The organism is Candidatus Chlorohelix allophototropha, from assembly GCF_030389965.1.
Classification (GTDB): Bacteria; Chloroflexota; Chloroflexia; order Chloroheliales; family Chloroheliaceae; genus Chlorohelix; species Chlorohelix allophototropha.
Genome location: NZ_CP128400.1, coordinates 57,672 through 288,357, shown reverse-complemented (window position 1 = coordinate 288,357; position 230,686 = coordinate 57,672). Strand labels below are relative to the sequence as shown.

Here is a 230,686-nt window from a genome sequence, read left to right as displayed (position 1 = left end):
GGCTTGGGCGTAGGTGTGGGAACCGACGCGGTAGCGGTAGCGGCTAGCTTATAAGCCTCGGCGGTGGCAGTTGCCGATACGTTCTGGTTATTAGAGCTTACAACCGCGAGTGCGCCAATAATTACCCCTGCAACCACCATCACAGCCACACCCATCATCAACCATGTCCAGACGGGTACGCCTTTTTTATGAACCACCGTTGCTGTTACAGTTGGAATAGCAGTTTGTATTTCAAGAGAAGCGGGATTAGCTACTGTCGGAGTATATTCCATTAGCGGAGCTAGTTGCCTGCTCGAAAGTTTCTCCAACTCATTAGCAGCAAGCTCATGCCAGGGGTCAAGCTCCAACGCTTTCTTGAGAAATGACTCTCGCTGCTGGTCATTCAAGGCTACGCGCGCGGCATAATAATAAGTGTCGGCGGTAGGGTTATTTTGCAATGCTTCTCTGATAAGGCGGCGCGCTTCTTCTATATTATCCGCCTCAATCGCTTGTTTAATCTGCTCGTCCATATTTATGCTCCACTTTTTAGAATATTTTAAAACTCGCTTGTTAAATCAAATCCTCTAAGCAGTCTTAACTTAAACCATCCTTAGGACAATCTACCCATTGACATTGCCTTCTATGAGTTTCGTCAGACCTTATAGCTTTTCCGCCTTTCCCGGATTGCCCTTTTTCTTAAACAGATTCTTTGATAAAGGGGACAACTTAACTGTTCCCTATTACTTCCAGAAAATTGTGCTTTTCGCTATTGACCATAAGCGGTGGCATAAGCAGTAGCGCCAACGTCCTTACCGCTATAGGTGGCTTTGGCAACGATTGTAAAAGCTTCTGTTTCGCCACTGGATAGGAACATCCCTTTGCCGCCTACAGGAATAGAGCAAGTAGCTATACCACTTGAATTTGTATAACTTGAACATGTCTCTGAGGTTAATTTGGAGTAAAATCTAAAATTTACAGATGTTCCAGAGACTGGCTTGGTATTAGAAATCAGTCTGTAATAGAGATTGATTTTGCCATTAACTGACGGGTAAAAATCTGATGGATCAGCACAGGCTTCAAAGTAAGTACCGATTTGCTCTGCATAACCGCTGGTTAGACATTTATATGAAGAAATGTAAACTCTGGGGTCGGGCGTAGCGGTTGGGCGGCTATAGCCGCTACTGCTACTTGAGCTGCCATAATTTTTAGAAGAAGAGTTAGAGGCGCTTATTACGGCAATAATTATACCTAGCACCCCGATTACTACTAAAACAAGTGCGCCAATAACTAGAATTTTAGGGAATTTCGGTTTTTTGATAGCATACCCCGGTTGTATAACGTTATATACCTGTTGGGGCGATGTAGATAGGTTATAGTTGATAGGGTACTCTGGAGTTACAGTTGCCTGGGCAACCGTCATAGCGTTTTCAGGTTGCATGCCGTATTGGTATTGAACAGGAGTTTCAGCAACAGCCACCGGATTTACTTGTTGCTCTAGTGTCTGATTCCCCTCTGCGTATTGAGGATCGAGTTCAATGGCTTTCTGTAGAAAACTTTGACGCTGATTTTCATTTAAAGCCACTTTCGAGGCGAGGTAATAGATTTTGGCATCGGGTTGTTTCAAGGCATCTCGCAATAAAAGACGCGCCCGTTCTATTTCGCCTGCTTCAATAGCTTGCTGAATTTCATCAATTGTATTTTCCATATTTCAATCGGCGCAATGCCTGCCTGTACAAGTAGCGCAGAGGATGCGCCGCTCCTTTCTTTCTTGTAATAGTACAATCGCTCCAATTTCCTACTAAATCCCTATCCCAAATAGGTTTTACATCAAATCTTCATAGCGACCTTCCGCCCAAACTACTGCGTAGATGGTCAATCCGTTGGTATTGCCTTCAATATATTTCATATTGTTCTGCCCTTCTACAAAACCAATGGAGACAATGTTAACCCCTGCCAAACTGATTTTAGTTGCGCCAAGCCCTTGAATATTGGTTGAAGTACCGGCAGCGGCGGTCTGATAGCCTTTACTGGCAAACTCGCGTTGATAAAAGGCAGCTACCTTATCTTTGGAGTCACTGCTTGCAAATACGTAATACTCGGTATTCCGCAAACCCATTAGCTTGCCGAAGCCCAGCGCAAGCGCAGTATCTCTTTGCTGTTCGGGTTTCAAGGTGATTAAGCGTGCGCCCGGATAAACCGCTACAGGCAGATTCACAGAAGAGGTATCGGCAGAACCTACTTGGTTTCCACCATCTGAACTAGACCCACCAAGGGAAGCAGTACTTGTTCCGGCGTAAGTAGAGGAATTAAAGCTGCCCGATTGGTTAAAAGAGGTGGCATAAAAACTGGTGGAATTGGCTACTGTGGCAACCACTCTGGACGAGGCTGAGTTTGTTCCACCGATTAAAGCAATAGCACCAAAGGCGATTCCGACTAATAGGGCGATTCCGGTTATACCTATTGATAACCATAAGAATTTCTTCTCAACCGGTTGTAAAAATGGCGGTAGTGCTACTACTTCCGCATTGCTCTGATTAATCATTTGTTGTCCATAGTTAGACATTTTAATTTCCTTTCAGTCCAGATTCAGGCATACCTTAATAAAATCCAGGCAATACAACTTGGCTAACAACTGGTCGGATTTAATATTTATTTTGGGATTTCTCTAACCTTTACCGCTTTAGTTATAAGCTATTTACTACGTTAAAGGTTTTCATAAATCTGGCAATAAGCTATCGGTTTTGCAACCTTGCTAACATTCCAGTTTATAACCCATACCCCTAATCGCTCGGATATAGGGTACGGTGTTATCGTTGTCCATTGCTAGAGCTTTACGCAAACGCGAAACATGCGTTTCAATGGGTCCGCCGTAAAAATCTGGGTTAGGGTTATCGACCGGATATATAGCTCTTGAAATTTCGTCTCTTGTCACAACTTGACTGGATTTTTGATAGAAAAGCCAGAAAAGTTTCCATTGATTAGCGTTCAGAGTATAAGTCTCGCGCCGACCCTCTCGCTCTATTGTTACTTGCAAGCGATTGGGATCGGGCAAGATGCGGCTACGAAGTGACACTGTTCGGTCTATTACTAGGCTATCGGTTCTGGTGATCATCAAATCTTCAAAATTAAAGACAAGCCCTCCGATAGTTATCCGGTCACCATCTGCGAGCATATGGCTGGTCTTTATCAATACCCCGTTCAAATAAGTGCCGTTCTTACTATCAAGGTCGCGCAGATAACAACGCCCATTGCTGAAAGAGATAACGGCGTGATGCCGCGAACAACGCTCACTTCTCAAAACAATATGATTATCGGGGGCGCGCCCCAAATTTATTGAAGGCGCACCCAGCACATGTACTTCACCGTCTTCTGCTACTAGACGGGGGTAATCAACTTCTGCCATATCTTTAGACCTGCTCTAAACCTTGCTTATCTTTACACTCTCAATTCGGGGTGGCTTATTATTATTTTTCATGTCAATTCTAATACCAGCATAACCCTTGAGAGGTATCAAATCTTTAGTATCAGTAGTAGCTTCAAACTTGGCTATTTCCGTTGTACCACTGTAGGCATAAATGTTTGTATCTTGCACTACTATATTTAATTCAAGGGGACTGAGATAGCCGCAATTACCGAAGGCATTGAATGCATAACATTTGGCATCCCGGTTTAAGAGGGTAGGGCGACCATTTTTGATTGATATCCATTGAGCAGAATTACCACTTAAGTTAAGATATAGGTAATTACTCTCATCCTGATAACGCACCAAAATAGATACTTGAGCAAGTTCCCCAGGTAACTCCCATATTTTTATTTTTAAGCTGTAATTTTCCCAACTTGTGTCACCGATAAATACTGCTCCTTTACCACCTGATAGGAGAGTATAACCTCCGTTATCTACTGCCCACTTACTGTTACCTTGCTCATTTACAGGTCTCCAGTCGGCTTTTGCGCCACCCTTAAAGTTATCCTCAAAAGGTAAACTTACAGGGTTAGTCGGGGTTCCCGCAGCAGTGGTTGCCGTTGTGGCTGCTACCGTAGCGGTTGGTAACGGGGTTACGGTTGGCGCTACTGTAGGCGTGGCAGTCGGCTGCGGAGTAGCAGTCGGGACAGGAGTCACGGTTGCAGTCGGCTGCGGAGTAGCAGTCGGGACGGGAGTCACGGTTGCAGTCGGCTCAGCGATAGTTGTGGTTGGAACCGAAGTAGCGGTCGCAGCTACTGCTGCCTGTGAAGTTCCTGAATTACTGGAAAGAGCAAAGAATGCTCCCACCCCTGCGACAATCAAAATCACCAACCCGACTAAAATCGCCACTACAGGCGCACCCTTTTTCTTTGTTGGTTTCGGGGAGGTTGACGGCACTGGAGGTATCACCACAGTTGGAGGTGCGGGGTTAGGTACGGTCATTTCTGGTGGCATCGCCCCACGCTTTGCCTTTTCCATATCGGCAAGAATATCATCGGCAGTGTTGTAGCGCTTATCTCGATCTTGCTCAATCATGTGCTGGATAATGTAATCTAGCATTGGGGTAACAGCGCTATTGAGCTTGCTAGGCGGCATTACGCGCTTCATCTTATAGCGCTCCCCGGTCAGCATCTCATAAAAAACCAGACCAATTGAATACAGGTCGCTGCGATTATCCAGATAACCAGTATCTTTTTCCTGTTCTGGAGACATATAGAGCGGCGTACCGGGATGGCTTTTTGATAGAATCCGGCTACGCGATGATTCTTCCGCCAGTTGGGCTACTCCGAAATCCGCCAACTTTGCGCCGTTGTCTGTCAGTAAAATGTTTGAAGGCTTTACATCCCGATGTACAATCCCGGATGGGTGAGCGTGAATCGCTTTGACCGCTTTTAGAATATCGTAAGCAAGTGGGTAAAATTCATCCAGAGACATTGGTTTACCCTGCCGATTTTGTAATAGGTCATAAAGGGAACCTCTGGGCGCTAACTCCATAACCAGAAAAATATTTCCATCCTTGTCAATTTCTTTACCATAAATTGTAATGACAGGATAACTGGTGAATTGTGCGTTCAGAATGGCTTCACGTTCGAAGCGGTTATTAAGTTCTTCGAATTGTCCACTTTGACGAAGATCAGAGGAATTAATCAGTTCTTTTATTGCTACATTTCGACGCAAAGATGCTTCATAGGCGAGATATACTACACCCCCACCCCCCTTACCCAAGCGCTGTTTGATCTCATATTTTCCAAGAATAATATCGCCTGGTTTACGCTCTGCCATACAAATATCCTCCAAGGCTGACTAAAATTATAAATTAATTTTAGCGGTTATGAAAAAAATTTTACTGTATATTAACAAGTGAAGATTTTCACCAATTATTTTCCTGCTGCAATGTTTATTTTCACTTTGGCAAAATTAACTTAACCCTAACATGGGTTGAAGATATTCAAATTAACTGGTATCGGCTACATTGCGCTGGATGCGAGGTTCTGATTTCCTTTATAGTATCTTTAGTATAATCTAAAGATCGCTTATTAGCAACTAAACTTTATTGGTTTATTCTTAATGATTATTAATCTTACTGATCTCTTGCACTAAGGTTGAACTTAGTGCAAGATGTGATTTATACTACCAACGATGTATATTAATATCTGTTCTGGTTACTGATTTAGTAGGGCGGGTTTTTAAGTACACATCTAGTGCTGTTTTACCGACTAATAAAGAACCTGCTAACGTCCCGGTTAGCAGCATAGCTTTTCTGGCATCTTCCTTGATATTGAGGATTGATCCCTGCCGCGCTCGCCGGATAAGCTCAAGCCGTTTTAACTCTGCCTTACCCGGATGCGATTTTTTAAGTGCTACAATCGTGGCAATCAGCACAACCAAGGCTACTGCTAAGCCTGCGCCTACACCGGAAGCGTGATTACCAAATGCAGCCATCGTACCTACTGCTCCAAACGGAATAAGAAATCCGCATAGATAGGTAAGGGACTGTTTCCAACCGGGAGCAATTGTGGCGCGATACTCGGCGATTTCATGAAGGGTATTATTTTCAAATTGCGAAATGCGTAGATCAAGCGGATTAACACTGCGCTGGTCTTTGTAAATATCCGTTATATACACGGCTTCGATCCAGCCATTGACCATGTCACCGGTTGAGGTGAGAAAAGCAACTTCCATCCAGGTGATACCGGGGTTACGTGCCAAAACAAAAACCGGAGAGAAACCTGGAATATATGCGCGAACAGTGCCGGATTTTATCGGTATAGCTAGCAAAGGCACACCACCGCTACAATTTACAGTACCAATAATCGGGACTAGTTGAGTCTCGGAAAGATTGTTCTGGTAAGCCGGAACAGGAAAATTACTTTCAGTCATTTCGTTATTATCCTTTCACTTAATTATTTGCTGCGAAGCACACCTGTATCATAATTTGTTAATCTGATCAGATATAAGAGGGTTATCTGAAAGATTTCTGAGAATTTTTTCAGAAATCTAATTTGATGCTTAACCTAACGCGCTTTCACGACCAAAGATAAAGGAGGGGAATTTTCTTGCATCGTTTACGATGGATACGATAAATTTAAGAGCTTCGGGGTGTGCTAGCCCAACGTTATGCTCAGTAAAATTGCCGTAGGAGCTGACATTAAGGTCGAGTATTCCGGCTGCGCCATCCAGATAAGCTTCTTCAGGCTTTACAATTGCATCCGCCATATTTCGAATATTATAGATTTTTGTGATAGACGGGGCTAACTGCTCTACCTGACGAATGGTGCTACTACCCAACTTGAGGTCATTACAAACTGGCGCGAGAAACGAAACCGCTAAATTGTCGCAGATTCCAGCTAAGCTAGCCCCACGAAGAGGGCTATCAATTGTAATCAAAGAATTTAAATGCTTAAGATAATCGGACTTTGTAGCTGTAAGCCAATTAGCCACTAATAAACCGCCCAACGAATGCGAAATAAAAGTAATGTCTGCATCAGGATAGTTTTTTAGAACGATGGTGGAAATAAAGCTGTTTAACTTTTCAGTATGGGTAGCAAGCGAAGCCCAAGTATCACGACAGTCTTCTAAAAAAAGATTTGAGGGAGTGAATGAATAGTTGTAATAGAAAAAACGGTTTTCTTCTATTCCGGTTTTTGTGATGAGTTCTTTCTTAATTTCTCCAAATGTTTCTGCACCAATATCGGCTTTTACATCTCGTGAAGCGCAATCGGTGGGAGGACGAATTCCATGTACAAAAACGATTACTTTATTATTTGGATTAATTTGTTTAGAAATATTATTGTTCAGAATAAATTGTGAAGAAATTAACCCAGATAAGCCCACCACAAATACTAACAAAAAGATAGCGCCATAAATATTTCTTTTCATTTTTTGCATCCGCTTTCATTCGAAACAGTTATTAAATCTTTTTACGATACTCCCATTTTAGTAATATCTTGGAAAGATACTTGACAAATAGATTGCACTTAACTGTCGCTTAAGTAAGCCTTAGCAAAGCTATAATTAGGGAAATCGACTTTTATGTTAAATTGGAGTTTCTAATCTTTTTGTGTAATAATTTTGTTGCTTAGTGACACTCTTAATAACAACAAATAAGAAAAAATATGACCAACAATACCAAAATAGTATTAAGCGCTTACGGTAGAATAATCGGTGAATATTTACCCGATACAGCCTCTTTCACAATAGGAAGCGATTTAACTAATAACCTTGTTCTAAATTATCCAGAGGTGGTTTCTCATCATTTAAAAGCGGTTATTGAAGCAGAAAATTTAACTATAGAAAAATTGCGGGCGGAAGCTCCCTTAACAATTAATGGAACAGTCCGAGAGGGGACGACTATAGTTAAACCCGGTGATAGAATACAATTAGGGGGAGTTGTATCATTTTTTGTAACTCAACGGAATTCGGAGAACATTAAGCCTCAAGAACCAGATAGCCCTATGCTTAAAACCCAATTTGCGCGGAAAGAAGCACCTCGCTTAAAAGTCACTTACTTTATTAATAACATTGAACATACCAAAGAATATATCCTAGATAAACCGAGATTCCGAATTGGACGCTCGGAAGACAATGATATTGTCATTCCTGTATCTGTAATTTCACGTTGGCATGCCGATTTATCCGCCAGTGGTGATACATTTTTTATCCGAGATCTTAAATCTACAAACGGCTTGATTTATAACGGTGAGCATTTAGACGAGCTACTTCTAAAAAATGAAGACATATTGAGAATCGGAGATGCACTGGGAAATATTGTAACTCTTAGCTACCTTGATTACGGTAAACCCATTCCAAGCTTGGAAACGGTCTTTGATATAAGCTCAGAACTTGAAGTAATTACTATTGGACGAACGCCAGATAATGTGGTGGTGTTGAACTTTCCGCAGGTTTCGGCACACCATGCGGTCATTACTAAGGGGCAAAATCTAGCTAAAATTCAGGACCTTGGCAGCACAAACGGTACATTTATTAATGATAAAAAGGTCACCAGAAAATCGGTTGAAATTTTCCCCGGAGATAAGTTACAGATTGCAGGCTATCGTTTAACTTATAATGGTAAGAATCTCACCCAGTTTGATTCCAGCCAGATATGGTTGGATGGCGTAGCGCTGAGCAAAAAAGCCGGAAGCACCCGAATATTACTCAACAACATTTCGGTTTCAATAAAACCACTTGAGTTGGTGGCGCTGGTAGGTGGTAGTGGTGCCGGTAAATCAACATTAATGGATGCCTTGAATGGCTTTCGCCCGGCAGATGAGGGGCAGGTAATAATAAATGGTGAGGACTATTATGTTAATTTCGCAACCTATCGCAATCAACTGGGCTATGTTCCACAAGATGATATTATCCATCGGGAATTAACGGTTGAAAGAGCTTTGTATTATCTTGCAAAATTACGACTGCCCCCCGATACAAAAAAAGCAGAAATTAAAGTCAGGATAGAAGAGGTTCTAAAAGACGTGGAGTTAACTTCCAGCCGAAACGTTGAGATTACTCGACTCTCCGGTGGGCAGCGAAAAAGAGCCTCTATTGCAGCAGAACTGATTGCGCGTCCGGTGTTGTTTTTTCTGGATGAACCTACCTCTGGGCTAGACCCCGGTCTTGACAAGAAATTAATGTTTTTGTTACGCAGACTGGCAGATGCAGGACGCACTGTGGTGCTGGTTACGCATGCCACTGCAAATATCAATGTATGTGATAAAGTTGCCTTTCTGGGTAAAGGCGGTAGACTTTGCTATTTTGGACCGCCGGCAGAAGCCTTGAAGTTTTTCGAGGTGAACGAATTTGCCGACATTTACAGTAAACTAGAGGCTACAGAAAATAACCCGGCAGAGTGGGAAGATAAATTCAGACGCTCTGCAGATTACCAAACATATATAGCCAAACCTCAGTCCCGGCTCAATTTAAAGCCAAATACCACGGCAATTCCGACTATAGCGAAACAAAAACCTTTTCGTCAGTTCAGTCTGCTTGCGTTGCGTTATATCGAATTGTTGTTCAGAGATAGAGTAAATCTGCTGGTATTATTATTACAGGCTCCGATAATTGGCTTAATTCTGGCGATGGTGGGTGGGCAAAATATCTGGAATATAGGTAGTTCTCCGGCAGATGGGCAACGAATTTTATTTATGCTCTCAATCGCCGGGGTGTGGCTTGGCACAAATAATTCGGCTCGCGAAATCACTAAAGAAAACGCTATATATTTGCGGGAACGGATGGTTAATCTGGGAGTTGTTCCATATATTTTATCCAAAGTCATAGTATTAGCTATCCTATCTCTTGTACAGACCTTAATGCTGGTGGGAATAGTGCTGCTAATTGTCGGAGTCCCACCGCATGGGGTGTTCTTCTCTGCTTTTTTTGAGCTATGCCTAGGAGTATTTCTGACAACGCTTGGTGGTGTCGGGATGGGCTTGTTTATATCGACTATTGCTTCAAATACCGATAAGGCGATAAGCATTGTACCTGTGATTCTTATCCCCCAAATTATACTTGCGGGGGTTATCTTCGACTTAAACGGACCAAGCAAAGCTTTAAGCTATGCAACGGTTAGCCGCTGGTCATTAGAGGCATTAGGTACAAGTGCAGACCTGAACCAACTTTATTTTTCCCAGCCCACAATGGGTATTTCTGTACCTTGCGAGTCGGATAAAGGATATGATCCGCGAAATTATTCCACCAACCCTTGTGAAATAAACTCAAGAGGTGAACATGGTACAAGAGAAGGACAGTTATTACTGCGCTTGGTGATGTTGGGGACACTATTTGTGGTTTTTCTTGGACTGGCTATATTCTTTCAAAAACGCAAAGATAGACGCTGGCAACGTCGCTAAACGTCGCTATTATTGCAAGAAATGGAGGTTTATTCTTGACAGATGAGATATTGCCACGTTTGGTAGCAGAAAACCAGCAAGTCTATATCCTTAAAGGTACTGAAATAAGAATAGGTAGAGCGACTGACAATAATATTGTGCTAGACAGTGGGCGTTGTTCGCGCTATCACGCGCTTATTAAATTTTCTGGGGCAATGGTCAGTGTTCGTGATCTAGGTAGTACCCATGGCACCAAAGTTAATGGGAGGGATATAAAAAGTGATGTTTTTCTAAACCACGGTGACAGACTAGAATTTGCCAATATAATTTTCAGGTTTGAAGACCCCGCACCTACTGAACCTCGTGGTCCAAGTTCTCGTTCTACTGTGAAAATTGACTATCGAACGATGAAAGTAACCAGAGAGAAAAAGGGGAAAGCACAATCAATTCAATTAAATGGGAATGCTTGGAAACTATTTGAGTATCTTTACAATAAAGCCGGTAATATTTGCACTCGTCTTGAAATAGCTCAATTTCTCTATGAACCTGAGCTACAAGATAGTCAGGAATATAATAATAGTATAGAACAGTTGATTAAGTTTCTAAGAAACAAACTTGACTTAAAGTCTGATACTGCGCCTTGCATTGTCACGATAAGAGGAGTTGGTTATCGGCTTGATTTATATTAAGAACGAGTGGGCTACCAACCCTTTTTTAGTGTAAGTTTGAGCCTACATTTTACTACGTGAGTGGAATTTTACCATATTTCGATTGATTTTTTCTATCATTTTAAATATATTTAATACAATATCGAATTATTGTGAAATTGAATTACCTAGAACTACGCTCAAGGGAATACTAGGCTTTGGTCACAATCAACCCCTTTTAAAACAAGCTCACGAAGTTCTATTATGTTCAGGAATAATAAAAATGTCGAAAGATTCGATGCAGAATAACGAGACTCCCGCCACATTACTTGGAGGAAGGTATCGCTTAGTTCGTTCGCTGGGCAATGGAAGTTTTGGTGAGGTTTTTCAAGCGGATGATACAAAATTTAGCCCCCCTAGAGTGGTTGCAATTAAAATCCTCAAGCGGCAATTTGTGGCTGACCCTCAAATTCGCAATTCCATTAAAGTTGAAGCCGGCATTCTAGCGCAACTACATCACCCGAATATTCTGCGAGTGAGTGATTTCGAAGCTTCAGATAGTATTTGTTATATAGTTACCGATTTGGCGGAAGGAGGTACTCTCTCCGCAAAACTCCATCCTGCTCTTGGTGGCTCATCTTGCCCGCTTCCTTTGTCCGAGGTTGCCAATCTTCTAACCAAAATTGCGGCTGCTCTTGACAGCGCCCATCAAAAAGGGTTGATACACCGCGATCTTAAGCCCGCCAACATTCTTCTTGATATAGCAGGGCAACCGCTAATCGCAGATTTTGGTTTGGCTGCTTTCCTTTCCGGTTCAGCCTCGCAAGTACAATCAGCATCTAGTGGCACTCCCCTTTATATGGCTCCTGAACAGTGGAACGGAAAAGCTGGTAAATCTAGTGATATTTATGCACTTGGTATCATCACCTACCAACTTATAACCGGGCAACCCCCTTTTCAGGGAAATCAGGAAGCGCTGGCTCATCAGCATTTGAGCTCGCCGTTGCCTAAAATATCAGAACACGCTCCCGGTCTGGCTTATCCGCCTATGTTGGATGAGATACTGGCGAAGGCTACTGCCAAAGACCCACACACACGCCCTGAATCTGCCAGCGCCTTTGCTCTGCAATTTAGAGCTGCACTTGAAAATCGCAAGGTACAGCAACTTTCTCAGGAAAAGCCTACCACTCCTCTGGCTCAGTTAGCCGCTGAGGCAAAAACCCAAAGCCGGCAAACAGAGCAGGTTTCGTCTATTACGCCGGATAAATCTCCTAATGGTGGGAAGGATTCAAAGCGAAACGGTTCTCCTAGACTATCCGGTAACGCCGGGGGCAAACCATTATTTCGCCGCCCGATTACCTGGATAAGCGGGGTATCTTTTCTAGTAGTTTCAACAATTATCAGCCTTTTAGTGGTGAATTTATTCAGCCCAAAGGTAACGATAATAAACAATACGACTATTATTAACATTAATAGTCCGGTTCTGGCAATCAGTTACAGTCCAGACGGTAAAACTATCGCCACCGCTAGTCAGGACGGTGTAATCCGTTTAGTCAATGTGGCTAACGGGTCTGTTAGCCTTGCGCTACAAGGACAGCCCGGTAGCGCCAGCACTGTAGCTATTAGCCCAGACGGGCAAAAATTAGCCAGTGGTGGTGTGGATAGCATAGTGCGGATATGGCGTATAGCCGATGGTACGCTTTTAAATGAATTTAAGGGGCATTCCGCTGAAGTTACCTCGGTAGCTTTCAGCTTTGACAGCTTGCAGGTGTTAAGCGGTAGCTTAGATAATGCTGTTAATGTATGGGATCTTAAAAACAACAATAAAATAGCAACGCTCACCACTCATTCTGCGCCAATCAAATCTGTCGCATTCAGTCCTATCAGTAAAACATTTGCCAGCGCCAGTGCTGACAAGACTGTAAAAATCTGGAAACTTAACGCTGACAACAGCGGAGTGTTAGAACTGAATACTATCAAAGATTTCCAAGCTGAAATCAATGCGGTAGAGTTCAGCCCTGATGGGCTGGAACTGGCTACGGGTGGCAAAGATAACACCATCAAACTCTGGGATTACACTGTGCCGGGCGGTAAAAGCAAAATTGCGTTGGAAGGTCAGGAAGGTAGCGTAACTTCACTAGCATATCGCGGCGACGGCAAGACCATTGCTTCCGGTAGCAGCGATAAAAAGGTAAGGGTCTGGGATGCCGGAAGTGGTAAATTACTTTTGATGGTAGAAGGCAGTACCGATTCGGTTACTTCAGTAGCCTTCAGTCCTGATGGCAATACGGTTGCTTCCGGTAGTATGGATAAAACTATCAGGCTGGCGGAGATTGCCTCAGCCGTTAAGGCGATTACTGCGCCCCCCATACCCACTCCGGTTGCCTCTTGCATTTTGGATGGAGAGGTAAAAATTGGGGCATTGCTGCCATTTACCGGTAATCAAGGGATGTGGGGTAAGTTTGAACAGCAGGGTGCTGAAATGGCAATCGAAGATATCAATGCTTCCGGTTTGCTGGGTAGTAAGGTAAAACTAAAGCTAGTAGTTGAAGAAATCCCTTCACCTGATTCGGGGACGCAAGTCCAATTGCCCGCATACCAGAAATTGGTAAACACTGAGAAAGTAACTATGCTTATTGACCATGGGTTTATCAATCAAACAAATGCCAGTTCGTTTCAGGATGCGGTAATGGTTGTAGTGGCTGATAATAACCCTGGATTAGGTTACTACGATGGAAAACTTGGACAGAACATTTTTAACAATAAGATTTCCCAAACATATATTACCAATTATGTGGTTGAGCAAACCAAAAAACGGTTGGGTTATCAGAAAGTAGCATTTTTTTACAATGACGCCCCCAATTATAAAGCTTATGTTCAAGATTTTCAGGCTGCGTTTCAAAGCAAAGGGGTTAGTGTGGTTGAAAATGTGTCATTCAAGCAAGGGGAGACCGATTTCAACGCTGCACTCGCCCGAATAAAACCGCAAAACCCCGAGGAAATTTTCATTGTAGCTTCGGTTGATGAAACTGTTGCTATTATGAAGGAAGCGCGCCAACTAGGATTTCCTTGGTCGGTAAGATTTATAACCTCAGACTTGTGGGATAATCCCGATTATGGCAGGAAAGGAGGCGCTGTGGCAGATGGTTCAATTTTTGCCAACTCTTGGTTCTACATGAATGCACAGGTAACAAATCCTAGTTTTGTACAGCGTTACCAGAGCAAATTTGGTAATATACCACTTGACTGGGCAGCTAATTCTTACGCGGCTATACAATTACTGGCGAATGCAATGAAAACATCCGGTTCATGTGAAGTAGGCGCGGTTCGAGAAGCTTTGCTCAAAACCAAAAACCTTGATACTGTGCTTGGCACTTTCTCATTCGATGATAAACGCAACCCGATTTACACTCCCAGCTTGAAGGTGCTTACTTATAACCAATCTGGACCATCTGATATGGGGGCAATGACGGTTAATTGGGCTGAGAATATGCCTTAACATGCACAACGCAAGCTACATCTGTCACCTAATTTAGGTTTAATAGCCGCCTGCCAGTTTACGGCGTGCTTCGCTCAGCCACTCAATCACTGCTTCATTTTGGCGAATACGTAGATTAGTGACCAGTTCCACATATTCTTGTTCTTCGGGGGTGGGGTCACGGGCTAACTCGTGTTCACTCGGTTTGGGATGGCTACGTTTACCCTTCGGGCTGAAGTCCTCTTCTTCGCCTAGATTCAGACCGCTATAATTCCCGGCGCTGATGTCTAATAAATCCTCGACTTCTTCGTTCAGGGTATGCCCCTGCCGCAACCGTTCCAACGCCTGACGGCATAATTCGATTTGCCTACCGATGAGTGCTCCCACATCATCAGTACCAAGTTGGCGAGCAAAGTAGAGTTTGGTAAGAAAATCGGGTTGGATTTCTCGAAGCCGCGCTACAGGTGAACGTACCCACTCGATAAAAGCAGCCCGCCCGATGCCGGTCAGGTTGAAAACACGTTTGGGCGGACGGTTTCCTTGAAGCTCCATTTCAGCCTCTATATAGTCCATCTTTTGCAGCTTTTTTAGGTTGGCGTAAAGCATGCTCATTTCGAGGTGGCAAATTGTGCCTAATGCGGTTTCTGGGGCAAAGCGACGCGCCAATTCATAACCATGCTTTGAACCATCCATTAACAAGCCAAGTATGGCGTATTCGGTTGGCATCCAGATTTTTTCAGAAATAGCCATTGTTCAATCACTCCAATATTAATTTATTGAATATTAGCCTGAAAGAGTAAAACCGTCAAGCGGCTGATTTTCTTAAATCTTTCAAAACAAAACCCCCTTCTCAAACGAGAAGGGGGTTTGTTATTGGCTATTACGGTTTCTTGGTAGTGGGCGGTGGCGCGGGAGTCGTTGCTGGGTTTGCAGGCTGCGTACTCGCCGGAGGTGTAGTATCACCAGCCGCCGGAGTTGGGGTAGGTAATACTGGTTTGCCATCAGGACCTAGAACCAGTTTGCCATCGGGACCGGCATAGGCAGGACCTAGCTTATATATATTAGGCCATGGGCTGAAGATAGTAGGGAACTTGTCCTCTTTTACTACCGCCCCATTAACTTTGATTACACGGGTTATCTGGGTGGTGAGACCACGCCGCGCCGTATCCACTTGTTTCCTTTGCAAAGGACCAAGCGTTTTGTCAATTTCGTAGCGGTCAGGCGGCGGATTTGTTACTTTGGCTATACCGCTCGAAACCAAATCAACCGTTTGCCCCGAAACTTTAGTGCCGATAAGCCGCACATAAAGTTTGCCATCTTTTATCTGTGCATCGAGAAACATCCAGTTATCGGTGTTGTTCTCGAACTTCATGTCTACGCCCGGTTGATATACCGCGGCATCAAAACCAACCGGCTCTCCTAATTCTTCGTACCAACTAACTCGATATATATGGGCGTTGCGTTCAACAATCGGCAATCCGGCATAGAAAGCGGCGCGGAAGGTGGTAGTTGAAACTTGGCAAATGCCGCCACCCACATCAGGGGTAGTTTGATCGGCAATAATCGCATAGCCTTTTACATAGCCACGCGCCGAGCTAATTTCTCCTACTGCATCCAAAAAGCTGAAAATACTATGAGGTCGGATGAGTTTTCCGGTCAGGTAGCTTGCGCCCACCTTAATGTTGGTGGCGCGTTCAATCGCTGAACCTGCCCATTGGGAAACGCCTTCGCCTATTACTTCTTTTAGACCGAGCTTGTCGAGATTATTAGTATCAAGTTCAGGTTGTTTTACATCGACTGTTAATGTAACAGTTCTATTGTCCGGTGTTGGATCAGAAATTTGCTTGACAATATCATCGATAGAACGATCGATAATTAAAGTTTGACCGTCCATGCTAGGGGTTTTAATAGTTATTTTGCCACTGTCCCAAGTTATATCACCGTTCTTGGGTTGTTGAGTGATAGTCGGAACTAAGCCGGTGACAAATTTCTCAACAAAGGTGCGGTCAACAGTGTATCTAAAGTGCTTTGGATCAGCTGCGCTAACGGTGCGCTGCACTTTTATTATATTCATCAACTGCGTTTGGTCTATATTCCAGGATTTATCCTTGAAGGAAACTATTACAGGGGTGCTGACCATTGCAGTGAGCTTATCTTTGAAATCATTAAATTCCTGCTGGCTGATAACGGTAGGGATATCGCCAACCTGTAAAAGATTCTGGGAGGAAGGTTTTAATGATAACAGACTATCTTTGATAGAAGAAAAGGTTTTGTCATACAACACGTTAAAACCGACTTTACCTTCTGTTACTACCAACTTACCGTCTTTGATGTCTATAATCGGTTCTACCGGGTCTCGTCGGATACGATCACTGATGTCACTCAAAAAACCATTAAGCTTGGTTTCATTGACCATAACTTCAATCGGCACATTTTTGGTTTCAGGGTTTAGCGCTTTAGCTAGCCGCAAATCCTTAAAGAAATCGCCGCTTTTGGAGGCTTCGAAAGCCTTATCCAAACTGGCTTCATAATTTATTGTTACGCCCAATTGCTCAAGGGTGGGTTGCCATTTCTTATCCTGAAAATCTAGTATGACCGGGCGATCATTGAAGCCTTGCATTTGCTTCGTAATGGCGCTACGCGCTTCATCGCGAGTCATTTCGCCTACGTAAATTCCGCTTATGCTAACACCCTGATCAATTTTGTTCTGGTACTGCATGTCCATTACAGCGTTGGCAACACCCAAACTGGCTAGTGAGACAACTAGGAACACTGCCGCTAATACCCCAAAGAATTTGCCACCTAGACTTTTTTGTTTGGGTCGTGTAGGTGGTTGTTCTCTTTCTTCATTTAGACTAGAGAATTTATTAGTTTCCATTTATTAAACCAAACCTCTTTTTTATAAAAGACCGATAATTTGTGGTTTTATAATTAAAGTAATACTATATATAGCCTACGATACTGCTTTGTGACATTATAACTTAAAACTCCTTATGAAGCTAATTGATAATAAGCTACACTATTTAATAACGCTAAACGCTATAAAAAGTAACTATTCTAATCGGAATTTTACTCGTCCGATTCCCACTACATCTCCGGCACGTAAGGCACGCGGTTGTTCAAGACGCTCTCCATTGAGAAACGTTCCGTTAGTGCTGGCAATATCGCTAATCCACCATTGCCCATCCCGCATAGCTATCAGCGAGTGTTCGGTAGATACATAATCGTCATTGAGTATGATTACATTATCTTGTCTCCGTCCAATCGGCATTACCGGACGCAAATCGAATACCATACCGGATTTTACTGTGGTAGCATTACCGGTTTCGATAACAACCAATTTTCCTGAATTTGATGGGGCAGGCGACAAATACTGTTCGGGGATGGGGGCAGCGTCGAGTTCGCGGGCAACCAAACGGGCGCGTTTAGTGGAGGCGTTAAATTCGCGAATAATAACTCTTACAATCAGGAAGAGAAAGAAATACAATACAAATATCAGGAGAACCCTTAAAACTAGGATAAAAATGTCAAAGACGGATATATCCATCTATTCCTTACTCCACCCCAAAAATTAGCTCTAAGCCGCCTAGCGAAACTTTATCGCCGGGTGTTAGCACAATCTGGGTTACAGGAAGCCCATTGAGGCTTGTACCATTGGCGCTGTTCAAGTCGGTTAACAGAAATTGCCCGTATTTAAACTCTATTCGTGCATGGTGGCGTGAAATTCGCGGGTCATTTTCAAGGATTATATCGTTGTCCAGCCCTCTCCCGATGGTAACATCGCGCTTGAATACGAAATGACGATCGGGGTTATCGGTGCGGTATCCCATAACTGTCAAAGTTGCTTGAGGACGATCAAAAGCAATACTACCTGCCGCATTTCTTTGTTCGGCGTTCAATGCACCGATATTAAGTATGGCAGTGCCTTCCAATAATTGATTTTGATTAATTCCATTTGCAGTATTTGCAGCTTTTGGTTGAGGTTGGTTGGGATCTAACGTATAGGCTTTGATGAGGTATCGACTTTTTTTTACCTGTTCGCTACTGTTAAGCCACACACGGGGCGAACCGCCGCTAAAAATAAAGTGACGTTGTTGCCCGTAGCGTACTACATGCTCCGCCATATCCTTTTCAATTGAAGATTTATAGGGGGCAAACTGGTCAAAATCGTATTGGCTGATATATACTTCATAGCGATTGGGAACGTAGCTTTTGCCTAAAGCTACTTCTTTGGTATCTTCCATTACGCGCTCAAGGCGCTTTGAAATGTCGGCAGGATGCAGTTTGTTACGGAACAGGCGGCTGAAAGAGCCTTCGACCACCGTTTCCATCATTCCTTCAAGCTTTGAAATTACTCCCAACCGGGCAGCTCCATTATTTAAATCTTCTTGTACATTGCCTAACTTGTGGAATTATACCATTAAGCAGGGCGTATGCCAATTAATTTGAGGTTATTACTTTGTAAAAGTAAGTAGCATTTTCAATAGAATTATTTTATTTGGTATCATAGATTACGACAGTAGGTTTAGAAAGGAATAAAAGTGACTGAGATAAAACTTGATAGGCTAACTCAAATTGCTTTAAACGCGCTGGATATTGACGGTATGGTAGAGTGCTTGCGTAACCTTATAAGGATACCAAGCGTGACAGGTTCTCCTGCTGAGAGCGAGGCGCAAAAAGTCTATGACCGTATGCTCAGGGAGAGTGGCTTTGAAACCGACCTGTGGCAAATTGATTTACCCAAACTACTTGCCGACCCCGCTTTTCCGGGTATGGAAGTTGAACGTGAGGAAGCATGGGGGGTGGTAGGCACTTGGGGCGTTGAGGGTGGTTCTGTATTGATACTCAACGGTCATATGGATGTAGTGCCTCCCGGAGACCTGACACAATGGAAAATTAGCCAGCCTTTTGAAGCTCGTATAGCAAACAACCGGGTGTATGGACGCGGCGCTTGCGATATGAAAAGCGGTTTGGTCTGTAACCTTTTTGCAGTAAAGGCTATACAAGCTGCCGGAATAAACCTTAAGGGTAAAGTGCTGTTGCAAAGCGTGGTGGGCGAGGAAGATGGCGGTTTGGGTACATTTGCTACTTTGCGCCGTGGTTACCGTGCCGATGCCGCAGTAATTACCGAACCTACCGAGCTTGATATTATCCCTGCCTGTGCGGGGGCTTTGACCTTTCGCTTGTGCCTAACCGGACTTTCCGCTCATGCCAGTATGCGCAAAGAAGGGGTTAGCACAATCGAGAAGTTCTGGAAAATCTGGCAGGCGCTTGAAGCACTCGAAACTCGCCGCAACACTACCAATAACCCTTTGCTGCAAAAATATGAGCTACCATACCCGCTTAGCCTTGGAATCTTAAAAGCCGGAAATTGGTCTAGCAGCGTACCAGATGAATTGGTGGCGGAAGGGCGCTTGGGTGTTGCGCTTGGGGAATCGCCTGAATCTGCGCGGGCAGAATTGGAAGAAACTTTGGCAGAAGTGTGTCGCTCTGATGAATGGCTTAAGCAGCATCCGGTTCAAGTCGATTGGTTTGGTGGACAGTTTGCCAGCGGTCAAACCGCTCTTGAACATCCAATCGTTAAGTTGGTGAACGAAGCCCATAAGGCAATTACAGGTAATGATGTGGAAATATACGGTGCAACTTATGGCAGCGACCTGCGTTTGATGACCGGGTTGGGACAGATACCTACTATTCACTATGGGGCGGGTAGTGTCCATAACGCACATACGCCGGATGAATATGTTGATATCGCCGAGCTTGAAATTGCTGCCAAAACCTTGATATTGACCATTTTACAATTTTGCGGCTATGAGAAATAACTCGTTTCAATGTCACTTTGCCTAGCTAACTTTGTGAAATTAATCTGCAATTCTTAAGTAATAAAAAAGCCCTTCCCAATTGAGGAAGGGCTTTTTTATGATTATTTCTGAGGTTGTTCCACCGGAACGAGCTTTAGATGCAGGTCATCAAGCTGTTTCTGATCAACTTCACTCGGAGCGTCGGTCATTTCGTCGGTGGCGCTCTGAGTCTTGGGGAACGCCATTACATCACGAATATTATCCTCACTCGCCAGCAACATAACTAAGCGGTCTATGCCGGGAGCAATACCTCCATGCGGTGGTGCGCCGTACTCGAAAGCGTTGAGCAAGTGACCAAACCGTTCTTGCTGCTGTTCTTCGTTGTAATTGAGCAATTTAAAGAGTTTACTCTGCACATCGCGACGGTGTATTCTAATCGAACCTCCGCCGGTCTCGTAACCATTGCAAACTATATCGTAAGCATTGGCGCGGGCTTTGCCGGGGTCAGTATCCAGCAAATGTAGGTCTTCTGGAATTGGCGCTGTAAAGGGGTGATGCACAGCATCCCAGCGGTTTTCTTCCGGTCGCCATTCCAACAACGGGAATTCCAGCACCCATGCGAAAGCCAATTCTTCAGGGTCAGTCAGATTTAAGCGTTTACCCATTTCAGCGCGTAAGCGACCCAGCGCATTTGCTACCACCTCCGGTTGGTCGGCAACGAATACCAGTAGATCACCTGCTTTAGCTTGGAAGAGCGTGGTTATTGTATTCAATAATTCTGAGGAAAAGAACTTGGCGCTAGGCGATTTACTGGAAAGTATGTCGCCATTCTGCTCCAACTGCAAGTAAGCCAACCCCTTTGCCCCAAATTGCTTGACATAATCTACTAGTCCGTCCAATTCACGGCGAGAATAGTTGGCGCATCCAGGCAAGCAAATACCTTTAACTTGTCCACCTGCTGCTACAGCCCCACTAAAGACCTTGAATTCGCTATCCTTTATCAATTCGCTAATATTAACAAACTCAAGCCCGAAGCGTAGGTCAGGTTTGTCGCTGCCATATTTATCCATCGCTTCGTCGTAGCTCATACGCACGAATGGCTTGAATTTGAGTTTCTTTTCGGGTGTTACATTTTCTACGATTTCGATGAACAACTGCTCTATAAGTTGTAGAAGGTCTTCGCGCTCAATAAAGCTCATTTCAAGGTCAAGCTGGGTAAATTCCGGCTGACGGTCGGCGCGTAAATCTTCATCTCGGAAGCAACGGGCAATTTGGAAATATTTTTCCATACCGCTTACCATCAGCAATTGCTTTAGCTGTTGGGGAGATTGTGGTAGCGCATAGAACTTACCCGGATGTACCCGACTGGGTACTAAATAGTCGCGTGCCCCTTCCGGCGTACTTTTAATCAGAATCGGGGTTTCTATTTCAATAAAGCCACGGGCATCCAGAAAATCCCGCATATATTTGACTACTTTGTGGCGCAAAATCATATTGCGCTGCATGCGAGGGCGGCGCAAATCGAGATAGCGATATTTAAGACGCAATTGTTCTGAAACTTCAATACGGTCGTTGATTTCAAAGGGTAGCGGTTTAGCGGCATTTAATATTTCAAGGTGAGTTACTGATATTTCAATTTCTCCGGTAGGAATATTCGAATTTTCAGTACCAGAGGGGCGTAACACCACTGTTCCGGTTGCTGCCAGCACATATTCATTGCGAGTTTCTCCAGCTAAGGTATGCGCTTCACCTGAGAGCTGTGGGTCAAAATTAAGCTGTACCAAGCCGCTGCGATCTCTTAAATCAATAAAAATAAGTCCGCCATGATCGCGCCTGCGGTTTAACCAACCACGCACCGTTACTTGTTCTCCGGCGTTTTCGGCTCTCAGCGCCCCACAGCTGTAAATTTTAGCCACAGGATTTATTCTCCTCTTTTAGTATTGTTTGCTTCAAGTTCAAAATTATATCAGAAATATGGAAGCCTTGCAGGCATATTTTAATAAAAGTGCTATCTGTTGTTGTGTTGTGCTTTCCATAAGAAACATTTGCCACCGGAGAGCCAGGTGTTAGGGCTGGCTGTTCGAAAAATCTTATTTCCGACTACAAACAAAAATTGTCTCAAACTTCCCCACGAATCTTTACAAAAAATTAGAATCTGCAACGATTTTCCAATAATTTTCTAATCTTTCTCTTATATACTCATTACAGTAAGAAAAAAGTCACGTATTTAGATTATGGTCTGACTTAAAATTCAAAACTTTTTATTATAATTTCACAATTATTACTCTGGGAGATTGCACTAATGGCAGCTATCAATAAACCTATCACTCTCCAAGCTTCACGTCCTACCACCAATATGTATCTGGCAGGTACTACATTTATAGGTTGTATCGTTGCGAGCTTCCTTGCAGCACCAGGTCAATCAGTTATCGAAACTCTAACCCTGGGTACTGGATATGTTGGATTATTGCTAGTTATGGTTACACTGGTAATGGGTCCCCTCAATATGTTGAAGGTGCGCAAGAACCCTGTCAACATGATTTCTCGGCGCGATGTCGGTATCTGGGCTGCAATGAATATAATAGCTCACGTGATATTTACAGCGGCGCTTCAGATTAGTTGGGGTAGTACCTTATTTGGCTTATTCTTAAACGATGATGGTTCAATAAAAACGAATCTATTCGGTATCAGCGATATATTTGGTCTGCTGGGAGCTTTAACAATTCTTTTCCTGCTGGTTCTTTCCAATAATTTCTTCCTGAAGAAACTAAAAGGCAAGAACTGGAAAACGATGCAACGTTTCAATTACTTGCTCTTTGTAGTGGCTCTGGTACACGCACTAACCCAACAAATTAACGTTGGACGTGGGTTGCTTATGAGTTTCGTGGTAATTGCACTGGCTGCTACAGTGATTGTGGCTCAATTTATCGGCTTTGTGGTGTATCGGTCACGTTCACAACAACGCAAGAACGCTGCGGTACAAGTTCCCACTACGGCTAAGTCTAGCGTACAGGCTTCAAATTCATCAAGAGTTACAGCACAGTCGGCAAATTCAAGAAGAGTTAACGGCGCAACCGTTATGACCACCTCAAACCGCCGACCCAATTCAGCCAGTCGTCAAGCCTACAATTATCGTAACGTTCAAACCGCTGACAACGCTGCCGTTAAAATGGTGCTGTATAGCGTACTTGGGATAATCGCGGTGATTTTGGGAATAGGCGTAGCCAAGATGGGCTCCGATTTAATGAATAATTCAGACCCTTATTCAACAAGCAACAGCTATTATGGTTCCAGCAGTTCTAATAGTAGCGGTGCGAATGTAAGTAGACCTTCGTATTCTCAGCCGGTAGTTAGATCACGACATTCGTAAGCTACAAGACAGTAGTCTTGAAACTGGAGTAGCACCAAAATGCTTGGCATAAATGACAAAGCGGAAGAATTGTTTGAGGTGTCCCTGAATTTTAGGGCAATGAACACTTCGATTGAATTGATTATATATGCTGCGGAGACTGATACTGACAAGGCAGTAGCCGCAGCTAACAATATAGAGTTAATTTTCAACGAAACTGAGGCGCAACTGAGCCGGTTTCGCCCAGATAGTGAGCTTAGTACGTTGAATAACCGGGGGTTTCTTGAAAATCCCTCCCCGCTAATGTACGAAATGATTGTTGCCGCTTGTAAAATGCGTGATTTAACTGAAGGAATCTTCGACCCTACTATTCTGGAAGCGCTTGAATCTGCCGGTTATAATCGCAGCTTTGAAACGCTTCGCGCTGGCACTCCCCAATTGTTCGCTCCTCGTGCAACTCCGACTTTTAAGAACTACCCTAGTAAAACCCAAAACTCGATTGAATTTGACCCACAAGGGCGTTACATCCGGCTTGCTTCTGGTGTTAGAGTTGATTTGGGTGGTATTGCAAAAGGCTCAACCGTTGACCGCTGTGCTGATTTATTGCGCAAAAGCGGGTTTAAGAGTTTTATGATAAGCGCTGGCGGCGATATGTATCTGGAAGGCAGCCCCCCACAGGATAAAAATGGCTGGGTTGTTTCTGTTGAAAACGAAGCCCCCGGTTTTACGGGAGATATAACCACCCTTCAAGTTGCCAATAAAGCGGTTGCCACCTCTTCTACCACCGGACGAAGTTGGCTGCTCGATAACCAGATTCGCCATCACCTGATTGACCCACGCACCGGGCAACCCTCCGATAATGGTTTGGCAGCCGTAACAGTGGTTGCGGATACGGTACGGATGGCAGACGTTATGGCTAAAACTGCTTTGATAATGGGTCGGGAGCAATGTGAAAAAATAAATTTAAAACAAAGAGGGGCTTTAAACGCTATTCTTTTTGTAACTCTCGCAGGTGAGTTGATCCAATTATAACTGCTCCGAAAAAATAGATATTTGTAAAACGGCTCTGAGTTTTGTCTCGAGCCGTTTTAGTTTTTCTTAACCCCTTGAATCACCTTTCTTTCAGGAATATTTCTACACGTTAATAAGCACAAAAGCTAATTTTCTTAAGGCTAAAATGAGTAATACTGTACTTGTAGGATTGTTTTTTACCGAACCTTCTATTCAGGTGAGGATAGCATTATGGAATACATTGAAAACCGAACTTTTGATGAAATTGAGCTAGGCGATACTGCAAGCCTAATACGCACTTTGAGTCAGGAAGACATTGAACTTTTTGCGGTTATGTCGGGTGATGTTAATCCTGCCCATCTTGATTTGGAATACGCCCGTAGTGACATGTTTCATAAGATTATCGCTCATGGCATGTGGGGTGGTTCGTTAATATCTACTTTACTAGGTACGAAATTGCCCGGTCCGGGTACGATTTATTTGGGACAAACGCTAAAGTTTAAACGTCCTGTTGCTCTCGGCGATACCATTACCGTTACTATTACAGCAGTTGTTAAGGATGTTCAACGCAATGGCATTACTTTCGATTGCACTTGCGTGAATCAAAAAGGGGAAGTAGTAATTAGCGGAAGCGCCGATGTAATCGCACCTACCGAAAGAGTAAAGCGTCCCAGAGTCATACTTCCCGAAGTATTTTTATACGAACATGGTGCGCGCTATCGCAATTTGATTGAAGCTGCCGCTAAGCTTGACCCGGTGACAGTTGCGGTGGTAAATCCTCTTGAACCGGCTTTTCTGGCTAGTATTGTAGAGGCGACTCAGAAAAATATAATTAAACCGATAATTATAGGTCCGGTAACCAAAATAAGGGAAGCTGCCGAATTCGCGAGTATAGATATAACCCAATTCAACATTCGCGAAGCCGAGTATGGTTTGATGTCTGCTATAGAAGCTGTAAGGCTGGCACGTACCGGTGAAGTTGAAGCTTTGGTAAAAGGTAATCTACCCTATGAAGATATGATGAAGGCAGTTAATGCGCCTGATACCGGTTTGGCTACTTACTACCGAATGAGCCATGTATTTATAATGGATGTACCAACTTACCCCAGACCACTATTTCTGACAGATGCGGTGCTAAATATCTATCCTGATTTGGATACCAAGCGCGATATTGTGCAGAATGCGATTGATTTAGCACATGTAGTGGGTCTCGAAAATCCAAAGGTTGCCATCTTGTCTGCGGTAACTACTGTAAATGCTCAAATCAAATCTACGTTAGATGCCGCTGCTTTATGCAAAATGGTTGACCGTGGACAAATTACCGGAGGAATAGTGGATGGTCCGCTTTCTTTTGATACCGCAATTTCGCTACAGGCAGCACGGGAGCGTGGCATAGTATCGCCAGTTGCAGGTCTGGCTGATGTTTTAGTAGTACCAGATTTAGAGTCGGGCAATATTTTGGCACGCCAACTAGAGTATTTGGCTGAGGCTCAGGGTGTTGGTGTCGTCTTGGGGGCGAGAGTACCTATAATGCTGGCGATTCATGCCGATAGTTCTATAACTCATCTCGCTTCCTATGCCCTAGCTTCGCTACTGGCACATAAGCGCCGTACTACCACACCCTAACTTGAGGTTTAAATCAAGGACATTTCAAACAAATGGGCATTATGCAAAATGTTTGAAATGTCCTTTAATTAGCATGTGCTGCCTTAATAAGGCTGAATTATGACTACTGGCAACGGCTTACTAAAGCTTTTACAATATAATCCGGTATATTGTGATGACCTGCCAATACCAGCCGATCACGCGAATTGTGGCAAAATGAAAACTCCCAATTCTCTTCAATTGTGTCGTTTCCATGAACTTTCTCTGCTAGGATATGCTCAATCCACACTGTTTTTTCAGGGTTCAAGTTATGATTGGTTACAATATTAGTAACATCTAACTCGACGCTGTCTTTACTAGACACTACTACTACCGGATATTCTCCGGGATAAAACTGGTAATCCTTAACTACCTCTCGCATTTGTTCACTCCCTCACCTAAACGGTTGAAATAATTTATTAGAATCTTTGTACGACCCTGTACATTTATTATAGTATATCTAACATGGGGTTAGCTATCAAGGCAGAGAGTAAAGAAAACAATCTGTTATTGAGTAAAATTATCCAACCTGCTTGCAGATTATTTTTAGCATATATACCAGATAATATTCAAGATAAAGGAGAACTAGTAAAATAGTGCAAATCCTGAAATATTTAGCTTTATGGACTAAATTATGATAATGCGTTATACCTAGCTATCCCGCCATCCTAACCGCTTCTTAAAATGACGGGTCTTCGTCTTGGCGAGTTTCAAAGCTTGCTACTTGAAGTTCGCCCCTTAGTTTAAGCCCAACGCCTTGCGCACTTAAGCAAGCCTGACCGCCAGAATAAACCGTCGCTTGAAAACTATCCGGAAGTTCTTTGAGTTAGCTACCTATAGAAAGGATATTGCTTCAAATCCTTTAGTCTTATTAAGGAGCAGCAACAAACCGCCCCCAAATGGTTGGAGCGCACCCACCAACTTGCCTTGCTACGAGAAGTCCGAAAGGCAAATGATGTGCGAGACTATGCGATATTACAAACCTTCTTGGGCATGCTTCTCATCCCTATCTGTCCTACCTGAGTAATTACCCTTACTCCTTTGCAACCTTATTTTCTTATATCTACACCTACAAACCCCCCGATTTTCCCTCGGAATTAGCCTTTCTCAAAAGTACCAGACTACTCCTATTACTAACGTCCCAATCTTATCAGTACCAATGGCTTGCCCTTTCTTATAGCCTTATTTTCTTAATGCGACTATCATGGCTATATACGAAAGTCCCGTCTTAAATCGTCGGTTCTTCAAATCGTAGCTTGGTCATTACAGGGTATCGAGAAACTAGTGGGTCTGGTCTATACATATTGCTTTTTCTTCTTAACCTTTCCCCCATTAGCCTTCCAGATACTGCATTGCACAACAGAAAGGACTTTTCATTATTATGAGTAAGAAAAAAAGCGCCATTATTCTAGGGCTTATTGCGCTGTTAGCATTGATTGCTGTGCCCTTTAGTGCTATACCCGCCAGTGCCAGTACAGTGGCTTTCGGCAACTGCACTTATACCCAGGGTTACTGGAAAACCCATCCAGAAAGCTGGCCGGTTAATTCTCTTACAATTGGCGGGGTTAGCTACTCCAAAGACCAGTTGATTAAGATTTTCAATACCCCTCCAAAGGGAGATGCCAGTTATATTTTGATGGATCAACTGATTGCAGCTAAGTTGAATTTAGCCAGTGGTGCAAGTGATTCTGCTGTAGCAACAACGATTGCCAACTCGGATACTTGGTTGTCGGTTAATAAGCTGGGTAGTAAATCCAAGGATCAAGCTGCCATAAATATGGGCAGTATCTTAGATCAGTTCAATAATGGCTTAATCGGTCCAGGACATTGCGGTAGCACCCCACCACCACCGCCAGTACCAACACCAACTCCGTCACAGTGCTTTGACTATAACGGTTCTGTTGTTCCATGCCCTTAAATTAAACCGTAATATCGGTAAGTAGGGTTGTAAGACAAATGCTACCAGCGGTAATTACCGCTGGTAGCAAACCCTAAGCAGGGGGTTAAAAAGTTGGGTATCACTGCCACAAATAAAACTACACAAGCTCCACACCGTCTGGCATTAAATCCGCAGCAGACGCAAATTTCTCGCATTTTAGTTAAAACGCTTCCTTTAATATTACTGGGTTTGCTTGGACTGGTTTTCAGGCTATTGACCACTCCCGATTTTGTTGAGTCGCGAGATGGAATTTTCTTTACGCGCGGGCTGGTGCGCTATTCGGTGTACGAAATGCGCCCACACTGGCCCGGATACCCGGTTTATCTCTGGTTTGGAAGCCTTTTTCACTGGTTTATCTCCGACCCAACGGGCGCTTTGCACCTATTGTCGGTAGTTGCTTCGGTACTGACAAGCTTGCCTCTGGCTAAGGTAGCAATCGAGTGGAAAAGAGCTACCGGAGCCAATGAGAGAGACGTACAGTTAGCCGGAATAACCGCAGCGGTAGTATGGCTACTAGTTCCCCTCTCTTGGCTGGGTGGCAGCGAGATATTCAGTGACCCTCTGGCGCTTTTGCTTGGCGCGACAATGTTCTGGCTATCTTGGCGTGCGCTTGTTAGATCCGAAAAAGCTTGGCAATACCTGTTACCGGCGGCAGCGCTTGGCGGACTAATGCTGGGGGTGCGGCTTTCCTATGTAACGCTATTACTTCCCCTGTTTTATGCTACTTGGAAAAATCGTCATCAGAAAGTAGGGCGATGGAACTATCCGGCTTTAATGCTGGTGGTGGTGGGCGGACTGTTAATTTCAACCGGGTTATGGTTGAGTTGGCAAATCTGGCTGGAAGGCTCTCGCTTTTTTGAAGCTACTATTAACCACTTAAATGGACATTACAGTGAGTGGGGCGGTAGTATTACAACCGACCATAACTTACTGAATCGCCCGGTGCGCATGCTTGAAACAACTTTGGTTTATGGCTTCGGCGGTTGGTGGCCCGGCACACCTTGGCTGCGGATTTTGCCCACCTTGGCTTTGCTGTTCCTGTCTATAAACGGTATAAAACGCTTGTTACAGGCTTCAAACCGACATATGGTTATATTGGCAGGCTTGTGGGGAATTCCTTACCTTTTATGGATTTTGCTTGGAAATGATGTAGACCTAGCACGCTATGATTTACCGTTGGTAGCGCTTATTTGCATATTGGCAGCAATCGGGCTACCTTTCGGTCGATTAGCCGCTTATGGCGCGTTGGTAGCGCTGGCATTTGTTTTGGGAATGGTTACTGTGCCACTTGCGTGGGAACATCGAGAAAGCCCGCCGATTGGGCAACGGCTAGTACGCTACGTCAACCAGAATCTGAACAACACCGGAACTACCATAGCTATTAACGATCAGATTCCTTACCTGATATTTTATCTGCAAGAATATGCGCCAAGCTATAGCAGTATTCGCATCCAAAATGATTCGCTGGATGTGCAAGTAGAAAAATTAACTCTGGAAGGGCGCAAAATTTATATTACTGCTCTACCCGATTCTTTGGGAGAGGGATGGGTGCCTGTAGCCCGTTTCTGCCGAGGACAATACATGGAATCGCGTGGTCCTCTAGAAGTCTGGTTTTATCTTTACGACCCCTCAAACCAGCAGGAACCGAGCCTGCGCTGTTATTAAGTTAAGGAGTGCCAGCGGTGCTTTCCACTCGAACTGAACAATTAATAACCCCGGTACAGGCTTCTAAATCCGGTAAAATAAACCGGAAGCGGCTTTTCTTGCGATTGATCGGCACTGCCCTGCTGGTGTTTTTCCTGTGGCGACTGAATCTTAACTTGGGACAGGTCGCCGAGGGGTTACTGAAAGCCAATTTGTGGCTGGTAGCCATTTCAATCCTGCTAATTTTTCCGATAATATTGCTTAAAACTTGGCGGTGGTGTTTATTACTAAAAAACCTTAACATACCGCTGTCGTTCGGGCGCGCCTACCATCTTTATGCGCTAGGTCTTTCGGCTGGCAGCTTTACACCCGGGCAACTTGGCGATGCGATAAAAGCTTGGCACTTGCGAGATATGGGACATTCGTTGGGGCAATCACTACTATCGGTGGTGTTGGATCGTCTTTTTGATATTATTGTTTTGCTGGTACTAACGGGTGGTAGCATCTTAATTCTTGGTCCAGCTTTTATCGGAGAGTGGCCCACCCTGTTGCTTTTGCTGGTGGGCACAGGCATGGGTCTGGTTATACTCGGTTTTGCTTCATTACGACAGCGCCTTTTATCCCTGCTTAAACACATTCTTGGTAATAAGATCAAGGAAGGCTCGGAAAAACTGGTCTTCCCCTTGTCAAAAACCTCGGCTTCAGATCTACTGGCTTGTCTCTCAATCACCATCTTGACGATGTTCACGGCAATTATGAGAACTTGGTTGCTGGCTTTTGCGATAGGAATGAACCTAAGCCCACTAGAAGTTATAGCCGCCAGTAGCCTAGCCACTTTCGCCGGGTTGATACCAATTTCAGTCAGTGGGATTGGCGCGCGTGACCTGACTTTGATCGGTATTTTAGCTCAGATGGGGTTTGCCCGTGAGTCTGCGTTGGTGCTATCTACTTTGCTGCTGGTACTCAACCTTGTAAACTTACTGGTTGGAATGGCTATTTGGTTTTCGCGTCCTCGTCGTTTCAGATAATGCGATAGTGATTCAGGAAAGCTACAAAGTAAGCTTGTTCTGGTCTGGTTGTTTATCGGGAATAGCCCCAAAATCCTTTCCCGTGCTACTTTTCTTTTCGGTTATCCTACAATCAAGTTTCCACTAAATTATACCAACTAATTTACACCCGCTTTGATTACATCCAGTGCTGCTGAATTATTGGAATAGATACTACTATCCATTAATGGTATAATATTCATGTGTAAATAATCATTATTGACTATTCGTAATACAATGTATAATGTGTTGCACAATTAGTCAAGATTGACTATAATATGTATCAGAAACATTGAGCTACGTGGAGATACCGTCATTGCCCTCTTTCCGGCAAGTTGTGGAGTAATTATTAATGGATGATCAGTCGCTACTGCTGCTGGGAATCTTGAAGGCGCAAAGCCAGCATGGTTACCAGATTAATGAATTTATTGAGAAAAATCTTAGCCGCGTTACCAACATGAAAAAGGCAACCGCCTATGCCACCCTTGACCGTCTCTCCAAAGCTGGCTATGTTACCGTTACATTTGAGCAAGAAGGAAATCGCCCACAACGCAAAGTCTACTCAATTACCCCTGCCGGAGAAGACTACTTTCTCGAACAATTACGCGAAAATTTATCATCGGCTGAGCAAATGACTTTCACGGGTGATATTGGTCTGATGTTTCTTGATAATTTGCCGCGTCAGGAAGTTGCCGAACACCTTAAACGCCGGCTGGCTGAAGTAGAGAAGCAAATTGTCAGTTTTGAAAAAGCTCCTATTCACGCCAATGGGCATGGTGTTAACCTAGCAGTTGATCATGTACTTACTTTGTTTAAGTCTGAGCAAAAATGGTTGCTTTCTACCATTCCTGAACTTGAATCAGCGGAACAATAAATTGTGTATAAGGGCTTTTTAGCGTATAATTCTGCCAAATTATTTTTGGTATGGTGCAAATGCACTCTTAGAGTTTTTAAATCACGAGGAATAAATGTCGGTTGATTCCGGGGAAGCGATGGAATTATTGAAAAACATACAAACCCCGGCGGGCGCTGAAAAGCTACTAACGCTGCCCGCATTTTCTGATGAGAGACCAGAATTGAATAACCCCACAATATTGGCACTTGAAGACGGTCGAATATTCAGAGGTTGGGGCTTTGGCGCAGCTGAGGTTGCCGAAGGCGAAGTAGTCTTTAACACTAGTATGACAGGCTATCAGGAAATTTGCACCGACCCAAGCTATCGTGGCGAAATAGTCTGTCTCACCTATCCTATAATCGGCAACTACGGCATAATCGATGCTGATGATGAGTCTCGCGAAAGCTGGCTTAGCGGCTTGATTGTGCGCGACTACACCCCCGAATGGAGTAATTGGCGCGCGCAAACCAGCTTGCATAGGTATCTTCAAAAACGCGGCATTCCGGGCATTTACGGAATTGATACCCGTGCGCTTACCCGTCACCTACGTACTAATGGGTTGATGCGGGGGGTTATTGTTCGCCCCAAACCGGAAGAAAGTGATGCCGAAATAATATTGAGAGCGCAAAATGCGCTGATGCCTGCCCAGAAAAACGTGGTCGCTGACGTAACTACCCCGTCGATTTATCGCTACCCTGCCCGCTCAATTGAAGGTTCGAGCGGTGTAGAAACTATGCGAATGGCGGTATTAGATTGCGGTTTGAAAGAAAACATTCTCCGTTCTTTGGCTAGAAGGGGTGTTAGCGCCACCGTTTTACCCAACACTGCCAGCCTGAGTGATGTTATGGCGCTCCAGCCAGATGCAGTGTTCAGTTCACCCGGTCCCGGCGACCCCGAACGCAATACCACAACCATAGAGGCGCTACAAGGTGTGCTTGCGCAGCATATACCGTTTTTTGGTATTTGTCTTGGACACCAATTACTCGGTTTGGCGATTGGTTGTACCACCAGTCGTTTGAAGTTTGGTCATCGTGGGGGTAATCATCCTGTTAAAGACCTTGCCACTGGCAAAGTGCATATAACCAGCCAGAATCATGGGTTTCAGGTTGATGCCGATTCGGTGCCCGTTTCGCAAGGGTGGCGCGTCAGCCAGATTAATTTGCATGATGGTTCGGTAGAGGGATTGGCGCATGAAACCCTGCCCGTCTTCAGCGTCCAATACCACCCAGAAGGGGCGCCCGGTCCGCAGGATAACCAATACCTTTTCGATCGTTTTATTGCGATGGTACAGGATAGCAAGAATAATAAGTAGAAATTAATCTGGAATGGGACAAGGGGTTTTAAACCCCTTTTCTAAACAAAGCTTTTTTGACTTCAAGCGCTATACTTCGGAAGCGGCACAAATGGGTCGTCGTGACGATGATTACAAAATACCGCCCTTACCACCCGAACCGCCACCACCGTTAAATATCGGTGGTGATCCTGATCGGTTTCCTTCGACTGTTTCCGATACCTATTATGACGACGATTATAACTACGAGATACCGCAGGATCAATCGGATAGTGATGAACCGGAGCAGGGTTGGTGGTCGCAGCGTACAACTGCCGCCAAAGCTATTATTATTATGCTTCCGGCTCTAATTGTTGTATATATTATAGTGTTGAGCTTCATCTTTCTATACAGCACTTCTTCAGCCCTTAATACCCCTTCGCCCACTGCGCAGGGTGCGCCACCGCCTACCAATACACTCCCTGAGATTGTGGTTAAGCCTACCATACCCGGTTTATTACAAACTGTCACTACAGCCGGACCGATTCCTACTGCCACGCCACGCCCTACTGCCACACCTGCGCCTACACCCACTCTACTGCCGACTCCGGCTCCTTCGCCCATTGTTACTGCCACAGTAACCGCTACTTCTACTGCAATTATTTCAACTGCAAGTTCCGGTACACCCGGTATAACTATCACTGGCAATATAACTGTAACCCCTACCCTTGCACCTGCCAAAACTCCGACACTCGGAGTTACAAGCACTCCGGCAATTACCGGAACTGTTGCTACAGCTGCAACAACTCTTACCAGTTCAACGGTTACAGCCACTTCTAGTGCGTCCAGTACAATAAAAGCTACGACTACAATAAAAGCTACGATTAGTACAACTAGTGGGTCACTTCACGTCTTGCAAAGACTGTTCCCCAACCATTAGCGCAAACCCATACTGGTTACATTCTGAGAGTGGCTAGAAGCTATAGGCTATCGCGCCAATACCCTTTCTTTTTGATCCGGCGACTTCACCACGGTAGCTGGGAGACGAGAATAGGGGTCGAAAATGGAGGAAATTGCTATAAGTGGGGCGGGCAAATGCATCGAGTTTCTCCTGTGGTAATAGTGTTTTGGCGAACAAAATTTACAACAGGCTGCAATGTATTTGCCCTCTCGCGCTATTTTATTCTTTTTCCTCTCTAAATTTGTACAAAAACGAGCTACGAGGCGACTTTCACCTTATGTCGTACTGATTCCACCTCAAACATATGCTTGAGGTATTGCCCGGTGTAAGATTCAGCTATTCCCGCCACATGTTCAGGAGTGCCGGTTGCCACCACGTTACCCCCTCGATTACCGCCATCGGGTCCGATGTCGATAATCCAGTCCGCCACTTTGATAATATCAAGGTTGTGTTCAATCACCACCACCGAATTCCCGCCATCAACCAAGCGTTGCAGGATGGTGACTAAGCGAGAGACATCATCAATATGCAGTCCGGTGCTAGGCTCGTCCAGCACATACATTGTACGTCCGGTAGGGCGTTTGGAAAGCTCAGTGCCAAGTTTGACCCGTTGTGCCTCACCACCGGAGAGAGTAGTAGCCGGTTGCCCTAACCGGATATAGCCCAAGCCTACATCATGCAAAATTTGCAATTTACCGTTGATGGCGGGAATACTGGAGAAGAATTCCACTGCTTCATCCACCGTCATATCCAGTACATCGGCAATGGTTTTTCCTTTATAAAGAATCTCCAATGCCTCGCGATTGTAGCGTTTTCCCTGACAAACTTCGCATGGCACGTAAATATCGGGCAGGAATTGCATCTCGATTTTGATGATGCCATCGCCTTCGCACGCCTCGCAGCGTCCGCCCTTTACGTTGAAGCTGAAACGTCCCGGATTGTATCCGCGTGTACGCGCTTCGGGTACTTTCGAGAAAATTTCGCGAATCGGGGTAAACAATCCGGTATAGGTTGCCGGATTGGAACGTGGCGTGCGCCCTATCGGTGACTGATCAATGTCAATAACCTTATCTAAATGCTCGATGCCAACGATGCTATCATGCTCACCCGCGCGCTCTTTGGAACCGTACAAGACATGTGCCAGTTTGCGGTAGAGCGTGTCAGAAACAAGGGTACTCTTACCGCTGCCGCTCACTCCAGTGATGGCTATCAGCTTGCCAAGCGGAAATTCCACCTCAAGATTCTTCAGATTGTTCTCGCGTGCCCCTTTTACTACCAGCGTTTTGCCGTTGCCCTTGCGCCGTTTTTCCGGGGTTTTAATCTCCATCTCGCCCGATAGATATTTGCCGGTAATCGAACGCGGATTATTGATTATATCGTCAAGCGTACCGGCAGCTATCACCTGTCCGCCATGCTCGCCCGCGCCGGGTCCCATATCTATTACATAATCGGCGGTGCGAATCATCTCTTCATCGTGTTCCACCACGATTAAGGTATTGCCAAGATTACGCAAGCGCAGCAAGGTTTGAATCAGGCGATTGTTGTCACGCTGGTGCAGCCCGATACTTGGCTCGTCCAGAATATACAGCACTCCCATTAAGCCGCTACCGATTTGGGTGGCAAGGCGAATACGCTGCGCTTCCCCGCCTGCAAGCGTACCCGCCGCTCGGTTCAAGGTGAGGTAATCAAGCCCGACATCGTTAAGGAAGGTAAGTCGCGCTTTGATTTCTTTGATAATCTGGTAGCCAATCATGCGCTCACGTTCGCTGAGCAGGTCGTGTGCGCCACCATCCGGCAAGTCAATGGGCCATAGCTTGATGAAGAACTCCAGCGCATCTCGCACCGACATACTGGATATTTCCATAATGGATTTGCTCACCACCAGCACCCCCAAAGCTTCGGGCTTCAAGCGTGCGCCCTTACATTCGGGGCAAGTGCGTCCCACCATAAAACGCTCGATCTCGAATTTCATGTAGCTGCTACCGCTTTCAGAGTAGCGTTGCTTTAGGTCTGGGATTACGCCCGGAAAGGAAGCTTCGGTAACGCTGGTACGCATCTTGATTTTGAGCGGCTCACTATTATTGCCGTATAGCAATATGCCCATTTGCTCTGGGCTAAAATCCCGGAGAGGAGTTTTCAAGGTAAAACCATATTGTGCGCCAACAGCCGTTAACAGGGCGGTCATATAAGTGCTGTTCAGTTGCCCCAAACGATTCCAGGGCATTACCGCCCCTTCTCCAAGCGAAAGGCTGCGGTTGGGAATTACCAATTCCGGGTCAAAATCCATAACTTCGCCCAAACCGCTACAATTGGGACATGCGCCATGCGGTGTGTTGAAGGAGAAGGTGCGCGGCTCGATTTCACCGACACTGAGTCCGCAATACACGCAAGCGAAATTTTCAGAGAAATACAGTTCTTCGCCGTCAATTATAGCGATTTGCACGATGCCACCCCCTAGTTTGAGGGCAGTTTCGATGCTGTCGGAGAGACGGTTTCTATCTAGAACGGTACCTTGCTCATCGCGCCGGATGATGAGACGATCTATTACCGCTTCGATATTATGCTTTTTGTATTTTTCAAGCTCAATGGTTTCGTCCACATCCCTGATTTGCCCGTTTACACGGGCGCGCACGAAGCCCTTCTTACGAATATCTTCAAAAATATGCTTATGCTCACCCTTGCGATCTTTAATCAAGGGCGCGAGTACCATCAGGCGCGTACCTTCCGCTAGGTTTGCTACCGAATCTACGATTTGTTGCACCGTCTGTCGCGAAATTTCACGCCCACAACTGGGGCAATGGGGATGCCCTATTCTGGCAAATAACAGCCGCAGGTAATCATAAATTTCGGTGATAGTACCAACGGTTGAACGCGGGTTATGGTTTGTGCCCTTCTGGTCGATGGAGATAGCGGGGCTTAGCCCTTCGATATAATCTACATCGGGTTTTTCCATCTGTCCCAAAAACTGGCGGGCATAAGCTGAAAGCGATTCAACGTAGCGTCGCTGCCCTTCGGCATAAATGGTATCAAAAGCTAAACTGCTCTTGCCGCTACCGGAAAGCCCGGTAATTACTACTAATTTATCACGGGGTATATCAAGGTCAACATTTTTGAGATTATGCTCACGTGCACCGCGCACAAGTATTTTATCGTGCTGCATGAAGCCTCCTAATGCTGTTCGTTTCTAGCATGCATCCCGACATGCTACAAGATGAGTCAAATGAAATCAAGCCACAACACCCGAATATTTGTTCAGTTTATCTTATGTTAACGCTATCTATTTTTAAAGTGTACCTTATGATTTTACATTTAGCCTTAAATAGCTATAATTTGAGGTATGGTGAATGACTTATCAAAGAAGAATTCTGAAAATTTTGATGAACTGCCGGGAGGAAGCATCGGTAAACTAGTTCGCGCCGAATACCTTTCGCTTGGTAGGTATTTAAATCCAGATCAGATTGCTCGGCGCGTTTACGAAATTCTCTCCGAATTGCTCGGCTCTGACACAGCTTTTGTGCTGGTACGCTGGGATGGAAAGCGCGTCACCCCGCTGATGATTAAAAATGCGCTGCTGCCTGCCAGTGTTTCCTTGCTTAATCTTGTAAAGACTCTACAAAACCAGAAAACCCCCCTGCTACTTACTGACCCGCACGAAATTGAAGAGCTTTCGAGTTTGCCGCTAGGCTACCATCTTGCCTATTATCCGCTTACCGATGCCGTTGATTTGCGTTCCTCACTTTGCATTGTCAGCCCGCGTACTATGTTTTCCCCTGCTTTGCTGGATGATTTAGAAGCGTTGATAGTGGCGCTGAAAAATGCGCTCGAAAACGCTGCGGAACATGGCAAAGTGCTGCGGGAATATTCTCTTCTACAAATGGCGAAAAAAACGTGGGAGCAGGTGTGGGGCGAGATTGAGGAGCAGCAAAAGGCAATTGAGCGGTTGCTGGCGCGTAACCAAGCATTACTCGACATTGGGTTGGCAATCAATAGCTCGCTAGACTTGAAAGATGTGCTTACCACGATTGTCACCGAAGCGGTCAAACTGTTACAGGTCAGTCGGGGTGCAATTGCACTATGGGATGAGGGTAGGCACGATATCAAGGTGATGGCAGAGTATTTGCATGACGGTATATCCATGACTGCGCCCTCATTTCTTGAATTTAACCTTAATCAGTCTGAAACAAGGGTGCTTCCGGTCGAAGATCGTTTGCTAGAACTAAACTTCCCCAATAGCCTGACCGAGCAGGATACCGAGAAATTGCGCCGCTTTTTAGCAGAATCATGGGATTTGCGTACCGGAAAGGTGGGCAGCATTCTGATTAGCCCCTTACGCTGGCAATCGCAAACCATTGGGGCTATTATTCTAAACGACCAAACTTCCGGGCGCGCTTTTAATAAAGAGGATCAGGATGTACTGGCGCTGATTGCCAATCAAGCGGCGGTAGCTATCGAAAATGCTCGCTTATTCGATACAATTCGCGATGAGCGCAATCGCACCCAACTTATTTTGAACTCTATTGCCGATGCCGTATTTACAACCGATCTGAAACAGCGGATAGTCACAGTAAATCCCGGCGCAGAGCAAATCTCCGGGTTAACCGCAGAGGATTTGGTAGAGCGCTATTACTGGGAAGCGCTTGGTATGCAGGATAGCAAAGGACATACCTTACCGCTAGAAGCCTCACCCTGTCTACAAGCTATTCAAAACGCCACTTCCACCGATCCGCGTATTTTCTCAATCAACCATCCCGATGGGGAACGCCGCATGATTTCGCTGGTTGCCGCACCGATTATTGAAAGTGGCAGAGTCACTGGTGTAGTAGGCGTTTTCCGTGACGTTACCCGTGAGCAAGAGGTCAATCGTCTCAAGGATGAATTTGTGAGCCTTGTTTCGCACGAATTGCGTACCCCCATGGCAAGTGTGCTAGGCTTCTCAGAACTGATGCTAACTCGTCAAGTAAGCCCGGAAAAGTCACGTCTTTATGTAGAAACCATCCACAAGGAAGCCCAACGGCTCAGCAACTTAATCAGCGACTTCCTAGACATCCAACGTATGGAAGCAGGGCGGCAGGTTTATAATTTCACCGAGGTGAGTCTGAATTTCTTGGTGCGTCCTATTCTCGATTTGTTCTCCGTTGAACGTGAGCGCATCAAAGTCGAATTTCCGGTTGACTTGCCCTTTGTACGCGCCGACCCCGACCGCATTGTCCAAACCATGACGAATCTAATCGGTAACGCTATAAAATATTCTCCCAACGGTGGGGACATCATTTTGAGAGCGCACCTGAATGAAAATCAGATGGTGGAAACTTCGGTAGCAGATAATGGGCTTGGTATTCCCAAAGAAGCGCAAAGCCAGCTATTCAATAAATTCTTCCGAGTAGATAATAGTGACCGCCGAGAAATCGGTGGGACAGGGCTAGGGCTTGCCATCAGCCGCGAAATCGTAGAAGCACATGGCGGCAAAATCTGGGTGGATAGCGCACTTAGTAAAGGTAGCGTATTCCATTTTACCCTTCCTGCGGTATTGGATAGCCCGCCTGAATTGCTTGAAACAATTACTACTCCTTTGACAGTGGAGGTGGCTGAAAATACTATCCTAATAGTTGAAGATAACAATAGCCTAGCGCAGTTAATCGGTACTTATTTGGAAGAGGACGGTTATGCTTGCCAGATTGCCAGTAGCGCAGAGCAGGCTTTGCGTTTGGTAGAGCAAATTACGCCGATTGCAATGGTGCTGGATATTACGCTAGCAGGGCGTATGGATGGTTGGGATTTGCTCATCAAATTGAATGAGAATCCGCAATTAACTGATGTGCCAGTCATTATCTGTACGGTGCTAGATACCAAATTTATGGGCGCTAATATAGGGGCAGCCGAATTTTTACCAAAACCGATTGAACTGCGCAAACTGGAAGAAATGATTAATCGCCTTACTGCATTAGCTCCTCAACGCAATATTCTGGTAATAGATGATGATGCCAGTTTACGCCGTATGCTTAAGGAAAGCCTGAGTGAGTTGGATTTTGTTGTGGCAACTGCCGCAAGTGGCGATCAGGGTTTGAAACTGGCTATTCAAAACCCACCTGACCTGATTGTTCTGGACTTAATGATGCCAAAAATGGATGGCTTTCAGGTTTTATCGCGTCTGCGTGCCGATCGCCACACCATCAACATTCCGGTTATCGTGGTTAGCGCTAAAGAAGTGTCAAATGACGAACGCGCCTTTATTCATAAAGGGTTGGCGCGTTTCCTTACCAAAGGTGAGCAAACTCCGCAGCGTATTCGCGAAGCGGTGCGCGAGAGTCTCGAAGCCCAAAAATTGACAACTACCAGATAGGAGATTATATGAGCGAAGCAATAAACCCCGGTGGTACTAATAACAACGAAGTAACTACTTCCAGCGGTTTGAAGTATATTGATAATGTAATAGGAAGCGGAGCACAACCGCAGCCCGGTCAGACAGTGGTAGTACACTATACAGGCTATCTTACCAATGGTACTAAGTTTGATAGCTCGCTTGATCGCAATCGCCCTTTCGAGTTCAAATTAGGGGCAGGGCAAGTGATTAAGGGTTGGGACGAAGGCTTGGCTTCCATGAAGGTTGGCGGTAAACGCCGCCTAATTATCCCGCCGAACCTTGGCTATGGCGCACGCGGCGCAGGTGGGATTATTCCGCCGAACGCCGAATTGCTCTTTGATGTGGAACTGCTTGGAGTTAAATAAGCCCTAATCTTAGGGCTTTGGGGCAGGGAGGAAACACCCTGCCCGGTTTGCACATTGCGCTTCTGCTATTCAAAGTTGCCACTTGCTGTACTACGAAAAATTTACCAATAGCGCTATTTTCTTAGTTTTTCAAGGATTGATGATGAACAATAAACCGAGACTGATCTCCGTCTTTATTCTGGTATTACTGGTGTCTGCGCTTCTGGCGGCTTGCGGAGATAATACTGCCGTTCCATCTGCTGCTACTGCGCCTGCCGGTACGGCTACGCCGGAATTGACCAAAAGCGCCACCGGCTTGAAATATTATGATACAGTTGTAGGAAAGGGAACTCAGCCTAAAGTCGGTCAAACCGTTTCAGTACATTACTCCGGCTACCTTACCAACGGTACTAAGTTCGATAGCTCGGTGGATCGCGGTCAACCCTTCAAATTTGTGTTGGGGGTAGGTCAGGTTATCCAGGGTTGGGATGAAGGCGTTGCAACTATGAAGGTGGGCGGCAAACGCCGTTTGATAATACCGCCCCAGTTAGGCTACGGTCCCAGCGGCTCAGGACCGATTCCACCCAATGCCGAACTCATTTTTGATGTGGAACTTTTAGCGGTGCAATGACCTATGGCTTATTTTTTGGCTAAAACCGATCCTGAAACCTACTCGATTGATAGCCTTGAGCTTGAGAAGAAAACCGTGTGGGATGGGGTTCGCAACCCGCAAGCGCTTCAAGCTATTCGGCAAATGAAACCGGGCGATAATGTACTGATTTATCACAGTGGTGGTCAATCGGCAGTGGTGGGGCTAGCAAAGGTCATTTCCGAAGCACGCCCCGACCCAGACGATGCTCGAAGTTGGGTCATTGACCTCGAATTTGACCACAAATTTGAATCGCCGATAATGCTTAGCGAAATAAAAGCTAGCGGGTTATTCGCTGACTGGAGTTTGGTGCGGCACAGCCGCCTCTCGACTATGCGAGTGCCTGAAAACTTTATAGATTGGCTCAGCCAAAGAAGGGCTTTAAAGTAGTATGCCCGAACAACCACCGCTACCTCTGGATGGAGTAGTATCGAAAGAGGGAACCGCCTATAAGTTGCGTAGCGGTGGTTATCGTCCGAAACCGGAAGTGGAACTGGTGGTAATTCGATTGCTCTTTGGCGTGGCAGAAAACCAGTTAAAAACATTCTGGTGGTTGGCGCGTCACGAACATACTACCGAAGAGGTGGCGGGTGGCAGACTCATGGTAACTAACATGCGGGATGCAATAGCGGCAGCGCGTCACCTCATTCGTCAGAATTTCAGGATTGCTCGTACCAGAGAAGAAACCTATGCCGAGCCTGAAATCAGCCTCGAAGAATGGGGCTTGCGCTATATGGATTTGCTGGCGCGTTATGCTATTCCAACCGGAGAACCGCCCCAACCTGAAGAATATCGCCAGAGCACCCTGTTCTAAAGGCTGACTGCCGGGATAATGCAACCTTGCAAGCGTTCTTGTAATTGTTCGGTGGTAAGGTCTTCGGCGATTGCCATAAAACGCCCGCCGGGTAATTCATCCGGTAGTGGTGGCGTTAATATTCGCTCGGTGATATTACCGCTGGCTAAATCCCACGCCAATCGCCCACCCCGTGCATGAAAAATCCCTTTGGCGCGTATAACAGGTCCATAATGACCATCCCGCAGATCGACAAAAAGGTCGCGTAGGGCTTGAGGGTCAAATTCTCCGGTGTATTCTTCCCCGAAAGAGATTAAACCACCGTTCTCTTCGTCATGCTGATGGGCTTCGTGTTCTTCCTCTGCGGGAAGTTCTGGCGCTACTGCGAATAATTCAGTCAGCGCAACCTGTCCGTTTATAGCGGTGATAACTCGCGCTTTGTGGTTCAACGCGCTTACTACTTTTGCCACCCGCCCAACCTCGCCGGGTTGCACCAAATCGGTTTTGCTGATTACGATTGCCCCAGCTGCCTTTATCTGTGTCACCACAAACTCAGGTAAGCCGCCTGCTGCCAGCAAACGCGGCGCTTCGATAACCGCCACTACTTCCACATTTGCGACTCGTTTTACTAAACGTGGGCTGGCAAGCGCTTTGACGATTTCTTCGATTCCCGCTACCCCGCTCGGCTCTATAATTACCCTTTCAGGTTTGAAGGTTTCCAGCAAATTGATTATTTGTCCGCTCAGATTCTTTTGGAGTGTGCAACACACACATCCGCCCGGCAACTCAACCACCATTCCGGCGGCATTATCGCCCCTGATAAGCTCGGCATCTATCCCTACTGCGCCAAAGTCATTGACCAGTACCGCTACCCGCTCGTCAAATTGCGGTAGCAGGTGGCGAATAAGGGTGGTCTTACCGCTGCCCAAGTAGCCACAGACTACCTGAATAGTGGGCAACTGTTGCTGGTCGGCTTTGCGGCTTTTCAGCGCCCAATCCCAAGCTTTGGATGGCACAGGCGTAACCAACCACCAATGTTCAATGACGGCGGCAACCATCAACACAAACAGCAAAGCTTGTCCGGCTTGTTCCCCGGCGGTATTAGACTGTGCTGCCGATATAAATAGGGCGGTGGCGATGATGGTAGAGATTGTGGCAGAAAAAGGAAAGAAAGAGTTAAGCGGCTTCTGGCTAAAATACTGTGCCATATATTTCAGGTTATCGGGCAGATATTCGGTCGTGAGGTTGTTGATACCTAGAAAAATGTTGATTTTTGCCGATTGGTGAGTCCAGTGCAAAATCATGAAAGTCCACAAGCCGGTTTCGTTGCTGCCGCCCCAACCTACAATAACAACCGCGATACTCAAGCCGATTATCATCAGTTCGTGATATAGATTGGCGGCAATGGCACGGCGAAAACGCAAACCCGTGGAAGTGCCGGGTTCAATTTCCGGTATATTTTTGCGACCCACGATAAAACCGCTGTAGTAGCTGGTTTCTATCCAACTCCAAATGATAATTGCCCAAAAGAATTGAGCAAATACCCCGCCAACATCATGGCTGTCTCGCGTAGCCATCACTTGCCAGAATGCGAAGGGCTGTGCCAGCGTAACCACGCCGAATACCCATGGTCGCCAAGTTCGTCGCCCGCACAAATATATAATAATTCCGGTTGCACCCCACCAGATGAAGATAGCGGCAACTACCGAGGGTAAAACATCTATCCAGAAATTCACGACAGTTTAGCTCCTCCAGAAAGATAAATCTTTTATGTATGGGTAAATTATAGAGTTACCTTGCCCAAGGGTAAGTGGCTTGGACTACAGAAATCATACCATAGCATAGCCCTAATTTACTCTTTTTTAACCTAGTGTATCCTTGTTATCACTTGTTTTAAACTCTCTTAGGTAATACTCTATAGTAGACATATTTAATTTATAAAAGAATTGTCAATGATTTGTATAAATAATTAGCATGCAGATGCATAATACATAAAAGGAAGTTGCAATGGCAAACTATGATGGTCTAGTTCTGGTGGCAGGGGCAACCGGAGGAGTCGGCAGGCGGGTGGTAAGAGCGCTGGTCAATGAAGGTATCAAAACCCGCGTTTTGGTGCGTGATAACAAAAAGGGCGAAATTCTGGCAAAGCTAGGGGTTGAGGTTTTTATAATAGATGTAGCAAATCCCCAAACAACCGCTGAAACCTTTGCCAAAGCGGTTAAAGGCGTTACGGCGATTATTAGTGCGCTTGGTACGCGCCAGATGTTCAGCAATTCGAACGGGTTAAAGCAAGTAGATTATTTTGGCAACAAACGCCTGATTGATGCTGCCAGAGCCGAAGGGGTTAAGCACTATATACTCAATTCCACTATGGGAGTACATCAGGATCGCAGCCTCTTGCATCCTTTCAGTATCCCGTTCTACCCAAAATGGCAAGCTGAAGAGTATTTGGTTAAAAGTGGGTTACCATATACGATCATTCGCCCCGGTGGTCTGGTAGATTCAGATGAGGAGTTGAAATTGCCTTCGGGCGCAAAGCGTCGTCCGGTATTGGCGGAAAGCCGTTTAAGCGGCGATGATGGCTTTAATATTCTCGGTAGAGTACATCGTGAGGATGTGGCTCTAACGATGGTGCGCAGCCTTTGGACTTCTCAGATGCAAAGCCACATTTACGATTTGCTTGACTACTCTTCGGTAAAGCCGAATAAGCGCGAGAAGATTGTTAAGGAACTGTTGGCTTCCTGATTATTTTACCCGCTTCAAGAAAGATTGTAACTAGACAAGGGGCTTAATACCCCTTGTCTTTTACTTTACATAAAATAAAGGCGGTCATAAACCGCCCTTTGCGTTATCAACTTATGACAGCGCTATTGCCGGGTCTTTCATTGCTGACTTTCAGAGAGCCTCGCTCGTCCATCTCCAGCCAATTCTTGAAGATAGCAGTGTTAGGTCTGTGTCCAATCGCTACAAAAAGCCCATCCAGTCCCGCCCTTACCCACACCCCCTTGAGAAACGTTTTATAGGGGCAGTTCCTTTCTTGCAACCGCCTGTGTGCTTTGGTCTATGGCTTTTCTCGTATTGAAATACCAATTTTACTAAATATATGGTAAGCTTTTATTAATCGTATCTAATAATGCTCGTACTAGAAAAAAATAATGTCGCTCTCACCAACAAATGCGCCTGCTCGTAAAACTTCACCCTATAAAGTTCTGGCAAATCGTGATTATCGTTTGTTGTGGTTTGGTCAGCTTGTTTCTCAAATCGGCACTCAGATGCGTTTGGCGGCAATAGGCTGGCAAATCTACGTTCTGACCCATGACCCGTTACAACTAGGTCTGATCGGAATCTGCCGAATAGTGCCGTTGATATTCTTCTCTTTCATCGGTGGCCCCGCCGCCGATGCTAAGGATCGCCGCCGCTTATTGCTTGTAACCGAAACAATTCTGTTGTTTTTTTCGGCTGTATTGGCGTTGGTTACAGTAACCGGGGTGGTAACGGTATGGTGGATATACGGTATCACCATAATGACTTCGATAGCCAATGCTTTTGAACGCCCTGCCTATTCCGCGCTTATTCCTTCGCTGGTGCCACGTACGCAACTGGGTAACGCCATGAGCCTCAATACGGTCAATTTCCAGATTAGTATTATTTTGGGTTCTGGGCTTGGCGGAACAATAATCGCAATTTTTGGTTTGCAAGGGGCTTATATAATTGATGCGGTTTCTTATCTAGCAGTTACCCTCGCCCTGCTACTGATTAAGCATCGCCCGATAGTAAAAAGCGGAAACAGGGTGAGCGTGAAAGCAGCCTTCGAGGGCATTCACTTTGTCTGGAAACAAAAAATTCTGGTGTCTATCATGCTGCTGGATTTTTTTGCTACTTTCTTTGGCACTTCCCGGTTATTGCTTCCGGTCATAACCACTGAAGTGCTGCACAGCAATGAAGTCGGGTTTGGCTTGCTGTCGGCTTCCGAGTTTATTGGGGGGCTACTTTGTAGTTTGGTAATGGGCTGGGTGAATGTACAGAATTTGAAGAAACCGGGCATAGTGCTGCTGGTGGCGGTATTTATCTACAGCCTTTCTATTATCCTGTTTGGTTTCTCTAACTGGTTTCCGCTATCTATGCTTTTTTTGGCTCTTTCAGGCGCAGCGGACACCGTGAGCATGGTATTGCGCCAGACTATCGCCCAACTGGTCACGCCGGATGAGTTGCGCGGTCGGATGCAATCCATCAACATGATTTTCTTTATGGGCGGACCGCAACTGGGCGAAATGGAAGCGGGAATTGTGGCAAAGGCGGCGGGTGCGCCTTTCTCGGTGGTGAGCGGAGGCATAGCATGTATGCTGGTGGTGCTATCTATTTCGTACTATGCGCGTCAGTTACGCGATTATCGCTTTGAGAAAAATCATTGAAGCGGAAAAGTTTGTATTTCAAGTTGACAAAATAATTTGGTAAGCGTAAAATACAACCAAGTATATAAGCATAAAAGGCTGTGACGGAAAGAGTAAGTCGCTTGCGGAAGCTAACAGCGAGTCCCCAATGGTGAGAAGGGACGCGGAAGCCCGACTGAAAATCACTCCTGAGCCGTTTGCTGAATCCTAACGGGGGTTTAGGCTAAACCGGGTACGCCACCCGTTACCAGTGGCGCGGGTGTGAACACGCATCCGGCAGAGCGGGCTTGCCGTAACATGTACAGGCAAACCAAGCAGGGTGGTAACGCGGGGTTTATGCAGAATCTCGTCCCTAATATCAAGGGGCGGGCTTTTTTAGTTTAAATGATATTTTAACGCTACAGGATTAATCATTATGCCTGAATTTACAACTTTACTGGCTTTTTCTTTCGCCTCTTTTGTGCTGGCGATTACGCCCGGACCGGCTATGATTCTGATTATTTCCAGCACCGTCTCCCAGAATTTCAAAGCGGGGTTGGTAACTGCCATAAGTTCCGGTTTGGGCTTGTATTTACATGCGGTGGCGGTGGCGTTTGGTTTGTCGGCTTTGTTGCTGGCTGTGCCGGTTGCCTTTGATATTATCAAAATAGCAGGGGCGTTGTACCTGATTTATCTGGGCTTGCAAACTATTCTTAGCAAAGCCGCCTTGCTGGATGTAGAGGACGAGAACCGCGTTGATGCCAGTTCCAAATCACTCATCTATCAGGGGTTGACGGCGGCAGTGCTAAACCCCAAAGTGGCGCTTTTCTTTATGGCTTTTCTACCGCAGTTCGTCAGACCAGAGCGTGGCGAAGTCACCGGGCAGATATTGTTTCTGGGCATCATCTTTACGCTGGTGGTAACACTCGTTGGGTTGGGAATTGCGTTGGCTGCCAGTTATGCCGCCGCGCTATTAAAGAGAAACCGCAATGTGGTTAAGGTGCAAAACTGGGTATTTGGCAGCGTTTTTATCGCTTTTGGCGCACAATTGTTTTTTGCCGAACATAAATAAAAAATACTAAACTTGAATTGAGAAGGATACCAAATGGCAAAAATATTTAAAGAAGTGGATACAAAAGCCAGTTTTCCGGTACTGGAAGAAGAAGTATTAGATTTCTGGCAACAATCTGACATCTTCAAAAAATCACTGGAAGCTCGAAAAAATGGAACGCGCTACGTCTTTTATGAGGGACCGCCAACTGCAAACGGTCGCCCCGGTATTCATCATGTGCTGGCGCGTGTTTTCAAAGACCTTTTCCCGCGCTATAAAACCATGAAGGGTTATTATGTGCCTCGCCGGGGTGGTTGGGATACACACGGCTTACCCGTAGAACTGGAAGTGGAAAAGAAGCTCGGTTTTACCGGAAAACAAGACATCGAAAAATACGGCATCGCCGAATTTAACAAACTATGCAAACAATCTGTGTGGGAATATGTACAGGAATGGGCGCGACTGACCGAGCGCATCGGTTTTTGGGTGGATTTGGATAAAGCCTATGTCACCTACGAAAATAACTACATCGAGTCCTGCTGGTGGATAATGAAAACCCTGTGGGATAAAAATCTACTATTCCAAGACTATAAAGTGACGATGCACTGTCCGCGCTGCAATACCAGCCTCGCCGACCACGAAGTTTCGCAGGGTTTCAAGGACGATGTGGACGACCCTTCGGTGTATGTGCGCATGCGCCTGAGCGAAGAAGAAGCTAAACGGCTGCCTTTCGATGCGGGCGGCAAACCCGTTTCCTTCATGATATGGACTACTACCCCTTGGACGTTGCCTGCCAACGCTGCCGTTGCCCTAAAAGCGGACGGGAATTATGTGCTGGCTGATTTGGGCGAGGAATGCCTGATAGTGGCGGACGCGCTGGCAGGTAATCTCTTTGGGGCGCAGAAAGATGAAAATGGCGAGGCGCGTTGGACGGTGCGAGGTTCTGCCAAAGGCTCAGCGTTGGTAGGCTTCAAATACCAACCGCTCTATAGTGGCGTGGGTGATGGCGGCAAGGCAATCGACCTTAGCCATGCTTACTACACCCTCAACGATGAAATCGTAGAGATAAACCCCTCTGACCATGATGGTACTGGTCTGGTGCATATCGCGCCTGCCTATGGTGACTTGGATGTGGGACGCAAGGCAGGATTGCCCACCCTGTTCTCGGTTAATTTATCCGGCAATGTGATAAACGCTTTCCCGCAATTTGAGGGCAAATTCTACAAGAAAGCCGACCCCGACATCACCCGCGACCTGAAAGAACGCGACTTGCTGTGGAAAAGCGGACGGGTGAAACACAATTATCCTTTCTGCTGGCGTTGCGATACGCCCTTGCTTTACTACGCCAAGTCAAGCTGGTATATCCGCACGACTCAATTCAAGGAAACGCTGGTTGGTACCAACCGCCAGATAAACTGGTATCCCGACCACATAAGGGAAGGGCGTTTCGGGAATTGGCTTGAAAATAATGTGGATTGGGCGCTCAGCCGCGAACGCTATTGGGGTTGCCCGATGCCGATATGGCGTTGCGACAAAACCGGACAATACGAGTGTATCGGTGGCGTGGCGGAACTGAGCCAAAAAACTGGACGCGATTTGAGCCAACTTGACTTGCACCGTCCCTATGTGGATGAAGTAACATATCCCTCGCCTTTCGCGGAAGGTGGCACAATGCGCCGCCTTACTGAAGTGGTGGACGTGTGGTTCGAGTCGGGCGCGATGCCATATGCGCAACTACACTATCCTTTCGAGAATCAGGAAGAGTTTGCCAAAGATTTTCCGGCGGATTACATCTGTGAGGCAGTTGACCAAACCCGCGGCTGGTTCTACAGCTTGCACGCGCTAGGGGTGGTGCTATTCGAGCAGAACGTTTTTAAGAATGTCATCTGTTTGGGGCATATCCTTGATGGCGAAGGTCAGAAGATGAGCAAGAGCAAGGGAAATGTGGTCAGCCCTTGGGATGTGGTGAATACGCAGGGTGCCGATGCTTTGCGCTGGTATCTCTATACCGCCACTCCGCCGGGACAACCGCGCCGTTTTAGCCAAGATTTGGTGAGTGAAAGTATCCGGCGTTATTTCTTGACGTTGTGGAATACCTACAGCTTCTTTGTGACTTACTCGAATCTGGATCAGCCTGACCTGCAAGCGGAACAAATCCCGGTGAGCGAACTTCCATTAATAGACCGCTGGTGCTTGGCGCGTTTGAATGCGCTTATACGCGATGTAACGGCAATGATGGATGATTACGATGTTACGGGGGCTGCCCGCGCCATCGAAAACTTCGTGGACGACCTGAGCAACTGGTACGTGCGCCGCAACCGCCGCCGCTTCTGGAAAAGCGAGGGCGATGCCGATAAATTGGCAGCTTACCAAACGCTTTATACTGCGCTGGTGACGGTTGCGAAACTGAGCGCACCCTTCACGCCTTTTGTTAGCGAGGCGCTCTATCGCAATCTAGTGTTATCGCTTGACCCGAACGCGCCGGAAAGCGTACATCTTACCGATTATCCGGTGGCGGATGAGAACCTGATAGATGAGCAACTTTTGAAGGATACCGCTAGCGTCATAAAGGTGGTAAGTCTCGGTCGTGCTGCGCGCAGCGTCTCAAAGCTCAAAGTACGGCAGCCCTTGCTGGAAGTGCTGGTTAAACCGCGCAACCCCGGAGAGCAGGTTGGTCTGGAACGCTTCAAGCAGCAGGTGCTAGAAGAGTTAAACGTCAAGGAGATGAAGCTGGTAGAAGCGGGCAGCGAAATAATGAACTTCGTCATCAAAGCCAACTTCAAGCTGTTAGGTCCAAAGCTCGGCAAGAAATTGCCGGAGGTGCAAAAAGCGTTAGCAACGGTGGACGGTAGCGAGGTAGCGGCTAAGGTCAAAGCGGGGCAGAATATCAGCGTAGTGTTGGCGGATGGCGAAACGATTGAGTTAACACCGGACGAATTGTTGGTCGAAGCCAAACAAAAAGAGGGCTATGCGGTTATTGAGGATGGCGGCTATTTGGTTGCCCTCAACAAGACCATCAGCGCGGAACTGAAGCGTGAAGGTACTATGCGCGACATGGTGCGTTTCATTCAGCAGGCGCGCAAGGATGCCGGATTTAATATCAGCGATACCATCTCCACTTACTATGCGGTGGTAGAAGATAGTGATGGTACTCTGGCGGATTTGATCGAAACCCTTGCCGACCCTGAAAGCGCGCGCTATATAATGAGCGAAACTCTATCTAGCGCCCTACAGGTGGGTGATGCACCCGAAGGTGCGTTTACTCAGCTACTTGATATAGATGGGGCAAGTCTCAAGCTTGGTTTGGTCAAGAACTGATCAACTTGGAACAATAAGTGGGGGCGGTTCGTATCCCAATCCGAGTACAAACGAACCGTTCCTGCTTGACCCGGAAGCAATTATAAATTATCCTATATACAGCTAATCAACCAGCAAATCAAACTATAAAATGTAAAATTGGATTTAGAACTATGAGGGAAGCGTAAAAATGGCAAAAACCAATGAAAAAATCAAAAATATAAATGACCCAAATGATATTAATCCAGAAACAAGCCTAACCAATAATGATAATTATCATGTAAGAGCAGGGCGTAAAGGTGGGCAATCCACTAAACGTCGCTTTCAGGATAGCGAGTTTTATCGAGAAATCGGTTCAAAGGGCGGTTCTGTAACCATGTCTCGCCACTCCGAAGAATACCGGGAACGGCGCAAGAAAGGTGGCGAAACTACCCGCGAACGCTACGGCGATGAATATTATCATGAGATAGCCGCCAAAGCGGCACGTTCCAAGCAAGAAAACACCTTACTTCGCAATGAAGCTATTAAAGTTCTGCTAGCTGAAGGTTTCAAAATACCTACCATTATCAAACTTACTACCCGCGACCTTGAGAGCGATATTCGCTTGAAGAAGCACCTTGAAAGCGGCCCTCTAGCTGATTACCTCAAAGAGAAACCGGCTACCGATAACGATTATCTCTTTGTTTCACAATCGGGTAAACAACTTTCTCTTGCCAATACCTATACCGTGATGTCGCGCCATAAAGCCTGACAGACTTGTCGAGGGATTTTTGTGAATATTCCGCGCTTTCTTGACCATTTCCTGCCTGCCGCTCTACTGGCTTTGCTGCCGGTTGATATTCTCGTTGGTATTATCAAAGGGCTATACCCGACCCAAGCCTCGCTTTCTATTTGGCTTGGTAGCGCACTGGGTGTAATGCTGCTGCGTGGTCTAGCCAACCCGCGACATGCCAAAGTGATAGAATCGGGCGACCCGGAACTGGTGGCAGATGCGGTAGTAAACCGCCAGCTAAATTTTGGATTGGGGGCAACGTTACTGGGGTTGTCGCTGGTGATGGTTTTTTTCGGGCTGGTGATGGTTGCAATCTTGCCGGTGCGCCCGCTGCCATTTTCCAATCTAACTCTTGCTAAAGGAGTGGAACTTGGTTTTATACTGTTGTTTAACCTGATGATAGGCGGGTTAGAAGCCTTTGCGGTGCGTATTTACCTGATGGGACGCGCAAAATTGTAGTATAATGCGGTGATTTCCGAGGCTTTTTGACGGCAAAAACGTATTAAATCTAGCGGGATTTGGGTTGGACGAACAGCGTAGGGTAAGTGCAGGTTTAGGATGCGCCACACTCGTGGCGGTTTTTTTTCTGGCGATGATCGCTTACGGTCTTGCCTACCAGACCAAACCTGATTATTTTATTCAGGTAGGTTCTCGCCTCGATAGACCTTTTCTGGTAGAATCCTCTTTTTTTACCCGCGAACCCCCCGAAAGCGCCCGTAAACCCGGCGACCTTGATTACCGTTATACCAAATCTCGCAGCTTGATAGATTTGCCCGGTATCGGTTCGCAACCTCTCACCATCACCATGCGAATCTTCAGCTCGGAAAATCCCGACCCTCAATTTCAAATTTTCGTGGGCGATAAGCAAATATCTCCGGAATTAACCCAACCCCCGCCCCCCCGCGAGTGGAAAGAAATCGTTTTTCCTGTTCCGGCAGATTACTTCAAGGATGGCAATTTACACATCCGCCTTGAAAGTAGCACTTGGGATCCAAAGGGCGATCCTCGCAAATTGGGGTTGCTGCTGGATTGGGTTAAGATACAGCCAAGCCAACCCGCTTTTCTTAATCCCGGTGTGCGTCCGCCCGATGATACTTTTATTCCCTTGATTATCCTAACCGTGCTAGGTGTACTAACCTTGCTGGCTACGGGTTTGCCAACCCTATTTGCGTTGTTGGGAGGGGCAGGAATGGTCGGCGGTTTGGGATTTTGGATTATAACCGATCGCCTAAGCTTGACCACTTTCATACCGTTGGATGTTTTGCGGTTTGCTCTATTTGCTTTGGTAATGGTGTGGGTGCTGGCGCGTTTTGCCCCTTTGCTATATCGCGGGTTGGGAGTGGTAGTTTCTAGCCGAGAATCGGGCTGGCTTGCTTTATTTTTCTTGCTCTCATTTGTCTTGTTGTTTGGCGGACAACTTCATCCGCAGTTTACTTCTAGCGACATCGGCTTAAATGTCAACAACTTGCAAGCGCGTGTTATGCGTGGTTCGCTGATTTTCTCACCAGAGCTACCGAACGGGCAACCTGCACCCTACCCTCCCGCCTATTACATCGGATTACTGCCTTTCACCGCGCTGCTTGATTCGCGGCGCGAGTCTTTTGAGATGCTTTTCAAGTTTGCGGGAAGCCTTTTGCAAGCCAGCGGGGTGTATATGGTCTATTACCTAGCTAGCCTGATACGAAGCGTTCCTAACCAATTGGGCAATAAAGAAAACCCTATCAGTGAGAAATCCGAGCAAGAGTTTGAAGTAGGTACAAACTGGGTAGGGATAGTAGCGGCAGGATTTTACGCTATCAATAAATATCCGTATCTGATTTTTTCGCAAGGAAACCACACTAATCTTTTCGGAGAGTGGATGTTTTTAGTGCTGCTCTGTGTAATCTGTGGTGCGCTTTATTACTTCCGAATCCCCAATTTCCCTATAAGCCGCCGAAAGCCCCATAGCCTTGAAGATACTTCCGAATTACCAGCGTTAAACCGTGTATTGAAGCGTTGGGGGGATCGGTTGCGTTTGCGGCTGACGCGCTTTTCACCCTATTTGGTACGGGCAGGGGTTTATATTGTGCCGGTGCTGGCGCTTACCATCACCTATCTGAGCCACTATGGCACATTCCTGTTTACCAATGTCTTTATGGTATGTCTGATAGGGTTGCTGACGTTATTTGGAGGGCAACTTGGTAGGCGCAACGCGCTATACCTAGCAGGGGTCTTTGTGGTGAGCTTTCTGCTGGCGCTACTATTGTATTATTACAATTACTTTAACCTGATCGGCAATTTCTTTGGAGGGATGCTCGGCAGTACACCTGTGCCAACTGCCAAGCCGCGCCAACCCTTTGAAATTTTCTCTGCCTTGCAAAGAACTTATAGTGATATGCGGCTTTTCTTCGGGTTGCCTGTGCTGCTAGCAGCTTTTGGTGGAATGGCTCTTTGGACGATAAGTTACTTTGTACGGCGGGCGCAACAGGAAAAATGGGAGCGCGGACTCAACCCGGCAGAAGTGATATTGCTGGCGCTTGCTTTAACCTCTGTCGCGTTTGCCGCAATGGAACGGGTGCAAAATTTAGAAACTCGCTATCAGCTTTATCTTTTGCCGTTGGTGGCGCTGGCGGCGGGCGCTTTCCTCGGCAGAATTTGGCGCAGTGGCAAGGCAGGGGTAGTGCTGGTAGGGGCGTTGTTCCTCTTTCAACTGGTGGATACGCTGTCTTTCTGGTTGGAACGTATCACCTACTATTTCTATTAAGCGCAAAGGCAAGCTTTTAATCTTCGTGTAAATTTTGGAATTTAGTTCCACTGGAATGTGGGATGAATGCCCTACGCTTTAGCATCGCCTAATCTTAAGTTGTAAGACTTAACGGTTGCGATGTGGGAAAAGCTGTGGCTGTGGACGTGGACCAAAATCTGAGTTAGGTTCTGTCCAGAGTGAACGGATGATTGAAAGATTCAGTTCTCCTAGACTGGATAATACAAGGCTTGCGCCCATTGCCCGCCAGCGTGGGGTATGGTAGCCGGGAATGCAAATAGATTTCATTCCGGCGTTGGCTGCCGCTTCCACGCCATCTCTACGACAGGTTAACGATAGTACAGAAGAAGGGTGCAGCGCAAAAGTTTCACCACAAGCTATATGAAAAGTTGGATCAGGATAACCTTGTTGAACCATATCACCGGCTACAATCACATCGAACGCTTCATCAAGCCCCAAGTTTTCTAATACATAGTATAAATAGTCGCGTGGTCCGGTGCAGATTATCGCCAACTTAAACTCATAATCCTTGAACATTTGAAGGGATTCTATCAAGCCCGGTTTTGGTTCAAGCTTTTCTTCTACCAGTTGCATGAATATTTCACGCCAACTTTCATGAAGCTCGATGGGGCTTACCGGCAGATTATAACGATGGCGTATATAATCGGCAATATCAAAAGTACGTTTGCCCAATAAATCCAATAATAAATTTTCGCTTAGCTCAACATTGAATTTTTGCACACATTCGCTCCATGCACGAATGTGGGTCAATTCGGTATCAACCATCAAGCCATCAAGCTCATAAATAATACCTTCAAACATCCTTTACCTTCTGGCTCATCATTTGTACGGTAATTGATAAGACCTTCTAAATGATAAGGCTTAAACCCTATTCGTGCAACTTAGTTTATACACAAGATTCAAAAATTTCTGATCAATAATTAAAATAAGATGATAAAGGGGTTGACACTTTGCCGCAGCCTGATAAGATAAAGTGTATGCTAGACATATCGAGTGATAGCACACTATACCTCTTCAACAATTAGCTAAAGTTCAAAAATTAAAATCAAGCCGAGAGTTATTATATGTCTAATATTTTCCGTCAGAACGCGCTTAATAAGCTCTCTACACCTGAAGACCTAGATAAAACAATCAGGGTTACAGAAAGGCGCGGTTGGATAGCCCTTGCCGGGTTGGCATTAGTTTTGGTAATCGCACTTGTCTGGGCAATTTTTGGCAGTATTCCTACCGTATTGCGAGGTACTGGACTTCTTTACAGCCCAGATGCGATAAAAGAAGTCACCACACCCGATGCCGGATTTGTAACTGATATCAGCGTGCGTTCCGGGGATACGGTAAAAGATGGGCAGGTTATTGCCAAAATCAAGAACCAATCGGGCGCAGACGTTGAGCTACGCAGTCCGGGCGATGGAACTGTGCTGGATGTGCTGGTGGAAAAAGGCTCTCCCCTTCAGGCGTTAGCTTCGGTAGTGAATATTGAATTGAGCGGCAAACCTTTACAAGGGGTAGTTTTCGTATCGCTAGGCGATGGCAAACGGATAAAACCCGGCATGAAGGTGCAGCTTTCCCCTTCCTCGGTTCGCGCAGAAGAATCTGGTTTCCTTTTGGGTACAGTAAGCTTAGTCTCACAATTTCCGGTTTCGGCGCAAAGCCTATTGGTTCAGCTTAAAAGCCGCGAACTGGTTGAGGCGCTGGCTTCCGGCGCACCATTAATCAGGGTTGACGTAGCGCTCGAAAAAGATTCTACTTTTAGCGAATTTAAATGGACAACCGGAAGTGGTCCGCATCTTAAACTTACCGGCGGAACGCTTGCAAGCGCGAATCTGGTGCTTGGCGAGCAACGTCCGATTACCCTGATATTGCCTGTATTCCAGCAGGAGGGTAACTGATGCGGGTCAAAACCCCCACTGTGCTGCAAATGGAAGCCGTGGAATGCGGTGCAGCCGCGCTTGCCATTATCTTGGCATATTTAGGACGATGGGTTCCTCTGGAAGAATTAAGAGTTGCTTGTGGCGTTTCGCGCGATGGCAGCAAGGCAAGCAACGTGGTTAAAGCGGCACGTACCTATGGGCTAACCGCAAAGGGCTTTCGAAAAGAGCCACAAAGCCTGCCTGAAATGCAGATGCCAGTTATAGTCCACTGGAAATTTAACCATTTTCTAGTGGTGGAAGGTTTTAGCAACGGCAAAGTATTTCTGAATGACCCTGCCAGTGGTCCCTATGCGGTTACGTCAGAAGAGTTTGACGAGTCGTTTACCGGGGTAGTGCTGACATTTGAGCCAACCGCCGAATTTCACAAAGGTGGAAAGAAATTCGATGTAGTGGCAGCTTTGCGTAGTCGCCTTATTGGTTCTGGTTCTGCCTTGCTTTTTGTGATTTTGGCAGGGTTAAGCTTAGTTATTCCGGGTTTGATAGTACCATCTTTTACCCGCATCTTTGTGGATTACTACCTCGTTCGAGAATTAAATTCCTGGCTAGTACCTCTTTTGCTGGGAATGGTGGCTACATTATTGCTCACTGCCGCTTTAACATGGGTACGCGAGTATTATCTTTTGAGGCTGGAAACCAAACTTGCTGCCAGCATGTCGGGTAAATTTCTCTGGCATGTTTTACGTTTGCCGATGGAGTATTACTTGCAACGCTATGCCGGTGAAATCGGTGGGCGTGTTTCGATAAATGATCAGGTGGCATATCTGTTATCTGGCAGATTGGCATCCACCTTCCTTGATATTATCGCAATTTTTTTCTACGCTATTCTGATGTTTATCTACGATCCACTCCTGACTCTGGTGGGTATATTTTTCGCCTTTTTGAATATAGTAGCCTTGCGCTATGTAGCGCGAAAGAGAGTTGACCTTAACCAGAGAGTATTACAGGAATCCGGGAAAATGACCGGCGTAGCGATGTCGGGTTTGTACACTATCGAAACCCTTAAAGCGATCGGACGCGAGTCGGATTTCTTCTCCCGATGGGCAGGCTATCAGGCAAAACTGGCAAGAGCGCGTCAGGAAATGGCGGTTTACACCCAATATCTATCCATAGTGCCACCCTTGCTGACTGCCTTGAATACTACTGCCATTCTAACCTTGGGTAGTATGAAAGTAATAGAAGGTCAATTGAGTATCGGCATGCTGATAGCCTTCCAAAGCTTGATGTACGCTTTTCTTGCGCCGGTAAACAAATTAGTGGACTTGGGTAGCACTTTGCAAGATGTACAGGGCGGACTAAAGCGGTTGGATGACGTGCTTGGCAATAAAGCGGATACCGCATTGGATGCAAAGGAAGATTGGAGTGACCAATCCAAGCGACAACCTAGGCTGACCGGATATCTGGAATTAAAGAATTTGAAATTCGGTTACAGTCGTCTGGAGTCGCCTCTAATAGAAAACTTTAACCTGACGCTTCAACCCGGCAGCCGGGTAGCGTTGGTGGGGGGCAGTGGGAGCGGTAAATCTACCGTTGCAAAACTGGTTTCGGGTCTTTACCAATCGTGGGAAGGCGAGATATTGTTTGACGGCAAGCCCCGTACCGACATACCCCGCAGCGTAATTACAAACTCATTGGCAGTTGTAGATCAGGACATATTCCTGTTTGAAGGCTCGGTACGCGACAATCTAACAATGTGGGATCCTACTATACCTGATCAACAAGTGATTCAGGCTTCCAAAGATGCGGGAATACACAATGAAATTGCTGCTCGCCCCGGAGGGTATGCCTCAAATGTAGCCGAAGAAGGCGTAAATTTTAGCGGTGGTCAACGCCAACGCCTTGAAATAGCCCGCGCTTTAGCGGGAAATCCGGCAGTATTGATACTGGATGAAGCTACTAGCGCGCTAGACCCGGTAACAGAAAGCTTGATAGATCAAAACCTGCGTCGTCGCGGCTGTACCTGCCTGATTATCGCTCACCGACTCAGCACAATTCGAGATTGTGATGAGATTATCGTATTGGAGAGAGGTAAAATCGTACAACGTGGCACTCACGAACAGATGAAGAATGTTAAAGGTCCTTATTCACGCCTGATTGCGACGGAATAGAGTTATGTCAATACCTGCACAAGCACAACCTACCACCAATATGCCTCGCCTTTTAGTGCTGAACGGAAACCAGCGCGGAGTATTCATCCCACTTGACTTTGAAAGTTTAAAGCTCAAACCGTTGGTTTTGGGACGTTCCACCACAAATGCCGATGTAGTGCTGCAAAGCCCTCAAAATCTTGTTTCTTCGCGCCACGCTATAATTAGCTATAGGGCTGAGGATGGCTTGCTGATAATCTCAGACCCCGGCTCAACCAATGGCACTTTCGTAAACGGCGACAGGGTAGCGGGTAATATTCCGCTTTTCCCCGGAGATTGGATAAGTTGCGCCGATGTGGAACTGGTTTTCCTTTTACCCGGTCCGGTCGGTGCGCCACCCCCCAAACCTGCCCGTTATCAGGTTGAAGATAATAGCCCCGGTATGGCACGCTTGGAAGTGGTCGCCAGTAATATACCAAACCTACCACCCGGCTCTTTCTGCCGTCTTACGCCAACCCGCTCTTTCGTAATTGGGCGAAATCAAAGTAACGACATGCGATTAATCGAGCAGGGCGATGCACAGCGCATGGTCAGTCGCAAGCAAGCTGAAATACGCTGGTCAGAGCAAGGTTACTTAATCTATGACCCCGGCGCAACCAACCCTTCGCTGGTAAATGGCAATCCTTTAGTCGGCTCAATGCTGCTAAAAGAGGGCGATACTATTGTTATCGCTTCAACCACTTTGCGCTTTCGTGCCCCGCGCAAGCCTTTTGGCGGAAAAGAAAAGCCTTCAGCCGCTAAAACAGATAGTCGGATGGTGGTTTTAAGGCATGCTTCGCGCCTTCCGCTCTATCTGGGACCTGAACGATTAGGGTTGCCGCAACTTCAAGAGATTATCATCGGGCGTGACAAAGATGGTTTGTTGCGTTTGATGGATGTCTCGATCTCACGCCGTCACGCCCGACTTTTTTATCAGAACGGGCAATTAATGGTTGACGACTTGGGTTCTGCCAACGGTACATTTGTAAACCGAGAACTGGTGCTACAACCTACCCAGCTCAAGCTCGGCGACCATTTGCAAATCGGCGAATTTGAATTTGTAGTGGAAGACTCTTCCCAACCCGGTTCTCAACCTGTGCCGCTCGGCGCGCCGGTTACGATGCAATTGGCGTTGGAGCAAGGCGCAGTTCGGGTTGCTCCCGCTCCCAGAGTTACCGGATTTATTTCAGTTGTGCCTAAGCCGCTCCCCCCTCCGGCTGATTATAAGGGTACCTTTGAAGAAATTTGTGAAAAGCTCGGTACTATTGTTAATAAGGGCGGCAACGAGCCATTTCTATTAGATGACCCAGACAGCTTCTGGCTTGTCAAAAAGGGTAAAGTAGAAGTGTTTGCGGTGCAGTTAAGCGAAGGCAAGCCAGTAAATGCGCGCCACCATATTTGCTCTGTAGTTCCCGGTCAGGCTTTAATCGGGTTGGACTCTGCCAGATATGGTGGTGGGCTTGGGTTGTTGGGAGTAGCGGTACCAGACACCCATTTGCTTAAAGTACCTGCCTACCATTTGCGCTATATGGTTAAAGAGCCGCAACTGACCGGAAATTTGTCGCAAATGCTGGAGGACTGGATAGATCACCTTTCGCGCAGTATTAGCGGAGAAAGTAGCACCTCACCTATTGAAGCAGCCTTGGAAGTCGGCGCTGAATTGGAATTGATTGCCCAACAACGAGTTGGTTTGAAAAAGAGCGGATTATGGGTAAAGTTGCTGGAAGGAAGCGCGCTATATTTCGGGGAAGAAGAGCTTGGCTCTGATACAGGCGAAACGGTTTTCCCGGTTTTCGGCAATAGCTGGCTTTTAGTGCCCTCCAAATGTCGTTTGAAACCAATCCCCTCTCAAGAAATATTGACAGACCCGCGTCTTTGGGAGGGGCTGGATCAGTTCCATGAAATCTTCTTTCGGATAAAAGTCACCAATATTCGCTTGATGACTTTTGAAGAAATTAACCGCTTGAGAAGAAAAGCCGAATATGATACAGCGGTTGCTCAAACGGCTTTAGGTAATCTTTCTTCTATATTTGAAGACCGCAAAGCAGGCGAAGAACCGGCTTATCGGGCTACCCGCAATCTGTTGCTAAATGCTTGCCGCATGATCGGGGAAGCGCGGGGAATTTTAATCCAAACTGCCCGTGAACAATTCGATGCTTCCGGTCGAAGCAATCCCCTTGACGATATTGCCAGGGCTTCGCGTATTCGCATACGGGAAGTAACCCTTGAACCGGATTGGTGGAAGCAGGATATCGGAGCTTTATTAGGCTATTGGAATGAGGGGGTGGCAGGAAAAGAAGCGGGTAGCCCCTTGGCGTTATTGCCCCTTTCCAGCAAACGCTATGAGGTAGTTGACCCTGCCGATAATAGTAGAACGGTGATCACTCGCGAAATAGCCGCCCAGATTTCCAATACTGCTTATGTTTTTTATCGCCCCTTCCCGCTGAGAATATTTAAAGCATGGGAATTGATACGCTTCGGTACACGCGGTTCAAGCGGTGATTTGGTCAACCTGCTTTTGTTGAGTATCGGAGTTGGGTTGCTGGCGCTTTTTATACCGGCAATAACCGGATTCCTGTTTGATACCGTAACACCTACAGGGAATCGCTCCCTATTATTCCAAGTAGTGGTTGGGCTGATAGTGGTAACTCTAGCCTCGGTAGCTTTTCAGTTTACCCGTGGGATTGCAATATTAAGGTTTGAGACAAGGCTTGAATTATCCACCCAAGCCGCGCTCTGGGATAAATTGCTCGAATTACCCACCTCTTTCTTCCGCAAATATACTGTCGGTGATTTGGCGGTAAGGGCGATGGGTCTGGATGTAATTCTGCAATTGGTGGGCGGAAATGTAATAACTGCCGTGTTAGGCAGCGTGTTTTCAATTTTCAGCTTTTTCCAGCTATTTGCCTACGATGCCGGCTTAGCTTTTGTAGCGCTTGGCTTGATTGCTCTAACCCTGCTGGCGGTTATTATTTTTAGCTTGTGGGAATTGCGTTTTCAGCGCACCCTTACCGAATTGCAGGGCAAGGTTTCTGGTCTGGTGTTGCAACTTATCACCGGAATTGCAAAGTTGCGGGTAGCAGGCGCAGAAACTCGCGCTTTTGGAGTATGGGCGCGTGAATTTACCAAGCAACGCCGGATTGCTTATAAAGCGCGGACTGTCAGCAATTACCAGCAAGTATTTAACTCGATACTGCCTATAATAACCAGCGCGGTTATCTTTGCAGCAGTAGATAGTTTTAAGAAACAGGGTACGCTTACCACCGGCTCATTCCTTGCATTTGTGGCGGCATTCGGTCAATTCCAAGCGGCTATGATTACAATGGTAGCAGCCTTCACTTCAGTTTTACAAGCAATACCCTTGTATGAACGAATTCGCGTAATACTGGATGCCGAGCCGGAGGTGCAATCCGGCAAAATTAATCCCGGTGAGCTTAACGGCGACATCGAGTTGAATCATGTCTCTTTCCGCTATAGTCCTGAGACTCCCTATATCCTGAATGATGTATCTTTGCATATTCGCGCCGGGCAATTTATTGCGATTGTGGGACCTTCCGGTTCTGGTAAATCTACTATCTTCCGCTTGTTGCTAGGCTTTGAAAAACCTGAATCTGGCTCGATTCTGTTTGATAATCAGGATTTATCCGAACTTGACCTATCGGCTGTGCGCAGACGTACCGGGGTAGTAATGCAAAACGGTAAATTAATGCCGGGCGATATTCTGAGTAATATCATCGGTTCAAGCCCGTTTACCGTTGAAGAAGCATGGGAAGCCGCCAGAATGGCAGGGCTTGAGGACGATATTAAGCAAATGCCGATGGGCATGTTCACTTTAATCTCTGAAGGAGGTTCGACCCTATCAGGTGGTCAACGCCAACGACTAATGATAGCCCGCTCAATTATCGGTAAGCCCCGTATCCTGCTGTTTGATGAGGCGACCAGCGCGTTGGATAACCAGACTCAAGCGATTGTTAGCCGCAGCCTTGAAAATTTGCAGGCAACCCGGATTGTGATTGCCCACCGCCTTAGCACTATAATCAATGCCGATTGTATTTATGTGTTACAAGGCGGGAATATTGCTGAATTTGGAACTTTTCAAGAGCTAATGAGCCGAGATGGTCTTTTCAAAGATTTGGCTTCACGACAACTAGCCTGAAAAATCATTGAAGCGTGATTTAATTCTCGGATGCGGCGGATTGCAAGCAACAAGCATAAGCTAAGTTAAAGATTATGGTAATCGCGCAAGTTGCCAATCGTGGGGATAGCCAAGAGATTAGATGATTTTCTAGCCTCGCACGAGCGGCAACTCTACGGCGAAAATCGTTCCTTTACCAAGCTGGCTTTCTACCCTGATACTTCCGCTATGACATTCTACACACTCTTTGACAATGCTTAAACCTAACCCCGTCCCTTTCACATTTTTGGCATTTGTCGCTCGATAAAACGGCTCAAACAGATTTGCCAAGCCCTCTTCGGGGATACCAATACCCTGATCTTCTACTACAAGATTAATTTTGTTGTACTTTTCAGACAGCGTTACTATGACTTCAGACCTGACGGTAGAATACTTGATCGCATTTGAAATCAAATTAGTGAGTATCTGGCGTATGAGCTTTGAATCCGCTTCTACCGAACCTTGTAAACCGCTGTGAAAGGTCAAGATGTGGCTATCCTGATCAATCAATCGAAATTCATCAATAAGGTCTTTGACAAAAGCCTTTAGATCCAGTTGTCGGGGAGCGTATTCCAGATGATTCCTTTCCATCTCTGCTACCATAAGCATGTCCTCAAGCATTTGGAGCAGCAAATACACTGATCCATTAATGAGATCAAATTGTTGTGCCTTTTGCTCTGTGGATAAGCGAGTTTCATAGTTTCGAAGTATATCTGAGGATGAGAGAATACAAGTCAGGGGATTGCGAAAATCATGAGAAAACATGGCTACCAGCCGTGAGTTTAGCAAACGTTTCTCGCGTTCTTCGCTCAAAGCGGTATTGAGTATTTCAATCTGACTCTGCATCTGCTTTTCTTGCGCTGCTCTCTTTTCCAACCTCGTTCGAATGGTATTTAGCACTTCGGCATGGGTGAACGGTTTAGTCAGATAATCATCCGCGCCTAGAGTCATACCCTTACGTACAGCATCGTGATCGGCAGCGGCAGTCAGGAAAACAAAAGGAATATGATTGAGAGTCGAATTGGAACGCACTTCAATCAGAACATCATGCCCGTCCAGTTCTGGCATAGCAATATCGCATATAATGAGGTCGGGGACTTCTCTTTGAATGGCTTCTAGTCCAAGTCGTCCATTTGCTGCGCCACTTACTTCGTACCCCTCAAATTGAAGCCAGTCCATTACCTCCTCACGAATTTGCTCTTCATCTTCAATTACCAATATTTTAACCATGGATAGCATCCTTCACCGGAAAGATTACAATAAATGTAGTGCCTTTTCCTACCTGACTTTCGAAGGTAATAGTACCACTGTGCAGTTCAACTGCCTGTTTGGCAATACTTAATCCCAGACCGGTGCCGGAGATAGTGCCGACATTCGTAGCGCGATGAAACGGCTCAAACAGGCGTTTTAAATCATCGGAAGGGATACCAATACCGTCGTCCTGTACCTTCATTACTATTTGCCCATTATTGTAAGTCAGGCTAACCCCGATAGATTTTTCTTTAGGCGAATATTTCAGCGCGTTAGAAACAAGATTACCGATAACCTGACGCATTAAACGTTCATCATAATCAACCATTAGAGGCGAATTAGAAGACTCATAAGCAATGCGCCCTTGATTATAGTGCTCCTGACTTTCATATTCTTCGATAATTTCCTGGCACAGCCTATCCAGATCAGACCGCGTGGGTTTGAATTCAATACGCCCTGCCTGAAAACGTGCCAGATGTAGGACATCTTCCATAATATCTTTCATATGCATTACTTGTTGACGAATTTTGTCCAATCTAGCATCGATTTGTGTCCCATCCATTTTTTCTCGATAAGTAGAGAGGGTTTCAGTGGTAGCCAGAATTGCTGCCAGTGGAGTGCGGAATTCATGTGATGCCATCGAAACAAAGCGCGATTTGAGTTCAACCAGTTCTTTCTCTTGTGCCAGCGACTGTTTCAAAGACTGTTCCGCCAGTTTTCTTTGGGTAATATCGATTACGAAAGTCATCACCAAGGGGGCAGGTTGAGTATCAATGTAGCTCAATTTGAAATCAACCGGAAAAATGCTACCGTCTTTGCGGCGTGCATAATGCTCCTGTATATCAGTAGAGCGATTCGTTGGTATTGTCATAAAAGCGGAGCGTCGCCTCTGATCACTATTTCTGGAATTTTCTGGCACAAGCACTTCAACACTCTGCCCTACCAATTCAGCACGCTTATAACCGAAGAGTTTTTCAACCTCTTTGTTGACAAGCACAATCTTTCCATTTGTATTAACTACAATGGTTGAGATTGGCGCCGATTCAATAAACATCCTGAATTTCTCTTCGCTCTCCCGCAAGGCAAATTCGGCGTGTTTGCGTGCCATCAGGGAGCCTACCGTAAGCGCATAAAGCACCAAAATATCAAGTTGGGCTTGTGTAATTGGTTTATGATAAACCCCATTATCCACTGTCAACCAGCCCAGCGCTTCGCCATTCCACAAAGCGGCTGCTGCATTCTGACCTATTCCAATTGGTTTGAGATTATCAAACAGTTCGGCTTTTTCATCGAAGGCAAAGCGTTCGTTGCGATCTAGCGTTCTTGTAAGAATACCTGTCAGGCTATTGACATCCAATTGAAGGTGCTGCTCAGTTACGAGGTTGCCGTATATGTCGGTTCCATAAGTGCCGCTGGCAACTGCCGTTTTGGAATTATACAATAACAACCCTATACGTTCAAAACCAAAATGTTCCAGCCCTTGTTCCACGACACAGCGGTAGAACTCATCCAGTGTGTCGGTGCGATTGAGACGAATGGTAATATCGTGAAGCGTTTTAAGATATACTTGCATCTGAAGTTCTGCTTGCCGCTTGCTTTCTAGCTCCGCTTCAGCCTCTTTACGCTCGGTGATGTCAGCAAAAGTTGTAACAACGGCATAAGGTTGTTCTTGGCTGGTATCAATAAGTGGTTGGGAATTAACTAAAAGCCAACTCACGGTGTTATCGGGTTTATGAATACCCATTTGCACGTTTGATTGTGGTTTCCCAGTATGAAGGGCAATCATAGCAGGGTGGGTCTCGCCGGGAAAAGGCGAGCCGTCTTCGTGAACACATCGCCATGTAGGGTCAGTAGAAGTTCGCCCTAGTATTTTGTCAGTTGTCAAACCTAGCAGACGTTCGGCAGCGCTATTACAAAGTTGAATAGCCCCATCTCCCCTCTGCAACACGATACCTTCAGACATAGCGGCGATAGTTGTACGATAACGCTGTTCGCTTTCTAGCAAGGCAACTTCGTTGGCTTTTATGTGGGTGATATCCCGCGTGATTCCCACAAGTCCAACTAGCTCACCTTTTAGATTTCGAAACGGTACTTTTGTGGTCAATGCCCAGATTTCAGTTCCATCCTGTCCAATAGAACGTTCTTCAAGGTTTAGGATGCGAGTTTCAGTTCTAAAAAGCTGTTCTTCGTCCTCTTGAAACTTCGCCGCCATATCTGCCGGGAACAACTCAAAATCAGTCTTACCCACTACTTCATCTAGATTAATAGATTTGAGAGATTTGATATGTGAAAGATTGCTCAAAATAAGGCGATGTTTAGTATCTTTGAAGTAGATATAATCGGGTACGGCATCAATCACTGTTCTGAGTAGATTACGTTCCTCCGCGATTGCCTGCTGCGCCTTTTTGAGTTCGGTAATATCAAATATAGTAGTACGGCTTAGAACAAACTCACCTTTTTCATTTTTTATGGCTGTTGCATTTACAATTACTGGAAAAGTAGTGCCATTTTTGCGTTTGAACTCAATTTCGATATCCTTGAGCCAGCCTTGTTCTTTTAAGATAGGGAAATTCTTCCTGAAGGTTGCTTGACTAGAGGGCGTGAGAAAGTCCAAAACCCTCTGCTTATTGATAACTTCTTCTCGACTATAACCCAACCAGCGCAATTCGGTATCATTGATTTGTACAAAAAAGCCATCGCTATCAAGGGAATGATAGCCCGTTGGGGCATTATTGTACAGGTCATAAATTTCCGCCGCATATTTTTGAAGCGCCACTTCCGCTTGTTTTCGCTCGGTGATGTCGCGAATAATGCAAACCAAATTACTTACTGCCTTATCTGAGCGGTTTACCGGGGCAATGCTGATTTCAGCCTCGAAACTTGCACCATCAGCCCGTTTTGCCTGTGTCTCTAGATGACGTGTTCGGTGTGTTGCTGCCACTTCCTGAACAATCGCTTCGAGCTTGGAGGCATCTTCTGGGTTCACAAATGCGGTCAGTTTCATATCTAGATAACTAGTAGCGGCAACATCGAAGAGCGTATCAAAGGCATAGTTAGCCTGCTGAATACCGTGTTCAATATCTAGCAGAAGAATGCCATCGCCACTGTGGTTGAAAATCGCTTCAAGCCGATCTTTGACTTTTTCTAACTCTGCTGTACGTTCGACCACGCGCTGTTCGAGCAAATCTCGCGCTTCCTGCAAAGCTGCTTTTGCCCGCTGTTTTTCGGTAATGTCTATTATTGTAGAATAAAGAAACTGTTTACCCTCGATTTCGAGTGGTCCCGAGTACACTTCTACATCGCGAAGAATACCATTTGCGCCACGATGCACCGATATAAATGATAATATCTGGGAAACTGCTGCATGCCACATAGTGTCTTTGATTATTTCGGATGGTGCAAGACTTAGATCGAAGATATGGAGGTTTTTGAGAGTGGCTAAATCATAGCCATAGAATTTCTCTGCTGCCGGATTGGCATCCATAATTCTTCCGGTTTGAGGGTCAACAATCAGCTTTGGCAAACCGTTAAGCTCGAACATCTGGCGGTAGCGTTTTTCGCTAGTACGTAGGGTTTCTTCGGCTTTTTTTTGCTCGGTAATGTCGATGGAATTGATAAGTCCTGCCGTAATATTACCGAAAGCATCCCGTACAGGCTGAATATTGGTACGGTGCCAGTGTTCTTCACCGGCTACTATTCCCCGGGCTTCATTTACCTTTCCCTTGCCGGTCTTTATAACTTCTTGAATGGATGCCAACTGATAGTTTGCCACAGCGGGAAGGAAAAGTTCTTGCATATACTTGCCGACTATTGTTTCCGCTGTGAAATGCAATTGGCGTGCTGCGATTTCATTCGCATAAAGTAGCTTGCCCTTTTCATCAAACATGGCGATTGTAGCTTCAGAACTTTCGATCAAACTACGATATTTTTCTTCATTCGCCTTCAACGCAATTTCAGCCAATTTTTTGTCGGTAATTTCGCTGGCGTAAATCAGCGCGGCATAAGGCTTTCCCGTGCTATCCCGTATCGGTTGCATACTGGTACGAAACCAAGCTGGTTTCCCGGCAAGGGTCACTTCAGGTTCAAGGACTATGCCTTTTTCGAGGGTTATAACACGATTTATATCAGCAATTATATCGTTAGCTTGTGAGGGCGGGAATAATTCATGCACGGTTTTGCCTATCAGTTGCTCAGGCGCTACGCCAAAAGGAACGGCAGCGATTCTATTCAAATACAAATAGTGCCCGGTGGCATCAACCATCGAAATTGCAGCATCTGAGCTTTCAATCAGGCTGCGATACTTTTCTTCGCTGCCTCGTAAGGCTTCCTCTGCTTTTTTGCGAGCGGTTATATCGCGAATAATCGTCAGAACTTCATCTGTATTATCCAGCGGTACAAAACGCGCTTCAAAGAAATGTATATCTGCTTGAAAGAGCATCTCATATTCGAAAGTTATCGGTTGTCTTGTGGTGTCAACCTGCTTAATTGCCTCCAGCGCACGATTCGCAACCCATGAGGGTAAAATGTCCTGAATATGTTTGCCGATAAAAGCTTCCGGTGGAACTAGCAAATCGGTTTTGTGACCATGAAAATCTACAAATATTCCGGCAGGCGTTATACGAAATAATAAATCAGGGGTTGCGGAAAGTAACGCTTTCTGTTGTGCTTCACTGTAGCGTAGCTTTTCTTCAATCTTTTTTCGTTCGGTAATATCCCTCACTAACGATAATAAGCAGCGTTTTCCACTCAGCTCGATAACTTCTGCTGATAAAAGCCCAATTAGATTTTCACCGGATTTGGAGCGATATTGCGCTTCCATATTGTGTATAAACCCATGTTTCAGCAACTCTTGCCCCACCTGATTGCGATCCTCTGGGGTTACCCAGATGTTAAGCTCAAGCGCCGAATACCCAATAACCTCCTCGCGGCTGTATCCCATAGTTCGCAAAAAACTTTCATTTGCATCCACATAAAGTCCATCCTCGATGGAAGTTATGACGATGGAATCCGGACTGGCGGAGAAAATTTTTGAAAATTTCTCCTCTGAGATACGCAGTGCTTGTTCAGACTGTTTGCGCTGCGTAATATCCATAAATGAAGCCATCATACAGACGGGCTTTCCGCTCGTATCGGTGACAAGGCTCGCCACTAACTCAATATCGGCGTTAGTACCGTCATTCAAACGCGCAACCAACTCGCCGAAGAAATAGCCTCGCTCACCAAGCGCCTCTACAATTTTCTGCGCTTCAATGGGAGACTCCCAAAAACTTAACACCACTTGCCCAATCACTTCCTGTTCGGTGGTAAATTTCCATAGTTTCAGAAAGGCAGGGTTTACGTAGGTTAGGCGACCTTCAAGATCGGATATTGCATATGGGGTTATTGACGAGTCTAGGGCGCTCTCTTTTATTCTAAGCGTTTCCTCGATTATTTTGTGTGCGGTGATATCGCGCCCAACACTTTGACATTCGATAAAGCGACCACTTTTATCGAATATAGCCCGGTTTGTCCATTCAATCCAGCGAGGATTTTGACCGGGCATACTATCTTGATAAGCGAGTTTTGCAACGGGACTATCAAATGTTAAGGTTTTGACATGGGCAATTGCCCGCTCTCGATATTCTGCTGGAATCTTATCCAGAATATTACTACCCAATAGAGCTTCGCTAGGCTGCGCATACCATTCGCTGTAGGCACGATTAACAAAGGTCAGCCGAAAATTGGCATCATAACGACAGATAAGCTCTGTCTGGGATTCGACAATGCTCTCGTAGTACGATTCTTTTATTAATTGCCTGTTTTCGAGCGCCTGCCTGACAAATCCTATCAGACGAGTGTAATCTGATTTTTCAACGAACCCGAATGCGCCTAAACGCATCATATCTACCGCGTCATGCACCGTTGCCCTATCTGAAACAAGGATAATTGGGGTGGTGGGGTGGGAGCGCTTGATCAATTTAATTACGGTGCTGGCGCTTAGCGAGGTTAGCACAAAATCGCACAAGATTACAGCCCACTTGCGCTCAGTCAGGGCTATTTCAAGCTCTCCGGCAGTTTTGCTATGGCGATACTCGAAGTCAATTTTTGCAGAATCCCGCAGTAGTGCAACTAGGGTTTCAGCAGCGGATAGGGAATCAGCGATAATAAGAATGTTATTTTTCTCAGATTCTACAATCTTTGATTGGTGCATGGTCTTCACCTTCAAGATATAAAGACAAAAAAGGCTTCTGAATAAAATCACACCTGTGAGAAAAAGCCAGCATAGTAAACCAATTTACTTGTAACAAAATTATCCGTGAGCAATCTGGCAAAAATCTATCTTTGAGTTCAAATTATATCAGAGAAGCCTACCTCACCTCGAAATTTGAATATAATACCAAGACAAGTTATATAAAAAGATAAACCTTTATATAAAAATTATACTCTTAAAAAGAAACCAAATCACTAGTAATAACCTAATAAATGTATAAAAACCCTCTCTATTTTAGCGAATTTGCTTTAGGTAACAATTAGATACTTTTAACAAACGCTTTAGTCTTGCTAGACTCGAACTGAGGGCTATGGAAAGCCCAACCACTTTGGTTAGGAATGGACAGAATTTGAAACGATTGCCCCAATCGCGCCGATGTGACTTATCCCATTATTTAGGAAATATATTTATAGTTGACTAAAATGAGTTTCAGCAAGCTTGGGAATTATTTTACTGAAAGGTGGCTGTTCAGTAAAACCCAAAATGAAGCTAATTTCCAAAATTAACTATATAAAATCCCGCCACGAAGGACGGGAATGGTTGTTAACTTATCATTTTATAACTATCGCTCAATTGCGTAGCGCTTTACCCCCGTGCATAAGGATATATTGCATACGTTCCTGCGTTTTTGGCAATTTGCAGAGTTCTACGAAAGCTTCCCGCTCTAAATCGAGCAGATACTGTTCGCTTACTTCTCGTACCGGGCTTGCCTCTGTCCCTCCGGTAAGCACAAACAACAACTTGCGGGCTATAACACCATCGTGCTTACTGATAGCTTTGGTCATTTCCAAACCCTCAATCAGTTGCTCACCCGCCAAATAGCCGCCCTCGCCGGGTAGCTTGAAACTAAACGGTTGGGGGGGCTTGTAACCGCCCTCCTGATTTGCCAGTTCCAGTACATCTGCTTTAGCGTCTGAAATCAAGCGAGCCTTGTTCAGAGTAATTCGGTCGGTTTTGCGTAGGAAACCAATGGAACGCGCCTCTTCTGCACTGGTACTGACTTTGGCATAAGAGATTGCCTCAAAGGTTTTTTGAACCGGCGGGAAGGGACCAGTCATTCCGCGCATGCGCTCGATATTGCGAATGAGCAATTCCTTATTACCGCCCGCACCGGGAATCAAACCCGGACCAACCTCAACTTGACCGATGTAGGTTTCGGCATAAGCCCGTATTCGTGTGCCTGCCATCGTGATTTCGCAACCGCCGCCTAGCGTTCTGCCAAAAGGCGCAACTACTATCGGTTTTTGCGAATACTTGATAGCCATGCACCAATCCTGCGTAGCTTTAACCATTTGCTCAATCTGCCCAAATTCGCCGCTATTAGCCGCCATTACCGCTAGAAAAAGGTTAGCCCCGGCGCAGAAATCGCTGCCCTCGTTGCCGATGACCATACCTTTCCACTTGTCATCGGTATTGAGCTTATTAAGCGACCACATACCCAGTTGAACCATTTCAGGGTCAATGGTATTCATCTTGCTGGTGAATTCAAGGCACAAAACACCATCACCGAGGTCAATAAGGCTGGCGCTATCATTTGAGCGCAGAATATTTGCTTTATCCTTCTTCAGACTCGCAAGGCTTATCAGGTCAGTACGTTCCGGTATAGCCACGTAACGTCCTTCGTTGAAATCCCACATGCGCTTGCGTCCGTTTTGCTCAATATAGAAATAATCTTGCCCGCGATTGATAAATTCGACCAACCACTGAGGGATTTCGCGCCCTTCTGCTCTCATTTTTTGCACGCTCTTGAGCGGCCCGATTGCATCCCACGACTCGAAAATCCCCAAATCCCAGTTATAGCCCCACTTCATCGCCTGATCAATCGCTTGGATGTCATCGGCAATCTGCGGCGCGATTTTAGCAGTATAAAGCAGCGTGTCTGCCAGTACCGTCCATCCGAACTTACCGGCGCGATCATCCAAATAGGCAAGCGTCTCAAGACGTTTGCGGGCATCACTGCGCCGTGCTGCCTCTTCTAGTTTGGTATCAGCGAGGGGAGTTTCTACCTGTGCTTCATATTCGAAAGTCTGAGGGTTCAACGACAGAATCGTAGATTTGCCCTTTGCATCCTTCACCTTCTTGTAAAAGCCCTGCCCGGTTTTATCGCCCAACCAACGTTTGTCTGCCATCTGCTGAACCCAATCCGGTGTCAGAAATAAATCGCGCTCCGGGTCGTCAGGGGCATTGTCATAAACGTTACGGGCTACATGCAAACTGGTATCGAGTCCTACCAGATCGCTGGTACGAAAAGCCGCGCTTTTAGGTCGTCCGCTGGCGCGTCCCAATATTGCATCCACTTCTTCTACCCGCAGGCTATTTTCCGACATGCGCTTTAAGGTGGACATCATGCCGTAGATACCAATGCGATTGCCGATAAAGTTGGGAGTATCCTTGCAGATAATTACGCCCTTACCGAGCGTATCTTCGCCAAATCGGCGCATAAACTCAATCAGCGAAGGGTCGGAATTGGGATGCGGCACTATTTCGAGCAACTTCATGTAGCGCACCGGATTGAAAAAGTGTGTCACCATGAAGCGCTTCTGAAATTCTTCGGGCAAGCCCTCTGCCATCGCTTGGATAGAAATACCACTGGTATTGGAACTGATAATGGCAGCAGGGTGAGCGATCTCTGCCACTCTTTTAAAGACTTGCTTTTTTATATCAAGTCGTTCAACCACAACTTCGATTATCCAATCGCACTCGGCAAGTTTTGACCAATCATCCTCAAAATTGCCGATAGTGACCAACTCTGCCCCTTTGGATACAAAAAAGGCAGCGGGGTTTGCTTTTAGTGCGGTTTGCAAACCCTGAGTGGCAAACCTATTTCTAACGGCGGGGGAGTTGAGGCTTAACCCACGCTTCTCTTCTTCGGGGGTTAATTTATCCGGCACAATATCCAGCATCAGGGATGGGATACCGGCGTTTGCAAGGTGCGCGGCAATTCCGCTGCCCATCACGCCTGACCCTAGCACTGCCACTTTCTTTATTTCAGGCATTTTAATCTCCTTGATATAGTTGTTAGTTCAGTCTTTCCACCAGCGTAGCGTAGCCTTGCCCGCCACCAACGCACATCGTTTCGATTCCGATATGCTTGTCAAACTGGTGCAAATCATTTACTAGGGTAGCCATGATGCGCGCCCCGCTGCAACCCAAAGGATGCCCAAGCGCAATCGCCCCACCTTTGGGGTTGAGTTGCAAATCTATATCAATCTTCAACTGGCGGCAAACTTCGTATGCCTGAACCGCAAATGCCTCGTTTAGTTCTACTATATCAATATCTTCTATTTTTAACCCTACACGGCTGAGCAGTTTTGTAACAGCCGAGACCGGGCCGATTCCCATAATTTCCGGCTCTAGTCCCGATACGGCAAAACTTACTATTCTTGCTAACGGTTGCAAGCCAAGCTCTCGCGCCTTACGCATACTCATTAAGACCGTAGCAGCCGCGCCATCGTTCAAAGGGCTGCTATTCCCGGCTGTAACCGAACCGCCCTCGATAAAGACGGGCTTTAATTCAGCCAGCTTTTGTAAGGTGGTATCTGCCCGCGGTCCATCATCTTTTGTAACTACCGAACCATTAGGAATAGTAACAGGTATAATTTCGGCATCAAAATAGCCTTCTTTTTGCGCCCGCGCTGCTTTCATATGGCTGGCTAGCGCAAATTCATCCTGTATCTGACGGGACACTTCAAAACGACGCGCCACGTTTTCGGCAGTCATACCCATGGGGATATAGACATTGGGGAAGGGTGGCGTTTTACCGATCAGTTTGCGGTTAAAGCTGGGGTTCATACCACCCATCGGTACACGGCTGGTACATTCTACGCCACCTGCCACATACACATCGCCGATGCCAAGCATAATTTGTTGAGCGGCAAAGGTAATTGCTTGCAAGCCGCTGGCACAAAAGCGATTCACCGTTACACCCGGTACTACATCCGGCAAACCGGCTAGAATCGCGGCGCAACGGGCTACATTCAAACCCTGTTCGCCTTCAGGCATAGCGCATCCCAAAATCACATCTTCAATATCGGCTTTGTTCAATCCGAGTACACGTTCAACCGCGCCATTTATTGCAATTGCTGCAAGGTCATCGGCGCGCATATCTTTTAATGATCCTTTACTGGCACGACCAACTGGAGTTCTCACTGAACTAACGATAACCGCTTCATTATCACCCAATTCACTGAGGGGTGTTCCGATTTTAGCCACATTGCTCATTTTTCAATTGCTCCTTATTTTCGCAATTCGGGTAGTTACCGGCAAAGAGGAATTATTATGCTAAGAAAATTTGTAGCCTAAAAGAATGGGGAATCAACTTGATCGGGCAAATATAAGTTTATTTTATCAGGCTTTGAAAAAACTGGCGAATCCCTTGCCTTTTATCTTGGAGTTCCTTTCTTGACACCTCTCGAGGTAAATGCTAATACAGGCACATTATTGTTCGGTTCCTTACTATAATCAGAGGGGCACTTTGTTTGCTACAGCTAAGATTACTGATTAGAAGTGAGCTTGCCCCGGTTTAGTGGAGTGTGGGAATAGTCAGACAGGCAATAGTTCAAATTCTGTAGGTGTCATAAAACCCAACGCCGAATGTAGCCGCTGCCGATTGTAAAATACTTCCATATATTCGAAAATAACTGTTCTAACCTCTGTCATAGTCTTAAAATTATAACGATCTGTACATTCCACTTTCAATGTCCCAAAGAAGCTTTCTATGAGAGCATTGTCCCAACAATCACCCTTTCGGCTCATACTGGTTTCGATCCCGTACTGCTCCAGCAATCCTCGGTAACCCCTACTGGTGTATTGGCTACCTCGATCGGTATGATGTAAAAGACCCTTTCCCAGTTTACGTCGCTCCAATGCCATAACCAAAGCTCTTTCCACCAACGCTTCATCCCGGTTGGCGCCCATCGACCAACCCACCACTTTTCTCGAATATATATCTACCAGGGCTGCCTCATAATGTTCACAATACCCCCTTCTCGCACATTCTAGGGTTAAGTTCAATTCCTTTTATGTTTATGACGTAATATTGACCGACCTAACTCGGCTATTTCTTCTGAACTTAATTTGATCCACCGGGTTCCACCTTTTCGTAATTGAACATTGTCCAATCGCCCCGCTACACACCAATCATTTACTGTACTTGGATCTACCTGTAATATTTTCGCAACTGCTTCTACTGTATAACGTCCATCACTGCGTTGGCTTATTCCTAGTTTCCCCGGTCGTTCAGGTGAGCCTAAGAAAATTCCAAAATCTCGACGTATTCCCCTGACCCGTGCGACGCTGAGAGGCTGACCATGGGAGTTCTTCCAACCTTGTTCGTTCAATATTTGCAGAATTTGCCCATCGGTATGATCAACTGCTAGTTGGCGGACTTTGTCCAATAGATTGATGTCAGTCCGGTATTTATTGCAAGATAATACTGGGGCCTTAACTTTAAGGACCGTATGAGCCTCGGTTTGCCAGCAAATATCCAGATCTACTGTGCCTTCCTCTTCTCTTTTTAGTAGGGTAACTGACTTAATTAGAAACCGCAAGAGCTGTTTGCGTTCCGCTTGCGTAGTGGTGGCTGCATACCAAACAGCTGGAACATTTTGGGCTAAAGCCAATATCTTTTCACGCTCTTCTCCACTTAAGGATGTAACTTCCGCTTGAAGTTTCGCTTTAGCAAGGTATTCCTGCTGTAATTTTTCCAGCCTAGCTAACTTTTCATTCCAGTCTTTTTCCAGACTACGGGCTACTAAGCGGTTTTCTGGTTCTACTGCCATAAACCTGCGTTGCGCTAAATTTGCCTCATATTCTGCTCGTTCCAGACTTAATTTCCACTGCTGCTCGAATTGTTGGGCTTGTGTTTCAAGTTGGGCAATAGCAGCTAGCGAAATCTCTAATTGAGCCAGTTGCAGAGCAGCTAAAAAGCACCTTGCTACTGCTTCATCTATACCATCTCCACGAATAGTTTGGCACATATTCCCACCAAATCTGATCCGCTCTTCATTACAAACATAGAGTGGACCCTGTATATTACCCAGATAATTTACCCGCATCCTTCTTCCACACTTACCACAGCGTAATAAGCCTTGTAGTAAGGCTGCCCCTTTTCGGATGGCTCCGGCACGCTCCTCAAAGCGGTAAGTACGATTCTGATCTAATTGCTGCTCATTTTTAAGAAATTGCAGCCAGGTAATGTAACCAGGGTGATGTTCTAAAAAGACAATTGGCCATTCCGATGGTTTAAGTCTAACCAGACGAGTTTTAGTAGGGCTATCTAACTTTTGAGTTTCAACAGTTTTAATTTGACGCAACCGGCCATAAACATAAGCTCCCGCATAAAATGGGTTGTGTAAAATACTTCTAACTCTGCCATGCTTCAAAGGTTCCCAACGCGGAGTGGCCTGAGATTGCGATAGAAATTGCTGGTGCTGGCTCTCTCTTGACCCCAGCCGGGGGCGGGTGGGAAATTTTAAGCCTTGTTGATTGAAATGCCTGACTACCGCCAGGGCCGAACCGTATTGGTCAAACAAATTGAAAACAAGCCTGACTGCGCCAGCTATTTGCTCATCCGGATCTAGCACAATTCGGCCAAGCGGATCATAAACAAGACCAACTGGCAAAGGCTGTTGAAGTTCACCTTTCTGGGCTTTAGCCAGTTTACCACCGTCCATTCTCTGACGGATCCAATGTAATTCTGCTTCGCTCATAGTACCCTTAAAACCTAGAAGCAGACGGTCATTGTACTGACCAGGATCATAAACACCTTCTTCGTCAATAACCAGCGTATCGGTCAAAGCACAAATCTCGAGTAAACGATACCAATCACTACAAGAGCGAGCTAAACGAGAGGCTTCCAGACACAATACTGCTCCAGCCAAACCTAATCCCACCTGGGCAACCAACCATTGAAAACCATCCCGATTAAGTGCCGAGGTACCGGAGCGCCCCAGGTCATCATCAATAATTATGATACACTCAGGCTGCCAGCCTAACTTAAGGGCACGTTGCTTAAGATCATATTGGCGAGAAGTACTACCGGTATTTTGACGGACTTGGGCCAGGGTAGACTGGCGGACATAGATCAAAGCCTGCCGATTGAAGTGCTGAGGTGTAATCTTTGAACTAGTAAGCTGGCTAAGTAGCATTACAAACCTCCTCAGTTTCAATCTTGCTAGAACTAGTAATTTGAACCTGGACCTGTGTGCTGATCAGGTTAGAAGCTAGGCGGGCCAATAATTGAATGAGCCTAAGCTGTAATTCTGGCCGCAGGGTTGGCCAAAGTTGGGTTGGAGAAATTTGCCCTGGAGAAACGCTTACCTTATTCACTTTTCGTCTCCTCCGCTTAAAGAATTATTTGGAGCACAAGAACAATTGGCAGAACCCTTATTTAAGGGATCTGCATTAATATTATGCTCCACTAAGCCAGGATTATTAAGAAGAATAGGTTCGAGAAAATTTATTAGTTGGCGAAGGCCTTGTAAATTAAAAAGGATTGGGACTGGCTGTTTCTCAAAGTCCTTATTTAGGGATCCATCTGGTACAAGATCCCAAGAAGATTCGACAGATATCGTAGTGTGGATTTCATTTAGCAGCCCTGGTAGATATATATTCGAGAAAAGTGGTGGGTTGGTCGATGGGCGCCAACCGGGATGAAGCGTTGGTGGAAAGAGCTTTGGTTATGGCATTGGAGCGACGTAAACCGGGAAAGGGTCTTTTACATCATACCGATCGAGGTAGCCAATACACCAGTAGGGGTTACCGAGGATTGCTGGAGCAGTACGGGATCGAAACCAGTATGAGCCGAAAGGGTGATTGTTGGGACAATGCTCTCATAGAAAGCTTCTTTGGGACATTGAAAGTGGAATGTACAGATCGTTATAATTTTAAGACTATGACAGAGGTTAGAACAGTTATTTTCGAATATATGGAAGTATTTTACAATCGGCAGCGGCTACATTCGGCGTTGGGTTTTATGACACCTACAGAATTTGAACTATTGCCTGTCTGACTATTCTCACACTCCACTAAACCGGGGCAAGCTCACATAGCCTCTCACAGTAATTTCTGTACAGCGCTCGAAACCCGCATTGGCAGGTTTGTCTTACGCTAGTGACGTTAGTTGATGCGCAGATATGCTAGCGATTATTACTTATGACAATGGATGTTGTTCAAAGTAAGAGAACTCGCAGGCTCAGATTGTGAAATAAAAGTTTATATACGTCACATAAACTGTATCTAAGCGCTCCCATAATGTTTGGGGGCGAATTGTAACCAAGTACATGGGTGGCTTTGCTGACAGGCAGGTGGTTTTCCGTCTCGCTCCGCCAGTAGTAAGCCGCGCAGATACATATCCATATAATGGAAGGAGCAAGATGAGCGAGCCTGTAGTTATCCAGGCGGAATGGTTACCTGTGCAGTACGAGGTGCGCCAGGTATCCAGCGGCACAATAGCGCTGCTGATCGGCAGCCCGTTCTACCGTGACATTGATCCGCTGCAAATTGAATTTGAGCTTGCCTCGGTTTAGTGGAGTGTGAGAATAGTCAAACAATTAGCGAGAGTGTATCCTAACGTGTGTAAAAGGAAAAAGCTGATGGTAAGATAGCCGAAAATAAAAACAGCTATTAAGGAGAAAACCAGTGGCGGCTAACAACAAACCAGCAAATCCAGCAAAACCCAGCAATTTGCCATCAGTAGAAGTGGTCCAGCAAGAACTGGACAAGGCTAGCTCCATCGAAGATTTCTTTGGTCGGGAAGGGATCTTCGCCAAACTGTTCGCTCGCACCCTGGAGCAAATGCTCGAGGCGGAACTGACCGACCATCTGGGTTATGAGAAATATGAGGCTAAAGGTCGTAATAGTGGTAATAGCCGAAACGGCAAAGTTACTCGCCAGCTAAATTCCTCAGCCGGTAGCACCACCATCCAGGTGCCAAGGGATCGCAATGGCGAGTTCGAACCCACCCTACTCAAAAAGTACGGTCATAACACCAACGAACTGGAAGAAAAGATCCTGGGTCTGTATGGCAAAGGGCTCTCTACCCGAGACTTGCAGGAGACTTTACAGGATCTGTATGGGGTGGAAATCTCGCCCGCTACCATCAGCGCCATGATCTGGCCGATGGTAGAAGCCTGGCAGAACCGGCCACTGGCAGCTATTTACCCGATCATCTATCTGGACACCATCTTTGTGAAAATGCGCCGGGAAGGCAAAGTCGAGAATATGGCAGTTTACAATGTGTTGGGGGTCGATCTGGAAGGGCGGCGCGATATTCTGGGTCATTGGGGAAGGAGCTAAATTCTGGCTGGGAGTGATCAGTGCTCTGAAAGGGCGTGGGGTCGAGGATATTTTTATCGCTTGCGTGGACGGGCTAAGCGGTTTCAGTGAGGCGATCCAGGCGGTCTTTCCCTACGCCCAGGTTCAGCGCTGCATTATTCATCAAATCCGCACCAGCCTGCTCTATGTGGTCTGGAAGGATCAGAAAGCCTTTATGGCTGACTTGACAAGGCGGCTACTCGGGAAGAAGCCGAACTCAACCTGCTAAATCGGCCCCGGTAGAATATAGCTGTAGCCAGAAGCAATCTAGGCGGTTTTTTAACGGGATTCACTCATATTTTTGATAGAGAATGTAACATATTGATAAGAATTAGATACAATCTGATACATTTTATTTCTTATTGTATCTTTGCTACCGTACACAATTAGAAATCCTCTAAAAGAAAAGGGATAAAGGCGACTGGTAAGGGTAAATGTTCATTCAAAAAATGCTCAAGCAGGTTCAAACCTAAATTGAACAGGCTCAAATCCAGTCGTTCGGTGCGATGAATGACCCGGTTCCAGCCTTCAGCTAAAGCTATCGTACCCAGATGTACAATCCAAAGATAAGCCAGACAAGCCGCTAACAATAACCTTTCTAGCCGTTTAGGGTCATCCAAATGGCTCTTGTCCAGCCGAAACCCTCGGCTCTTGCTATCGGAAAAGAAGGTTTCAATCCTAAACCTCTTTTTGTAGTACCGGATTGCTTCCTGGGCTAGAGCCAAATTACTCACCAGATAAAGTGGCTCACGGTAAGGCTTTTGCCAGACCGCTATGACCAGTACTGGTCCGTACTCGTGTTTGCTGAATGCTACGCCGCTCTGACTCACTACCTGACCAGGCTGAACCCCTAACTTACTGATGGCATAATGAGCTTGTTCATCCAACCAGACCTGGCTATTTTTAGCAGTACGACAGACATACTGCCAACCGTAATAATCTAACCGTCTTAACAAACGACAGCCATCGAATTCACCATCACCCAAAAAGACTACTTGGCTACCAGACGGAACCAACGAGTGAACTTGCTTTAACAATCTGATGTGCAAAGCTTGAGCTAAATGTCCCTTTTTAGCCTTAACCACCAACCAACCCAAAGGTAAAGCCCGCCCCTGATATACTACACTGATTACTAAGCCCATTCCACCAGCACCAACCTGACTGCCATCTATCACCAGTACCAGTGGACAATGACACAGGCTACTCAGCAATTGTTTGGCGAAAGGAGCATACACCACTTTTTGGTTAAAGTTATCATTTTTGAGCAATCGGCGCATTCGGATGATGCGGCTTTCCCGTTTAGTTTTATCTGGCACTTTGGCGGCGATATTAGGCAACGCACTATGCCGACTACCTACAATCCCACTGATCACCATCGCTAGAATTGTTAAATATTGTAATTCGCGCCCCTGCGCTTGTGGGTGGAGTTGCAACAATTGCTGTTTTATGGCACGATGTCGGCGAAGGTTGTCACTCATTTTGGTATCCTTTTGCTTTCTACTTTGGTCGGTAAGAAAACTACAGTTTACCACTCTGCCTCAACCTTCTCCTCCTTTTCCTCTCCTTTATATCTGTACGGTAGCAAAATCTTTTATTGGATTACCCGGCCGACCTGTGGCGAAACACCTGCTTTATTGGAAATATGATAACTCGAAAACCAAAAGTCTAATATACTGCTGTCGAATACGAAGGTTATACAATCCGAATCTGGTCGCAAACTGAAGAAATAGAGATGGGTAGAAGGGGCGAATGATGGATACTTTACTGATAACACTCCAGGCAGACGAATGGACCGAAGCGGCTATTCGATGGCTGGAAGCAGCGGAAGCACGCCGGGGCAGCAAACGCACCAGAAACGAATACGAGGCAAACATGCGCCTATTCATGGCTTCGGTGAGCAAACACCCGGCCCAGATAACCGGCTCCGACTGCCAGCGCTGGGCGAGTGATATGCACCAAGCCGGACTGGCTAATGCCACCATCAAAGCTAGACTCGCCGCCGTGAGTAGCTTCTATAGATTCGCCCAAAGATATGAGGTAACGCCCGGACAATACCTGCACAGCTTCAACCCTGCCAGCGCCGTCCAACGCCCATCCCTACGAACACGCCCAAGGGCTAACCCCCGAACAAGCTAAGGCGCTGCTAAAAGCCTGCGACCGCGCCAGCGTCAAAGGGCTAAGAGATTACGCCCTATTGGCTTTCTACCTTTACACCGGAAGAAGAAGAAGTGAAATAGCCCAACTGTGCTGGCAAGACCTAAGAGCGGGCAGCGAAGCGGGCAAACTGGACTATCACTACACCGGCAAGGGACACAAAAGCTCTTGGCGAGAAATCCCACCCCCGGTGTGGAGCGCCTTACAGAGCTACCTCAAAGCGGCCGGCAGATTGGAAACCATGCGCCCCGACAGCCCCCTCTTCGTCGCCCCCCAGCATCAAAGCGCCGAGGAACGCCCCCTTGCCCCCATCACTATCAATCAAATAGTGCACCGCGCCGCCAGCCTAGCCGGACTGGAGCATATAAAAGTTCACTCACTCAGGCATACCGCTGCCAAGTTGAGAAGGCGCTCCGGGGCAGACTTAGAAGAGGTCAGCCAATTCCTCGACCATTCCAGCATCGCCACCACCCAGATATACATCAACAGTTTGGAGGCGGTAAAAGACGTGTCATGGCAGGGGGTGGAGGCGCTAATCGGGGCTAAAAGTATAGAATTAATAACCTTTTGTATTATTCTGGAATAGGTGGAAAAGGAATCGAAAGTTTATTGAAAGCCTTGGGCAAAAGGGAGGAAGCTGCAATGAGAAGCGGGAAGCGTCAGGGGATGATTGGATTATTGTTTGCCACCTTACTACTAAGCGCGTTGTTCAACCCGGTGCTGCACCCGCTGTTTGCGGAAGAGAGCCAGTATTTCAAGGAAACCGGGCATACGGTGAGCGGGAAGTTTTTGGACTATTGGCGCAGCAATGGTGGCTTGCCCACCTATGGCTATCCTATTACTGACGCGCAGATGGAGACCGACCCTGAAACGGGCAAACAATTCCTGACCCAATGGTTCGAGCGGCATAGGCTGGAGTTGCATCCTGAAAATGCCAACACCCCCTATGATGTGTTGCTGGGGCTTTTGGGTAAGCAGATAAAAACCCCCAAGGCTGGAAATGTTGAGTTCGTCTGGAAGATTGGAGGGGATTATAACGGACTTAATAATCCCAATGGAGTTGCAGTAGATAAACAAGGTAATATCTTTGTGGCTGATACTGACAATCATCGCATTCAAAAGTTTGATAGCACTGGGAAATTCCTGAACAGGTGGGGTAGTCAGGGTAATGAGAATGGACGGTTTAATTCTCCTACTGGAATAGCAGTGGATGGAATGGGCAATGTGTATGTTGTTGAATATTATAAGCCTCGAATTCAGAAGTTTGATGGAGATGGGGAATTTCTGGCGAAATGGGGTAGTCAGGGTAATGAGGATGGACAGTTTTTACAACCGGAAGGTATAGCGGTAGATGAGCAGGGTAATGTCTTTGTGGCGGATACCTATAACCATCGCATCCAGAAGTTCGATAGTAGTGGGAAGTTTCTACTCAAGTGGGGTGGCGAGGGTAAAGGCGAGGGGCAGTTTTACCAACCAGAGGCAATAACATTAGATAGGCAAGGTAACATCCTTGTGGCTGACACACGTAATTATCGCATTCAGAAGTTTGACGGGAACGGCAAGTTTTTGTTCAAGTGGGGCAGTAGTGGCATGGGTGCTGGACAGCTTAGCAGTGTACTTGGAATAGCAGTGGATGGAAAGGGTAATGTCTATTTGGTTAATACGGGAATCAATCGTATCGAGAAATTTGACGGGCAAGGTAGATTTATCCTCAACTGGGGAGGTTGGGGTAATGGTGACGGGCAGGTAGCGAATCCATGGGGAATAACAGTAAGTGAACAAGGTAATATCTACATAGCGGATACTTCTAACCATCGCATCCAGATATTTGATAGTAATGGGAAGTTCTTGTTCAAGTGGGGTAGTCAGGGTAGTGGTGATGGACAATTCAACCGTCCCTCTGGAATAGCGATAGATGGGCAGGGTAATATTCTTGTGGCGGAGGCTGGAAATAACCGCATTCAGAAGTTTGATAGTAGTGGGAAGTTCTTGTTCAAGTGGGGTAGTCAGGGTAGTGGTGATGGGCAGTTTAGCTTTCCAAGAGGAATAGCCTTGGATGAACAGGGTAATATCTACGTAGCGGATAGCTATAACCATCGCATCCAGAAGTTTGATAGTAGTGGAAAGTTTCTGACGAAATGGGGTAGCCAGGGTAGTGGTGATGGACAATTCAACCGTCCCTCTGGAATAATTGTGGATGGGCAGGGTAATATCCTTGTGGCGGATGCTGGAAACAGCCGCATTCAGAAGTTCCGACAACGTTAGCTTTGGGGTTAAAAGTATAAAACTAATAAAATGTAATGATTAGGACTAGATCGGACACATATGCTAAACTAAAACCAAACACTAGCAGAAGGAGTGTCCGATGTCAGCCGAACAAAAAATCATTAAAGCCCGCGTGGGCTTGCTCAAATTAGCCCAGGAGTTAGGGAACGTCAGCCAGGCCTGCAAAGTCCTGGGCTATTCCCGCGATACTTTCTACCGCTACCGCGAACTGTTCGAGAGCGGTGGTGAACTGGCCCTGCTCGATGTCAGCCACAAAAAGCCTAACCGGGTCGAACCCCAGGTCGAAGAAGCGGTGGTAGGTTTCGCCTTTGACCAACCGGCTTTCGGTCAGTTACGGGTCAGTAATGAGCTCAAGAAGCGTGGGATCTTCGTTTCACCGGGTGGAGTGCGTGGGATCTGGCAGCGTCACGACCTGGAAACCTTCAAGAAACGGCCGAAAGCCCATCAGCCAAAGAGAACCTGATCACCCAGCTTAAAGCCCTGGAAAAGGCTAAAGAGGAGAAGGAAGCTCACGGTGAGATCGAAACTGAGCATCCCGGTTATCTGATCGCCCAGGATACCTTACTATGTTGGTTATATCAAGGGAGTGGGCAGAATTTATCAGCAGACGGTGATCGATACCTACACGCGGGTGGCCTTCGCCAAGCTGTATGATCGCAAGAATGCCCTGGTGGCGGCGGATATGCTCAATGACCGTGTGCTGCCCTGGTTCGAGCAGCAGGAGGTGGAAGTGCTGCGAGTGCTAACTGATCGAGGGACGGAGTACTGCGGCAATCTGGCTCACCACGAATACGAGTTGTATCTGGCAATCGAGGATATCGATCACACCAAAACGAAAGCTTACTCGCCGCAGACTAATGGCATCGTGGAGCGGCTGCACAAAACGATGCAAGAAGAGTTTTATGCGGTGGCCTTTCGCAAGAAAGTGTATGAGGGGACGGAACAGGTGCAGGCCGATCTGGACGAATGGCTGGAGTATTACAATCGGGAGCGCGCGCACAGTGGTCGGTACTGTTACTGTAAGACCCCTCTTCAAACCTTTCGAGATAGCAAGTCCTTGGCAGATCAGAAGAGATTGGATAAACTGTTAGAAACTACCGCCACCAGAAGTCAGGCGGGGTATGTCAATAGTGCTGTGTAAAAGGAATAGGCTGCTGAATTCAAATAGTTACTCTTTCCTTAAAACAGATCGAAAGCTGGTTCAAAATACACGCCCAATTAGGTATCGGCATGGTCCAATCGCTGGTAATATCACAATTTGCCAGGTAAAATAGCTTCCGAACAGACTCAGCGGAGGGAAAAGCGCCCTTGGTTTTGATCACTTTACGCAATTGGCGATGGTATCCCTCGACGGAATTCGTAGTATAGATCAGCCGCCGGATATCTGGTGGATAGTCGAAATAGGTGGACAGCTCCGCCCAATTGTTCTCCCAGCGCTTTACCGCAATCGCATACTTCCCACCCCATTTATCGGTCAGGTTTAGCAGGTTCAGTTCGGCTTCTTCCCGAGTAGCCGCCTTGTAAACCGTTTTCAAGTCAGCCATAAAGGCTTTCTGATCCTTTCACACCACATAGCGCAGGCTGGTACGGATTTGATGGATCACACAGCGCTGAACCTGAGCGTAGGGAAAAACCGCCTGGATCGCTTCACTGAAACCGTTTAGTCCGTCCACATCTTTTCTTCCAGTTCGTTGGTGTTATGACCGTATTTTTTGAGTAGGGTCGGTTCAAACTCACCGTTACGATCGCGCGGCACCTGGATGGTGGTACTACCGGCCGAGGAGTTTAACTGGCGAGTAACTTTACCGTTACGGCTATTGCCACTATTTCGACCTTTGACCTCGTACTTCTCATAGCCCAGATGGGCCGTTAGCTCCGCCTCGAGCATTTCCTCCAGGGTGCGAGCGAACAGTTTAGCGAAGATCCCCTCCCGACCAAAGAAATCTTCAATCGAACGAGCCGAAGCCAGTTCCTGCTGCACTACTTCGACGGAAGGCAGGTTGATGGGTTTTGCTGGATTAGCTGGTTTCTCGTTAGCCGCCACTGGTTTTTTCTCCTTAATAGTTGGTTTTATTTTCGGCTATCTTACCATCAGCTTTTTCCATTTACACACGTTAGGATACACTCTCTGCAAATCTTGTACAAACGTGGGATAATCCCGGTACATTGTGGGATTTTCGCAGCATTTATGGAGATTTTTATGGAATGTAGGTGTTACAACCCTGATAATATAATGCTCCTCACTTAAGAAAGGGCTTCCAGTGAAGGGCTCTCTACTTCTTCCCGATTATTTTAACCAGCCTTCATCACAGCAATGTTTTTTATTCCTCATTTTGGACTATGGCTTCTTCCATTATTTGTACAATTTGAGAGTTAATCGCATCCCAGTTTCTACCTTCGATCAGGTTGCGAGCATTATTCCCAAAGTTGCGCCTGAGGTTATGATCTTTTATCAGATTCAGAGCATATTCAACAAATTCTGCCTTATTGTGAGGATCTGCCAAGAAACCTGTTTTACCATGAATAACTAAGTCGACAGGACCGCCCTCGCCTCTTGCAATTACTGGCAAACCACTTGCCATTGCTTCCTGAATTACCTGCCCGTAAGTTTCAGTTAAAGAGGGAAATAAAAAAAGATCAGCCGAAGCAAATATTTCAGCCAATGGTTCGCCGCTAAGGGGACCGGTAAAATTCACATCCAGATGTCTCGACTCGAAATAGCTCTTAATATTTCTCTCTATATTTGGATTGGCATTTCCCCCTGTAATAACCAGTTTTGTGAGTGGAAGCGATTGATCAGTCAATGCTCGACGCGAAATTTCCTCGTATGCCTCTGCCAGAAACTCAAAGCCTTTCTCTAGGCTTAAGCGCGATACACACAAGAGCAGCAACTCTCCGTTTGGTGCCAGTTTCTGCCGCAACTGCGAGTTTCGTTTAGAGTTGTTGAAGAAAGTGGCATCAACCCCTCTTCCCACCAGCCGGATTTTTTCAGAAGGAACTCCCAATTCTATCAGGTATTTTTCGCTGTTGTGGGAGGGCGCTAGCACAGTTTTTATCGAAGGATGCCGAAAAGCATGTGTCATAAGCCGTTCAAGACCCCAGCTAGCCAGTTTGCCAATTGGCTTCGGCAGCATCAAACGGGCGTAATAAGCTAGGTCAGTCTGGAAATTTGCTACCAGAGGTATGCCGCTTTTCTTTAACTGCCACCAAACCTGAAGCCCGGTACTGGCAGGGCTTGCCATATAGATTATATCCGGGGTAAAGGTTGAATTAAAAACCTTGCTCATTCGAAAAGGCTTGACTACCGCTAATTCTGGGTTAAATACCAGCGGATAACCGTTGAGACGAATTACAGGCAAACACCCCTGCCAAGTATCTGCTTGGTTCAACCCATATAAGTTAGGAGCAAGTGCAGCAGTTTCGATTCCTTGGCGGAGAAGGTAATCTAGCAAATATCCAGTTGCCCGAGTCACTCCATTTATCGGACCAAGAGACTCACTAACAACCAGAACCTTTTTATTATTGAAGGACTGCAATCAGGAACCTCTTTTCGGCTTTAGGCTACTCTTCCCCTAACTCTTTTGTAATAATCATTTGACAGCAATTCTGCCCCCGATTTTTCCTGAGATGCTAGAGGGATGGTTAAATGACGGTCTGCCTCAAATCCTCGGGATGGAAGCATGAGAAAATCACCCAAAGCTTTGGTTAATTGCTTTGCCAAGTTTTGCTGATTCCTGTTTTTTACTACTACAGTAGTGAGACTTACTTGGTTAGGAGTGTAATCAATGATTCGGAAGTCATTGGTGCGCAGTGGAGCGGCAGTTTGAATAAAAGACCAATTTCCCCGCCTATTAATGCTATTGGCGTGGTTATGCCCACAAAAATAAAAACCGTGCCCGGTCTGTTTTCTCAAAAATACCTGTTTTATCTCGTGGCTGTTATCTACTTTCAGCATTCTGAAACTGGAATACAGAGTTTCGCTTTTAAGTGGGTGATGACCGAAAACAAAAATTGGATTATTCTCACTTGCTTCAATTTGCTGTTTCAGCCATGCGATCTGTTCAGACCAGACAAATCCCCCGTGATCTTTTGGAGATTTTTCCTTGACCGTATCCAGAACAACAAGATTTGAAAATCGGTTAGTGTCGGGGTTGGCAATGCCTGTAACTGGGTCAAATGAAAGGGTAAAGTAGGGCTGGCGGTTACCTGTCCAGCGCGCTACTTCCTCCCTTGGAAGTTCAAGGAGGTCATGGTTACCGTTCACGGTATAGAAATTCAGCCCTACTCGTCGGGCGCAGGCATGTAAACCTTCAAACTCCTCTGGGAAACCATTATCTACAGTATCGCCGATAGCAAAAACAGCATCGGGTTTTTGTTCCAACACGCTGGAAAATAAATTCTCATAAAATTCTTCGCGAATTTGGCATAGTGAATTGGTTTTGTAAACTGAATAGTGCAAATCACCCAGCACAACAAAACGCATTGTTGTCACCCTTTCTCCAATAATTCTTTCTAGGCAAATATTCCTAGCTGATATACTTGCTACTCTAATAAGCTACTATTAACACTTTAAAGAGGGATTAAGAGGGTTTTAAAGGGTTGTTAATTATTCTGTGAGATGGTTAAAACACTGGTTTCTGGAAGGTAATGACACCGAGCAGGTTAAACCATTTCTAGACTTACTCATGTACAAGACGTTCCTTACCGGATACAAATAGACGCCGTACTCTGGGATGTCGATCAACCCTTACCAAAATAAGATCAGCCAATTTGCCTTCTTCCAAAGTACCCAATGCTGCGCCGAATCCCACAGCGCTGGCAGGATTTATTGTCACCAGACGGACAGCCTCGGGCAAATTCATTATGTGCTGACTGGCTAGTTTAAATACAGCAGTGAGCATTGCCGAAGGGTAATAATCCGCACAAAGCACATCACATACGCCTGCCTCTATAGCCTCAATGGCTCGTAAGTTGCCCCCGCTGGACTTCCCGCGCACTACATTAGGCGCACCAAGGCACACGGCCAAACCCAGTTCATGCGCTTTCCTTGCCGCTTCCATTCTGGTGGGAAATTCGCTGATAGTGACACCCAAGGCGCTCAATTGCGCAACTTTCTCCGGAGAGTCGTCGTCATGACTGGCAATAGCGATACCAGCCTTTCGCGCCAAACGGGTTACATTCTCGATGCGGTTTGGTACTTCAGCTTCCTGCCCTTTTTTTAATTCCAGCACCGCGTCAATTTCCTGCTCACTAATATGGATAGTGCGCCTGATATAAGACCGGTACGATTCCTCGCTGGTGTATTGTCCTTGTCCGGGCGTATGATCCATCAAAGAAACCAGACTTACTTCATTTCCTTTAATTAGCTGAGAGATTATTTCATAACCGTTCTTACTGGTTACTTCCAACCGAGCATGAATTTCGTGTCGCACCAAGGTGTTAGATTCACTTTTTATTGCATGAATAAAATCGCGAATAAAATTAACCGAGCGCACCCCAAATTCATTGTCATCCAGCGAAATGGCGTGAAATTCAGTGGTAATACCGCAACCAGCCATCCGACGGTCATTTTCTATCAAAGCCAAATGCGGTTCAAAATGGACATCAGGGCGAGGTTCAACTAGTTTCTCAATAGAGTCGCAATGCAGATCAATCATGCCCGGCATGAGAAAATCCCCACTGGCATTGACCTGAAAAAGCTCACGGGAAGGACAGTTACTACTATCCCCCCACCCCGCAATTTTAGCTCCTTCTATTAGTAACCAGCCCCCTTCTATCAGGCGATCCGGTAAAATCAAGTTGGCATTTTTAATAAGCGTTCTCTTCATTAATGAACGACCTTCCAATTCCAAGATAAGTGGTATCAATTGTTTGATAACCAGTAAGTTTCATCTGCCAGCGAAGCTAGCGCGGAGGTGTCGTGGGAAACCACCACAATGGCAACTCCTGATGCTTTGGTCTCATTAATCATTTCCAGTACAATAGACTTGGAATGAATATCCAAACTGGCAGTTGGCTCGTCTAGCAGCAATAATCTAGGGGAGGCAATGAAGGCTCTGGCAAGGTTTAAGCGTTGCTGTTCTCCTCCGCTAAAAGTAATGGGAAAGGCTTGCCAGCGGCTTTCCTCCAAACCCAGCCGAGCTAACCAACCGCCTGCCACATTGCGGGCTTCTCCAAATGCCATTCCGCGCCGTACCAAAGGCTCGGCTACCACATCCAGCGCCGATACACGCGGCAAAACCTTCAGAAACTGCGAGCAATACCCAAGCTCGATTTCCCGCAAGCGAAGCACCTCAGCTTCATCTATCGAGGCAATGTCCACTCGTCCTTGATTCAGGGAGTTGTACCAAATCTCCCCGCCATTAGCCAAGTAGGTGCGGTAAATACATTTCAAAATGGTGGTCTTACCTGCGCCGCTCCTGCCGCTAATCAGGAGAATACTGCCGCTCCTAGCGGTAAAAGAAACGTCAAGAACCGGGCGAATTATGCGCCCATCCAGTAAATGAAGTTGGAAATATTTATTTAGCCCCTGCACTTCCAGAATCGGCAGGGCTGTGTCAGTTTTCTGCATTTTACTTTCCAAAGCTGAATCGCTCTCTTTTTACGCTCATTTTTACAGAGTCGAAGACACCAGTAACTGGGTGTAGGGGTGCTGCGGGTCTTCCAAAATCTGGTCGGTCAAGCCATGTTCTACAATCTGTCCGTTTTTCAGCACCAGAGTCCGGCTTGCTAGTTGCTTGATAACCCCCAAGTCGTGCGAAACCACCAACATAGCTATTTTCAGTTCCCACTGGAGGCGTTTAATTAAGTCCAGCACCCGCGCCTGTACCGACAAGTCCAGTCCGGTAGTTACCTCGTCCAGCAATAATACAGAAGGGTTGCTGGATAAAGCCTTTGAAATTTGCACCCTTTGTAACATACCGCCACTGAAAGTATGCGGGTCATCATCCAACCGGGAGGAGGGTAACTCGGTTAACTCCATCAACTGGCTTGCTCTTTGCCGGATATCTCCTACATTACGCCAGCCTGCCATTAACAATTTTTCCGCCACATTGCCGCCCACCGTAAAGTTCATGTTTAGCCCCAATTCCGGGCGTTGGTGAACAATGCCAAGTTGTTGGTTGCGGAAGGTGCGGCGCTTAAACTTGTCCAAAGCTAGTAGGTTTAATGGCTCTTTGTCGTATTCGCTGGATTGGCGATACCAAAGGTCACCTTCATCTGCGGGAACGCTAAGGTTCACAAGCTGCATCACGGTAGATTTACCGCTACCGCTCTCTCCTACGATACCCAACGTTTCGCCTTCGCCAAGCTCAAAGCTTATGCGAGAGCAGGCTATTACCGTGTTACAAATCTGGCATTGGTTGGTATCATTATCAGGACCTGTAATAGTAGAGCAATAAGCACAGCCCGACCCGTAGCGTCGGGTTAGATTGTCTGCTCGAAGAACCCATTTGTTGTTTTGAACTATTTTATTATCACTCACCGGACACCTTTTCTGCTTTTTCGCCTGTTTTCATTAATATATGTTTTTGGCAGTAGCTGGTATCCGAACAAAAGAAAGCCCAGCGACCCTCTCCGCCCTGTTTCTCTTCTATATAGTGGCGAGTGAGATAAGTGTTAGTGCTGCCACACTTTTCGCAGAATTGCTCCGGTTTGTGTTCGGTGCGGAAGGGAAAGTCCTCAAATTCCAGCGGTTCTACTCTGGAATAGGGCGGTATGGCGTAAATTCTTTTCTCACGACCTGCCCCGTAAAGGTAAAGAGTTTCCGACATGTGCAAGCGGGGTACGTCATAGCGTGGGCAAGGCGTGGTATCCATCAGATAACGACCTTCCACCATAACCGGATATTGCGATGATATATCCATATCGCCGGATTGAACCACACTTTCGTACATATACACCCAGATAGGGGCATAATCCATCTCGGCATGCATCTCGGTGGAACGCTCGATGTATGGCTGCACCCAGCGCAAAGGGTCTGCCATCGGAACTTGCAAAACCAGTATCTGGTCTTCGCGCATTGGTTCTTCCGGCACACGGTGTCGGGTTTGCACAATACTGGCGAGAGTGGTATCAGTTGTGATAGGTACTCCCGTAGTACGTTGTATTAGGCGACGCAAGTTTACTGCATTCACGCTGTCATCATCACCTTGGTCAATGACTTTCAAAAGGTCATCCGGCTTAATAATAGAAAAAGTAAGCTGGAGACCGCCTGTTCCCCAACCCTTCGCCACTGGCAAGTCGCGACTGGCAAAAGGGACGAGGTGACCGGGAATAGCCACTGCCTTTAGGGTCTTACGCCGTACCTCGCGCTTGGAATCTTCATCTATAAAACCGAAATTATAAAGCGTTTCGCGGATTTGAGCCTGTTCAGGGTCAGGTTCTACATTCTCAGAACCTATTAGCTGTTCGAGAAGCGCATCTAACCCAGAATCTTCATCAGGTTCTAGAGGTTCTGGTTGTACCATTCTATGTCTCCCTAATCCAGTAAAGTATTATCTTGTGCGTCTTTCGCAAGCTTCTGCTGTAAACGCAGCTGCTTTTCAGCTTGCGCGGCGTTCTTGGCAGTAGCATGATCTTTGGCGCGTTCTAGCACACTGATGTCTGCTTGGAAAGTGACGTAATGGGGCAATTTATAGTGAGCGGTAAAACCGCTAGCCTCAATAGCGTCTATGTGCTGTAATACAAATTCCTCATCAGCAGCGGGCCCACTTTGCCCGTGTACTTTACCTGATTTGGCGGCGCTTATAGCTCGGTCAAGAATAGACATGCTAACGGCTTTGTCCTCACCATGACCAAAGCTGAAGCCGTAACCTAACCCGAATTTTGGGGAAAGCTCTATCTCTTCGTTTCCGGTAGCTTTTACTCTAGAAACCATCTCACATTCGGTAATCATTATTTCCCCGATTTCCACCGATTCTCCGGTCAGTGGATGTGCCACTTCAATAGGCAGATAACCCACTCTCATTTCACCCAAAGTTGGATGCACATCACCATAACCGCGAATACTGCTGTAAGCTAGGGCAAGTAAGCTTCCTGCATCCCCACGCGCCATAATTTGAAGCCGGGCGCTACGGGGAGCAGGGAAACTGGTAGCTTTGCGGGTCACATCAAACGGTTCGTCTATGTCATCATCGCCGATAGAGGCAGCTTCTGCCAGTAAATCCTGCTCACGCATACTATCGATAACTTTCGGGAAAGTACTGCTCTGCCCGTCTGTTTCGTTACTCTCTACCTGTTTTTCAAAATTAGCTAGGAAACGGCGCATAGTCTCACTTGATTCGCTGGTCAGCAAAGTGTTGAGTAAGCGCGGTTGATAATCACGGGTAGGTCCAAGCAATTGTCCGCCCGGAATATCCTTGAAAGTAGAGGAAATCCGGCGTATTAGCCTCATACGGGTTCCGTTGGCAGGAAGGCTATAAGACAGCCGTGGTAAGGTGGAACGGTAAGCCCGCAGTAGAAAGCTTGCCTCTACTGCATCACCTTCACTTTGTTTTAATGCCAACGCTGCCAGTTCGGGGGCGTAAAGCGAGCCTTCGCTCATTGCCCGATCTACCGCCAGCCTGAACTGGCTTTTGATTTGCTCAATTTTAATCGGTTCGGTTTCTCCCCGAAGACGAAAGTATTCCACCAATTGCTCGGCTTTTAATACCGCCTCGGTGCCACCCTTTGTTGCTACGTAGCCCATCTTTCTCCTTATTTAGCGCGACTGCAAAGAGATTACTTCTATTTTTGTAGTGCGGGGAAGCCCAACGCAAAGTCCCGACCGATCTACCAGAAACACATCCACACCCAGTGGGTAATGTCTGGCAGCCGTTATTTCAGCAATTCCATCCCTTGTTATTCCGTCTACCGAAAGCCTGCGGAAATTTAAAATCCCCGGTCCTTTTAACTCCAATTCCAGCCCTTGCTTCGCGGAATCCTCTTGGTCAGTTATTTCTGCCAGCTTTTCAACGCAATAAAAAACTGTTGCGCTCAATTCAGGTTCAAGCAAAGTGCCCTGATGTAAGTCTCTAATCGAATTGACGCTTGTACCTTCACAGAAAAATGCCAGCGCCGCCTCACTAGGTACTGTTAGCTTTGAACCGCAGCGAAGGGTTAGCCACCGAGCTATTTCAGCATCCGACGCAACCCAGTTTTCACTCACGCCTACCGCAAAGCCCACTTCTCCATCTAGTAAGCTCAAAAACGCCCCTAGCGCAAAAGAATTCAAAGGAACGCCCACGAAATCGGGATGGTCGGGAGCTTGATCTAAAAAATCCGGACTATTCAGTTGAATTATTTTTCCCGGTCGGGACATACAATCTAGCAGAAGGCGGAAGGTCGCGGCATTAAAATAGATTTTATCTTCCGGCTTTTGTAGCCGTGTTGTTTGCATCTTAGCGGTGTTCCTTTAGAATTACATTGTTTCAAATTCAACTCTAGTGGTATTTACAATCTGGTAAAGGCGCTCCCTATTGGAGAGAAGAATTTCATTGATTCGTTCAAGCTCAGTTTTAAGCCACTCAGCCAACAGACCATCTTTACGAAGAGCGGCATCCACCAACGCCACTGCCATAGCCCGGCGTTCGCTCTTGCCCAGCACCATTCCATAACCAAACTGCCCATCCAATTCCAATTTAACTTCAGTAACTAGAATCTCTCCGGCGTTGAACTGACGATCTTCTACCGATTCTCTCATACGCAGCATTACCAATCCCTGTAGTGGTCCACTAAGAAGACGCAATTGCCCAGTGGGATATTCCATCAAAACTTTCTCTGCCAATTGACAGACCAGCAGTTCTTCACAGTTCGCCAGTATTTGATAATGATTTATTTGTGGGTGATTCAAAGATTCCACCTGTTCAAATCCTGCCATAAAAATATTGATGTGACTTCATTAATTATTACCGGAGCTATTTTTATGACTGAAGGAGAATAATAAGCTGAAGGAGGGTAAAGAAGAAACCTAACAAACTACCTACCAAAACCTGCCCGGTAGTATGAGCTTTTAAATATACTCTAGCCCAAGTTACCAACCCAACTATACTGATCAGTGGCGTAGCCATCCAGCCACCTAGCATTGTAAAAGCCGCTACTATTCCCCCAATGCTGGTGGCGTGAATGCTAATTTTCCATCGAAAGTTAATTAACATTACAACCAGAGTGTTAATACTATAACTCGCCATCACCACTGTTAACCAACTAAACCCAGTGATAAGCCAAAGCAAACAAGTCCCAATAATAAAACTTATTATGGTCAGAAGAAAAGGCACGTAACGTTGTTCCCTAGTTGCGATATGAATATCGTTAATCTTTTTTAAAAGATACATCGTCACGACTAGAATAATTGGAAGGGTTGCCCCAAAAATAATAGCAATTGCTAGGCTGATAAAAAGATTATTATGGATTCCCCGATTATGCTCATCCTGCAAACCCAGAATAATCAAGCAAGGAATAGCTATAAGAGGAGGAGCGGTAATATTTGTTATAAACTTGGCAAGCTTTGTAATAAAATAAGTGGAAGGCTTAATTAATTCTGGTTTTCTTAAACCGGATTGCTCTAACATAATTAGCAACCTCATCCTCTAATGCTTGCCTTGAATAAAGCAATAAGCAAATGTTTTATAAACTTAGCTACAAATATATTAGCCGGAAGATATAAAGGAAAATTTAATAGGATGTTATTTTTACGTTTTCAAGTGTTAAGAGGCTGTTAATATTTGCCCAGCCGTTTTAGGCTGTACGCCGGTGGGAAAAAGATGAGAGAAGTAAGGGTTTTCGAGTTTACTTGATAAAAAAAAGATGGCTGGTATGTACCAACCATCTTTTTTAAGAAAGGGGAAAATTACTTCAGCTTGGTCAAATCCACGTTCAATACTTTTGCAATGTCGCGGATCGGGTCCCAATAAGATTCGGTGGCTTCAATAAAACCGCCATTACCCATTGAATTCAAAGCAGCCGTGTCTTTAATAGACAAGAAGGCGTTCTTGATAGCAGCCTTGTCGGTATCGCTCAGGTCATTGCGATAGGCTACAGGGCTGTTGGGAATGTCAAAGCTCTTGTCAACTATAACGATTTCTTCGGCTTTGACAGTGCCGTTGTCAATGTACTTCTGGAATATGTCGCTGGCGACTGCTCCGGCATCAACCTTACCGCTCTGCACCGCTAATAGCGAAGCATCGTGGGAACCGGTGAAGACACCGTTTACGTCCTTATCAGGGTCTAATTTGGCTTTGGTAATCAGGGAGTAACGAGGAACCAAGTTACCGCTGGCGGAAGCTACGTCAACAAACGAGAAGCTATGACCTTTCAAATCAGCAAGGGTTTTAATGCCGGTCTTGGGAGTGGTGATAATGAAGCTATTGTAAGTTTTTTCACCCTTAGTACCTAACATCAAGGCAAAAACTTGAGCATTATATTTGCTGCTTGCCAAAACATAGCTGAAAGGACCAAAGATAGCTACGTCCAGTTTATTGGCAGCCAGCGCTTCGATAACTGAGGTGTAGCTAGGACCTACAAAAAGCTCGACTTGGATGCCCAACTGCTGAGAAAGCGCCGTTGCAAAAGGAGTGGTGTCGCTCAATACTTTCTGAACGTTTTCAGCCGGAATAGCGCCTAAGCGCAGAGCTTTGAGGCTAACTTTGGCGGTAGACGATGAAGCGCCAATGGTAGCAATAAGGGTAGGAGCCGGAGTCTTGGTAGCAGCGGCGGTAGTCGCAGCGGCGGTAGTTGCAGCTGCAGTAGTCGCAGCCGCAGTAGTCGCAGCCGCAGTAGTCGCAGTCACAGTAGTTGCAGCGGCGGTGGTCGCAGCCGCAGTGGTCGCAGCCGTAGTGGGAACTGAAGTAGCAGTGTTATCGCCACAAGCCGCTAAAACTACAACCAGCACCAATGATACTAACAAACCTGACATTACTCGATACAGTTTGTTCATAAACTCTCCTTCTTAGATTGAACAATTGTGCAAGTGCAATAGACTTTGTTTGCAATGAGCTTGCTTTAGAAAGCTCGCTATATAGAATAAAAGCGAAATTATTAAATAATTTTTCCGCGAATAAACGCGCTGAAACGATCCATTATTGTTACAGCTATAATCAGCATAATTACCAGCATGGACACATATCCGTAGTCCAGTAAATTTATGGATTGTTGTAAGAGAAAACCCAGACCCCCGCCACCAACAAAGGCAACCACGGTGGAGTCGCGGGTGTTGGACTCAAAGGTAAATATGGAGTAACTTGCAACCAATGGGAAAGCTTGTGGGAAAACACCCCAACGGAAGGATTTCAAGCCGTCAGCTCCCACCGCGCTCATCGCTTCAATAGGTTGCGGTTTGACCGATTCAAAAGCTTCTGAATATAGCTTGGTTAATACAGAAATCGCGTGAATACCCAATCCCAAGATACCGGCGGCAGGTCCTAAACCCACAAAGGGGATAAACAAAAGAGCCATAATAAGGGCGGGAATGGAACGGATGGTATTGGTGATAAAACGCACAATATTGTAAATCGCCGGGTGCGGACTTGTATTTTTTGCTGCTAAAATACTAACGGGTAAGGCAACAATCGCCCCAATGACTGTAGAAGCAATTGCGGTTTGTACGGTTAAAAAGAGGGGGTCTATAGCATTTACAAAGTTTTGCCACTTGGATGGTACAAACCTGCCGATTAAAGCGCCCCCGCGTTCGCTAGTAAAGAGATCCACCACCGTAGAAAACCCGAAATTCTGGGCAGTCGCACCAGCCCCGCTAACCTTGACACTAAACCCCCACCAAAGGAAAAAGCACACCAGCGCCGCTATCGACAGTTTGCTTCCCCGTAATGCCATCACGCAAATTAGAGCTATAGATATAATCCCTAAAACACCGTTGAGGTCAATTTTATCCAGTATATATTTAAAAGTACCGAAGTTTACAATCTTGAAGAAGAAAAAGATGGCTACCAAACCCAGAAGCACCAGAGTAGTGCGCGTGTCTTGTTTTGCCAATAGACGAGGGTTTTTTATAGCTTTCGGACCAATTGAAAGTGCCAATCCTAGAACGACCAACAGACCCCCCACCAAATCCACATCGAAATAGATGGTCCAATTTAGGCTGAACTTGCCAAAATCTAGTACGCGCTCGAAAAAGAAAATAGCGGCAACGGTGAAAACTGCTAGTGGAATCAACAAAGTCCAATTTATAGTTCCGAAGGGCTTAGCTAGTGCTTTATTCGGTCCTTGCACAAAACTATTTATGAAAACGCGCTCGCCACTTAACCCACCGATACTAGCAATAGTGACTACTTCGGCGTGCTTACCCTCTGTCATCTTTTCAATATCTTCTTCTTCAATCGACAATTTAATATCCCTCTTCTGAAGCGCTAAACCTTACCAAACCAATCAACAAAGGGCTTTATGATTAATAACGGGATTTTAGATTCGGGTTATCGCTGCGGTACAGTTCACTCAAGATTTCGTTTGTGAGGTCGGCAACCACTCCATCAAAAACAATCCGTCCTTTAGCAATCCCGATAATCCGGTCAGCAAATTTTTTGGCAATTTCCAAATCGTGAATATTAACCAGTGTGGGCAAGTTTTCTTCTCTGGAGACGGTTTTTAAATCGTCCATAACTCCCCAAGCCAGTTCTGGGTCGAGACTGGCGACTGGTTCATCTGCCAGCAGCAGCAGAGGTTTTTGAGCAAGCGCGCGTGCAATGGCGACGCGCTGTTTTTCGCCGCCGGAAAGACTATCCGCCCGGTTTCTGGCGCGATGCACCATATTTACTCTTTGCAGACACCACAGCGCCAGTTCACGGTCAGCTTGGCTAAAGTAACCGATCAAGGCATTAAAATCGCTCATGTAGCCTATTCGTCCCAACAAAACATTGCGAAGGGCGCTCAGACGGTCAACTAAGTTGAATTCCTGAAAAATAAAGCCAATGCGTCGCCGCATGAGCAGCTTTTCCTTTTCGGACATACCGCCCAAGTCTTCACCGTGAACGCTCAGTTTTCCGCCGGTTATGGGAATAAGCCCGTTTATGCAGCGTAGCAAGGTAGATTTACCTGCACCGCTCCGCCCGATAATACACACAAATTCTCCACCGCGAATATTGAAGCTGATGTTCGAAAGAGCTTCATAACCGTTTGGGTAAACCTTGCGAAGGTTTTCAATTTCAAGCAAGGGAGCAGAACCGTTATTTAAATTTTCCATTTTCTTTTTACGCTAATTCAAAATGCGAGAGCAATTTCCTGTTAAAGGGAAAGCTAAGACACATAAACTTAGAGCCATTCTTAAAACTAGATCAAGGCGAAAGTTTAGAAAGCCTTTTGAGAGCCAAACGGATCATAGAAATGTAAATATTGGCTTCCGAATGCTGTGGTAAACGCTCATACTCTTTCGCCATTCGTCGGTTCCGCCCGATCCAGGCATGCGTCCGTTCTACTACCCAACGACGCGGTTGTACCTTAAAACCTTTAATATCGTCGGTGCGTTTGACTATTTCCAGTTCAAAATCGAACATTCCAGCCACCCACTCTACCAACTTTCCGCTGTAACCTCCATCCGCCCATACCAACTTCAGGGTACGGCATTTATTCTCAGCAGTGGCCAGCACTTCTATTGCCCCATCTCGATCTTGTATATTCGCAGCTTGTACTTTGACCACGATCGGAAAGCCCAAGGTGTCCACCAGCAGGTGCCGCTTGCGCCCATTCACCTTTTTTCCTGCATCGTAACCCCGTATTCCTCCAACTTCGGTGGTTTTTACTGACTGGCTATCGATGATACCAGCGCTGGGTTGGGGATTTCGTCCTGCCTTAACTCGCACTTTTTGGTGTAGTGCCTCGTAAATACGTTGCCAAAGACCGTTCCAGCGCCACAGACGGTAGTAGTGATAGACTGTTTTCCAATGAGGAAACTCTTGTGGAAGCATTTCCCATTGGCAACCAGTTTTGAGTAAGTAGAAGATGGCGCAGACTATTTCACGATAGGGATGTACTCTGGGACGACCTTCTCGACTGTTAGGGGGGAAATATGGCATAATGATTTCCCACTCGGCATCGCTCGGGTCGGTAGGGTAAGCTTTTCTTGTACTCATAATACGAGCTTACCCATTATTCTTTTTTATTTCAACTTTCTTCTTTACTCAGTTTTAAGAAACGCTCTTAGTAAAATCATAGAACAGGCATATAAAGGAGTTATAAACTAAATGTTAATAGGGGTTTAAAATTCACTACAAAAGAGGAGTAGTTGTAGGAAAGCAGAGAGGTTCAAAAATCATTTTATTTGTTTTTATATTAATTTATTAATAAGTAGTTAATAACGGGTAATCTACAGTTAGTGATGCACCTCAATCCAAGTTCGTAAGGGGGGCTCTGAGAGGGTTAGGCTAGGCATATTTAGCATTTTAAGCAGGCGCAAAGCTACTAACCGTCCAAGCCCCACGCCATGAAAAGCTAGGCTGGGAAACCCGCCCCACTTTGCCAAGTCGCTATTCCCAAACCCCAGCACACTCAAATCTATTGAAAGTTGCGCCAATAGGGTTTTTTGCACTGACAGCGCAGTTCGGTCGCCTGAACAGAAAATAAGGGTAGGCGGCTCCGGTTTTTGCAAAATTGTTTCTAGCCAGCTAGAAATAGTGTTGATTTCTTCGGTAAATTCTAGTTCTGGAGCAGCTTGTCGGGCGAAGACTTGACGCATGAAACCTGCTTCCAGCAACGAACCCTGTTCTTGTACTAAGGCTATACGGTGGTGTCCCTGTACCTCTATCCAATTTCTGGCAGTAATAAGACCTTCTCCTAACAAATCCTGTTCTAACAAAGCATAAGGTCGTCCACTCCGCGCCAATTCACCGGCTTCCCTAGTAGCCGCATCATACTGGGTCATTATCATACCTTCCAGACGGTTGTTATACAGCAGTTCAAAAAAAGCTTTTCTGCTCTCCCCCGCCATTCCGTTTAAAACCGCTGGACATACCACCAATTGCAAACCTACTTCACTGAATACTGCCTGTATTCCGGCTACGATCTCATCCAGTGCGGGAATCTGCAAAGTGGGTATGAGCAGCCCAATTAAATCGCCCCGATTCTGGTGTAAGTTGCGAGCATTTGAGTTGGGACGGTAACCCAATTCTTCCACCAGTTTTAAAATGCGAGCAGTCGTGTCTGGAGCAATCCGGGCGCGCCCGTTTATAGCGCGAGATACAGTCCCATAACTCACCCCGGCTAATTCCGCCACGGTTTTCAGGGTCATTTCACGTTGTGCTGCTGGGGTAAAGCGTTGGTTGGTAGGAATAAGTAATGAGGCTGCTTCCGGTACACGCTGGTCTAGCTGTACCAATGCTTGCAATAATTTATGCTCAAGCCGGGGGGGCAACCCCGGTCGAACTGCCACCGGTCCTCTGGATAGAAGTGGGGAAGTAGCCAGCAACTGCAAACTGCAAGTGGGGTGTTCTTGTAAATGGTGCAAGTAGGCTGATTGCATCGTCGCTCCGGCAAACAGTTTTCCTTGGCAAACAGCCTCTACCACTGTATTATGACCTAGTAAGAAATGTGGTTTTAGGTCGGTAGCAGGCTTTAAGCCTGCCTGATCCAGCATGAGAGAAGGCACTAGGTAGCCTGTTGACGAATTTCGGTCAACAAAACCAAATTCCTGTCCTTTTAATTGGATTAACCCGACAATCCCTGTATCCTTACGAGTAAAGATAACGCTCCGGTAAGGCACTGGTGGGGCATTGTCTCCGGCAGAAACCTCAATAGCGTTGGCGAGAGCACGCGCCCCAAAACGAGCCTGCGCCTGAGCAAAGGCATATAACCCCAATCGAGCCGCATCAATTTCTCCGCGCTCCATACCGTTTAGGGTTTCTTCGTAATTTTCCCACAACCCAACCTGTACAGGGATCTCCAACACCTGCTCAAGGTATTGTTCTAGGGTCTTTATTTTATCAGCTTGGCTGACTAGGTTGTGTCCTATTACGGGGTTTATAGCCAAAACCAGCCGTTCTTTCCCATCTTCTGATTTTATCATTTTCAAAATTCGCTATTGACAGGACTGTTTTTGAATGCTATAAAAATTGCGTAAAGCTTTACGCAATTAAATAATAACATAAAAAGGTTTGTAAGCCAAAATGGATAGAGAAAAACGCTTTGAAATAATGGCAGCCGGCCCATCTGAGCCTCTGGTGGTGATGGCTGACCGCTTGCTGGATTCAGGAATTGAACTAGAAATAACTCGGCAACCTCACCCGGCGATAATGATGATTCGCGCTCGCGAAACTGCCAAAGGTGAAATATTTAACTTCGGGGAAGCCCTTGTAACGGAAGCGGAGGTGCAACTTCAGGGCGGAACGGGATACATGCTAGTTCTCGGCAGCGACCGGATGCACGCCCTCGCCGGAGCTATTTGTGACGCTGCTTTGGAAGCATCCCATCCGCTTTCACCGGATATACTGGAAACGTTGACCTTAATGTCACAACTCCAGCAAGAAAAAGATGCCGCAGAGTGGGCAACAATCGCGGCTACCAAAGTAAATTTCGACGAAATGGAGGCTTGAGCTTGAGCGCTATTTCATTAACACCCGCCCGCCGTTTTGACCACACCCGTGACAGTCAGAAAATTTTCCGAGTAATGTTGGATGCATTGGCAAACCCCGGTCAGGTTTTCCATTTACCCAAGACCGGGGATTTCTTTGGGAACACTTTACCTAATTCTTCCCGGAATTACGCCCACTTTGAAACGTTGGGCGCATTTCTCGCAACCATCTTAGACCATGAAGTTACTTTTTGCTTATTGGGCGATGAAACAATTGCTGCCGACCTTTCAAGCGTAATTTGCACAAGCGCCAATTGTCGCAGTGTTCCTCGGGACAAAGCCGATTATGTGTTTACTCTACAGCCTCCGGTTGCTTCGCTACCTGCTCAGCTAAAGCCCGGTAACCTTATTTACCCTGACTCGTCCGCAACCCTTATATGCCTAGTACCCGACCTGTTGGGAGAAAACCCGGAAGGTAAGAAAGGCGCTTTACTGGAATTGAGCGGACCCGGCGTAAAACTTGGACAAAGACTCTGGGTGGCAGGCACAAACGCCACCTTTTTTGTTTCTCTTGGAGAGGTCAATGCCGCTTACCCTCTGGGCATAGATGTTTTCTGGCTAACTCCGGGAGGTGTATTGGTCGGTCTGCCACGCAGCACCCGCCTGTCCATTCTGGAAGAGGGACGAATAGGGGAGGATTTTTAGATGGGTTACGTAGCGGTAAAAGGCGGTATAGATGCAATCCTTGCCGCTGAGGAACTGGTAAAACTCGGCAGATTGCAATGTCATAGCGAACTATTGCAAATAGACCAGCTTATTGAGCAACAACGTATGGCGGTAGATCAGGTAATGAGCGAAGCCGGATTGTATGACGAAAAGTTGGCAGCGTTGGCTTTAAAACAGGCAGAAGGGGATTTGATGGAGGCGGGGTTTTTACTCCGCGCTTATAAGTCCACCCTAGAGCGATTGGGCTACTCCTTGCCGATTGATACAAGCCGAATGAAAGTTTTGCGGCGAATTTCCAGCGCGTTTAAAAATATCCCCGGTGGTCAAGTGCTTGGTCGTACGCGCGATTACACTCAGCGCCTACTTGATTTCAATCTCATAGAAGAAATTCGCGCCCCTGAATCTGCCTTCCAGCAACCAAAAGCGACAACAGACATGCCCAAGTTTTCAAGGGTTTCAGACTTGTTACGGGCGGAAGGCTTGCTTACCGCACTCGCCCCTTCTGAGCAAGAACCTTTTGACATCACCAGAGATACGCTGAAATTTCCCGCCCCTCGTTCCGCTCGGTTGCAAACATTAGCACGGGGCGAAACGGGAGCGATGGTGGCGTTAGGCTATAGTTCGTTGCGTGGCTATGGGATGGTTCATCCTACCATTTCGGAATTGCGCTACGGGAAAGTTCCGGTCGAGTTTTTGCATCCACTCACCGGTAATCCGGTCACAATAGGGCAGTTGCGGGTTACGGAAGTAGAAGCCTTAAACCACGACTACAGTATTGTGGGTCGGGATAAAGACGGAATTGCGCAACAAGAATCGACAAACAATAATGAAGAAAAAGCCGAGCCATTGTATGAGCTAGGCTATGGCTTGGTTTATGGACAGAACGAACGCAAAGCGATTTCGATGTCTATCCTAGATAGAGCGATGGACATAGGCGGAGATGCCCCTAGCAGCGACCAAGAATTTGTGCTTTATCACATAGACAGCGTTGAATCGAGTGGGTTTGTAGAGCATCTAAAGTTGCCACACTATGTTACCTTCCAGTCCAGTCTTGACCGCTCTCGCGAAGAAACCCGCTTGGCATATGCTGCGGAAGCAAGGAAAAAGTAATGCTGAAAGATTTAATTACCACCGAAGAAAATTATAATTACGCTTTCCTAGATGAAGGCAGCAAAAGAGAAATCCGGCGCAACTTACTTAAAGCCGTTGCCATACCCGGATACCAAGTGCCATTCGGTTCGCGAGAATTACCCATCGGGCGCGGTTGGGGTACTGGCGGTCTGCAAATAACTCTTTCTCTAATCGGGCAGGGAGATATAGTTAAAGTAATTGATCAGGGAACTGACGCGGGAGTTAATGCTGCCAACATTCGCCGCCTGATTGAGCGCACCGCACCAGACGTTACCACCACCTTCCAAACTACCGAAGCCACTATAATCCAAACCCGCCACCGCATTCCAGAAGAAAAAATGCAGGCGGGACAATTGTTAGTCTTGCAAGTTCCATTGCCAGAGCCATTGCGTTTGGTGGAACGCTCCGAAAACGCCACACGGCGAATGCATGCCGATAAGAATTACAGCCGAATGTGGGTGGCGTTATACGAAGAAATTGTAAAGCATGGGCTTTTAGCGCGTGCCTACAGTTACCCTGTAATGGTGAATGGACGGTATGTGATGGCTCCTAGCCCAATCCCACGTTGGGATGTGGAGAAACTTCACAACGCTGAGCATCTTTCGCTGTTCGGGGCAGGACGCGAAAAAAGGTTGTATGCGGTTCCGCCGCGTACTGCGGTAATACCACTCGATTTCGAGGATTACCCCTTCACTGTAGAGGATTTCCACGGGATACGCTGCCAGCGTTGCGGAGCGGAACACTCTTTCTTGGATGAGATAACCACCGAGGCAGGGCAAAAGACCTATATGTGTTCGGACACCGCCTACTGCGATGAACGAGTCGCAAAGAAAGCAGCAGAGCGTGAAATGCAAAAGGAGTTCGCCGGATGATAACCGAAACAGCCCCAAAACAAACAAACGTGGAGGTGGAGACCCCCTTGTTGGTGGTTGAAAATCTCACCCGTATTTACGGACACGGTTGTCCGCGCTGCCTAGAGTTAACCGGACCGGAAACAGACTCTAATACTTGTTCCAATTGCGGTACGCTGGTGGCTTGCGCCGATGTTAATTTTGAGGTGTACGAGGGTGAGATTCTAGGCGTGGTGGGAGAAAGCGGTAGCGGTAAAACCACACTGTTGCGCTGCCTCTACGGGGATGTAGCACCCTCCAAGGGACAGGCTTTTCTAAAATCCTTCGGGAATGGGCGACAAGATATATTCCAAGCCAGTAGTCAGCAAGCGCGTTATCTACAGGATTTTGTGATGGGTATGGTACGTCAGAACCCGGCACAGGGTTTGCACTTGCACATTACGGCAGGCGGTAACATTGCGGAGAGACTTTTGGCGGCAGAGTGGCGCAATGTGGCTGAAATCAGGGAACGCTCCGGGGCTTTGTTGAACCGAATGGAAGTGCCGCTAAATCGGATGGATCATTACCCGGCTTTTTTCAGCGGCGGCATGCAGCAGCGTGTTCAAATCGCAAAGGCTTTGGCGAATCATCCCGTCTTGCTCTTGTTGGATGAGATGACCACCGGCTTGGATGTTTCAGTACAAGCGGGGGTTATTGACTTAGTAAAAGAGGTGCAGCGTGAGAGTGGCGTGGCGATTGTAGTGGTTTCCCACGACTTGGGCGTAATCCGCTTGTTAAGCGAGCGCACTTTGGTGATGAAAAACGGACGAGTAGTGGAAAATGGATTGACTGACCAAATACTGGAAGACCCGCAACATCCCTACACCCAGTTATTGGTTAGTTCCAGTAATAGTTAAGTGGGCAGCTATGCAAAATACACACATCCAGATAAATAATTTGAGTAAGGTTTTCACGCAGCACATTTTGCGTGGGAAGCAAATAAACGCTTTTAAGGGCATTTCGTTTGAAGTCGAAAGAGGCCTTTTCGTGGGCATAGCCGGGCTGAGTGGCAGCGGCAAAAGTTCTATCTTGAAATGTATCTTCGGAACTTATGTTGCCAGCAGTGGTGAAATAATATATCGTCTCGAAAATAATGCCGTTATTGACCTAGCACAGTCCAGCGCAAGGCAGATAACACGCTTGCGCGGTTCCGAGATAGGCTTTGTTTCTCAGTTCCTACGAGCGCAACCCCGCACAACCGCTCTGGAATTGGTGGCACGCCCGTTGCTTAACGCTGGAGTTCCTCGCCCAGAAGCGACCGAGAGAGCGCAGGTTATGCTGGAACGGCTCGGTATCAGTTCCGAATTGTGGGAGGGTTATCCGGTTTTTTTCAGTGGCGGTGAACAGCAACGGGTTAATATCGCGCAAGCGCTCATCCGACAACCCCGCTTATTACTACTTGATGAGCCAACCTCTGCCCTCGATGACCGCAATCAATCGGTTGTAATTTCACTTCTAGAAGAAGCCAAACAGTCCGGGGTTACCATCATCGGTGTTTTTCATGACAGGGCATTGCTCAATCGCCTATCCGACAAAGTTATAACAATGGAGTATGGGCGGTTATTGGTTTAGAGAAAGGAAATTAAGTGGAACCTTCCCAAACCACAATTATTACCAATGGGCGGTTGGTTACCCCCGAAAAGGTTTTGGATGCTGGAAGCGTTGTTATAGAGGCGGGCAGAATTGTTGAAATAAATGAACGCCTGTACCCTGCTAATTCTCATACATTGGATGCCAAAGGCAATTTCATTATGCCGGGCGTTATAAACTTGCATGATGACAGCTATGAGAAAACTTTGCAGCCGCGAAAAGGAGTCTTTTTACCGCCTGAACTGGCTTTTCACCAGATGGAAGGGGCGTTGGCTACCGCCGGAGTAACCAGAACCTATCATGCTGTTTCTTTTGATGCGGGTATATTTCTACGCGACCGCACTGTGGCGAATGCCGAAGCAATGGCAAACCAGTTGCTAGAATTCAGCAATTCTGATTTTGCCTTTCTCCATCATCATCTCCTTTATCGCTGCGATTTGCGTAGTGCGGGGGCTTTCGATGGGATTTTAAGAGTGATGCAAAACCCTCTTGCCGCCGAACTCACGCACTATTTGTCCCTCAATGACCATTCGCCCGGACAGGGTCAGTATGCCCAACGTCCGGTTTTACGCAAGATGATAAAATCGCTGCTAGGTCCGGCGGGGAACAGTGAAGAGGTAGTTGATGCACGCGAAAATGAGTTGTGGCAACTAAAGGCACAGACCGAACAAATTCGTGAACACCAATTAAATCAAGCTACCGCTTTGTTACAAAATACGCCCGGAATTATTATAGCCGGACATGATGATGATAGCGCCGCTACTGTAAATGACTTATACCGACGAGGTATAAGGGTCTGCGAATTTCCGATTAATCTAGAGGCAGCCACCCGCGCCAAAGAACTTGGTCTCCCGGTTATTGCAGGGTCTCCCAATATTGTCAGAGGCGGTTCGCATACCGGTAATATCAGCGTGATGGAATTTATCCAGCAAAACCTGCTGGATGTGTTGGTAGCAGATTACGCGCCTTCCACCCTGCTGCATGCCATTTTTATGCTGGTTGAACAAAAAGTCATGAGTCTTGTTGAAGCTGTTAAGCTTGTAACAACAAACGCAGCCAAAGTAGTGGGGTTAGAGAAAGTAACAGGCAGCCTTGAACCCGGTTTGTTGGCGGATTTAATCGTGGTGGAAACTCGGACTAAACCCCAACTCTACATTGTCCGCAAGTTGCTGATAAGCGGAAAACCCGTTTCAGTTTCATCGCTTGCGGCTTATCCTGACGCGCATCATTTTTCTGCCCAACCTTCATCCCTAGCCCCTCTCACACAAAGCTTGGGCAAGAAATGAGGCAATAGGAGAAAATTCATGACGGGGCAGAAAACTTATGGGGTTTATTTCATCCCACCCCCTGAGTTGGCTTATAAAATTGGGTTAGCTCATCTATTACTCAAGCAAAATTATGGGCTAGAAGCGGCTGGGAAATTTATGCCGCATTGTACTCTCTTTGCTTTATTACACCTAGAAGAGGGATTTGGGGAAAACGAGTTAATTGCTGCCCTTGACCGGATTCTGCCCGGTCATAAAGCCTTTCCGTTAGCTTTCAGGCTGGAGACCGAATATTTTATCCGGTTGGAAATGGAAAAGCATCCCGATTTAGTGAATTTGCAAGCAAATATTCGGGAGGAATTACTGCCCTTTTTGAGCGAATACGGACGAAAGAGGCGAGCTTCAACCAGATATAATCCGCACATGACTCTAGCTTTCAGCGACTTACCTTCCGATACAGGCTTGTTACACCAAATAAAGGCTTTTTGCTTGGAGCTTTACCGGACAATGCCACAAGAAAGCCTGTGGGGCAATATTGTGCAATTGGTTGAGTTTAACTTGCAGAAACCGGGCGAATGGGATGCGCAGGATTACTGGTGTTATATGAACTGGCGAATTATAAAAAGCTATACTTTATCGGCAAAATAGAAATATAGTTAGACTGAGAGGTGAGCTATGGTAGCTTCAAAGGCTTGGGAATGGTCGAATGTAAGCGATGAGCGCTGGCGAATACCTTCCGAAGAAAGTTATTACTTGCGGGAAAGGTGGAAAAAGCAGGGCTACAAAAATTTCCTGGACTTGGGTTGTGGTGTAGGAAGGCACTCTATTCTATTTGCGGAAGCAGGTTTTCAGGTGGATGCCTTTGATTTATCCGAAGATGGCATCGAGCTTCTTCGGGAAAAGGCGCATAATCTCAACCTACCTGTAAAAATCATCAAAGGAGACATTAAAGAATTACCCTACGAGGATGGGATATTTGATTGCCTCTTAGCATACCATGTCATCTACCACACCGACACTGATGGTATTAAAAAAGTTATTGAAGAAATAGAGCGAGTTTTGAAACCGGGTGGTGAATTTTTCATCACTTTCCTTTCAAAGAACAACAATTCCTATAATGATATTGCTTACAGGATAGATCATAATACTGTAATCAAGATGGAAGAACCGGAGATTGGCATTCCCCACTTTTATACCGATTTGGGAGGGATAAAGAAGTTACTAAGAAACTTTACTATCATAAAAATTAATCATATCAACGAGATTACCCTTAATTCCAGCAAATGGCATTTTAATGTGCATGGGCTAAAGACTGTGCAAATAACCTAGAATTTTACAACCTATTAAAACTCCATTAATCCCACGTTAACTACTACCAGTTATTATTACTCAAGTGTGCTCTCTTTGAAGCCTATTTTTTTATTGCAAATTAGCTCACTTTTTCAGGCTTGAAAGATATCAGTAAATTCGCTACGGAAACCTGAAGTTTTTCCTGATACAAAACAAAGATGTTTTTTGTCTTCCGGCTGTTTAACCAAGCAGGGCTTTTTGTTGTGCCAGTTTTCTAGGTTTTGAATCAAACTTGGGGACCCACAAAGAATTTTTGTTAATAGCATGAAATTGAACTTAGGAGGAGAAACAAGTGCTTAAACGCAAAACCAGTCATTTGAGAATGACTCTGGTTCTTACCGCAATTATGACCCTAGTTCTTTCGGCTTGTGGTGATAACACCGCAACACCCGTACCGGCTACCACTGCTGCAACTGCTACCACCGCTGCTAAGAGTCCCGTGGCTGGAACCACTCAAGCTGCAAATTTGGATCAGCTTGTGGCGGCTGCCAAGCAAGAAGGTTCACTAACGACCATCGCTTTACCGCACGACTGGTGTGGTTACGGTGATTTAATCACCAATTTCAAGCAGAAATACGGCTTACAGGTGACCGAGCTTAATCCCGACGGTAGCTCCGGTGACGAAATCGAGGCAATCAAAGCCAATACTCAGAACAAAGGTCCTCAGGCGCCAGACGTAATCGATGTCGGTCTGTCGTTCGGTCCTCAAGCTAAAGCCGCTAACCTAATTCAGCCCTACAAGGTTTCCACTTGGGCTACCATCCCCGACACTGCCAAAGATGCAGAAGGCTATTGGTATGGCGATTACTATGGCGTAATGGCAATGTCTGTCAACACCGACGTGGTAAAGAACCCCCCGGCGGAATGGGCAGACCTACTTAAACCCGAATACAAGGGCAAAGTTGCATTGTCCGGCGACCCACGCACCGCCGCTCAAGCTATCGCAGGTGTATATGCAGTTGCTCTAGCTCAGGGTGGTTCACTCGACAATGCCCAAGCCGGTATTGACTTCTTCGCTAGCTTAAATAAAGCTGGCAACTTCGTGCCGGTAATCGCTAAAGGCGCCACTCTTGCTTCTGGCGAAACCCCCATCGTACTCGGCTGGGATTACAATGCCTTGGCTGCTAAGGACTCGTTGAAGGGCAACCCACCAGTCTCCGTTGTAGTGCCGACCAAAGGTGTGCTGGCTGGCGTTTACGTACAAGCCATCAGCGCCTATGCTCCCCATCCTAATGCCGCCAAACTTTGGATGGAATATCTCTACTCCGATGCCGGACAACTTGGCTGGCTGAAGGGCTATTGCCACCCGATTCGCTATAACGATTTGGCAAGCCGCAATGCCATTCCTGCGGATGTAGCCGCCAAGCTACCCCCCGCTGCAAACTACGCCACCGCTCAGTTCCCTACCCTTGATCAGTACAGCAAGGCTACTGCCCTGATCACCAAAAGCTGGGATAGTGCTGTAGGCGCAAACGTAAAGTAGTTTACCTTATCTCCAAGACCTATTTATTTGATAGGTCTTGGAGATACTTTTTACCACAAATATCAGGAAACCCAATGGTAGATAAAGTTTTAGAAAAAAATGCAAAGCAGTCTGCCGCACGTCCTCGAAAGTGGGAAGTGAATTTGAAATGGCTTGGTGTTGTACCATTCTTCATTTTCTCATTGCTTTTCTTAATCCTACCCTCGTTCAATTTGTTGATCGGAAGCTTTCAAGATGAGGCAGGCAACGTCACCTTAGCAAACATCGGTAATCTGTTCCAGCCATTCATCTTCAATTCCTATTGGTTGAGCATTCAGGTCAGTGCGGTTACAGCTCTTGGCGGCGTTATTTTTGGTTTTGGTCTGGCTTATGCCTCGATTAGAGGTGGGTTACCGTCATGGATACGGGGCGGGTTGATGACTTTCTCCGGTGTAGCCTCAAACTTCGCCGGGATACCATTGGCTTTCGCCTTTATCGCTACACTAGGACGTACCGGCTTCATTACGATGCTGTTCAAGAACGTGCTAGGTCTAAATCTCTACGATGCAGGTTTCAGTCTCTATACTTTCTGGGGCTTAAGCCTGACCTACATGTATTTCCAATTCCCGTTGATGGTGCTAATTATTGCTCCGGCTATTGATGGGTTAAAACGCCAATGGCGCGAGGCGGCAGAAAACCTGGGCGCTAACTCGTTTCAATACTGGCGTTATGTAGCCTTTCCCATTCTTGGACCGGCGTTGCTTGGCGCGGGCGTATTGCTGTTCGGCAACGCTTTCGGCGCGTATGCTACCGCTTTCGCGCTTACCGGAGGTACTCTGAATTTGGTACCTATCCAAATCGGGGCGCAGATACGCGGCGATGTGTTGCATAATCCAAATCTGGGCTATGCGCTGGCAATGGGAATGGTCGTGATTATGGCAGTGTCGATAGGCATCAGTATGTTGTTGCAACGACGCACGGCGAGGTGGCTTCAATGAAAAAACAGCGTTTCTGGCCCATTATGATGATTTTACTAGGGGCGATATACTTCCTATTGCCTCTATTCGCCACCTTTGAGTTTTCGTTACGGGAGCGGCGCGGCGTGTACAGCTTCGACTCCTACAACAATGTGTTGGGCGACCCACAGTTCCGTGATTCATTCATCTATTCGGTAGTGTTGGGGCTTGCTACCATTGCTGTTAGTCTGATACTGATAGTGCCTACTGCTTTCTGGGTGCATCTCAAACTGCCACAGTTACGCCCGGTGATGGAGTTCATCACATTACTACCGTTTGTCGTTCCGCCGATTGTACTGGTATTCGGTCTGATTCGCATCTATAGCCGCCCTCCCTTTGTACTGGTATCAACCCCGGCTTTGCTGGTTGCTGGCTACGTGGTACTTTCATTTCCCTATATGTACCGTGCAGTGGATACCGGCTTACGCGCCATTGATGTACGTTCTCTCACAGAAGCAGCGCAAAGTTTGGGTGCAGGTTGGCTGACTATCCTGTTTCGTATAATTTTCCCCAACTTGCGCGTTTCCTTGCTGAACGGCGCTTTTCTAACCTTTGCTATTGTGTTGGGCGAGTTCACAATGGCAACTATGCTCAATTGGCCCACCTTCGGTCCATATCTGGCGTTAATAGGTCAAAACCGTGCCTATGAACCGGCTGCGCTCGCAATCATCAGCTTTGGTCTAACTTGGATTTGCATTGGTCTAATCCAGCTTTTAAGTCGCGGTTCGCAAGAACAAGGGCAACTCGCTGGTACCCGTTAACAACGAATATGCGCTTGAGCCACTCTTGATGATCGCTTGGGAGCTTAATACAGGATAATAAATATGTCTTTTCTTGAACTAATAAACATTCGCAAGAGCTTCGGAGCCACCGCAGCAGTTGAGCATTTTAATTTACAAGCAGAGAAAGGCGAGTTCATTTCATTTCTCGGATCGAGCGGTTGCGGCAAAACGACAACGCTTAGAATGATCGCAGGTTTTGAACAGCCAACAGAAGGGGAAATCAGGGTTGGTGGCGTGAATATCACAAACCAACCGCCCAATAGTCGTCAAATCGGTATGGTGTTCCAATCCTATGCGCTCTTTCCCAATATGACCGTCGCCGATAACATAGGCTTTGGACTGCGGATAGCCGGTAAACCATCGGCTCAAATTCGGAGTCGAGTTGAAGAAATGCTACACCTTGTCGATCTACCGGCATTAGGCAGACGCTATCCGCACCAACTATCGGGCGGGCAGCAGCAGCGGGTTGCGCTAGCACGGGCATTAGCTATCGAGCCACGATTGCTACTATTGGATGAACCGCTCTCCGCACTTGATGCCAAGATTCGCGTCTCTCTACGCAATGAGCTGCGGTCTATTCAGCAGCGGCTTGGTATAACCACAATCTATGTCACACACGACCAAGAAGAAGCGTTGTCGCTTTCTGACCGTATAGTAGTTATGAGCAAAGGGCGGATTGAGCAAATCGGCACTCCCTTTGAAATCTATAACTACCCCGCCACCAGCTTTGTGGCTTCGTTTGTTGGCACATTAAATATTTTACCCGCGAAAGTGATAAACGCAGCCAATGGAGAGTTGGAAATAGCCGGACACCCGGTTTATACTGCCGAACCGCTCAACCATCGAGGTGGAGTTGACCTCAGCGTGGCGGTGCGCCCTGAAAATCTTGAAATCGGTGTCGGTTCGACAGAGAGCCACAATACTATCCCGGTTACTATAAACCAAGTGTCTTTTCTGGGAGCAGTGGTTCGGGTACGGTTGCAATTGGCTGATAAAACTTTGGAAATGGATATTTTTAATTCCCGCCATCTGGCATTACCGGAGGTAGGTACTGAAATCCAAGTCTCTTTTCCAAAAGAAGCTTGCTTGGTATTGACCGGTAGCGCTACATAATCGTTCCCGAATATCAAACCTAGAGGATTCTAAAATCAGTTGTTCTTTTTGCTACCGTACAGTTAGGGGTAGTTACGAGATTTCGGGCGAGATTTCGTATCCTCTCAAAAAAAGGGGGGAAAGGGATAAAACTAACGTAACCAGGGTCTTAGTTGCAAAGGTTGCCACTCAGGTCGGGGTTTATCATTAATCCACGAACCGTTTAGGTTTAAGCCCGCCGCTTTTTCTTTAATCAGGGTTCCAAGTCCAACTATTTTCCCATTCTGGCTTATCCGATCTAGCAGATACTCATAGAAATTTATCCCTAGCTTTCTACAAGTGGATGCCAGACCTTGAAATGTATCCCAACTGCGTACGCCTTCCAACTTGCTACAAAACATACTCACATCCCTTTTTCGTACTCTGGTGCGCACTGCCAATTCAGCGGGATTGTTATGTAAGGGTATTTCAGGATGTTTGAGTACCATTAGCAAACCCCATTTCTTCGCCTGGGTAATCGCAATCCTTTCATCCAAAGCCTTATAGCCGCTGTGGGTGGCAAATAATTCATTAAAGGCTGTATCCAGCCGTGCGGCTTCCGAAAGACCAGGATTTTGTTGATAAGCCAACAATTCGCGGTAATAGCGCCAATAGCGCCCTCTGAATTCTTCTAAAAGAGCCCGATGGTACGCCAGCCGAGGCTCCAACTTCTTGTAGTGACGCCCATCGTGAACCCAACACAAAGCTACCTCTTCTGTAATCACCTGGAAAGAGGGCGCATCATCGCAAATCAGTATTTTTAAGATCGGCAAATCCTCCCCCACTTGAGCGTGATAACTGGCAATCGCTAGCGCGTCTTTGACCCTTTTCCACTTATAATTCGGCTGCTGGCTGAATTCTCTGGCCAGAAATTCGTTTACTGTTTGCTCACATAAATCCTGATCGAGTGGAAGCTCCCATAATTTATCCACCAAGGCTTTGGTTAAACCCATTAAACTCCCCACCGCCTCGGCGTTTTTATCCATCCTAATTATTAGAGCTTCTTTACCAGCCCCACCTCGTAAAGCCCGAATAGCACTCAAGCGATCTTTATTAGTCAGAGTACAATAGTAAGTGTAAAGTGGGTTGCAGATGATAGGGCAGTGCCAATTTACTCCCGCTACGCGACTGGAGGTAGTATCGATGTGCTGCCATTTACTACTGCCTAGTCCGGCCGAAAGCACCTGACGGCTTTCGGTGTGGAATTGCGCCTGATAAGTTGGGTCGGTTAGCCAGTGACTTAATTGACCTGCCGAGATATTCAACCCCGCTTGCCACAACAATTCCTTGATTTTTGGCTCACTCATCAAGCCTTCATAATAGAGAGCTAACACTAAAGCCTTAGCAGTGGGACTAAACTGACCCTGATAACCTTGGCGTAATTCAGCCTCAATCATTCGCTTTTGAGCAGGCGAATAGTAGCGCTCCTTTTTGAAGCGGATGTTTAAGGGCTGGAAAACCAGATCCCGCACTACTACATAGCGATAGCCTTTGAAAACAGCATCCCCAGGTAAGTTTTCAGGCTTTACTTTGAGTAACTGCTCTTGATGAATTTCCAAATTATGGTGCTTAGAGTGTTTTCCCTTTTAGCAGTTTTAGCTGATTTACGCTCAGTTTCAGAGGAAAAGTGGGTATTTTTATTAGCTCGAACATTGGGCTTGCCCTGCTCACCCTTAAGTCGATTATTTTCATCCTGTAGTTGTTGATTTTCTGCTCGCAATTTATCGATTTGCTCGAAGGCATTCTCCAGCAAGTTTAAGACTTTGATTACCACCTGACGGGTTTCTTTATCTTTTATTTTTGTGGGATCAATTTCTTCTAGCATTCCCAAATTATATTACTTAGTTTTCCCTTTGAAAGGGGTCTACTCCTCCAGTTTTTGCGAGGATATAAAGTTTTAGGTTTTGCACTATTTTACCAGATCTCCTTTATTTTGAATATTATCTATTGCACAGCAGCAAGGTGATAACCATAGCCCCGCGTAGTGAATATATAGCGAGGATTAGAAGGGTCTGGTTCTATTTTCTGGCGCAACTGACTGATAAACACATGCAGGTATTGCGTTTCTTGCTCATATTCAGGACCCCAAACACTTAGCAGGATGCTTTTATGAGATAGAATTCTACCAGCATTTTCTGCCAAGAGTTTCAATACTTCATATTGACGAGGACTTAGCTTAAATACTTTTCCTTCAACAGTTACTAGATGCTGCTGAGTATCAATTAAAAGCCCATTGCACTTTATGATTGAATTTGAAGGAATAGGGCTTCTCTCGACGCTGGAAGCTTCAGAATGAACCATTAAGTTTTTTTGCTCAGCCTGAAACTGCTCGTATCTATCCAACTCAATACTATTCAACATTTGCTTGATTGTGTTGGCAGCAAGTTGCAGTTCACTAGATATTGGTTGCAGAATTGCAGATTTTTCTCTCGCTTGTTTTTCAAGGCGAGTTTTAACTGATTGCAGTAATTCTCTCTGCGTAAAAGGTTTCGTCAGATAATCGTCAGCTCCCAACTCCATGCCATAGCGTAAATCCCCTTTCGCTGCTTTGGCAGTCAGAAAGATGAAAGGAATAGTGAGAGTGGTAGGATTATTACGTAAAGCTTCCAGCACCTCATATCCGCTCATTTCAGGCATAATAATATCCGAAATAATCAGATCAGGCTTTTGTTGTAGGGCAATCTGTATACCCACATTGCCATCCGAAGCGCTTAATATCTGGAAACCTTCAACTTCAAGCAAATATTCCAAGTTAAGACGAATAGTAGCTTCATCTTCAATGATTAATATCTTTTTTTGTAATTTTTCCATTTTTTGTTTATCAACAAGTATACTTTTATTAAGACGACTAATGCTGAGACTCATATACTAGCTGCATGATTCGATTATTCAACGTAGTTTTCTCAAACTGCGTAGAGAAAAACCATACTTATTTATTTTACTACTCAGTTGATTTTATAGCCATATTAATTTGATTTAGATTTATGTTGTGAAATGAAATTGTAATATTTTACAGCTACTCTAAAGATAGAGATAATATTTAGATACAGTGGGTATCGTCTTTATGAAGGGTTTAGACAACGGTTATATAATTTTATAAAAAGCATATCTGTGAAGGGTATTTAGTTTCGGGCTTTTGTTGTATCTGCAATGTTTTTAAGCTTTTTATTACTGCTTTGATGCATTAATGAGAATCTAATACCCTTTAATTTGAGAGGTGGGAATATTTACTATGGTAACATCAATCCCAAAAACAATCCTAGTTGTGGAAAGCACAAAATTAGAAGAGCAAAATCTTTCTAGTTTTCTCGAAGCACTCGGTCTTGATAGTGTTTTTTCAGAAGAAGTGTATGGAATTCTGTTAACTAAAGGGAAACTTGCCAAACGAGAGTTACACAATATTTTGCTTTCTAAACTTAACAACACCGAACAACCCAGTCGAAAAGTGGCAAAATCTTTAGATTCCCAAGATCAAGTAACCGAATCGGATAATGAGAGGGCTAATAGCAAGGTTTTGCCTACCTCTGAACACCTGTCAACCTTCAAGTGCTATCAATTTAATATAAACAATCAAGATGAATCCGAATATATTTCGAATACATCGGATTCAACTAACAAAAAAATACTGCCGCTCTATCCTAGAAAACTAGGTTTTTTGGAAAAAGTAGAGTCGGTATTGAGAGATAGCCCACCTAATTCGGTAGAACACAGGTTATTTCAAGGTGCGTGTGTTTCCCGCTTGGAAATCAAATGGCGGATAAAGTCTCTTTGGGGCGAATATGATGCCAAATTGTATGAACCGGCGGGACTTATTGCTGTATGGTTAGAAAACAAGTTAGCTGAAATTGAAAATGGGTGCTAAATCCTAACCCCGCCCGTTACTAGTGCCGAAATATGATTATAGCGATATGGATAATAAAATATGATAAGTAGTTCCTCTTTCTCAGATTCTCACACAATAATGACAGCATTGTTTAACAGTAGCCCTAACTCAATGATTTTAGTTGGCAAGGACTACCGGATTATCGCAATAAACAAACGAGCTAAAGAAGAATCAGGCACATTTTTAGGATGCGAACTCGGAGTTGGGGAAGATGTACTATCTCTGATAGAAATATACAAGATATCATATTTTGAGAAGCACTTCCAAGAAGCTCTAACCGGAAAACTCGTAACAAACGAGCAATATTATGGTGCTTTTAATAAGCAGGAAAAGTGGGTTGAGTATAGTTATATTCCGGTACAGGAATATTCCGATAAACCCTCCATGGTTTGCCTTTCTATGCGGGATATAACCCCACACAAGAAAAACGAAGATTTATTTGCAAGCAATATTACGGCAAATCAGGTTATTCAGGAATGTATCCCTGACATGATTTTCCAGATAAAACGGGACGGAACTTTCCAGAATTTCAAAGCAGGCGACCATAGCAATCTACTACTTGAACCCGCTTATTTTATCGGAAGAAATGTTCGGGAAGTGCTTCCCGCTGAGATAGCACAGCGCACATTGGAGCACATAGAAAAAACTTTTGAAACCGGCAAATTGCAGGTTTTTGACTACGAACTTGAACTAGAAGGGTTTATCAGTACCTTTGAAGCTAGAGTGGTGATTAGCAGCAAGGACGAGGTACTTATTATTGCGCGAGATATTACAGAACGCAAACATGCAGAAAAGGCGCTTAAACGTTATAGGCTTCTTTCCGAAAATACGCTCGATATAATTTTGTTTATTAGTGCAGATGGCGCAATTCTGGAGGCTAATAAGGCAGCAGCATTGGCTTATGGCTACAGTATCGAAGAACTACAAACCCTCAATATTCGCAACTTGAGAGCGTCTGAAACACTTATTCAAGTATCAGCACAGATGAAACAAGCCGGTACTGAGGGTATTTTGTTTGAAACAATCCACTGCCGAAAAGACGGAAACACCTTCCCGGTAGAAGTAAGTTCACATGGGATTGAACTAGATAACGAGCGAATTTTGTTAAGCGTTATACGGGATATTTCTGAACGTAAGCACGCCGAACATGCCCTCAAGGAGAGTGAAGCTAGCTATCGCGAACTTGCCGATAGTATCACCGATGTTTTCTATGCCCTCGATTCCGATTTAAGATTTACCTATTGGAACAAAGCAATGGAGTTATTAACCGGAATCCCTGCCAGCATAGCCTTAGGTAAGGAATATTTTGAAGTCTTTCCAGATGAACCACTTAGAAGAAAATCATGCGGGTTTTTCTGTGAGGTGCTAAAAACTCAGCATGCCACCTCTTTCCAAAACCAATACAACGATAAAATATATGAGTATAGCGTATATCCCACTAAAAGCGGTATCGCGGTATTTTGCCGGGATATTACCGAAAATTACACTATTAACGAAGCGCTCCGGGAAAAGGAAGAACTCTATCGCAGTGTTATTGGCGCGATGTCAGAAGGAGTTGTTATACAGGGGAAAGATGGCGCTATCATAGCTTCAAACAAAAGCGCTGAAAATTTTCTGCCCATTTCCAAATATACCTTAGATGGACGCACCGCAAACGGCACGGTTCTGCATGCCGTACATGAAGATGGCTCTCCTTTCCTCAAAGAAACACACCCTGCGATGGTTACTTTAAGAACCGGTGAAAGGTGTTCGGGTGTAATTATGGGCTTACAGAGGGCGAATACTGCGGTCAACTGGATTTCAATAAATACCAACCCCTTTTTCCATTCGGATGGCGTTACTATACGTGGAGTAGTATCTTCATTTACCGATATTACTCAGCAAAGGCAAATGGAGGATTCAATACGGCGCAGCGAAGAACTGTACCGCACCTTGGTACATAATTTGCCCGGTACTTCGGTGGTACTTTTCGACCAAGAGCTACGTATCCTAGTAGCCAGTGGCGAGAATGTGCCGGGGCGCAGCTTTAACGGCGAACGAGTGGAAGGGAAAACACTCTACGAAGTTGTATCAGACGTAGGAATCGCCAGAATTGAGCCTTACTACAAAGCAGCGTTATCGGGAATTGAACTGACAGAGGAATACAAATTTGGAGATAAAACGTTCCTGTTACGCTCTACTCCGGTTAAAAATACGCAAAAAGAAATTTTTGCCGGGATGTTGCTTATATTTGATACAACGGCTCTGAAAAAAGCTGAAGAAGCTCAGCTTGAGAGTGAAAACAGATTCCGTTCGGTCATAAATAATGTCACGGAAGTAATTTTCCAAACGGATGCGGAAGGGCTATGGACTTTCCTCAACCCCGCTTGGTACGAAATAACCAATTTTACGCTTGAAGAAAGTATTGGGCAAAACTTCCTTGATTACGTTCACCCGGATGACCGGGAGCGAAATATGGCTCTATTTATGCCATTGATAGAGCAAAAAAAAGAATATTGCAAACATCAGGTGCGCTATCTGACTAAATCAGGAGGATTCCGCTGGATTGAAGTTTATGCGCGGCTGACTTTGGATGATGAAAATAATATTGCGGGTACTTCCGGCACGCTCCGGGATATTACCGAACAGCGATTGGCAGAAGAAGCTCTGCAATATCGGCTAGAGTTTGAACAAATGATTGGTTCTATTTCAACCAACTTTATAAATCTAGGAGTCGAAGAGATAGATGCAGAGATTAACCAAGCGCTAGCGGTAGTCGGTCAGTTCTCAGGTGCGGATCGTAGCTATATTTTCCTCTTTTCAGAAGATGGAAAATATATGAACAATACCCACGAATGGTGCAGGGTAGGTATTGATCCTCAAATCGAAATGCTGCAAAATCTCCTGGTTTCAGAGTTTCCATGGTTAATAAAACAGATCATTCGGCTTGAAAACATCCACATCCCCAGCCTTGACCGCTTAGGAGAAGAAGCGAAAAATGAGCGGCAGATATTAGAGCTGCAATCAATCCAATCGTTGGTACTTGTGCCCCTAGTTTACGAAAGAAAGGCAATAGGCTACCTCGGGTTTGATGCCGTTAAAACCAGCAGGGTTTGGAGCGCCGATGATATTAGCATGCTCAGGCTAGTCGGCGAAATTTTTATCAATGCAATTAAACGTAAAATTGCTGAGCAAAACTTGATAGAACAACGCGATTTTGCGCAGTTAGTGATGAATACAATGGGGCAAGGTCTAACAGTTTCTTCTGGTAACGATATTTTCAACTTTGTAAATCCTGCTTACGCCAGTATGCTTGGCTATTCACCGGATGAGTTACTGGGTAAAAAACCATCCGATTTAACCGACTCCACAAACCAACCTCTTTTAAAAGAAGCCTATAAGCACAGGCTTTCTGGTGAAATCAGCACCTACGAGAACCGCCTCATCTGCAAGGACGGTTCTACCCGTTATGTCACTATAACCGGCGTGCCGATTATGAAGGATGGTCAGTTAAAAAGCACAATCGCAGTAATCACCGACCTAACCGAACGCCGCAAAGCCGAAGAAGCCTTGCGCAAAAGCGAGCAAAGGTTGCGAACGGTGGTTTCTAATGTGCCTCTTATTCTGTTTGCAATGGATAGTAAGGGTCTAATTACTTTAGCGGATGGGCGAGGATTCAAAGACCTAGAGATAGAACCAAGTATAGTTGTGGGCAAATCTATAATGGCAACTCATCCTGCTACAGCGCAGGATATCAAGAAAGCCCTAGACGGTCAAGTTGTAAATAGCACGCTCAATTTAGGTAAGGGGATTTTCGAATTCTGGTATGTACCTTTAAGGGATCAACATAACCAAGTTTCGAGTATTATCGGTGTTGCTCTAAATATTAGCGAACGAGTACGTGCCGAGCAAGAACTGGTTGCTGCCCTCGAAAGAGAAAAAGAATTGAGTAATCTCAAATCTAGCTTTATTTCGATAGCGTCACATGAGTTCCGAACTCCTTTGACCACCATACTTTCTTCCTCAGAGCTACTTGAAAATTACAGTCATAAATTGAGTAAAGAGCGAAATCAAGAACTATTCCAACGCATTAATATAGCCGTCAAAAATATGACACAGCTTATTGATGAAGTGTTACTTATTAACCGCTCTGAAGCCGGAAAATTAGATTTTAACCCTGAATGGATTGATTTGTCTGGTGTTTGTTCGACCATAATCGAAGAGATTCAGATTGGACTCGGCAGCCATCATCGCTTTGATCTATCTATTCCAGCCGCACCTAAAATGGTACGCGCAGATGAAAAACTTGTACGGCATATTGTTTCAAACCTGGTCACCAACGCCATTAAGTATTCAAAGAACGGTAGTACAGTGCATATCGACCTGCTATACAAAACCGACAAAGTGGTATTCACCGTTAGAGACGAAGGCATTGGAATCCCACCGGAAGGGTTAAACCACCTTTATGAGGTTTTCTACCGTGCTACCAACGTTGGCAGTATTCAGGGAACAGGTTTAGGACTGGCTATTGTAAAGAGGTGTTTGGATGTACATAACGGTACTATTGATATAAAGAGCGAACAAGGTAAAGGAACCATTTGTATCGCCACAATTCCGCTATCAGCAGAAAAAGTGAGCTAAGGAAATGAAAAAGAAAATTGTAGTAATAGAAGATGAAGAGCCAGTTCGAATGAATCTGCAATTGTTGCTCGAATCCGAAGAGTTCGAAGTATATAGTGCGGCAGATGGCGAAGAAGGACTGAAAGAAATTGCCAGTCGAAAACCTGACCTAGTTATTTGCGATATGATGATGCCCGTAGTTGAGGGTTATGAAGTTTTAAAAAGAATGCGGCGTGAGGAGAGTTATAGAAATATACCTTTCATCTTCCTAACAGCGCGTACTGATAAAAATTCTATGCGGCAGGGAATGGAACTTGGGGCGGACGACTACATTACCAAACCTTTTACTATGAAAGAAATACTGAATGCCGTCAACATCCGATTGGAAAAAGTGGAGTTAATCGAAAAAGATACCGAACAAAAGATGAATGAGTTAAGACTTTCAATGGTGAATTCCTTACCCCACGAATTTATAACCCCTTTAAGCTCCATAATCGGCTATTCCGATATGTTGATTTCCAGTAAAGGTAGTATTCGTGAGGAAGTCAAGCAGGAAATGCTGGAGAGTATTTACTATAACGCGCTACGCTTGAATCGCCTGACACAAAATTTCCTGCTTTTAGCAGAATTAGAGATTCTTTCTACCGATAAAAATAAATTAAAGGCGCTCAGAGCAGAAATCACTGAGTTTGCCGAGGAAATAATCCTAGGGGTAGCGTCCTCCAAAGCACGTTCTTTCGAGCGATCAAGTGATTTGCAATTAGATCTTGGGCAGTTTAGCATTACTGCCCCACTAGCCTCTGCATATCTAGCAAAAATTACTGAAGAATTGGTGGATAATGCTTTCCGTTATTCAGAAGTTAATCAAAAGGTGTATGTAACGGCACGTATTCAGAATGGCAATTTCGTTATGAATATAACCGATGACGGTAGAGGCTTGACCCAAGAACAAATTGCCAAAATCGGTATTTTTATTCAATTTGAGCGGAAACGCTATGAGCAACAAGGCATGGGGCAGGGACTTTCGCTGGTTAAGCGTATTGTAGAACTACACGGGGGCGAATTTAGTGTAAGTAGTGTGCCGGAAAAAATGACTGTAGCGCGTGTTTTAATCCCTGTAAAAAAACCATAAATCTTCAAACGCACTTAGCGCATTACACTGGTTAGTTTTAACACGCTTGTAGACAGTAATCAAATGTAATATATACAAAAATTGATTTGTGAAATATGCGATTTTTGTGGTATTTTAATAAGGTCGAGAAATGAAAAAAACAACAAACTCACTTCACGTTAGCACTTATTCGCAGCATAAGGAAATAGCTATAAATCCTCTATCGCACAAACCGGATTCAATATTCCAGGATGACCTACACGAAAGCCAACATCGCTACCGTTTTCTGGCGGAAAATATCAGCGATATGCTAGTGGTAATGAACTTCACAGGAAAATACACCTACATTTCCCCTTCTTCTAAAGCGGTTGTCGGCTACGCGCCGGAAGAGTTGATCGGAAAATACGGATTTGATTTTATTCATCCGGATGATTTACCTAATACAACCGCTGCTTTCATTAAAGCGCGTGAAAAACAAGAGCTATACGACAACCTACTGGTGCGCTTCCGGCATAAACAGGGGCATTATGTTTGGTTGGAAGGACGTGGGCAACCCTATTTCTCCGAAGAAACCGGAGAACCACTAGAACTTATCGTCAGCCTACGTGACGTAACACGGCAAGTTGAGGCGGAAAGAGCGTTGCGCGAAAGCGAACAACGTTACCGCTTGCTGGCAGAAAACACCATTGACGTGGTTATTGCCCTATCGAGCGATAGCCAATATCTCTACGCCTCGCCTTCATGCAAAAAGGTGTTGGGCTACACTTCGGAAGAGTTAAAAACGCTTTGGGGTCCTGAACTGATACACTCCGATGATGTGAAACTAATTGCTAACTCCAAGTTGAGTAACCGCGATTCGCATGACGCACACGAGCCAATATTTACCCGGTTTCTTCATAAGAAAGGACACTATATCTGGCTTGAGATTGGCGGGCAGTCGGTTTTTTCAGATACAACCGGAAAAGTAGAGAGCATAATCATTACTCTACGAGATGTAACTGCTCGCAAAATGGCAGAAGAGAAATTGCAATCCCGTTATGCCTTTGAAAGGCTGGTAGGCGGAATCTCATCAAAATTGCTGAGAGTCAGCTTTGATGCTATTGATGGTGAGATGAGGCAAGCGCTTGCTACTATCGGTCAGTTTCTTGGAGTAGAACGGTGTTACATTTATACTTACACCGATAAGGGCAAAAGTATAATCAGAAATTTTGAATGGCGCAGTGAAGGTATCGCCTCACTTGATAGAAATCGGACTATAGCTAACCGTCCAATAGAATCATGGGCTGATATCCGCACCAAAAATGGGGAAATTATACGACTGGACACTCTGGCAGATCTGCCCGAAGAAGCAAAAGCGTTCCGAGCTTTACTTGAAAAAGCGGTTATCCAATCTATGGTGCAGTTTCCTTTATTAGTAGAGCAGGAGGTTATCGGCTTTATCACCATTGAAACCGTAACCCGCCAAAAAGCTTGGAGTGAAGACGATATAGTGTTGCTCAGGATAGTAGCCGAGGTTTTTGCCAACGCTTTCAAGCACCAAGATGCAGAACGCGAGTTGAAAGAGCAACGCGACTTTGCGCAGTTAGTGATGGACAATATGGGGCAAGGGTTAGCGGTTTCGTGGAAGGGAAACGATCTTGGCTATACTAATCCGGCTTTAACCAAGCTGATGGGCTACTCAGCAGAAGAATTGAACGGCAACTCCCCGCTAGGATACGCCCACCCAGACTATTTACAGAAAGTGCAGGAAGTTCGGCAGCAGTGGTTTAACGGCAAAACCGCTACTGTGGAATGTAAATTGCTGACAAAAGATGAGACAGATAGCTATGTTTCAATTACCGGCACCCCTTTCTATAATAAGGGCGAACTGGCAGGGGTAGTTGCCGTTGTCACCGACCTTACCGAACGCCGTAAAGCCGAAGAAGCTTTGCGAAATAGCGAGCAGCTTTTGAGAACGGTGGTTTCAAACGTGCCAATGACTCTGTTCGCCTTTGATATCAATGGTAAGCTCACTTTTGTGGATGGCAAGGGGCTTTCCTACTTCAATATTGATCCCAAAATGCTTGTCGGGCAAAATGCGCAGAGCTTGCAAATGAACATTAGCAAATGTCTACTGGATAAATTCACCGGGTCTGTCACACGTGCTTTACACGGGGAAATTGTTCAGAGCGTCACAAAAATGGGAGATCGCTACTTTGAAGGGGTATATACGCCCGTTAGGGATACAGAGGGGCGGGTAACCGGCGTAATCTGTGTCAGTTTCGATGTTACCGAGCGGGTTACAGGGGAGAAAGAATTAACAAAGAATCTGCAACTTGAACGGGAACTGAGCCAACAAAAATCGCTCTTTATCACCACCGCCTCACACGAGTTCCGTACCCCGCTTACCATTATCAACTCATCGGCGCAATTGCTGGAGAATTACGGACATAAATGGACAGATGAACGCAAGCAGGAATTATACCAGCGCATTTATCTTTCAGTGGTAAATATGACCGAGCTTTTGGATGATGTGTTGCTGTTGAATAAAGCTGATGCCGGGAAGCTAGAATTCAATCCGGTTGAGATGGATTTCAGCCAGTTTTGCGCCACGATGTTGGAGGAGATTCAGCTTGGAATTGGCACAAAACATCAATTTGATCTACAAATTGAACCTGCTCCGGTATTGCTACAAGGCGATTCCAAATTACTCCGGCAAATTATCTCGAACCTGTTGACCAACGCCATCAAGTATTCGGCGGAAGGAAGCACGGTTCATTTCAGGTTAGGCTACGAAACAAATCAGGTTAATGTAGAAATCGAGGATGAAGGCATCGGGATACCCCCGGAAGGTTTGAAACATCTTTTTGATGTATTCTATCGTGCGAAAAATGTTTCCAGCATCGAGGGAACCGGGTTGGGAATGACGATTGTAAAGAAATGTCTGGATACGCACAAAGGCAGAATAGAAGTAGCGAGCGAACTGAACAAAGGTACCCTGTGCCGAGTATGGCTACCTGTAGTCGATTAATACAGGGCATAACCATACGGGTTCATTTCAGTGTACAAGCAGGCAGTAGAACGCCTGCCGAGGTCGCAACGGAAGCTTGCTGACCGCTTGTACTAAGCTTCTATAATGGTTATACCCAGTGAACGGTAAGGGGCTAGTATTTCTTCGTTCAGGTTTTTCTCGGTTACAATATGGGTTAGCTCGGTAATCGGACCGACCACATAGCTCGAAGCAGTGCCGAGCTTTTCGGCTGATGCTAACGCTACCACCTCAGATGAACACGCAATCATGGCTCTTTTGATGTAGGCTTCCTGCAATTCGGGCGTACTGATTCCAATATGACGGTGCAAGCTGCATATACCCAATAGATAAAGGTCGGCTCTAATCATATTCAAGGCTTCAAGCGTAGCAGGTCCCACCGTTACCAACGATTCTTTATAAAGTTGTCCACCTAACATTATAAGTTCAATCGCGGGATGTTGTGCCAGCGCAATTGCAACCGGAGGGCTATTGGTAACTATAGTGGCTTTGAGATTAGAGGGCAAATGCCGGGCTACCTCTAAAGCAGTGGTGCCACCATCCAGCAGCGCTATTTGACCATCTTTGATTAAAGCGGCAGCAGCTTTACCTATTCTAATCTTTGCCTGTGAAATATTTTCCTGACGAGTGCTAAAAGGGGAAATTTCGGGCGAAAGCGGCAATGCCCCGCCATGTACACGCTGAATTAAACCTGCCTCACCCATTTCTCGCAAGTCGCGGCGGATGGTATCCTCTGATACATTCAGGCTAAGGCTCAACTCTGAAGCCAAAACCCGACCATCGCGCTTTAGAATTTCCAGTATAACCTGACGACGTTCAGCATTCAGCATATTTACAGTTCTTAAATTATTCTATTTGATAGGGCGATATTTGCAGTGCGTGAGCAACAAACAGTTATAAAAAGCCCCACTCCTGCTCAGGAAGTGGGGCAAAACAAAGGAGATGCTATGGAAATACCCTATCCTTCATACCCGGACCAGCTCCCAGTACCACAATTGCAACTTCGCCTCCCGTTGCGGTGACTTTGAATTTACCGCTGAACTTATCAATTTGCAACGAACCCTGCCAAGCGTTATAGCGCGCAAAAGGCGAAAGCTGTTTCTCCTGCGAAGCTACTACCTGTCCGTTATCGTTCTGGTATTCAATTTTAAGAGTAACGGTAGCATTGGTAGTATTCTGGATAACCCCGGTAGTGGTATAACCACCATCTGTATTCTTAAATACGGTATAATCCGGGCTGCTTTGCGTGGTTTTTACCTGTGCCGGATAGGTTATTACCGAACCGTCCTCAAGGTTATTTTCTACAGTAGCGGCAACCGGAGAGGGTGCAGAAATTACCGCGCTACCGGTAAAGCGCGAGGTAGGGTCAGCCAGTTTCAAGGAAGCAAGGCTGAAACGCTGGCTGGACAACCGCGCCATATCACGCTTTTCGGTAAAGATTACTGTACCACTATCATTGTAATAGGTTATCTCTACCGTTATTGCTTTGGTACTGGGATTGGCAAGCGAAATATAGCTTGAAGTATCAGCATCTTGCTTTTTGATGTAGGGTAGATAAAGTTTGTTGCCAGTTTCAGCCGGATTATATGCTATAGTTTTGCCGTCAGAAGCCAGCCGAACTGCGGAAGCGGTTACAGGGGCGCTACTGACAATCGCTGCCCAACCGTTATAGACCGGAAGATACAGGTTGCCCGCCCACACTGTTTTAGTACCTTTTGCCGGCACAGTTTCAAGCAGCGTTACCACTCGTGCCGTGTCGGTAGCCTCATTATCATCTATCGCTACGTCTTTATCGCCCACCTTTTTGGTATTAGGCACACCCGCCCAATTGTTAAAGCGGATGAACACATCGGCAGGTTTGTCGGTGGGATTTGAAATTACATAGCCCATCGTGCCGCTGCTGTTATCGCCGTTTTTAACTGCCAGTGGGAATAATAGAGTTGTCGCACCACTAGGTGGGGTTGCGGAAGTTGGGTTGGGGCTAATTCCGGCAAGGCTATTGAGGCTGGCGCTGGTGGTAGTGCTGGCTTGTGGGTTTGTGGGATATTCTCCCCGATTTCCGGCATAATCCATCGCCCGAACGCGGAACTGGTAGGTTTTACCAGTTTGACCTTGAAATAAGGCGGCATTTCCCGGCGTACCGCTCAGCCAATTAGTCCAATCGCCGTTGCTTTCGCGATATTGCACATCGAATAGGGAAGTATTAGGACCATCCACATTATCGAAGCTTGACCAGCGCACCAGAAAAGCGGTGGGGCTAAGCGCAGGAAGTGAATCCACATTGCTGCTAGGAGATAGTGTATCTATACGAGTAAAGACCTGCCCGGTGATCGGTACCGCGCTAATACTGCCCGATTTACCGGTTGCTTTGACCCGGAATTGATAAGTTTTGGCGTTATCGCCTCGGAATTGGGTGGTGGTAAGGTTTGTATTGCTAAGGAGATTTGACCAATCGTTGTCAGTTGAGGTTTTAAATTGCACATCATAGCCACTAATCCCGGCGTTACCGCCTTCTTCCTTACCAATCCATGAAAGATTGATTACATTGGAATTGCTGAATAGCGGGAGAGAATTAACCGCAACCGATAATACCGAGGAGTCTTTTGCTTTGATACTTACATTAAGCACCAAATCTTTAACTCCTTTGGTTTGCAACCACACATCGTTAGGTTGTACTAGGTCGATGTGAAGTACAAAATCTCCGGTCAGGTTGGGAACTGCCACCTGAAAGTTAGGATAAACCAACGAACCACCCGGCGGCATATCTTGTGGCAGGTTAGCACGCACCTCTTCATAGTTGGTTTTGGCAACGGGCGCACCATAGCCATAAAACCAGCGATAGCCTACCTTAAGCTCATTTGCCCCCGAAGCTGCCCATGCCACAGTACCACTATTGGTGAGCTTCAAGCGCGGGAAGGTTAATCTCGCCCCTACACGTCCTTCGGTTGGTGCGCCTTCCACTTCCCATTTCACCTGAATAGGCGAAACTTGTTGCGCCACTGCTACACCGCTGACCATGCTCAAGGCGGTAATAAATAGCAACAACCCCGCCAGCATTGCTGCTCCAAGCTGAAATCCTATAATTGTCCGGCTACTTGATTTACGCATCTGCCGCTTTCCTTGCACAAAACACCTGATATTTTGAAAAATCATGTTATGTCTACAAGAATTATATGTCCCTATGTTGAGCCTGTCAATGGTATGTTATAATTGCGCTCGAATTTTTACGCTCAGGAAAGATTGAATGAAAGAATTGCTTGATAATGTTGTGCTGATTTTATACCAGCCACAGGATGTAATAAATGTAGGCGCAGTGGTACGGGTGATGAGCAACTTTGGTTTGCGTCGCTTGCGTTTGGTTGAGCCTGCGGCTTATGACCCCCATAGGATTGAGGGTATCGCACACCACACTGCTCCGGTGATAGAAGCGATAGAACGAGTCCCCTCTTTAGAAGCGGCTATTGCCGATTGCGGCTTTGTGCTTGGCGCTACCGCGCGCGCACGCGGTGTAAAACGTGAGCGTCTCACTCCGCGTAATGCGGCAAATACACTGTTACAGGCAAATCGAATTGACCCGCAAAATGTTAGCGCAGTGCTTTTTGGGCGTGAAGATGACGGTTTGCCAAATGAAGCCTTAGATTATTGCCATGCGCTGGTGACTATTCCCACCGACGATTTTAATGCCTCCTTGAACCTTGCTCAAGCAACATTGGTGATAGCCTACGAATTGTGGTTGGCAGCTAACCCACAAATAGAAAGCTTGTACCCTGTTCCGGCGCAACCCATTGCTCAAGTACATACCGAAGGCACTCCGCCACGTTGGGGAGAACCCGCCAGTGTGATGCTGGCGCTCCAAAACGCTCTTTCCGAAGATATAAGGCTTGCAAACGGAACTGACCGGGAAGCGATATTTGCCGCTCTTTCCGATTTGCTACTAACCTTACACCCTAATTCTGCGGATGAACGGCTGACTTATTCGATGAGCCGATTAAGGGCAGTCCTGCTACGTGCCGCGCCGCGCCGCGATGAAAGCCGTATGTTGGCACATCTTTTTCAAAATATAAATCGAAAATTGTTGAAATTAAAGGGCGGGAACTAGGCTCTATATACAGACAAAGGGCTTATGCCCCTTGCCTGAAAACCTCTTGAAGTGAAAGTTCAAATTCATAAAATTATGCGGCGACTGAAAAAGGTCTGATATTTAGCCTTTTTAAGAATTGGTCGCATAATGCCGGATTCCAAGCTATGGGCTTCCGGTTGGCATCGTGACTATCCGAGCCACAAGTTACCAGCAGATTATAGCGATTGGCTAATTTTACAAGTCGCTCTTCTTCAGAAGTGCTGTGCGCGTGGTAGTAGGCTTCCACACCATCCAACCCCAGTAGTACAAGCTCAAGTATAGCCCGGTTGCTGGCATAGGCTATTTCTGCTCCGCCTCGTCCGGGATGCGCCAGAATGGTTATAGCTCCGGCATTTTTAGCAATTTCCAGAACCTTCTTAGCAGGTTGAGCAATTTTGTAATCCGGTTCTACTTCGCGGCAAATAGCCCATGCTTGTTTGAAATTTAATTCATCATTTTCTAAAGAGCAAGCCAATTCATAAATGGGTGAGATGGACTGCGCAATTGCATCTAAGGGCGATTCTGCTACTTTATACCCACGCATTTCCAGTCTTTCGCGCATTATTTGTTTTTTGTGCCATTGCTTCAATCTGGTTTCTTCCAACAAAGCATTTATTTCAGCATTTTCAGTGTCAAAGCCATACATCAACAAGTGATAAACCGATCCATTGTGTTTAATTGCTACTTCCACACCAGGGATAAATTCTATTCCATTTTTCTTCGCATACATTTTAACCATTTTCAAGCTGCTGAGAGTTTCGTGGTCGCACACGCTCAAGATTCCGATTTTATTTGCTTTTGCAGCCTCAACCAAACTTTTTGGTGACCATACCCCATCGCTTGCAAAAGTATGGGTGTGTAAATCTATGCCGTGATTTGTTAAATTTTTCATATATATAGCTACCGATCCTTTTATCTTTAGTAGTCACCAAACTGTGCATCGTGGTGATAACAATCCCGAATGATTTTTTGAGGGTAATAACCCCTCTTGCTCACGTATAATAGTAGATGAACATTGGAAAAGGATTGGAGTGACTATAGATTTTAAGAAAATGGTTTAACCGATTTCGGGTTTTTTTAATTCGCTGAGAGAAGAAGTTCGGCAATAGGACAAGTTACCAACCTGTAAAAGCATTCGTATAGTTCGCGAGCGCCGAAAAATTAATTCTCCAATCATTGACTGTATTAGGTCGAGATTGTAAAGTAAAAATGCTTAGCCCCTGACAGTAAAAAAGAATTATTACACCTCAAGGTAAGCGAATTTAACTTACCAGTTGCGGAAATCCTTCAAACATATAAAAGTTGGTTGGTTTTTCCGCGATAGCGATAGAATGACAAGTAAAGATAGCAGCAATATACCCTTTAAAGGATAACTCATGACAACTGATTCAACTCATACCAATATTCGTACCGCCACACCCGCCGATTCGGCAACAATTCTTGAGCTTATCAAGGCGCTTGCCGATTTTGAGCAACTGCCACCGCCTGACCCAGAAGCGCAACAACGGCTAATCAGCCATGCCTTTGGTGAGCATCCTCGCTTTGAGATATTTCTGGCAGAAGTAGAAGGCGTGGTGGCGGGTTACGCTTTTATTTTTGAAACTTACTCCACTTTTCTGGCGCGTCCTAGCCTTTATCTTGAAGATTTATTCGTGCTGAAAGAATATCGCGGTAGCAAGGTGGGTTACGACCTCTTTCGTTTTTGCGTGGCAGAAGCCCAAAAACGCGAGTGTGGGCGCATGGAATGGACGGTGTTGGATTGGAATACCCATGCCCAGAAATTCTATCGCCGGATGGGCGCGCGCCATATTGAAGAATGGCAGCCTTATCGCCTCACCCGTGAACAGTTCGGGGAAATATTGGTGTAACAATTTGGCTAAAAACGGGATTTGTTGGAAACTCACTCACAAAGATGCCAAGCAGATTTTCAATGAGGATACACCAGCTTAACTTTGCAACGATATTAGTGGGGTTTTGGCAGGAACACCCACACCGCGAGGATAAGCAGCAGGGGTAGGCGCGATTTTCTGCGCCACAATCAGCCGCCGCCCACTTTTCTCCTCACCGGGTAAATCAAAGATGGGGGTTTGGCGTAATTGCCCGCCCAATTTCGGCACAACTGGCGCGCCCGCTTTTAATTCTTCAAACAAATCGCCCTTCTTGGGAGCAATGAATAACCCGCCCACCTTACACAGAGGCAAGCAATATTCTGACAGCACGTTGAGAGCCGCTACCGCTCGCCCGGTAGCAATCTGGTATTTTTGGCGATGCGCCGGATTTTGCCCCAATTCTTCGGCGCGTCCGTTAATTATTTGCACCTCGCGCAACTGTAATTTTTCCACCAGATGCGTTAGAAAAGCGGTTTTCTTGCCAACCGAATCGGACAGCGTCAATTTCAAGCCGGGATAGAGGATTTTGAGGGGCACACCGGGAAAGCCTGCGCCCGCGCCAATATCCACCAACGCCGCACTGTTTAGGTCGAGGGCAAAACCGGGAGGGTCGCCGCGTAGTTTGGGACTGGCAAGAGTCAACGAATCGAGGAAGTGCTTTAATTGCACATCCTCGTAGGTAGTAATAGAGGTCAGATTGACACGCTCGTTCCAGTCCACTAACGTTTCATAGTACAACTGGAAAAGGGCAAGTTGCGCCTCCGTCAATTCGAGATTGAGCAACGAGCGCGCCCCGGAAACCAACAAATCAAGTGACATAGGCAATCAAGCTTTGATGGTCGCAATCAGCTTGCCTAGTGGCACGCTGAATTGTTCGCGAGTGAGCAGATTTTTGACATTAACCTCGCCCCTTGCCAGTTCTTCAGGCGCAAGAATAACCGCGAAACGCGCCCCGCACGCGCTAGCAGCTTTCAGTTGCTTGCCCAAATCATGATTGAGCAGGTTAAGCTCGGTTTTCAAGCCTGCTTCGCGCAATATAGTAGCCACCTTAATAGACTCTGGACGTTCTGCCGCCGAATATTGCGCCACGTAAACATCAAGTTGGCGCGGCAATTCCGGCATCTTACCAACTTGAGTTAGCATTTCCTCCATCACCACATCGCTGAAGGCAATACCCACGCCTGCGAGAGGTTGCCCACCCACCGCATTCACCAGATTGTCATAGCGACCACCGCCCATGATAGCGCGGGTAAAGCGTTTGGTGGCATCCCACACCTCAAAGACTGTTCCGGTGTAGTAGAGCAAACCGCGCACGATGCTAGGATCAAACTCCAGCAGTTCGGCGTAACCGTATTGTTTAGCTTTCTCCCAGAACTCCTCCAACGGCTTGAAGCCGCTGAAATCGCGGCTGCGCAGGCGAGCTTCCAGTCCTTCGACCTGTTGCTCATTTAGTCCCACTTCCAGCAAATTGGCGCGAAAAGCTTCGGGCTTAATTTTCTCGATGCGGTCAATCCAGCGATAAACCTGCTCTTTCAAACTAAGGTCAACACCGAGGCTATTCAATAGTTCTTCCAGATAATAGCGGTTGCTGACCCGCACCTTTATATCTTGCTTGTCCAGCCCTACCGCTCGCATAATGTCGATTACCACCGCCATAATCTCGGCATCGGCATCAATGCTATCCACGCCCAGAATATCAACGTTATATTGGTAAAATTCGCGCTTGCGTCCGCGTTGCGCCCGTTCGTGCCGCCAGATGTTGGGGATGGTATACCAGCGAATGGGCTTACGTAACTCGTTCTGTTTCGCCGCTACCATTCGCGCCAGAGTCGGGGTCATTTCGGGGCGAATCGCCACCTTGTCGCCGCCTTTAGTCTCGAAAGTATAAGTCTGCTCGTTTACCAGTTCTTCGCCCGATTTGGCGGCGAAAAGCTCGAACGATTCGAGAAAGGGCCCATCGAATTCCTCGTAGCCGTATCGCTCGGAAACTTCGCGGCAAAGGTTGAACAGCCAATTTCGCCAGCGCATTTTATCGGGGTAAAAATCGCGTGTGCCTTCCAGATTTTTTATTGTAACTTTGGTCGCCATTATTCTACTTTTCCAGTTCGATTATATTCTTACAAAATGGGGGGTTTCGCGCAATTCCTTCAAATCCTTTGCGCCGATGCAAAACATCGCCACCCGCAGTTCGCGTACCAATTGCTCGATTACCGCTTCTACCGCATCACTCGATTCTTCCGCCGCTTTGAGGAAAGGCATTGCCAAGCCTGCCACATCGCCACCCAATGCGATGATTTTCGCCACATCTACGCCGTTGCGTATCCCACCGCTACCGATTACGGTCGCCTCCGGCGCAGCCTCTCGCGCCCAGATTACGCTTTGTGAGGTAGGGATACCCCAATCGGCGAAATTTCCGGCAGCATTGCGATCAAGCTGTCGTTTGTTCCTAAATTTTTCAACCTCACTCCAGCTTGTGCCACCGCTACCCGCTACATCAAAGCCGCTTACGCCGACTCCATAAAGTTTGCGGCACACTTCCCGCGACAGCCCGTTGCCTACCTCTTTGATGATAACCGGAATATTGTGTTTTGCCAGCGCCTCGCACATTTCACCTATTTTCGCCAACAAACCCTTGAAATTGATATTCCCGGCAGGCTGCACCGCTTCTTGTAGGGCGTTAAGGTGCAAATAAAGCGCGTCCGCTTCCAGCATCCGTACCGCCGTGAGGCATTGTTGCAATCCGTAGCCATAATTTAGCTGCACCGCGCCGATATTGGCAAGCAACGGTATATTGGGGGCGAGTTCACGAATAGCATAGCTATAGCGCAAGGCTGCATCCTCGATAGCGGCACGTTGCGAACCAACGCCCATCGCCACGCCCCACTTTTCGGCTGCCAACGCCAAGTTGCGATTGATACGCGCCGCCCAATCTGCGCCCCCGGTCATTGAGCTTATGAGTATAGGGGCGTTAACCTTGCGCCCGAATAATTCAAGCGAAAGATCAACCTCTGCCAAGTCTATTTCCGGTAACGCCTGATGTATAAAGCGATAGCTTTCCAGACCCGCACTAATTCCTTTTGCCTGCACGTCTTCATACAAACAAATTCGCAAGTGTTCAACTTTTCGTTCGCTGGTTGCCAGCGCTTCACTATCAGTAGCAGACATATAGTAATCACTCCACACTAAAAAGGATACACAGGGTTAGGGAATTATATTCCATCCTGTGTATCCTGTACACCCGTTTTTAATATATAAATCGGGTTTTCTCGAAATTGATACCGCAACCCACCTATTTAAGTGTAGCTGGCAAGCCTTTGGCAAGTTCCGGGTAGAATTCGCGTACTCGGTCGGCTATGCCAAGAGCATCAAGTTGGAGTTTTTCGCGTATCAAAGATTGCGGTCCGTGGTCGATAAATTTGTCAGGGATACCCACACGCTTTACCGTCACATTCTGCATATTTTTCTGCTCGAACAGTTCCAGCAAGCCGGTACCAAAACCGCCAATTAATGAGCCTTCCTCAACGGTAACGATTCGAGTATGGCGGCGTGCTAGGTCAAGCAATAATTCTTCATCCAGTGGCTTAGCAAAACGGGCATTGATTACTTCTGCCTCCACGCCATGCTCTGCCAGAAGTGTAGCGGCTTCAAGCGCAGGATATACTTCCGAGCCGTATGCCACAATTGCTAGGTCGCTCCCCTGCCGCAACGTTTCCCCCTTACCGATAGGTAGCTTCTTAAACTCTGTATCCATCGCTACGCCATAACCAGCGCCGCGTGGGTAACGAACCGCCACCGGCCCAAGCCCGTAGTTTACAGCGGTATAGAGCATATGCTGCAATTCGTTCTCGTCTTTGGGAGCCATCAAGACGATATTGGGCAGGCAGCGCAGATAGGAAATATCAAGCGTCCCCTGATGAGTACGTCCATCATCCCCCACCAATCCGGCGCGATCCATTGCAAATACTACCGGTAAGTTCTGGATGCAGCAATCATGTACAATCTGGTCAAAGGCGCGTTGCAAGAAAGAACTGTAGATTGCGGCAACGGGTTTGATACCCTCGCAGGCAAGCCCTGCCGCGAAAGTTATCCCATGCTGTTCGGCAATACCTACATCAAAGAAGCGTTCGGGGAAACGCTTGGCAAAATCAATCAACCCGGTGCCTTCAGTCATAGCAGCGGTAATCGCTACCACTTTAGAATCTTTTTCGGCGATCTTGCACATGGTATTGCCGAAAACTTTATCATAATTGGGCGCAGTTGTAGCAGGCGCGGCGCTCAGTTTGTTGCTGCGGGCGTGATAATCAATCCGACCCTGCACGCTGGCTTCTGCCTCAGCCCAACCTTTACCCTTAACAGTAATGGCATGTATAAAAACGGGCAGTCGGGTTTTGCGAGCCAATTCAAAAGTTTCAATTAGGAGTCCGATGTCGTGACCATCAACCGGACCTAATCCGATAAAACCCAATTCTTCCCAAATAGTGTTGGGTACTACCAAATCTTTAAACCCGCGTTTAACTCGCTTTGCCAGAGTGACCATCTCGCCACCCATCGGGAGCTTATTTAGAGCGTGCGCTGCCTCATCCTTGGCATGCAAATACATCGGGTCGGCGCGTACTCTGTCAAGGTACTTTGAAAGAGCGCCCACGTTCTTGGAAATGCTCATCTCGTTATCGTTCAACACTACGATAAAGGGAGATTTGTGAGTCCCGGCGTTGTTCAGAGCCTCAAACGCCATACCACCTGTCAAAGCGCCGTCCCCAATAACAGCAACTACATCATAGTCTTCGCCTTTGAGGTTGCGCCCCATCGCCATACCAAAAGCGGCGGAAATAGAAGTGCTGGCATGCCCTGCCCCAAACGAGTCATGAACGCTTTCGTCACGGCTCAAGAAACCGCTCAAGCCCTCATATTGGCGAATAGTATCGAAGCGGTCATAGCGCCCTGTCAGAAGTTTGTGAGGATAAGCCTGATGCCCAGTATCCCAGACCATCTTATCGCGAGGGCTGTTAAAAACATAATGCATTGCTATTGAAAGCTCAATAGTGCCAAAATTGCTGGCGAAGTGACCGCCTGTTTTAAAAACGGTCGCTTGAATAGCGGTACGCAACTCATCAGCCAGCTCTTTGAGTTCGGCAATTGAAAACTGTTTAATGTCGGAGGGATCTTTAATCTTAGATAGATACCCGCTCATTAACTCACCACCTTACCTATTTTAAGAAAATTTAACATCATGGACTGATTTTATTGCCCTATCGAATGTTTGTCAACTTTTTAACATTCAATACATTCTAAACGATTATAATCCAGAGTCTGAACTACTTTTCTACATTTTTAAACTTTTAGATGACAGTAAGAGGGTTTATTCCCGTCCATCAGCTGATAGCGGCAAGGCTATCGCTTTAGAAACGACAGAAGGGGCAGGTTTCGTTGCAGAGGCAGGCTGCCATAGCGACCATAAATTGAGCGCCCACAGCCCGAAAGTAGCGAAGAAGCGATAACTGCTGCCGAGCTTTTCCAGCCCTACCGCTTCGGTGAAAAAGAATTCGTTGCGCCCTCCATAAGCCAGCACAGCATAGACCAGACCGAATATTATCAAGCGTGAGCGTGATTCTGCGGTGGTACTTAACGCCGCCGCCAACGCCACAAACGCGACCAGACCCGGCACAATGTAGTGCATCCAGCTAAAAGGTGATGTCCATAATGCCACTACTGTTAGTGCGCCAAGTATAAGTTGTTGGGATATGTCACTGCCACCTCGCGCTCGCCACACCGTCAGCATGGTCAAAGCAAAGCCACATAATGCCACCAGATAGCCTACAGGGGCAAGCCCGGCAGGATAAGCGGTGGTAAAATCGCCACGCACTTCCGACGCAACCACCCGCCCCATAAATCCCCAGAAAGACTGGTTAGTGATACCCAATTCGGGCGCGTTTACGTTCCACATTGCGCGGGTAAAGTAGAACCACCAGTTATCCCAGCCTACCACCGGAATGGTCAGAGCGTTTACCAATAACGCACCCAACACCAGACCAATTAAACCCTTCCAGCGACGTTCGATTAGAAAGAATACTCCCGATACGGCTGGCAGCAATTTAACCCAAACCGGAATAGAAAGAGCTAAACCCGCCAGAGTATCGCGCTTTTGCTTGACCCATAGTGCGGTCAACGCCAAACCGAACAGTATCAGGTTATTTTGCTGCCCATAAGCGATAGTTTCGGCGAATTGCCCGAAACCTAAAGTTAGGAATAGAACCGCCGCCCACATTTTCTTGCCCGGCACGAAAGCGTTGAAAATTTTCATGAGAATCAGAACGGTGGGCAGCAGCAATAATTCGTTTGCCAGTCGCCACCAAAAGATTGCCGAAACAATATCGCGCCCGAAAAACCACACCAACGGTTCATAAAATAGGGCGAACGCCGGGGAGGAGCGGATTGCTCTGCCCGGAGCAGCGCCCATTTCATCAATGATATATAGAGCGCGTTGTCCTTCCTGTGTATCCAGCAAAGCGCGGTAGTAATTGCGAAAGTCTGCCCCACGATAAAGGTTCTGGTCAAACACGTACCAATGGGTATAAAGATAAAGGGCTGCCGTTATGCCTAGAAACACCCACAGGAAGATCGTTTCAAAGCGAAAACGTGCCAGTAAATAAACGCCGAGTGAAAGTAACAACGCCGCGCTGTAGCCTATAAACGAAAGCGTATTGGGATTCTGCAAATCCCATGGCATTCGTCCAAAGAGCAGTTGTGCCAGCGGCATACCCGCCAGCAAAGTTGCGGCATACACCAGTGGGGCGGGCAAACCCGGTGCGGCAGCCGCAAACTTGCCGGAGAGCCATATCAACAGCCATGCAAGCGGAAGCAGAGCCGCCCACGGCGCATAAAAAGGCTCTGCCCCTTCCCACCAAAATAACAGGCTGGATACTAACGTTGTGCCCGCCCCTACTTCCAGAACAAGCCGTACCGCATTGCGCCGCGTAAATAGCCCGGCGATAGCCCAAACACTCAACGATATAATTGCTAATAAGAGCGGGCGCAGCAGCAACCCAAGCCAGTCTTTCCAGCCAAATGCAGCATAATCCGGCTCTAAGGTAAGATTCAGAAGAATTGCAGAAAGTTGGCGGGTATCGCCCTTACCCGGTTGGTAAGTTTCAGTGGCTTCAAAGCGTAGGCGTGGTTTCTCGAAATCAGGAATCAGGTTGGCAGGTATCTGGAAAGTGAGTTTACTACCCTCAAACAGCCCTATCAATGCGTAAGCGCCGATTCTAGCAGTGTTCGTTCCGTTCAGGCTGTAAACATTCAGGGTGGTGCCAACTTTATCAGGAGTTCGATCGGGGCGCGGAGCAGTCGCCAGCAAAGTAGCTTTTAGAGGAATCGACTCAAGCGTCCAAGGGGGACGCAAAACCGCTTCCTTGCCAATCCAACGGTAGTTGGGGTCTGCGCCGGGGCGTTTTTCAGGATTGTAAAAGCCGTCCTGATCAACCTGAAAATATAACTGGTCAATCCGGTCGTCCCCGCCAAAATCAATTACAAAGGCAGGGCGCAGCAACTCGGCAGCCAACGCCGCACACAGCATCACCAAAGCTATAATCACAGGGGTTAAGGTGAGTCTGAGTTTCATGCTAAGCTACCGCACAGGAGGCATATAGGGTGCGCTCCATGAAGGGCTTTTATGTACATGTACTACTTGCCACTGACCGTCACGTTTTAGCATCACCCGCGATTCGTGATGGCTGGAAGTAGTCACGCCAAGCGCGGTTCCGGTGGTTTGCAAAAGAGTATAGCTGGCAATAGCCGTATCTCCATAAAGTTGTAAGCGCAAGTTGCAAAGGTCATAGCGGGTGTGCGGCTTCTCGGTGGAAGCCTCTTCTCCGCTAACCTGCGCCTGAAAATTTGTGCCACGTCGAGCGGCTTCATTCATTATAAAGTAGTGGAAATCCAGCCCATCAATACGATGTGGCATTATATACCATTCATAGAGCGAAAGATCGGGGCTGGTGGTAGCAGTATAAGTGGCAGTATCATTCGCCATGATAGCCTTGATATGATTTTGCAAAAAATCCAGCACTTCTTTTTCTTCGGGGGTCTGGCTCATAATCTCTTTCTCTACTTTTTACGAAGAGCAGCAGCAGTATAACGCGCTTCCGAGTTCCACAACAGCCAGTTTGCTACCACCTTGTTATTTGTTGCTACATCTTCTGTCGCCTGAATTTCGGCGCGTACTTCAGGCGCATTGTAAGTTGAACCTTCTGCGCTAAAGTCCTGCAACCAAGGGCGCATTTGGGCGCGTTTTCCCTCCAGTTTAGTGCGAGCATAGGTCAGGCTCTTATTAATAACCTCATAGGGTTGGGAGGCAGGGTTAGCAAAACCAAAACTGTTAGCTCCAAAATAGCTGGGGAAAAGCACCGGAGAAATATAATCCACTTGATCGGCAATTTGGGAGATATCCTGCCCGATACCGAGATCACCGCTTTCCAACACACTTTGCCCCATTACCTCAACCGAAACAAAAACCCCCAGTTTGTTTAGCTGCAAGTTTGCCTCTTTCAGGAAACCGTTTATGCTTAAAACCCGCGATTCAGTATTACTGGAACGCCCGTAGTCAATATCGGCAATTTGCCCGGAAGCAGGAAATTGTACGAAAGCAAACTGGATTTCATCGAAACCGGAAGCGGCTGCCTCTCTGGCAAGGTCAATATTATAATCCCAAACCTCTTTTAAATAAGGATTTGCCCAGTTAAAACGAGCCGAATCCGCCCATAATTTGCCAGTGCTACGGCTTTTGATAGCCCATTCCGGTTTAACATCGGTCAGGCTGGCATCCTGAAATACCGAAATACGGGCGATAGTATAAATATCCTTTTCCTTCAGGCTTTTCACCACCGCAGGCAAATTGGGGATTTTCCCTTTACCCTCAGGGGCGGGTCGTGCCAAAGGGTTTTTACTGTCGTAGTAAGTCCAACCGTTAGAATCTTTCAGGTCAATGACAACTGTATTCAACTCGGTGACTGAAATCAGGTTCAGTATATTCTGGAAATTCGCTCCATCGGCAACTACCGCCGCCCGCAGATAAATGCCCTTAACCACAAGATTCTTAACGGTTACATCCTGCGTTTGAGTACGCTTGAATGCTACAGTGGCAGGTTTGTACCCGGCAGCTTTGACTACCAATTGTCCCTCTTCCGGTACATCATTAATGACATAAGAACCATCCAAATCGGTCAAAACATTTTTGTCGCCGGAGGTAACACTGGCATGTGCAATCGCTTTACCCTGCGAGTCTTTAACAATGCCGCGCAAAATACTGGGGCGCAAGGATATTGAAATAGTAGCAGATGGGTTAGCTTTGACTTTTTCTGGAATATAGTAGTTTGCGGAAACATTTAGCGTGAGGTTATCGGTAGCCTTATCAAAGCTAAAACTACCATCGAGATCGGTAACAGTGGTAAGGATATTACTGATAGAGGCAGTCTTCGAAAGACGCTGGTCGTTTTCCAATAGAACAGTCGCGCCTATAACGGGTTTACCGCTATAGGCATCCAATATTTTCCCACTGACCGGCTTGATTATCTGGTTCTTGAAAAAGAAGATCGCACCAAAACAAAGACCTGCTACCAACAGGTATATAAGAAAAGAAGTGCGCGTCGGTTCTGGCGGTAGATAACTCAGACCGCGTCGTCGGCGCCTCATATGAAAAGAACCTCCTAGCTGCGTTGGACGGACGGAATAACAGTGGTAGAATACTTTCCGGTAGCATTCCAGAGAGTCCAACCGGATGCACCAGTAGCAATTGCTGCATCTATCTGCTCTTTGACTCGTTCAGGAGTATGCTTCACCGGAGGTAGCGCGAAATCCTCTAGCCACGGGCGATAACGTGCCACTGCTGCCACCTTAGCCTCAATTAGATTAGAAATCTTGCCGCTACGTGTGATAATCTCACCGGGATAGTTCCCTACCGGACCGGGAAATTTTGTCTGATCAAGCGTACCGTTTTGGAAGTGGGTTGCATAGACCATCGGGCAAATGTAATCCGCCATCAGTATCAGGTTATTATATTGCTGCCCGATACCCACATCATCGTTTAACCATAGACTATAGCCGAATACATCCAGCGAAAAATAAGTATTGGTATAGCGTAGAGCTTCATAAGCTTTGCTTACGGTGCGCTCGATAACGTTGGTACGCATCTTTTCGTTTTCCGTCTTACCCAGTACCGACCACGAAAGCCCGTTGCCATAATCAACATCAGCCAATTTACCATCGGTGGGAAAGCGAATATAGTCGAATTGTAATTCATCGAATCCAAGTCCGGCGATTTCTTTGGCAATTTCTACGTTATAATCGCCCACTTCGGGTATGAGTGGGTTGGGCCATACCAAGTCACTCAAATCTTTCCAAGGCTGCCCGGTATTGCGGTTACGCAACGCCCACTCCGGTTTGGCTTTGGCAAGCGCCGGGTCACGATAAACTACCATGCGGGCTACTACATATAGACCTGCTTTATGAGCATCGTCCAGCAGTTTGGGAACATCAATTAAATCTTTGCGGGGATAACTATTCACATCATAAATTAGCCCCAACTGATTAGCAAGAGGATTTTTGCTGTCGAATAGGAGTTTACCGGTATCATCGTGCTTCATATCTACCACGATGGCATTTATCTTGCCCTGCCGCGCCAATTCAAGGTACGGAGTGAAAAGGGTATCATAGTTAGGTTTGAGCGCAAAAATGCCCGGTACTTCAACACCCTGAAACTTGAAGGGCACAAGTTTTATATCAGCTTTAGCGGCTTGGTCTATCGGGAAGGTTTGTATTTTATAGCCGGGGGCGCGTATTTTAAGTTGCACACCCGCACCACGCGGGGCATCATTCATATAATATTTGCCGCTACGATCGCCGGATACACTGCTACCACTTCCTGCGGCGGTAGTGCTTCCCACAATAGAAAGATAGGCGTTTGGCACACCCTTGCCGGTTTCGACATCCAGAATCTGCCCACTGAGAACGGTTGAACGCACTGGAATGGTCATAACCGAATCCAGTTTGGTGAGATCCACCGGCACTTCCGTCTTCTCATAGCCGATAAGCTGCACTTTTAGCTTCTCATCAGCAGTAATACGCGAGAAGGTAAAGCGCCCTTCCGCATCCGTGATGACGCTACCAAGGCTGCTAGATTGCACTAAACGATCTGCAATTGGCTTCTGGGTATCGGTATCTATAAGTTGCCCATTGAGAATATTGGGCTTAAGTTGCATAGACAAAGAGGGTTGCTTAATGGATAAAGCGGCAGGGATATAACCGGGGGCGACCACATTTACAGGACTCTGTGGAAGCGATTGAGTTATAGTAAAAGTGCCACTAAAATCTACTTCAGCCAGCTTATTGTTACCCGCCATTATGGTAGCGCTTAGAACCGGAGAACCGGTAACAGAATCGAGAACCTTGCCCGTAATCAAAGGCTTTGTGTCTTTTCCGGGTTCTGAGCGACTAAAGAAAAATGGTATAACGAACTGCCACAACAGAAAGAGAACAACCACCCCGCCCAGACCTGCGGCTATTGTCATACCTCCCGGTCCAAGCATGTTGGTTCTTTTTCTACTCAATGTTAGAGTTCCTCCATTTATTATGTGCGCTGAATCTTACTGATTGCACTTGATATAACCCTGAAAATACTCGTGCAACATCGCAAGATTCAACAACTATCTAGCAGCATTAGCAGAGCAATAATTAAGCCATATTAAAGCAGTTTATCAAGGGCTGTCAAGTTTTAATGTTTGACAGGTTCAGAAAAACAGAAAGAAAGAAACACACCGACTCAATTTTTAATATTTTTTTAATCTCTACTGAATAATTTCAAGGTCAAAATAGCCTATTTCACAACGGAATAATTGTGCAAAGATGCTTATATTATGGTAATCTTTGCGATAATTCATACAATCATAGGGATTGGTTAGTTTTATATCCCACGCTGTCGAGAGAAAGAATGCCGGGTACGCAACCGGCTCCGAATAAGTAAACCCACGCTTCATATAGTTAGTTATATTACTGGTTTAAAACTTAATAGCTCGGGGGAGACAATGTCTGCTTTGATTACTGCCTACCTTGCTGATGCTCATGGCGCTGCTGTGGCAACCATTTTGGCTGATAGTGGCAAGGGTTTTGATTTGGTTACACTTGGACGTAACATTGTTAATGGACTGACGTTTGGTAGCATTTATGCGTTAGTTGCACTTAGTATCGTGCTGATTTACAAATCTTCTGATGTGGTTAACTTTGGAACTGCCGAAATGGGCATGTTCGCTACCTTTGTTTGTTTCTCCTCTCTTAGTATTTTGGTTGGGCGGGAAGGTAATATTCCACTACCGGAAACCATCGGATTGGGCAATTATCTAATTGCAATTCTCTTAACACTGGTTTTTGCCGGTTTATTAGGATTGGTAATTGAGCGCGTACTATTGCGCCCTTTGAGTAAAGCGCCGGTTTTAAGCCAAATAATGGTCACTATCGGTCTAGGTGTTTTCCTTTATGGACTTGCCAGTTTCATTTGGAAAGCCGATAACAAACCATTTTCTCAACTGGATGTGGTCAAAAGTGCGGACATCCGCATTAATGTGGACAATTCTTTCATCTCGATAACGGGTGAAATGATCACCGCAATGCTTATCGGGGCGGTATTATCGCTACTGCTCTATCTTTTTTTCAAATTTACGCTGGTCGGCACCGCAATGCGTGCAATGGCTCAAAATCCTACCACCGCCAAACTCATGGGCGTAAATGTAGGCTTTCTGACCGGGTTAACTTGGATGATTGCCATGATGCTATTGGCAATCGCCGGGGTACTGGTTGCGCCAAAAATTTCACTGTCGCCGCTGATGATGGCTAATGTGGCAGTTCTTTCCTTTGCCGGGGCGGTACTTGGCGGTATGACCAGTTTGGTAGGTGCGGTAGCAGGGGGGTTGTTGGTAGGGATTATTGATAATTTAGTGGGCTTCTACCTACCTGATGGCTTGCGATCAATGCTCGCGTTTCTGATTATCGTAGTGGTACTTACCTTCAGACCTAACGGCTTATTCGGCAAAGTCGTTAGAAAGAAAGTATAGGGGTTTCAAAACAATGAATAAAATATCCAATATAATTTACGATTTGTTGCGAAAACCCTATATCGGTTTACCCTTGCTAGGCATATTTCTGATCACATTGCCGGTAACAATCACCGTAATTCCAATGTTTCAAGGTAACAACTACACCTATTCATTGCTTAGTCAATGGGTTATTTTGAGTGTGATTGCGATTGGCTTGAATCTGTTGGTAGGTTTAACCGGGATGATTTCGCTAGGACATTCTGCTATATTTGCCTTTGGCGGTTATGCGGCAGCCTATCTGGTAGTAAAAGTCTCTTTACCTTACCCAATTGCCATCGTTTTTGCCGCTATAGTCGGGGGATTAATCGGCTTATTGCTAGGTCTCCCGGCGTTAAAACTGAGTGGCTCTTATCTAGCGGTAGCAACTTTTGGCTTCGCAGTAGCCGTGCCAGAATTTCTATCGCTTAACGAGCAATTTAATGACATCTTCAACGACCCGAACGACCTAGCTACCAAACTAGGGGTGGTGAAGGTTGAAAAACAATATCTTCCTATATTCGAGTTTACCAAAAGAGACGACCTCTCAAGATACTATCTCTTTCTTATTATCGCTGCTGTAATGGTATTTCTGGCGATAGGGTTGTGGAGAAGCCGCACCGGGAGAGCGTTCCGCGCCATTCGTGATAGCGAAACGGCAGCACAAGCAATGGGGGTGCATATTGGGCGCTATAAAGTGCTGGCATTTTCCCTTAGCGGAGTATTCGCCGGGGTAGCCGGGTCTATGTATATGGCACAGATTGGGCAACTCGATGCTAAAGACTTGCAATTCGGCGCAGCAGAGTCAATACTCTTTCTGACTGCCATCATTCTGGGCGGTTTAGGCTCAATCCCCGGAGCAGTTATCGGCTCAGGCTTGCTGGTAATCCTGCCTGAACTTACAAAATCTCTCAAAACCCAGTTAAGGGATATAACCGGAACTTCCATCGAGAACTTCGAGTCGCTTTTCTACGGCTTGATAATAATACTCTGTGTCTTCTACATGCCTAATGGAATTGTTGGAGCTTTCAAGAAGTTGTCTGATTGGATGCGCGGTAGTGGGCAAGAACCGATGAATGACCCATCCAAAGAAAATAACCTGCCAACATCGGAAGAAGTAATTAGCGAAGCGCGCAAAGGAGTCTAGACGAAAATGAGCGAGACTTTGCTGGAAATACAGAATATCGAGATGACTTTCGGTGGGTTGAAAGCAATCAGCGATTTCAGTATGACCGTTAAAAAAGGACAGATTGTAGGCTTGATCGGACCAAACGGGGCAGGGAAAACCACCGTGTTTAACTGTATCAGCCGATTTTATAAGCCCACCAAGGGGCACATCGTGTTTGAGGGACAGGATTTAACCACTAAAAGAACCGATGATGTGATCAAAATGGGGGTGGCGCGCACTTTCCAGAACGTTGAATTGTTCAAGAGCATGACCGTGATGGAAAACCTGTTGTTAGGTCAGCACACCCGCATGCGAAACACGGTAATAGAAGACGCGCTATCGTTGCCTTCCAGCCGTTCCAGCGATAAGAGAAGCACCCAACGGGCGTTAGAAATATTACAGGAACTAGGGATTAAGCAATATGCCAATAAGCCAGTTGCTATGCTGCCTTTCGGGGTGCAAAAAATGGTGGAAATGGCTAGGGCGTTGGTTTCTAACCCAAAGCTCATTTTGCTGGACGAACCCGCAGCAGGTTCAAACCCGAATGAAACCAATAAATTGTCCGCCCTGATTAAACATGTCCGCAACGCCTATAACGTTACCGTGCTGCTGGTAGAGCATGATATGTCGTTGGTGATGGACATTTGTGAGCAACTATATGTGCTGGACTTTGGCAAAAAAATTGCCGAAGGTGCGCCAGCCGAAATCCAGGCGAATCCGGCAGTTATCGAGGCGTATCTGGGTGAAAAGGAGGAGGTTCTAGATTAGTATGCTGAAACTTCACGACATTCACACTTATTACGGTCGGATTCACGCCTTAAAGGGAGTCAGCATCGAAGTACAAGATGGCACAATTGTCACGCTGCTGGGCGCAAACGGAGCAGGCAAAACTACGATGCTGCGCACTATCTCCGGTATAGTTCCGGCATCTGCCGGTAAAATTGAATATGACGGCAAAAACATCGAGAAATCGCCACCTCAAAAAATAGTGCAGCAAGGCATTGCGCAATCACCTGAAGGACGACAGGTTTTCACCGAACTGACCGTGCTGGAAAATCTGCGGATGGGTACTTACCCACGCAAGGATAAAAGCGAAGTCAATAAAGACTTTGATATGATTTTTAACTATTTCCCACGCCTCAAACAGCGGATTAACCAACTTGCCGGAACACTTTCCGGGGGTGAGCAACAAATGTTGGCAATGGGGCGAGCGTTGATGAGCCGTCCAAAAATACTTTTACTAGATGAACCTTCATTAGGGCTTGCGCCTTTAGTAGTGAAGGAAATTTTCCATATTATTCAAGAAATCAACAAACGGGGCGTTACTGTTCTGCTCGTAGAACAAAACGCATACCAAGCTTTACGTATTGCCCATTACGGCTATGTGCTGGAAACGGGCAGAGTAGTGCTTCAGGGTACGGGAGATGATTTGCGTCGCAACGATGAAATCAGGCACTCATATCTTGGCAGATAGGTTCTTTTAGTTAGCACAAAGCAGAGGTGCTTTGTGAAAGTTCACAGAGAGGAGACACTTGAATGAAGCGAATTAAATCGCTAAAACTTGGAGCTATGATTGCGCTCATGTCCTTATTGACCTTGTTAATGGCAGCCTGTGGTGACAATACCGCTACGCCTGTTCCTGCTACTACCGCCGCTGCTACAAAAGCTGCTACCACTGCCGCTGCCGGTACTACCGCCGCTGCTGGCGCTACCACTGCTGCTGGTGCCACAACTGCCGCTGGTGCCACAACTGCCGCTGGCGCAGTTCAGACTGTTGCTCCGGTAGCAAATGGTAACAAAACCGGCGTAACCGATACCGAAATCAAAATCGGTAGCTCAACTCCTCAATCCGGTGGCGCTGCTGCTTACGGTATCGTATCCCGCGTACAGGATGCTTACTGGAAGGAAGTAAACGCAGCGGGCGGTATTTATGGTCGCCAAATCAAGTATCTTTACGAAGATGATGCCTACGCGGCAGCACGTTCTCAGGCGAACATGAAGAAATTCGTGGAGCAGGACAAAGTGTTTGCGGTAATGGGCAACATCGGTACTGCTAATAACCTTGCATTTAAGGATTATTTGCAGGAAAACGGCATGGTTCCGAATGTCGGTTTCGCTACCGGTTCTGGCTTGCTGGTTAACCCGACAGGTTTCCAGAAGAATGCTTTTGGGGTGTTGCCAAACTACACTTTTGAGGGTAACATTCTGGCGCAATACGCTGCCGATACCTTGAAAGTCAAGTCCGTTTCGGTTTTGTACCAGAACGATGCATTTGGCAAGGAAGCCTACCAGTCCTTCGTCAAGAAAGCTAAAGAGCTTAAGCTTGAAGTGAAAGCGGAAGTGCCATACGAAGCAGGCGCAACCGACCTTAGCTCACAGGCTCTGAAGTTGCAACAAGCGGGCGCGGAACTGGTATTTGTGAACGCAGTACCCGGCCCGGGCGCAACCGCAGTTAAGGAAATGGACAAACTCGGCTACAAACCCAAATTGGAACTGGCTTATGTAGAGAACGATGTTCAGTTCTGGACTAACGCAGGTACTGCGGCTGAAGGCGCATATACCACTTCTTTTACTCCTCTGCCGGACTCAACCGATCCGAAAGTAGTCAAGTTCCGCGATTTTATGAAGCGGGCATTGCCTAACGAACAGGTAGGTAACTTCGCATTGTGGGGTTACATCGGCGCTCAGATTATGGAAGAGGGCTTGAAACGTGCCGGTAAAGACCTGAGCCGCGAATCTTTGATTGCCGGGCTTGAGTCTTTGGATAACTGGACTGGTAGCGCTTCGGTAACTCCTATTACCTACGGTAAAGACAATCGCTCACCGTTCAAATCGCTGTTCTTCTTGCAGCAAAAAGACGGCAAAACCGTCAAGGTAAGCGACCCAATCGAGTACAAGTAGTCTCTTTGAATAGTAGCCCCACCCCTCAATTTATAAGGGATGGGGCTACTTTTTATTTACGCAACTTGCGATTCCCTATCTAATTGCTTTTTGGTTATAGCGATTGGTAACGAAATCCTCCGGTTTGAGCCAACTCGCCGTAATATCGCCACGCTTGAGCATATAATCCAACCAGAACTGCGCATCCTCAGGCACCACTCTAGCATCCGGCTGGAAATGATAGGTGGGAATATACTTAGCTTCTACGCCGGTATATTTAGCAATAATCGGTTTTGCCTCGTCCTGATTCGCCTCAATCCACGCTACCGAATCGGCAATTCCATTTGCAAAGGCGCTCGCCGCCTCAGAATTATATTTTGCCCAAATGCTATTGACGAAATGAACCGTGAATTGCTTTTTGCCGAACACATCAAAGGCGGTAAAGAGCGGGATTAATTGCTGCCCTTGCTCTGCCTTGGCAAAAGCGGTATAGGGTTGCATCAGACCGATCATATCCACTTGACCAGAGGCAAGCGCCGCCGCCTGTCGCTCAAAGGGAATTAATACAAACTCCACATCTTTTTCAGTAAACCCTGCTTTTTCCAGTGCCATAATCGCGGTGTAGTGGAAACTAGATTTCCAAAGGTTTACCGCAACGCGCTTGCCCTTCAAATCTTTTACGGATTTGATAGCCGGGTCTTTGACAAAGTATTCCTCAAGCGGTTGGTCACCCACCGCCGATTGGATATCCGTAACGCCCATCACCGGAATCCCGCTGGCGGCAGCATTAATTATGGCGGGGATGCTGGACAAGCCCGCTTCGGCGCGTCCGGTAGAAACTGCCTGAATCGCGGTTGGTCCACCCAAGGAGTCGCCGATTATTTCCACCTGTAGCCCGTATTTAGAGAAAAAGCCCTTATCAATCCCTACATAAACCGGGTCGTACACCTTGAAATTGACATAGCGTAGGCTATATTTCGCGGCAGTTGCGCCGGGAGCAGTAGTGGGCGTATCCGAGCAAGCCGTCAGCAAAAGGGACAGCATTAGCACAAAAACGGTGGCAATACGAGCGTAAGAGTACTTCATAAATACAGTTTCCTCTCCGTAATATTCTGGATAAACAACAAGCTTGTATTCATAACAAATCCGGTTAGGGCAATCAGCAGGATAGCGGCGTACATCTCAGGGTAATGAAATGTCTGCGAACAAATTAGAGTATAAAAGCCCAACCCTTTAGAAGAACCAAGCATCTCAGCCGCTACCAACGAAATCCATCCGCCCCCCACTCCAATGCGCACCCCGTTTAATATAGAAGGAAGCGACAAAGGAATAGAAACATTTTTAAGAATATTCATCCGTCCTGCGCCATCCAACATAGCAGCTTCAATTATTTCGCGCTCTACATGAGTAAGGGCGTGATAAGTGGATAGCAAAATGGCAGGCCAAGCCGTCCAGAAAATCACGAAAGATTTAGCCCATACGCCCAAACCCAAAATCAGTAGCAGCAGTGGGAACAGGGTAAGAGCCGCCACCGAACGCACTGTATCTGCTACCGGCAGCAATAATGCTCTAGCTATCAGACTTTCCGCAATCAGCAGCCCGAAAACAAAACCAAAAAGAGCGGCAATTGCCAGTCCAATCAGAATGTGTTGCATACTGTAGAGCAAATGGTCAAGCGCTTCGCCGGAAAGGATAATACGTACCAACGCCGGGGCTATTTTTGTCACAGGCGAAAAGTAAGGAGAGTTAAGGTTATTGGCAGCAACTTCCCACGCTACCAGAATTATTACAAAGCCACCCGCATGCCATAGTGGATTCAACGCCGCTTTACCCTTATTTATGGGTTTTGTAGGCGAATCCGGAATATGGGTGTAGCCGCTTATAGATTCAATCGCACTTTGAGTTTCTGTGAACATTTCTTTATCTCGTAATAACTCGTAATGACGCACTTTTTGAGCTTTTCGAATGAATTATAAAGCCTTTTAGGGTAGTTCGTTGCAAAGCAATTCTCCCTCACTAAATCCACAAAAGTAGAGGAAAATACAGTTTAATGGGTATTCCTGAGCCATTCGCTTATTTGACACGCATCAAGGGGCATGCTACTATGCCCGCGAACCTGACTTTTGGTTGTATAGGAGGTTTTAATATTGAGTTGTAAATCCCAAATGAGGGGAATTACATCTGGTCTTTATCTAAAGTCCCGAGAGTTTTTCACCAGTCTCCTCGTAGCAGTAATAGTTCTTCTTTCTTTATTTATTCTGCCACTTTCTAGTGTACATGCTGAAAACGGTTTGAAAGCAGGTACACAGGCTCAAGTAAGCGGCACCAATGGCGACGGCGTAAGGTTGCGCGAGCAGCCAAGCAGCGATTCCGGCACAATCAGCATGCTAGGTGAAACATGGCGCGTTACCATTCTGGGCGGTCCCTTCACCGATTCTAAAGGCAATGCTTTCTATAAAGTCGAATGGGCTGGCAAAACCGGCTATGTAATGACCCAATATCTCAGCCGCGCCGGAACAGGCGGTATCGCACCGGGTAGTCAGGTGCGTATTACCGGAACTGGGGGTGATGGGGTAAATATGCGGGCGCAACCTAACGCAGGTTCGTCGTTAGTGGCTACACTTGGTGAAAACTGGCTCGCCACAGTGCAGGGTGGCCCTTTTAAAGACAATCAGAGTAACAGTTTTTATAAAATCGAATGGGCTGGCAAAACCGGCTATGTAATTACCGACTATCTAATTTTTGCCGGACGCGGCGCTACTACTGCCGCTGTTGCCTCCAACCTGAAAATCGGGGGGCAAGCGCGGGTTAGTGGAACCGATGGCGAGGGAGTACGAATGCGCCAGCAATCGAACCCGCTCTCCGGTACGCTCGCGATTCTAGGTGAAACATGGTTGGTTACGGTATTGGGTGGCCCTTTCAATGACAGCCAAGGCAACAGTTACTACCGAGTAGAGTGGACAGGCTCTGTAGGTTATATCAGTAGTAAATACCTCACTACTGCCAGTAACAACGCGGTTGCCGGTACGGGCGGTTACATGCGAATATCCAATACCGCCGGCGACCCCATTCGCTTCAGGACAGGGGCAGGCAAGCAATTTGTCGAAAACGGTTTCGTCTATGAAGGGCAAGTTTTAAAACTGTTGGCAGGTCCTTTCAAGGATTCAGCCGGAACAACTTGGTATAAACTGGATCGCAACGGTGAAGTGGGTTATGTGGATGGCGCATTCTTGCAGCGTACCAATAGCGCTGCCACCGCCGTTACTTCTGCACCAGCACAAGCAGTAAATCAAGTAAAAGCGATTCCCGCCCCACCCACCAATGGCTCGCTTGGTAGTAGGATAACTAACTACGCGCTGCAATTTGTAGGCTATCGTTACATTTACGCCGGCTCTAGCCCAGACATTGGCTTTGATTGTTCTGGTTTTGTGTACTGGGTAATGACTCAGGTAGCAGGAGTAAATCCGGGGCGTAGTGCTGCCGCAAATCTGGCAGCCGGGGTAGCAGTACCGAAAGACAGCCTGCAACCGGGCGACATTCTGATTTTTGCCAATACCTATATGCCCGGTCCTTCACACACCGGAATTTACATCGGGGGCGGACGTTTCGTTCATGCCGAAAACGAGAGTTCGGGCGTAACGATTGACTACCTTAACGACTCGTATTACGGTCCTCGCTTCTACGCAGCGCGGCGGGTAGGTGTATAGAAAAAGCGGTTGTTGTATAATAGCCCAATTGAGAGTAACCTTTGGAGGCGACGCTACATGTCGCCTCTATATTTTTGATAACGGATAACAGATGAACTGGAACCTACCAAATGTAACCATCGGGATTCTAGGAGGCGGACAACTGGCGCGAATGTCAGCTTATGCCGCTAGTCGATTGGGAATGCGCGTAGCAATACTTGAAGCGGAAGAAAACAGCCCGGCAGGACAGATTTCAGCCTATGAGTTCTCCGGCAAATGGAGCGACCGGGAATTGCTGAAACGGTTTGCAGCTGCCAGCGATGTTATTACACTTGAAAACGAGTTTGTCGATTCTCAAATATTGCGTGAACTGGAAGCGTTGGGAAAGCCGGTATATCCCTCTGCCTTAACGCTGGCGCTGGTGCAGGACAAGGCTCGGCAGAAGCAAACAATAGCCAGCGCCGGTTTGCCGGTTCCCGCTTTTGCCAGAGTACAACAAGCAGCAGAGGTGGAAAAATTCGCGGCGGAATACGGTTACCCGCTGGTGTTGAAAGCACGGCGCAACGGCTATGATGGGCGTGGAAACTTCACCATCATGAACGCAGCAGATATAGAAGAGGGCTTTATACGGCTCGGCGCGCCTGAGCGCAGCCTCATGGTGGAACAGTATATTTCGTTTTCCAAAGAACTGGCGCTTATGGTAGCCCGCAACTTGCGAGGGGAATCCGCAGTTTACCCATTGGTGGAAACAGTACAGAAGAATCACATTTGCCATATTGTAACCACACCCGCCGCCGTACCGCCTTCGGTGGCGGAGAAAGCTGCCGAAATCGGACGCAAGGCAATCGAGTCAATCGGTGGAATCGGGATTTACGGTATCGAAATGTTTTTAACCGCCGACAACCGGGTAGTGATAAATGAGTTAGCACCACGCCCACATAACAGTGGACACTACAGCATCGAAGCTTGCCGCACCTCACAGTTTGAAAATCATCTACGCGCCGTGCTAAACTTGCCGTTGGGTTCACCTGATTTGATAGCGCCCGCCGCAATGGTTAATCTTTTAGGCACAAATAATGCGCCGGTCTCGGCAAAGGGCATGGAGAAGGCACTGGCAGTACCCGGCGCAAATATCCACATCTACGGTAAAAAGGATTCGCGACCGGGGCGCAAGATGGGGCATATCACTGCCCTTGCGCCGGGTGGAACTGTCGCAGATGCACTAAAAATTGCGCAGGAAGCGGCTGGATATCTTGAGTTTTAGCCATAAATAGATAATCCGATGAACGATACTTTATTCTTAATCTTTGCCGGAGCGTTAGGAATTGCCGGATTGGTATTCGTGGGTATATTCACTTACCGTCTGCTGCGAGTGCCGGAAATGGGCAAATTAGGACGCAGGGTTAATCTGGTTATTCTGGCGTTGGCGAGTATAGCGGCGTTGGTAGGGACGGGTTTCGCTATAACAACAAGCGGACGCGCTGCCGATTGGGGTAATTTCATTGCCAGCGCCACACTTGCTATCACGATGTTATGGCTGGCGGCACAAGGCTTTGGTGTCGGTTTCAAACAAATGAACGAAGATGGAATAGGTTTTTTGCGCTTCTTCCAGCTTGGGAGCAGTATTGTATTGTGTCTTGCGCTTGTGCCTACATTTAACGCCTTGCTCACGTGGGCAACTATCAACAAATAGGTTATGTAAAGTAAAATGGAAAATCCTCCAACCGTTAAAATCATAGTTATTGGGTTGGGTCCCGGCAATCCCGATCATCTAACGTTTGGCGCGTTAAGAGCTATGCGCGAAGCCGGAACGGTCTGGCTACGCACTGCCAAACATCCCACCGTTTCGCATTTGCCACCCGAAGTTAAGCTAGAGTCGTTTGATGATTATTACGACCGATTCGAGAGCTTCGAGGCGGTTTATGGAGCGATTGTCGATAGGCTGTTGGCAATAGCAAAAGAGAGCGCAAAACCGATAGCTTATGCCGTACCGGGTCATCCATTAGTGGGCGAAAGTAGCGTAACCCGTCTGTTGGCAAAAGCGCGCGAGGCAGGGATAGCAATTGAAATCGTGGATGGCTTGAGCTTTATCGAACCCGCGCTTGATGTGCTGACGCTTGACCCTTTACAGGATAGCCTGACGATTCTGGATGCGCTGGAACTGGCGGCACGTCCTGAAAGTCATCTGCCCCGCGAGAAGGGGCTAGAGTTACCGATTTTGCGCCCGTTGCTGGTGGGACAGGTGTATAACCAACGGCTTGCCAGTGCAGTTAAACTGGCGCTTATGGAAGATTATCCCGATGGGCATCAGGTTACACTGCTACGGGGGGCAGGTGTGCCGGGTGAACAAGCGCGGTTGGATATTCCCCTCTTTGAGCTAGACCGACACCCCGAATGGACTGACCACCTAACCTGTGTGTATGTGCCACCTTTGCCGATTCTTGAAGCAACAGGCAGTTTCGCCAATGTGCAATATATTCTGGCGCGACTACGCGGACCGGGAGGCTGTCCTTGGGATCGTGAGCAAACCCACACCAGCTTGAAACGCTACCTAATAGAAGAAACCTACGAAGTGATTCATGCGCTGGACGAAGCGCCGGAGAAATTGGTAGAGGAGTTCGGTGATTTGCTTTTGCAGGTGGTACTCCACGCCCAAATCGGGGCGGACGAAGGCGAGTACGATATTCGCGAGGTAATGCGTGAGCTTTCCCTCAAGATGATTCATCGCCATCCCCATGTATTCGGAGTAACCAACGTAAATGGCGCAGAAGAAGTGGTGCATAACTGGGAACAGCTCAAAAAAATTGAACGGGCGGGAAAAAGCGAAGAAGAGCAATCGGTGCTAGGGGGCGTACCACACGAAATGCCCGCGCTGTTACAAGCGCAAAACTTGCAGCGCAAAGCCGCCAGTCTTGGTTTCGTCTGGCGCAATCTAGATCAGGTGCTAGACAAACTGGTAGAAGAAATTGAGGAGGTGCGCCACACCACCAACCATGAGGAATTAGTCGAGGAAATCGGCGACGTGTTCATGGTAATGTGTGCGGCTGCCCGTGACCTAAAGGTGGATGCAGAGGAAGCCTTGCGCCTTGCCAATTTGAAATTTCGCAAGCGTTTCACCGAGTGGGAAAAGCTATTGCATGAACGCAATTTGGACGGTCACAAAATGGAACTGCCCGAACTGGAAACGCTCTGGCAGGAAGCCCGCAAAAGAGCCGGGAAATGATGGGTAGAGAACGAACGCACCGATAGCGAGACACCCTAAGTTTTCTGGGTTGTAAGCCAATTCAGGCGGAAGTAGTGATAGCCTTTTCTTTTTTCTGCTTTTTCTTACGTTCCGGCTTTTCCTTGCGGGAGAATAAGCGGAAGCCACGTTCGAGTCTACCACTTTTTACAAAGGTTGAGCTAAGAACCAGAAAAAGGGCAGTTATACCGGAATAAACCAACACGTAACCCTCCCATAGTGACCAGCCATTGGGAAATACCGGCATACGAGCAACCGCATTAGCGGCGGCATTTTGTTGTCCGGGCGTGTTTCGGAAATAGGAGTTAGGGCTACCGCCGAATAATTGGCTGGATGGAAAGAATTTTAGGTCATCGTTATTGTTAAAGCGAAGGGGCGCACTCGAAGTAAGGATTGAACCGATTGAAGCCATAGGATTCAAAACCAAAAGGCGGCGGGGTAAATCAAAAGCGGGGTCAATACGTGGGTCGGGGCGAGGCGCACCCGGTGGAAACCTACTGGTGTCGCTATTGATAGCCCCTACAATGCTACTGCTTACAAGTTGACTACCTAAAATCAATAAGGCAACTAGAATGTAACTAGCCAATACAGCCGCGCTCGTTTGTTTGATCAAACTTGAAAAAAATGCGCCAATTGCACAATAAGCCGCGGCAGAAACCAACACCACCGCATAACCTGCTAGTAGTTCTCCAGAATCAACGCCACCAAACGTAAAAATCAAACAGGCTAAGGGTAGCGAAAGCAAAACTAACAATATCACATAGAATAAGGCAGAAAAATATTTGCTATAAATCAGAGCGCGGCGTTTCAAGGATGTTACCAGCAATAGCTCGTATGTGCGCGCCTCTATTTCACGGCTGATGGCGCTGCCCGTTAAAGCGGGCGAGATAAGCGCAATTACCAGAGAAAGATACAGAAAGATGGTGATAAAAAGATTCTGCCCAATTTCAAAACTGCGGGTTGGGCCATAGGTAAACTGGGAAGAACCACCATAACTATAAGAAGAACCGCCCCCGGATTGGATATAAACCAGAAAGATGAGAATAGCCAATCCCATTAGGTAGAGACCAATCAACAAAAAGGCGCGAGGGCTGCGCATACGCGCTTTCATCTCTCGTAAAGTGACCGGGTTAAGACGAAACAAACCGGATAAGCCTCTGGTTACTACACTCATCAGATTGATTCCTCCCGAAGAAAATATTCCTCTAGACGCGCTGCCTTTTGCCCGAAAGAGGCTACGTTTACGCCCACCCGATTTAAGTAAGAGAGAAAATCGGCACAGGAGGCTTCATTGCCCTCTATATCCACTTCCAAGCGTCGGGCTTCTTCATCCACTACAATACTCTCGCTAACCGTCTGCATAAAGTTATGGGCGGCTTCTTGGGCGCGTAACAAATCTAGCCTGGTTAGCACGCGCAACGTGACGGTGCGTAGCGCCGAACCGCCAAATGAATCGGCTACCTCTGGAGTAGTGCCGTTCGCTACCACTTTCCCACGCTGAATAATTGCAATGCTGTGACACACATCCTCAAGGTCTGCCAGAACATGGCTGCTGACTACTACTGTTTTGCCCATCCGACTCAATTCACGCACTAACTCGCGTAACTCGAAACGAGCGCGAGGATCAACCCCACTGGCAGGCTCATCCAGCAACAATACCTTGGGGTCATGTAGCAACGAATGCGCCAGACAAAGACGCTGTTTCATGCCACGCGACATACCGAGTAAAGGCTCTTTCCGCTTGTCTGCCAGATCAACCAGTTGCAAAAGTTCGTTCACCAACCGAGTGCGCTTCTTGCCATGCAAACCATAACAGGAAGCGAAAAACTCAAGATACTCGCCTACCTGCATTTCAGTATAAAGCCCAAATTCATCCGGCACATAACCAATCAGCCGACGCACCTTGTCAGGCTCGCGCTTTATGGAGATACCCATAATCTTTACATCACCGGAAGTCGGAGCAAGCAAGGTAGCGCATATTTTGAGAAAGGTGGTTTTACCCGCACCGTTAGCCCCAATCAGCCCATATACCTGTCCTTCAGGTATTTGCAGATTCAAATCGGTAAGCGCATTCTCTGTGCGATGTGGGTAACGCTTATTCAAGCTAAATGATTCAAGGGCGTAGCTAATTAATGGCGCTTCACCCGCAACCGCCGCTGCTGCCGGGGTGGCTTGTTCTTGATTTTCTTCGGGTTGTGGTTCATGCGTTGGAAGGGAATAGGGATAATCTGACATATGTATACTTCCTAGAAAGCAAAGCATTTATCTCCAAACCAGCTTCCCGGAATATTAACATAGTAGCAAGTGTGCCACAATCCCCCGACTTTGTGATTAGCAAGTAGGCTAACCCTAGCGAATTTATCCAAAATAGGGGTAAAACATTGCTTTTTCCAACCAGTTTGGCTTAAAATAGCGCAACAACAAAACGTTCAGGGCTAGTGCGGCGTTTTAATTTTGAAATAACAAATTAGAAAATAACAATATAACTTTCTGTGGAAACTCTGCAAGCCCCAAAAATTAAACAGGCAACCTCGAAACGCATCCAAACCAAAAGCTGGATAGAAGCAGCATGGTTAAATCGGGAAGCTATCGCTTGGATTATCATAATTATTCTGGCAGCCCTTACCCGCTTGACCGATCTCGGACCACGCGCACTCCATCAGGATGAGGCTACCCATGCCGGTTCTTTTACACGCGGCATGTATCTGAACGGTCAGTTTTATTCCTATGACCCCACTTTCCACGGACCGTTCCTATATTACATGGTCAGCCTTAGTTTCTTCCTGTTCGGGGATGCCAACGACACCACGGCGCGAGTTGCTCCCGCTGTGTTCGGGATCGGCATTGTTGCCCTTTGCTGGTATCTGAGAGCGTTAATCGGCAAAGCGGGTGCGCTTTTTGCAGGTATCTTCATCCTGATTTCGCCCTCTATCCTCTATTATTCGCGCAACCTTCGCCATGATGCTTTCGCGGTTTTTGGCGAATTATTATTCGCTATCGGGGTTTTCCGCTTCTTTAGTTCCAGGAAAGCAAGTTGGCTGACCGCCGCAGGCATTGGTCTAGTAATAACCTATGCCAGTCACGAATTGGTATTCATGAATACCGCTATCCTAGTGGGCTGGTTGATATTTATGTTTGCGGTTGAACTGGTGGGGTTGCCCGCTAAATTCGCCCGACAGAAAAAGCCAATCGCTATAGTCGAAACAGAATTCTTTGGTGATGAAAAAACAATAGAATCGGTAAGCGTAGCGGATTTTAGCCTAGAAAATGTCGGTGAAATAGCAGAGGAAGCAAAACCTGCTACCCGAACCTTCTCACCGCGCCTATTGATTAGCATCGGTTTGTTCCTGATTTTCGCCGGAGCGTTGGCTTTAAATAGTAAAGATTTACTTAGTTCTACCGCCCCAAAGCTTTTTAGCTCTGACGATAAGGGAGGGATTTCGGCAGGAATTGTCATTATCCCCCTAGTGTTGGCTATTTCAGTCATAGCAGCTTTCTTGCTGACTCAAGCTTATGACGGAATCTGGAAACGGCTCGAACGAACGCCACGCAGAATAGCGTTGGTGGGTAGTGTGTTAGCTTTTGGCGGGCTTGGGGCTTTTCAAGCTTACCGCACCTTCTCTCCGGCAAAAGCAAAGGTGGATTCAACTACCGAACTGACAGCCGCTACCGCTACCACACCTGCAACTACAACCGATAAAATAAGCAGCCTTAGCCTTTCGCTGGTAATAATTTTGCTGTTGGCATTGTTTATCGGACCACTATTGGGTTGGTTATGGCAACGTCGTTTTCTGGTGTTGAACCGAACCGGCATTATTGGATTTGCCATTGCTTTTACCGGAACATGGTTAGTGGCAGCATTGGTAAGCCTACGGTTCTTGGGAGTTGACCCTTTGAAGGGAGGGATACGCCCCAAAGGTGGTCTCCTCCTAATAGGTCCCGAAGTGGACAAATGGGTAGCCTATATTTTCAACGGCTTTTTCCTCGCACTAGGGGTCGGTATAGTGGCGGGTTGGCTGGTTTCGTTGGCTAAAGATATACCGGATGAGAAACTAAGAGGAAGTGCGGCGTTACGCGGTATTTTGGGCATCTTCCGCAATCCATTGGCTTTAGCCGGGTTCTTTGGTAGCTTCGCCATTATTTACATTCTTCTATTTGGAAATTTCTTCTTTTACCCACAAGGATTAGCAGACGGGATATACAAAGGCGTAGAATATTGGGCAGGGGTGCATGACACCAGACGTATAGACCAGCCGTGGTTTTATTATCCCATGCTGATGTTGCTGTACGAGATTTTACCCTTAATTCTCTCTATTATTGCCTTATTCGCCTTCCCAATCGGCTGGATTAGACGCTCATTGCGCAAGGGTCGTCCTGTTTTTACAACGCGCGGTCTATTTGCAGGCTACTGCGCTTGGTGGAGCGTGTTGGCAATAATTACCTACTCCATTGCCGGGGAAAAAGTACCTTGGCTAAATATGCAGGTAGCCTTGCCCGCCATCCTCACCTCAGCCGTTTTCTTCGATAATCAGGTAAGGCGCATTAGCTGGCGAAAATTGCTAAAACCTAGTCAGGGTTTGCTATTTGGCGGTATTGCAATTTTAATGTTTATCGCCATCGCAATTTCAATTGGTTTCCTGTCTAACCTAACGGGGAGTTTACCCGACACCACTAGCAATTTGCCGGTATATGTGGCGACTACGCCGGACAACTCAATCGTGGGGATTCGTCTTGGGATTGCCGTATTAGCGGCGTTGGTGGCATTAAGCTTTTTTGGCATAAGCCTTTGGTTATGGCGCAGTAAACGCATCTCCGGCAAGCTTATGCGCGCTATGTTGGTGTTGCTTTTTAGCATTGCCTTGGGCATCTACGGCATCAAAGCCACCCTCATGCTCAACTACAACAACCCTGTCACCAATGTTGAACCGATGATACAAGTACAAACCACCCCGGAATTGATCAATTTCGTGGAACGGGTCGATAAACTGTCCAGCGATTACAGAGAGAGTTGGCGAAGAGCAACTACGGATACCGCTGCCCGCACTAAAATAGTATCAGACCCCGCCGGAAGCAAAGAAATGCCAATCTTGCTGGCGCAATCTGTCGCGCCGCCTTTAGCTTGGTATTTCCGCAAATATCCTTATGTAGGCTACTTTACGCCTAACAACGATTCCAATCAGAATTCCGATGCTGCCCCACCGAAAGATAGTAGAGGTATTGCTTACGCTGTTATCGTGCTTGACCGAGGTGAAGACCAATTCAAGCTACAAGAGCAGATGCGTGATAATTATACCCGCATGCTGTTCCGGCGGTATTGGTGGTTACCTGAAGATGATAACGGCTACTTGGGCATTGGCAAAGCGCCTGCCGATAGCACAAACCCGAATCTTGATAAAAAGAATATAAAATACACCGATTGGGGCAAACTCTGGGATACTTTTACCAGACAGCCCAGCGCCAACTTGATGTGGCGCTATGCCCTGTATCGCGAATTGCAGCAATCGTTGCCCTCCTACGATATGGTTGTCTATGTCCGCAATGACCTAGCCCCCGATTTTATGCTATTGGGAGGCTTAAACTATACCGGGACAACTAAAGCCAACAGCCCAACTACCGACACATTTGCTTACAAACTTGGAGAAGCTACCCAAGCGGGCTTGAAAAATGGTCAGTTTAAAGTGCCACGCGCTCTGGCAATTGCGCCAAACGGTGATTTGCTAGTACTAGATAGCGCCAATGGGCGAGTACAACGCTTCGATTCTGCGGGCAATTTCCTATCCAAATTCGGCAAGATCGGCAACGGTGATGGCTTGTTCGGCATTATCCAGAATGACGGGGGTGCGGGTGGTATTGCCATAGATGAGCAAGGTAATATATATGTCTCGGATAGCTGGAATTATCGCATCGAGAAATTTGATTCCAGCGGTAAATTCCTGATGAAATGGGGCGAGGGCTACGATAATAAAGGTGATTTAGAGCAAGCAAAAACACAGCCTAAAGGTTTTTACGGACCACGCGGTATTTTCTATGATACAACCCGCAAAGAACTATATGTAGCCGATACCGGAAATCGGCGAGTGGCAGTTTTTGATGCCAATGGCAATTTCCTACGACAATTCGGAGGGCGCGGAAGCGGCCCGGGGCAATTTGATGAGCCGGTGAGCGTGGCAGTATCGCCATCTGGCAAGGTTTATGTAACCGATATGCGCAATAAACGTCTTCAGATTTTAGACCGTGATGGTAACTACATAAGCGAGATAAAATTCCCCAATTGGCGCGATCAATATCTCAACGAACCTTATGTTACGCTCGATAGTGTCGGAAATCTATTTATTTCTGACCCCACGAACGCACGTGTATATAAGTATTCTCCCGATGGCAGTTTGCTCCAAACCATTGAAAGCAACGCCAGTTTGGTACTGGAAAACCCGGTTGGGGTAGCAGTAGGCGCAGATGGTTCGCTTTATATTGCAGATGCCAAACGAAACAATGTCTATAAAGTTAAAGCCTCATGATAAAAAAAACCCGGTTCTGATTTGAACCGGGTCTGGGAGTATATTTAAGGCTTCAATGGCACATAACAAGCTTAAGTCTTGAAATCGCTTCTTGCTCAGCAGTGGTATTAGTAGCATAAGGGCCACTCGGAAGTTCCTCATAGACAAAACCGTCTGGTTCTTTCCCAAAAGGAATAATGTAGTAGCCATCGGGTCGTCTAACAACCTTAAAGCAATCGGTATCTGTATTGCCGCCCCAGCAAAGTAGATACTGGTCGTAATCGCCCAAAATTTCTAATGCCTCTCCAGTATTTTGATTCGCTGTTTCACAATTAATGGAATAACGACGAATTTCATCCGATAGAGTTCCGGTGTGCATTTTTGCAGCCTCAACCTTCACTGTTGCTTCCTTATATTTAGCAAACGCATAAACCATAAGGTTATAATTTAGACCTACCAAAAGTATCTGATATACATTAGAAAAATTGATTGATTTTCCTATTGGTAAATATAAGCTATAAAAGTAAATGCTTACGTAAATTAATGTGAAGGATTAGTTAAATATTTCACAATCTGAACTAAAGTTGTATTTATTAAGCCTTTTGCGAGGTGTGAATAAGTAAGCTAGGTTGGTTTGGACAAATAAATCAGGTTTTTACTTGGAAAATATTTGTAACTTTCTAAAAGATTGAAATTAGTAGGTGTGATTTCCACGAGAAACGTAGAATAGAATTTGTGCAGTTTGAGGCTGGATGATACAGGCTGAGACTTTTAAAACGTAGAATTTTCCACGAGAAGCGTAGAATTTGTCCACGATTCCACGAGAAGCGTAGAAAAAGGATTTTGAGCCTAATTTTGATATTTTCTTAAACTTTACAAGTGGGAAATTTGTACCTTGCATTTTTTAAGAGCATATTTGAAAGGGGTTCGTACATTTCTGCAAACCCCTTTCAAATTCTAGGACGAGTTGGGAAGGTTAGCAACCCACAATTCGCCCACTATATTTTTTGAGTTGATATCGCTTCAGCTTTGCGGATTGCATAGAATATGCAGTATCAATAAACCTTTCTACATATTCAGCAAACCAAGCTCTGCAAGTTCCTTGCGGGCGTTCTCCTCTTTTAATCTATATTGATCTGCTACTACTTCCAGTTCTACATTGAGTTTGGGTAAAAGATGCTTTTTCAATCCCTCCTCCCATTCTCCCTCTTCTTCGTCTTCGTCACCACCCAGCGAACTGATTTCTAATCTGCCGAAGGAATTTGAGGCATCCTTAAATTTCTTCAGTCCACTCTCAATGTTTGCAGCAATAATTTCATCAGCTTCCTGCTCCAAATAATTGAAGTCATTTCGGAGTAGCAGCGCAAAGGCTTCTATGAGATTGCCCCATTGCTCGCGGTATTCATTTATTTTTTGCTGATTGAGCGCCAATCTGATCTTATCTTCAACGGCTTTTGCTTCGCGTAATTTGCTATTCCAGAGTGCTCCGTTGTTTAGCTCCGCAGTGCGGTTATCAGCCCGGCATACTTCCAAAATAACATATGAAAGCTTCTCTACAGGTTGACCATTAAGTATTAGACCACCATTTACCGGAATCAAGAACTGACTATTGACAGAAGCGGTTGGTAGAGGAAAGTTAGGATCAAGACTACCTAAAATGACATAGAACCCTTCTCGAAGACCCTCCCTGACCAGATTAAAACTACCGCTAAATTGCAGGAGCGGCTTTTGCTCCTCCTCTTTAAGAAAAGCTTTTACCAACCCGCCTGCAATCTTGCTAACAGTCCCGGCGATAGCCTGGATATCCGGTACCAGGGTTAATTCTTTCAGGAATTGACCTTCGTTGATGGTTCTACCTAACTTGGCTAAGAGATTCTGACTATCTACCAGAAAATCTACAGAAACGGAGAAAGAGTCTACTGTTGCCGGAATTAAGGCTACCAGATTTGAGCTGATACCCAGTAAACGCGCTTGGTTTCGCTCGATTGGGCGAATATGACGCAGTGAAAGTAGGCGATCGGTTTGCAGGGCAGGATGATGCAGTTCAACTTGCGAAGTGACCAGCAACTGTTTGGGCTGTTCCAATAAGGAAGCAGGGAAATACGCGGCAGCTTCCCGTATTTTCACCAAGAAATAACATTTCCCCGGTTCTACCGGTCGCATTTCCTGGTTGAAGGGAATATAGATTGGTATAGGTTGAACGCAAATAACAAAAACGCACCTGTTCGCTGGCAGGGGTAGTGGGGACCACATAGTGGATCTCCACCTCTTCCCCAGTTATTACTATTCGGTCGATTAGTAATTCGACCAGTTGACGTTTCTGTTCAAAATTGGCTTGCTCTAAACTACTGGCTATACGATGACAGAATTCCTCTAAGTTCTGAGCTACCTTGACCACTTCTAGATGACGGGCGCTACTGGCGCTTAATTCCTTGAGCTGCTCATTTATGCTAGCCTGACGTTGCTCAAACTCAGCACGTCGGCGTTTGTATTCCTCCAATAGGAGGATCCCGGCCAGATAAGCTTCTGTCAATCGCTCGATCTGGTTACCTAGTTTGGCAATGGCTTTATGCAAATTAGCCTGACGGCTTTGTAATTCTTGGGGTAACCATTCTCCACTCTGCGCCCGCTCAAGGGCCTGTTTTAGTATTCCAGGATCTTGGAGTAAGGCGCATAAATCTTGCCAGACCAGTTCATCTAGTTGTTGAGTGTGAGGACAGCGTGAAATGGTACATTTCGCGTCCATTCCGGTTTGGGTCAGCATTTTTTTACCATCACAAACATAATACCCTCGCCCCTTAGCGCTTCGGCAATGAAAAGCTCGTTTACAACTACCACAACTTAACATCGCCCGCAATAAATATTGGTGGGTTGTATTGTTGCGGGAGGCTTCCAGCTGATTTTTCCGCAATTTGTTCTGCACTTGTTCAAATTGTTCCTTTGTTACAATGGCTTCTACCTGGCAGACCTCGATCCATTCTTCTGAAGGACGCCATTTAAGGGTCGTATTATTTTTTCCAACTGGTATCATAGCGGAATAACGCTTACGGGCGGGTTGATGGCAACTCCTTTGGGCAAAAACTGTACCGCTATAGACCGGGTTAGTCAAGATCCAGCGCAGAGAAGTTTTATTCCAACGGGCTTTCCCACTAGGAGTGGGGAGACCTATTTTGGTAAAATAATTGACCAGCCCCCATAAACTCTGTTGTGGTTGCAGGTAACGTTGGAAGATTTCGGCTACAATAGCAGCTTCAGTTGGTTCTAAATGTAAACCAGCTGGATCACGCGGGTGTGCCAATCCCATTCGATAGCCAAACGGAGGACTGGTCCAGGGAAGTAAAGCCCCGGTCTGAAATTTGTGCAGTCGCCCTCGCCGCATCCTTTCAGCGATCAGGCTCCGCTCGTATTCTGCCACAGCCCCGCGGATTTGTAGTAAGAGTTGGTCGTGAGGATCCTGACTCAGGGGATGCTCCACAAACTGTAATTGGCATCCCAGTTTTTCCAATTCTTCCACCAGCAACATTTGGTGAACATATTTGCGAGCCAACCGATCTGGAGCTGTAATCAGCAGCAGATCGAAACTTGCCCGAGCAGCAAAATCTCGCAAACTATCTAACCCTGGTCTTTTAAGGGTAGCCCCACTGTAACCATCATCTCGAAAGATAAAGGCAGGAGGCCAACTCCACTCTTTACTCTGGCAAAAGGTCTGAAGGCAACTCAGTTGCTGTTCGATTGTCTGCGCCTCGGCTTGGCGCTGAGTGGATACTCGGATATACACTGCTATTCTCATCATCAGCCCCTTTCATATCCAATGTATTTTTCTCCTGCAGCCCAGTCTGTGATTGTTCAAGTTCAAGTGACCACTGCACTAAATTTTGATAAGCTTGATCCCAACGTGCTTGAGCATAAGCAATAGTAATTAGTTGGCGAGAAACTTTCCAAGTTGGTTTAGCCATTGATAACCCTCCTCTTTTCTAGAAACATAGCAAGAATTACTAATCCTACTAGAAAACAGGATGGAATGAACCATCACTTTTTTGACCTAGCGGCTCTAAAGAAAATAATTTTAAGGAACCGGCTCAGGCAAAACTTGTCATTTATGATGAACCCATTGGACGGGATTTCCCTTCAGCTTTTGTGAAGTTCTGGCATTGTATCGGGGTAAAAGTTAACATATGTCCCCCTCATCGTCCCGATTTGAACGCATTTGTCGAACGCTATCACCGCGCTTATGGGGAGGAGTGTCTTAAAGTGTAGCAGCCTCAGAACTTGGCGGAAGTGAACGAGGTTACCAAAGCTTTCAAAGAGCATTACAACTGGGAAAGACCACATCAAGGGCTCAGTTGTAAAAACAAGCCGCCCAGAGTAGCCTTTCCCACTCTACCGGCACTACTAACCTTGCCACCGCTGGCTCCTGGCGGTAGACAAACGCCGTTTTGTGCGCAAGGTGCAGAGTAACGGGGCAGTCCAGGTAGATAAACGCGGCTACTATTTGGGGCAGGAGTGGGTAGGGAAGTATGGTCAGCCTGGAGGTAGCAGCTGGAGAGCGGGGGTTTGTGGTATGGCAAAAAGATAAAGTGATAAAGCGGGTGGGCATAAAGGGATTAATTGGACAGGCACTGGGGCAGGCAGAGTATTTCCAGCTTATCAAGGAAGAAGCTCGCTCAGAAGTGCGCTAGGCTAGATAATTTCAAGCCTTGCTATAGCTAAGCTTGACTACCTTGGGCTTGGGTACAGTCCAGTTTTAGCGTACCCTAAAATGATGCAGGTATTTTAAGCTTGTGGCTTATTCGGGTGAACTAAACGGTCACGAATTACTTCGAACACTTCCAGTGTTGAAATTATAAAATCATACAATATCTGATAAATATAGAGTTAGCCAGAGCAGATTTTTGTCGAGCTTTGAAACTTGATAAAACTGAAAGCGGAGCAGCTTTTTTGTACGAATGGGCAGGTTTTTTCTACGAACGACCTGATCAGAATATAGTAGAACGTGTTAAAGCCATTATTTCAAATGGCGATCCTGAAGATTATAATGAGCTTGTCTGTAATACTTTTGTCCTCTGGTTTGAGGAAAAATACGATGAAGCAGTAGAAAAAGCTACTTTAGCTATCCCATTATACCCAGATTTATGGGGTGCTTTTTTCTGGCAAGGGCTGGGGCTGGCGTATTTGCAGCTCGATGAGGAAGCCATCGCTGCTATCCGGCGCGCGCTAGAACTGAAATTGCCACCGGGGTTGTTGGCACCCTTGCGTTGGTTGGCGCAAGATCGCCCGGAGTTCTACCGTCAGTATGCTGCGCCGTTGCTGGAAGAATACAAGCTCTAAAGCACGTAGCGGCGGGATGATTCTTTGATGAAACGGTGCAGACTGCCGCGCTCTACCAGTATTTCAAGGTCGCAGGTGGCAGTGTTTTCGGAAACTCCGGATACTTTACCATTCCAGTGACAACTTCAGTTTGAACAATTGCCTGTCCGACTATTCCCACACTCCACTATTCCCGGGCAAGTTCATCATTCGCAGTCACTGGTTTTCTCATTAATATCCTGTTTTTATTTTCGGCTATGTTATCAACTGCTTTTCCAGTTTACACCAACTAATGGTTTTTCCGCAACTGCCATGCTTGCTCTCGACAGTCAATAAATTCACGAGTTAAAAGGGAGAAGCAATAAAAACCAATAGCATTAAAGCTGCGGGAGAATCCAACTTTGACGTTTAGATAAACGGGGCTATAGGAAATAGAAACCCGTATCGGAACTTACAAAAGAATGACAGTTTGTAGCCAGTTACCAGCAAATTTAACAGCGAATATTCGTCAAATTAGAGGTAGAAAACCCCTTTTTGACCACCTTATAGCGGGTAGCCGGTCTTACTTTGGTGCCAACCGCTCGACCCTTCCCATTTCCTCGCACTTTGCTGGCTTTGGCCGGACTGCCCAACTGCACAATTATTCCGGACAAGCCTCGTCGAATTTGCTGAGGGCTTGGCTTTCGTTGACTATTTTCCCAAGGTCGCAACACTTCCAAGCCCAAGCCTTGAGCGATTTGCAATTCGTCGTGTACCAAACTGACTATCGCCGTCCACAACTCAAACTGGCTCGGATAGCGCAAGCGTGGTTTTTCCCACAACAAATCTTGTTTGTCAAAACGATAGCCGTGTTCTATCGAGTAACGCCTCTTGTAATACGACCAGACTTGCGTCAGGTCAAGCTCAGTTTGACCCGACCACACATACCAACTTTCCAGAGGGTCATGGGTTTTACCACTGGCTGCCTCACGCTGTATTCGGATTATGCTCAGTGCCAGTTCAGGTGCTTCCCTCAAATGCAGCTCAGTCCATGCGCTTACTACCAGTTTGTGTCCATTTTCGTCCGTCCCAACCCACACTCGCTGCGGCAAACCGTGCGTATTGGGATCATTACATTGGAAACGAGCACCGTGTTTAGCGGGAGCGCCGCGACCTCGTTTCTGCTCATCTCTCACCACTTTTCGATAGAATACTCGGTTAGACTTGAGCCGCAGCAGCAAGTCATAGTCCTTACTGCTATTTTGAATAAATGCTTTGGTGGGGTAGTACCGGTCTCCCAGATTGAGCGGTCTTTCAGCAAAATATGGGCGCAATTCGCTCAGTTGCTGGCTGGCTACCTCTGCTGGTGTTTGACTGGTTTTGATCCTGCGGTTGGAGACAATGTATGTATGGCTACTGGTTTGAGCCGGCACCACCACCACGGTCGAGAATTGCCAACCCACGGTCACGGGCTTATCACAATTGGGCAGATTGTGTTTGTAAAGCCAGCCACGATCTGCAGATGTAGTGCTAAAGGGTCGCTCGATATTGGTAGCATCCACTGCCAGTACCAATCTTTCACCATCGAAGGGATGAGGGGCGTAGCGCACCATGGTTTGCTCGAAGCGAGTTTGGTTAACTTGACCCATTTGCAAAGCCTCATACAAACTGGGCCATTTTCGCTCAAAATTGGGCGAAAGGGTCAGTTCCAGTACCGATTGAGCCTGGCTTTCTGTCATAAGGGCATCCGCCAGATTAAACAATGCGTCACTGGCGTATTCAAAGCAGTCATAGATTTCGTGCCGAAATTCTTTAAGTGTGTTAAGGTTCATACGAGTAGTGTCCTTTCTCAATTAGAACATTACTCGTCTGGGCAAGTTGTGCCAACACTGCTTGCCCTTTGGTTTATCTAAACGTCAATCCAACTAATATACACTCTTCTATAAAGGCTCTCTAAACTTTCGCTATGGTTTAGTTTTCAGAATTGCTGTAATTCCATTAGATTTCGTTAAGCCAAAAAACGGTTGGGTTCCTATTTAATATTATTTATCAAATCTAGGAATTTATTAATGTGTATTGTAATGTGTAGCTATTAGAATAACAAATGGAGACAGTGAACAATGAAATATCTTGTGAAATTCTCATCTGATTTAAAAAAAATTTATCCTTACTAGTTTATTAAGAGGTTTAAAGTGCCCTTTTAATTTGATACCATTGAAAATTGTACTGAACAAAAGAGTATAGCATAGCCAAGCATTGTGAAATTTATGGTTATTGGAATTGGAAAATACATTTTTTGATGAAATCAATAACTCAAAATACTTTCTAAAGGTGTGGGTGGTTAGGACTTTTAGATGATATAAATTTCACAGCATTTGATTTCTGTTCTATATAGTTCACTTCCCAATTATTAATCATTTTTAATAAATATGCTTTCGAATTCTCGGTTACTTTCCTGGCTGTTTAAAATCTTTGTAAGTAAGGATATTAACAAGGAGTGAGTCGCATGTTACAACTTGAAACCCTTTTTTCTCAGGATAATGTTCCTTGCACTCGTCAGGAGTATGGTCTTTACTTGCTCTGCAAGATAATTCCACTGGGTGAAGCCCAATCCATCTCCAGATTGCCGTTAAACCTTGCATTAGTTATAGATAATAGTGGCTCAATGTACGGAGACGATAAGCGCATACATTTAGCACTGGAAGCTGCCATTCAAGCCGTAAATTTATTAAGCCCTACCGATTTTGTTTCTGTAATTGCTTTTTCTGACTCGGAAAGAGTTGTACAACAAGCCCTTCCTGCCAGTAACCGCGATCAAATTATTCGTTCCATTCAAAGTATCTTGAAAATGCCAAGCGGAGGAACCAATATTCCTGCAGGTATGAGGGCTGGTAGCGCCGAATTACTTCGCAATCTCAGTAAAGATCGTCTTAACCGGGTTCTTCTCCTTACCGATGGCAATACAGAGCATGAAGATCAATGCCCCGGTATTGTTAGCAGGGAAGCCGAGAAAGGCATTTCTTTTAGCACTTTTGGAGTTGGTTTTGATTGGAATGAGAAGCTTTTAAGTTTGATTGCGGAGCGAAGTGGTGGCAAATGGCATTACATTGACTCCCCTCAAAAAATTGGGCAAGCATTTCAGCAAGAGTTAGGTGTAATGATGAATTCGGTGTTTAGCAACGTTAGGCTTGGGCTGAAATTCTTTCAGAATGATGTTCTTCGTGAAGCAAAAATCGTTAGCCCAGAAGTAAAAGAAGTCAGAATAGACGGAGATCCCATTAGCAGAAATTATCAAATAACACTTGGCGCAATGGAGCGTAACCGACAGATTAACCTACTGGTTAACCTTGCCTTAATTGGGCGTGCCCCGGGTCGTTACAACATTGCATCTATCTCTGTGCAATATGATTTGTCGGGTCAACCAAATCAGTCAACCAAACCAGAAAGTCTGGCTGTTAACTTTGTCACAGACAATAATCTTGTCTACAACAATGGCGAAGTTTTACGCTGGGTAGATGATGCCCAGATAGACAAAATGGTGCGTAAAGCCACCGAGTTAGCGGCATCTGGAGAAAAGCAAAAAGCTACGGTTTTGTTGCAAAATGCAGGGTCTTTGAGTGATAAACGCGGCGATAGTCGCAAGACAACTCTCATTAACAATGCGCTAACTGAATTGGGCGCACAGGGCTCAATTTCCCGAAAAACCGTAATCGAGGCTCAAAATGAAGCTCGAAAAACCAAATTGATGCCTGATGATAATTAATTCATTAATTAATTTTACAATGAGAAGGAGTTTACTATGAGCGCAATATGCCCTGCTTGTAAAACATCTAACATAGATGGTGCCCGTTACTGCGAAACCTGCTTTATCCAACTGCCAGAAGATACGTCGGTAGCTTTTTATAAAGCTCCTACTGAAATACCTTTCAGTAATAATCTCCCACAAGGGGCTATAGATTTTGATGCTATAGACAACTATACCAATAGTAATAAGCAACCTGAATTTGCGAATCTTGGGGCATCTCCAACTGCCAAGTTAGTGGTAACACGGGGATCTATTATAGGACAAGAATTCATTCTCAATGCCGGGGAAAACGAAATTGGACGCTGGGATGAGGACGATGGCTTTTACCCTCATATTGATCTGGATAAGCAGGATACGGAGGGCTATGTTCATAGGAAGCACGCTACAATTCAGTTTGTTAACGGGCAATGGTATGTAGAAGATGCCGGAGGCGCAAATGGCACCAAAATTCGTCAAGGCTCCCAAGCTGCCAAATTAGCCCCTCATACTCCTACCCTAATTCAATATGGTAACGAATTGATTGTTGGCAGAATAATCATGAGGCTAGAGCAAGTCTAGTGTTCAACTTATACTCGTCAATCTATTCCTGACTAGGAGGCTTATATCTTGGCACAAATACAAAACGACAGCCAATTTCCCCCTAAATGTCCCGGATGTGGTGCCTATACAAATCCGGGTGCCGAGAGTTGCCAGAAGTGCGGGCTTTTTTTACCAGACCCCACAGGGAACGTTCAAAACTTCACGGAATCTCAACCGTTACAATTGCTTCAATCCGGGAAGATGCTAAATGATATTCGTGTCCTTCGCCCATTAAGCATGGAACCTAGTATCGTAAATGTTTATCGGGCTGAGCAGGATGGTGTCAAAGTTTTGTTGAAGGAAACAAGGATTGGTTCGGAAAATGAAAAGCAACTTAGCCAGTCTCACGAAATTCTGAGCAGTGTAGCCAGCGCGTCTCTGCCTGTATCCCTTAGCTGCTTTAAAGCAGAGGGCGGGTTCTACCAACTCCTAGGAGAAAAAACAGGACGGTTACTTCAAGAAGTGTGGACGCAGAGTGATGATGAACATCGTTTGATTTGGATCAAACAACTTTGTGAGGCGATTTTCCTAATCAATCAGCAGGGCGGATTGTGTCTGCAAATACTGCCTTCAAACTTGTATGTTTCAGAGCAGGGTAATCTGTTTATAGCTGATTTATTATTATTGCGTCGATTGCCGATTTCAGAATCCGACCGGATTCCTAGCAATTACCATGTTGCGCCCGAAGTATATTCCAATCGTGAAGACTTGAGTCAGCGGGCTGATGTATTCGCAATTGGCGCTGTTTGGCTGTCTCTTTATCTGGGAAAACAACTTGAGCAAACCCATTATGACGAGCGCAATATTAAGTTGCTTACCGATTTATTCTCACCGGATTTCTTACTACCTTCCATTAATCGTTTGATAAGTAAGGCTATCCATCGCTCTTTGGAAAAACGCTATAAAAGCGTTTACCTAATGGGCAAAGCAGTAGAGAATGCTCTGAATGATTTAAAGAATAACAATCAGCTTTTATTAAAATATAGCCAATCTCCTAATCTTGCAGCTTGGACTGATATGGGTTTATCCCGTGACAACAATGAGGATAACTTTTATGCTGACAATTTCAAAAAGGAAAGCGGCAATTTCACTGTTTTAATGGTAGCCGATGGTATGGGAGGCGAAGAAGGCGGGGAAGTAGCCAGCAGCCTTGCGTTGGAATGTATTAAAGAAGTTCTACCTTCACATCTCGAATTTTTACTCAAATCTCAGCAGAGAACCCGTCTTAGTCCCGTTTCTAATTCTAACCAGCCAACAGTGTTGGTACAGCCAAATCCAAACCGCTCAACTCTGCCGGATACAGGGTTGAAAGAATCGTTGGAGAGAGCATTAGGCGAAACAATCAGTGAGGCTTCCAAAAGGATATTTGACCGGGCGCAACGTGAACCAAAGCTAAAAAGCATGGGGAGTACCATAGTTCTCGCAGTAGTGGTTAATAATCAGGTGGCGGTGGCTAATGTTGGGGATAGTCGCGCTTACCTAATCAGAGAGGGGCGTTTGGTCCAAATTAGTCAAGAGCACACCCGTATTGCTGAAATGCGACTCAAAAATAAAGAACCTCGCCCAGAGGATGAAAGCCGTTTACAAGGAGTCCTTTCGCGCAATTTGGGCTACCGTGCTGCCGCGGAATCTTTTGTGGCTTTTTACCCAGTCCAATCTGGAGATTTTCTATTGCTATGCTGTGATGGGTTAACCGATTCGCTAACCGACGACCAGATTGCCCAACTGGTATATGGAAAAGGACAAAGCAGTTTATTGGGTAACTGTTTCGGATTAATTAATTCTGCAATTGCTACCAGTGGTCATGATAATACTACGGTTGTACTTTATCGACATCCTTAATCGTCTTAACAAGTAGGTGAAGAAATGAAATGCCCTAATTGTCAGAGCTATATCCCTCCTTCTCTTGATTCATGCAATTCATGTGGTTATATAGTAACTGCTAGTGCGACAGCAACAACAACTACCACCACAACTAGCAACCCAGTATATAATATAGGAGCCACAAAAACCCCCATTAAATGTGATTATTGTAACAATGTTTCGTCACCCAATGCGCTTTATTGTAGTTATTGCCAAACAATTCTTCCATTACCAGTTTCCACAGTTATAGCAGGGCGTTGGGTTATTCGTCGCTCTTTAAAACCCGGTGGGATGGGTCGAGTCTATGTAGCTACCGACCAAAACACTAGATCTGATGTAGTAGTGAAAGAATTACTGGAAGAGCAGGGTCGCCCCCACGATGCGCGTCAGACTTTCCTTGACCACTTCCTGAATGAGGCTAAGGTGCTGGAATCGCTCAAGATGGTACGCTCAGTCCCTTCATTGATTAAGGGTGTTACACAGGAAGGCCCTCGCCACTACTTTGTAATGGAGTACATTGACGGAGAAGATGTGTCTGAAATTGTGACCGGTAAGGGTTTGCTGGACTCTCGTAAGGTCATTGAGTACGGTATTAGTGTCTGTGAAGCTCTGGAGATAATTCACGCCCGCAATCCACCTATTGTCCATCGTGATATAAAGCCGGATAACCTGAAAATTCGGAAGAGCGACGGCTCGCTTGCTTTGCTTGACTTTGGTATAGCGCGAAGTGTCCGAGAAGGAACAAATTTAACTAAAGGGGTAGGCACAAAGGGCTATGTTGCGCCTGAACAGAAAGAAGGGGATGCCGAGCCACGCTCCGATCTTTATTCGCTGGCTGCCACTATGTACTATATGCTGAGCGGGAGTGTGCCTGATGATCCGCAGCAGCGAATGCAGGGAGCATTACGTCGCCTGAATCCCAAAGTGGAAGTAGATCTGGAAGAAATAATCCTTTCCAATCTGAACGAAAACCCACAGGAACGCTACAACTCTGCTTCCGAGTTAAGTCACGATCTGAAGCAGGGCAAAATGACTCAGACTATCGGGTGCCCCAACAAAAATTGTCTTACTCCTAATAACAGGCGCATGATTTATTGTGTCAAATGCGCTACCCCATTAATTAATAAGTCTCGCCAGTGTATTAAATGTTCCAGCTTCATCCCGTTCCGGGTCAAATTCTGCCCAACATGTGGCAATCAAGTATAAGTCGCACAACGAAAGCAGAGAAAAATGCAGATAAATAATTCCAGTCTGGGAATAATTAAGTGCAATACCTGTGGAGCTAATATATTCAACAATACTGCTAATTGCCTGCGTTGCGGAGCGGCTGTAGCGGTGCCTCAAACTCCACCGTCTGTAGCATCTAGGTATGCCGACGATTCTGTGCCAACTGAGTTAGTAAATTCCGCTAGACCTGTTCCGCAACCTAACTATCAGTACACGCGCCAGCCTGCTCCGCTGCCGCCACAACCACCAAAAAAACCTTCAAGAATCGCTTTTTATTTGATAGCTGTGGTAATTGGGGCATCCCTTTTTGGAGGCATCGGCTATTTGCTTGGCGCTATGTTAAGTGCGCCAACGCCAACTAGCGTTCTACCTTCTGTTACAGTCACTATACTCACTTCGACCGTAGTTAGCGAAACACCAAAACCTTCCATATCGGGGGTTATTGCTACTTCTGTTCCAACTATCACCCTACCTATAACTTCTCCCGCTACAACTACCAACCGACCTCTAACAACACAGCAGACGACTACTGCCTCGACAACCCCGTCAAGCACGACCAACGCTATAGCTACCACTCGCCCATCGACAACGCAGCAAGCGACTACTACTATAGGCGTTACAACTTCAACAACTAGCAGCGGGGCGTCATCTACTACTGCCTCGACAACTTCGACAGCACAACTGACAACTTCTACAAGCGTTCCAACTCCAACTAATACAACGGCAGTTGCGCAAACTCCGACACCGACGGTGAAGCCATGACCTTTATGCAAACTCCTCGCAGTTGTCATAGTTGCACCACCATTAATCCTGCTACCAACTCTTATTGCGCCGAGTGCGGAGTAAATCTTGCAGTTGCGCCCGCCAAGCCAAAGAAACCCGCCAAAGTGGCTACACAATCTCGTCCCAATCTCTGGGTAGCGAGTTTGTGGGGCTTTGTGGGTTTTCTGCTGGTTACTGTAATAATTACCGCGCCATGCTGGTTTACAGAAATAAGTTTATTCATAATTTCACCCGAAGATGGTTTTTCACTGTTCTTGAGTAGATTTTCCTTTAATGGCTTAAGTTTCTATATTGGTTTGCCTCTCAACGGTTTGATAATAGGTAGGTTAATTTATCTTGGTGTTAAGCGCAATGACAGCGCCGTCCAACGTTTTATAGCAGTTGCATTTACTGCTCTTAGCTTGACAATTATCCAGTATATTTATTGGGCACCTAGTTATTCGTTTCAAAATTGGCTATTTGATAATAATGGAGAACCTTTTGCGCGGCTGGGGATGTTATTTGACTACGATACTGGCGCGGGCTTGTTGGTAATTGCTATGTTTCTGGCTGGGCTGGTGATGGCTTTTTGGAGCAGTGGTACTATGTGGCGCAAAAGGCAGGCTTAGCATAACGTTATGATTACGAACTGCTCAAGATGTAATACAGTAAATCCTGAGACCAACCGCTTTTGCGCCGAGTGCGGGGCAAAGTTGACTCCACCAATTATAATAGCAAAACTACCGCCAGATCCTCCAAAGAAACGCTTTAAATTGACCTGGTTGCTTGTTATTTTGGCGCTCATAGGTGGCGCTATCTTGGTAGTGAGCAATTTCGGTTCGAAATACTCGAATTCCACTTCTTATGCTTCGCAAGCAGGATTTACTTCTTTCGATAAAGCGACTGCTACTGCCCAAACTATCCAGAACATAATTGCTCCGCTGGACAAACGCGCTGTGAAAATTTATGGTCCCGCAAATGGGAATATCGAACATCCTAACGGAAATTATGTAGGGATAAAGTGCGCTAATGTAACTCTGCGGAATAGCTTAATTGATGCTTGGTTTTTCAATCCTTATGGCGCAAATGAAGGCACCTGGGATTATGGATTCTTTATTAGAAATTCCCCGCAGGGACAGTACCGCCTAATTATCAGTTCCGGGCGAAGGTGGAATTTATACAATGGAAATAACAACTGGGTGGCTGGAAACGCGCTATCGGATCTCAATATTGCGCAAGGCGGCTCCAATCATTTGGTGCTATATGTAAGCGGTTCAGCTGCCTATTTTTACCTCAACGAGAAATATATATCCACCTTAGAAGTTGGAGATATATTAGGGAACGGAGATATTTGCGTGGGTACAGGGTTTCTTTCGGGCAATGTAATTGCCGGGCGCATTACTCGTTACGATAACTTTACAGTTTATTCTCTGGATTAAATTCAGGATCTTATTTAGCTAATGTAGAGGTCAAACATGCTAATTTGCTCAACTTGTCATAATACAATTCCTCAAAATGACCGATTTTGCAGTTATTGTGGAACCACTTTAGCGCTGAATAATGGTGGTGGTTCTTCTACTACCCAGCCAAAAAGCGGTGGAGCTTTGATTACTGTAGCAATGTTGCTTTCAGTAGTGGTAGTAGTGCTGGGTGGGGTTGTCATTTATCTGATTTCGCAAGGTAATAAATCCGATTCGATTGATAATAATATTTATAGCTTTCCTACGCATACTACAACTGCTGCCGCTGTTGCTGCCAAGATTGTTGCTACTACCGAAAGTAATCTCTCTATTGCAACGACTGTCGCTGCCACAACCGCCTCTGCTAAAACCGCAAGCGCTACGACCGCCGTTGCCTCTCCCACAGAAACCCCTTCTCCACGAATAGTAGATCGTTCGGTAACCCAGAGAGGTTGGCTACTTTTAACTTATACCCAAGGCAACGGTTTACCCGGTATCAAAAAAGTGAATTTGTCTAATCGTACCGAAGAAATAGCAATACCAGCAGGCGCAAATGTAAGCCAAGGGTTTTGGATACCCGGTCAAAATAACTTTGTTTACGTAACTGAGGCGGATAAGGGAATAAATGTTATAAATGGAAGTAGTAGTTCCAGAATTGCTACAGGTCTAAACCCTAATGTATCCTCTGACGGAAGAATGGTATATATCGGAGATGACGGTGAGTTATACCTGCTGGATATGAGAGGTCGTTCAAGCAAATTAACTCAAGATCGACTAGGGAAGCTTGGACCAACTTTTTCACCGGATGGTTCCAAAATAGCCTATTCTTCATATACAAATGGTCTGTGGCAGATATGGATATTGAATCTAAATGGGGGTAGTCAATATCAGGTGACACGGCTAAGTGATAATGCACGGTTCCCGGTATGGTCACCTGATGGGCAAAAATTAGCATTTAACACTACCAGTCGCAGTGATGTTTATACTCCAAAAGATATTTACGTTACTGATTTGTCCGGAAACGTCTACAATATCGTTTCAGGTGGGCAAAACGGCAGACCCTTTTGGGTTGAAGATTATATTTTTTTCAATAGTGACCGCGATAAAACTTCCGGGGAAAGTGATATTTACGCAGTACACCCGGATGGAAGCGGTCGTGACCGTATAACTTCTAGCAGTAATGATTTTGACTACTACTACCCGGTTTGGCGTAATGATTTACCCTAAAGAACAAAGAAGGCTACCCGGTAATATATGGTTAAAATCAAACAAAAATCTCAACAATTAATTGTTAGGCTGGTGGTAGGGCTAATAATGGTTATATTCCTATTAGTTGGTTTATTAGTTGGATTGGCGGTCAACCTGAAGAACAATTCTTTGGCTGCCCAGAATATTGATAAATCGGTTGCTATAACCTCAACAGTAGCCTCACTCTTAGTATTTCCTACAAATACAGCCCAAGCTACCACGACTATAATAACCCCAACCCCAATACCAACGCCCCTTCCAACAGCTACAAAAGAACCTAGCCCAACTGCAACAGCTACCCCCATAGCTACTATGCCTACACCGGACAAACGTGTAAACCTGCCCGGTGGAAAAGTACAGGAAGAGTGGTCGAAGTTAAATCTCACGGTAATTTATGAACCTAACTCTTTTGGCGCTGCCAACTTGGGTGAATTCATTCAGAACTGGCAAGAAGCCCAAAAATATGTGAGAGACCGTCTAAAGGTAGAAACCATCTTTCCAATGACCTTTGAGTTAAGGACCGATGGAGCGCCAGACCCACTAGGATTGGGAGTTCGCGGCTTTAGTGATGTGCTAAAGGATAGAATTTACCAGCTTTATGATGGTAGCGGGGATAAAGATGACCGAAAATACATCACTGCGCATGAGTTGGGGCATTTATTTTTCTATAATAAAATTGGATGGGGCGCCAACATTATGTTGGCTGAAGGCATTGCCATGTATGCCAGCGATGAATTTCTGCGAAAAAGTGGGTTTATTACGGTACATGATTTTGCAACAGCCCTTTATCTGCAAAAGCGGTTAACCCCCCTAACTTCAATCTCCAAAGCCCCTGAAAAATATTTCAATGGTCGTCTTTTATCCAGAGAGTATTACGATATTTCAGGCTCTTTCGTTTCATGGCTTATCGAAACGTATGGTTTGGAAAAGTTCAATAAAGTTTACCCTACTGCGAACTATAACCAAGTTTATGACAAATCTTTGACATATTTGAATGATGAATGGATTAATTTTCTTGACAAGCGAAGTAAAAGTCAGTCCCTAAAATTCGATCCTGCTAAATATTTAATTGATCTTGATCGGGTAACTCGTGCTTACCAAAGTCTCTATGATAAGGCTGCTGCGAACAATAATATACTGGAGCAGGCAACCTATCAGGCAATTGATACTGCAAGGCTGAAATTGGATCGCCAGCTTATAGGTGAGGCAGAAGAACAGCTTCGATTAATTGAAAAAACAATAGCTCGTCTGTAAAAGTACCGGGTGGCTGAATTGTGCCTTTTATGTTGCGCTTGTTTATATACCAATCTTGATTAGAAAGCGATGGAATAATGGTCAGTAATTGTCCAAGTTGTAGCACAGTTAATCCTGAAATCAACCGCTACTGTGCAGAGTGCGGTAAACAAATGGCACAGGCAGCACACACAACCCAAACTACTCAAACCAAAGCGAAACGCACTTCGGTGGCATGGCTGTGGCTTGTTGTGCCCGTTGTTGTATTGGTAGGTTCTATAATAGCCATTGGTGTTAGCAGTGAGAACACCAGGAAGCAAAACGCTACCGCGACGGCTCAAGCAATGGAATATCAGCGGTTTCTTGAAGCTCAGGCGCACGCTACTGCTACCGCTGCTCAGGCACAGGCTACTGCTACCGCACAAACGCAAGCCACCGCTACCGCAGTTGCTCAGGCGCAAGCCACTGCTACCGCACAAACGCAAGCCACCGCTACCGCAGTTGCTCAGGCTCAAGCTACTGCGACCGCACAAACGCAAGCCACCGCTACCGCAGTTGCTCAGGCTCAAGCCACTGCGACGGCTATTGCCATCCCTACTGCCACTGCCAGCGCGATTTGGTCTATCTTGGCGCCGCTTGATTCGCGCGCTCGCAAGGTTTACGGTCCCTACAGCAGCAGCCTGACCCAAAGCTCGAAGACAGGTGTTGAAACCTATAGCTCAGGGGTTTATTTACGTGATCTGCTTGTAGATGTGGTTTTCACTAATCCAACTGTTAAGGCTGGGCAAGGCTGGGATTATGGGTTGTTGTTTAGAGATATTGGAACTGGAAATGAGCAGTATCGCTTGATTGTTTCTTCTAACAGTTACTGGGAACTTACATGGGGCAATGCCAAATCAATAAGCACAGGTAACCTACCCCAAATGAATACAGCCTCAAGCGGTACTAATAGATTAGTGCTTTACGTAAACGGTGCAAATGCCTATTTTTACCTTAACAACCAGTATATAGCCACCTTGAATACAGGTGAAAAAATGGTAAGCGGTTCTGTGAAAGTTGCATCCGGGTTGTACTCAAACAATTCAACTATCGGGACTACTACTAAATATGCGAACTTTACGGTATATGCGCTGAATTAAGCTTGAGCTTTTATTAGAACAGAAAAGGAGAATTCTTATGTCAGGAGTAATCGCTAATCCAGAGGATATTGAACGCTTTGTGCAGCAACTGAAGAACTTTACCGAGCAGATGAGAAGCGGGGTCAGTAATATGAACGGGCAATTTTCCCGGTTGGGCGAAACATGGCGCGACCAAGAACATAGCAAATACGCGCAGGAGTTCGAGCAGACAATGCGAGTTCTACAGCAATTTATTCGCTCATCCGAGCAGCAAGCGCCGTTCCTGATGCGGAAAGCGCAGCGACTACGTGAATTCCTGAACCAGCGATAGGAGAATAACATGAGTTCAGGTGGGGCAAGTGTCAAATCAATACAGGCTCTTGGAGATATCAAAGCGGCTCTTGCCCGTTACTCCAATGAAGCAACGCAGGCTTTGAGCGCAGCCCTCCAAGAATCGCGGAATACCCTGCGTAGGTTGGAGGAGCGTGAGAGCAGTTTGCAAAGTGAGCTACGCCGGAAAGAAGAGGCTGTTCAACGAGCTTTTGCAGCTTTTGCAGCTTGTGAAGCCAGCGGCTATTACGATTCGAATGGGAACCTTCACCGCCCTGATTGCACTGCCCAAAAGGCTGCCATTGAAAATGCCCGTCAAGAGTTGTATCGCACCCAGGAAGAACTGAAGAAAGTTCAGCAGTGGCATAAACAGGTGCAATTAGCCAACGACGATTTCGACAAAGTAGCCCGTCGCTTGTCCAATCATTTGCAAAGCGAGCTTCCCAAAGCAACGGCGCAACTGGAACAGAAAATCAGCATATTGACCGGCTTCACCTCCGAGAGTTTACCCGGCGGCAGTTCTCAAGCCACTGAATCCGCGAGCGTTTCAGGTGGGTTTATGCCAGAAAGCAATGGTAGCGCCCTTAGCGCCGGAGGGCTTGGGGCAGGGTTGACTGCTGGAATCGGTTCAAGCAAAAACGCGACTTCGAAAGGCTTCAGCACTGTCACTTGGCAAGATGCTCAGGGCAGGAGTCTAGTTATGCGTACTTTCCCAACCGGGGATCAGTATATGATACAGGTTTTTAATAAGCAAGGGCTTGGCAGTTCCCAAGCATTACCCGGAAGAGGCAATGCAGGGCAAGCGAATGTTTTACTTGAGCGAGATGCTTATACCGGAATAGTTGATCGAGTTCGCCTTCAAGATATTGATCCAGTACCTAGCTTCAGTCAATCAGGGATAGAGGATGCCCTGCTTGATCGGGTGGAGGAAATTGCTCTTCAGTGGGGTGTGCGCGAAATATATGGCGATACACCTAGCGATCCCAATATCCTTCAACAGTGCCTTAGCCGGGGTTATCAACTTCGGGACAACGGCAGAAGTATATTTAAAACACTACATTTTTAAGGAGAGACACGTTATATGTCAAGCCTATCAGGTACGAAAGAGGAGCTAGAGAACTCTTGGAGAATTCTTGCCCAATGTTGGGAACAAACTAAAACGGTTTGGGACGACAAAGCTCGGCGAGATTTTGAAACGGCTTATTGGTCTGCTCTGGAACCTCTGTCGCTGGCAGCTCAGCGTGAATTGGCAAATTTGGCGCAAGTGATAAATCAAGCTCAACGCAACGTAAAATAAATTTAACGACGGAGGATTCTACTATGTCGGAACCTGCTCTGCTTGCTCGTCAGCGTGCTTTGCTAAAGAACGGTTATGTTAACCCGGTTGCGAGCCTGAACAATGAGCGTAGCCAAGCGCAAACCCGCTTGAAACAGGCAAAAGATAATGCCGATCTCAATTATAAACAAGCCCAAGAAGCTGCTGAAAAACAACTCAAGCAGGACGAAGCTTATGCCGAACAAGCTCTAAAACAGGTGGAGCAGCAAGCGGCAGGTTTATTGGGTATGGTGCAGCAGCAGTATAATCGCGCCCCTTCTATCCTACAGCCTGCACTAAACAAGATTAAGCCCCAAAACACTTACCCGCGCTCGAACTCGGATCCCCATCGAGAAATAGAAAAATGCAGACAAATTGCCGAGGAGGTTGCTAACAAAAAGTTTGCCGGTAAAAAAGCTAACTCCTGCCTTACTACAATCCTTGCGCTGCTTATACTTGGAGGTTTTTTTGGTTTACCGTTTGGTATTGGGATTCTTACACGCCCTCCTCAGAATTATTATTCGTACAGGCAAGATTTTAATGTGCCAGTAGTAGTGGCGGCTTTTGTGGTTGAAGTTATCTTGCTGGTAGTTTGGGGTATCGTCAGCAGTGGTACTAATAAATTAGAATACCGCAAGCTTGTGCAAGCCCTGGCTGATGCGAAATATTGGCACAAGATTATGTCGGACCAGAACCAGAATACATACAACAATAAATTAGCTGGCTTTAAAACTGATCATCAATATCGGTTGAATAGCGCCAAAACCGCTTATCAAAACCAACAAGCAGCCGCGCAAGAACAAAATACCCGAGAATTAGATAAAGCCGAGCGCTCTTTTCGGGAGCATGTCGCCCGCGCCTGCCCTGCTATTGATGATTTTAGTAACCAAATTAACGTACTTTCACCTGCATGGAATAGCTCTGTGTGGAATAGCTGGAATGCCTCCCAAAAGATACCGGAAGTTGTTAGTTTGGGTATGTTCAGGATTGGGGAGCCGCAATTAAATCTGACTACACCTGCTTTAATACCTTTCACGGGAAACCGCACGCTAGTTTTCAAAGCCACAGGCACTGCAAAGACTAAAGCGGTACAATCCATCCAGTCTCTTTTACTACGCTTATTGGCCAGCACACAGCCCGGCAAATTGCTTTTCACTTTTCTGGACCCGGTGGGGTTGGGTCAGAATGTAGCGCCCCTGATACGGCTATCAGATTATGACCCCAAGCTGGTTAACGGAAAAGCTTGGACAGAACCACAGCATCTTGAGCAACGTCTAGCGGATCTTTCCGAACATATGGAGAATGTGATACAGAAATATCTGAGCAATCAGTATAAAAATATTGAGGAATATAATACTATAGCTTCAGTAATAGAGCCATACCGGTTATTGGTGGTTTTTGATTTTCCTGCCAACTTCAGCGAAGCAGCCGCCCGCCGTCTGGTAAGTATTGCCCAAAACGGACCTCGCTGTGGAGTATATACAGTGGTTGTGGTGGACCCCGGAAAGCCTATGCCGCATGGTTTTACTCTTTCCGATTTGGAACAATCCGCCACTGTTATAGAGTGGAACGGCAAACACTTTGTAATGCAGGATAATGATTTCAAAGAATTTCCTTTGGAATTGGACAACCCTCCCTCTAATGCTCTTTTTGATCAAATAACCAAAACTGTAGGGGAGAAAGCCCAAACTGCCAGTAAGGTGGTAGTTCCTTTTGAAAACATCTGTCCGCCTTTCCAAGAATGGTGGCAGGACAAGAAATATGAAATATTTAATGCAGCGCTTGGTCCGGCAGATAGCAAAAAATCCCAGCAACTTGAGTTTGGCGGCAGCGGAACAGCGCACCATGCATTGGTGGTGGGGCGTACAGGTTCCGGAAAATCTTCTCTGCTTCATACCCTGATTACCTCCGTAGCGCTCAAGTATAGCCCCGAAGAAGTACAGCTTTACCTCATAGACTTTAAGAAGGGTGTGGAATTCAAGATTTACGCGAAGCACCAACTACCCCATGCTAGAGTTATTGCAATCCAAAGTGAGCGGGAGTTTGGGCTGAGCGTTTTGCAGGGTTTGGATACACAAATGCAGTGGCGCGGGGATACATTCCGAGACAGTGGGGTACAAAACCTGCCCCAGTATAGAAAGCTTACCGGAAAGGCTATGCCCCGCATATTGCTTATAGCAGATGAATTCCAGGAATTTTTCACCGAAGATGATCAGATTTCATCCCGAGCCGCCCAGATAATAGACCGATTGGTAAAACAAGGTCGTAGTGCTGGCATTCATCTGGTGTTATGTACTCAAACGCTAACCGGGTCATATACCTTACCCCGCAGTACAATTGATCAGATGGGAGTGAGAGTCGCTCTACAGTGTAGCGAAGCCGATTCCCGCCTCATTCTAGCTGATGATAATCCGGCAGCCCGTCTTCTCTCCCGGTCAGGTGAAGCTATTTATAATGCGGAAAACGGAAGGGTAGAAGGAAATAAAAATTTTCAGGTAGCTTTCCTTTCCTCTGAGAAACAGGCTCAGTACCTAGAACAGATTTTTGAAAAGGCTAAAAAGGAAAACCTACTTGGCGCACAACTAGTCTTTGAGGGGGATCAACCTGCTGAAGTAGAGAAAAACCGTCAGCTCCAGCAACTGCTTTCAGCCACTGCTTATGCACCTAAAGGACGAACTGTAAGTGGGTGGCTTGGAGAACCGATTGCGATAAAAGACTCGGTGGCAGCTAATTTCAGAAGACAGAGTGGCAGTAATTTACTGATAGTGAGTAAAAACGAAGAACTGGCGTTGGGCATGTTTATGACCAACATGGTTAGCCTTGCAGCCCAACTTTCTCCGGTTGGAAGTGATTATTTCTACCTGCTAAATTTCGGAACTGTAGATTCACCCTATTCTGATCAATTTGATCAATTGAAAGCACTTTTACCCCACTCGTTGAAGCTGGGTAAACGTTCCCAATTGCAGGGGATGCTTTCAGTGCTTGCGGCTGAGGTAAAACGTAGGAGTGCGGTAGAAGGCGCACCCGGACCGGATAAATTCCTAGCGGTTTTCGGGCTACATCGTGCCAACGAAATTCGGCAAGATGATAGCGGGTTTGGTTCCTATGGAGGGTATGGCAATGAGGAGTCGAAGGAGTCTTCCCCCATCCAGAATTTCACCACTATTTTAAAGGAAGGACCTGAGGTTGGAATACACACCCTTGTATGGTGCGATAACTGGAACAATCTGAACCGTAGCCTTGATCGTCGGGTTCTTCGTGAGTTCGGGATGCGCGTAGCAATGCAAATGAGCGCAGAAGATTCATCAAATTTGTTGGATTCGCCTGTTGCAAGCAAACTTGGGTCGCACCGGGCTTACCTTTTTGATGAAGAAGACGGACGATTGGAGAAATTCCGACCATACAACATTCCAGCAGCAGCTTGGTTGAAGCAAGTAAGTGATAATTTGAATCGGAAGGTTTGATATGTCAATCTGCTTAAAATGCCAGAATGTAATTCCGCCAAATGATCGTTTTTGCAGTTATTGCGGAACAGCTTTATTTGCGCATAATACAGTCGCGTACTCTTCTGGGTTATCTCAAACTAAAGTAAAAGGCAATGGGATTTTGCTTGTAATTCTATCGATAACTGTAATATCGCTAGGTGTGGTTGTTGTTTTTCTGATTACTCAGGGTAACAACTTTAGCTCTAATCCTACCTCATCATTTATAGCTAGGACAACTACCAATTTATTAAATGCTGGTGCAACTACCACTGAGGTGAAACCAAACGTTACCACCACTGCTGTTGAGGCTAACAAACTTGCGCTTGCCACAACCATAGCAGCATCTGGACCTATTGTAACAACTATGCCGACACCGAGCACAACACAAGACCCTGCTGAGATTGATAACCTCGGTCGAGTATTTGGCAATTTGCCTAAAGGTGCAAATGCCATAGTGCTATTGCCTACTGGGAGTTCTGTAACGGTAAATGAGCGTGTTAGGGTTTCGTCAGCTAGCCTTATCAAGTTGTGGATTGCTGCTTCTATGTATGAAGAAGACGAAGCGGATAGGTTAAACCTCAAAGATACTTATATTCTGAAGAAATCCGATCAGGTATCAGGAACAGGGATAATGAACCAAGCCACGATGGTAGGTACTAAATTCACCTACGAAGATATACTTTATAATATGCTGGTGCATAGCGATAATACGGCAGCTAATCTGCTTATAGACAAGTTAGGCGGATTCAAGAAAGTAAATGAATTTGCCAAAAATAATGGCTATGGCGAAACTCTTTTGCAGCGTAAGTTGGGTATCCCAGACCCTAATAATGAAAATTACACTTCGGCAAAAGATTGCGCACAATTTCTGCATAATTTAGTAGATGGGAATATAGTTAGTAAAAAGGCTTCTGCCCAGATGATGCAAATTCTACAGTCGCGTGCTACCAATGGAGATAATAAACAGGATAATGCCCTTAATTTATTTGGCGTAAACCTACCCACAGATACAATCTACGGACACATAAGTGGGCAAAATGAAATGACCCAGTTTGTCAAGACAAAAATAAAAGCTTGGTTAAGGAGTGATACAGTCCTTTCTATAGAACTAATAATGTTAAATAGCTAGTAACTCTTTTTAGCTCTTTAACATAATTACTGGTGTCACGGTATTGAAATAAACCTGAGCCGGTGTCTGATATTTCAAAGCCTGATGAGGTCGAGTATTATTGTAGAAATCGAAATACTCACCAATCCCTAGCTTTGCTTCTTTGGGGTTCTCAAATTGTGCTAAATAAACACACTCATATTTTAAGGAACGCCAGAGCCTTTCGGTGAAAACATTATCTAGTGCTCGCCCACGTCCATCCATACTTAACTTTACACCTGCGCCCAATATCAAAGCAGTGTATTTAGGACTGGTAAAATGACTACCTTGGTCACTGTTAAAGATCTCGGGTTTTATCTTCGCCAACGCTCGCTCGGTAGTTCTAAGCACAAAATCGATTTCCAAAGTATCAGATAATTCCCAACTTACCACATATCTGCTGTACCAGTCGATGACAGCCACCAGATAAAGCCAACCGTGTTTGAGCTTGATATATGTGATGTCGGTACCGAATACCTGAGCGGGTCTGGTTATAGCCAGGTTCCTTAAGAGATAGGGATATACCCGCTGCTTTTGATCTCGTTTCGAAAGATTAGGACCAGGATAGATTGCTTCTAGCCCCATCTCCCGCATATAGTTTTGCACCGTTTTGCGGTTGAGGTGCTTGCCTTCCCGCAGTAATTGTTGATGAATTCGCCGATATCCATAAAAAGGGTAAACGGTGTAAATCTCATCAATTCGGTGTTTGAGCTCAATTTCTCGTTCGGTTGGTGCTACTGAGCGGTAGTACAAACTGGAACGGCTAATTCCTAGCAACTCACTTTGTTTTGAGAGTGAAAGTTCAGCTTTTTGGGTTTCGATTAGGCTTAATCTGACCGACCTGGGCAAAGCCTGCTTCACTTTTTTTTCCTAACCACCTGAGCGGTGTAGTCAGGCGACCTATTTCGGCGTAAAGTTGTTCTTTTTCTTGTTCGTACTGTGCGGTCAGCAGCGCGATTTGCTTCTGAGTACGCTCATCAAAGGATTGTGGCAGACCTTTTAGAGCCAGTTGTTTCCATTTAGTGAGCATATTCGGATGAATACCATATTCAGAAGCTATCTGGGTAACGGTTTTATTACCTTCCAGCACTTCTTGCACTCTTTGAGACTTAAATGTGGGTGAATACTTTTTTCTAGGTGTTGTCATGTTTTTAAGTATACACCTTACCAAACCCTTTTTAGTTGTTCAGTTCTTCTGGTTCATTATATAAAAGCGGTTTTGAGTGTGCGATACTCGACCGACTGTCCTTTACCTCCTGCTATTAAATTAATAATGTGCAAAACTGAGCTTGCAAAAATTTTAGGGTTTGGCAACAGTAAAACTTATCATCGGTTCAATTTAGTTCTTTGGGTTGATGCTTTTTTGTAGTAAGTGCCATACAATATTGCTAATGATTTGAGTGCAGGAAGCCGAATATCAGGAGCAATAAGATGGCGACTATATTAACCCCTGAGAAGGTTAAATCCTCGTTAGGATTGGTTGCAACCTCGCGTGCTAGGCTATATTTGGGACTGAAAGTTGGCTTGGCAACTGCAATCTTTATAGTGTCGTTGCTAGTTAGGTTACGAGCCGCAGATTATCTACCGCCTGATTACGATGAAGATGATTACTTATACGGTGGGCAGTTGTATGCTCGCTATATTGCTGCCGGAGATATCGCTGGTATCGTCAACGAGCGGTTTAACTATGAACACCCGCCAATGATCAAGCTCCTATACGGTGCGGTACTTTATTTTACGCAAGGCTCTGATAGTTACAATGAGCTGGTTAAGATACCGGTTGGCGATAAGTTACCAGATGCTCCCGGTATTGCTCAGAAGATTAAACCGCTACGTACTTTTGGCGCTACTATTGGCGCATTGACTGCCGGGGTAGTAGCGCTTTATAACCCGTTGGCAGGGATTTTGATTGGCTTAAACTCGTGGCATATAAAGTACACTTCACAGGTTATGCTGGAAGCGATTCCTTGCCTTTTCGCTGCTCTCACTTTGTTACTTTTGCTGCGCTCCAAACGAAGTGGCGATAAATGGTGGTGGCTTTCTGCCATCTTTTTTGGTTTGTGCACTTCCAGCAAGTTTCCTTATGCGGCAGCAGGATTCGCCATTCTCATCTGGATGCTATGGCGAGATCGTAAATCATGGCGAAAGGTATTACTGTGGATAGGGCTTGCGCTGTCAGTGTTCTATCTCGCTGACCCTGCTTTGTGGCTCGACCCAATAGGGCGACTACAAGCGGCAGTGACTTTCCATGCCAATTACGCCACCGGCTCTCATGTAGAATCTTCAGGGTTTGGCTGGACACAGCCGGTAATTTGGCTGCTGGTTGCCGTTCCGTGGCTACCTCAAAACCACCCGGAAACCTTTCCGTTACTCATGGATGGGCTATTTACAGTTTTTGGTTTGCTGGCAGTCTGGCGCATGTTCAAAACAAACTGGCAGAACCGTTTGATTGTACTATGGTTCGCTTCTAACCTGATTTTTTTGTTGTTCTGGCCCACCAAATGGCCTCAATATATATTGGCGTTAACTGTTCCCGTTTCGTTGATGGCTTCGCGCTGGTTAACCGATACGGGCGTAAATCTTTGGCGAGGATGGCGCACATGGCGCACCACTCCAAAACAATCTAACCGTTCGTGGAGGGCTGCCTTAGTCTGGCTTTTGCCCTCACTTTTGCTACTCACTTTAATTGTGGCATATCCACTGCTTTTGCAAACCGCGCTGGCTACTACCACTTTCAGGATTGAGAATCTCAGGGATGGGGCAGGTGCGCTGGTAGCTGGATTCGGGCGAGGGTTGGTGGGCATGCCGCCCGATTATTTGCTCAACAAGCCGTTGATTTATACCGGGACTGGCGCATTTTTTGGAATATTCATGTGGGACAAATTCGCTGCTGTCCTGCGTTTTAATATTCTTTGGACGGTTGTGACTATGACGCTGGCAAGCGGTTTCGGCTTGTGGCTGGCTTCGTTATTGCAGCGCAAGGGCGTATTAGGTCGTCAGTTCTGGCGCACCCTTTTTATTCTGCCGTGGGCAATACCCGAATTTGTGGGAGCGTTAATATGGACAACTCTGTTTGATGATTATAACGGAGGGATTAATAATCTGCTGGCAATTCCTCCGGAGGCGCGTAACTCCAATAGCTGGTTATCTGCTTCCACACCTTTGATAGACCTTGCTGGTTTCGTTAAACCGCTGGCAAATCAATTGGAAAGTTGGCGGCTTTCTCCTTTTGCCGGAATTCTGGAATTTACCGCCGAAGGAATATCCTTTAATAAGTCATTCTGGGTTATGGTAATTGTGGGAGTGTGGGTTGCCTTCCCCTTTATGCTACTGGTTTCAACCGTAGCCTTGCGGGCGGTGTCTAGCGAGGTGGTGGATGCCGCAAGAGTGGATGGCGCACAACGCTGGAATATGTGGCGTTTAATCATCTGGCCGCTCATCAGTCCAACAATCCTTTCCGGCGTACTGTTGCGAGGCGTGTTGTTATTCAACGCTTTCCATATACCGCTGATGCTCTTCAATAATACCGATCAAACCGGAACTACCACTTTATCTCTAGCGGGGTGGGCTGTGATACGTTATAACAACGGCTATTCTGTCGCCGCCATGATAAATATATTGATAATGACAATTGTAATCGGTTTTATCTGGATATTTAATCGGCGTACCCATGTGGTGGAAGGAGTCCAATATGTTTGAGAAAATGACATGGCGGAGACAACTTAGCACCCAACTAATGCTCGCGTTTGCTTCACTTTTTGTGGTGTTACCGGTACTGTGGATGTTGCGTCTGGCTTTTGACGGCACTTTGAGCGGTATTAGTAGCGGTACCGGCAGACCTAAAGATAGCGGATTAGTGCCGGTACAGTGGAGTACCGAAAATTTCCAGCTTGCTTGGAATAGTCCTACCACCAGCACTACTCTGCTTGGGTTGCTTGGAAACAGCCTGATTGTGGCAGGTGGTACAGCCTTGCTATCGTTGGTATGTGGCATTACGGCGGGTTATGCTTTTGCCCGCTATAGCTTTCCCGGACGTAAACCGGCTCTTTTTATGACGCTGGTATTACTTACCTTGCCTCCGGCAGGCTTGACCGCTCCTTTCTTTATTTTCCTGAATGACCTGAAAATCAGGGATTCACTTCTTTCATTGATTTTGGTTTATAGTGCAATTGCAGTACCATTCGCTATTTGGACGGTTCGTAACGCGATTCAGGTTGTGCCACCCGAACTTGAAGAAGCGGCGATGCTTGAAGGTGGGGGGATAACCAGAGTTTTCCGTAGCATAACCTTACCGCTCATTTTGCCTTCGGTAGCGGTGGCGGGCTTTATCAGCTTTACCTTAGCGTGGTCTGAATTTGCGCTCGGTTGGGTGTTTATTAGCACACCCCACAATGTAACGCTGGCAATGGCGTTATACGCCATGCGCGGGGCAAGCGGGGTTGCGTGGGGACCGTTGGCGGCAACTGCTCTGATAGTTATTTTACCCGTGCTGGCGCTTTTTTATCTGCTTGGTAGGTATGTAATCAGCGGCTTGACCTTGGGAACGGCTACTATAGAGGAATAATCCTTACTCGCAGGTTTATATTTTAAGGATAATGTGGGGGTATAATAGAAAAACAGGATATTTGTATTCTAAATGCCTTGCTTGTGCCAGTCAGTATGAATTACTAGATATATGGAATTGGTGGCTTATTTCTTGCAACGATTCCTGTCAAAGCTTACAATTGAATAGAGGTCAGTAGCTACCAGACAAAGAGGGAGACATATCATGAGGTTTGCGATTTTTGGTACAGGCGCAGTAGGCGGTTATGTAGGTGGTTTACTTGCCTTGAACAATCATAAGGTAAGTTTCATTGCCCGAGGGGCGCATCTGGCGGCAATTCGAGAGAAAGGTCTAACCCTGCGCTATATCAATCAAGGCGAAGTTAAGACTGATGTACTCAAAGTGTTTGCTACCGATAACCCGGAAGAAGTTGGCGAGGTTGATTATATTATTTTCGGGGTAAAGGCTTTTGATACTATCGAAGCGGGTAACATGTTGCAGCCCTTGATGGGACACGAAACCGCCATTATAACCATTCAAAACGGTCTGGATGCACCCCACCAACTCTCGATTTTGTATGGTAATGATAGTGTAGTAGCCGGGGCAGTGCGAGTTGAGGCAACGCTAGGCGAGCCGGGTGTGGTGATAAAGTATGGACCTGCCCGTGATAGTAGCACTTTCGAGGTAGCCGAATTAAGTGAGGTGCGTACTACCCGGATGGAAAAATTCGTGGAATTGCTCAACGCTGCGCATATCAAAGCTACTCTCAGTGACGATCCCAATATGGTACTTTGGACTAAATTTCTTGCGCTTGCGCCTACCGCTGCCCTTACTGCTACGGCACGTGCGCATGGTGGTGAGGTTTTCGGCTTTGAACTTACCAAACAGCTTTATGCCGCGCTGGTAGATGAAGCTGCCGCAGTTGCCAATGCGGAAGGAGTGCATTTTGCGCCTGAAATGGTAGAGAGAGCCAAACACCCCCTCTTCCCACTTGATACTGCCTTCAAAAGCTCGCTACAACGCGATTTTGAGAAGGACCACCACACCGAGGTTGAGGCACTGCTAGGGGCATTGGTGAAACGCGCCCACAAATATAATGTGCCTGTACCTCATTTTGAAACGCTATATGCTTTGTTGTCGCTCTCGGCAAAGGTCGGTTATCACTATTCGGCATAAGATTTAAAAGGGCATTTTCAAAGGTGATTTTGAAAGTGCCCAAATACAAACAATAGGCAGTCCGCATTTCAGTTATAAATAGCTTGGGTTGAAAGGCGGTGAAAAATGGGCAGTAAGGGAGTCGCTCTGGTAACAGGCGCATCTAGCGGAATCGGTGAAGAATTTGCGCGACGGTTGGCAAAGGATGGCTATGATTTAATTCTAGTGGCGCGGCGGCAACAAAAGCTCGAAGCGCTTGCCCATCAGCTAGAGACTAATAATAAAATCAAAGTTGAGGTTCAGGTCATAGACCTTGCCTCTCCGGTTGAACTTGAAAAACTTGAAAAACGTGTTTCCGAAGTATCCGACTTAGTACTATTGATTAACAACGCCGGGTTTGCCACAATGGGTAATTTTGCCGATATGACACCTTCCAGCCAGAAAGGGATGGTACACACCCATATTATGGCTACCGTTGGGCTTACTCGCGCCGCCCTACCGGGTATGATAGCCCGCCGCCGAGGGGGTGTTATCAATGTTGCTTCAGTTGCCGCCTATGCCCCTTACCCCGGTAATATTGTTTATTCTGCCACCAAGTTATTTCTGATTAATTTCACCAGAGGTTTAAGAGTTGAACTGGAGGGGACTGGCGTAAAAGCGGAAGTGCTGTGTCCCGGTTTTACCCGCTCAGGCATACATGATAGCGAGGAATTAAAAGCATTTAGGAAGCTTCCGAATTTCTTATGGCTGGATGCCGGAAAAGTGGTGGATGAAGCTTTACAGAGGTTGGGCGGCAACCGTACAGTAGTGACGGTGGGTTTTAAGTATCAATTGCTGGCAGCAGTCAGTAATAGCCCACTTACTCCCTTTAGTTTGTGGATGATGACCCGGATGAAAAAAACATAATCAGCCGACATCTTAAGTCAAATTCAACTTTATCGTATTCGAGTTTGCGCTAATTTCTGGCGTTGGGATTAGCGCAAAAAATCTGGTTCAATTCGCAAGATTCGCTTTCGATTTGCAGCGTGGCATGGTGAATATGGTATTGTTCTTCTAGCATATGGTTGATGTCATGTACCGTTCGGTTCGCATCTTGCAACGAACATTCGCATTGTACTATCAGGTGGCAGGATAGCACCTTATAATCGCGCCCAATCGTCCATACATGCAAATCATGCACATCTTCCACATTCGGTTGCTTCATCAAGTCTCGCACCAGACTGGTCATATCCAATCCGTCGGGTATCCCTTCCAGCAGAATGTTGGTTGCCTCTTTGATAATAGTCCAACTTGAGACGAGAATAAAAAGCCCGATAAGCATTGAGATAAGAGGGTCGGCATAACGCCAACCTATTACGATTTCAATCAGCCCGGCAATGATAACTCCTACCGAAGCGGCGGCATCACCTACGATATGCAAATATGCGCTACGAGTATTGAGGTCATCTTTTGAATCGTGGTGCAACAACCATGCCACCGTGAGATTTATAATCAGCGCGATACACGCCACGCTCAGCACCGTCCAGCCTTGCACTTCCGGCGGTTGCATAAAACGCTGCACGCCTTCGTAAAAGATGTAAATCGAAATCAAGATAAGCGTAACTGCGTTGATAGTAGCTGCCAGTATTCCGGCGCGATGATAACCGTAGGTTTTACGGTGGTTTGGGGCACGGCGCGCAATCCGAAGTGCCCACCAACTAAAAGCCAACGCTAGCGCATCGGTCAGGTTGTGTCCGGCATCGGAAATAAGCGCAAGGCTATTAGCCATTAACCCGGCTACCAACTCAATTACTACAAAACCTGCGGTGAGGGCAAAGCCGATTTTAAACGCTGCCCCGCTAAAACTGTGTTGATGGTGGTGGTGGTTATGATCGTGCGTATGTTCATCTAAGGTAATTTGTTGAGCCAGCGCATTTCTCCTTTTATGCTTTCCCTTTTATTTTAAGCTCATATGCTTATAACCGCAACATGCAATAAAGTATCTTGCAGGAAAATTTCTGAAAGCCGGGAAGTTTGTTATATAATGTGGCGGTGTCGGTACAATTTCAGTATTTTGAGCTACCTATTTGAATTACTAATGATGTTACGAGGTTAAGCTGGTTTTGCAAACGGAATCCAAGCCCATCAAAAATGAACCCGATAAAGATAAGGAATCTGGTAAAAAGCCTACCCGCAAACTTCTACCCGTGAAAATCTTGAACGCAGGGATTGCGCTATCATTTGCGGCTTTACTCTTTCTATATATAAGTAAAAACTGGGAATTATATGACCGGATTCCGGGCGGACGCAAACTGCTGTTTGGAGTAATGGGGTTGGCGTTGGTAGTGACGGTGGGCGGTCGGTTGTATGAGGCGTTTGGTATTGCACAACTGCTTAAAACTCCCCTGTTGCTATGGCAAAATGTCAAAGTACGTGCGGCTGTTTCTGTAATTGGGCTAACATTGGCGGCTTTGGCATTGCGCTTGTGGAGTATAAACTTTGGGTTGCCCTATCTGGAGCAGGTGGACGAGTGGGCGGTGGCAGATCGCGCCCTACATATCGTCCAAACCGGGAATTTTGACCCACTCGATTACCGTAACCCTGCGCTGCCTGACAATGACCGACAGGCTTTTACTTACCCAAGCCTGTACACTTATCTGCAAAGCGGGGTTTTTGCTGTGCGTTTTCTGGCGGGTGTGGCGGGGGATAAATACACCGGAACGGGTGGGCTGGATGTACTAACCGTCAAACCCGATTTCTATCTGTGGGGGCGCATACTCACTGCAATCTTGGGTGCGGGTACGGCGCTGCTGGTATTTCTGGTGGGTTCGCGCTGGTACAACCGCAAAGTGGGGTTAACGGGTGGGCTGTTTCTGGCATTTTTCTATCTGCATGTGATTAACTCGCGCTACATTACCACCGATGTACCCAGCGCATTTTTCGCAGTTCTACCCTTCCTGTTGATTCTGCCAATCCTTAAAGGTAGCGAGAAAAAATGGCTATATCTGGCAGCCGGAATCCTGTGCGGGTTGGCAATTGGCACGAAATATAATAACGCCCTGATTATTTTGCCGTTGGTGTTGGCGCACTTGTTGGGTCGTTCCCCTCGTAAGTGGATGAACTGGAATTTGCCGTTGGCAGGAGTGGGGACTTTTGCCGGGTTCTTTATTTCCTCTCCTTTTATCTTTTTCCATCTGCCAAATTTCCTGACCGATATTGCCGCAATCATCAACCATTACCAGAACAGCGGGCATCCCGGCTACGAAGGCGAAAATAACTGGCTGTTCTACTTGCAGGCGCTTGGACAGAACAATTTGCTGGTGCTGTGGTTAGGGCTAGGCGGAATCGCGTTGGCTTTTGCGCGACATCTCAAGCAGGATGTAACGCTGTTAGCTTTCCCGCTGATTTCCTTCCTGCAATTATCCTCTTACAAGGTGAATTTCACTCGCAACCTGATGCCGGTAATACCTTTTCTGGCAATTTTCGCGGCGGTTGCGTTAGTGTGGTTGGTGGAAATAGCCCTAAAATATTTGCCGGGAACGTTTGCTCGTTATAACCGTTTTGTGCTGGCAGGGTTGAGTCTGGTAGTGATTTTATTCCCCGCTATCGATATTGCTACACACGCCAACTTGAACGCACAGCCAACCGCCCGTGTCCGCGCCACCGAGTACATTGAAAAGAACCTACCAGCCGGGTCAAAACTCTATATTGAGCCTTTCTCGGTGGAGTTGCTGCCGCGCAATAATTACCGTCTCGAAGGCGGAAGCGCATTGAAATATCCGCCGGAATGGTATGCTGCCAATGGCTTTAACTATCTGGTTTTGAGTGAGGCATACCATAAGGAGTCGCGCACTACCGGGAAAGATTCGATTAAAGCTGCCTACAACGCCCTGATTGACGGTCCGCGTCCGGCGGGCTTGCAACTCGAACAGGATTTTGAGGTAAACGGGACGGATAAGCCGGGAGCGCGGGTTATTATCCTGCGAACTACGTTGAAAACGGTATCGCGCAACCTACAGGATTACCAGATTCAACGCGCAACTGATGTTAAACTCGGCAACGACATTCATCTTATCGGAGCGGACTACCCCGATTCGTTACAAGCCGGGGGCACTTTGAACCTTGCGCTGTACTGGCAAGCAATTAACGAACCTCCGCGTAATTACACCGTTTTTGTACATTTGCTGGATGAGAACGGCAAGATTGCCAGCCAACTGGATTTGCCACCACTAGGCGGGACACGCCCTACCTCGTTATGGCGACCGGGCGAAATTACCAGAGATGATTACCCGTTGCCGTTGCCTGCCAATCTTGCAGAAGGTAACTATAGAATTGAGGTGGGGATGTATGAGCCACCTAACGGTGCGCGCCTGACCTTAACGGATGGCAGCGACTCAATTGAGGTGGGGACGGTGAGCATCCTCAAGGCAAATTAGAGATGTTGAAACTGCAAACGGCAACTACCGCTAAACTTTCCACGCTTAGGCGCGAGCTTATAATATTGGGCGGTTTTGCCTTGATGGCGCTGTTGTTCACCTTCCCTTTGATTGTCCGCTTTATGGTTGCCGTACCGGGCGAGGATAACAAGGATTCGTGGCAAATGGTCTGGAACCTGTGGTGGGTGCGCCACGCCCTTGAAACCGGACAAAACCCTTTCCAGACCGACCTGCTCTTTTATCCGATTCAGCCAAGATTGGTTTTGCACGCGCTCAACGCTTGGAATGGCTTTGTGAGCTTGCCGGTGCAATACCTTTTCGACTGGTTAGGTGGGGCAGCACATGGTGCGGTTGCCGCTTATAACTTCATAGTGCTGCTATCGTTCACGCTTGGCGCATACGGGGCGTATCGGCTGGCGTTGTGGCTGTGGGGTGACTGGCGAGCAGGACTGGTAGCAGGGGTGGCGTATGGTTTTAGCACCTTCAACTTTGACCATTTGCTCGGACACCTCAACCTGATTTCCACCGAGTTCATCCCCTTTTACATCCTGTTCCTGCTCAAAACCCTGACCGAGCAAGAGAAATGGGTACGCAATGCCACCCTGACGGTGCTATTTCTAATTTTTAATACTTTCCTCGATTTGCAGTTCGTGTTATATCTGGGAATTTTCAGCGTCTTGCTGATGCTGTATCTAACGGGGAAACTCTTGTGGCGACGCACCTTTTCTGCCATCGTGCCGTTATTTCTCAGAGCGGGGGCAATCGCGCTGGCTTTTGTACTTTTGACCTTGCCATTTACTATTCCGCTAATACAGGATATTGCCAGCAACCCTAACGCCGTACCTAAACGCGAGGAGAATATTTATAGCGCGGATTTGCTAGCTTATCTCTATCCTAGCCCTTTTCAGCCGCTGTGGGGCAATGCCCTGAAAGTGGCGGTGAAGCCTTGGACAGCCACACTGATTGAGAAAATCGTCTTTCCCGGCTACACCGTCTATCTATTGAGTTTGCTTGGGGTAGCAATTGTGCTAGCGCCGATCCTGAGAAATAAATTACAACCTAAAACTTTACATAATAAATTGACTATTAACGTTGGTGCGGAATTTTGGCTGTTGGTGGCGGTACTATTTGCGCTTCTCAGTTTTGGTCGCAGGCTGCACATCAACGGAGTCGAAGTCGGTCCGCCTTTGCCAGCCTCGCTTATCTTTGATATGCCAATACTGAATGTGACTCGCGTGCCTTCGCGCTACGCTTTGTCCGCGTTGCTAGCGTTAGGTTTGCTGGCGGCGTGGGGTCTGGCTAAATTGCTGGCGCTGGAGATTGGCTGGAACAAGCGCAAACTAGGTCAGGCGAGTTTGGCGGGTTTTTTCTGCCTTACGCTGGCGTTTGAGCTTTTCCCTGCGCCCTACCAGATGACCGAATACAATGTGCCGCAGTTTTATCGCGAACTGGCAAAAGACCCGGCTAAATATTCCATTCTCGACTTGCCCGTGTCGCAATACGAAACCTCCTATATGGAGGCGCAGATGGAACACGGCAAACCGCTCTTGGGGGGCTATGTATCGCGCAATCCGGCTTACTTTATATTGGACGGTGTACCAATCTTTCGCGAGTTTCGCAACTTTGAGACCGCGCCGAAGCCCGATATTTTGCCAGCGCAGACGCTTTCTCTCGATACGCTGCGCTATTTCAACGCCCGCTATGTAATTATTCATGAAGAGCGGGTGCAATCGCGCAGTCAGCTTGATAAATTGCTGGCGTTGGCTTATCGTCTGTTTCCGCAAGGACCTGTTTACGCCAAAGAGGGCTTGCAAGTATTTGAAGTGCCAACCGGAGTACCAGAAAACGTTTTCTTCTACTACCCGCTTCTAAGTAGTTGGAATGAGGCGGAGAATGACCCCAAAGGCATGGTCTATCGCTGGGCTAAGGAGAGCGAGGCAAAGATTGAGTTCTGGTGCGGTCAGCCCCGCCGCCTAGAATTGGAGTTCCCCGCATGGAGTTTCCACGAAGCACACTCGCTGGACTTATATCTGAACGGGGTGAAGTTGCCAAACGGAAGCCGTAGCATCAGACTTGAGCCGCAAAACGTGCTGGTAACGCTGGATTTGCAAGCAGGTCGGAATATTTTGACTCTGAAAATAGGCGGTAAAGCCAATCGCCCTTCTGATTTTGCGCCCGGTCCCGATACGCGCTTGCTGACCATTGCGGTTGGGACGATTCGTTTTTTGAATCCCTAAAATAAAAAGACTCAATTCGCCACTTATCTTTAATTTTCCTACACACTAAGCTTGAACAAAAATTAGTATAATAGGCGGGTGTTAAAACGAGGGGATTATCAAATCCCTAATTTTATAGAGCTAGAAAAGTAATATGAGCGCAAATTTTAACTATAAATCTCCTATCAGCTTGAAGCAACGCCGCAACCGGATTATCCGGTTATTTCGCTGGTTGCTTTTAGATATTACGGTGGAAAAAGCGCAGCGTACCGTGCTGGGCAAAAAATGGGTGGAGCAGCGTACAGTTGCACGCAATCGCCGCCGTGCCATCCGCTTTCGTGAAACCGCTATTGAATTGGGCGGGGTTCTGATAAAGCTAGGGCAGTATCTGAGCGCGCGCTTTGACCTGCTGCCGGACGAATGGATTGAGGAACTGAGCAAGTTGCAGGACGCTGTGCCCTCGGTTGATTTCGGCGAGTTGCAGCCGATTATCGAGAAAGACTTTGATGCGCCCCTTTCGGAGCTTTTCCAGAAAATTGATTCTAAACCGCTTGCCAGCGCCTCGCTAGGGCAGGTGCATGAGGCGTGGTTGCCGGATGGACGGCATGTGGCGGTTAAGGTACGCCGCCCACGTATTGAAATCATTATTGAAGCCGATTTGGAAGCCCTGAACCGGGTGATTGATTTTTTATCACGCCGTACTGACTTGGGTAAACTCGCAGACTTGCGTGGTATCGCCCGCGAATTTAACGTAACTTTGCGGCGCGAATTGGATTACGTGGAAGAAGCCAATAACGCCGAAGCTATCAAGCAAAATCTCAAAGATTTGAAAAGGGTATATGTGCCTGAAGTTATCAGGGAGCGCAGTAGCAAGCGGGTATTGACCACCGAATTCATTGACGGCATAAAAGTTACCAATTTCGCCGCGCTTGAGGCAGCCGGAATAGACCGTTACCTGACTGCGCGGGTGCTGGCTAATGCTTATCTCAATCAGATATTGATTGACGGTCATTTCCATGCCGACCCTCATCCCGGCAATTTGCTGGTTCGCAACAACGGCAGCGGTGTTGAATTGGTATTTCTTGATTTCGGCATGGTCGGCGTTATCGAGCCGAAAATGAAAGCCGGACTACGCAAACTCGTTTTCGCCGCAGTAAACCGGAATGTGGATGGAATAGTAAACGCCCTAAACGATCTCGGCTTCATCAAAAAACCAGAAGATGAGGATAAAGTGCGGGTGGCGGTTAGCTTTGTGGTGGATAAGTTCATCGGGATTAATCTAGGACAATTGAAGGAGATGAACTTCCGCAAGGCTTTTGAAGAGGTAAACTATATAGTTTATAGCCAGCCGATTTACCTGCCAGCCGATTTTTCTTTCTTGAGTCGTGCTTTGGAAACTCTAATTGGTTTGTGTACTAATCTTAGCCCCCAACTGGATTTTATTGAGGAGGCAAAGCCTTTCCTGAAACGGGCAGTGCTGGACGACTCTTCCAAAAGCAATACAGGCTCTGTTAAACCTGAACCGGAGAATAGCGCTTCGAGTGATAGCTCAGGTTTCCTCGAATATATCTTTAACCCTGTATTTCTGGAACAAGTGCGCTCTACTGTGACCCAAATTGTGACCTTGCCGCGCGACCTGAGCAACACCCTTGAAAGATTGGAGAGGGGGCGGGTACAGGTTCAGTTCGAATCTAAAGAGCTAAAGCAAATTGTAGAGCGAATGGAGCAAGAGAGTCGCCGTACACAAGGTTTTATGGTAGGCATGTCGGCATTGCTTTCCGCTATTCTGCTGTGGTGGGGGGCGCGAAACTTTGGCACAAAGCGTCAGTAATGCTCGCTAGAAGGGTTTAAATTAGTGTGTGTAAATGGAAAAAGCTGCTGCTACAATAAAGCAATTAAAACCAGCTAATAAGGAGAAAACCATTTATACCAGACAGCAACCAGAACTCGAATTCAAAAAAGAAGCAGACCCAGGAGATTATTCAGGCATCCTTACCACCCATGGAGTTAATCCAACAACAGTTGGGCAGTGCCAAAAGTATGGACGATTTCTTCGGCAAAGAAGGCATCCTTTGCCGGGTTTTCGGCCATACCCTCGAAAAATTGTTGGAAGCTGAACTCACTGACCACCTCGGCTACGACAAATACGAAGCGGCAGGTCGAAACAGTGGCAACTCGCGCAACGGCAAAATCAACCGCTCCAGCGCCGGTGAAACCGAAATAGCCGTGCCCAGAGACCGTAACGGGGAGATCGAACCGAAGCTTCTTAAAAAGTACGCTCACAATACCAACGAGCTCGAAGAGAAGATTTTGGGCTGCTATGCCAGGGGTCTTTCCACTCGTGACATCCAGGAGAGCCTGGTCGAGATGTAGGGCATGGATGTCAGTGCAGCGACCATTAGCACCATCACCGACAAGGTGTGACCTCTGGTGGAAGAATGGCAGAACCGGCCTTTGGCAGCTACCATACCATCATCTACCTGGATGCCATTTTCATCAAGCTGCGGCGAGAAGGTAAGGTCGAAAATGTGGCTGTGTACAATGCCCTGGGAGTAGACCTGGAAGGACGGCGCGACATTTTAGGTCACTGGATTGGGGAAGGCACCGGCGAAGGAGCCAAATTCTGGCTGAGTGTGTTAGGAGAAGTCAAGGTCCGAGGAGTAAGAGAGATTTTCATTGCCTGCGTGGACGGATTTAGCGAGGCGATTGCTGCTGTCTTTCCCTACACCGAGGTTCAGCGCTGCATCATTCACCAGATCCGGGCCAGCTTGCGGTATGTGGTCAGCAAGGACCAAAAACCGTTTATGGCCGACCTCAAACTTGTCTACAAAGCAGCCACCCGAGAAGAAGCTGAGGCTAATCTTTTGGCTCTCAGCGAGAAATGGGACAAGAAGTATGCGGTGGCAGTGCGCAGTTGGGTCAGCGGTTGGAGCGAATTGTCGACTTATTTCGACTATACGCCTGAAATCCGGCGCTTAATCTACACAACGAACAGCGTCGAGGGGTACCACCGCCAGTTGCGCAAGGTGATCAAGACGAAGGGAGCTTTTCTAACTAAAGAAGCAGCCAAAAAGCTGCTTTACCTGGCTTACCGCAACATCACGGCGGACTGGACCATGCCGGTGCCTAATTGGACCAATATTTTGAACCAACTTTCGATCTGTTTTAAGGAAAGGGTGGCTATTTGAATTCGCAGTCAATTCCATTTACACAGCACTATTGACATACCCCTTGCGTCTTTCTCGCATAACTTATATCCTTCTGGTGTATGGCTTTATCAATAGAGAGAGTGTATATAGTTGTGGATTGTCACTTACCAATTATTCTCATCCAACAACTCTAGGTTCGGAATACTCCAGCCTTCAGACCTAAGTTGCTCTGCCTTTACGTTATAGGTTAACACCGCGATATTAAAAAGGGTTTTTTGTTCTGCTGTCAGATTAAAGATTTTCTGGCGCATTTCGGTTAAATGCGCTTTTTGATTTAGCATTTCTACCAGTGTTCGGTAAAGCTCAACCGCATCTTCTTGAGTAAAGGGTTGATGTATAACCTGCTGAGTATCTACTACTTTAGACGGTTCTTGCATATCAGTTTCTCCTTTTATCCCGTAAAAAGCTTGAACAGGTTCCATTGTTTACAAGTTATTTGCCACCGTACACATTTAAATTAGCTCCAAGGAAAAAGGAATAAAAGCGACGGGAATAGGCATAGAAAGATTAACAAAATGGTCTAGCAAGGCTAAACCGAGTGAAAATAAGCTCAAATCACAGCGGTCGGTGCGGTGAATTATCTTATCCCAGCCTTCCACTATGCTTACTGTGCCAAGATATACCAGCCATAAATAAGCTAAACAAGCCACCAGTAGCAATCGCCCTAAGCGGTCTGGTTCACTCAAGTGACTTCGTTCTAGCCGAAACCCTCGACTTTTGCTATCCGAAAAGAATGTCTCAATCCTAAAGCGTTGCCGATAGTACCACAAGGCTTCATTGCCTAACTCAAAATTAGTGAGCAAATATATCGGCTCGTCGTAACCCTTTTGCCACCAGCCTAACGCTGTAATAAGTCCATATTCGGCTTTAGTAAAAACCGTGTCGTTTATCTCGACTAAAGAGCCAGGTATCAAGGCTAAACCACCAAAACTAGTGCGAACATCGCCCAGCCACACCCAGCTATTTTTGGCGGTGCGACATACATAGTGCCAACCATATCCTTGCAACTGACTTAGAAAGAGTTGACCGTCAAACTCACCATCCCCTACCAGCACCACCTTGGTGTGAGTTGGGATTAAGGGCTGCACCTGTTTTATCAATTCCAGATGACATTGCTCCTTCAGATGACCCTTTTTGCCCCTCACCACTAGATAGCCGAGAGGTAAAGCCCGTCCCTGGTAGACTACGTTCACCATTAATGCCATACAACCTTGACCTACCGTACTTCCATCTATTGCCAATACCACGGTGATATGTGCTAGTGAGGCAAGTAGCGCCCTGGCAAAGGGAGCAAAGAAACTGGCATGGTCTACCCGTTCATTTTGGATTAGCCGGCTAAACTGCTTGATTTGGCTTTCCCGTTTAGCCTGACTGGGAACTTTGCTGGCTATGGCGGACAGTTGAGCGTTTCGTGCGCCTACCAGTCCACTAACCATCGCTATTAACACCTTAAGGTATTGTGCTTGCCTACCAGTCGGGGCTTTCTCAAAGAATTGCAGCATTCCGGCTTTTATGGCACTATAGCGGCGGTGATTGTCACTCATTGGTATTCCTTTCTTTGTCTAATTGGCGTTAGATTGAAAGTTTACCATATTGCCAATCACCTACTTCCCACTAGAACTTCTTTTCTGTACGGTAGCAAAACAAGTTAAGGAATCTAAAGGCTTGTCAAGCAAAAAAGATAGATTTTCAGACCAATTTTGCACCAATTTTGTCATCCTGAACGAAATGAAGGCTCTGATTAACAACAAAAGTTTCTTCGTTGCCCTCAGAATGATAATCTTTACGGACTAATTTTGTCCGTAAACCACTACAGCAGGTGCTAAAAATACTTTTTCCCACCTGCTAGTAGTATCGAAAATTGGACAAAGTGTTCTTTTGCTGGCTTTCCTAACACTGCTAAAGATTTGACAAAGCCAGAAAAACCTTAACTTGTAACTGATGTATCAGGTTCCTTTTTTTATCGAAAAAGGCTCACTTATGACTTTTAGTTGTCACAAGTGAGCCTCCAGTTTTCCAGTCAGCTCTTTATTTTTTTCTCACGTCACCCAAATTTTTGGCTATTGCCATCTTAAAAACAGATCGCAAGAGTTATAAAAATTCAGAATATTTTCGGCATCAACTTTTTGATGGTGAAAGTTTAGCAAATGTCCCAACTAGTGTCAATAGGTTTTAAGATTGTTTTATAAGTATGCTTATCAACTTATGTAAGATTAAAATACATGGGTTTTAATTGTTCAGGACTGGTATACAGAATAATGGATTTCTCTATCCTTCCATAACTGCCTCCTCAAGCTAAACGCTCAAGGAATTTCTTGATTGCGGAAGTTTGCTGTTCTGATTCTATTAGGAAAGAATCATGCCCATAAGGTGCTCGCGCTTCTAGGTATTCAACATATCGCCCACCTTCCTGAACCGCTTTTACCATTTTCTTGCTCTGGTAAGGGGGATACAGTATAATGGCGTAGCAAATCCGGACAATCGGTGAGGATTAAGGAAGGTGTATACTAAAAACTATGACTACACCCAGAAAGAAATACTCGCCGACTTTTAAGGCTCAAATTGTCCAGGAACTCCTCAAAGAGGAGCAAACTCTAACCCAGATTGCTTCGAAACATGGGGTTCATCCCACCCAGTTGAGACGCTGGCGCGAAGCAGCATTAACGGCGATGCCTGCTAATTTTGCAGATGAAGCCCAGTTTCAGAAGCATCTGGCAGCCATCAATGAGCAACACGACAAAGAAAAAGAAAAACTTTACGCTGAAATCGGTAAGCTAACTATCCAGCTTAACTGGCTGAAAAAAAAAGTTGAAAGTGTCGGTATCTCGACCGAACCGTCTGAGCCTGGTCGAACGGGAAGAAAGTGAATTGGCCCTTTCCACTCAGGCCCACTTGCTACAAGTGGCACGGTCGAGCCTTTATTACCAGAAAACTGAACCTGGCGATTTTGAAATCGAGCTCAAGCGACGTATTGACCTGATCTATACCGACTATCCTTTTTACGGTTCACGGCGCATTACCTGTCAGCTCGGCCAGACTGGCTTTGCGGTTAATCGCCGGACAGTCCAGCGTTATATGCGAGAAATGGGCCTGGAAGCCATTGCTCCCGGACCAAATTTATCGAAGCGTAATCACGAGCATAAGGTTTATCCGTACCTGTTACGCAACATTGAAGCCAGCTATGCCAATCACGTTTGGGGCATTGACATAACCTATTTGCCGTTGCGTAAGAGTTGGGCCTACCTGGTTGCGATCATTGATTGGTACAGCCGCTATGTTGTAAGTTGGGAAGTAAGCGAAACTTTAGAACAACCTTTTGTGACACGGGCGGTTGAGCGAGCTTTGAATAGAGCTCAACCTGTGATTTTTAATAGCGATCAGGGCAGTCACTTTACCAGCCCGCACTACACCCGGTTGGTAGAAGCAGCCGGCAGCAAGGTCAGCATGGACGGTAAAGGTCGGGCCTTAGATAATATTTTCACCGAAAGGCTTTGGCGTTCAGCAAAGTGGGAAAATGTTTATTTAGCCGATTACGCAAATACCGCTGAAGCTACTGTTGGGTTAGGCGAATATTTCGATTTCTATAATAATCGCCGACCGCATCAGTCGCTGGATTACCAGACTCCAAGTAGGGTTTACTTCGGTTAAAAACACTGACAAAGGGAATGACGACTTCGACCTTATTCAATTAGTAAGGAGCTAACGACCTTAAACTATCTTAACCGATTGTCTTGACCACCATACAGCCAATCGCTGCTAAATTGGTTATATATAAGTCGAGCTAAGAGGGTGTAGGATATGGTAACAAACCAGTTAGGTAAGGTAACAATTCAAGTAGCACAATTGGCAAGGCTCATAGCTTAAAATAATAACACCTGAGCAAGAACTAACCCAACTTAGCTCGAGTTTGTACAAATTTACAAATAGCTTGTGGGTTGAACTCAATCTAAATGCAGAACTTTCTATAGCTTTTCAGGCATCCCGTTTTACCCCGCTTGCTTGAAAAGTCTTAAGTTCAACCGTTGCAAGCATCAAACATACTTGCGTATTTCTCTAAAAATGCACAGATTTTTGAAAAGATATACAGATTGCACATCCTTTATTTCATTCCCGGAAACGATGATTATATTCTCCGCGATGTTCTTGTAAACCTGCCTCAAGTTGTGATTGGCTCAGGTAGCCTAGTTCAACTAGCACCTGTCCCACCAATTTAGGGCTGCCACGTTGTATCAATTCCCGATGACGTTTCAGCGCTGATTCTAGCTGTTGCCGCGTAATATAGCCCTGCCCTAATAAAAATTCACCCAAATATGGTACTACTGCATCTTTTACTTTAGCGCGATGGTCTGGCGTCATACGGTGCCAAAGGTTAAGCGAATTAGAACCAGATACCAAAAGCTCAAGTTCCTCTCGCCTTTTTTTTGCTTGATCTAGATAACTACGTGCAATATCATTACGTGGATTGCGAATCAGCACTTTCTCTAGTAATTCTACCGCTTCATAGGCATCATCGGAAAGCCAAGCAAGCCATAGTAGTGCAGTTTCATTATCAGGATCAATACTTGTGGCATGCCGGAAGTAGGTACGGGCACGACTTTTGCTACCGTTAGTTGCTTCTTCAACTCCGTGATTCAAAAGGGCAAGCAAATCGCTATCCATATACATACCTCTCCATAATCCAAGCTAGTTTAGTAGTTCAAATATTCTACATACACATTTTTGGTATGTCAACAGTGATTTCCATTTAGAACTTAACAATTGTATAAAAAATCACAAATTGCTGATAGGCAGAAGGTACTAAAGTAACAGTTTTCAGGCAGGGCGTTTCAGAGATTAACAAAACAAGCAAAAGTTTCGATTCGCTAAAATGATAGTGACTAAATAAACCAAAGTAGCGAAAGGAAGCAAGTGGGCATTGCACAGACCGTGGGGTACAGGCATAGCGCATATAACTATACCAACCATCGTGTATTGCAGTTCCATCAAAAGCCGGTAAAATCCCGATCTCGTCTGTAGCTTTTTTACTACCTCGCCGTAAATGATGAGCATAATGTGGCGTGCTGGCTACGTGCAGCCAAGTGGCGCCTGCCTTCTAAGTACAACCCGGTTTCAATCGCAATGTAACACTTTGAACTGCCTTAATCGCTTTTTCTAGCTCGGATAATTGTTCGTAGCATTCCCTGATCATATTGACTAGGCTGCCAGGTGAAAGACTTTCGCTGTAGATTTCATTAAGTAGTTCGCAGATCCGGGCATAAGTGCAGTTCCTTCTTCAGTTCTTGGTCAAGGGTACCAATAAGTTAGAGCATGCGTCTAGGGCAATGGGGCCAGCCTTCACTATCATAGGTCAACACATCAGAGGGAGTGTGCTTTTCCAGCAGGTATTAGACCAGAAAGCCGCGTGTGCCTGCCGCCAAATCGCCGATGCGCTCGTTGGGTTTAGGGTCAATCATCTGCACCATCAGGCGAATAATATGGTGTGGGGTGCGGAACTGCCCGTTACGTCCTACCGTGCTGAGCAAATACTCGAACAGGGCGCCCTGTACATCCTCATTTTGAGATGAAATATCCATCTGGTCGATCATGCGGCAGGCTTCTATAAGCAAGCTGACTTTGTTAAATTTGAACTCGGCATTCTTCATGTCACTACCTTTGCACTTTAAAAAGAATCATACGCGTAAATAGGTGGCTACAAAGCAGATATTAGCCCCCTGACGAAACTGTTGTTCTAACTAACGCAACAGGTTTCGTCGATGTTGACTTTGGAGCTCATTGCGGCATTCGCCCCAACTGTTGTAGATTGCGGTTGTCAAGACCTAATATTCCGGGCTAAAAATGCATCTGAATTTAACCCACTTTTTTAAGAAAAAGCTCCAGGCAGTGGCCTGTCGCACGCTGGCGTTCGCACAAAAGCCAAGCTTTTGCGCTCAACCAGCTCTTATTAGGCTGAAATAATCTTAGCCTCTTGAAATCTTTAAGAACCAGTTCCCGCTTCCGGTTTCTTTTCTTCTGGTGGAAGTTGCCGACGCTCTAAGCCGTAACTCTCCTTTCCTAAAGTGCGGTAACTGCTACCTCTTAAATAAAAAACTTCTCCGTGATGCAATAAACGGTCAATAATCGCCACCATCAAGGCAGTATCACCACCCTCGATCAGTTCGCCCCAGTTAGAAAGGCTTTTGTTACTGGTAATGATCGTAGCACCTCTGAGGTAACGTCCGCTGATCAGCTCATATAAGGCCGGACCTACACGTGCGTCCATCGGTAAATAGCCCAGTTCGTCTAATACCAACACCTGACATTTCAAAAGCGGCTCTAAAATCCTGGCTATTTCCTGGCGAGTGCTAGCCGCAATCACTTGGTTCGCCAGTTGTTGAGCCGTAATGAACTTTACGGTGTAACCCAACTGCACCATCTTAATTCCGGCTGCAATCGAAAGATGGGTTTTCCCAAGCCCACTTGCCCCGATTAGGAGTAAATTCCCAGCTTTTTCTACAAAACTGCTGTCGAAATAGCGTAAAATCACGCTGCGCTTCAGTTCCGGGTGGCGACTGAAATCGAATTGTTCCAGGCTGGCTTCAAAAGGGAAACTGGCTGAGTGCAAACGCTTTTTGAGTTGGTTCTCCTGACGAGATAGCAACTCTTCGCTTAACAATTCTTCTAAAAACTCCCCGTAATCCATTCCGGTTTCGCGTGCCCGTTCAATCCAATCGCTGTATACCTGTTTTACCCTGCCCAGTTTTAGGCTGGTGAGTTTATGTTCCAGACTATTCATCCCACCGCCCTTTCTATTTCATTTTCCTCAGGTATGGCCGAAAAACGGTTGGCCACCAGTGGTTCGTATTCACTGAGTAGCCGTTCCACCGCTGGTTGAGTGGGCTTGAGGGTAGCGGCATTACTGCCTGAACCCGCTGGCTTGAGTAATAAACCCTTGAGATATTCCGCCCCGTAAAGCTGTTGTTCCGTTGCCAATTCCACCGCCGCCTGGAATTCTTCCAGCCCTACCTGCTGGGCCAGCGCGTATAGTTGGTGGATTTGTTCACTCATGGTGGCTCTTTGCCGTCGACAGATTACCGCCACATACTGGTACACTTGCGGTCCTAAATTTAACAACCAATCCCGCCACACCATGGTTCTGGCTCTGGGTTTGATCTCAAAAGCTTGGGTGTAATGTTCCGGTATTACTAAGCGGCGGTTTCGGGAATAACAACGGGGGTGCTGTGCCACCAGTTCCGTACCCCGCCATAACTTCAGCCATTCCCGATGTATCCGGGCTGTCAGGGTTTGTCCCATTAGTTCCGCCGGTACGCTATATTTGTTGGTCTCAAAAATGACTACCCCTTCCCGGTTTACCACCAGGCTGGTAAATAAACCGTAATCCCGGGCACTAGCAGGCAATGGGCTGAAGTGTTTACGCTCTATTTCCAGTAAGCTACCCGGAATTTCCCCGGTCGCTGCGCATGTACGCTCGTAATTCACTACCCCTAACCATTCTTCCAACTGCCTTACCAGATCCGCCGCATCGTAGAATGTACGACCAGCTAGAAAATTGTTTTTGGTATACTTTACCAAATTTTCTACGGCACCTTTCTGGTTTCCGCTGGCCGGGGCACAGGCTTCCGGGTGAAACTCGAATTCTAGTGCCAGTTTCTGCCACACCGGATGCCACACTGGTTGGTTCTTTTCATCTCGCCTCAGTACCACCGTCTTCATATTATCCGTGGTAATTACCCACGGTACTCCCCCCATCCGGTTGAGGGCTTCCACCAGGCAGCGCACCAGCGTTTCTTCGGCCATATCTTTCTGAAAGCTCACATACATAAAACGCGAGTATTTCAGCCGGGCACAGAAAAAGTAGAAGGTTTGGGGTACACTATCTTGTTTACTGAACAGCACTCCCCGAATTTCACCCCAGTCTATTTGCAAAAACTCTCCAGGTAAGCCCTCAAAACGTATCTGTACCTGATGAGCCTGGTTCTCTCTGGCTTTTTTGAGCTTGCGCACATAGTCATAGAAGGCGGTGGGTCTGCCACAGTAGGGCTGTTTGGGATCTTCCCACGCTAGTTCCAGCATTCTTTTCACTTGTAGTTTTTGTTCTAGCCAGCCTTCAATCTGTTCTTTGAAGACTGCCACACTACTTTCACGATTGGGGCGGGTTTGTACCTTGTCGCTAGGTTCATTTAGCACTCTTTTTACGGTACGGGCATCATGTTGCACTTTGCCCGCAATTACGTTGTAGTTGTCCCCTCGTTTCCGGTGGTACTTTATTGCGCTTCTGGCCATAACTTCTAACATCTCCTTCTCGTAGCTCCTCTCTTCTCACCCTTCTTGCCAATAGTGTTGCTAGAACAACTATTCTACAAAATTGGTCTTCTAAGAGAAACCCAAAACGGCATTTTTATCCCGGAATCCTTTTCCTTTCCTTCCCGTATTCTACACCTGTGGTGTGCTCGTGCATTTGTATTGCTACAACAGTCACTATGTAACTTTTCATGTGACACCTTTAAGCATGAAAATGGATTTTAGGGGTTCTAATTAATAGATAGTGTAGCGGCTCTATGTTATTCTAAAAAGGTAGAGTTGGGCGAGAGGTCGTTAATGGATAATGGTGCTGCTAGCCTGGACAACAGTCGGACCGGAATGCCTTTGAGCACCTTTAATTGTTGCCAATGCTTTGGTTAAACAGAAGCAGTTGAGCACGCATAGCAGAGTTCTTTTTACTGGGCATTCAACCAACCCTACTTAACGAGTAACTATATCTAACTTAGTAAGTGAGGTAAATATGCTGGTGCTTCATCCCTCTTGTGCTGGTCTGGATGTTCATAAAAAGAGCGTAGTAGCCTGTTGCCTTAAGCTGGAAGCAGATGGTACCCAGCTTCAAAAAACTCGAACCTTCGGCACTACTACGATTGAGCTTCTGGAACTGTTGGATTGGTTCTCACAAGAGGAAGTTACGATTGTAGCGATGGAAAGTACCGGAGAATATTGGAAACCAGTGCATAATATTTTGGAGGGTCAACTTGAGATATTACTGGTTAATGCTCAGCACGTTAAACACGTCCCTGGTCGCAAAACCGACGTTCTAGACGCGCAATGGTTGGCAGAATTACTTCAGCACGGTCTCTTACGAGCTAGTTTTATTCCACCACGTGCTCAACGTGATCTGAGGGATTTGACCCGGCAGCGCAGCAATCTGGTCAGGGAACGTGCCAGTGTGATCAATCGTCTACAAAAGGTTCTGGAAGCGGCCAACCTAAAACTGGCTAGTGTAGTTTCAGATATTAGGGGAGTATCCGCCAGGCAAATGCTAGAAGCTATCATCGCTGGTGAAACCGACCCACAAAAACTGGCGGAACTGGCACGTGGTAGAATGCGTGCCAAACGAGCTGAATTAGCTAAAGCTCTGAAAGGCCAGGTTCGAGATCAACACTGTTTCCTACTCACCCAGCATTTAGCCCATCTTGATTTCCTGGATGAGCAAGTTGAGATTTTCAGTTCTGAGATTGAACGACAATTGAAAGAGGGTCCGTCGGTTAATTTGGTCAGTCCTGACCCTGCTACTAAAATAGGTCAAGCTCTTGAAAGTAGTCAGAATAATTTCACTCCAGACCCCAGCACCCCAGCTACCGCTGTAGCTACGTTGAATTGGGAAGAAGCAGTGGCTTTATTAGATACTATTCCTGGAATTGACCGTAAAGTAGCCCAACTGCTTATCGCTGAAATAGGTATTGATATGAGCCGTTTTCCCTCAGCCGCACATCTGGCTAGTTGGGCTGGAGTGGCACCGGGCAATAATCGGAGTGCCGGAAAACAATTGCCGGGACGTATATCTTCTGGAGATCGACCAGTACGAAAGGGTTTAATTCAAGCTTCTCACGCTGCTGCAAAAAGTAAGAAAAGTTATCTGGGAGCACTCTACACCAAGCTAGCGGGCAGACGGGGTAAACGCCGAGCAATTATTGCAGTAGCGCATTCCATTCTGGTAAGTGTGTATTATATGTTTATTCGAAAAGAAGAGTACAAAGAGCTTGGCTATGATTACTTGGACGAACGCAAACGTGGCACTATTACTAATCGGTTAATTCGGCGGTTAGAGCGGTTGGGTTATCAGGTTAATCTTAAAAACCCTGAACCCAAATTAGCTTGATCATTTTTCTGACCGCTTTCTCTATTTGGTTAGGGGGAAACCGGATTTTCATAGCAGATCTCAGCGTATCGCAAAAGATTGTCAGCAACGAACAACTAAACTCAGTGTATATGAGGAGCAAATAGAACGGTATTTATCCCTAATTAAACTGCCTCTAGATTATCAAGAACGAATCCTTGAAATGACCCAGTTTGTCAAGACAAAAATAAAAGCTTGGTTAAGGAGTGATACAGTCCTTTCTATAGAACTAATAATGTTAAATAGCTAGTAACTCTTTTTAGCTCTTTAACATAATTACTGGTGTCACGGTATTGAAATAAACCTGAGCCGGTGTCTGATATTTCAAAGCCTGATGAGGTCGAGTATTATTGTAGAAATCGAAATACTCACCAATCCCTAGCTTTGCTTCTTTGGGGTTCTCAAATTGTGCTAAATAAACACACTCATATTTTAAGGAACGCCAGAGCCTTTCGGTGAAAACATTATCTAGTGCTCGCCCACGTCCATCCATACTTAACTTTACACCTGCGCCCAATATCAAAGCAGTGTATTTAGGACTGGTAAAATGACTACCTTGGTCACTGTTAAAGATCTCCGGTTTTATCTTCGCCAACGCTCGCTCGGTAGTTCTAAGCACAAAATCGATTTCCAAAGTATCAGATAATTCCCAACTTACCACATATCTGCTGTACCAGTCGATGACAGCCACCAGATAAAGCCAACCGTGTTTGAGCTTGATATATGTGATGTCGGTACCGAATACCTGAGCGGGTCTGGTTATAGCCAGGTTCCTTAAGAGATAGGGATATACCCGCTGCTTTTGATCTCGTTTCGAAAGATTAGGACCAGGATAGATTGCTTCTAGCCCCATCTCCCGCATATAGTTTTGCACCGTTTTGCGGTTGAGGTGCTTGCCTTCCCGCAGTAATTGTTGATGAATTCGCCGATATCCATAAAAAGGGTAAACGGTGTAAATCTCATCAATTCGGTGTTTGAGCTCAATTTCTCGTTCGGTTGGTGCTACTGAGCGGTAGTACAAACTGGAACGGCTAATTCCTAGCAACTCACTTTGTTTTGAGAGTGAGAGTTCAGCTTTTTGGGTTTCGATTAGGCTTAATCTGACCGACCTGGGCAAAGCCTGCTTCACTTTTTTTTCCTAACCACCTGAGCGGTGTAGTCAGGCGACCTATTTCGGCGTAAAGTTGTTCTTTTTCTTGTTCGTACTGTGCGGTCAGCAGCGCGATTTGCTTCTGAGTACGCTCATCAAAGGATTGTGGCAGACCTTTTAGAGCCAGTTGTTTCCATTTAGTGAGCATATTCGGATGAATACCATATTCAGAAGCTATCTGGGTAAGGGTTTTATTACCTTCCAGCACTTCTTGCACTCTTTGAGACTTAAATGTGGGTGAATACTTTTTTCTAGGTGTTGTCATGTTTTTAAGTATACACCTTACCAAACCCTTTTTAGTTGTTCAGTTCTTCTGGTTCATTATACCCTCAAATTGACCCTCACCGATGGCTATTATGCCACACCTGCCAGCCAGACTGATATTAGGCTGGGCAGCGCTTTATTGGCAACTACCACCACTTTAACTGCTACACCCAACCCTTCTAACGTAGGTCAGGAGGTGCAACTGACTGCTATTGTCGCATCTAGCGGAGGTATGCCTACCGGCTCAGTTGAGTTTAGGGATGGCGCAACTTTGCTGGGAACTGTTAACCTAAATGCGGGTACTACCACTCTCAAGCTCACTACCATGACTGCTGGCGACCACGTGCTCACCGCGGACTACAGCGGGGATACCAACTTTAGCGCGAATGACTCAAATACGGTTACGCAGAAGGTGAATCCGCTTGTTCCCAACGCTTTGGTCTTTTCCACCCAACCGGGTGGGGCAGTTGCCGGGAAATCTTTTACCACGCAACCGGTGATTAAAGTAGTGGATTCTGCTGGTAATCTGCTCAACTTAAGCGGTCAAGTTACTATTGCTCTCAAACCCACTACCAATAGTTCCCAAGCGAAGTTGAGCGGTATAACTACAGTCAATATTAGCAACGGTATTGCCACTTTTACAAACCTCTCGATTGATCTAGCAGGTACGGGTTATGTATTGGTTGCTACATCTCCAAACCTGACCACTGTGGAAAGTCAGCCGTTCGCAGTGGTTTCTACCGATACCTGTCCCGGTGTACCACTTGGGCGTTTATGTGCGCAGTATTTCAATAACAGAACCTTGCAAGGCAGCCCGGTTTTATCAAGATTTGAAGATAGAATTAACTACGACTGGGGCAATGGTAGCCCTGACCCGAAGGTTAATAAAGATAATTTTTCTGCCCGCTGGCAAGGTAAATTCAACTTTGAAGCCGGAACATACACTTTTCGGATAGTAACCGACGATGGTATGCGCTTATATGTGGATGGAAAACCACTCATCAACGTGTGGTGGGATCAGTCAAAAGACTCGTATCAAACCGACCTCCAATTCAAGACTGCCGGAGTGCACGAAATCAAGGTTGAATATTATGAGCATCTAGGTAAGGCAGTAGCTAAAGTTAATTGGTTCCTCAACATCGCCTCATGTAGCCAGGTAAGCGTGGGTCAGTTTTGCGCTTCCTATTATAATAGTCGGGATTTGAGCGGGGTTGCGGCTCTTGTTCGAGCGGAAAGTAATATAGATTTTGATTGGGATTGGGGTAGCCCGAAAGCGGGTGTAATCCGCAATGATAACTTCTCGGCGCGGTGGGTCGGACAATTTCAGTTCAACAGTGGGTTATATACTTTCCAAGTTAACGCAGATGATGGTATCCGGGTGTATGTGGATGGAAAGCTACTGATAAGCCAGTGGAAAGATCAACTTGCCACTGAATACACTGCTCAAATCAACCTGTCAGGAGGCTTGCACGAAGTGAAAGCTGAGTATTATGACCATTTCGGGGAAGCTTCAGCTATACTCAATTGGTCTAAGAACTAAAACCAGCTCGGATAAGGTGCAAGAAGCCAATGCAAAGGAGGATTACTGAGAAAGTTAAGTTTTGACACTTGCAATTAGTTTGTTGTGAAAGGCTGCCCCAAAAGATTGCTGTATGGAGATTTAGGGGTAGTTATACCGATAAGGAGAAAAGTAAAGCCCCAATTTAAGAGGAATTAAATTTATAACGCCGAAGTAGACCAACCACCCTACAAGCCCCAAACCTGCCGCCTAGTACTCTGTAGTGGTTGGTCGGATGAGGCGGGTGACCGCCCACAGGGTGGTCACTTATCTTCCAGTCTACCTTAACCTAAAAATCCCGACCTTGGGGTATTAAGATGAACGGAACAGGAACCAACGGGACAGTGTGAAAATTGTAACAAAATATGGGATTGGCTATAATCCTTGCACATATTCATACTAACCTACATAACCAGACTGGAAAACCCTGCCTGAGGTTATCCAGGAAATGATTGCCGGGGATTTCTACCATAAACCTATAAGTACCGACGAGAGGTCATAATATTTAATTTCCTTCCTGAAATTTACGAAAAATGCTTATGGTTATTTGCCAAAACCGGGTAATTCTAGGCTTAGCGAAAGGAAAAAAAATGATTCCTGAACTATCTGCACTACCACGCAAATTTTCCAGAGTTGCTTTTTTTACCACAACCTTTATGTTACTGGGGCTTTTGCTGCTGCTCACCCAGGAACAGGATACGTGTACCGATGAGTTAAATTGTCAAGGGGTCAGAGGCTTGGATTTTGAAAAATTATAACGCCGAGGGAGTGAAACAGCCCATTGCTTCTATCTACGTTAGCCCCTCCCCACCGACTGTTTCACGGACGCAGGCGCGGCGCTGAATAAGCGCCGTTTTTCTTTTTTTAAGCACACACAAAACAAACCTGGTTGAAAGTAACACAACCAGCCAGCTTTACGTTTAGATTGTTCTCAGCGCTAACCAGCTACTTCCGTGGCTCGCGCTGCTACCAGGGTGTAAGCTTGCCCATTCCAGTTGAAACTGCTTATTTTATCTTCCAACTTCAAACATTGAAGCTTTTGGAGCAGGAATTCTCGAGTAGTCAACTGACCTCGCCCTTCCAATTTCAATTTGGCACCCCAGTTCATTAGTTTGCGGGCTACCAATTCCGGTTCAGCATGACAGTCTACTTGCTGTTTATGCAAAACGTGCCAGGCTGCCACTAACAGCTTTCGGGCTATCGCCACAATCGCTTTGCCTTTTCCCAGGTGAATACTTAACCGCGTATACTCCTCTTTCCAATAGTGACTACACTCCACTGCCGACCAGGCCGCTTCTAAAAGAGCCCCTCTCAATTCGCTGCGGCCCTGTCGGGTTATTGAGCCAGTTCGGCAGACTTGTCCACTGGCGTACACACTGGCACCCAGGCCACTGTATCCCACCAGTTTTTTAGGGCTCTCAAATCTGGTAATATCCCCAATGGCCGCCAGGATGGTCATCACCGTGACTATCCCGAAACCTGGCAGTTGTATCAGAAAAATAGTCTGGGAAGCCCATTGCTCAGAACAACTCAAGCGCAGAAATTCTGCCTCGATTTCTCCTATTAAAGGTTCCAATTCTAGGAGTAGCTTCCAGGCTTGCCTGATTTGTAGTTTTTCAGCATGGGACAGCACCAGATTTTCCCACCAGCTTAGATTTGCTTCTGAGAAAGGATTGCCTTCTGGTGGAAACAAATTATGTGCCATAAGTCGAGCGTGCAAGCGATTGCGACATTTGGTACGTTGCTTTACCAAGATGTTGCGTTGCGCTACCAAAGAACGCAAATCTCGTACCGGCTGAGGTGGCACCCACACGGCTGGGATCAGAGCTGCCGCGTGAAGTTTAGCCAAGTTGAGAGCGTCTCTGGCATCAGTTTTAACTTTGGCCTGTGCAATCAGCTTAACCTGCAAGGCATTGGCGATGGTGACGGAAGCCACTAGAGGTTGGAGTTGGTCATAGAATTGCCAGGCATTGCCGGTAGCTTCCAGCACTACTCGATCAGTTGGATAGAGATTTTTCTGGCACCAGTTTTCGAATTTCTCCAGGGTAATTTTTCTGGGCTGGAGTAAAATTTTCTGTTCGGCATCCACTGCTGCTGCAACTATACTACGTTTACTAACATCGAAAGCCACGAAACGTGGAGAAGAGGTTACCTTAGTCATTGTGACCTCCTTTAATATAGAAGGAAGAGGGCAGCTAAAACTTGAGGGCTAGTGACGATCATGCACCGATGCGGGTTGAACTCTCTTTTTGCTTTAAGTGTCGAGAGAGTTTCCCAGTCTAGCGTGATCCGAGCGAGCAACCAAGCAAAAAAACCGGGCTCAAGGTCCCAACACGTATCTCGGCCAGCCCCAACGCCACTGCCACAAGCGTTCTCGCCAGCTAGACACTACCGAGGATAACTGGCTCCGCTCCCTTCTGCAACTCATACTAGCAAAAATCTATCACAAGGACGTAGGAAGGGATAAAAGGGGTTAAAATACTTCCCCAGCAAGGCGACGAGGGTTAAGACGTTCAAAATCTTCGACCATCGCCCGGTCAATCGCAGCATTAGCGAGGTGGCGAGCTACCTCTCTGAGTTCATCTTCATTAATAGCAGGTCTGCCAAACTTCAATTGAAACCATTCCTCAAAAAAAGCTCTTCTTAATTTAGAAAAGTACATTTCAAATCTTAGGTCTTCGCCAATTTTAGCGGCATTGCGGTTGCCTTTTTGCGCCCCTCGGGGTTTTTTAAGTTTCTGGGGAGTTGGAGAAGTTAATTTATTCTGTTCGTTCAATATTCAGACTTTCTTTTGTAATCGCGGCAGTAAGAGATGGAATTATACGGATAATTCGAACACCTGTCAAAAGAGTTGCAAAGGGTCGAAAAACTGGTTAATATAACAATGGATAATTCCAGTTATCTATTACTATCATTAAATTTCCGCTAAAAAGACCAAAAAAGCCGAAAATTTACTTAAAAAGAGCCTTTTTCGCGCCAGGAGTTTGCCGTGACTACCGAATTTAAACTCAGGCGGCTAATTTATTCTGTATTGGCCGTCTCTTTTCCTTGTGATAGATTTTTACACGCATCCTGTTCCTAGGTGTATTTCGCTCCGGTCGGGTAGCTAATGCGCGTCTCAAAAAGTATAATTTCTGAGACACACCCATTGACCCGTCTCAGATGTTGTCTCATAATGCCATTATCACAACCTCTAAGACATTTTGAAACACAACATTAACTGGTTTGTGGTAGTAATGCACCGTTTCGGGGGGTTATGCAAAAACCCCCATCTTGAAACCGGTATAATCAGATAAACCTCCACTGTTCGATCAAATCATAACTTTTATACATAAAAATTACCGGGCTTATTACACGGCGACCTCGCTCATACTAGGCTGAAGACCGAATTTCCTCGGGGGTATTCCCTGTCCATACTCGAAATGCCCGGTAGAACGAGTTCGTCTCCTCATAACCTAATAAGAAGGCAATTTCTGTACTCGAATAATCCGATACGCCTAAATAATGTCGGGCAAGTTCTTCTCTCAATTCATCCAGTACTGCCTGAAATGTCGTAGCTTCATCTTTAAGTCGGCGATGAAGGGTGCGGCTACTCATCGCAAGTTTGGAGGCGACATCCGCCATTGAATAATGACCACTGGGGAGTATCTCGACCAGGCAAGCCCGGACACGCTCCTTAAAGGACGATTCCCTGGTTAGATCTTTCAATCTCTTATTAAGTTCAGGTTGAAGAATTGACCACATTGCCTGATTTGTCGTAAGAAATGGTTTTGCTGCATCCTTTGCTTCAAATGTTAGACCATTGAACTCACTAAGGATGATGGATGAACCAAAAAACGCCTCGTGAGTTTCTCTTTCAGGTGGTTCAAACAACATTTGGACAGATTTGGGGATGATCGGGGCGCGGGTTGCCATTCGTGCCACATGAACCCAGAACGCGAGTTCCATAATGATCAAATTCTCGGGCACCCGATCATCCGGTAATACACTCCCAAAAGCGATTTGTGTCTGACTTTCGCTTTGATCGACAGTCATATGGAGCGGTCCGACGAGGGGTTTGTATTTTGCGATGCGATGAAGGGCGGTATTCAAATCATTGCTGCAAAAGGCGACAAACAGCGCAGGGCCAACGGTTTCTGGCGAAATGGCTTGTACCAAGCGCAGCGAAAAGGTGGGGTCATCCCGGGTTACAAAGGCCAGGCCCTTCCAAAATCGAAAATACTCAGCCCCGTTCATCGTAATCGGTTGGCGCGAGAAAAGATCAAGTGGCAGTTGTGCATAACGTAATACATCCTGCACACCGATATCCAAATCGTGGAAGAGTGCTTGCCATCCTTTGTCGAAGGCATAGCGCAGCCTATTCCTTTCGGTCATCTTTTACTGCTCCTTGAATGGCCGGCCGTTGATGGCCAGGGTTCCCTATCGGGTGACACTGCTGAGTAACCGGGGCATCCCGGTGTGATCAGGATACTTTCGTGGGATCCCCAAAACTCCAGGCAACTCCGTCACCCCGGTCCATTTTTTCGATGACAGTCAGGTCTGCATCATCAATTTCAAATGAGAGGACATCAGAATTCTGCCGGATTCTTGTCTTATTGGTACTTTTCGGCAGAATTGCATAACCCTTCTGTAACCCCCATCGGAGTAGAACCTGTGCCTCGGAAACACCATACTTTTGCGCCATTATCTTAAAAGGTGAATCCGCCTCAGCGCCTGCTTGTTTCATGGCATCGGTCTTGGCGCTATCCTGTCCTGGCGCAGTTCGCCAGGTTGAGAGCGGCACAAGGCTACTGTAGGCAATGCTCGCAATATTATGGTCTCTCAGATATGAAGTCAAGGCTGGCTTCTGAGACCAGGGATGTAATTCAATCTGATTGGCGTCAGGGAGTGGCAAACCGGCAGATTTGATTTCTTCGATATGGGTAATATTAAAGTTACTCACACCGATGGCGCGTACTTTCCCCATCTGACGCAGCGCGACGAGGGCTTTCCATTGTTCCAGGCGCTGGTCCTTGGCTAATGGGGCATGAATCAGATATAAATCGACATAATCCAATTTCAGATTTGATAAACTCTGATTCAGCGACTCGATTGTTGATTGGTAGGTTTTGACGGGTTGCCCCCAGGCGTCGTTTCCGGGCCATAGCTTGGTAGTCACGAAAATATCCTTCCGCGCTAACCCAAGTTCCTGCCTACCAGCTTGTATCGCTTGTCCGACACCCTCCTCATTACCATACGCTTCGGCGGTATCAATGTGCCGGTACCCTGACCTTAAAGCTTCCAAAACAACGGTCTTGACCTCATCATTGGTAATCAGATAGGTACCGAAGCCAATCATGGGCATCTGAATATCCTGGTTAAGGGTGAGCTGCATCATTGTCTCCTTATGGTGTTCATCATTTAGCATATTAGTTGATAAATCCCTGTGCCAATTTATTTTATGACCCTATCATACTACAATCCACCATCTTCAATTTAATCATATGTCGCCAACTTGATATCAGATCCTGCCAGAACTGGATCTCTGTAGGGGGGGAAAGGAACAAGGCATGCAGGGAGGATACGGCAAAAAAACACACACTAGAATTAAGAAGATAATTAAGAACCGGTGAATAGAGCACCAAATCACGAAAAGCACTACCAATAAGACTCTGCCGTGTCTCGAAATATCGTACCCCCACTTTTTGGAGAAAGTCTTATAAAGTCGTACCCCCTAATTGCTGAGAATATTGTAAAAGGCGTTGATCCCTGTGAGGAGAAAGGCAAAGCCAATTGGTAAACTGGAAGTGCCTGAAGCTGGCTTATTCACCCATTAAATCAATCTTACTAATCCCTTGAACTGGTAACTCTAGCACTTCCTGGCTCTCTTCAGGCTGGCATTTCAAACTCATCTTGGCAGGGTCAAACCGGATTTCTAACAGCTTACCGATTAAACGATTACCAATATAATAACCCAACCCACCCAAATTAAAATGACCATTGCCCTTAACCCTCCGAAACCAGTGGCCCTGACCTAGATAAGTACCTACCCGTTGTAAATCCAACAAATCTTCTTCCCACTGCGGTTGGTAATAACGACCGCTGTGTTTAGCCTGTGGGTAAGCCTTAAGCGGGGCTTTCTTTAAGGTGCGAACTGACAATTCAGTGTTAAGAACCTCTCGTCGCTCATCCAACCCGTTCCACAGTCCTACTTGGGAAGAATATTTTTGCCCTAAAAGAGCTTGTTTAGTCATGATTTGATGGGTCCGTTCAATCATACCGTGGTCGGTCGGTTGCCTTTTGCGAATAAAACCCACTTCGATGTCGAGACCAATGAACCATAAATGTAGTTTGGTTGGGAAGGGAGAAGGGGTAGTATTATCGTAAAAAACTGTTCCGTGATCGAGGGTAATTCGTTTAGGCATACCATAGTTTAGAAAAGCCCGGCGCAGGGCCATTTGATATTCTGGAAGTGAAGGATTGCGATGTTCCAAGCTTGGATAGCTCTCTACTTTTAGGCGACTTACTACATCAATTATGGTAATCAAACTAACTTTGCCCACCCCTTCTACTTGAGTACTACCCTGTGCATCAAGCTGCCACTCCTGATGAGGTTGTTCAAGAGGCTTTTTAGGCGCCTGAAATAATTCAATATGAGTCTGGTAAGGTCGCGTCAGACCACGTTGTTTAAGAAAAGCTGCCAAACGAGCTCGACTTGGTAAGGCTAGCGCAGATGTTTGGGTTGTTTTGTGTAAAGCTACTAAAAGGGTATCCGGTCCCCAACCTGGATGGTCTTTTCGTAATTGAATAATCAGTTGCTTTAATTCAGTTGAAAATTTAGAAAGCACGCCAGTCCGAGGTCGTCCCATATGTGAACTTAGCGCAGTCCGTCCTCCTTTTTCAAAACGACGTCGCCATTTACGAACGGTATAGAAAGAACAATTCATTAACCCAGCAATTTGGGGGCCAGTTTGACCGGCTGCCGTGAGTTCTGCAATTTCCAGACGTTGCTGGAAAGTTATAGCTTGTCCTTGTTGAAGCATATTTCCTTCTTTCATTAGGGTCTGAGAAGGAAAGTCTACTACTTAAAAGGGCAATTAGGGGGTATGACTTTATAAGACTTTCTCCAAAAAGTGGGGGTACGATATTTCGAGACACAGCATGACATTATTGGCACTTGTTACTATGCTGGGCTACCAATAACGCGAAAATATACTCCCAAATTGGCGGTTTTTAACTACTAATAACAAGTTTAGCCAGAAAAAAACGCAAACCGTACAAAATTGTTCCACTGTGCCCGCTACCCCATATCGCAACTCAAACAAAAACCGACCCCTTCCAAGCAAGGAAAAGGAAGGCATTTGCTTCTATTAAACTAGCTCGCCGCGACTACGGTCAGAATGTTCACTTGGGTAACTTCTGAGCGGTTGCCGTAGCCCACGACCGCATAATCGCCCGGCGCAAATCCGGCGGTGTTCAGCAAGATGGTAATTTCACCGTTGGCGTTGGCGCGTTGCTCTCCCAAACTCACGCTTGTGCCGTCCGGTTTCGTGTACCATAGCGATACAATCTCGTTGGCTAGGTAGCCCTTCTGCACAAGGCTGACCTTCTCGCCGACAGTTGCGCTTATTGCTGCGCCGCGCTGAATTGCGCCATCCTCGCTGCTGTTCGTTTCGCCGAATACAAAGCGTTGGGTGTTGCTGTTCAAGCTCTTGCCGCATCCCACTTCATCGTCAAACACCACTTTGTAACGCGCCTCGATCTCAGTACCGATTACCGCGTTGGCGTTGGGGCGGAATAGCAAAGTCCCGTGCACTTCCTGATCCTGTCCAAGGCTCGGCAAGGCAATTGTCACGGTGGTGGTGGTCACTTGGGTAACCCACACGCCTGAGCTTGTGTTCTTCAGATAACCTACCTCTAGCCCTTGCGGTATCGGTATTTCCAGTCGAACGTAGCTCGTGCTGCCTACCCCGATATTCTTCACCTTGAAGCTGAAGGAAACAAGGTTCTCAGGGCTAATCGCTACCACCGGAGAGGGGCTAACCCGGAGTTGGGGTATCAGGTCGGAAGGCTGTCCGATGATAACAACATTGAAGGGGTTACTTTGGGCTGAAGTTAAGCCGGTGGCGTTGAAAACCAGCACATAACCTCTCCCGCTCTTGTTAATCTTCAGGTTGGAGAAGGTTGCCACGCCGTTAATGGCATTGACGGTAAGTGTGCCGCTTAGCAGTGCACCTGTTGTGCCTGCGCCGCTCTTGATGGCAACGGTCACCGCACGGTTAAAGCTGGTAGCGGTGTTGCCGTTCGCATCTTGGGCTGTTACCACGGGTTGGGTGGTGAAAGCTGAACTTGCCACTGCGCCACTCGGTTGGGTGGTTATCACCAACTTGGCGGCTGTTCCGGTTGTTATATCGAAGCTGTTAGTATTGGCTGAGGTTAAGCCTGTGGCGCTGGCGGTCAGCACATAGCCCGTGCCGCTCTTGTCAAGGCTCAAATCGGAGAAGGTTGCCACGCCGTTAACCGCGCTAATGGTAGCCGTACCACCGAGAGTAGCGCCTGGTGTGCCAGTGCCACTTTTGATAGCAACGGTCACTGTGCCGCTAAAGTTCGTAGCGGTGTTGCCGTTCGTGTCGTGTGCCGTCACTGTGGTAGTGAAGGCTGCCCCCGCTACTGCGCCGCTCGGTTGGGTGGTTATCACCAACTGAGAAGAGGTACCGGGTTCTACGTTAAAGTTGGCAGTATCGATGGATAAGTTGCCGCTAGTTGCGGTCAGTACGTAGCCCGTCCCGCTCTTGTCAATGCTCAAACCGGAGAAGGTTGCCACGCCGTTAACCGTGCTAACCGTAGTAGTACCGCTAAGGGTTGCGCCTGTTGTGCCAGTACCGCTCTTGATAGTAACGGTCACTGCGCCGCTAAAGCTGGTAGCGGTGTTGCTATATACATCTTGGACTGTTACGACGGGTTGGGTAGTGAAGGGTGAACCTGCCACTGCCCCGCTCGGAGTAGTTACCGCCAACTTGGTGGCTGCTCCGGCTGTTATCGTGAAGCCGCTGGTATCGGCAGAGGTCAAAGTGCCGCTGGTCGCGGTCAGCACATAGCCCGTGCCGCTCTTGTCAATGCTCAAGCCGGAGAAGGTCGCCACGCCGTTAACCGCGCTAACGGTAGTAGTACCACCGAGAGTAGCGCCTGTTGTGCCAGTGCCACTTTTGATAGCAACGGTCACTGTGCCGCTAAAGCTGGTAGCGGTGTTGCTATATATGTCTTGGACTGTTATCACGGGTTGGGTAGTGAAAGCTGAACCCGCCACTGCCCCGCTCGGAGTGGATATCGCCAACTTGGTGGCTACTTGAGTCTCAAATGCGCCAATGTCGCACCCCGTACCCTGCGGACGGTTAACCCCGCGCTGGTCAGCGGTAACTACGCAAGAAGCCGCCGGAATCGCGTCTATAGCCGGGCTGCCGGACAACAGCGCAATGGTATTGGTTACCCCACCGTTATTTCCGGGAGTACCCAGTATCGCATCGGTGGTGGTTTTGCTGGTGCCGCTGAACTGGCAGTTATAGATACTCGTTGTAGCCACAAGGTTATAGCCCTTATCGGTGAAGTCGCCGCCAGCACAGATACTACTGCCCTGCAACAAGCTGTTCTGAAAATTAGCCGTACCGGCGAAGTTATAAATAGCCCCGCCGTAGTTAGCAGAATTGCTGTAGAGAGTGGAATTGGTTAGCGTCACCGTGCCGCCAGTGTTATCAATAGCCCCGCCGTCTAGGGTAGCGGAATTGCTGTAGAGAGTGGAATTGGTTAGCGTGACCGTGCCGTTGTTATAAATAGCCCCGCCATTGGTAGCGGAATTGCTGTAGAGAGTGGAATTGGTTATTGTCACCATGCCAAAGGGGTTCTCAATAGCCCCGCCGCCTTTAGCGGAATTGCTGTAGAGAGTGGAATTGGTTATCGTCACCGTGCCGCCATTGTTATAAATAGCCCCGCCGGTGGTTGTGGCGGAACTGCCGGAGAGGGTGGAATTGGTTATCGTCACACTACTTGTGCCGCCGGCGTTATAAATAGCCCCGCCGTAGGTAGCAGTGCCTCCGGTCAGGTTGAGATTGGTCAGGGATAGGCTTTTGCCGAGGTTGACGGAGAAAATCTGGTAGGTGTTTGCCCCGCTGATAGTCAGCTTGCCTGCCCCCGTGTTGGTGAGGGTTAGGTCTGTGGCAATAGTCCCATTCCACGTCGCATCTAGGGTGATGGTGGTATCGGCGGCGCAATTGAAGTCGAGCGTGCCGCCTGTGCTAACGATAATTTTTAGCGCAGCCAAGCTGCACGTACTTGCTACAGCAAAGCCGCTAGTATCGGCTGAGGTCAAAGTGCCGCTAGTTGCGGTCAGCATGTAGCTCGTGCCGCTCTTGTCAAGGCTCAAGCCGGAGAAGGTTGCCACGCCGTTAACCGCATTGACTGTGAGTGTACCGCTAAGGGTTGCGCCTGTTGTGCCAGTACCGCCCTTGATAGCAACGGTCACTGCGCCGCTAAAGCTCGTAACGGTGTTGCCGTTCGCATCTTGCACTGTCACTGCCGGTTGCCCGGTGAAGGCTGAACCTGCCACTGCGCCGCTCGGTTGGGTGGTGAAGGCAAGTTTGGTGGCATAGCCGGTGGTGGTTTCGTAAGCCCCGATGTCACATCCAACAGTACCCTGCGGACGGTTAACCCCGCGCTGGTCAGCGGTAACTACGCAAGAAGCTGCCGGAATCGCGTCTATCGCCGGGCTGCCGGACAGTAGCGCAATGGTATTAGTTGCCCCGCCGTTATTTCCGGGAGTACCTAGTTTCGCATCGGTGGTTTTAATGCTACCCTTAGTACCGCTGAACCCGCAGCTATAGTTACCCGCTGCCTCTGCCTCAAGGTTATAGCCCTTATCGGTGATGCTGCTTCCTGTGGTGTTGTAGCAGATATTGCTGCCCTGCAATAAGCTGTTCTGCAAATTGACCGTGCCGCCGCTGGTGTTATAAATAGCCCCGCCTACTATGGTAGCGGAATTGCTGTAGAGGCTGGAATTGGTTAGCGTGACCGTGCCGCTCCAGTTCACAATAGCGCCACCACCGTATTGGCTAGCGGAATTGCTGTAGAGGGTGGAATTGCTTATCGTCACACTGCCGTTGTTGTAGTTTTCAATAGCGCCGCCACCGGTAGCGGAATTGCCGGAGAGGGTGGAATTGCTTATCGTCATATTGCCAAGGTTCTCAATAGCTCCGCCGTAGCCGCTGGTAGCGGAATTGCCGGAGAGGGTGGAATTGCTTATCGTCATATTGCCAAGGTTCTCAATAGCTCCGCCGTAGCCGCTGGTAGCGGAATTGCCGGAGAGGGTGGAATTGCTTATCGTCACATTGCCATAGTTATAAATAGCCCCGCCGTCGCTACCCTTGCCTCCGGTCAGGTTGAGATTGGTCAGGGATAGGCTTTTGCCGGAGTTGACGTTGAAAATCTGATATAGGTTATTCCCGCTGATAGTCAGCTTGCCCGCGCCGGTGTTGGTGAGGGTCAGGTTTGTGGCAATAGTCCCATTCCACGGCGCATCTAGGGTGATGGTGGTATCGGCGGAGCAGGCAAGGTCTTGCGAACCGCCTGCGAGAACGGCAGCTTTCAGTCCCGTTAGGTCGCAGGTTTGTACCGCCGCTTGCGCCGGAGGCGGGCTGATAAAAATTGCCAATAGCAGAGCGATACCCGCTAACGTCACCGCTAAACGTCTTTGTTTTGGTATTACCCGAACCATATTCTCTTTCCCTTCTGTGTGTCTGCCTATAAGTCCTAAGCTTCTCCCCTACGGGGCAATCCAGTTCTCACCTCAATTAAAAGTGCCGGGTAAATTAGACTTTCCTAAACTCAGTAATCCAATATAAGTTCGGGTCAGTATAGGTCTGAAAACGTACGCTAAGGCACATTTGTCCTGGTTTCTCCTATTACACCTTCATTAAACCCGGCGAAGTGCAACTTGTACCAAAATAATGCAAAATGCACAAGAAAAGAGTATAAAACCGAGCAAATTTGTCTTAGCGTAGGTTTTCGTTCCGTTACTGCTCAACCGGCGTATAACTAATGGTTGCAGTTAGGGGTGCTCCTCGTCCAGCGCCCCAGGAGCTATTGAGAAGGCTGGTGGTGGTGTCATCTCCTCGGTTGATAAAGAAGTGCCTGAATAAATCGGAGGTATCGATTCCAGCGGTGCGATGGGCGGCATGTGCCGGGCTCGTGCGTCTGCTCTGGCGCGATTCCCCGGTGGTGGTCCAACCAACACACTATGGGCTAGCGACAAAGGGGCTAGCGAAAAATCTGGTGGTCCCATTTCCTCGGTCATACCTGAGTAGATCGGAGGTATCGATCCCAACTGCGGTGCTGCCGCCAACTCTGCTGGTGGGTCTCCAGGTGGTGGTCCAACCAACACACTATGGGCTAGCGACAAAGGGGCTAGCGAAAAATCTGGTGGTCCCATTTCCTCGGTCATACCTGAGTAGATCGGAGGTATCGATCCCAACTGCGGTGCTGCCGCCAACTCTGCTGGTGGGTCGCCAGGCGGTGGTCCAACCAACGCACTATGGGCTAGCGACAAAGGGGCTAGCGAGAAATCTGGTGGTCCCATTTCCTCGGTGGTCGAAGAAGCGCCTGAATAAATCGGAGGTGTTGATTCCAACTGCGTTGTTGCCGCCGCTGCCGCTGCTGCTGCAGTTGAGCCGCGTTTTTTAGCCCTAATCCATTCCAACAATCCCATACGCTGAATGGAGGTAGAGCTTACCAGTCCAGGCTCAGCCGTTTTTCTGGTCTCCAACATGCGTGTCACTGCTTTGTTACCGATGGTTTTTTGGAGGTTTATTATATGGGCAGTGCCAAGGTTTTGAGGATTAATCGGTCCTCTTTTTTGAAAAGCAGGCAGTGTAGTTTCGGTAGTAGCAAATTGGTCGAGCTGTTTTTCAGCAGACATTTCGTGATTTTCAGGAGGTTCTTGCTGTCTTACCTTTTTCAGCTTTGTAGAATCTGGAATAAAACTCATAGTATTAATCCTCCTGCTACATACACGCTAATTATTACCTTTGCTGAATTAGACTAAACATACAAGATTAACCTTATGAAGTTACATGAAACTAATTTAAACCAGACAGGTAAAAAAACCGGTGGAAAAATTCTTAAAAATTTTAAATTAAAAAGAGTCGGGAAGTGTGTCCCGACATGGCCTAACCTGAGCAGTGCTACGAGGAAGTGCAAAGTAATAGTTTGTTTTAATATTTCCTGTCATAAGTATTAAAAGTAGAGTATGAAGTGCCTACTTCGGGAGGTTATGGCACGCGACATTTCGGTCTAGTATAGCAAGCCCTTTTCTCAGGTTCAAATCACAAGGGAGGAAAATGTCCGGATATCTAAAAAGCAGGCAAAAAGGGTCAAATGCCGTTGCCAAAAACAAATACGGCATTCTGTTTCTGGTATTTTTTAGCAAAAAAGTTCTGTTTCAGTACTTTTTATTTTTTAGAACAAACGTTTACTACTTTTCCCCTGGTTGCACCAATGTTTAGATTCGGCCAAGTACAACCGCAGGCTCGTTAACAAAAAGGTTGTTAGCTTAGAATTGCCTTTTATTAACGGGCGGTCCAAAGGCCCGCCCGACGCCTTATTCGCTCGACCGCAAGCGGCCGAGTTCTCGCGGCGGTAAAGATTTCAAAACATTTAAAAGTTGAGCCGTTTACTCTTGACTTTTTACCCCATCGGTCCCTGTACCCCTATCTCGTATTGGGCTCAGACACCAGCAATAATGCCTCTTGAATATTATCGTCTATAATCCTGAACTCCGGCTCATTGCTTGCCAAATCGACTCCGATTCCCTGCGCGGAATCACTCCCCCCAATCAGTACCGCCATCTGATTATCACTCCATCCTATGCTGGAGAAACTTTTGAAGCGTGGGGCAGTGCCTTTGATATTAACTTGCGAACCGTTGGCGCGAAAGATGGTCATCGCGGGGGTGCTGGTATTGGAAAAAATGGCGATATAGTTGCCATCGGGCGAGAACACGGCTACAGCGTTATCGGAAACGGGGTTGCCTATTCTTCTTTTGGGGGTGGTACTGCTTCCATTTGCTTTTATACTTTGCAGATATAGCTGGTTGTTAGCGTCTTTGTATAAAACATTGTCGCCGTAGCAACCTAGTAGAGCAGTGGCGGTTGGGTCGAGCGCGACTGGCGTTTCGGTTTTGTCCGCGTTTGCCGTAAAAATACCAAGCGGTTTGAAATTAATATCATTTATATAGACAAACCGCCGCAC

General features: G+C 46.4%; 168 protein-coding genes and 6 pseudogenes (2 of these 174 only partly in view). 92 read left to right on the top strand and 82 right to left on the bottom strand.

The window, feature by feature from the left end; translation table 11 throughout:
* The 7 genes from OZ401_RS13995 to OZ401_RS13965 form a co-directional block, all read right to left on the bottom strand.
* A protein-coding gene (locus OZ401_RS13995; RefSeq protein ID WP_341471086.1) for a tetratricopeptide repeat protein crosses the window boundary here: on the bottom strand, window positions 1–509 show its 5' portion. Its footprint begins 373 nt before the window's first position; the window shows 509 of its 882 coding nt (coding positions 1–509); the start codon lies at window positions 507–509; its stop codon lies off the left edge, out of view.
* Between the two features lie 236 nt (window positions 510–745).
* Entirely contained in the window at window positions 746–1,684 is a 939-nt protein-coding gene (locus OZ401_RS13990) for a hypothetical protein (protein ID WP_341471085.1), read from the bottom strand.
* 117 nt (window positions 1,685–1,801) lie between these two features.
* Window positions 1,802–2,542: a hypothetical protein gene (locus tag OZ401_RS13985; protein WP_341471084.1), complete on the bottom strand. Its 741-nt coding sequence runs from the start codon at window positions 2,540–2,542 to the stop codon at window positions 1,802–1,804.
* A 189-nt stretch (window positions 2,543–2,731) separates the two neighbouring features.
* Entirely contained in the window at window positions 2,732–3,382 is a 651-nt protein-coding gene (locus OZ401_RS13980; RefSeq protein WP_341471083.1) for an FHA domain-containing protein, read from the bottom strand.
* A 15-nt stretch (window positions 3,383–3,397) separates the two neighbouring features.
* Window positions 3,398–5,224 carry a serine/threonine-protein kinase gene (locus OZ401_RS13975; protein ID WP_341471082.1) on the bottom strand — a complete coding sequence of 609 codons (1,827 nt, stop codon included), beginning with the start codon at window positions 5,222–5,224 and terminating at the stop codon, window positions 3,398–3,400.
* Window positions 5,225–5,572: 348 nt separating this feature from the next.
* Window positions 5,573–6,322, bottom strand: coding sequence for a hypothetical protein (locus tag OZ401_RS13970; protein WP_341471081.1), 750 nt, complete (start codon window positions 6,320–6,322; stop codon window positions 5,573–5,575).
* 129 nt (window positions 6,323–6,451) lie between these two features.
* Window positions 6,452–7,321: an esterase/lipase family protein gene (locus OZ401_RS13965; protein ID WP_341471080.1), complete on the bottom strand. Its 870-nt coding sequence runs from the start codon at window positions 7,319–7,321 to the stop codon at window positions 6,452–6,454.
* 236 nt (window positions 7,322–7,557) lie between these two features.
* Here OZ401_RS13965 and OZ401_RS13960 point away from each other — a divergent pair, with 236 nt between their 5' ends.
* The 3 genes from OZ401_RS13960 (at window position 7,558) to OZ401_RS13950 (ending at window position 14,415) form a co-directional block, all read left to right on the top strand.
* Complete coding sequence (locus OZ401_RS13960; RefSeq protein WP_341471079.1) at window positions 7,558–10,290, top strand: FHA domain-containing protein; 2,733 nt, start codon at window positions 7,558–7,560, stop codon at window positions 10,288–10,290.
* A 35-nt stretch (window positions 10,291–10,325) separates the two neighbouring features.
* Window positions 10,326–10,958 carry an FHA domain-containing protein gene (locus OZ401_RS13955; RefSeq protein WP_341471078.1) on the top strand — a complete coding sequence of 211 codons (633 nt, stop codon included), beginning with the start codon at window positions 10,326–10,328 and terminating at the stop codon, window positions 10,956–10,958.
* Between the two features lie 241 nt (window positions 10,959–11,199).
* Window positions 11,200–14,415, top strand: coding sequence for a protein kinase domain-containing protein (locus OZ401_RS13950; protein WP_341471077.1), 3,216 nt, complete (start codon window positions 11,200–11,202; stop codon window positions 14,413–14,415).
* 39 nt (window positions 14,416–14,454) lie between these two features.
* Here OZ401_RS13950 and OZ401_RS13945 read toward each other — a convergent pair whose 3' ends face one another.
* The 4 genes from OZ401_RS13945 to OZ401_RS13930 form a co-directional block, all read right to left on the bottom strand.
* On the bottom strand, window positions 14,455–15,144 hold the full coding sequence (locus tag OZ401_RS13945) for a helix-turn-helix transcriptional regulator (protein WP_341471076.1): 690 nt from the start codon (window positions 15,142–15,144) through the stop codon (window positions 14,455–14,457).
* A gap of 130 nt (window positions 15,145–15,274) precedes the next feature.
* Window positions 15,275–17,272 (bottom strand): VanW family protein, encoded by a 1,998-nt coding sequence (locus tag OZ401_RS13940; RefSeq protein WP_341471075.1) that lies wholly within the window; start codon window positions 17,270–17,272, stop codon window positions 15,275–15,277.
* Window positions 17,273–17,446: 174 nt separating this feature from the next.
* On the bottom strand, window positions 17,447–17,941 hold the full coding sequence (locus OZ401_RS13935) for an FHA domain-containing protein (protein WP_341471074.1): 495 nt from the start codon (window positions 17,939–17,941) through the stop codon (window positions 17,447–17,449).
* Window positions 17,942–17,948: 7 nt separating this feature from the next.
* On the bottom strand, window positions 17,949–18,755 hold the full coding sequence (locus OZ401_RS13930; protein ID WP_341471073.1) for an FHA domain-containing protein: 807 nt from the start codon (window positions 18,753–18,755) through the stop codon (window positions 17,949–17,951).
* A 180-nt stretch (window positions 18,756–18,935) separates the two neighbouring features.
* On the opposite strand from OZ401_RS13930, the gene OZ401_RS13925 reads away from it, so the two are divergent.
* A complete protein-coding gene (locus OZ401_RS13925; protein WP_341471072.1) occupies window positions 18,936–20,216 on the top strand; it encodes an ArgE/DapE family deacylase in 1,281 nt (426 codons plus the stop codon).
* A 101-nt stretch (window positions 20,217–20,317) separates the two neighbouring features.
* On the opposite strand, the gene aspS is transcribed toward OZ401_RS13925, so the two are convergent.
* Window positions 20,318–22,111, bottom strand: coding sequence for an aspartate--tRNA ligase (gene aspS / locus OZ401_RS13920; protein WP_341471071.1), 1,794 nt, complete (start codon window positions 22,109–22,111; stop codon window positions 20,318–20,320).
* Window positions 22,112–22,497: 386 nt separating this feature from the next.
* Here aspS and OZ401_RS13915 point away from each other — a divergent pair, with 386 nt between their 5' ends.
* The 3 genes from OZ401_RS13915 (at window position 22,498) to OZ401_RS13905 (ending at window position 26,181) form a co-directional block, all read left to right on the top strand.
* Window positions 22,498–23,565: a ferric reductase-like transmembrane domain-containing protein gene (locus OZ401_RS13915; RefSeq protein ID WP_341471070.1), complete on the top strand. Its 1,068-nt coding sequence runs from the start codon at window positions 22,498–22,500 to the stop codon at window positions 23,563–23,565.
* 39 nt (window positions 23,566–23,604) lie between these two features.
* Entirely contained in the window at window positions 23,605–24,576 is a 972-nt protein-coding gene (locus OZ401_RS13910; RefSeq protein ID WP_341471069.1) for an FAD:protein FMN transferase, read from the top strand.
* 210 nt (window positions 24,577–24,786) lie between these two features.
* Window positions 24,787–26,181: a bifunctional enoyl-CoA hydratase/phosphate acetyltransferase gene (locus tag OZ401_RS13905; RefSeq protein ID WP_341471068.1), complete on the top strand. Its 1,395-nt coding sequence runs from the start codon at window positions 24,787–24,789 to the stop codon at window positions 26,179–26,181.
* A 103-nt stretch (window positions 26,182–26,284) separates the two neighbouring features.
* Here OZ401_RS13905 and OZ401_RS13900 read toward each other — a convergent pair whose 3' ends face one another.
* Window positions 26,285–26,581: a hypothetical protein gene (locus OZ401_RS13900; RefSeq protein WP_341471067.1), complete on the bottom strand. Its 297-nt coding sequence runs from the start codon at window positions 26,579–26,581 to the stop codon at window positions 26,285–26,287.
* 999 nt (window positions 26,582–27,580) lie between these two features.
* Between OZ401_RS13900 and OZ401_RS13895 the strand changes: the two genes are divergently transcribed.
* The 6 genes from OZ401_RS13895 (at window position 27,581) to OZ401_RS13870 (ending at window position 33,933) form a co-directional block, all read left to right on the top strand.
* Window positions 27,581–28,117 carry a hypothetical protein gene (locus tag OZ401_RS13895; protein ID WP_341471066.1) on the top strand — a complete coding sequence of 179 codons (537 nt, stop codon included), beginning with the start codon at window positions 27,581–27,583 and terminating at the stop codon, window positions 28,115–28,117.
* A gap of 93 nt (window positions 28,118–28,210) precedes the next feature.
* Window positions 28,211–29,803, top strand: a complete 1,593-nt coding sequence (locus OZ401_RS13890; protein WP_341471065.1) for a protein O-mannosyl-transferase family — start codon at window positions 28,211–28,213, stop codon at window positions 29,801–29,803.
* A 17-nt stretch (window positions 29,804–29,820) separates the two neighbouring features.
* Window positions 29,821–30,810, top strand: coding sequence for a lysylphosphatidylglycerol synthase transmembrane domain-containing protein (locus OZ401_RS13885; protein WP_341471064.1), 990 nt, complete (start codon window positions 29,821–29,823; stop codon window positions 30,808–30,810).
* A gap of 370 nt (window positions 30,811–31,180) precedes the next feature.
* On the top strand, window positions 31,181–31,702 hold the full coding sequence (locus OZ401_RS13880) for a PadR family transcriptional regulator (protein ID WP_341471063.1): 522 nt from the start codon (window positions 31,181–31,183) through the stop codon (window positions 31,700–31,702).
* A 94-nt stretch (window positions 31,703–31,796) separates the two neighbouring features.
* Window positions 31,797–33,035 carry a glutamine-hydrolyzing carbamoyl-phosphate synthase small subunit gene (carA, locus tag OZ401_RS13875; protein WP_341471062.1) on the top strand — a complete coding sequence of 413 codons (1,239 nt, stop codon included), beginning with the start codon at window positions 31,797–31,799 and terminating at the stop codon, window positions 33,033–33,035.
* Between the two features lie 13 nt (window positions 33,036–33,048).
* Window positions 33,049–33,933, top strand: coding sequence for a hypothetical protein (locus OZ401_RS13870; RefSeq protein ID WP_341471061.1), 885 nt, complete (start codon window positions 33,049–33,051; stop codon window positions 33,931–33,933).
* Window positions 33,934–34,210: 277 nt separating this feature from the next.
* Here OZ401_RS13870 and uvrA read toward each other — a convergent pair whose 3' ends face one another.
* Entirely contained in the window at window positions 34,211–37,114 is a 2,904-nt protein-coding gene (gene uvrA, locus OZ401_RS13865) for an excinuclease ABC subunit UvrA (protein WP_341471060.1), read from the bottom strand.
* Between the two features lie 177 nt (window positions 37,115–37,291).
* Between uvrA and OZ401_RS13860 the strand changes: the two genes are divergently transcribed.
* The 5 genes and pseudogenes from OZ401_RS13860 (at window position 37,292) to OZ401_RS13840 (ending at window position 42,122) form a co-directional block, all read left to right on the top strand.
* Window positions 37,292–40,294 (top strand): response regulator, encoded by a 3,003-nt coding sequence (locus OZ401_RS13860; protein ID WP_341471059.1) that lies wholly within the window; start codon window positions 37,292–37,294, stop codon window positions 40,292–40,294.
* Window positions 40,295–40,344: 50 nt separating this feature from the next.
* A pseudogene (locus OZ401_RS13855) lies at window positions 40,345–40,680 on the top strand (FKBP-type peptidyl-prolyl cis-trans isomerase); the annotation flags it as partial.
* 142 nt (window positions 40,681–40,822) lie between these two features.
* Window positions 40,823–41,290 carry an FKBP-type peptidyl-prolyl cis-trans isomerase gene (locus tag OZ401_RS13850; protein ID WP_341471855.1) on the top strand — a complete coding sequence of 156 codons (468 nt, stop codon included), beginning with the start codon at window positions 40,823–40,825 and terminating at the stop codon, window positions 41,288–41,290.
* A 3-nt stretch (window positions 41,291–41,293) separates the two neighbouring features.
* Entirely contained in the window at window positions 41,294–41,698 is a 405-nt protein-coding gene (locus OZ401_RS13845) for an EVE domain-containing protein (RefSeq protein ID WP_341471058.1), read from the top strand.
* A 1-nt stretch (window position 41,699) separates the two neighbouring features.
* Window positions 41,700–42,122, top strand: coding sequence for a hypothetical protein (locus tag OZ401_RS13840; protein WP_341471057.1), 423 nt, complete (start codon window positions 41,700–41,702; stop codon window positions 42,120–42,122).
* On the opposite strand, the gene puhE is transcribed toward OZ401_RS13840, so the two are convergent.
* Window positions 42,119–43,837 (bottom strand): putative photosynthetic complex assembly protein PuhE, encoded by a 1,719-nt coding sequence (puhE, locus tag OZ401_RS13835; protein WP_341471056.1) that lies wholly within the window; start codon window positions 43,835–43,837, stop codon window positions 42,119–42,121. The genes OZ401_RS13840 and puhE overlap by 4 nt on opposite strands.
* 271 nt (window positions 43,838–44,108) lie before the next feature.
* On the opposite strand from puhE, the gene OZ401_RS13830 reads away from it, so the two are divergent.
* Window positions 44,109–44,846 carry an SDR family oxidoreductase gene (locus OZ401_RS13830; RefSeq protein WP_341471055.1) on the top strand — a complete coding sequence of 246 codons (738 nt, stop codon included), beginning with the start codon at window positions 44,109–44,111 and terminating at the stop codon, window positions 44,844–44,846.
* 106 nt (window positions 44,847–44,952) lie between these two features.
* On the opposite strand, the gene OZ401_RS25920 is transcribed toward OZ401_RS13830, so the two are convergent.
* On the bottom strand, window positions 44,953–45,144 hold the full coding sequence (locus tag OZ401_RS25920) for a hypothetical protein (RefSeq protein ID WP_342399015.1): 192 nt from the start codon (window positions 45,142–45,144) through the stop codon (window positions 44,953–44,955).
* 112 nt (window positions 45,145–45,256) lie between these two features.
* Here OZ401_RS25920 and OZ401_RS13820 point away from each other — a divergent pair, with 112 nt between their 5' ends.
* The 6 genes from OZ401_RS13820 to OZ401_RS13795 all read left to right on the top strand — a co-directional run bounded on the left by OZ401_RS13820 (window position 45,257) and on the right by OZ401_RS13795 (window position 54,334).
* Entirely contained in the window at window positions 45,257–46,513 is a 1,257-nt protein-coding gene (locus OZ401_RS13820) for an MFS transporter (protein WP_341471054.1), read from the top strand.
* A 394-nt stretch (window positions 46,514–46,907) separates the two neighbouring features.
* Window positions 46,908–47,543 carry a LysE family translocator gene (locus OZ401_RS13815; RefSeq protein WP_341471053.1) on the top strand — a complete coding sequence of 212 codons (636 nt, stop codon included), beginning with the start codon at window positions 46,908–46,910 and terminating at the stop codon, window positions 47,541–47,543.
* 33 nt (window positions 47,544–47,576) lie between these two features.
* A complete protein-coding gene (gene ileS / locus OZ401_RS13810; protein ID WP_341471052.1) occupies window positions 47,577–50,840 on the top strand; it encodes an isoleucine--tRNA ligase in 3,264 nt (1,087 codons plus the stop codon).
* Window positions 50,841–51,009: 169 nt separating this feature from the next.
* Window positions 51,010–51,570: a hypothetical protein gene (locus OZ401_RS13805; protein ID WP_341471051.1), complete on the top strand. Its 561-nt coding sequence runs from the start codon at window positions 51,010–51,012 to the stop codon at window positions 51,568–51,570.
* Between the two features lie 21 nt (window positions 51,571–51,591).
* Window positions 51,592–52,050 carry a hypothetical protein gene (locus OZ401_RS13800; protein ID WP_341471050.1) on the top strand — a complete coding sequence of 153 codons (459 nt, stop codon included), beginning with the start codon at window positions 51,592–51,594 and terminating at the stop codon, window positions 52,048–52,050.
* Between the two features lie 64 nt (window positions 52,051–52,114).
* The gene (locus tag OZ401_RS13795) at window positions 52,115–54,334 is read left to right on the top strand and encodes a hypothetical protein (RefSeq protein ID WP_341471049.1); all 2,220 of its coding nucleotides are present in this window, start codon (window positions 52,115–52,117) and stop codon (window positions 54,332–54,334) included.
* A 108-nt stretch (window positions 54,335–54,442) separates the two neighbouring features.
* Here OZ401_RS13795 and OZ401_RS13790 read toward each other — a convergent pair whose 3' ends face one another.
* A complete protein-coding gene (locus OZ401_RS13790) occupies window positions 54,443–55,156 on the bottom strand; it encodes an HAD family hydrolase (protein ID WP_341471048.1) in 714 nt (237 codons plus the stop codon).
* Between the two features lie 263 nt (window positions 55,157–55,419).
* Here OZ401_RS13790 and OZ401_RS13785 point away from each other — a divergent pair, with 263 nt between their 5' ends.
* The 3 genes from OZ401_RS13785 to OZ401_RS13775 are packed head-to-tail and all read left to right on the top strand — an operon-like array spanning window position 55,420 to window position 62,565.
* The gene (locus tag OZ401_RS13785) at window positions 55,420–56,244 is read left to right on the top strand and encodes a biotin/lipoyl-containing protein (RefSeq protein WP_341471047.1); all 825 of its coding nucleotides are present in this window, start codon (window positions 55,420–55,422) and stop codon (window positions 56,242–56,244) included.
* Window positions 56,244–58,391 (top strand): NHLP family bacteriocin export ABC transporter peptidase/permease/ATPase subunit, encoded by a 2,148-nt coding sequence (locus OZ401_RS13780; protein ID WP_341471046.1) that lies wholly within the window; start codon window positions 56,244–56,246, stop codon window positions 58,389–58,391. Before OZ401_RS13785 ends, OZ401_RS13780 begins: the two co-directional genes overlap by 1 nt.
* A 4-nt stretch (window positions 58,392–58,395) precedes the next feature.
* Window positions 58,396–62,565, top strand: coding sequence for an NHLP bacteriocin export ABC transporter permease/ATPase subunit (locus OZ401_RS13775; RefSeq protein WP_341471045.1), 4,170 nt, complete (start codon window positions 58,396–58,398; stop codon window positions 62,563–62,565).
* Window positions 62,566–62,694: 129 nt separating this feature from the next.
* Here OZ401_RS13775 and OZ401_RS13770 read toward each other — a convergent pair whose 3' ends face one another.
* The 6 genes from OZ401_RS13770 to OZ401_RS13745 all read right to left on the bottom strand — a co-directional run bounded on the left by OZ401_RS13770 (window position 62,695) and on the right by OZ401_RS13745 (window position 77,232).
* Window positions 62,695–63,813, bottom strand: coding sequence for a hybrid sensor histidine kinase/response regulator (locus tag OZ401_RS13770; RefSeq protein WP_341471044.1), 1,119 nt, complete (start codon window positions 63,811–63,813; stop codon window positions 62,695–62,697).
* A complete protein-coding gene (locus tag OZ401_RS13765) occupies window positions 63,806–70,024 on the bottom strand; it encodes a PAS domain S-box protein (protein WP_341471043.1) in 6,219 nt (2,072 codons plus the stop codon). The genes OZ401_RS13770 and OZ401_RS13765 overlap by 8 nt, the downstream gene beginning before the upstream one ends.
* 629 nt (window positions 70,025–70,653) lie before the next feature.
* Entirely contained in the window at window positions 70,654–73,080 is a 2,427-nt protein-coding gene (locus OZ401_RS13760; RefSeq protein ID WP_341471042.1) for a 3-hydroxyacyl-CoA dehydrogenase/enoyl-CoA hydratase family protein, read from the bottom strand.
* A 22-nt stretch (window positions 73,081–73,102) separates the two neighbouring features.
* Window positions 73,103–74,305, bottom strand: coding sequence for a thiolase family protein (locus OZ401_RS13755; protein ID WP_341471041.1), 1,203 nt, complete (start codon window positions 74,303–74,305; stop codon window positions 73,103–73,105).
* Window positions 74,306–74,626: 321 nt separating this feature from the next.
* Entirely contained in the window at window positions 74,627–75,097 is a 471-nt protein-coding gene (locus OZ401_RS13750) for an IS3 family transposase (protein ID WP_341471040.1), read from the bottom strand.
* Complete coding sequence (locus OZ401_RS13745; RefSeq protein WP_341471039.1) at window positions 75,094–77,232, bottom strand: recombinase family protein; 2,139 nt, start codon at window positions 77,230–77,232, stop codon at window positions 75,094–75,096. The genes OZ401_RS13750 and OZ401_RS13745 overlap by 4 nt, the downstream gene beginning before the upstream one ends.
* Window positions 77,233–77,678: 446 nt before the next feature.
* On the opposite strand from OZ401_RS13745, the pseudogene OZ401_RS13740 reads away from it, so the two are divergent.
* The 3 genes and pseudogenes from OZ401_RS13740 to OZ401_RS25915 all read left to right on the top strand — a co-directional run.
* A pseudogene (locus OZ401_RS13740) lies at window positions 77,679–78,095 on the top strand (IS3 family transposase); the annotation flags it as partial.
* Between the two features lie 364 nt (window positions 78,096–78,459).
* Window positions 78,460–78,612 carry a hypothetical protein gene (locus OZ401_RS13735; protein ID WP_341471038.1) on the top strand — a complete coding sequence of 51 codons (153 nt, stop codon included), beginning with the start codon at window positions 78,460–78,462 and terminating at the stop codon, window positions 78,610–78,612.
* A 112-nt stretch (window positions 78,613–78,724) separates the two neighbouring features.
* A pseudogene (locus OZ401_RS25915) lies at window positions 78,725–79,628 on the top strand (IS256 family transposase).
* A 157-nt stretch (window positions 79,629–79,785) separates the two neighbouring features.
* Here the strand turns inward: OZ401_RS25915 and OZ401_RS13725 are convergent.
* On the bottom strand, window positions 79,786–80,877 hold the full coding sequence (locus tag OZ401_RS13725) for an IS4 family transposase (RefSeq protein ID WP_341467879.1): 1,092 nt from the start codon (window positions 80,875–80,877) through the stop codon (window positions 79,786–79,788).
* 271 nt (window positions 80,878–81,148) lie between these two features.
* On the opposite strand from OZ401_RS13725, the gene OZ401_RS13720 reads away from it, so the two are divergent.
* The 4 genes and pseudogenes from OZ401_RS13720 to OZ401_RS13705 all read left to right on the top strand — a co-directional run bounded on the left by OZ401_RS13720 (window position 81,149) and on the right by OZ401_RS13705 (window position 84,980).
* Window positions 81,149–81,535: a site-specific integrase gene (locus tag OZ401_RS13720; RefSeq protein ID WP_341471036.1), complete on the top strand. Its 387-nt coding sequence runs from the start codon at window positions 81,149–81,151 to the stop codon at window positions 81,533–81,535.
* The gene (locus OZ401_RS13715; RefSeq protein WP_341471854.1) at window positions 81,471–82,139 is read left to right on the top strand and encodes a tyrosine-type recombinase/integrase; all 669 of its coding nucleotides are present in this window, start codon (window positions 81,471–81,473) and stop codon (window positions 82,137–82,139) included. The genes OZ401_RS13720 and OZ401_RS13715 overlap by 65 nt, the downstream gene beginning before the upstream one ends.
* Window positions 82,140–82,195: 56 nt before the next feature.
* Window positions 82,196–83,818, top strand: coding sequence for a 6-bladed beta-propeller (locus OZ401_RS13710; RefSeq protein WP_341471035.1), 1,623 nt, complete (start codon window positions 82,196–82,198; stop codon window positions 83,816–83,818).
* Between the two features lie 100 nt (window positions 83,819–83,918).
* Window positions 83,919–84,980, top strand: a pseudogene (locus OZ401_RS13705) (IS481 family transposase).
* Between the two features lie 19 nt (window positions 84,981–84,999).
* Here OZ401_RS13705 and OZ401_RS25910 read toward each other — a convergent pair.
* The 16 genes and pseudogenes from OZ401_RS25910 to phnD all read right to left on the bottom strand — a co-directional run bounded on the left by OZ401_RS25910 (window position 85,000) and on the right by phnD (window position 101,822).
* Window positions 85,000–85,838 (bottom strand): annotated as a pseudogene (locus tag OZ401_RS25910) (IS256 family transposase).
* A 322-nt stretch (window positions 85,839–86,160) separates the two neighbouring features.
* Entirely contained in the window at window positions 86,161–87,375 is a 1,215-nt protein-coding gene (locus OZ401_RS13690) for a glycosyltransferase family 4 protein (protein WP_341471033.1), read from the bottom strand.
* A gap of 20 nt (window positions 87,376–87,395) precedes the next feature.
* Window positions 87,396–88,322: a metallophosphoesterase family protein gene (locus OZ401_RS13685; RefSeq protein WP_341471032.1), complete on the bottom strand. Its 927-nt coding sequence runs from the start codon at window positions 88,320–88,322 to the stop codon at window positions 87,396–87,398.
* A 196-nt stretch (window positions 88,323–88,518) separates the two neighbouring features.
* Window positions 88,519–89,667, bottom strand: coding sequence for a phosphonate metabolism protein PhnM (gene phnM, locus OZ401_RS13680; protein WP_341471031.1), 1,149 nt, complete (start codon window positions 89,665–89,667; stop codon window positions 88,519–88,521).
* Window positions 89,668–89,702: 35 nt separating this feature from the next.
* The gene (locus OZ401_RS13675; RefSeq protein ID WP_341471030.1) at window positions 89,703–90,410 is read right to left on the bottom strand and encodes a phosphonate C-P lyase system protein PhnL; all 708 of its coding nucleotides are present in this window, start codon (window positions 90,408–90,410) and stop codon (window positions 89,703–89,705) included.
* Window positions 90,411–90,452: 42 nt separating this feature from the next.
* The gene (locus OZ401_RS13670) at window positions 90,453–91,322 is read right to left on the bottom strand and encodes an ATP-binding cassette domain-containing protein (RefSeq protein WP_341471029.1); all 870 of its coding nucleotides are present in this window, start codon (window positions 91,320–91,322) and stop codon (window positions 90,453–90,455) included.
* On the bottom strand, window positions 91,315–92,307 hold the full coding sequence (locus OZ401_RS13665) for an alpha-D-ribose 1-methylphosphonate 5-phosphate C-P-lyase PhnJ (RefSeq protein ID WP_341471028.1): 993 nt from the start codon (window positions 92,305–92,307) through the stop codon (window positions 91,315–91,317). The genes OZ401_RS13670 and OZ401_RS13665 overlap by 8 nt, the downstream gene beginning before the upstream one ends.
* 11 nt (window positions 92,308–92,318) lie before the next feature.
* Window positions 92,319–93,527: a carbon-phosphorus lyase complex subunit gene (locus OZ401_RS13660; protein WP_341471027.1), complete on the bottom strand. Its 1,209-nt coding sequence runs from the start codon at window positions 93,525–93,527 to the stop codon at window positions 92,319–92,321.
* 12 nt (window positions 93,528–93,539) lie between these two features.
* Window positions 93,540–94,217: a phosphonate C-P lyase system protein PhnH gene (gene phnH, locus OZ401_RS13655; protein ID WP_341471026.1), complete on the bottom strand. Its 678-nt coding sequence runs from the start codon at window positions 94,215–94,217 to the stop codon at window positions 93,540–93,542.
* Between the two features lie 21 nt (window positions 94,218–94,238).
* Entirely contained in the window at window positions 94,239–94,670 is a 432-nt protein-coding gene (gene phnG, locus OZ401_RS13650; RefSeq protein ID WP_341471025.1) for a phosphonate C-P lyase system protein PhnG, read from the bottom strand.
* Between the two features lie 70 nt (window positions 94,671–94,740).
* On the bottom strand, window positions 94,741–95,388 hold the full coding sequence (locus tag OZ401_RS13645; RefSeq protein ID WP_341471024.1) for a phosphatase PAP2 family protein: 648 nt from the start codon (window positions 95,386–95,388) through the stop codon (window positions 94,741–94,743).
* 278 nt (window positions 95,389–95,666) lie between these two features.
* Window positions 95,667–96,752 (bottom strand): phosphate/phosphite/phosphonate ABC transporter substrate-binding protein, encoded by a 1,086-nt coding sequence (locus tag OZ401_RS13640; RefSeq protein ID WP_341471023.1) that lies wholly within the window; start codon window positions 96,750–96,752, stop codon window positions 95,667–95,669.
* 101 nt (window positions 96,753–96,853) lie between these two features.
* Window positions 96,854–98,155 (bottom strand): phosphonate ABC transporter, permease protein PhnE, encoded by a 1,302-nt coding sequence (gene phnE, locus OZ401_RS13635; RefSeq protein WP_341471022.1) that lies wholly within the window; start codon window positions 98,153–98,155, stop codon window positions 96,854–96,856.
* 61 nt (window positions 98,156–98,216) lie between these two features.
* Window positions 98,217–99,008 (bottom strand): phosphonate ABC transporter ATP-binding protein, encoded by a 792-nt coding sequence (phnC, locus tag OZ401_RS13630; protein ID WP_341471021.1) that lies wholly within the window; start codon window positions 99,006–99,008, stop codon window positions 98,217–98,219.
* A 91-nt stretch (window positions 99,009–99,099) separates the two neighbouring features.
* Window positions 99,100–99,894, bottom strand: a complete 795-nt coding sequence (locus OZ401_RS13625; protein WP_341469196.1) for an IS5 family transposase — start codon at window positions 99,892–99,894, stop codon at window positions 99,100–99,102.
* A gap of 239 nt (window positions 99,895–100,133) precedes the next feature.
* The gene (gene phnD / locus OZ401_RS13620) at window positions 100,134–101,822 is read right to left on the bottom strand and encodes a phosphate/phosphite/phosphonate ABC transporter substrate-binding protein (RefSeq protein WP_341471020.1); all 1,689 of its coding nucleotides are present in this window, start codon (window positions 101,820–101,822) and stop codon (window positions 100,134–100,136) included.
* 100 nt (window positions 101,823–101,922) lie between these two features.
* On the opposite strand from phnD, the gene phnG (OZ401_RS13615) reads away from it, so the two are divergent.
* The 13 genes from phnG (OZ401_RS13615) to OZ401_RS13555 all read left to right on the top strand — a co-directional run bounded on the left by phnG (OZ401_RS13615) (window position 101,923) and on the right by OZ401_RS13555 (window position 113,651).
* Complete coding sequence (gene phnG, locus OZ401_RS13615) at window positions 101,923–102,348, top strand: phosphonate C-P lyase system protein PhnG (RefSeq protein WP_341471019.1); 426 nt, start codon at window positions 101,923–101,925, stop codon at window positions 102,346–102,348.
* A 2-nt stretch (window positions 102,349–102,350) separates the two neighbouring features.
* Complete coding sequence (phnH, locus tag OZ401_RS13610; RefSeq protein ID WP_341471018.1) at window positions 102,351–103,031, top strand: phosphonate C-P lyase system protein PhnH; 681 nt, start codon at window positions 102,351–102,353, stop codon at window positions 103,029–103,031.
* On the top strand, window positions 103,032–104,162 hold the full coding sequence (locus OZ401_RS13605; protein ID WP_341471017.1) for a carbon-phosphorus lyase complex subunit PhnI: 1,131 nt from the start codon (window positions 103,032–103,034) through the stop codon (window positions 104,160–104,162).
* On the top strand, window positions 104,162–105,055 hold the full coding sequence (locus tag OZ401_RS13600) for an alpha-D-ribose 1-methylphosphonate 5-phosphate C-P-lyase PhnJ (protein WP_341471016.1): 894 nt from the start codon (window positions 104,162–104,164) through the stop codon (window positions 105,053–105,055). The genes OZ401_RS13605 and OZ401_RS13600 overlap by 1 nt, the downstream gene beginning before the upstream one ends.
* Window positions 105,052–105,930: an ATP-binding cassette domain-containing protein gene (locus tag OZ401_RS13595; protein ID WP_341471015.1), complete on the top strand. Its 879-nt coding sequence runs from the start codon at window positions 105,052–105,054 to the stop codon at window positions 105,928–105,930. Before OZ401_RS13600 ends, OZ401_RS13595 begins: the two co-directional genes overlap by 4 nt.
* Window positions 105,931–105,940: 10 nt before the next feature.
* Window positions 105,941–106,645, top strand: a complete 705-nt coding sequence (locus OZ401_RS13590; protein WP_341471014.1) for a phosphonate C-P lyase system protein PhnL — start codon at window positions 105,941–105,943, stop codon at window positions 106,643–106,645.
* A gap of 14 nt (window positions 106,646–106,659) precedes the next feature.
* Window positions 106,660–107,949: an alpha-D-ribose 1-methylphosphonate 5-triphosphate diphosphatase gene (locus tag OZ401_RS13585; RefSeq protein ID WP_341471013.1), complete on the top strand. Its 1,290-nt coding sequence runs from the start codon at window positions 106,660–106,662 to the stop codon at window positions 107,947–107,949.
* 18 nt (window positions 107,950–107,967) lie between these two features.
* Complete coding sequence (locus OZ401_RS13580; protein ID WP_341471012.1) at window positions 107,968–108,576, top strand: 2'-5' RNA ligase family protein; 609 nt, start codon at window positions 107,968–107,970, stop codon at window positions 108,574–108,576.
* A gap of 27 nt (window positions 108,577–108,603) precedes the next feature.
* Window positions 108,604–109,257 (top strand): class I SAM-dependent methyltransferase, encoded by a 654-nt coding sequence (locus OZ401_RS13575; RefSeq protein ID WP_341471011.1) that lies wholly within the window; start codon window positions 108,604–108,606, stop codon window positions 109,255–109,257.
* 367 nt (window positions 109,258–109,624) lie between these two features.
* Window positions 109,625–110,761: an ABC transporter substrate-binding protein gene (locus tag OZ401_RS13570; protein WP_425607646.1), complete on the top strand. Its 1,137-nt coding sequence runs from the start codon at window positions 109,625–109,627 to the stop codon at window positions 110,759–110,761.
* A gap of 74 nt (window positions 110,762–110,835) precedes the next feature.
* The gene (locus tag OZ401_RS13565) at window positions 110,836–111,738 is read left to right on the top strand and encodes an ABC transporter permease (RefSeq protein ID WP_341471009.1); all 903 of its coding nucleotides are present in this window, start codon (window positions 110,836–110,838) and stop codon (window positions 111,736–111,738) included.
* Entirely contained in the window at window positions 111,735–112,517 is a 783-nt protein-coding gene (locus OZ401_RS13560) for an ABC transporter permease (RefSeq protein ID WP_341471008.1), read from the top strand. The genes OZ401_RS13565 and OZ401_RS13560 overlap by 4 nt, the downstream gene beginning before the upstream one ends.
* 63 nt (window positions 112,518–112,580) lie before the next feature.
* Window positions 112,581–113,651 carry an ABC transporter ATP-binding protein gene (locus OZ401_RS13555; RefSeq protein WP_341471007.1) on the top strand — a complete coding sequence of 357 codons (1,071 nt, stop codon included), beginning with the start codon at window positions 112,581–112,583 and terminating at the stop codon, window positions 113,649–113,651.
* 131 nt (window positions 113,652–113,782) lie between these two features.
* Here the strand turns inward: OZ401_RS13555 and OZ401_RS13550 are convergent, their stop codons facing one another.
* The 3 genes from OZ401_RS13550 to OZ401_RS13540 all read right to left on the bottom strand — a co-directional run bounded on the left by OZ401_RS13550 (window position 113,783) and on the right by OZ401_RS13540 (window position 116,534).
* Window positions 113,783–115,228, bottom strand: coding sequence for an IS66 family transposase (locus OZ401_RS13550; protein WP_341471006.1), 1,446 nt, complete (start codon window positions 115,226–115,228; stop codon window positions 113,783–113,785).
* Entirely contained in the window at window positions 115,195–115,494 is a 300-nt protein-coding gene (locus tag OZ401_RS13545) for a hypothetical protein (RefSeq protein WP_341471005.1), read from the bottom strand. Before OZ401_RS13545 ends, OZ401_RS13550 begins: the two co-directional genes overlap by 34 nt.
* Window positions 115,495–115,613: 119 nt before the next feature.
* A complete protein-coding gene (locus tag OZ401_RS13540) occupies window positions 115,614–116,534 on the bottom strand; it encodes a response regulator transcription factor (RefSeq protein ID WP_341471004.1) in 921 nt (306 codons plus the stop codon).
* Window positions 116,535–116,901: 367 nt separating this feature from the next.
* Between OZ401_RS13540 and OZ401_RS13535 the strand changes: the two genes are divergently transcribed.
* The 4 genes from OZ401_RS13535 (at window position 116,902) to OZ401_RS13520 (ending at window position 126,272) form a co-directional block, all read left to right on the top strand.
* A complete protein-coding gene (locus OZ401_RS13535; RefSeq protein WP_341471003.1) occupies window positions 116,902–117,531 on the top strand; it encodes a hypothetical protein in 630 nt (209 codons plus the stop codon).
* Between the two features lie 60 nt (window positions 117,532–117,591).
* On the top strand, window positions 117,592–122,172 hold the full coding sequence (locus tag OZ401_RS13530) for a PAS domain S-box protein (protein ID WP_341471002.1): 4,581 nt from the start codon (window positions 117,592–117,594) through the stop codon (window positions 122,170–122,172).
* Window positions 122,173–122,176: 4 nt separating this feature from the next.
* Window positions 122,177–123,283 carry a hybrid sensor histidine kinase/response regulator gene (locus tag OZ401_RS13525; RefSeq protein ID WP_341471001.1) on the top strand — a complete coding sequence of 369 codons (1,107 nt, stop codon included), beginning with the start codon at window positions 122,177–122,179 and terminating at the stop codon, window positions 123,281–123,283.
* A 130-nt stretch (window positions 123,284–123,413) separates the two neighbouring features.
* Entirely contained in the window at window positions 123,414–126,272 is a 2,859-nt protein-coding gene (locus OZ401_RS13520; protein WP_341471000.1) for a PAS domain S-box protein, read from the top strand.
* 92 nt (window positions 126,273–126,364) lie between these two features.
* Here the strand turns inward: OZ401_RS13520 and OZ401_RS13515 are convergent, their stop codons facing one another.
* On the bottom strand, window positions 126,365–127,120 hold the full coding sequence (locus OZ401_RS13515) for a DeoR/GlpR family DNA-binding transcription regulator (protein WP_341470999.1): 756 nt from the start codon (window positions 127,118–127,120) through the stop codon (window positions 126,365–126,367).
* A 115-nt stretch (window positions 127,121–127,235) separates the two neighbouring features.
* Window positions 127,236–129,398 carry a phage tail protein gene (locus tag OZ401_RS13510; protein ID WP_341470998.1) on the bottom strand — a complete coding sequence of 721 codons (2,163 nt, stop codon included), beginning with the start codon at window positions 129,396–129,398 and terminating at the stop codon, window positions 127,236–127,238.
* Between the two features lie 136 nt (window positions 129,399–129,534).
* Here OZ401_RS13510 and OZ401_RS13505 point away from each other — a divergent pair, with 136 nt between their 5' ends.
* Window positions 129,535–130,389 (top strand): RNA methyltransferase, encoded by an 855-nt coding sequence (locus OZ401_RS13505; protein ID WP_341470997.1) that lies wholly within the window; start codon window positions 129,535–129,537, stop codon window positions 130,387–130,389.
* Window positions 130,390–130,462: 73 nt separating this feature from the next.
* Here OZ401_RS13505 and OZ401_RS13500 read toward each other — a convergent pair whose 3' ends face one another.
* A complete protein-coding gene (locus tag OZ401_RS13500) occupies window positions 130,463–131,302 on the bottom strand; it encodes a PHP domain-containing protein (RefSeq protein WP_341470996.1) in 840 nt (279 codons plus the stop codon).
* Between the two features lie 484 nt (window positions 131,303–131,786).
* Between OZ401_RS13500 and OZ401_RS13495 the strand changes: the two genes are divergently transcribed.
* Complete coding sequence (locus tag OZ401_RS13495) at window positions 131,787–132,278, top strand: GNAT family N-acetyltransferase (RefSeq protein WP_341470995.1); 492 nt, start codon at window positions 131,787–131,789, stop codon at window positions 132,276–132,278.
* 78 nt (window positions 132,279–132,356) lie between these two features.
* Here OZ401_RS13495 and rsmG read toward each other — a convergent pair whose 3' ends face one another.
* From rsmG to OZ401_RS13455, 8 genes are all read right to left on the bottom strand, one after another.
* The gene (gene rsmG, locus OZ401_RS13490) at window positions 132,357–133,118 is read right to left on the bottom strand and encodes a 16S rRNA (guanine(527)-N(7))-methyltransferase RsmG (RefSeq protein WP_341470994.1); all 762 of its coding nucleotides are present in this window, start codon (window positions 133,116–133,118) and stop codon (window positions 132,357–132,359) included.
* 6 nt (window positions 133,119–133,124) lie between these two features.
* Window positions 133,125–134,387, bottom strand: a complete 1,263-nt coding sequence (gene hisS, locus OZ401_RS13485; RefSeq protein ID WP_341470993.1) for a histidine--tRNA ligase — start codon at window positions 134,385–134,387, stop codon at window positions 133,125–133,127.
* 21 nt (window positions 134,388–134,408) lie between these two features.
* Entirely contained in the window at window positions 134,409–135,464 is a 1,056-nt protein-coding gene (fni, locus tag OZ401_RS13480) for a type 2 isopentenyl-diphosphate Delta-isomerase (protein ID WP_341470992.1), read from the bottom strand.
* Window positions 135,465–135,588: 124 nt separating this feature from the next.
* Window positions 135,589–137,490 (bottom strand): 1-deoxy-D-xylulose-5-phosphate synthase, encoded by a 1,902-nt coding sequence (gene dxs, locus OZ401_RS13475; RefSeq protein ID WP_341470991.1) that lies wholly within the window; start codon window positions 137,488–137,490, stop codon window positions 135,589–135,591.
* A 168-nt stretch (window positions 137,491–137,658) separates the two neighbouring features.
* Window positions 137,659–139,917, bottom strand: a complete 2,259-nt coding sequence (locus tag OZ401_RS13470; protein ID WP_341470990.1) for a glycosyltransferase family 87 protein — start codon at window positions 139,915–139,917, stop codon at window positions 137,659–137,661.
* 6 nt (window positions 139,918–139,923) lie between these two features.
* Window positions 139,924–140,391: a nuclear transport factor 2 family protein gene (locus OZ401_RS13465; RefSeq protein WP_341470989.1), complete on the bottom strand. Its 468-nt coding sequence runs from the start codon at window positions 140,389–140,391 to the stop codon at window positions 139,924–139,926.
* A gap of 11 nt (window positions 140,392–140,402) precedes the next feature.
* Window positions 140,403–141,986, bottom strand: coding sequence for a putative glycoside hydrolase (locus tag OZ401_RS13460; protein WP_341470988.1), 1,584 nt, complete (start codon window positions 141,984–141,986; stop codon window positions 140,403–140,405).
* Window positions 141,987–142,000: 14 nt separating this feature from the next.
* Window positions 142,001–143,899, bottom strand: coding sequence for a putative glycoside hydrolase (locus OZ401_RS13455; protein ID WP_341470987.1), 1,899 nt, complete (start codon window positions 143,897–143,899; stop codon window positions 142,001–142,003).
* A 474-nt stretch (window positions 143,900–144,373) separates the two neighbouring features.
* Between OZ401_RS13455 and OZ401_RS13450 the strand changes: the two genes are divergently transcribed.
* From OZ401_RS13450 to OZ401_RS13430, 5 genes are all read left to right on the top strand, one after another.
* Window positions 144,374–145,396: a branched-chain amino acid ABC transporter permease gene (locus OZ401_RS13450; RefSeq protein ID WP_341470986.1), complete on the top strand. Its 1,023-nt coding sequence runs from the start codon at window positions 144,374–144,376 to the stop codon at window positions 145,394–145,396.
* 13 nt (window positions 145,397–145,409) lie between these two features.
* On the top strand, window positions 145,410–146,561 hold the full coding sequence (locus tag OZ401_RS13445; RefSeq protein ID WP_341470985.1) for a branched-chain amino acid ABC transporter permease: 1,152 nt from the start codon (window positions 145,410–145,412) through the stop codon (window positions 146,559–146,561).
* A 6-nt stretch (window positions 146,562–146,567) separates the two neighbouring features.
* Entirely contained in the window at window positions 146,568–147,350 is a 783-nt protein-coding gene (locus OZ401_RS13440; protein WP_341470984.1) for an ABC transporter ATP-binding protein, read from the top strand.
* A gap of 1 nt (window position 147,351) precedes the next feature.
* Window positions 147,352–148,056: an ABC transporter ATP-binding protein gene (locus tag OZ401_RS13435; protein ID WP_341470983.1), complete on the top strand. Its 705-nt coding sequence runs from the start codon at window positions 147,352–147,354 to the stop codon at window positions 148,054–148,056.
* A 62-nt stretch (window positions 148,057–148,118) separates the two neighbouring features.
* On the top strand, window positions 148,119–149,483 hold the full coding sequence (locus OZ401_RS13430) for an ABC transporter substrate-binding protein (RefSeq protein WP_341470982.1): 1,365 nt from the start codon (window positions 148,119–148,121) through the stop codon (window positions 149,481–149,483).
* Between the two features lie 75 nt (window positions 149,484–149,558).
* Here OZ401_RS13430 and OZ401_RS13425 read toward each other — a convergent pair whose 3' ends face one another.
* Both OZ401_RS13425 and OZ401_RS13420 read right to left on the bottom strand, forming a co-directional pair.
* Window positions 149,559–150,548, bottom strand: a complete 990-nt coding sequence (locus OZ401_RS13425) for an ABC transporter substrate-binding protein (RefSeq protein WP_341470981.1) — start codon at window positions 150,546–150,548, stop codon at window positions 149,559–149,561.
* Window positions 150,545–151,378 carry an ABC transporter permease gene (locus OZ401_RS13420; RefSeq protein ID WP_341470980.1) on the bottom strand — a complete coding sequence of 278 codons (834 nt, stop codon included), beginning with the start codon at window positions 151,376–151,378 and terminating at the stop codon, window positions 150,545–150,547. Before OZ401_RS13420 ends, OZ401_RS13425 begins: the two co-directional genes overlap by 4 nt.
* A gap of 231 nt (window positions 151,379–151,609) precedes the next feature.
* On the opposite strand from OZ401_RS13420, the gene OZ401_RS13415 reads away from it, so the two are divergent.
* From OZ401_RS13415 to yabN, 4 genes are all read left to right on the top strand, one after another.
* Window positions 151,610–153,169, top strand: a complete 1,560-nt coding sequence (locus tag OZ401_RS13415; RefSeq protein ID WP_341470979.1) for a C40 family peptidase — start codon at window positions 151,610–151,612, stop codon at window positions 153,167–153,169.
* Between the two features lie 91 nt (window positions 153,170–153,260).
* Window positions 153,261–154,412, top strand: a complete 1,152-nt coding sequence (purK, locus tag OZ401_RS13410; protein ID WP_341470978.1) for a 5-(carboxyamino)imidazole ribonucleotide synthase — start codon at window positions 153,261–153,263, stop codon at window positions 154,410–154,412.
* Window positions 154,413–154,430: 18 nt separating this feature from the next.
* On the top strand, window positions 154,431–154,841 hold the full coding sequence (locus tag OZ401_RS13405) for a hypothetical protein (RefSeq protein WP_341470977.1): 411 nt from the start codon (window positions 154,431–154,433) through the stop codon (window positions 154,839–154,841).
* Window positions 154,842–154,856: 15 nt separating this feature from the next.
* Complete coding sequence (gene yabN / locus OZ401_RS13400) at window positions 154,857–156,371, top strand: bifunctional methyltransferase/pyrophosphohydrolase YabN (protein ID WP_341470976.1); 1,515 nt, start codon at window positions 154,857–154,859, stop codon at window positions 156,369–156,371.
* Between the two features lie 61 nt (window positions 156,372–156,432).
* Here yabN and OZ401_RS13395 read toward each other — a convergent pair whose 3' ends face one another.
* Both OZ401_RS13395 and OZ401_RS13390 read right to left on the bottom strand, forming a co-directional pair.
* Entirely contained in the window at window positions 156,433–157,563 is a 1,131-nt protein-coding gene (locus OZ401_RS13395; protein WP_341470975.1) for an ABC transporter permease, read from the bottom strand.
* Window positions 157,563–158,624 (bottom strand): ABC transporter ATP-binding protein, encoded by a 1,062-nt coding sequence (locus OZ401_RS13390; protein WP_341470974.1) that lies wholly within the window; start codon window positions 158,622–158,624, stop codon window positions 157,563–157,565. Before OZ401_RS13390 ends, OZ401_RS13395 begins: the two co-directional genes overlap by 1 nt.
* 257 nt (window positions 158,625–158,881) lie before the next feature.
* Here OZ401_RS13390 and OZ401_RS13385 point away from each other — a divergent pair, with 257 nt between their 5' ends.
* On the top strand, window positions 158,882–162,904 hold the full coding sequence (locus OZ401_RS13385) for a flippase activity-associated protein Agl23 (RefSeq protein WP_341470973.1): 4,023 nt from the start codon (window positions 158,882–158,884) through the stop codon (window positions 162,902–162,904).
* Window positions 162,905–162,956: 52 nt separating this feature from the next.
* Here OZ401_RS13385 and OZ401_RS13380 read toward each other — a convergent pair whose 3' ends face one another.
* From OZ401_RS13380 to OZ401_RS13365, 4 genes are all read right to left on the bottom strand, one after another.
* On the bottom strand, window positions 162,957–163,283 hold the full coding sequence (locus tag OZ401_RS13380; RefSeq protein ID WP_341470972.1) for a hypothetical protein: 327 nt from the start codon (window positions 163,281–163,283) through the stop codon (window positions 162,957–162,959).
* A 668-nt stretch (window positions 163,284–163,951) separates the two neighbouring features.
* Entirely contained in the window at window positions 163,952–165,010 is a 1,059-nt protein-coding gene (locus tag OZ401_RS13375; RefSeq protein WP_341470971.1) for a hypothetical protein, read from the bottom strand.
* The gene (locus tag OZ401_RS13370) at window positions 164,928–166,676 is read right to left on the bottom strand and encodes a recombinase family protein (RefSeq protein ID WP_341470970.1); all 1,749 of its coding nucleotides are present in this window, start codon (window positions 166,674–166,676) and stop codon (window positions 164,928–164,930) included. The genes OZ401_RS13375 and OZ401_RS13370 overlap by 83 nt, the downstream gene beginning before the upstream one ends.
* A complete protein-coding gene (locus tag OZ401_RS13365) occupies window positions 166,573–166,839 on the bottom strand; it encodes a hypothetical protein (RefSeq protein WP_341467660.1) in 267 nt (88 codons plus the stop codon). Before OZ401_RS13365 ends, OZ401_RS13370 begins: the two co-directional genes overlap by 104 nt.
* Window positions 166,840–167,161: 322 nt before the next feature.
* Here OZ401_RS13365 and OZ401_RS25905 point away from each other — a divergent pair, with 322 nt between their 5' ends.
* The 3 genes from OZ401_RS25905 to OZ401_RS13355 all read left to right on the top strand — a co-directional run bounded on the left by OZ401_RS25905 (window position 167,162) and on the right by OZ401_RS13355 (window position 168,211).
* Window positions 167,162–167,341, top strand: coding sequence for an integrase core domain-containing protein (locus tag OZ401_RS25905; protein ID WP_425607645.1), 180 nt, complete (start codon window positions 167,162–167,164; stop codon window positions 167,339–167,341).
* Between the two features lie 59 nt (window positions 167,342–167,400).
* Complete coding sequence (locus tag OZ401_RS13360; RefSeq protein ID WP_341470969.1) at window positions 167,401–167,562, top strand: hypothetical protein; 162 nt, start codon at window positions 167,401–167,403, stop codon at window positions 167,560–167,562.
* Window positions 167,563–167,785: 223 nt separating this feature from the next.
* Window positions 167,786–168,211, top strand: coding sequence for a hypothetical protein (locus OZ401_RS13355; protein ID WP_341470968.1), 426 nt, complete (start codon window positions 167,786–167,788; stop codon window positions 168,209–168,211).
* A gap of 470 nt (window positions 168,212–168,681) precedes the next feature.
* On the opposite strand, the gene OZ401_RS13350 is transcribed toward OZ401_RS13355, so the two are convergent.
* Window positions 168,682–170,001, bottom strand: a complete 1,320-nt coding sequence (locus OZ401_RS13350) for a transposase (protein ID WP_341469457.1) — start codon at window positions 169,999–170,001, stop codon at window positions 168,682–168,684.
* Between the two features lie 674 nt (window positions 170,002–170,675).
* On the opposite strand from OZ401_RS13350, the gene OZ401_RS13345 reads away from it, so the two are divergent.
* From OZ401_RS13345 to OZ401_RS13330, 4 genes are read left to right on the top strand one after another with little or no spacing between them, the layout of a single operon-like run.
* On the top strand, window positions 170,676–171,932 hold the full coding sequence (locus OZ401_RS13345; RefSeq protein WP_341470967.1) for a vWA domain-containing protein: 1,257 nt from the start codon (window positions 170,676–170,678) through the stop codon (window positions 171,930–171,932).
* Window positions 171,933–171,968: 36 nt separating this feature from the next.
* Window positions 171,969–172,532, top strand: a complete 564-nt coding sequence (locus OZ401_RS13340; RefSeq protein WP_341470966.1) for a double zinc ribbon and FHA domain-containing protein — start codon at window positions 171,969–171,971, stop codon at window positions 172,530–172,532.
* 48 nt (window positions 172,533–172,580) lie between these two features.
* Entirely contained in the window at window positions 172,581–174,395 is a 1,815-nt protein-coding gene (locus tag OZ401_RS13335) for a protein phosphatase 2C domain-containing protein (protein WP_341470965.1), read from the top strand.
* A gap of 24 nt (window positions 174,396–174,419) precedes the next feature.
* On the top strand, window positions 174,420–175,622 hold the full coding sequence (locus OZ401_RS13330; protein ID WP_341470964.1) for a protein kinase domain-containing protein: 1,203 nt from the start codon (window positions 174,420–174,422) through the stop codon (window positions 175,620–175,622).
* A gap of 341 nt (window positions 175,623–175,963) precedes the next feature.
* On the opposite strand, the gene OZ401_RS13325 is transcribed toward OZ401_RS13330, so the two are convergent.
* Window positions 175,964–176,434, bottom strand: coding sequence for a hypothetical protein (locus tag OZ401_RS13325; protein WP_341470963.1), 471 nt, complete (start codon window positions 176,432–176,434; stop codon window positions 175,964–175,966).
* Here OZ401_RS13325 and OZ401_RS13320 point away from each other — a divergent pair.
* From OZ401_RS13320 to OZ401_RS13275, 10 genes are all read left to right on the top strand, one after another.
* On the top strand, window positions 176,411–177,034 hold the full coding sequence (locus OZ401_RS13320; protein ID WP_341470962.1) for a hypothetical protein: 624 nt from the start codon (window positions 176,411–176,413) through the stop codon (window positions 177,032–177,034). The genes OZ401_RS13325 and OZ401_RS13320 overlap by 24 nt on opposite strands.
* A gap of 144 nt (window positions 177,035–177,178) precedes the next feature.
* Window positions 177,179–177,844, top strand: a complete 666-nt coding sequence (locus tag OZ401_RS13315) for a hypothetical protein (RefSeq protein ID WP_341470961.1) — start codon at window positions 177,179–177,181, stop codon at window positions 177,842–177,844.
* Window positions 177,845–177,880: 36 nt separating this feature from the next.
* Window positions 177,881–179,092, top strand: coding sequence for a zinc-ribbon domain-containing protein (locus tag OZ401_RS13310; protein WP_341470960.1), 1,212 nt, complete (start codon window positions 177,881–177,883; stop codon window positions 179,090–179,092).
* 27 nt (window positions 179,093–179,119) lie between these two features.
* Window positions 179,120–180,367, top strand: coding sequence for a hypothetical protein (locus OZ401_RS13305; RefSeq protein WP_341470959.1), 1,248 nt, complete (start codon window positions 179,120–179,122; stop codon window positions 180,365–180,367).
* 77 nt (window positions 180,368–180,444) lie between these two features.
* Window positions 180,445–181,485, top strand: a complete 1,041-nt coding sequence (locus tag OZ401_RS13300; RefSeq protein WP_341470958.1) for a zinc ribbon domain-containing protein — start codon at window positions 180,445–180,447, stop codon at window positions 181,483–181,485.
* 37 nt (window positions 181,486–181,522) lie between these two features.
* The gene (locus OZ401_RS13295; RefSeq protein ID WP_341470957.1) at window positions 181,523–181,795 is read left to right on the top strand and encodes a WXG100 family type VII secretion target; all 273 of its coding nucleotides are present in this window, start codon (window positions 181,523–181,525) and stop codon (window positions 181,793–181,795) included.
* A gap of 9 nt (window positions 181,796–181,804) precedes the next feature.
* Entirely contained in the window at window positions 181,805–182,860 is a 1,056-nt protein-coding gene (locus OZ401_RS13290; protein WP_341470956.1) for a hypothetical protein, read from the top strand.
* A gap of 15 nt (window positions 182,861–182,875) precedes the next feature.
* Window positions 182,876–183,091, top strand: a complete 216-nt coding sequence (locus OZ401_RS13285; protein WP_341470955.1) for a hypothetical protein — start codon at window positions 182,876–182,878, stop codon at window positions 183,089–183,091.
* Between the two features lie 23 nt (window positions 183,092–183,114).
* On the top strand, window positions 183,115–186,573 hold the full coding sequence (locus tag OZ401_RS13280; RefSeq protein ID WP_341470954.1) for an FtsK/SpoIIIE domain-containing protein: 3,459 nt from the start codon (window positions 183,115–183,117) through the stop codon (window positions 186,571–186,573).
* A gap of 1 nt (window position 186,574) precedes the next feature.
* Window positions 186,575–187,723: a serine hydrolase gene (locus tag OZ401_RS13275; RefSeq protein ID WP_341470953.1), complete on the top strand. Its 1,149-nt coding sequence runs from the start codon at window positions 186,575–186,577 to the stop codon at window positions 187,721–187,723.
* 9 nt (window positions 187,724–187,732) lie between these two features.
* Here OZ401_RS13275 and OZ401_RS13270 read toward each other — a convergent pair.
* Window positions 187,733–188,888, bottom strand: a protein-coding gene (locus OZ401_RS13270; protein WP_341470952.1) for an IS3 family transposase whose coding sequence is annotated in 2 segments (ribosomal slippage) — window positions 187,733–188,611 and window positions 188,613–188,888 — 1,155 coding nt in all. Because the reading frame shifts where the segments join, the coding sequence is not laid out codon by codon here.
* Between the two features lie 284 nt (window positions 188,889–189,172).
* Between OZ401_RS13270 and OZ401_RS13265 the strand changes: the two genes are divergently transcribed.
* From OZ401_RS13265 to OZ401_RS13250, 4 genes are all read left to right on the top strand, one after another.
* Window positions 189,173–191,440 carry a carbohydrate ABC transporter permease gene (locus OZ401_RS13265; protein ID WP_341470951.1) on the top strand — a complete coding sequence of 756 codons (2,268 nt, stop codon included), beginning with the start codon at window positions 189,173–189,175 and terminating at the stop codon, window positions 191,438–191,440.
* Window positions 191,433–192,305, top strand: coding sequence for a carbohydrate ABC transporter permease (locus OZ401_RS13260; RefSeq protein ID WP_341470950.1), 873 nt, complete (start codon window positions 191,433–191,435; stop codon window positions 192,303–192,305). The genes OZ401_RS13265 and OZ401_RS13260 overlap by 8 nt, the downstream gene beginning before the upstream one ends.
* A gap of 204 nt (window positions 192,306–192,509) precedes the next feature.
* Window positions 192,510–193,460: a ketopantoate reductase family protein gene (locus tag OZ401_RS13255; RefSeq protein ID WP_341470949.1), complete on the top strand. Its 951-nt coding sequence runs from the start codon at window positions 192,510–192,512 to the stop codon at window positions 193,458–193,460.
* Between the two features lie 105 nt (window positions 193,461–193,565).
* The gene (locus tag OZ401_RS13250; protein ID WP_341470948.1) at window positions 193,566–194,345 is read left to right on the top strand and encodes an SDR family NAD(P)-dependent oxidoreductase; all 780 of its coding nucleotides are present in this window, start codon (window positions 193,566–193,568) and stop codon (window positions 194,343–194,345) included.
* A gap of 49 nt (window positions 194,346–194,394) precedes the next feature.
* Here OZ401_RS13250 and OZ401_RS13245 read toward each other — a convergent pair whose 3' ends face one another.
* On the bottom strand, window positions 194,395–195,261 hold the full coding sequence (locus tag OZ401_RS13245; protein ID WP_341471853.1) for a cation diffusion facilitator family transporter: 867 nt from the start codon (window positions 195,259–195,261) through the stop codon (window positions 194,395–194,397).
* A 280-nt stretch (window positions 195,262–195,541) separates the two neighbouring features.
* Between OZ401_RS13245 and OZ401_RS13240 the strand changes: the two genes are divergently transcribed.
* The 4 genes and pseudogenes from OZ401_RS13240 to OZ401_RS13225 all read left to right on the top strand — a co-directional run bounded on the left by OZ401_RS13240 (window position 195,542) and on the right by OZ401_RS13225 (window position 203,258).
* Window positions 195,542–197,854 (top strand): phospholipid carrier-dependent glycosyltransferase, encoded by a 2,313-nt coding sequence (locus OZ401_RS13240; protein ID WP_341470947.1) that lies wholly within the window; start codon window positions 195,542–195,544, stop codon window positions 197,852–197,854.
* Between the two features lie 2 nt (window positions 197,855–197,856).
* On the top strand, window positions 197,857–200,091 hold the full coding sequence (locus tag OZ401_RS13235) for a hypothetical protein (RefSeq protein ID WP_341470946.1): 2,235 nt from the start codon (window positions 197,857–197,859) through the stop codon (window positions 200,089–200,091).
* Between the two features lie 133 nt (window positions 200,092–200,224).
* Complete coding sequence (locus OZ401_RS13230; protein ID WP_341470945.1) at window positions 200,225–201,901, top strand: ABC1 kinase family protein; 1,677 nt, start codon at window positions 200,225–200,227, stop codon at window positions 201,899–201,901.
* Between the two features lie 170 nt (window positions 201,902–202,071).
* A pseudogene (locus OZ401_RS13225) lies at window positions 202,072–203,258 on the top strand (IS256 family transposase).
* Between the two features lie 125 nt (window positions 203,259–203,383).
* On the opposite strand, the gene OZ401_RS13220 reads toward OZ401_RS13225, so the two are convergent.
* The 3 genes from OZ401_RS13220 to OZ401_RS13210 form a co-directional block, all read right to left on the bottom strand.
* On the bottom strand, window positions 203,384–203,656 hold the full coding sequence (locus OZ401_RS13220) for a hypothetical protein (RefSeq protein ID WP_341470944.1): 273 nt from the start codon (window positions 203,654–203,656) through the stop codon (window positions 203,384–203,386).
* Window positions 203,657–203,731: 75 nt separating this feature from the next.
* Window positions 203,732–204,823, bottom strand: a complete 1,092-nt coding sequence (locus tag OZ401_RS13215; RefSeq protein WP_341470943.1) for an IS4 family transposase — start codon at window positions 204,821–204,823, stop codon at window positions 203,732–203,734.
* Between the two features lie 746 nt (window positions 204,824–205,569).
* Window positions 205,570–205,707: a hypothetical protein gene (locus OZ401_RS13210; protein ID WP_341470942.1), complete on the bottom strand. Its 138-nt coding sequence runs from the start codon at window positions 205,705–205,707 to the stop codon at window positions 205,570–205,572.
* Window positions 205,708–205,795: 88 nt separating this feature from the next.
* On the opposite strand from OZ401_RS13210, the gene OZ401_RS13205 reads away from it, so the two are divergent.
* Window positions 205,796–206,927 (top strand): IS3 family transposase gene (locus OZ401_RS13205; protein ID WP_425607600.1). Its coding sequence is split into 2 segments (ribosomal slippage): window positions 205,796–206,088 and window positions 206,087–206,927, totalling 1,134 coding nucleotides; the frame shifts between segments, so codons are not numbered across the junction.
* A gap of 456 nt (window positions 206,928–207,383) precedes the next feature.
* On the opposite strand, the gene OZ401_RS13200 is transcribed toward OZ401_RS13205, so the two are convergent.
* From OZ401_RS13200 to istA, 4 genes are all read right to left on the bottom strand, one after another.
* Window positions 207,384–207,938 carry a cyclic di-GMP-binding domain-containing protein, MshE-related gene (locus OZ401_RS13200; protein ID WP_341470941.1) on the bottom strand — a complete coding sequence of 185 codons (555 nt, stop codon included), beginning with the start codon at window positions 207,936–207,938 and terminating at the stop codon, window positions 207,384–207,386.
* Between the two features lie 725 nt (window positions 207,939–208,663).
* Window positions 208,664–208,921 carry an N-6 DNA methylase gene (locus tag OZ401_RS13195; protein WP_341470940.1) on the bottom strand — a complete coding sequence of 86 codons (258 nt, stop codon included), beginning with the start codon at window positions 208,919–208,921 and terminating at the stop codon, window positions 208,664–208,666.
* Between the two features lie 332 nt (window positions 208,922–209,253).
* Complete coding sequence (istB, locus tag OZ401_RS13190) at window positions 209,254–210,051, bottom strand: IS21-like element helper ATPase IstB (protein ID WP_341467826.1); 798 nt, start codon at window positions 210,049–210,051, stop codon at window positions 209,254–209,256.
* Complete coding sequence (gene istA, locus OZ401_RS13185; RefSeq protein ID WP_341467827.1) at window positions 210,048–211,571, bottom strand: IS21 family transposase; 1,524 nt, start codon at window positions 211,569–211,571, stop codon at window positions 210,048–210,050. The genes istB and istA overlap by 4 nt, the downstream gene beginning before the upstream one ends.
* Window positions 211,572–212,058: 487 nt before the next feature.
* On the opposite strand from istA, the gene OZ401_RS13180 reads away from it, so the two are divergent.
* On the top strand, window positions 212,059–213,423 hold the full coding sequence (locus OZ401_RS13180) for an IS110 family RNA-guided transposase (RefSeq protein ID WP_341470939.1): 1,365 nt from the start codon (window positions 212,059–212,061) through the stop codon (window positions 213,421–213,423).
* A 277-nt stretch (window positions 213,424–213,700) separates the two neighbouring features.
* Here OZ401_RS13180 and OZ401_RS13175 read toward each other — a convergent pair.
* Window positions 213,701–214,856 (bottom strand): IS3 family transposase gene (locus OZ401_RS13175; RefSeq protein WP_341470938.1). Its coding sequence is split into 2 segments (ribosomal slippage): window positions 213,701–214,579 and window positions 214,581–214,856, totalling 1,155 coding nucleotides; the frame shifts between segments, so codons are not numbered across the junction.
* Between the two features lie 69 nt (window positions 214,857–214,925).
* Here OZ401_RS13175 and OZ401_RS13170 point away from each other — a divergent pair.
* Window positions 214,926–216,395, top strand: coding sequence for a PA14 domain-containing protein (locus OZ401_RS13170; protein ID WP_341470937.1), 1,470 nt, complete (start codon window positions 214,926–214,928; stop codon window positions 216,393–216,395).
* Between the two features lie 955 nt (window positions 216,396–217,350).
* Here the strand turns inward: OZ401_RS13170 and OZ401_RS13165 are convergent.
* The 8 genes from OZ401_RS13165 to OZ401_RS13130 all read right to left on the bottom strand — a co-directional run.
* A complete protein-coding gene (locus tag OZ401_RS13165; RefSeq protein ID WP_341470936.1) occupies window positions 217,351–218,574 on the bottom strand; it encodes an IS110 family RNA-guided transposase in 1,224 nt (407 codons plus the stop codon).
* 312 nt (window positions 218,575–218,886) lie between these two features.
* Window positions 218,887–219,189 (bottom strand): hypothetical protein, encoded by a 303-nt coding sequence (locus OZ401_RS13160; protein ID WP_341470935.1) that lies wholly within the window; start codon window positions 219,187–219,189, stop codon window positions 218,887–218,889.
* A gap of 596 nt (window positions 219,190–219,785) precedes the next feature.
* A complete protein-coding gene (locus OZ401_RS13155; protein WP_341470934.1) occupies window positions 219,786–220,787 on the bottom strand; it encodes a helix-turn-helix domain-containing protein in 1,002 nt (333 codons plus the stop codon).
* Window positions 220,788–220,875: 88 nt separating this feature from the next.
* Window positions 220,876–221,790 (bottom strand): aldo/keto reductase family protein, encoded by a 915-nt coding sequence (locus OZ401_RS13150; protein ID WP_341470933.1) that lies wholly within the window; start codon window positions 221,788–221,790, stop codon window positions 220,876–220,878.
* Between the two features lie 424 nt (window positions 221,791–222,214).
* The gene (locus tag OZ401_RS13145) at window positions 222,215–223,435 is read right to left on the bottom strand and encodes a helix-turn-helix domain-containing protein (protein ID WP_341470932.1); all 1,221 of its coding nucleotides are present in this window, start codon (window positions 223,433–223,435) and stop codon (window positions 222,215–222,217) included.
* A 332-nt stretch (window positions 223,436–223,767) separates the two neighbouring features.
* Entirely contained in the window at window positions 223,768–228,156 is a 4,389-nt protein-coding gene (locus tag OZ401_RS13140) for a beta strand repeat-containing protein (protein WP_341470931.1), read from the bottom strand.
* Between the two features lie 333 nt (window positions 228,157–228,489).
* Window positions 228,490–229,425, bottom strand: a complete 936-nt coding sequence (locus OZ401_RS13135; RefSeq protein ID WP_341470930.1) for a hypothetical protein — start codon at window positions 229,423–229,425, stop codon at window positions 228,490–228,492.
* Between the two features lie 721 nt (window positions 229,426–230,146).
* Window positions 230,147–230,686, bottom strand: partial view of a TolB-like translocation protein gene (locus OZ401_RS13130; protein ID WP_341470929.1) — the final stretch only. It continues 1,044 nt past the right edge of the window; the window shows 540 of its 1,584 coding nt (coding positions 1,045–1,584); its start codon lies off the right edge, out of view; it ends in the stop codon at window positions 230,147–230,149.

Bases quoted from the DNA above. Each gene is read 5' to 3' on its own strand.
- OZ401_RS13275 (WP_341470953.1), top strand. From the start codon at position 186,575: ATGTCAATCTGCTTAAAATGCCAGAATGTAATTCCGCCAAATGATCGT.
- OZ401_RS13460 (WP_341470988.1), bottom strand. From the start codon at position 141,986: ATGAGGCGCCGACGACGCGGTCTGAGTTATCTACCGCCAGAACCGACG.
- OZ401_RS13985 (WP_341471084.1), bottom strand. From the start codon at position 2,542: ATGTCTAACTATGGACAACAAATGATTAATCAGAGCAATGCGGAAGTA.
- OZ401_RS13880 (WP_341471063.1), top strand. From the start codon at position 31,181: ATGGATGATCAGTCGCTACTGCTGCTGGGAATCTTGAAGGCGCAAAGC.
- OZ401_RS13820 (WP_341471054.1), top strand. From the start codon at position 45,257: ATGTCGCTCTCACCAACAAATGCGCCTGCTCGTAAAACTTCACCCTAT.
- rsmG (WP_341470994.1), bottom strand. From the start codon at position 133,118: ATGTCACTTGATTTGTTGGTTTCCGGGGCGCGCTCGTTGCTCAATCTC.
- OZ401_RS13525 (WP_341471001.1), top strand. From the start codon at position 122,177: ATGAAAAAGAAAATTGTAGTAATAGAAGATGAAGAGCCAGTTCGAATG.
- OZ401_RS13290 (WP_341470956.1), top strand. From the start codon at position 181,805: ATGAGTTCAGGTGGGGCAAGTGTCAAATCAATACAGGCTCTTGGAGAT.
- OZ401_RS13735 (WP_341471038.1), top strand. From the start codon at position 78,460: ATGAGCGAGCCTGTAGTTATCCAGGCGGAATGGTTACCTGTGCAGTAC.
- OZ401_RS13345 (WP_341470967.1), top strand. From the start codon at position 170,676: ATGTTACAACTTGAAACCCTTTTTTCTCAGGATAATGTTCCTTGCACT.
- OZ401_RS13495 (WP_341470995.1), top strand. From the start codon at position 131,787: ATGACAACTGATTCAACTCATACCAATATTCGTACCGCCACACCCGCC.
- OZ401_RS13360 (WP_341470969.1), top strand. From the start codon at position 167,401: ATGGTCAGCCTGGAGGTAGCAGCTGGAGAGCGGGGGTTTGTGGTATGG.
- OZ401_RS13235 (WP_341470946.1), top strand. From the start codon at position 197,857: ATGTTGAAACTGCAAACGGCAACTACCGCTAAACTTTCCACGCTTAGG.
- OZ401_RS13425 (WP_341470981.1), bottom strand. From the start codon at position 150,548: ATGAAGTACTCTTACGCTCGTATTGCCACCGTTTTTGTGCTAATGCTG.
- OZ401_RS13790 (WP_341471048.1), bottom strand. From the start codon at position 55,156: ATGTTTGAAGGTATTATTTATGAGCTTGATGGCTTGATGGTTGATACC.
- OZ401_RS13640 (WP_341471023.1), bottom strand. From the start codon at position 96,752: ATGAACAAACTGTATCGAGTAATGTCAGGTTTGTTAGTATCATTGGTG.
- OZ401_RS13430 (WP_341470982.1), top strand. From the start codon at position 148,119: ATGAAGCGAATTAAATCGCTAAAACTTGGAGCTATGATTGCGCTCATG.
- OZ401_RS13685 (WP_341471032.1), bottom strand. From the start codon at position 88,322: ATGCGTTTTGTTGTGCTGGGTGATTTGCACTATTCAGTTTACAAAACC.
- OZ401_RS13350 (WP_341469457.1), bottom strand. From the start codon at position 170,001: ATGAACCTTAACACACTTAAAGAATTTCGGCACGAAATCTATGACTGC.
- uvrA (WP_341471060.1), bottom strand. From the start codon at position 37,114: ATGCAGCACGATAAAATACTTGTGCGCGGTGCACGTGAGCATAATCTC.
- OZ401_RS13515 (WP_341470999.1), bottom strand. From the start codon at position 127,120: ATGCTGAATGCTGAACGTCGTCAGGTTATACTGGAAATTCTAAAGCGC.
- OZ401_RS13210 (WP_341470942.1), bottom strand. From the start codon at position 205,707: ATGGTAAAAGCGGTTCAGGAAGGTGGGCGATATGTTGAATACCTAGAA.
- OZ401_RS13260 (WP_341470950.1), top strand. From the start codon at position 191,433: ATGTTTGAGAAAATGACATGGCGGAGACAACTTAGCACCCAACTAATG.
- OZ401_RS13395 (WP_341470975.1), bottom strand. From the start codon at position 157,563: ATGAGTGTAGTAACCAGAGGCTTATCCGGTTTGTTTCGTCTTAACCCG.
- OZ401_RS13510 (WP_341470998.1), bottom strand. From the start codon at position 129,398: ATGCGTAAATCAAGTAGCCGGACAATTATAGGATTTCAGCTTGGAGCA.
- OZ401_RS13945 (WP_341471076.1), bottom strand. From the start codon at position 15,144: ATGGCTATTTCTGAAAAAATCTGGATGCCAACCGAATACGCCATACTT.
- OZ401_RS13265 (WP_341470951.1), top strand. From the start codon at position 189,173: ATGGCGACTATATTAACCCCTGAGAAGGTTAAATCCTCGTTAGGATTG.
- OZ401_RS13285 (WP_341470955.1), top strand. From the start codon at position 182,876: ATGTCAAGCCTATCAGGTACGAAAGAGGAGCTAGAGAACTCTTGGAGA.
- yabN (WP_341470976.1), top strand. From the start codon at position 154,857: ATGGAAAATCCTCCAACCGTTAAAATCATAGTTATTGGGTTGGGTCCC.
- OZ401_RS13520 (WP_341471000.1), top strand. From the start codon at position 123,414: ATGAAAAAAACAACAAACTCACTTCACGTTAGCACTTATTCGCAGCAT.
- OZ401_RS13850 (WP_341471855.1), top strand. From the start codon at position 40,823: ATGAACAATAAACCGAGACTGATCTCCGTCTTTATTCTGGTATTACTG.
- OZ401_RS13565 (WP_341471009.1), top strand. From the start codon at position 110,836: ATGGTAGATAAAGTTTTAGAAAAAAATGCAAAGCAGTCTGCCGCACGT.
- OZ401_RS13320 (WP_341470962.1), top strand. From the start codon at position 176,411: ATGCAAACTCCTCGCAGTTGTCATAGTTGCACCACCATTAATCCTGCT.
- OZ401_RS13560 (WP_341471008.1), top strand. From the start codon at position 111,735: ATGAAAAAACAGCGTTTCTGGCCCATTATGATGATTTTACTAGGGGCG.
- OZ401_RS13590 (WP_341471014.1), top strand. From the start codon at position 105,941: ATGCAAAATACACACATCCAGATAAATAATTTGAGTAAGGTTTTCACG.
- OZ401_RS13775 (WP_341471045.1), top strand. From the start codon at position 58,396: ATGTCAATACCTGCACAAGCACAACCTACCACCAATATGCCTCGCCTT.
- OZ401_RS13745 (WP_341471039.1), bottom strand. From the start codon at position 77,232: ATGCTACTTAGCCAGCTTACTAGTTCAAAGATTACACCTCAGCACTTC.
- OZ401_RS13150 (WP_341470933.1), bottom strand. From the start codon at position 221,790: ATGATGCAGCTCACCCTTAACCAGGATATTCAGATGCCCATGATTGGC.
- OZ401_RS13915 (WP_341471070.1), top strand. From the start codon at position 22,498: ATGGCAGCTATCAATAAACCTATCACTCTCCAAGCTTCACGTCCTACC.
- OZ401_RS13420 (WP_341470980.1), bottom strand. From the start codon at position 151,378: ATGTTCACAGAAACTCAAAGTGCGATTGAATCTATAAGCGGCTACACC.
- OZ401_RS13755 (WP_341471041.1), bottom strand. From the start codon at position 74,305: ATGAGCAATGTGGCTAAAATCGGAACACCCCTCAGTGAATTGGGTGAT.
- OZ401_RS13215 (WP_341470943.1), bottom strand. From the start codon at position 204,823: ATGAGTGACAATCACCGCCGCTATAGTGCCATAAAAGCCGGAATGCTG.
- OZ401_RS13575 (WP_341471011.1), top strand. From the start codon at position 108,604: ATGGTAGCTTCAAAGGCTTGGGAATGGTCGAATGTAAGCGATGAGCGC.
- OZ401_RS13845 (WP_341471058.1), top strand. From the start codon at position 41,294: ATGGCTTATTTTTTGGCTAAAACCGATCCTGAAACCTACTCGATTGAT.
- OZ401_RS13645 (WP_341471024.1), bottom strand. From the start codon at position 95,388: ATGTTAGAGCAATCCGGTTTAAGAAAACCAGAATTAATTAAGCCTTCC.
- OZ401_RS13200 (WP_341470941.1), bottom strand. From the start codon at position 207,938: ATGGATAGCGATTTGCTTGCCCTTTTGAATCACGGAGTTGAAGAAGCA.
- OZ401_RS13195 (WP_341470940.1), bottom strand. From the start codon at position 208,921: ATGAAGAATGCCGAGTTCAAATTTAACAAAGTCAGCTTGCTTATAGAA.
- OZ401_RS13720 (WP_341471036.1), top strand. From the start codon at position 81,149: ATGATGGATACTTTACTGATAACACTCCAGGCAGACGAATGGACCGAA.
- OZ401_RS13305 (WP_341470959.1), top strand. From the start codon at position 179,120: ATGGTTAAAATCAAACAAAAATCTCAACAATTAATTGTTAGGCTGGTG.
- OZ401_RS13580 (WP_341471012.1), top strand. From the start codon at position 107,968: ATGACGGGGCAGAAAACTTATGGGGTTTATTTCATCCCACCCCCTGAG.
- OZ401_RS13390 (WP_341470974.1), bottom strand. From the start codon at position 158,624: ATGTCAGATTATCCCTATTCCCTTCCAACGCATGAACCACAACCCGAA.
- OZ401_RS13340 (WP_341470966.1), top strand. From the start codon at position 171,969: ATGAGCGCAATATGCCCTGCTTGTAAAACATCTAACATAGATGGTGCC.
- OZ401_RS13365 (WP_341467660.1), bottom strand. From the start codon at position 166,839: ATGGCTAAACCAACTTGGAAAGTTTCTCGCCAACTAATTACTATTGCT.
- OZ401_RS13935 (WP_341471074.1), bottom strand. From the start codon at position 17,941: ATGGATATATCCGTCTTTGACATTTTTATCCTAGTTTTAAGGGTTCTC.
- OZ401_RS13250 (WP_341470948.1), top strand. From the start codon at position 193,566: ATGGGCAGTAAGGGAGTCGCTCTGGTAACAGGCGCATCTAGCGGAATC.
- OZ401_RS13440 (WP_341470984.1), top strand. From the start codon at position 146,568: ATGAGCGAGACTTTGCTGGAAATACAGAATATCGAGATGACTTTCGGT.
- OZ401_RS13370 (WP_341470970.1), bottom strand. From the start codon at position 166,676: ATGATGAGAATAGCAGTGTATATCCGAGTATCCACTCAGCGCCAAGCC.
- phnG (WP_341471019.1), top strand. From the start codon at position 101,923: ATGGATAGAGAAAAACGCTTTGAAATAATGGCAGCCGGCCCATCTGAG.
- OZ401_RS13405 (WP_341470977.1), top strand. From the start codon at position 154,431: ATGAACGATACTTTATTCTTAATCTTTGCCGGAGCGTTAGGAATTGCC.
- OZ401_RS13980 (WP_341471083.1), bottom strand. From the start codon at position 3,382: ATGGCAGAAGTTGATTACCCCCGTCTAGTAGCAGAAGACGGTGAAGTA.
- OZ401_RS13805 (WP_341471051.1), top strand. From the start codon at position 51,010: ATGGCAAAAACCAATGAAAAAATCAAAAATATAAATGACCCAAATGAT.
- fni (WP_341470992.1), bottom strand. From the start codon at position 135,464: ATGTCTGCTACTGATAGTGAAGCGCTGGCAACCAGCGAACGAAAAGTT.
- OZ401_RS13325 (WP_341470963.1), bottom strand. From the start codon at position 176,434: ATGACAACTGCGAGGAGTTTGCATAAAGGTCATGGCTTCACCGTCGGT.
- OZ401_RS13765 (WP_341471043.1), bottom strand. From the start codon at position 70,024: ATGCACCAATCAAAGATTGTAGAATCTGAGAAAAATAACATTCTTATT.
- OZ401_RS13145 (WP_341470932.1), bottom strand. From the start codon at position 223,435: ATGCTTCAACAAGGACAAGCTATAACTTTCCAGCAACGTCTGGAAATT.
- OZ401_RS13895 (WP_341471066.1), top strand. From the start codon at position 27,581: ATGAGTAAGAAAAAAAGCGCCATTATTCTAGGGCTTATTGCGCTGTTA.
- OZ401_RS13595 (WP_341471015.1), top strand. From the start codon at position 105,052: ATGATAACCGAAACAGCCCCAAAACAAACAAACGTGGAGGTGGAGACC.
- OZ401_RS13660 (WP_341471027.1), bottom strand. From the start codon at position 93,527: ATGGGCTACGTAGCAACAAAGGGTGGCACCGAGGCGGTATTAAAAGCC.
- phnH (WP_341471026.1), bottom strand. From the start codon at position 94,217: ATGCAAACAACACGGCTACAAAAGCCGGAAGATAAAATCTATTTTAAT.
- OZ401_RS13180 (WP_341470939.1), top strand. From the start codon at position 212,059: ATGCTGGTGCTTCATCCCTCTTGTGCTGGTCTGGATGTTCATAAAAAG.
- OZ401_RS13950 (WP_341471077.1), top strand. From the start codon at position 11,200: ATGTCGAAAGATTCGATGCAGAATAACGAGACTCCCGCCACATTACTT.
- OZ401_RS13310 (WP_341470960.1), top strand. From the start codon at position 177,881: ATGCTAATTTGCTCAACTTGTCATAATACAATTCCTCAAAATGACCGA.
- OZ401_RS13555 (WP_341471007.1), top strand. From the start codon at position 112,581: ATGTCTTTTCTTGAACTAATAAACATTCGCAAGAGCTTCGGAGCCACC.
- OZ401_RS13465 (WP_341470989.1), bottom strand. From the start codon at position 140,391: ATGAGCCAGACCCCCGAAGAAAAAGAAGTGCTGGATTTTTTGCAAAAT.
- OZ401_RS13605 (WP_341471017.1), top strand. From the start codon at position 103,032: ATGGGTTACGTAGCGGTAAAAGGCGGTATAGATGCAATCCTTGCCGCT.
- OZ401_RS13450 (WP_341470986.1), top strand. From the start codon at position 144,374: ATGTCTGCTTTGATTACTGCCTACCTTGCTGATGCTCATGGCGCTGCT.
- ileS (WP_341471052.1), top strand. From the start codon at position 47,577: ATGGCAAAAATATTTAAAGAAGTGGATACAAAAGCCAGTTTTCCGGTA.
- OZ401_RS13975 (WP_341471082.1), bottom strand. From the start codon at position 5,224: ATGGCAGAGCGTAAACCAGGCGATATTATTCTTGGAAAATATGAGATC.
- phnD (WP_341471020.1), bottom strand. From the start codon at position 101,822: ATGATAAAATCAGAAGATGGGAAAGAACGGCTGGTTTTGGCTATAAAC.
- OZ401_RS13625 (WP_341469196.1), bottom strand. From the start codon at position 99,894: ATGAGTACAAGAAAAGCTTACCCTACCGACCCGAGCGATGCCGAGTGG.
- OZ401_RS13570 (WP_425607646.1), top strand. From the start codon at position 109,625: ATGACCCTAGTTCTTTCGGCTTGTGGTGATAACACCGCAACACCCGTA.
- OZ401_RS13960 (WP_341471079.1), top strand. From the start codon at position 7,558: ATGACCAACAATACCAAAATAGTATTAAGCGCTTACGGTAGAATAATC.
- OZ401_RS13665 (WP_341471028.1), bottom strand. From the start codon at position 92,307: ATGGTACAACCAGAACCTCTAGAACCTGATGAAGATTCTGGGTTAGAT.
- phnC (WP_341471021.1), bottom strand. From the start codon at position 99,008: ATGGAAAATTTAAATAACGGTTCTGCTCCCTTGCTTGAAATTGAAAAC.
- OZ401_RS13330 (WP_341470964.1), top strand. From the start codon at position 174,420: ATGAAATGCCCTAATTGTCAGAGCTATATCCCTCCTTCTCTTGATTCA.
- OZ401_RS13965 (WP_341471080.1), bottom strand. From the start codon at position 7,321: ATGAAAAGAAATATTTATGGCGCTATCTTTTTGTTAGTATTTGTGGTG.
- OZ401_RS13870 (WP_341471061.1), top strand. From the start codon at position 33,049: ATGGGACAAGGGGTTTTAAACCCCTTTTCTAAACAAAGCTTTTTTGAC.
- OZ401_RS13725 (WP_341467879.1), bottom strand. From the start codon at position 80,877: ATGAGTGACAACCTTCGCCGACATCGTGCCATAAAACAGCAATTGTTG.
- OZ401_RS13505 (WP_341470997.1), top strand. From the start codon at position 129,535: ATGAAAGAATTGCTTGATAATGTTGTGCTGATTTTATACCAGCCACAG.
- OZ401_RS13785 (WP_341471047.1), top strand. From the start codon at position 55,420: ATGTCTAATATTTTCCGTCAGAACGCGCTTAATAAGCTCTCTACACCT.
- istA (WP_341467827.1), bottom strand. From the start codon at position 211,571: ATGTTAGAAGTTATGGCCAGAAGCGCAATAAAGTACCACCGGAAACGA.
- OZ401_RS13280 (WP_341470954.1), top strand. From the start codon at position 183,115: ATGTCGGAACCTGCTCTGCTTGCTCGTCAGCGTGCTTTGCTAAAGAAC.
- OZ401_RS13900 (WP_341471067.1), bottom strand. From the start codon at position 26,581: ATGCGAGAGGTAGTTAAGGATTACCAGTTTTATCCCGGAGAATATCCG.
- OZ401_RS13710 (WP_341471035.1), top strand. From the start codon at position 82,196: ATGAGAAGCGGGAAGCGTCAGGGGATGATTGGATTATTGTTTGCCACC.
- OZ401_RS13530 (WP_341471002.1), top strand. From the start codon at position 117,592: ATGATAAGTAGTTCCTCTTTCTCAGATTCTCACACAATAATGACAGCA.
- OZ401_RS13300 (WP_341470958.1), top strand. From the start codon at position 180,445: ATGGTCAGTAATTGTCCAAGTTGTAGCACAGTTAATCCTGAAATCAAC.
- hisS (WP_341470993.1), bottom strand. From the start codon at position 134,387: ATGGCGACCAAAGTTACAATAAAAAATCTGGAAGGCACACGCGATTTT.
- OZ401_RS13770 (WP_341471044.1), bottom strand. From the start codon at position 63,813: ATGGTTAAAATATTGGTAATTGAAGATGAAGAGCAAATTCGTGAGGAG.
- OZ401_RS13445 (WP_341470985.1), top strand. From the start codon at position 145,410: ATGAATAAAATATCCAATATAATTTACGATTTGTTGCGAAAACCCTAT.
- OZ401_RS13220 (WP_341470944.1), bottom strand. From the start codon at position 203,656: ATGCAAGAACCGTCTAAAGTAGTAGATACTCAGCAGGTTATACATCAA.
- OZ401_RS13860 (WP_341471059.1), top strand. From the start codon at position 37,292: ATGGTGAATGACTTATCAAAGAAGAATTCTGAAAATTTTGATGAACTG.
- OZ401_RS13830 (WP_341471055.1), top strand. From the start codon at position 44,109: ATGGCAAACTATGATGGTCTAGTTCTGGTGGCAGGGGCAACCGGAGGA.
- OZ401_RS13295 (WP_341470957.1), top strand. From the start codon at position 181,523: ATGTCAGGAGTAATCGCTAATCCAGAGGATATTGAACGCTTTGTGCAG.
- OZ401_RS13675 (WP_341471030.1), bottom strand. From the start codon at position 90,410: ATGCAGAAAACTGACACAGCCCTGCCGATTCTGGAAGTGCAGGGGCTA.
- OZ401_RS13600 (WP_341471016.1), top strand. From the start codon at position 104,162: ATGCTGAAAGATTTAATTACCACCGAAGAAAATTATAATTACGCTTTC.
- phnM (WP_341471031.1), bottom strand. From the start codon at position 89,667: ATGAAGAGAACGCTTATTAAAAATGCCAACTTGATTTTACCGGATCGC.
- OZ401_RS13500 (WP_341470996.1), bottom strand. From the start codon at position 131,302: ATGAAAAATTTAACAAATCACGGCATAGATTTACACACCCATACTTTT.
- OZ401_RS13940 (WP_341471075.1), bottom strand. From the start codon at position 17,272: ATGGAAACTAATAAATTCTCTAGTCTAAATGAAGAAAGAGAACAACCA.
- OZ401_RS13970 (WP_341471081.1), bottom strand. From the start codon at position 6,322: ATGACTGAAAGTAATTTTCCTGTTCCGGCTTACCAGAACAATCTTTCC.
- purK (WP_341470978.1), top strand. From the start codon at position 153,261: ATGAACTGGAACCTACCAAATGTAACCATCGGGATTCTAGGAGGCGGA.
- OZ401_RS13990 (WP_341471085.1), bottom strand. From the start codon at position 1,684: ATGGAAAATACAATTGATGAAATTCAGCAAGCTATTGAAGCAGGCGAA.
- istB (WP_341467826.1), bottom strand. From the start codon at position 210,051: ATGAATAGTCTGGAACATAAACTCACCAGCCTAAAACTGGGCAGGGTA.
- OZ401_RS13905 (WP_341471068.1), top strand. From the start codon at position 24,787: ATGGAATACATTGAAAACCGAACTTTTGATGAAATTGAGCTAGGCGAT.
- OZ401_RS13155 (WP_341470934.1), bottom strand. From the start codon at position 220,787: ATGACCGAAAGGAATAGGCTGCGCTATGCCTTCGACAAAGGATGGCAA.
- OZ401_RS13535 (WP_341471003.1), top strand. From the start codon at position 116,902: ATGGTAACATCAATCCCAAAAACAATCCTAGTTGTGGAAAGCACAAAA.
- OZ401_RS13140 (WP_341470931.1), bottom strand. From the start codon at position 228,156: ATGGTTCGGGTAATACCAAAACAAAGACGTTTAGCGGTGACGTTAGCG.
- OZ401_RS13135 (WP_341470930.1), bottom strand. From the start codon at position 229,425: ATGAGTTTTATTCCAGATTCTACAAAGCTGAAAAAGGTAAGACAGCAA.
- carA (WP_341471062.1), top strand. From the start codon at position 31,797: ATGTCGGTTGATTCCGGGGAAGCGATGGAATTATTGAAAAACATACAA.
- OZ401_RS13910 (WP_341471069.1), top strand. From the start codon at position 23,605: ATGCTTGGCATAAATGACAAAGCGGAAGAATTGTTTGAGGTGTCCCTG.
- OZ401_RS13540 (WP_341471004.1), bottom strand. From the start codon at position 116,534: ATGAGTCTCAGCATTAGTCGTCTTAATAAAAGTATACTTGTTGATAAA.
- dxs (WP_341470991.1), bottom strand. From the start codon at position 137,490: ATGAGCGGGTATCTATCTAAGATTAAAGATCCCTCCGACATTAAACAG.
- OZ401_RS13545 (WP_341471005.1), bottom strand. From the start codon at position 115,494: ATGCTAGAAGAAATTGATCCCACAAAAATAAAAGATAAAGAAACCCGT.
- OZ401_RS13760 (WP_341471042.1), bottom strand. From the start codon at position 73,080: ATGCCTGAAATAAAGAAAGTGGCAGTGCTAGGGTCAGGCGTGATGGGC.
- OZ401_RS13255 (WP_341470949.1), top strand. From the start codon at position 192,510: ATGAGGTTTGCGATTTTTGGTACAGGCGCAGTAGGCGGTTATGTAGGT.
- OZ401_RS13815 (WP_341471053.1), top strand. From the start codon at position 46,908: ATGCCTGAATTTACAACTTTACTGGCTTTTTCTTTCGCCTCTTTTGTG.
- OZ401_RS13470 (WP_341470990.1), bottom strand. From the start codon at position 139,917: ATGAAACTCAGACTCACCTTAACCCCTGTGATTATAGCTTTGGTGATG.
- OZ401_RS13435 (WP_341470983.1), top strand. From the start codon at position 147,352: ATGCTGAAACTTCACGACATTCACACTTATTACGGTCGGATTCACGCC.
- OZ401_RS13780 (WP_341471046.1), top strand. From the start codon at position 56,244: ATGCGGGTCAAAACCCCCACTGTGCTGCAAATGGAAGCCGTGGAATGC.
- OZ401_RS13840 (WP_341471057.1), top strand. From the start codon at position 41,700: ATGCCCGAACAACCACCGCTACCTCTGGATGGAGTAGTATCGAAAGAG.
- OZ401_RS13165 (WP_341470936.1), bottom strand. From the start codon at position 218,574: ATGACTAAGGTAACCTCTTCTCCACGTTTCGTGGCTTTCGATGTTAGT.
- OZ401_RS13230 (WP_341470945.1), top strand. From the start codon at position 200,225: ATGAGCGCAAATTTTAACTATAAATCTCCTATCAGCTTGAAGCAACGC.